The organism is Arsenophonus endosymbiont of Aphis craccivora, from assembly GCF_013460135.1.
Lineage (GTDB): Bacteria > Pseudomonadota > Gammaproteobacteria > Enterobacterales > Enterobacteriaceae > Arsenophonus > Arsenophonus nilaparvatae.
Genome location: NZ_CP038155.1, coordinates 1,206,484 through 1,437,169 on the forward strand (window position 1 = coordinate 1,206,484; position 230,686 = coordinate 1,437,169).

The following is a 230,686-nucleotide window of genomic DNA, read 5'->3' on the forward strand; positions in this document are numbered from 1 at the left end:
TAGTAAATATTGATTTATCGGTTGATTCTTGCTCCGCAATCAAATTATCTTCGATTAAGATATAAATTGCATTAATAAGTTCATCATTAAAATTGAAATTACATTTTATCAAATTTTGTTTTACTACTCTATAATTAATAATATTATCAACAAGGTAAATTGTCGGTTTATTATATTCTGTTTTATGATCAGTTATAAATAAATCATAGGATGAATGACAATTATTTTTAGCCATATCAGAATAATTAGCGCCATAAGTCATTAAATGCTGCTGGATAATTTTATGAATTTCAGGATTTCTAATATCAAGAAGTATATTAATACCATCAAGAAGTGGTAATGACTTGGAACTTTGTTCATTTTCTAATTCTAAGGGCAATGTCACTGTATAATGAGAACCGATTCCAACTTTACTTTTTATGAAAAATTCACCTTTCATACGGTAACATAGCTGATGACATAGATAAAATGTCATTCCTGAATTGGATAGGGTTCCGTCATTATTTGTTGAACTAGCAAAAGGCATGTGGATATTTGCCAGATCCATAGCATTAAGTCCTATACCGCTATCAATGATCTCGAGGGATAGTCGTTTAGTTGCATAGTTTAATATGACAGTAATTTTGCCAAAATTAGTTGTATTGATTGAATAACTCAATAGAAGTGAAATTATTTTAAATAAAGCGTTATTATTTGTGGTGATGTGTTGTTCATAATTTAAATTATTATGATAGTAAAGTGAAAGACCTTTGTTGATAAGCAGTGATGTTTTTTCTTTTAGTATTTTATTCATCATCTCAGCGATTGAGACAGGTTTAAATTCATTTGGTTGCTCTAATTTCCATTCACCAGATTCAATGGTATTAAGTAAAGTGATATTATCTATCCAGTTAACAATATAATGTGTTCTAATTAATAATTCATTAATTAAATATTTTATGTTGTGCTCATCAGAGGTTTGTTTGATTTGGTTAATAAGACTATTAATTTCTATAATGGGAGTATGGATCTCTTTACACATGTTAGACAACATCGAGCGTCGGACTTGAATATTTTTTTCATGCTCATGTTTAGCCATTAGTAATTTTTTATTTGTTAGTGCTTCTTTATCTTGATCATGAATAAAAAACATATAAGTATTATCTAATAATTGATTATTAAGTAATTTTATTTCATAAATAGTATCTTCAATTGAAATTTGAATAGCCCCATGATGCTGGATTGCCATGTCACGAATACGTATCAAGTCCATATGGGGTAAAAGTAATTCAGCTATTCCATTACTCATAATTTTGCGATTGGTTGTGAAATTATAAAGTAGAAAACCAATAGGAATATTTGAAATAATATAGTTGCTAATTGTGTTTGTAATTTGTATCTCGTGAAACATATTTTGGTTAGGGGCAACAAAACGTGTCCTGATATACAAGCTGCCAACAATAGAGATGGTTGTAAAAAAACAAATGGCGATTATGGCCCACAAATTATTATATAAAAGATCCCACAAGATATCTTTAATTGGTAATTGATATACTAGCCGGTAAGTTGTTCCAGGAATGGGTTGGGTAAATTTTAGTGAGAGACCATTAAATTTAATATCAACTAGGTTTCCATTGTTGTGTATTATGTCATTTGAAAAGGTAATTGATAAGTATTCAGGATTAATATTTTTTGAGAGTAATAAATTTATGGGTAATTCAAAAGTTATAATGGTAGTCAATTGGCCTGGTGAGTTGAACATTGTGCGGTAAGTATAATAGTATGAATTATCAGGGCGTGTAAGATGAATATTTGACAAGCTTTCTCGTTTGTCTATAGCCGATGATAATGTCAACATCTCAGAGCGTTTTTCTTCTGCGGTTAAAGTTAAATAACTCTCTTTATAGCGAATCTCTGGTTTTAATATCGAATGGGTAGTTACCAGCAAAAGTGTATTATCAGGACCATTGAGATAGTACATCGAGCTGTATTCATGTTTAGCTCCCCAGATTATGCCCATATAGTTAGATAGTTTATAGGCCCGATTAATATTAGTATTATTTTGCCTGCCAAAAATAATGGCATCGACATGACGCTCGTAGTTATTGATCCAAAAAATATCAGGGCGCAATTTTATGGGTAAGGGGGTATCACTCTTAGTTTCATCCCCGCCATCGTTTGCAATGTAATAGAGTTGATTTGCGTAATAACGGTAATCTTCAATTTCATATTCAAGTTGTTTAGTGATGTTACTGAGCGCATTTTGACTATTATTGATCCAATTATGAAAGTAATTGTAGGCAAATAGAAATAACAATAATACAAGCGAGCTGATAAACATTATACAAAAGCGGGTTAGTGATGAAAGTTGTAAGGTTGGTTGTTTATAATCCATTGGTAGAAGAGGCGCCTTTTTATTAAACATGAAGAAAAAAATTAGTATGTTGATTACTATTTAAACAATTCTGTCTTATTATTTTAACAGGTAATTTCGGATAGTATAATTTTAATGATCAAACTTTGAGCAAACGATGAAAAAAATAGTATTTTTTTATATTAAGGTCTAGACAAGGTCATCACATTTCGCCATACTTCCGCGCCATGGAAGGATGGCCGAGCGGTCGAAGGCAGCGGTCTTGAAAACCGCCGATGGGAAACCATCCTAGAGTTCGAATCTCTATCCTTCCGCCAAATTCGCCGGCTTAGCTCAGGTGGTAGAGCAACTTACTTGTAATCAGTAGGTCACAAGTTACACTCCGGTAGCCGGCACCAATTAAGTCAAAAGCTACTCAGTTTATCCCACAGTGCTTTTTAGGTAAGTGGGATATTTATGGGGTGCTTCTATAGCATAAGTTCCTATTTATTGCCGCTGTTCTATTGAGTAAACAGACATACCTGTGAAACGTTTGGTTTGATTTCAATTTAATCCACATTAGTAAAAATAGTATTTGCTGTCTAAAATAGCTGCTCAATCTCTTAAAATAATGTAAATGAAATTTTTAATATTTTAATTTTATTTTAGGAAGCATATTAAACAATTCTTATTTTTAACCTTGTCACAATAGCGGTATGTTCAAAAGTAATATTGTTATGATCAATTGTAGTTATTTCACGGTTTGTTTTAGTGCGTAGCTTTGATATTTATATCCCCATAATCGACAATACCATTTTCATCAAAGCATAATTTTTCTTCAATTTTGTCATCATAATGACATACCGTAACCAGGCCATTGTGGTTATATATATTCATCCGCGACTTTATCGTTAGTGCTCTCATGAGCAAAAGAATATGATTGAATAAGAGAGGCTTTGTTGAATAAATCAGAATTAGCCGCCAGGATGGCTCCCTCTGCTACAGCTGTTATCCGATCCTGACGCTGTGTGGCATACCCAACAACGTCATACGGTTCAGCGCTTTGACCATCGCCATTGCTTCACCTACCTGAGCCTCATAGTCACGCAGCCTCAGATGGCCACCCAGCAAAGTTTTTATGCGGAACATCGCTGTTTCTGCCACTGAACGCCGGTGATAACCCACTTTCTTTTTCCACATATCATTACTCCTGCTCAGACGCTGATTCGCCACCGCATGGTTACGTTCATGGTACTTGTCCGGCCAGTATTTCGCTCCGCTTCGCGGCGGGATAAGGGGCCTGATTTTCTTTCTTAGCAACGCGTCGTGGCAGTAACAGGCGTCATAAGCACCGTCTGCTGACACTTCCCTGATTTTCCGGTGGGTTTGGTTAATCAGGCCCGGCAGTGCCTGCGCATCTGTCGTTCCGCTGAGCGATAAGTCGGCACAGATAATCTCATGATTCACACTGTCTGCTGCCAGATGAAGCTTGCGCCACACTCTTCGTCTGTCAGCCCCATGCTGCCTGACTTTCCATTCACCTTCGCCAAAGACCTTCAGACCGGTACTGTCGATGACCAGATGCGAGATTTCACCACGCGTTGGCGTTTTTATGCTGATGTTGACGCTCTTTGCTCGTCTGCTGACCAGCGAGTAGTCCGGACAGCACAGCGGCAAAGACATGAGTTTAAAAATCGAATCAACGAAGCCCTGTAATGCCCGTAGCGACAGGTTAAACACACGCTTCATCATCAGGACAGTGGTAACAGCCATATCGCTGTAGTAAAGCGGCCGGCCACGACCTTCAGGCGAAGAACTGTCAGTCCATCCAGCGATGGCCGACTCATCAAGCCAGACCGTCAGGGAACCGCGTTGTCTGAGTGCCTTGTTGTACGCTGGCCAGTTGGTAATTTTAAACTTTTGCTTTGACATGGGGACCTGATGTTGAAACGAATTCGCTGTTTTTACTGAAATGAATATCAATGCCCTAAAATTAGGACATCTTTTTCATTGCTGTAGAGCATTTTTTTCGCTAAAATGCCGCCCGCTTGATTAGCAATCACTAACAAGTTTTTATTATCGGATCTGCCACTGGGTCGCCTGTTGCAGAGTCTTTTTATATTATGAGAACAAATCATGCTAACGATTAATGCAGAAATACGCAAAGAGCAGGGTAAGGGTGCGAGCCGCCGCCTGCGTAAAGACAACAAATTACCGGCTATCGTCTATGGTTGTGATCAGGAACCCGTTTGTATTGAACTCAGCCATGATGAAATTATCAACCAAGAAAGCAAGCCAGAGTTTTATGAAGTATTAACACTGGTGGTTGATGGGAAAAAAACCAAAGTTAAAGTACAAGCGGTTCAACGTCATCCGTTTAAGCCTAAACTAACCCATATCGATTTCTTGCGGGTTTAATTACGCAAAATGGCGCTTTTTTACCAAGCCAATTATCAATAACGCCGCTTTTGCGGCGTTATTTGTTTTTACCATCATTAACGGCTTTTCTTGCCACGCCCTAATTGCTCACGTAAGTTTGGTGGTGTACCTTTAATTGTTAACGTATCCGTTGCCGGATCCCAAAAAACACGCTCATCAAGTAACAAAGCATCAAAGTTAATGGTCAAGCCACCACCACTACCTGAATATTTGGTTAATTGTTTGAGAGTCGTACGATCTGGTGGAAAACTTTCTGCCAATTGATAACCATTTTGTTGCGTAAATTCAGCAAAATTTTGCTCTCCTAAAGCAGGCAACTCTTTTGATAAACACTTTAATTCAATTTCTTCTCCGGCCTGTTGTTGCTCATTACAATAGCGATAAACTTGCTGGCGATATTCTTGTGTGGCGGCCTGGTTTAACTCAGACGAATCACAATAATCATTCACGGCTTGCAGTAATCCTTTATTCTGTATTTTAGCATTCATACCTTCGCTAGCTGACATAAAATCCATAAAAAAATCAGATACTTTACGCCCGACGCGGCCCTTTAAAAAAGTTAAATAACGTTCAGAAGCGGGATTTCTTTCCCATTCTGTCAAGTCTATGCGAGCAACAATATCAACATGCGGAATATCAAGATAATGAGTAGTATTCAATTCCAGATTATCATTAACAAACATACTATTGCAGCTATTTAATACAGCTATCAATAAGTAATCTACCGCCGAATAACGATATTGACAAAACAGTACCACCCCACCTTCTGCAAACGGATATTTTGCCAATTCATCCCGCAAACGAATAGTAGCCGCACGGCTAAATCCCAAAAAGTTTTCATCTCCCTTTCTCAAAGCCACTAATGCTTCAGCTAATTCGCTCGCTTGATTAAAAGTGGCAAAGGCTTTACTTTTAGCGCCATAAATCCGATGCAATACTGCCATCATTTCTTGCACTATATTATCCGTGCCTAATAAAGAATCACGCAGCACAACCTCTAGTGTTTGTTCATCACGTTTTATCAACTGATGTAAAGCAATCTGGCAAATATCCAGACTCATCATTTACTCCTTATTTTCTTTATGGCATAAAGATCAACGGTATTCAGACATCGATAACTTTTTCCGGCGGCTAAATTGATATCTATTGATATAACATTTTTGTATTATGGGCATATAATAAGATTTGTAACTTATGGAAACCGGTCAATTTAAAATGTTACTAAATGAAATTATCCAGTTAAATTAGACAAAACAGCTACAGCAAAAAACACAATAATACGCTAAAATATAAAGCTTTATTCATTCAGGCTTTTTATTATGCCACAATCATCCCATTATAGTGATGAGCAAATTGAACATCTACTCCTAGAATTAGTCAAAGTATTAGAAAAATATCAAGCTCCAACTGATCTATCATTGATAGTATTAGGTAACATGGTGACAAACTTAATTAATACAACTGTTACACTGACTCAGCGTAAAACTATTGCAGAATCTTTCGCTCAGGCGTTACTTGCTTCTGTTAATGAAGAGAAAATTCACTAATTTAGCAGATAAAATATTACATGGTGACCAACTCTCGAAACTATCGTGAAAAAGTCTCCCAAATGATAAGCTGGGGACACTGGTTTACGTTATTCAATATAGTACTCAGTTTAGTATTAAGTAGCCGATATCTGTTTGTTTTTGATTGGCCGGGTACGTTATTCGGCCGTATTTATGCTATTGTTAGCTGGCTTGGGCATTTTAGCTTTGTTATTTTTGCCTGTTATCTTTTAATCATCTTTCTTATTACTTTCATTATTGGTTCACAGCGACTGCTAAGATTTCTATACACCATCCTTACCACCACAATACTGACTTTTCTCATTTTTGATATTGCGTTTTTTTCGCGCTATAACCTCCATTTAACACCACTACTATGGGAGTTATTAATAAATCCTAAAAACGGCGAAATGGCGAGAGAATGGCCGTTGCTGTTTATTTGTGTGCCTATCATTTTTTTTATTGAGATGTTATTTGCTACCTGGAGTTGGCAAAAATTACGCAGCCTAAACCGTCAACGAGTCACTAAACCCTTGGCAGGTATCTTCATCACAGCATTTGTTGCTTCCCATTTAATGTATATTTGGGCTGATGCAAATTTTTATCGCCCAATAACTATGCAGCGAGCTAACTATCCCCTATCTCACCCAATGACAGCGAGAAAATTTCTTGAACGCTATGGTTATCTCGATCCAGTGGAATATCAACGCAAGATACAACAAGAAGGCAACCCTTCAGCACTGTCTATTGAATATCCACTCAAACCACTTAGCTATCAAAAACAAGCACCAAAGTATAATTTATTACTACTGGTCGTTAATAATCTTAACTATCAAGATACAACTGAAGGTATGCCAGCATTGAATACTGTTAAATCAATCAGTACGCAATTTAATCAACATCTCAGTACAGGTATCCAAAACCAACGGGCGCTATTTAGCCTATTCTACGGTTTATCGCCTAGTTATTTAGATAGTATACTTAATAGCAGAAAACTTTCCGCCCTAATTGAAGCATTAAAATATCAAAACTATCAATTTGGTCTGTTTTCATCGAATGGTTTTAGCTCACCATTATTTCGTCATGCAATTCTGGCAGATTATTCGTTACCAGAAAATGCTGCCGGTAATGATTATCAAACTACCAATGAATGGGTAAAATGGTTAGATAGCATAGAAAACCAGACTCGGTGGTTTTCTTTTCTTAATCTTAATGGTTTTGATAATCATAAATCGCAAAGTAATAATAAGTTACAATTAGATCATGAGATTAAACGCATAATTGATGCGCTAAAACAAAAAAATATGTTAAACAATACCGTTGTAGTCATTACGGCAAACCATAGTAGCAATCCAGAAACTCATGAAACAACAAAATGGTTCACTAACGGTAAATTTAATCTTAAACAAATGAAGGTGCCTTTATGGGTATATTGGCCTAATACCCCACCACAGCAAATTAATAAGCTAACCAGTCATCAAGATATTATGACCACCTTAATGCAGCGTTTACTTTATGTTGATAATTCACCAGAAGACTATTCTCAAGGAGAAGATCTTTTTACCCCTAAACGTAACCAACCCTGGGTTTTATCAGGTGATAAACAAGTACTAATTATTAACTTTACTAATAAAACGCTTTACCTTAATCAAAATGGTGAGGTTTATATCTTTGATGATAAAGGCAATAAAATAACAGATGAAAAACCTGATTTAACTCAACTGCTAAGAGCTTTTGCCGAATCTACCCGTTTTAATACTAATTAATGCTTAAAAATCAAGCGGTCGTAGTACTTGCTATTGATTTTAACCAAAAAAACGGTAGTATAGCGAGCCTATATCGGCATGTAGCGCAGCCTGGTAGCGCACCGTCATGGGGTGTCGGGGGTCGGAGGTTCAAATCCTCTCATGCCGACCAAGATTTACTAAGAAAACCAATCAGTTATGATTGGTTTTTTTGTGCTTGAAATGCACCGATGGTAAAATTGGAGTAAGATGATCGATAATTATTGGTGGTTTTCTGCTCTTTCATTGGTCTATCGCATCAAAGACTTCATATAAATCAATTTTCAAAATTTATAATTAAATAAAATAGCGTTTAAATTAATACTGCCTAATTTGAAAGTAAAATGGAAAAGATAACATTTTTCCTTATGGTAGCTTCTTTGGTTTCTTATTCAGCTAATCAAAAACTGATATAAGGGGAATTACCAAAGCTGATAGGACCACTAGTTATGTCCAAGTTACCTATTTTTCTTCAGTGCTCAATTAAATTGTTGATCCCTATTGTTCATTATTAGTATCTGGCTTTCATGTATGGTAAACAATTTAGACAGGCTTTGTTGAATAAATCGAACTTTTAGGTGATTGGCGGAGCTGATCGCTAAATTCGTTTCAACATCAGGTCCCCATGGCAAAGCAAAAGTTTAAAATTACCAACTGGCCCGCGTACAACAAGGCACTCAGACAACGCGGTTCCCTGACGGTCTGGCTTGATGAGTCGGCCATCGCTGGATGGACTGACAGTTCTTCGCCTGAAGGTCGTGGCCGGCCGCTTTACTACAGCGATATGGCTGTTACCACTGTCCTGATGATGAAGCGTGTGTTTAACCTGTCGCTCCGGGCATTACAGGGCTTCGTTGATTCGATTTTTAAACTCATGTCTTTGCCGCTGTGCTGTCCGGACTACTCGCTGGTCAGCAGACGAGCAAAGAGCGTCAACATCAGCATAAAAACGCCAACGCGTGGTGAAATCTCGCATCTGGTCATCGACAGTACCGGTCTGAAGGTCTTTGGCGAAGGTGAATGGAAAGTCAGGCAGCATGGGGCTGACAGACGAAGAGTGTGGCGCAAGCTTCATCTGGCAGCAGACAGTGTGAATCATGAGATTATCTGTGCCGACTTATCGCTCAGCGGAACGACAGATGCGCAGGCACTGCCGGGCCTGATTAACCAAAACCACCGGAAAATCAGGGAAGTGTCAGCAGACGGTGCTTATGACGCCTGTTACTGCCACGATGCGTTGCTAAGAAAGAAAATCAGGCCCCTTATCCCGCCGCGAAGCGGAGCGAAATACTGGCCGGACAAGTACCATGAACGTAACCATGCGGTGGCGAATCAGCGTCTGAGCAGGAGTAATGATATGTGGAAAAAGAAAGTGGGTTATCAACGGCGTTCAGTGGCAGAAACAGCGATGTTCCGCATAAAAACTTTGCTGGGTGGCCATCTGAGGCTGCGTGACTATGAGGCTCAGGTAGGTGAAGCAATGGCGATGGTCAAAGCGCTGAACCGTATGACGTTGTTGGGTATGCCACACAGCTTCAGGATCGGATAACAGCTGTAGCAGAGGGAGCCATCCTGGCGGCTAATTCTGATTTATTCAACAAAGCCGTAGTGATCATAAATAGCTTTTGCTTTTACATTTAATTCCTCTGAATGAGTTTCATATATAGCTTGGGAAATAGTCTGTATAAAGGCTGAATTATAATTAAAAAATAAATCAGGATAATTTTGGAAAGTATCTATCATTAAATTAATAACAGAGTCTTTTTGTAATGACATCGGCCAATCATTAAATTTGCCAATATAGTTAATACAAACACTTTTTAGCCAATTTGAAATTTCAGTATCTGCATAATAGGGTTGTTCAACTAAAATATCGATTAATGACACTTCAATGGTAGAAGTATCAACTTTCTGTTTTGTTAATGATGAAATAATTTGCTTTATCATGTCTATTTTTGCAACATCATACATTTTATCAATGCTAGCTATCTGCATTAATACACTATTTGTCTCTCGATTATTTATATGATTTAAACATCGATCCAGGTGATATTGATCCCACTTAAAATCTATCAATAAAATGATTGCTTTATCCAATACGATCGAATTGAGGTCTAAATTAATTAACTACTCCAAAGATATCGTCGCACCAGTTAAATTGCTGTTAGTAAAATTAATATTTGTTAGATTGGCTTTTTTTAAATTAGCATCCGTGAGATTCGCATCAGTCAAATCTGCGCCCCATAAATCAGTATTTAGTAAAATCGCATTGGTCAAATCTACATTTTGCATATTAGCGCAACGAAAATGAGCTCGCGTTAAATTTGCACCTATTAATTTAGCATTTGTTAATATTGAACTTTCACCATTAGTGCGTTCTAAATTAGCGTTAGTCAAATTAGCATCAGTTAAATCAATATGGTACAACTGAGAGTTTGACAAATTTGCGGTTGTTAAATCAACCCTTGACATAACGCTACATAATAACAATGTTTGCGACAAATTTGCTGACATTAATTTAGCATGGGTTAAATCAGCATATTTTAGTTGAGCTTCGCTCAAATTAGCCATGGCTAAATTACAGAATTTTAAATCAGCATTATTGAGATTTGCGCCTTGCAAATCCGCATTAGATATATTCGCATCTGCCAGAACCGACCGGTCTAAAAGAGCATTATTTAATTTGGCATTACTTAAATCTGCTTTGCTTAAATCAGCTCCAAATAAATTACTACCTTGTAAATAGGCATTTTTCATTTTAACCGCGATTAGCCTACTACGTACTACGCATTAAGTTCACGTGACTAAGATCAATTTCTGCTGGTAACTGTATGCCCGTCAAATCAATTTTAGCTAACTCAAAATAATCACCGGCTTCTCTTATTTGTAATTTCTCCATTAAACTGGCTAATTTTTTATTTTGCCAATCTTGTCTATCAGCTAAACTACAATCTAAAGCTAATTTTTCTGTTAAAATTGCCAAATTGGTTGTTATTTTAGCCTGCTCTTCCGTAATAAGATCAGGCTAAAAAGAGGAAAATATTTTATTTTCATCTTTTGAGAGGCTTTGTTGAATAAATCAGAATTAGCCGCCAGGATGGCTCCCTCTGCTACAGCTGTTATCCGATCCTGAAGCTGTGTGGCATACCCAACAACGTCATACGGTTCAGCGCTTTGACCATCGCCATTGCTTCACCTACCTGAGCCTCATAGTCACGCAGCCTCAGATGGCCACCCAGCAAAGTTTTTATGCGGAACATCGCTGTTTCTGCCACTGAACGCCGTTGATAACCCACTTTCTTTTTCCACATATCATTACTCCTGCTCAGACGCTGATTCGCCACCGCATGGTTACGTTCATGGTACTTGTCCGGCCAGTATTTCGCTCCGCTTCGCGGCGGGATAAGGGGCCTGATTTTCTTTCTTAGCAACGCATCGTGGCAGTAACAGGCGTCATAAGCACCGTCTGCTGACACTTCCCTGATTTTCCGGTGGGTTTGGTTAATCAGGCCCGGCAGTGCCTGCGCATCTGTCGTTCCGCTGAGCGATAAGTCGGCACAGATAATCTCATGAGTCACACTGTCTGCTGCCAGATGAAGCTTGCGCCACACTCTTCGTCTGTCAGCCCCATGCTGCCTGACTTTCCATTCACCTTCGCCAAAGACCTTCAGACCGGTACTGTCGATGACCAGATGCGAGATTTCACCACGCGTTGGCGTTTTTATGCTGATGTTGACGCTCTTTGCTCGTCTGCTGACCAGCGAGTAGTCCGGACAGCACAGCGGCTAAGACATGAGTTTAAAAATCGAATCAACGAAGCCCTGTAATGCCCGTAGCGACAGGTTAAACACACGCTTCATCATCAGGACAGTGGTAACAGCCATATCGCTGTAGTAAAGCGGCCGGCCACGACCTTCAGGCGAAGAACTGTCAGTCCATCCAGCGATGGCCGACTCATCAAGCCAGACCGTCAGGGAACCGCGTTGTCTGAGTGCCTTGTTGTACGCGGGCCAGTTGGTAATTTTAAACTTTTGCTTTGACATGGGGACCTGATGTTGAAACGAATTTAGCGATCAGCTCCGCCAATCACCTAAAAGTTCGATTTATTCAACAAAGCCCTTTTGAGATCCTAAACATATTAACCTCTATGATGTTGAATTCTCGATTGTTGCCAATAGTGTATCGCTTAAAACACCATCTTATTAATTTTCTTTAGGGCAATATTTATTGATAGTAACTTGAAGAAATGGTTTTATTTTTTATTAATGACAATACAATATTCTGCGCTATTTAAAATGATAAACTTTTATCATTTTTTTGCTTTTAAATTCCGCTTTCAATAGCAAGCTAATTTTTTAACACCGTTCAATTTTATCGTGTATATATGCGACGTTAAAATAACCACCATTTAAGAATAAAAAATCCATAAAAAACTAATAATTATGAAATTATCACTGCATAACTTATTTTTACAAATAATTTCCAGCAAACATACTTTGTCTTCAAGCAGCAAAAATCACAGAAAAATGCGAAAAAATCAGCTACATTGATAGACAATACCCATAAAAAGGTAAATATCTATGAGCCAGCGTGGACTCGACGCATTATTGCGACCTAAATCCATTGCAGTTATTGGTGCCTCAGAACAACCAGAACGAGCGGGTTCCGTTATTATAAAGAATCTACTTTCTAGTGGCTTTACAGGCCCGATCCTGCCGGTTACACCAAATAAAAATGCGGTAATGGGAATACTCACTTACCCTACGATTGATAAATTACCATTCTCACCAGACTTAGCTGTTATCTGCACAAATTCAGACAGAAATTTAACCTGCCTAAAGCAACTGGGAAAAATGGGGTGTAAAGCGGCCATTATCCTCTCATCACCACCCTCTCAGTTTGTAAAACTTAAAGCATTAACTCAGGAGTACAATATAAGACTATTGAGACACAATAGTTTGGGGATCCTTGCCCCCTGGCAGCAACTAAATGCCAGCTTTTCACCAATTCCAATTCTAAAAGGCAAACTGGCTTTCATTTCACAATCTGCAGCAGTTTCTAATATTATTCTGGACTGGGCACAACAACGTAAAATTGGCTTTTCTTACTTTATCGCTCTGGGAAACAGTTTAGACATTGATATCGATGATCTACTTGATTTTCTTGCCAGAGAGAATAAAACTAGCGCCATCTTACTCTATATAGAACATATACAACAGGCACGGAGATTCCTTTCAGCGGCTCGCAGTGCATCACGTAATAAACCCATTCTGGTTGTTAAAAGCGGGCGTACCCAACAAGCCCAATATTTACTAGGTGAAGTACAAAGTTTTGATGCTGCTTATGACGCAGCTATTCAACGGGCAGGATTACTTCGAGTACAAGATACCCATGAAATGTTTTCTGCTGTAGAAACACTCAGTCACATGTCTCCTCTAAAGGGAGACAGACTTTCTATTATTAGTAATGGTAACGGACCTGCCGCAATGGCACTCGATGAGCTTTTTCGGCGCAAAGGAAAACTGGCAATTCTTAATGCTAATACTCAACAAAAAATTCAAGCCATTTTTCCCCAATCTTTACTCGAACCAAAATCCAATTAATATCGGTGATGATGCAACCATAGAATGTTACATCAAAATCCTAAATATTATGTTAGATAGCCAGGATCATGATGCTATATTACTTATTCATTCACCTAGTACCATTGCCAACAGTTTATTTACTGCTGAAAGGATTATTTAAACCATTCAATCACATCCCCGCAGCAAGTGGATAACCATATTCACTAACTGGTGTGGCGAATATTTATCACAAGATGCACGTAAACGTTTTAGTGAAGCGAGTATTCCAACTTATCGAACACCAGTTGGATTAACGGCTAACACAACAAAAGCCCATGCATTAATCCAAAAAGCACTAAAAAAAGGGATCACCCAACTTGATACACACGAAGTGGAACCCATTTTACGCGCATATGGCTTAAAAATTTTACCTACCTGGATAGCTCATAACAGTGATCAGGCAATCACTATCGCTGAAAGAATTGGCTATCCTGTTGTTTTAAAATTACGCTCTGCAGATATTCCTCACAAATCTGATATTCAAGGCTTTATGCTCTATTTACGTAATGCCCAAGAGGTAGCAGATGCTAGCCAGGGAATTTTTGATCGCGCGGCGCAACACTTTCCTAACGCCATGATCCAAGGTTTATTAGTACAAAGTATGGCAAATAAAGCAGGCGCTCTAGAGTTAAAAATAGCCATTGAACAAGATCCTATTTTTGGTCCTTTGATCTTATTAGGTGATGGAGATATCGAATGGCAGCCATAAACCCATGCTGCGGTGGCAATCCCTCCTCTTAACATGACATTAGCCAGATATTTAGTTATTCAAGCAATTAAAAATCACAAAATAAAATCAACCAATTCATCCCATCAATTGAATATTGATGGTCTCTGCCAATTACTCGTCCGCGTTTCAAACTTACTAATAGATTGCCCGCAAATTGTACGACTAAATATTCACCCACTTTTAGCATGTGATGAAGAATTCACTTTACTGGATGTTGCTATGGAACTCTGTCCAATAGTCGGTGATCCTAAAGCAAGATTAGCAATTAGACCCTATACTAATGAATTAGAAGAAATTATCTCTCTTAAAAATGGCATAAAATGTCAACTTAGACCTATCCTGCCAGAAGACGAACATTTACTCAAAGATTTTATTGCTCAGGTAACAAAAGAAGATCTTTATTATCGTTATTTTAGTGAAATTAGCGAATTTACCCATGATGCCTTAGCGAATATGACACAAATCGATTATGACCGAGAAATGGCCTTTATCGCTATTAAAAAAAATTCCGAGATTATTGGCGTGGTTCGTGTGGTAGAATATCCTGACAATCAGCAAGCAGAATTTGCCGTTTTAGTACGTTCTGATATGAAAGGTAATACACTTGGATATCAGTTAATGGACAAAATTATTAGATATAGCCGTAGTCGAGGCACTCGACGACTTACTGCAATCACCATGCCTGAAAATCAAAAAATGCTACAGTTAGCACAAAAATTAGGTTTTAGTCTCAATATTCAATTTGAAGATAGTATTGTCAATCTTGATCTAACTCTATGAAGAAAAGAATCTTATAACTAAATAAATAGAACTAATAATGCAATAAATAGTGGCTGAACAATCGGTCAACATAGCTAGGATTAATAGATACAAAAAATTAAACTAATGGTATCATGAATCACCAATTTTCAATAAACCTAAACCAGAGTATGTAATCTACTCCTTTAATAAAAAAGAGAAAATTTACACTGTGATGTTGTCCAAATTAAAAAAAGCAAAGCATCAACAATATCTTGAGCAATTAGCAAAATTACCTCAGTCTGCTGCTGGAGTTGTCACCCTATACCAAACAGAAAGTTTTCGAAAAGCTCTGTTGGACAAAATTGCAAACGCTCAACGGTATATTTATATTACTGCACTTTACTTCGAACATGATGATGCAGGACGAGACATACTAAATGCGCTTTATCAAGCAAAAATGGTACGACCAGAATTAGATATCAAAATAATGGTTGACTGGCATCGTGCTCAACGTGGTCGCATTGGTGCAGATGCCAGCGCAACTAATGCAGATTGGTATTATCAAATGGCAATGGCACACCCAGGATCAGAAATCGCTATTTTTGGTATCCCGGTCAACACACGTGAAGCATTAGGTGTTTTACATCTAAAAGGTTTTATCTTCGATGATACGGTTATTTATAGCGGCGCCAGTATTAATGATGTCTATCTCCAGCAACACCAACGTTATCGTTACGATCGTTATCATATATTAGATAATGCGCAATTAGCTGCAATTATGAAAAGTTTTATCGACCAAAGTTTGCTATCTTCACCAGCCATCCAGCGTATAGATCAAGCTCATCGTCCCCGCAATACTCAAATTAAAAGTTTAATTAAACAATTTCGCCATAGCTTAAAAAGTTGTCACTATCAATTGCAAAATAATGCCACAAATGAAGAGTTAGCAGTAACTCCATTAATCGGTTTAGGCAAAAAAAACGAATTAAATAAAACTATTACGCATTTAATGAACAGTACAGAAAAGAAAATTACTATCTGTACACCCTATTTTAATTTACCCACTATTTTAACGCGTATAATTAGTAAATTACTGCGTGATGACGGCAAACAAATTGAAATTATCATTGGCGATAAAACGGCTAATGACTTTTACATTCCACCAGAAGAACCTTTTAAAATTATCAGTGCATTACCTTATTTATATGAAATTAACCTACGCCGTTTTATCTGTAGGTTACAACGCTTTGTAGATAACCAGCAATTAACTATTAGATTATGGAAAGACGGAGAAAATAGCTATCATTTAAAAGGAATTTGGATAGATAATAACTGGCAATTAATAACCGGTAATAATCTCAATCCTCGTGCATGGGTACTGGATTTAGAGAATGCAATATTAATTCATGATCCCCAAAAAGTTTTGTTACAGCAAAAAAACAAAGAATTAAAATGTATAACAACTAATACTCATATTGTAAGTCACTATCAAGAGCTTGAAAATATCCAGCGCTATCCAGTAAAAATTAAAAAATTTATTCGCCGTTTACGCAGGATCCGCGTTGATAGGCTAATACGTCGCATTCTGTAATAGGTTAGCTCAATTTCCAACTACAAAATAATAAACTTTTTTGAATCAATGTGTTATCAATAATTAAAACGTCAAAAAGCCACCCTGGGGTGGCTTTCTTAACATAATTAAAGTCTGGCAGCTCCCTACTCTCACATGGGGATACCCCACACTACCATCGGCGCTACGGCATTTCACTTCTGAGTTCGGCATGGGGTCAGGTGGGACCACCGCGCTATTACCGCCAGACAAATTCTTTTCTATTTATCCCGTCTTATTTCGCTGCCTTATAGTCTGCTCACCTACCTAAGTAGCGAACATACCTCGGCCTTCAGCAAAATCCGACCAGATTCAATCTCAAAACAAGCTAAAATTCTCTCTCTCAAAACACCTTCGGTGTTGTCAGGTTAAGCCTCTCGGGTCATTAGTACTGGTTAGCTCAACGTATCGCTACGCTTACACATCCAGCCTATCTACGTCCTCGTCTCGAACACCCCTTATAGGACATTACTGTCAGGGAAGACTCATCTTGAGGCCAGTTTCCCGCTTAGATGCTTTCAGCGGTTATCTCTTCCGCACTTAGCTACCAGGCGATGCCATTGGCATGACAACCTGTACACCAGTGGTGCGTCCACTCCGGTCCTCTCGTACTAGGAGCAGCCCCCCTCAATCTTCCTTCGCCCACGACAGATAGGGACCGAACTGTCTCACGACGTTCTAAACCCAGCTCGCGTACCACTTTAAATGGCGAACAGCCATACCCTTGGGACCTACTTCAGCCCCAGGATGTGATGAGCCGACATCGAGGTGCCAAACACCGCCGTCGATATGAACTCTTGGGCGGTATCAGCCTGTTATCCCCGGAGTACCTTTTATCCGTTGAGCGATGGCCCTTCCATTCAGAACCACCGGATCACTAAGACCTACTTTCGTACCTGCTCGCGCCGTCACGCTCGCAGTCAAGCTGGCTTATGCCTTTGCACTAACCTCACGATGTCCGACCGTGATTAGCCAACCTTCGTGCTCCTCCGTTACGCTTTGGGAGGAGACCGCCCCAGTCAAACTACCCACCAGACACTGTCCTCAGCCCGGATTACGGGCCTAAGTTAGAACATCAAACATTAAAGGGTGGTATTTCAACGTTGGCTCCATGCAGACTGCCGTCCACACTTCAAAGCCTCCCACCTATCCTACACATCAAGGCTCAATGTTCAGTGTCAAGCTATAGTAAAGGTTCACGGGGTCTTTCCGTCTTGCCGCGGGTACACTGCATCTTCACAGCGAGTTCAATTTCACTGAGTCTCGGGTGGAGACAGCCTGGCCATCATTACGCCATTCGTGCAGGTCGGAACTTACCCGACAAGGAATTTCGCTACCTTAGGACCGTTATAGTTACGGCCGCCGTTTACTGGGGCTTCGATCAAGAGCTTCGCCTTACTGCTTACCCCATCAATTAACCTTCCAGCACCGGGCAGGCGTCACACCGTATACGTCCACTTTCGTGTTTGCACAGTGCTGTGTTTTTAATAAACAGTTGCAGCCAGCTGGTATCTTCGACTGGCTTCAGCTCCGGATGCTAGACCCTTCACCTAATGCCAGCGTGCCTTCTCCCGAAGTTACGGCACCATTTTGCCTAGTTCCTTCACCCGAGTTCTCTCAAGCGCCTGAGTATTCTCTACCTAACCACCTGTGTCGGTTTTGGGTACGATTAATGATTACCTATCGCTTAGAGGCTTTTCCTGGAAGCTGGGCATCAACTACTTCACCACCTTGGTGGCTCGTCATCACGTCTCAGTGTTGTAGCAGTGCGGATTTGCCTGCACTACCCACCTACTCGCTTAAACCGGGACAACCGTCGCCCGGATAGCCTAGCCTTCTCCGTCCCCCCTTCGCAGTAACCATTAGTACGGGAATATTAACCCGTTTCCCATCGACTACGCTTTTCAGCCTCGCCTTAGGGGTCGACTTACCCTGCCCCGATTAACGTTGGACAGGAAACCTTGGTCTTTCGGCGAGCGGGTTTTTTACCCGCTTTATCGTTACTTATGTCAGCATTCGCACTTCTGATACCTCCAGCAGACCTCTCAGTCCACCTTCTACGGCTTACAGAACGCTCCCCTACCCAACAACATCTAAATGTCGCTGCCGCAGCTTCGGTGCATGGTTTAGCCCCGTTACATCTTCCGTGCAGGCCGACTCGACCAGTGAGCTATTACGCTTTCTTTAAATGATGGCTGCTTCTAAGCCAACATCCTGGCTGTCTAAGCCTTCCCACTTCGTTTCCCACTTAACCATGACTTCGGGACCTTAGCTGGCGGTCTGGGTTGTTTCCCTCTTCACGACGGACGTTAGCACCCGCCGTATGTCTCCCGTGATAACATTCTTCGGTATTCGTAGTTTGCATCGGGTTGGTAAGTCGGGATGACCCCCTAGCCGAAACAGTGCTCTACCCCCGAAGATGAATGCACGAGGCGCTACCTAAATAGCTTTCGGGGAGAACCAGCTATCTCCCGGTTTGATTGGCCTTTCACCCCCAGCCACAAGTCATCCGCTAATTTTTCAACATTAGTCGGTTCGGTCCTCCAGTTAGTGTTACCCAACCTTCAACCTGCCCATGGCTAGATCACCGGGTTTCGGGTCTATACCCTGCAACTTAACGCCCAGTTCAGACTCGGTTTCCCTACGGCTCCCCTATACGGTTAACCTTGCTACAGAATATAAGTCGCTGACCCATTATACAAAAGGTACGCAGTCACACCCTGTCGGGTGCTCCCACTGCTTGTACGTACACGGTTTCAGGTTCTATTTCACTCCCCTCGCCGGGGTTCTTTTCGCCTTTCCCTCACGGTACTGGTTTACTATCGGTCAGTCAGTAGTATTTAGCCTTGGAGGATGGTCCCCCCATATTCAGACAGGATAACACGTGTCCCGCCTTACTCTTCGAGTTCACAACACTTACCGTTTCAGATACGGGGCTATCACCCTTTATTGCTGGCCTTTCCAGACCCTTCTCCTGCGGTAAATATTGATGTTGACTCTGGGCTGCTCCCCGTTCGCTCGCCGCTACTGGGGGAATCTCGGTTGATTTCTTTTCCTCGGGATACTGAGATGTTTCAGTTCCCCCGGTTCGCCTCGTTTGACTATGAATTCATCAAACGATAGTGCATTAATGCACTGGGTTTCCCCATTCGGACATCGCCGGCTAATACGCTTCATATCAGCTTACCGACGCTTTTCGCAGATTAGCACGTCCTTCATCGCCTCTGACTGCCTAGGCATCCACCGTGTACGCTTCATTCGCTTAACCTCACAACCCGAAGGGGTCTTCTACTGTCTTTTTGTTGGGTTATGGATGAGCGTCCACCAATTCTGTGTTGGGCATTGCGCGCAATGCTCACGTACTTTAGTACGCTGCGCTTGCTGTGCGCTGGCCGCCTCGAATTGCTGACTGCTCGCTCATAACTCTTCATCATGACAACAAAAACCCAACTGATTGGAGTTTTGAGAGTTCTCCACACTATTTTTTTAATAATGTGTGTTTCAATTTTCAGCTTGTTCCAGATTGTTAAAGAGCATAATTGGTAAACCAACTCACTAAATTGGTTTAATCATTATTGCGTAAAGCACAAAAAGTACACAAAACTAAAAGTGTGATGCACCGCCTTTCTAAATCACTAAAGTGGCGTCCCCTAGGGGATTCGAACCCCTGTTACCGCCGTGAAAGGGCGATGTCCTAGGCCTCTAGACGAAGGGGACTTCAAGCTCTTCAGTCAATCTTAGATTGGCTTTACGCGCTATTTCATCAGACAATCTGTGTGAACACTCACATTCCATCTATCTAGGTAAGGAGGTGATCCAACCGCAGGTTCCCCTACGGTTACCTTGTTACGACTTCACCCCAGTCATGAATCACAAAGTGGTAAGCGCCATCCAAAAAGGTTAAGCTACCTACTTCTTTTGCAACCCACTCCCATGGTGTGACGGGCGGTGTGTACAAGGCCCGGGAACGTATTCACCGCGACATGCTGATCCGCGATTACTAGCGATTCCGACTTCATGGAGTCGAGTTGCAGACTCCAATCCGGACTTCGACGTACTTTCTGAGTTCCGCTTCCCATCGCTGGCTCGCCTCTCTCTGTATACGCCATTGTAGCACGTGTGTAGCCCTACTCGTAAGGGCCATGATGACTTGACGTCATCCCAACCTTCCTCCGGTTTATCACCGGCAGTCTCCTTTGAGTTCCCGACACTACTCGCTGGCAACAAAGGATAAGGGTTGCGCTCGTTGCGGGACTTAACCCAACATTTCACAACACGAGCTGACGACAGCCATGCAGCACCTGTCTCAGCGTTCCCGAAGGCACTCCTCTATCTCTAAAGGATTCGCTGGATGTCAAGAGTAGGTAAGGTTCTTCGCGTTGCATCGAATTAAACCACATGCTCCACCGCTTGTGCGGGCCCCCGTCAATTCATTTGAGTTTTAACCTTGCGGCCGTACTCCCCAGGCGGTCGATTTAACGCGTTAGCTCCGGAGGCCACAGTTTATGACCACAACCTCCAAATCGACATCGTTTACAGCGTGGACTACCAGGGTATCTAATCCTGTTTGCTCCCCACGCTTTCGCACATGAGCGTCAGTCTTTGTCCAGGGGGCCGCCTTCGCCACCGGTATTCCTCCACATCTCTACGCATTTCACCGCTACACATGGAATTCTACCCCCCTCTACACGACTCTAGCTAACCAGTCTTGAATGCCATTCCCAGGTTAAGCCCGGGGATTTCACATCCAACTTAATTAACCGCCTGCGTGCCCTTTACGCCCAGTAATTCCGATTAACGCTCGCACCCTCCGTATTACCGCGGCTGCTGGCACGGAGTTAGCCGGTGCTTCTTCTGTCGCTAACGTCAATTGCTAAGGTTATTAACCTTAACACCTTCCTCACGACTGAAAGTACTTTACAACCCGAAGGCCTTCTTCATACACGCGGCATGGCTGCATCAGGCTTGCGCCCATTGTGCAATATTCCCCACTGCTGCCTCCCGTAGGAGTCTGGGCCGTGTCTCAGTCCCAGTGTGGCTGATCATCCTCTCAGACCAGCTAGAGATCGTCGCCTAGGTGAGCCATTACCCCACCTACTAGCTAATCTCATATGGGTTCATCCGCAGGTGTGAGGCCAGAACGGTCCCCCACTTTGCTCCTTAGAGATTATGCGGTATTAGCCACCGTTTCCAGTGGTTATCCCCCGCCTTCGGCCAGATCCCCATACCTTACTCACCCGTCCGCCGCTCGCCGGCAAGGAAGCAAGCTTCCTTCCGCTGCCGCTCGACTTGCATGTGTTAGGCCTGCCGCCAGCGTTCAATCTGAGCCATGATCAAACTCTTCAATTAAAAGCTTGATGCTCAAAGAATGTTTTACTGACCGTAACGCCCTTTTGTTCAACCCGCTTTGCCGATGTTTGACCACCTTCGCCGCTGCCGTCCAAAATAACGTTACTGCATATTAGTTCATATATGAATTAACTGTTTGTCACTCTTCAAGACTTTAAAATCAAATATTTTTTGATGATGTCTTGCGAGTGCCCACACAGATTGTCTGATTAATTGTTAAAGAGCGTGCGACCTAGGCCGCGAGGTGGCGTATATTACGCTTTTCACCTGTAAGGTCAAGTAGTTATTTCTACTTTTCTTTACCATGCGTCAAGAAAATTTAATTCAATTGATTCGTTCTATACTGACTCAGTGGGGGGCGGCATTATAGGCGCTTTTAAGCCGCTGGCAAGCGTTATTTAAAAAAATTTGTCTAATTGGTTTATATTTCAACAACTCGGCTTAAATAGAAATTTTTTCTAACCGATTAAAACCTTCATTTATCAGTACAGGAATAAGCTTTTCAGCTTCAACATCAATTTTAGTGCAATAGGCGATATTTTTACTTTTTGTCAAAATCAAATTTTGATGGTTATTGATTAACCAAACCGCTCGTCTGGCAATTGCAGCGCCTGAATCAATGATTCTGGTTCCGTCAAGCAGCACTTCTTTTAGTTCTGCCGATAATAACGGAAAGTGTGTACAACCGAGCACAATGGTATCAGGGGGTTCTTTCATTTTTAACCACGGTTTTACAATGCGCACTAACGCTTCTTTTGAGATTACCTGACCATGAAGTTTTTTTTCTGCTAATTCGACTAATTCTGATGAAGCGATCATCTCAACTTGACAATCAACGGCAAATCGATCGATCAGTTCTCTAGTATAGTTTCCACTAACCGTTACCTTAGTTGCTAATAATCCAATAACACCATTACGTGTTAATTTAGTTGCTGGTTTTATTGCGGGAACAACCCCAATAATTGGAAATTGGAAATGCGCTCTTAAAGCAGGCAAACTGACCGTACTTGCCGTATTACAAGCAATAATTGCTATTGCTAACGCATGTTTTTGTTGAATTTGATCGATGAAGCGAATAATACATTCAATAATAAATTCTGCACTTTTCTCTCCATAAGGAAAAGCATCATTATCAAAAGCATAAATATAGTGTAAATCTGGCAATAGCTGTCTGACTTCACGATAAACAGATAACCCACCAACACCAGAATCAAAAATTAGAATAGTTGGCCGAGCCGTTTTCGACTGAGCAGAGGTTACTTTTTTTATTTCATTTTTCATTCATTTCATCACAATAATGAACAATATGCTGATAAGAGAATTGTTAGTAAAAATAGTCATGAGTAATTATACAGTAATAATAGATTGAATGAATCCTGTGCTGTTGTAATAATTGTCCGCTGGTTTTAAGACAATATTATAACCTATTTTTATTTTTGCATTACCGTCCAATATCGAAGAACTACAACTTTACGACTCTTACTATCAATATGCAAAAAATAAGCTTTAGAAAAACCTTTGTAATTACTATCTATAAATCGTGCACCAAAGCTAGACTTCTCTTTCTCTACAATCTCACGATAGAAAATTTTTTATCAAGATGAATCTGAATACATGCTAAATAATTTGTCAATTACCCAATACAACTTGCAGTTAGCTGAAAAAATCAAATATTTAAACAGTATTATGCTGCCTTTTAATGCACCTGAACCAGAAATTTTTCGTTCTGATTTTTCCCATTATAGAATGCGCGCTGAATTTCGTCTCTGGCATGAAGGACCAGATTTATTTCATATAATGTTTGATCAAACGACTAAACAACGTATAAGAGTTGATCAATTACCTAGCGCTAGTAAATTAATTAATCAAATGATGCTTGCTTTAATTCCATTAATTAAAACTAAACCGCTTTTACGGTATAAACTCTTCCAAGTAGATTATTTATCAACATTAAGTAATAAGATTATTGTTTCATTAATTTATCATAAAAAATTGGAACAAGAATGGATTGAAGAAGCTAAACAATTACGTAGCGCTCTAATTAATCAAGGTTTTAATATACAACTTATTGGCCGCGCAGCAAAAACAAAAATTATATTAGAACAGGATCATATTGATGAGGTATTACCTATTTCAGTTAAGTCAATTATCTATCGCCAAATTGAAAATAGTTTTACCCAGCCCAATGCCGGAATAAATATCAAAATGTTAGAATGGGCGATTAATATTACTAAAAACACAAAAGGTGATTTACTGGAGCTTTATTGTGGAAACGGTAATTTTTCTATCGCACTAGCACAAAATTTTAATCGTGTTCTGGCAACCGAGATTGCAAAACCATCAGTAGCAGCAGCTCAATATAATATTGAAGCTAATAAAATTAATAATGTAAAAATTATTCGAATGTCAGCAGAAGATTTTACCCAAGCAATACGAGGTGAACGTCAGTTTAAACGCCTTGAAGGTGTTGATTTAACAAGTTATAAATGTAAGACTATTTTAATCGATCCGCCTCGCTGTGGTTTAGATGAAAAAACGCTTGAATTAGTACAAAAATATCCACGCATTCTTTATATATCCTGTAATCCTAATACACTTTGTCACAATTTAAATATACTCAATAAAACTCATAAAATTGATCGATTAGCGTTATTTGATCAATTTCCTTATACCCACCATATTGAATGCGGTGTTTTACTTGAGAAAAAACATATTTGAATGAGATAAAAACGCCATTAAAAAATATGGCGTTTTATTTTATAAGTGGCTTTGTTGAATAAATCGAACTTTTAGGTGATTGGCGGAGCTGATCGCTAAATTCGTTTCAACATCAGGTCCCCATGTCAAAGCAAAAGTTTAAAATTACCAACTGGCCCGCGTACAACAAGGCACTCAGACAACGCGGTTCCCTGACGGTCTGGCTTGATGAGTCGGCCATCGCTGGATGGACTGACTGTTCTTCGCCTGAAGGTCGTGGCCGGCCGCTTTACTACAGCGATATGGCTGTTACCACTGTCCTGATGATGAAGCGTGTGTTTAACCTGTCGCTCCGGGCATTACAGGGCTTCGTTGATTCGATTTTTAAACTCATGTCTTTGCCGCTGTGCTGTCCGGACTACTCGCTGGTCAGCAGACGAGCAAAGAGCGTCAACATCAGCATAAAAACGCCAACGCGTGGTGAAATCTCGCATCTGGTCATCGACAGTACCGGTCTGAAGGTCTTTGGCGAAGGTGAATGGAAAGTCAGGCAGCATGGGGCTGACAGACGAAGAGTGTGGCGCAAGCTTCATCTGGCAGCAGACAGTGTGACTCATGAGATTATCTGTGCCGACTTATCGCTCAGCGGAACGACAGATGCGCAGGCACTGCCGGGCCTGATTAACCAAACCCACCGGAAAATCAGGGAAGTGTCAGCAGACGGTGCTTATGACGCCTGTTACTGCCACGATGCGTTGCTAAGAAAGAAAATCAGGCCCCTTATCCCGCCGCGAAGCGGAGCGAAATACTGGCCGGACAAGTACCATGAACGTAACCATGCGGTGGCGAATCAGCGTCTGAGCAGGAGTAATGATATGTGGAAAAAGAAAGTGGGTTATCACCGGCGTTCAATGGCAGAAACAGCGATGTTCCGCATAAAAACTTTGCTGGGTGGCCATCTGAGCCTGCGTGACTATGAGGCTCAGGTAGGTGAAGCAATGGCGATGGTCAAAGCGCTGAACCGTATGACGTTGTTGGGTATGCCACACAGCGTCAGGATCGGATAACAGCTGTAGCAGAGGGAGCCATCCTGTCGGCTAATTCTGATTTATTCAACAAAGCCTACCGAATATTGTCGGTGAGTTAAAAATAAATATAAGCTAATTCCATAAAAGAATTTGTCGCTAATAGAGAGTGAGTATGAAATAAATAATATCAAACATAAATAATAAACCGATATTTTAATATGTCATTTAGACGACTATATTTAGGTCATATCGAAAATGATCTAGTAATCACTTAAATAAGCGAGTTATCTCTTCTGATGAAAAATGCAAAGATAAATAACATTGAGTTAATGTGAAAATTTTTATTAAACATTAACCAACTCTTTATACTAAAAAACCAGATATTGCTGGTTTTTTAGTATAAAAATGAATTTTAATTATTTTTTAGTCTGATGCGACGCTTGCAAATCTGCCAGATCAACTGCAATTTTCACTGTTTCATCAAGATAGGGATCTGGTAATTCATAATTTTTAGGTAAATCATCTATCGTTTTTAATGGTGCTTTCCCTTGTAGAGCAAAGCGTTCATTAATACGACTTAATTTAATTGTGTCCGCTTCTCGATTTTCCTTTTCACGCTTAACATAATTAAGCGAAATAATATTTTTACTCGCCTTCATAGCGCGATAGCGGGCAATATCTTCCTCAATATATTTAAACTCAGGATTTTTCGCTATGCGTTCCTTGTAATTAGCAATTAAATTAGCAACATATTGGCTAATATTACCGACAACACTATAGCTAGCAGGCATAATGCTATCCCAAGTTAAGGCATTATCTTCAAAATTCTCACCCGTTTCAGCTGGATCGATACCCGTTGGCATAACGATATCCGGTGTAACACCTTTGCGCTGGGTACTACCACCATTGATGCGGTAAAACTTCTGAATAGTATATTGGACAGAGCCTAAAGCCGGCCAATCTGGACGTAACATATGATCATAGACACGACTTAAAGGATGATATTGCTGAACGGTACCCTTACCAAAAGATGATTCTCCAACAATTAACGCACGACCATAATCCTGCATTGCAGCAGCAAAAATTTCTGACGCTGATGCACTAAAGCGATCAATTAATACCGTAAGTGGGCCTTTATAATAAACGACATCATCATCATCCACATCCTGACGAATTTTACCGTTGTTATCACGTACCTGAACAATTGGACCACTTGGAATAAATAAACCGGATAATGATACTGCTTCGGTTAAAGCACCACCGCCATTGCCACGTAAATCAATGACAAGTGCCGTGACATGACTTTTATCCATTTTTTGTAACTGTGTTTTAACGTCATTAGTTAATCCAACGTAAAAACCGGGAATATCAAGTACGCCAACTTTTTTCTTGCCAACATTTTTGATCGTGAGTTTCACTGCCCTATCTTCCAGTCGAATATGCTCACGAATTAATGTCACGCTATGGGGCTTGGCGCGTTTCGAATCTGAAATAACTTCAAGACGTACCTTACTACCTTTAGGTCCTTTGATAAGGGCAACAACATCATCTAGTCGCCAGCCAACAACATCTGTCATCGACTTGCCCGTTTGGCCTACACCAATAATCTTATCGCCGACCTTTAATAATTTACTTTTTGCTGCCGGACCACACGCCACCATTGAGTTGATAATAATATCATCTTCATCTTGCCGAAGTACTGCGCCTATTCCCTCCAATGACAAACTCATTTCTGAGTTAAACTGTTCGGTATTACGAGGAGAGAGATAGTTAGTATGCGGATCTATTTCTCTAGCAAAAGCATTCATAATCAACTGAAAAACATCTTCACTTTGCGTTTGCGCAAGACGTTTTAATGCAAAATTATAGCGTTTTGTTAATATTGGCTTAATTTCGCTGTCATTTTTACCTGACAACTTAAGATTCAACCAATCACATTTAACTTTTGCATTCCACAGCTTATTTAACTCCTCAACGGTTTTAGGCCAAGGCGCTTTACTTCTATCAACTTCAATAACATCGTTATTAGCAAAATCTAGCGGCATATTAAGCCGCGATAAAGCATATTGAAAACGTTCATAGCGACGCTGTTGAGCTAAATTAAATATTGCATAAAACTCATTTAGATGACCGGTTTCAAGCTGCTGTCCTACTTTGCTTTTCTCACTATCAAATTTGTCAATATCCGATTGTAAAAAAACATTATGGCTATAATCCAACAGATTTAAATAACGAGCAAAAATCTTACTAGAAAAGTTTTCATTCAAATTAAATTGGCGATAGTGAGAACGGGTAAAACGTGAAACAACTCTTTCGCTAATAATGGCATGCTGGCTTTCCTGTTGAAGCTGAGGAAGCTTCTGAGTTGTTATTAGTGTTGGAGGCGCTACAGTATCTGCGAATGACGTAGCCATTGCAGTTATACCAAACACAAAAGCCAGTTTAATATAATTATTCATGCCGTGATTGGCCTCAGTATCAGAACTTTAAATGCTCAGCGCGTACGATCATTGCCAATCCTGTCGGCAATTGTACCCGAACACCATCCTTAGCTATCTCCAGCACTGACGCATCTACGATACTTTGGCCAACCATAACCTTTAATACTTGACCAACTTTTAATGTAGAAATATCCGTTACAGACTGTAATTTGGCTAGATTGGCCATTTTACTATTATGAGTTTTTTTAGCTTGATTTTTAGAATAAGAATGATGTTTATGTTTTTTATTTATTTCCTTAGTCTTAGTCGTTGAGCGAGAAGACTCACTTTTCTTACTAGAAGTTGCCGATAAGATCTTTTCGTTGTCTACCTTCTGGACTTTCTGTTGAAATTCCCGTTTTCTTACTTTTTGCTCTGTTCGTTGAGTCTGAATACGAGCCTTTGCATCCATTAGCTGCTGACGCGCATACTCCACATGTTCTGATTCCAGATCACCACAATCATTGCCATCCAAATCAACACGTTTAGCACCTTCTTTGACACCATACAGATAACGCCAACTAGAAGTATACATTCGCAAAGCAGATCGCAATTGGGTTTTACTGATACCATCCTCTTCAGTAAGTCTTGCCACAATATCCTGAAAGATTCCAATCTTCAGTGGACGAGCCTCACCTTCAGCAATAAAGCATTGAGGAAAACGCTTAGCCAAAAAAGCAATTATTTCTTTACTACTATTCAACTTAGGTTGATTTTCCATGAAATTTCCTGATTACAACGGTTTTGCCAACCAACGCAGGCATGAACAGGCGATATTATAATAGCGTTGCAGACAATTGCCACGCAAACCAACTGTTAAATTACATTAATTTGTGGATATTTTGGTATAACACATGCTTTCAAGTGGTTACAAAGTATTACAACTAAGGCTTTAAGACCATTTTCATCCTCTTCATCAAAACGATCAAAAATAGGACTATCAATAATATCTAATACGCCAATTAACTGTCGATTGACTGCTAGCGGCAAAACTATCTCTGAACGACTGAGACTAGCGCAAGCAATGTGCCCAGTAAAAGAATGGACATTAGCAATACGCTGTACTCTATTTTCCATAAAAGCAGTCCCACAAAAACCTTTTCCTTGCGCAATACGTACACATGCGACCTTGCCATGCAAAGGGCCAAGCACAAGCGTATCATGACTTTTCAGATAAAACCCTAGCCAATTAATATTATCCAATCTTTCAAACAGCAGTGCACTCGTATTTGCAAGCGTGGCAATAAAATCATATTCACCTGCAATTAAGCTAGTTAAATCACATGAAAGATCATGATAAAAGACTTTTTTTCCCTAACATCCCGTTTGTCAAATTCTACATATACTCATCTGGTAGATAAATCACAAATATGGCAATTTTTTATCTCTCTAGGTGAACAATTCGCTATATTAATCGTTATGTTTTTTAACTTATTGTAATTTAACTGGCCGGTCAAATCACACAATAAATGAAAATTAATTCAAATTTTAGCTAATTATTAAATATGAAAAAAGTTTCAATAAAAAAATTATAAGCATTTTCAGTAATAACATATAACAACAAAACCGGCGATAATCATTTTCGGCTATCTTTTTATTCTATTAACGGCTTTGTTGAATAAATCAGAATTAGCCGACAGGATGGCTCCCTCTGCTACAGCTGTTATCCGATCCTGAAGCTGTGTGGCATACCCAACAACGTCATACGGTTCAGCGCTTTGACCATCGCCATTGCTTCACCTACCTGAGCCTCATAGTCACGCAGCCTCAGATGGCCACCCAGCAAAGTTTTTATGCGGAACATCGCTGTTTCTGCCACTGAACGCCGGTGATAACCCACTTTCTTTTTCCACATATCATTACTCCTGCTCAGACGCTGATTCGCCACCGCATGGTTACGTTCATGGTACTTATCCGGCCAGTATTTCGCTCCGCTTCGCGGCGGGATAAGGGGCCTGATTTTCTTTCTTAGCAACGCATCGTGGTAGTAACAGGCGTCATAAGCACCGTCTGCTGACACTTCCCTGATTTTCCGGTGGGTTTGGTTAATCAGGCCCGGCAGTGCCTGCGCATCTGTCGTTCCGCTGAGCGATAAGTCGGCACAGATAATCTCATGAGTCACACTGTCTGCTGCCAGATGAAGCTTGCGCCACACTCTTCGTCTGTCAGCCCCATGCTGCCTGACTTTCCTTTCACCTTCGCCAAAGACCTTCAGACCGGTACTGTCGATGACCAGATGCGAGATTTCACCACGCGTTGGCGTTTTTATGCTGATGTTGACGCTCTTTGCTCGTCTGCTGACCAGCGAGTAGTCCGGACAGCACAGCGGCAAAGACATGAGTTTAAAAATCGAATCAACGAAGCCCTGTAATGCCCGGAGCGACAGGTTAAACACACGCTTCATCATCAGGACAGTGGTAACAGCCATATCGCTGTAGTAAAGCGGCCGGCCACGACCTTCAGGCGAAGAACTGTCAGTCCATCCAGCGATGGCCGACTCATCAAGCCAGACCGTCAGGGAACCGCGTTGTCTGAGTGCCTTGTTGTACGCGGGCCAGTTGGTAATTTTAAACTTTTGCTTTGCCATGGGGACCTGATGTTGAAACGAATTTAGCGATCAGCTCCGCCAATCACCTAAAAGTTCGATTTATTCAACAAAGCCCCAATCACCTAAAAGTTCGATTTATTCAACAAAGCCTCTATTAACCTAAGCCCTATTTGTATTTAAATTAGCAATATTGATTCATCGCAATTTATTTGTAATTTAGTCGCTTATAATTTCGTCTAAGGTACATTTTTCATTAACATAAAAGTTATTTAAAACTGTTAATTTTCAATAAGTAATAGTAAAAAAGCCACCCGTTTACCACCATCCCAATAATTTTGGAAAAGCGTTCCATTTATACTATTCTAAAAACTTAAAGTATCTATAGCGATTTGTTAACATTTTAAATAATGAGTGGGGATCACAGATGAATAGAGCAAAACTAAAAATTTCCACCTACGTTATTGATGATGCACTCTTGGCTGACGCAGCTGAAAACACTATCAGTATCCCTTGTGAATCAGATACTGAATTTTGTATGCAACTTGATGGCTGGGATGAAAATACAAGCATTCCGGCAAAACTAGATAATAAACCTGTTCTTCTCTATCGCCAGTACTATGATAAAAAAAAGCATCATTGGATTATGAGAATAGTGTAGTCATATCAGAATTAAAAAAGAGACCGAGCTAATTCCAATACTCGGTCTTGGGAAATGGCTCTAGAGAGCCGTGTGCTAAAATTTGTCATAGAGACGTAACAAAATGCAATTTAATACTAGCTGTCAGTTACAAAATTAGCCAGTAATAAAAACACATTTATTACACTAAATTAACATTAATTGTTTTCATAGAATAAAATATTTACTAGCCAAAAATTAAATTTAAATTGCCCTTACTTTCTCTCAAATTCGAAATATATTCGGTATGTTTTCTTAATTTTGACAGTCACCAAAATTAATAATTTTTTAAAAAATCGGATTCGTTTAAATAAAATTACAAACAAAACTATTTCGATAGAAATTATAAGGCAAACAATAATTTTTAATTAGTTTTTACAAAGATTTTGCGCGATTTTGAGTATCGGAGTGATGTCTATTTTCTGCTGTGATAAATCTGCCGGTTTGAGTAATATAGGGCTTTGTTGAATAAATCGAACTTTTAGGTGATTGGCGGAGCTGATCGCTAAATTCGTTTCAACATCAGGTCCCCATGTCAAAGCAAAAGTTTAAAATTACCAACTGGCCCGCGTACAACAAGGCACTCAGACAACGCGGTTCCCTGACGGTCTGGCTTGATGAGTCGGCCATCGCTGGATGGACTGACAGTTCTTCGCCTGAAGGTCGTGGCCGGCCGCTTTACTACAGCGATATGGCTGTTACCACTGTCCTGATGATGAAGCGTGTGTTTAACCTGTCGCTCCGGGCATTACAGGGCTTCGTTGATTCGATTTTTAAACTCATGTCTTTGCCGCTGTGCTGTCCGGACTACTCGCTGGTCAGCAGACGAGCAAAGAGCGTCAACATCAGCATAAAAACGCCAACGCGTGGTGAAATCTCGCATCTGGTCATCGACAGTACCGGTCTGAAGGTCTTTGGCGAAGGTGAATGGAAAGTCAGGCAGCATGGGGCTGACAGACGAAGAGTGTGGCGCAAGCTTCATCTGGCAGCAGACAGTGTGACTCATGAGATTATCTGTGCCGACTTATCGCTCAGCGGAACGACAGATGCGCAGGCACTGCCGGGCCTGATTAACCAAACCCACCGGAAAATCAGGGAAGTGTCAGCAGACGGTGCTTATGACGCCTGTTACTGCCACGATGCGTTGCTAAGAAAGAAAATCAGGCCCCTTATCCCGCCGCGAAGCGGAGCGAAATACTGGCCGGACAAGTACCATGAACGTAACCATGCGGTGGCGAATCAGCGTCTGAGCAGGAGTAATGATATGTGGAAAAAGAAAGTGGGTTATCACCGGCGTTCAGTGGCAGAAACAGCGATGTTCCGCATAAAAACTTTGCTGGGTGGCCATCTGAGGCTGCGTGACTATGAGGCTCAGGTAGGTGAAGCAATGGCGATGGTCAAAGCGCTGAACCGTATGACGTTGTTGGGTATGCCACACAGCGTCAGGATCGGATAACAGCTGTAGCAGAGGGAGCCATCCTGGCGGCTAATTCTGATTTATTCAACAAAGCCCTGTAATAGCTAAACCTACGCGAGAAGTTTCACGGTATTTAGCATTCATATCTTTACCTGTTTCATACATGGTCTCGATAACTTTATATAAAGAAATTCGCGGTTCACTTGTTCTACGTAATGCCATTCTTGCCGCATTAATAGCTTTTACTGACGCAATTGCATTACGTTCAATGCAAGGGACTTGAACTTGTCCTGCAACCGGGTCACAGGTAAGACCTAAATTATGCTCCATACCAATTTCAGCGGCAATACAGACTTGTTCAGGATTACCACCCAGCAATTCCGTTAATCCAGCAGCGGCCATTGAACAGGCAACACCGACTTCACCTTGGCAGCCGACTTCAGCACCTGATATAGAGGCATTCATTTTGTAAAGAATACCAATTGTCCCTGAAGCTAAAAAGTAACGATTGTAAAGAGCCGGTGTAATAGGTTCTATACAATGATCATAGTAAGCTAACACAGCAGGAACGATGCCGCAGGCACCATTAGTGGGTGCTGTTACGACACGACCACCGGCGGCATTTTCTTCGTTGACCGCTAATGCAAACATATTGATCAGATCAACGACATCCATTGGGTCATTGGACATTTTTTGGGAAGCAGTCAGCATGCGATGTAATGCCGGCGCGCGTCGGGGGACGCGAAGAGGGCCGGGTAAAATACCTTCAGTATTAAGCCCTCTATCGATACAAGCCTGCATGGTATGCCAAATATTGGCAAAATAGTGGTCAATTTCTTCTTTCGTATGCAGCGCTAATTCGTTTTTCATCATAAGACTAGAAAAAGATAAACCGGTTTTCTTACAATGAAGTCACAGTTCAGCTGCTGAGTTATAGGCATAGGGTACTTTTTTATTAGTAGATATTTGTTGGCCAAAATGTTCTTCATCAACAATGAAGCCGCCACCTATCGAGTAATATGTTTTACTGAATATTTGCTTATCATTATTGAAAGCGGTAATGGTCATACCATTTTCATGTAATGGTAAATTATTATAATGAAAATTTATCCCGCCTTGGCGTGGAAAATCAACATAATGGCTTGTATTTGCTAAAGATAAACGTTCAGTTTGCTCAACATTGGCAATAAAATCTGCAATTGATTCAATATCAACGGTTGCTGGCAAATTACCCGCTAAACCCATAATAATAGCAATATCAGTATGATGTCCCTTTCCGGTTAATGAAAGTGAACCATAAATATCAACAGCGATACGAGTGATGGAGGAAAGTAAATTTTTTTCTACCAATTGATCGACAAATTCTTTACCCGCTTTCATTGGACCAACGGTATGAGAACTGGATGGGCCAATACCTACTTTAAACATATCGAAAACACTGATCACTAAGAACCCCTGGAAAAAGAAAAACGATAAAGTAATCACTTAAGACTACATGTTATGGTTGTAATATTACCGTGTTATAATAGATTGCCCGTTTATAGTTTTTTTTGAAATATACTAGTAGCAGTGAATAAAATGTAAAATAAAAAGATTTCTTATTTTTTGCCTATTTTAAACAAGTTTTAGGGCCAATTTATTGATAATTGTTGCAGTTAATCCCCAAATTAGATATTGATTGTATCGATAAAAGAACAGACGCTTTTTATGGCCTGCATTATTGATCATAATGGAATGATGATGAGTTAAGGCGAGGGCGTGCTTCAGTGGGACTTCAAAAATAGCGGCTACTTAGGCTTGATTTTTGTAATAAGAAACCTTTGTTGATAGTAATCCAACAATAGGCGTCACTAAATAGCCACTATGGCTTTTTATTGGCAGCATTTTTCCGAGGATCTGCACCTGATTTGGCAAAATATTAATTTCTTCATAAGATTCAAGTAAGGCCGTTTCAATTAAATTATGATCATAGGGTTCACGAGCGCCACCAGGAAAAGAAATCTGACTAGCATGAAGGCGCAAGTTATCAGTTCTTTTGGTAAATAGCAGAGTGGGTTCAGGTTTGCAAATAATGGGTAATAGTACAGCGGCACTTTTTTTTGCGCTATCGGTATTAACAGGTTGAGCATTACCAGTGGCGATAGGTAATATTAATTGAACTCGGTTAATAAAATTATCTAACATATTCATTAACATTGATTATTTTCTAATACGGGTAATATTCTACTCAGTTTATCAAAAGTCTCTTGATACTCTTTTTCGGCGGTACTATCTGCCACAATTCCACCGCCTGCCCAACAATAAAGGTTTTGATTTTCAGTTAATAAGGTACGTATGCTGATGTTTGTATCCATCGTACCGCAGAAACTGATATAACCAATTGCTCCGCAGTAACTATGGCGACGATGAGGTTCAAGCTCATCAATAATTTCCATTGAACGTATTTTAGGCGCGCCGGTAATTGAGCCGCCTGGAAAGCAGGCTTTTAATAGCTCAGTGGGATGATAGCTAGAAGGCAATTGTGCAACAATAGTGCTAACTAAATGATGAATAGCCGGAAAAGATTCAACCACAAAAAGTTCTGGTACACTGACTGTTCCTGGTATTGCAACTTTACCAATATCATTACGCAATAAATCAACTATCATTACGTTTTCAGCGCGATCTTTGGTTGATAATTGTAAACTTTTTATCTGTTTTTGATCTTCTTGGGCATCAGTCAGCCTAGGCAATGTGCCTTTGATTGGACGGGTTTGAATTGAATTGTCGTTCAGCCAAAGAAAACGTTCAGGGGATACACTGAGCACGCAATGTTGTTCTAAACGAATGAAGGCGGAGAAGGGTGCCTGATTATTTTGATTAAGTTTAAGAAACGCTTCCCATTCATTACCCTGATATTTGGCTTTAAAACGTTGCGCTAAATTAATTTGGTAACAATCACCATCGTGCAAATATTGATGAATTTGGCTAATTTTATGGTGATATTGCTGTCTTGACATGTTACTTTGCCATGGTTCACACATTTGAAACTGTTCAGTTGGTATTTTCGTTTGGTTTTCTAACCATGACAAGCGTTGTTCAACATTTTGATAACTGAGCAAAGTTACTATTTTTTTATGGTGATCAACAATTAATGCCCAAAGATAAACACCGATCGCCATATCGGGAAAGCTTAATTCTTTCTTAGCAAGTTCCGGCAGAATTTCTATTTGCCGGCCTAAATCATAGCCCCATATACCTAAAGCTCCGCCTTGGAAAGGAAGATCGCTATTCACTGTGAAAGTGAGATTCAAATGTTGCATTTCACTTTTTAATAGCTCAAATGGATCAAGTTCTGAGCTGATTTTTTCATTTTCACGGTTAATTTGCGTGATACTGTCTCTTGTTTCTAACGTGGTTACTGGATCAGCGACTACAATATCAAAACGGTTATGTGGATGGCTTGCATTACCCGAATGTAATAACATCGCCCATGGCTGGCTGGCGATAGCATTAAAATAATTTAAAGCGGCATCTAATGAATAAGGTAATTGAATTTTTTGCAGGCGCATATTTATTAGGCAACGATAAGGGTTATTAACGAATATACTACCATAAAATAACGTTTTTCATATGTCAAACTATGCTAATGTTATATTGATAATGATCTTTAAATAAAAAATGAGTAAAAAATAAATGTTTTCAGATATGCCAACGTTAAATCATCAGGAGCCACAAGAAGCTGCTGAACGTATTCATCAATTGATGGCTGATGGAATGAGTAGTTGGGAAGCGATTGCTTTAGTCGCTAAGGAGATCCGTGCAAAGCATGCGGTTAAAAAGCAAACTGATAACGACCTTAAATAAGAGAAATAACATTTTTTATGTTATTGCATATTGTTGATATGATGGATATGCCTTTACACCTCTAATTATACTTACTTTTCATAAGAAAATGTTTAGGAGTAAATGAAAGTGATGAAGATGCTTTTTATGTTGCTAGCTATGATATTATCCACGTTATTATCTTTTTCAATAACAGCTCAGGATATTGAAATTAATGAGGGAAGAACGGCTAAATTCATCAATTTTGATAATTTAAACCCGCAGCAAATTGGTGCAAAAGTGAAGAATGATTTTATTCAAACTCGCTTGCCATACTGGAATAAGGATAAAAAGTTACTTGGTGGTTCGAATGTAGTTGCATGGGTAAATAAGAATAGCATTCCAGCAATCAAACATGGTTATAGAATCCCTTTGAGCGTTAGGGGTACGAAAAAAGATGTTAGCTATCAGGTGATTGTTAATTGACAGGATGAAACCATTACTTATCAAATTAAAAGCTATTAGCGATTAATAAATTAACAGCAAAAAGTTGTCAGCATATTAACATTTATGGTTATTTTTATATTAGCCTTTTCGCGGATCGTAAGGTAATTGCTCCAGAGTATGAGAAATTTTGCGAAATAGCTTAAGCCGCTGACGAAAATGCTCTCGCAAATGCACCGCTTGCTCTGCTTCAACTCTATCGGCAATAACCGGCATATTGTATCTTTCCTTAAATGCCACACTTGCAGCGGCAAGATCAAGATTTAGTTTTTCCCTCTCCTCTTTTGCTAATTCGGCGAGATTGTAGCTCATACTCGTATTTTCGACCCCATCAAATATGATTTCTACATTAATTTTAGTAAACGAGACATAGTTTGTCTTGAATAAATATGTAACTATTTATTATTTCTATAATATTTTAATAGTGATTGTAATGAAAGTGATCTATTTTAGGCCATTATTTTGATCAAATAATGGTTAATTTTAGTTTTATTTTAATTACAACACCTTTATCATTGGTATAACTGAAGATAATAAAATTGAACTTTATTTAAAAACATAGGAAGTGTGAACAATGTTACAGCAAGAGATGGGGCATATGTAACGTTTATTTAATTATCTTAGCGATACTGGTGAAATGCCGATATTAGGTCAAATTGATGCTCCGCCTGCAGAATTTAATTCTGTAAAAGAGGTTTTTGAAAAAACCTATCAACATGAACAAAATATTACACATGAAATTAATGCTCTTGTACATATGGCATTGGAGATGAAAGACTACTCGACATTTAATTTTTTGCAGTGGTATGTTGCAGAACAACATGAAGAAGAAAAGTTATTCAAATCAATTTTGGATAAGTTTGATTTCGTTGGCGAAGATGGTAAATCACTATTTTTATTAGATAAAGAGTTGAAAGCAATGTCTAGCGCTGTGCGGCTTTGTTGAATAAATCAGAATTAGCCGACAGGATTGCTCCCTCTGCTACAGCTGTTATCCGATCCTGACGCTGTGTGGCATACCCAACAACGTCATACGGTTCAGCGCTTTGACCATCGCCATTGCTTCACCTACCTGAGCCTCATAGTCACGCAGCCTCAGATGGCCACCCAGCAAAGTTTTTATGCGGAACATCGCTGTTTCTGCCACTGAACGCCGGTGATAACCCACTTTCTTTTTCCACATATCATTACTCCTGCTCAGACGCTGATTCGCCACCGCATGGTTACGTTCATGGTACTTGTCCGGCCAGTATTTCGCTCCGCTTCGCGGCGGGATAAGGGGCCTGATTTTCTTTCTTAGCAACGCATCGTGGCAGTAACAGGCGTCATAAGCACCGTCTGCTGACACTTCCCTGATTTTCCGGTGGGTTTGGTTAATCAGGCCCGGCAGTGCCTGCGCATCTGTCGTTCCGCTGAGCGATAAGTCGGCACAGATAATCTCATGAGTCACACTGTCTGCTGCCAGATGAAGCTTGCGCCACACTCTTCGTCTGTCAGCCCCATGCTGCCTGACTTTCCATTCACCTTCGCCAAAGACCTTCAGACCGGTACTGTCGATGACCAGATGCGAGATTTCACCACGCGTTGGCGTTTTTATGCTGATTATGAGGCTCAGGTAGGTGAAGCAATGGCGATGGTCAAAGCGCTGAACCGTATGACGTTGTTGGGTATGCCACACAGCGTCAGGATCGGATAACAGCTGTAGCAGAGGGAGCCATCCTGGCGGCTAATTCTGATTTATTCAACAAAGCCATCTGACATATTATGTAAAAAATTTTCATTTAATCTTCTTGTTTATTCTAATAAATATTTTATATTAGTGACTTTAATATAATCAGTATTAGATTTTCTGATTTAATTAAATAATCTATATTTAGTTAAAAACAATTTTCTTTACTTTTTTTATATTTAATTTTATCGGCTAACTAAAAAATATTTTTTAATGAGTTAGTAATTGTTTTCAAAATGGATTTGTCAGTGTAGAATTTTTGCCAATTTTTTATACATCATGTTGTGTATGTTGGGTAGTTATAATGAAAGAGAATAATTTTTGTCAGAAAATAGCGCGGCGCAGAACCTTTGCTATCATTTCTCACCCTGATGCAGGGAAAACCACGATCACAGAAAAAGTACTGTTGTTTGGCCAAGCTATTCAAAAAGCGGGCACAGTGAAGGGGCGTGGTTCGAATCAACATGCAAAATCTGACTGGATGGAAATGGAAAAACAACGCGGGATCTCGATTACCACTTCGGTAATGCAATTTCCTTACCAAAATTGCTTGATTAATTTGCTTGATACCCCAGGGCATGAGGATTTTTCGGAAGATACTTATCGGACCTTAACGGCGGTCGATTGTTGTTTGATGGTGATTGATGCAGCTAAAGGCGTTGAAGATCGTACGCGTAAATTGATGGAAGTAACACGGTTACGTGATACACCTATTTTAACCTTTATGAACAAATTGGATCGCGATATTCGCGATCCAATGGAATTAATGGATGAGGTTGAAAGTGAATTGAGTATCGCTTGTAGCCCGATTACCTGGCCAATTGGTTGTGGCAAGTTATTTAAAGGGATTTATCATCTTTATCGTAATGAAACTATTTTATACCAGAGTGGGCAAGGGCATGCTATTCAATACGTTGTTGTTATTAAAGGATTAAATAATACCGAATTGGACAAAGTTATTGGAGACGATTTTGCTGCTCAGCTACGAGAAGAGCTTGAACTAGTAAAGGGTGCTTCTCATGAATTCAATTTAGACGCATTTTTACAAGGCAAGTTAACACCCGTCTTTTTTGGCACCGCTTTAGGTAACTTTGGTGTTGATCATATGTTAGATGGTTTGGTCAATTGGGCGCCAACTCCTATGCCTCGGCAGGCTGATAGTCGTATCGTTAATGCCGAGGAAGAAAAATTTTCTGGTTTTGTGTTCAAAATACAAGCCAATATGGATCCCAAACATCGTGATCTGGTGGCTTTTTTGCGGATTGTGTCAGGTTGTTATCAAAAGGGTATGAAACTTTATCAGGTACGAAATAAAAAAGAGGTGGTTATTTCAGATGCGCTTACTTTTATGGCCGGTGATCGTTCCCATGTTGAAGAAGCGTTTCCAGGTGATATCATTGGCTTGCATAATCATGGCACTATTCAGATTGGTGATACTTTTACCCAGGGAGAAGTGTTAAAATTTACCGGTATTCCTAATTTTGCGCCTGAACTATTCAAACGCATCCGTTTACATGATCCGTTAAAGCAGAAACAGTTACTTAAAGGATTGGTTCAGTTATCCGAAGAGGGTGCGGTTCAGGTATTTCGTCCTTTGGCCAATAATGATCTTATTGTTGGTGCTGTTGGTGTGCTTCAGTTTGATGTGGTGGTAGCGCGCTTGAAGAGTGAATATAATGTTGAAGCTATTTATGAGCCAGTAAATGTTTCAACCGCACGTTGGATCGAATGTGATGACGTAAAAAAATTAGAAGAGTTCAAACGTAAAAATGAACAAAACCTGGCTTTAGATGGTGGCGATAACCTCAGTTATATTGCCCCAACGATGGTAAATCTTAATCTAACCCGCGAACGCTACCCTGAAATTCGGTTCTGCAAAACGCGAGAGCATTAATTTATGGCATATTGATTTTTTATTATATTACCCTCACTTGTTATTAGTGGGGGTATGACTATTTTTCAATTGCTGTATTTATTGGTTTCTCCCAAATTTTTAAGCCGCTAAAAATCTCACTATTAAACCCAATAGTAGATTTTGAATAGCAGATTGTATTTAGAGGGTCTACTATCAGTTTTAAGGGGGTAAAGCAATATGGGAAGACATATATCAGTCACATTGGGTAATATTGAGCCTTTAGCCTTCGAGGATAATGCATTTGACCTCGGTAAAATAGCATGAGTCTGTGAGGGGGGTGGACAGCGTGGTATTTTTACCGCCGGTGTATTGGATGAATTTCTCCGTGTTGGTTTCAACCCATTTAACATCATGATAGGGACATCGGCAGGCGCACAAAATTTATCGGCCTATCTTTGCCAACAGCGTGGTTATGCCCGTAAGGTGATCACTGATTATACCACTAAATCTCAATTTTTTAATCCACTACGTTTTATTCGTGGTGGCCATATGATTGATTTAGATTGGCTAATTGATATTACCTCCCGTGAATTACCCCTTGATTTCTCTACTGGATTATCTTACTTAGACAGCGGGCGTCAATTTTTCATCATTGCTTGTCGCTACGAGGATTTTAGTCCGGTTTATTTTCAACCAACACAAGATAGTTGGCTAGATATTATTCGGGCGTCAAGTGCTATCCCCGGCTTTTATCGCCAGGGAGCAGTATTTAATGGGGAGCTTTATCATGATGGTGGTATAACGGCTTCAATTCCTGTTGAAGAAGCTTATCGTCGTGGGGCAAAAACAATTGTGGTAATTAGAACGGTTCCTTCGGGAATTTATTATACATCTCAATGGTTAAAGAGGATGACTCGCTGGTTGGAACACCGCAATATACGGCGGATGGATAAGATGATAAAAGTACATATTAAAAGATATCAACAGACACAAAAATTTATTGCTGCGCCACAACCAGGTATCCAAATTTTTGAAATGTATCCACCGAAACCTTTAATGAGTTGTGCATTAGGTAGCCGTGCTTCAACCTTAGAGACTGATTATCATATTGGGCGTCAATGTGGCAGCTATTTTTTAACTAGTTTAAAACACTATTTTTCTAATGATAACTTAGCATCTTACCCGTATTCTATTGAAAATAATCAGGTTGCTAATCCGGCATCTTTGTCTGCGGAGATAATTTCGAATCAACAAGATGAAGAACCAAAATCAGGTGATGAAGGATTAGCCATTGATGTTCGTTGACACCCATTGTCATTTTGATTTTTCTCCTTTTATCCATTATATTGAAGATAGCTTTTCGCGCGCGGTGAAAGCTGGCGTGACTGATATCATTGACCCGACGGTTGGTATTGAGAATTTTGAGCGAGTATATTCACTGGCACAACAATATCCGCATTTATATGCTGCATTGGGTTTTCATCCTTTGTATATTGCAGATTTTTTACTTGATCATTTTGCTAAATTAGTGGCATTATTGCAGCAAAACAGCAATAAATATGTTGCTATTGGTGAAATAGGTTTAGATTATTTTGTTACTAATTCTGCGGTTAAGCAACAACAAGCATTGCTGATCCAGCAATTACAGCTGGCTAAACAGTATAATTTACCGGTTATTCTTCATTCGCGTAAAAGTCATGATCAACTAGCTGCTTTATTAAGACGATTTGACGTGCCGAAAAAGGGGGTAACTCATGGATTTGCTGGCAGTTTGTTGCAAGCTAATGCCTTTATCCGTTTAGGTTATTTTATCGGTATTGGTGGCGTTATCACCTATCAAAGGGCTAAGAAAACCAGAGCAGTAGCTGCGCAATTGCCGCTGTCGTCATTAGTACTTGAAACTGATGCCCCTGATATGCCATTAGCTGGATTTCAGGGGCAGGTTAATCGTCCTGAAAGAATAGGTTTGGTATTTGAGGCACTATGTAACCTTCGGCAAGAGTCAGCAGAGGAAATTGCAACACAGATTTATAACAATAGTTTACAACTCTTTAATATTAAAAAAGAGCAGACTAATATGGCTAAATAATCATACCAATAAGTTATTTAATTATAATTATGGTATTTTTTAGATAATTTTTGCCGGCAATATCGCTTTTCGTAAGTGATATGTGTCGCAAAATTTATTTTTCGTGATTTTTCGTTATGATTATTTGTGATACCGACTGTCAGTTATTAATGCGAAATTGTTATAATGTCTGCGCATTAAACTGGCAGTTTATTTTTTAAACTATATAAATGTTCATTTGTTATATAATACACAGGGATATTATTCATGCAACTCATTATGAGCCTGCTAGGGATGGTAGTATTGATTTTCATCGCTATCATTTTTTCCAGTAACCGTCGGGCAATTAAATTCCGTACCGTATTTGGTGCTTTTGTTATTCAAATGGCAATTGGCGCATTTGTTCTTTATATCCCTGCCGGTAGCCGCACTTTGGAAACTGTATCAGATGCAGTCTCTAGTGTGATTGGTTATGGACAAGTTGGCATGGATTTTGTCTTTGGTGGTTTAGTCTCTAATAAAATGTTTGAACTGTTTGGCGGTGGTGGTTTTATTTTTGCCTTACGTGTCTTACCGGTCATTGTTTTCTTCTCGTCATTGATAGCCGTACTTTATTATCTTGGTATTATGCAGTTTTTTATCAAAATCTTAGGTGGACTTTTGCAATGGATATTAGGCACCTCACGTACTGAGTCACTATCAGCGACCGCTAATATTTTTGTCGGTCATACAGAGGCGCCTTTGGTTGTCAGACCCTATATTGCCACCATAACAAACTCTGAGTTATTTGCTGTTATGTGTGGAGGATTAGCTTCGGTTGCTGGCTCGGTATTGGCCGGCTATGCGCAAATGGGGGTGCCAATGGAATATCTGATCGCAGCATCTTTTATGGCAGCACCAGGGGGATTGTTATTTGCCAAATTGATGGTACCGGAGACAGAGAAAACTCACGATGCAGTGAATATGGTCAGTGTGGCGAGCGGCGAAGAACGCCCAGTTAACATTATTGATGCTGCCGCCACTGGCGCTTCTTCCGGCATGCAACTCGCTCTAAATGTCGGTGCGATGTTGCTGGCATTTGTTGCATTAATAGCGTTACTTAACGGTATTTTGTCGGTTATTGGTGGCTGGATCCATATACCAGGCTTATCATTAGAATTGATCTTAGGCTGGATCTTTGCACCAATTGCCTATTTGATTGGTATCCCCTGGCATGAAGCGACAATTGCCGGTTCTTTTATTGGACAAAAGTTAGTGGTCAATGAATTTGTTGCTTATATGAATTTTGGCGAATATTTAAAACCTGATAGTGAAGTTATTGCCGCCGGTAAGCAAGTACTTTCTGAACATACTAAAGCCATAATCTCTTTTGCATTGTGTGGTTTTGCTAATTTAGCGTCAGTAGCCATATTACTGGGTGGTTTAGGTGGAATTGCCCCGAACCGTCGTAAAGATGTTGCTCGATTAGGTTTGAAAGCGGTATTAGCCGGTTCGTTATCTAATTTGATGAGTGCCACTATTGCTGGCTTCTTTTTATCGTTAGCGACTATGTAACTTAATCTGCTTGGTATATTAAACATTGAACGATTGTTTAATCGCTAAAGCAATAATGTCAGTAGCTTTGAGAATTATATGATGGAATTAAAACTTGCTGCACAACGCGCATTAAATTTGATGGATTTAACTCTGCTAAATGATGACGATACTGATGAAAAAGTGAAGATTTTATGCCATCAAGCCAAGACTGCACAAGGAAATACTGCCGCGATATGTATTTATCCTCGCTTTATTCCATTAGCACGTAAGATGCTAACCGAACAAAAAACCCAGAATATTCGCATTGCCACGGTAACTAATTTTCCATTTGGTGGTTATGATGTTGTGATTGCTACAGCTGAAACACAAGCTGCTATTGCTTATGGGGCAGACGAAGTTGATGTTGTTTTTCCCTATCGAGCATTAATAACCGGTAATAAGCAAATTGGTTTTGACCTGGTTAAAGAGTGTAAAGAAGTTTGTTTACCGAGAGGTGTCTTACTGAAAGTTATTATTGAAGCCGGTGAATTAAAACAGCCTGATCTTATTCGACAGGCAGCAGAAATTGCTATTGCTGCCGGCGCTGATTTTGTTAAGACATCAACGGGTAAGGTTGCGATAAATGCCACCCTAGAGAATGTTGAAATTATACTTAAAGTTATTCGAGATATGGACGTTGCTAGTCAGGTGGGTTGTAAGGTAGCAGGTTGCGTTCGTACGGTAGAAGGAGCTGCCAAATATCTGGTTTTAGCCGATCGAATCATGGGAAAAGAATGGGTAAATATTCGTCATTTTCGTTTTGGGGCGTCAAGCTTATTGTCTAGTCTATTAAATACATTAGGATGCCCAATAGATAATTTTACTGGCGACTATTAATTTTTATTGATCTTTTTATGCACTGTTTTAGTAATTATTGGCTGGCAGAAAAATGAAAATGTCTATTTTAATAATCTATGAAAATGATTGTTAATAAAAGAAATTTTTAGATAATAGCATCGATTAGTATTTTGTATTTATTGACGATAGTAAATAGTTATTATGAGCTCGAATGATGGAATGCGTTATTTTTTGTTTAATAATGGATTAATTGAATTTGGACTAACCAAGGGTAGTTATGAAACGTGTATTCATTATGGTGCTTGATTCTTTTGGTATTGGCGCTACGCCGGATGCGGATAGATATGGTGATGCTGGGGCGAATACTTTAGGCCATATTGCGACCGCTTGTGCGCAAGGGAAGGCTGATAAGGGTCGTAAAGGTAAACTCTTTTTGCCCAATTTATCGCGTTTAGGGTTAGCAAAAGCCGCTGAGGGGTCATCAGGAACATTGACAATCGGCCTGGATGAAGACACTGAGATTATCGGTGCTTATGGTTATGCGAGTGAGTTATCTTCCGGCAAAGATACCCCATCAGGTCATTGGGAGATCGCCGGGGTACCGGTTTTATTTGAATGGGGATATTTTAAACAGCAAAAAAATAGTTTTCCGCAACGATTATTGGATATGTTAGTTGAAGCGGTTAATTTGCCCGGTTATCTGGGAAATTGTCACTCGTCAGGCACGGTGATCTTGGATCAATTAGGTGAAGAGCATATGAAAACAGGTAAACCTATTTTCTATACTTCAGCCGATTCAGTCTTTCAGATAGCATGTCATGAAGAGACTTTTGGGGTTAAAAATCTTTATCAGCTTTGTGAAATAGCTAGAAAGACGCTAGATGAAGGTGCTTATAATATTGGACGTGTTATTGCTCGTCCTTTTATCGGCAATAAAGCTGGCTGTTTTCAGCGTACCGGTAATCGTCGAGATTATTCAGTTGAACCACCTGCACCAACCATCCTGCAAAAGCTGGTTGAAGAAAAAGCCGGCCAGGTGGTTTCAATTGGCAAAATTGCAGATATTTATGCCAATGTCGGTATTACTAAGCAAGTGAAAGCAACCGGTATTGAAGCGCTATTTGCGGCAAGCCTTGAGGAGATCAAAAAAGCGGCCGACAATACCATTGTGTTTACTAATTTTGTTGATTTTGATTCTTCATATGGACATCGTCGTGATGTTGCGGGTTATGCGGCAGGACTAGAGTTATTTGATAGTCTTTTACCTGAAATGCTGGCATTAATTGAGAATGAGGATGTTTTGATTATTACCGCAGATCATGGTTGTGACCCGACCTGGCTAGGAACTGATCATACGCGGGAAAATATTCCTATTTTAATTTATGGTCCGAAAGTAAAACCTGGGGCACTAGGTCATCGACAGACCTTTGCTGATATTGGTCAAACCGTTGCGCAATACTTTGGTTTATCGCCAATGGAATATGGCAAAACGCTATTTTAAGTATGATGGGAAATATTTGTTCATATTCCCGATTTTATCGATACGTAATAAAAGGAAATTTATTTATGGCCACCCCACATATTAATACTGAGATGGGCGATTTTGCGGAAGTTATGCTGATGCCAGGCGATCCTCTACGCGCAAAACATATTGCAGAAAATTATTTGACCGACAGCCGTCAGGTAAATGATGTTCGTGGTATGTTAGGTTTTACTGGTAATTATCAAGGTCGTAGCATTTCTGTGATGGGGCATGGTATGGGGATCCCTTCCTGTTCAATTTACATGAAAGAGCTAATTACTGACTTTGGTGTTAAAACAATAATACGAGTAGGATCCTGTGGCGCTATTAGCCATCAAGTAAAGTTACGCGATATTATTATCGGCCTGGGAGCATGCACCGATTCTAAAGTTAATCGACTAAAATTTGATGATAATGATTTTGCGGCTATTGCGGATTATCAGCTGGTTCATAATGCTGTAACTGCGGCTAAAGCAAAGAATCTCAACGTTCTGGTAGGTAATATTTTTTCTACTGATCTTTTTTATACGCCTCAAATGCAAGTGTTTGATACAATGGAAAAATATGGCATTTTGGGGGTGGAAATGGAAGCTGCTGGTATGTATAGCATTGCTGCGGAATATGGTGTCAAAGCACTAACTATTTGTACGGTTTCTGATCATATTCGTCGAGGCGAAAAGACAACTTCAGCAGAACGGCAAACGACATTTAATGAGATGGTTGAAATTGCGTTAGAAGCAGTATTATTACTGGATTAAAAATAAATCATTAAATTTAAATCAAGCAAGAAAGCAGATTGAAATCTGCTTTCTTTTTAGCAATTTTTATTTCTTTTGCTGATTGTTTGCCGAGCGACTATTGCTTATTGATAAAAAAGGTAACTTTGGCCAGTGTATTGAAATTGATTTAGATAAAATATTAGCCAGAACAAAACCGATAGTGAGTGCTAAAAGTAACATAATCCTTAATAAATTAGCCATATTATCTATTTGTTTAGATCATATACTAAATTGATGAGCATCAATGGTTAAACGTAAAAAGCCTTTTGGTTTTTTGGTATCGAAGATTGGAACAACCAATTGATAGTTAACATAGTTGTGGCATGGAGGGTGATTAAGGGATAATCGCTCTCGTAAAGCAACTTTTTCACCTGCATGCTGAATTTTGGTTCCATCATTAAGATAAACACTTGCATCGAGAATATGTTCATTAATAGTTAATTGATTAAGAATAGCCAGGATCTGTTTATTATTAAAATTCTTACCATCACTTTGTATATAATTGGATAAGCTAAAAGCAACTTGTTCAGCATGTGTATGAGACAATTCTTGAAACTGCTCGACTCTGATTTTCTGATGTAACTTACTAAAATAACTAACCTTTTGGATTAGAATAATGAGTAAGAAGAGGCAAATTAAAATGATAACAGTTTTATGTAATCGAAACTTTAATTTCTTTTTAATCATAATCGGCTCTTTTAAACTTAGTTCATTATCATATTGCCAGAGGTTAAGATGATAGGATAGTTTGAAAAGCCGTTTTTTTGTTGGCTAATTGTCGTGATTGGATGACAGGAGTATGAATTAATGTCGACGAGTTTAACCTATTGTTATTTGCCTAATGAGATCCAAAAATGGCCTGGATTACCGCTTTCACTAAGTGGTGAAGAGGTTATGCCTTTGGATTATCGGGCTGGAGATAGTGGTTGGTTGCTTTATGGACGAGGATTGAATAAGCAATGTATCAGTCAATTTCAACCACGCTCTGGTAATGCGATTGTGATTGTTTCTTCTTGGCGTAGGCTTTGTTGAATAAATCGAACTTTTAGGTGATTGGCGGAGCTGATCGCTAAATTCGTTTCAACATCAGGTCCCCATGGCAAAGCAAAAGTTTAAAATTACCAACTGGCCCGCGTACAACAAGGCACTCAGACAACGCGGTTCCCTGACGGTCTGGCTTGATGAGTCGGCCATCGCTGGATGGACTGACAGTTCTTCGCCTGAAGGTCGTGGCCGGCCGCTTTACTACAGCGATATGGCTGTTACCACTGTCCTGATGATGAAGCGTGTGTTTAACCTGTCGCTACGGGCATTACAGGGCTTCGTTGATTCGATTTTTAAACTCATGTCTTTGCCGCTGTGCTGTCCGGACTACTCGCTGGTCAGCAGACGAGCAAAGAGCGTCAACATCAGCATAAAAACGCCAACGCGTGGTGAAATCTCGCATCTGGTCATCGACAGTACCGGTCTGAAGGTCTTTGGCGAAGGTGAAAGGAAAGTCAGGCAGCATGGGGCTGACAGACGAAGAGTGTGGCGCAAGCTTCATCTGGCAGCAGACAGTGTGACTCATGAGATTATCTGTGCCGACTTATCGCTCAGCGGAACGACAGATGCGCAGGCACTGCCGGGCCTGATTAACCAAACCCACCGGAAAATCAGGGAAGTGTCAGCAGACGGTGCTTATGACGCCTGTTACTGCCACGATGCGTTGCTAAGAAAGAAAATCAGGCCCCTTATCCCGCCGCGAAGCGGAGCGAAATACTGGCCGGACAAGTACCATGAACGTAACCATGCGGTGGCGAATCAGCGTCTGAGCAGGAGTAATGATATGTGGAAAAAGAAAGTGGGTTATCACCGGCGTTCAGTGGCAGAAACAGCGATGTTCCGCATAAAAACTTTGCTGGGTGGCCATCTGAGGCTGCGTGACTATGAGGCTCAGGTAGGTGAAGCAATGGCGATGGTCAAAGCGCTGAACCGTATGACGTTGTTGGGTATGCCACACAGCGTCAGGATCGGATAACAGCTGTAGCAGAGGGAGCCATCCTGGCGGCTAATTCTGATTTATTCAACAAAGCCCTTGGCGTATTGATGATTATCAAGTCGTTCGTATCGCGGGTAGCTTAAGCGCAAAAATAAAGAAAATAGCTGAAGAGTGTGGTTTAGATGTTGTACCGCTGGGTAATATACCCCGTTTACGTGCGCCAGGCTTGTTGGTGATGGATATGTATTCAACGGCAATTCAGATCGAATGCATTGATGAAATTGCTCGTTTGGCGGGAGTTGGCCAGCAGGTTGCTGAAATTACAGAGCGCGCAATGCAAGGGGAAATTGATTTTAGTGAAAGTTTAAAAGCTCGGGTTAAGTTACTTGCTGAAGCCGACATGCAAATTTTGCAAAATGTATTAGAGCATATGCCACTGACACCAGGCTTAACCAGTATTGTCCGTAAGTGGCAGGCATTTGATTGGCATGTTGTTATTGTTTCAGGTGGATTTAATTTTTTTACTAATTATTTGAAGGAAAAATTAAAATTAACCGCTGCGGTGGCTAACAAACTTGAAATTAAAGATAACAAATTGACCGGTAAGGTGAATGGCAACATTGTGGATGCTAAAGTCAAAGCACAACCCTTCATAAAATTAGCTAGACAATTCTCTATTCCAATCGAGCAAACCGTTGCTATTGGTGATGGCGCGAATGATGTAAAAATGATCCGTAAGGCGGGATTGGGTATTGCTTATCATGCTAAATCTAAAGTACAGGACAGGGCAAAAGTAGCGATTCAACATGCAGATTTGATGGGTGTACTTTGTGTTTTAAGTGGTGGCTTAAAGCATGAAGCGCGTTAACGATCAAATCAATAAATAAAAGAGGCAATAACGGTGGCAAAAGCAATAAAAAGAGCATTTGTCTGTAATGAATGTGGTGCAGATTATCCACGCTGGCAAGGCCAATGTATCGCTTGTCATACCTGGAATACGATCACCGAGGTAAGATTAGCTGCCAGTTCTACTTCGCGAGCAGAACGCCTTAATGGTTATGCTGGTAGTGCTACAGGTAACCAAGTACAGAAATTGTCTGCCATTAGTTTAGAAGCATTGCCACGTTTTTCTACTGATTTCAAAGAATTTGATCGTGTTCTCGGTGGTGGTGTGGTACCTGGTAGCGCGATTTTAATTGGTGGTAACCCAGGTGCTGGTAAAAGTACATTGCTTTTGCAAACTATGTGTCGGCTTTCATCACAGATGAAAACTTTATACGTCACCGGTGAGGAGTCTTTACAGCAAGTGGCGATGCGAGCGCATCGATTAGGGTTACCGTCCGATAATCTCAATATGTTATCTGAAACCAGTATTGAGCAGATTTGTTTGATTGCAGAGCAGGAACAGCCAAAATTGATGGTGATTGATTCTATTCAGGTCATGCATATCGCGGATATACAGTCATCACCTGGTAGTGTGGCACAAGTCCGAGAAACTGCGGCTTATCTTACCCGATTTGCCAAAACACGAGGGATCGCCATTATCATGGTAGGGCATGTCACAAAAGATGGTTCTTTGGCCGGCCCGAAAGTGCTTGAACACTGCATTGACTGTTCGATAATGCTCGATGGTGAAGCAGATTCACGATTTCGTACCTTAAGAAGTCATAAAAATCGATTTGGTGCGGTTAATGAATTGGGTGTATTTGCCATGACAGAAAAAGGGTTAAAGGAAGTGAGTAACCCATCGGCTATTTTTCTCAGTAGAGTAGAAGAGATCACTTCGGGCAGCTCGGTGATGGTTGTTTGGGAAGGAACGCGACCATTGCTGGTGGAAATTCAGGCGCTAGTGGACTATTCAATGCTAGCTAATTCGCGACGCGTTGCTGTCGGTTTAGAGCAGAATCGATTAGCGATTTTGCTGGCTATTTTGCATCGGCATGGTGGATTACAGATGTCGGATCAAGATGTTTTTGTTAATGTTGTTGGTGGGGTTAAAGTGACGGAAACCAGTGCTGATCTTGCTTTACTCTTTTCTTTAGTATCCAGTTTCCGTAATCGTCCATTGCCGCGTGATGTTGTGGTTTTTGGTGAGGTTGGATTGGCGGGTGAAATCCGTCCAGTACCTAGTGGCCAAGAGCGGATTATTGAGGCGGCAAAACATGGTTTTAAACGAGCGATTGTTCCTTATGCTAATGTGCCCAAAAAACCATTACCCAATATGCAGTTATTTGGTGTGAAAAAACTGTCAGAGGCATTAACGGTTATGGAAAACTTTGATTAACCGGAGAAGCGATGAAACAGTTTGATTAATTTGAAACAGGCTATTAAACAAACAGGTTGTACTTTACAACAGATTGCGACTGCTTGCGGCATGACAAAAGGTTATTTAAGCCAATTAATTAATGAAAAAATTAATAATCCTAGCGCGCGCAAAATTGCCGCATTGAATCGTTTTTTAAATATTGCATATCCATTAAAGCCTAAACGTATTGGTGTGGTATTTGGTAAGTTTTATCCATTGCATACAGGCCATATTTACCTGATACAGCTTGCGTGTAGTCAAGTTGATGAATTATATGTCATTCTTTGTCATGATGAACCTCGTGTTCGGTCGCTTTTTATCGATAGTTTGATGTCACAGCAACCGACAGTAAGCGATCGGCTACGATGGTTATTACAAACTTTCAAATATCAAAAAAATATTTATATTCAGTCCTTTGATGAGCAAGGCATAGAACTATACCCACATGGCTGGCAAGTATGGAGCGAAGAAATGAAAAAATTTTTAATGGCAAAAAATATTCAACCACAATTTATTTATTCTGGCGAAGTGGATGATATTGCGCATTATAAAAAATATCTTGGTGCAGAAGTGGTGCTTATTGATCCTGAGCGCAAATTTATGAATATTAGTGGCAATCAAATTAGGCAAGCGCCATTTCGGTATTGGGAATATATTCCAACGGAAGTAAAACCATTTTTTGTGCGTAAGGTAGCCATATTAGGTGGGGAATCAAGTGGTAAATCGACTTTAGTTAATAAGCTTGCGAATATTTTTAACACCACCAGTGCATGGGAATATGGTCGTGATTATGTTTTCTCTCATTTAGGTGGCGATGAGATGGCGTTACAATATTCTGACTATGACAAGATAGCATTGGGTCATGCAAAATATATTGATTTTGCCGTTAAATATGCTAATAAAGTTGCCTTTATCGATACTGATTTCATTACCACCCAAGCTTTTTGTAAACGATATGAGGGGAAACCACATCCTTTTGTGCAAGCATTAATTGATGAATATCGTTTTGATCTGGTTATTTTATTAGAAAATAATACCCCATGGGTTGCTGATGGATTACGCAGTTTGGGTAGTGATGAGGAACGTATAACATTTCAAAATTTATTGATTGAACTACTGATTGAAAATCAAGTGGAATTTGTGGTGGTTGATTTGCCTAATTATGATGAGCGTTTTTTACGCTGTATTGAGTTGGTTCAGCAACTGCTTATGATGGATGAAAAATCTCCGAATTTTTAAATTATAAGGCTTACTTTAGCAAGCCTTATTTTATTTGGCCTATTTATTTGCTCATCTTTTTATATTTGATGCGATGAGGTTCTAGCGCATCAGCGCCCAATGTCCGTTTTTTATAATCTTCATATTCACTAAAATTACCTTCAAAGAAAGTGATTTTTCCTTCATCTTGATAATCAATAATATGAGTGGCAATACGGTCAAGAAACCAGCGATCGTGGGAAATAACTAATGCACTGCCAGGAAATTCCAGTAATGCGTTTTCTAACGCGCGTAATGTTTCGACATCCAAATCGTTAGTTGGCTCATCCAGTAGTAGCATATTACCACCAACCTGAAGTAGTTTTGCCAAGTGTAAACGGCCACGTTCACCACCAGAGAGTTCTCCAACTCGCTTACCCTGATCAACTCCTTTGAAATTAAAGCGTCCGACGTAAGCTCTACTTGGAATTTCGAAATTACCGATACGCATAATATCTTGTCCACCTGAAACCTCTTCCCACACGGTTTTATTATTGTCCATGGTGTCACGAAATTGTTCACCTGAGGCAACTTTAACGGTTTCACCTAAGGTTATTGTGCCAGAGTCAGGTTGTTCTTGACCTGAAATCATGCGAAAAAGGGTTGATTTTCCCGCGCCATTTGGGCCGATAATACCCACGATAGCCCCTTTAGGGATCGAGAAACTAAGGTTATCAATTAAAACCCGATCACCATAGGATTTATTGAGATTTTCAACCGTTAAAACTTTGTATCCTAGACGAGGCCCTGGCGGAATGAATAGCTCGCTGGTTTCATTACGTTTTTGATAGTCAACACTGTTTAACTCTTCAAAACGGGCTAAACGGGCTTTTCCTTTTGCTTGCCGGCCTTTAGGATTTTGTCGGATCCACTCAAGTTCTTTTTCGATCGATTTGCGGCGAGCCGCTTCGCTGGAAGCCTCTTGTGCTAAGCGAGTCTCTTTTTGTTCTAACCAAGAGGAATAATTACCTGCCCATGGAATACCCTCTCCACGATCAAGTTCCAGGATCCAACCTGCCACGTTATCTAAGAAGTAGCGATCGTGAGTGATAGCAACAATAGTGCCTTCGTAATCATGTAAAAACCGTTCTAACCAGGCGACGGATTCTGCATCCAAATGGTTAGTTGGTTCATCAAGTAATAGCATATCGGGTTTTTCCAGCAGTAAACGACAAATAGCTACCCGACGCCGCTCTCCACCTGAAAGTTGTTCTATTTTTGTTTCCCAGGCTGGCATGCGTAATGCATCGGCTGCACGTTCCAACTGGTTATCCAAATTGTGTCCGTCATGTGATTGCAAAATGGCTTCTAACTGGCCTTGCTCTTTTGCCAGTTTATCGAAGTCAGCATCAGGTTCAGCATAGGCCGCATAGACTTCATCAAGGCGAGTAAGAGCATTTTTTATTTCACTAACTGCCTCTTCGACTGCTTCACGTACGGTATGATCAGGATTAAGTTTTGGTTCCTGGGAGAGATAGCCAATTTTGATCCCTGGATTGGGGCGTGCCTCACCTTCAATTTCAGTATCGATACCAGCCATAATACGAAGTAATGTTGATTTACCCGCTCCATTAAGGCCAAGAACACCAATTTTGGCACCTGGAAAGAAACTAAGAGAGATATTTTTTAAGATATGTCTTTTCGGTGGGACAATTTTTCCCACTCGATGCATGGAATAGACGAACTGTGCCAATTTATTCTACCTTTTAGCTAATTGAATAATTTTAGATATCAACGGGTTGCTTATCTCATTTGAAGAAAACATTCAGGCACTTAATTAAACTCTGCCTAAATTACTATTAATAATATTAATAAGATCTAATCAAAAATTTATTGCAGATCTTTAGCATAAAGTTTTATTAAAATAAATGATTACCTTATTCACATTGTAATGAGCCATGTAATTAAGAGGGTAGTTGCTGAGTGGTTATTATACACGATCCTATTTACTAATATTAATAGTTTAATTTTTATGTAGGATATTGTTCATCAAGCGTACTGGCAATCATTTTGCAATCCTAAGGAATTATATTTTTATTATCTATTTTCTTAAATTAGTTCAGTAATTATATTTGTTTTGGATAATAATATTTTATATAGATATAGTTATCTTAGACAGGAGTAAATAATGGCGTCGAGAAAATGGTGGCCAGAGATAATATTGCTGATAATACTCTGGTTACCTTTCCATGTTCTGGGTGATTCATTAGCCGCTCAACGGCTTTGTTGAATAAATCGAACTTTTAGGTGATTGGCGGAGCTGATCGCTAAATTCGTTTCAACATCAGGTCCCCATGGCAAAGCAAAAGTTTAAAATTACCAACTGGCCCGCGTACAACAAGGCACTCAGACAACGCGGTTCCCTGACGGTCTTGCTTGATGAGTCGGCCATCGCTGGATGGACTGACAGTTCTTCGCCTGAAGGTCGTGGCCGGCCGCTTTACTACAGCGATATGACTGTTACCACTGTCCTGATGATGAAGCGTGTGTTTAACCTGTCGCTCCGGGCATTACAGGGCTTCGTTGATTCGATTTTTAAACTCATGTCTTTGCCGCTATGCTGTCCGGACTACTCGCTGGTCAGCAGACGAGCAAAGAGCGTCAACATCAGCATAAAAACGCCAACGCGTGGTGAAATCTCGCATCTGGTCATCGACAGTACCGGTCTGAAGGTCTTTGGCGAAGGTGAATGGAAAGTCAGGCAGCATGGGGCTGACAGACGAAGAGTGTGGCGCAAGCTTCATCTGGCAGCAGACAGTGTGACTCATGAGATTATCTGTGCCGACTTATCGCTCAGCGGAACGACAGATGCGCAGGCACTGCCGGGCCTGATTAACCAAACCCACCGGAAAATCAGGGAAGTGTCAGCAGACGGTGCTTATGACGCCTGTTACTGCCACGATGCGTTGCTAAGAAAGAAAATCAGGCCCCTTATCCCGCCGCGAAGCGGAGCGAAATACTGGCCGGACAAGTACCATGAACGTAACCATACGGTGGCGAATCAGCGTCTGAGCAGGAGTAATGATATGTGGAAAAAGAAAGTGGGTTATCACCGGCGTTCAGTGGCAGAAACAGCGATGTTCCGCATAAAAACTTTGCTGGGTGGCCATCTGAGGCTGCGTGACTATGAGGCTCAGGTAGGTGAAGCAATGTCGATGGTCAAAGCGCTGAACCGTATGACGTTGTTGGGTATGCCACACAGCGTCAGGATCGGATAACAGCTGTAGCAGAGGGAGCCATCCTGGCGGCTAATTCTGATTTATTCAACAAAGCCCGTCAACGTTATATTATTAATTACGTTATTATATTTTTGTAAATAATAAAATGAAGCAATGGTTATTTTTTTATTTAAATAAACATCTTGCACTGCATTAATAAGAGCTATACCTTCTTTCATCGATTTTTTTAAACGCTTTTCTACCGAGAATTAATCCCATACCACCAGCACGTTTATTGATCACTGCAGTACGAACTGACTCTTTTAAGTCATTTGAACCAGGAGCACCGCCTGAATTAATTAATCCAGCACGACCCATATAGCAATTTGCTAATTGATATCTAACTAAATCAATCGGATGATCGGTTGTTAATTGGCTATATACCCGCTCATCGGTATCACCAAAACCAACAGCCTTGTAGCCAACATTATTTTTAGCCATTTTTTGTTTAATAATGCCAGCACCAATCGTTGCCGCCAAATGGTTTGCTTGGCCAGTAAGATCGGCACTAGTATGATAATCAGTTTTTCCTTTCTGAAAAGTTGAATTGCGTAAATATGCCCATAGTACTGTCACCATACCCAGTTCGTGGGCACGTTCAAAGGCAGCGGCAATTTCTTCAATCTGACGGCGGGACTCCAATGAACCATAATAAATGGTAGCTCCAACTGCTACCTGCCCCATTTCAAAAGCTTGCTCAACACTGGCATAAAGCGTTTGATCATATTTAGTTGGATAGCTAAGTGTTTCATTGTGATTCAGTTTTACTAAAAAGGGTATTTTGTGTGCATAACGACGTGAAACTGCGGCTAAAACGCCGTAGGTGGAGGCGACACAGTTACAGCCGGCTTCAATAGCCAATTCGACAATATTTTTAGGATCGAAATAAAGTGGATTAGCCGCGAATGAGGCAGCCGCCGAATGTTCTGCGCCTTGATCTAGTGGAAGAATTGAAAGGTAGCCACTACCTGCGAGTCTGCCGTGATCAAATAGGGTTTGCATCGAGCGTAAAACTGGGTTTGGACGGTTATTATCTATCATAACGCGATCAATAAAATCGGTGCCTGGTAGGTATAATTTTTCTTGGGCGATGGTTTGGCAGCGATGCTGTAATAGATTGTCAGCTTCTGTGCCTAGCAATGTCTCGATATCGGTCATAATTTACTCCCGTTTATTGACGTTGTGATTGATTGTTATCCATTATAGTGTGAAAAACAAGCTCGATTGCTTTAGTTAAGTGAGGTGGATCGCTTCATTTTAATGTTAGTTTTAGCGTTGGTTATTAAAGTGATGGATACTATTTTATTAACTATTTATGGTTATTTATTAACAATAGTTGCTGATAACAAGAGTGGAATTTTATCGGCCAAAAAAAGAAAAAGCTAACTCAAGGGAGATTGAGTTAGCAAAGAAGGTGGTTCCTAGTCTTACTATTAATTTTTAGTTCTACATTTTTCACTAACTATCTTATAATAATGAATATCGTATTGCTGTGATCTAATACATAAAAATGGAATTTTTACTTAAATTATGTATTGTTATTATCACTATTTTTAAGGTTACTAAAATTGCTTATAACTAAAGCAAACATATTACTGTTTACTTTAGTTTTTGAACTTACTTCATTGTTTGAATCTGTTGTTTGTGATGAGGGTTTCTGCTCGTTGTGCCAGCCAAATTGCGAAGTAATAGCGCAAACTGCAGATCAACATCCTCAGGGATCGGGAGATAAACTTTATAGCCATTACCTGGTGCAACTTGAATAGGTAGGTTTTTTTTATCAAATAAGTCAGTTAAGGTAAATTGAATATTCCCTGCTGGTGTCATTAACTCTAAATTATCACCCAGACAGAATTTATTTTTCACGTCCACTTCTGCCAGCCCATCTTTGCGTTGGACGGTGAATTCACCAACAAATTGCTGGCTATCAGAAACAGAATAACCATATTCATAGGTTTGGTACGCATCATGGTTATGCCGACGTAAAAAACCTTCGGTATAACCTCGGTGAGCTAAGCCTTCTAGTGTGGTTAGTAATGAGGGATCGAAAGGTTTACCCGCAACGGCATCGTCAATCGCCCGACGATAAACCTGAGCAGTTCGAGCACAATAGTAGAAGGATTTGGTACGACCTTCAATTTTTAAAGAATGGACACCAATTTGAGTTAAGCGTTCCACATGTTCGATTGCCCGTAGATCTTTCGAATTCATAATATAGGTGCCATGCTCATCTTCAAAAGCGGTCATATATTCACCAGGACGTTTGCTTTCTTCAATTAAAAAAACTTTGTCGGTAGGCTGTCCATTACCTAATGTCGGCTGAATATTTTTTATCTTAATCGGTTGATGATGATGAACAATATTACCGATTGCGTCTTCTTTTCCTTCTTGTACTTTATATTCCCAACGGCAAGCGTTGGTACAGGTGCCTTGATTGGGATCGCGCTTATTAATATAACCAGATAGTAAGCAACGACCAGAATAGGCCATGCAAAGTGCACCGTGAACAAAAATTTCCAATTCAATATCAGGTACCTGTTGACGAATTTCGGCAATTTCCTCAATAGAGAGCTCACGAGACAAAATAATTCTGCTTAATCCCATTTGTTGCCAAAATTTTACTGTTGCCCAGTTAACAGCGTTTGCCTGGACAGAAAGATGGATCTCCATTGCTGGAAATGTTTCTCTCACTAGCATAATTAGGCCAGGATCGGACATAATTAAGGCATCTGGTTGCATTTCGATGACCGGAGTAAGATCACGAATGAAGGTTTTTAATTTAGCATTATGTGGTGCAATATTAACCACCACGTAGAAACTTTTTCCCATTTCATGGGCTTCTTTAATGCCTTTAGCTAAATTTTCATGATTAAATTCGTTATTACGAACACGTAGGCTATAGCGCGGTTGTCCTGCATAAACAGCGTCCGCGCCATAGGCAAAAGCATAACGCATGTTCTTCAGCGAACCTGCGGGAGAAAGTAATTCTGGCGTAAACATATAATTTCTCAATCTGATAACAAGTCAGTACTTATTCTTAATCGGATAAGTTTTAAGTAGCTAATTCTAACGCCTTATGTGATGAAATCCAAATCAACCGGCGAGCGGATTAGCAAAATTTAATTAAACTAATTCCCAACGATAACCTAAACGGTATACTGAGCGGATAAATTGCCGCTCTTTATCTAATTGTTGCAGCTTGCGGCGCAAGTTTTTTATATTGCTATCAATGGTGCGATCAGTAACAATTCGATAATCATCATAGAGGTTATTCAACAGTTTATCACGGGAAAAAACTTTACCCGGATGTTGGATAAATATTTTAATAATCGAAATTCCGCCGGTGTTAATTCAATGGTTTGATTTTGATAATGTATCTGATAGGCGCTTTCATCAATAATTAGCTTAAAGTCACTATTTTCTGCTGTAGTTTGTCGATAGCAACGGCGTAAAATGGTTTTAATTCTAGCGATTACTTCACGTGGGCTAAAGGGCTTACAGATATAGTCATCACCGCCAATTTCTAAGCCAACTAAGCGATCAAATTCTTCCGTTTTCGCTGTCACAATGATAATAGGGATGTCTGAAAATTGACGTAATTGACGGCAGATTGATAAGCCATCTATACCTGGCAACATAAGATCAAGTAAAATCAGATCCGGTGGAAAATGTTTTACTTGGTTAACGACACAATTACCCTCGAGTAACCAATCGCTTTGAAAACCAGCGGCCTGTAGATAATCAACTAATAATTGGCCTAACTTTGGTTCATCTTCAACAACTAAAATACGGTAGCAGTGATGATCGCAACGCATACATTTTGGCTTTTATGGTTATCATCTAATGGAAATTCTATGCTAATTTTTACGCCTCCTAAAGAGGAGGCTTGTGCGATAATTTTGCCACCATGGGCTTCAACAATATTATAACAAATGGCCAAACCGAGTCCTGAACCTCCATTGGCGCGATTACGCGAACTTTCAACCCGATAAAAACGCTCAAAAATAAAGGGATATTGATCTACTAATAAGCCTGGGGCGCTATCTTGCCAAATGAGATAAAATCGCTGTTGTGAAACATAACCTTGGATCCTCAGTGAGCCAGCTGAATGAGTATAAAGTAAACTGTTTTCCAGTAAATTATGCCATAGTTGGGCTAAACGATCAGGATCAGCATGCAAAGTTACCACACTAGGTAAAATGATATTTAACGTTATTTTTTTATCAGCAAATCTGCCGCGATAGCTATTGATAGCTAACTCAATTTGTTGTACCAAATTGATATTTTTTTTCGATAAACCAGTGAACCGCGATCAGACAGGGATAACTGATGTAAATCATTGACAAGTTTAGTTAATCTATTCGTTTCAGCTAATAAAGAATGTAATGTTGTGACCGAAAGCGGCCGGACACCATCTTTAATTGCTTCGAGCTCACCACGTAATATGGCTAATGGTATGCGTAATTAGTGAGAGATATCTGCCATATAATAACGCCGCATATGTTCATTTTTTTCTAAAGTTGAGGCTAGCTGGTTAAAATCTTTATCCAATTGACCTAGTTCATCTCGACTCGAAATTCGCACGCGAACCGCAAAATTACCGGCAGTAAGTTGGTGGTTACGTACCCTTAAGGATATGTTTGATCGGTTTGAGAAAATTTCTGGCTAATAGCAATGAGGTGATTAGCGCTACCAGCAATGAGAACATGGTCACCAGAGAACTGGTGATATGTTGTTGGCGATCAAAATTAATATCCGCTTCACGACTGATTTTATCGGCTGCATTACTAATAACCCAACCTACGATCTGGTTATGATATTTGACCGGTTTTTGAATAATATCTTGGCTGGCAGTGGGTAATATTCCACGACCTGAAAGTCTGGTCATATTATGATCCACAATCCAAACTTGAGTACGCCAGCTTTTGGTTGAAGATTGAACCAGCAGATCATTTTCTTGTTCCAGGGTATTAATGATCTGGGTTACGGCGCGGCCATTATGATGCAAAAACGTCCAATTGCCGGTTTGCTGGTACTGTTCAGTCAGTGCTTGAGCAATTAGGCTGGTACGTAATTCATTGCTTTGTCTTATATAGCCAATAAAACCTTGCTCAAAACTTAATCTAATTCCCCAGTGCATAGTAAAAACGATCAACAGACATAGGGCAAAGATAGCAAAAAAAATTTACGGGTAACCCCCCTAAACTGTACTTTCATTCAAGCCTCGCAAACAAGCGCTTTTGTTGTAGATATGTCTACAGCTTATCGAAAGCGAAATAAACCACTGGGGTGGTATAAAGTGTTAATATTTGACTAACAATTAAACCGCCAACAATGGTTATTCCTAAGGGTTGGTGTAATTCATCACCATTACCTATAGCCAGAGGTAGCATGCAGCATGCCAAAAATTGCTGCAATGGTGGTCATTAATATGGGGCGAAAACGTAATAAGCTAGCTTTAAATATGGCATCATGTGCGCTTAGTAGCCCTTCTCTTTGTGCCTGGATGGCAAAATCCAACATAATAATGGCATTTTTCTTAACTATACCAATTAATAACATAATACCTATCAATGCAATTAAACTAAAAGGGGTATTGAACAATTCTAATGCTAATAAGGCCCCTAAACCGGCAGACGGTAAAGTGGAAATAATGGTTAATGGATGGATATAGCTTTCATAAAGGATACCAAGTACAAGGTAGACCGCGACTATGGCGGCAATGATCAGAAATAATTGTGTTTTTAAGGTTTGTTGAAATATTTTAGCGGTACCTGCGAAGGTACCACGTACAGTAGACGGCACACTTAATTGGATCATGGTCATTTCTATTGCGTTAATGGCATCATTAAGGGTGTAGCCTTCATTAAGATTAAAAAAAATAGTTGATGAGGAAGATAATCCTTGATGATTAACACTTAATGGCGCATTAGTGGGTTGCCATTTGGCAAAAAAGAGAGCGGAATCGGTTTACCATGTTTATTAATCACAAACATTTTATCTAATGTACTGGTATCTTGGGTATATTCAGGTGCCACCTCCATAACAACTTTATATTGATTCATTGGCTGATAAATGGTTGATATTAGTCGCTGGCCGAATGCATCGTTAAGTAAATTGTTTGCTTCTTTAACATTAATCCCTAATTGTGCCATTTTGTCACGATCATAATTTATCGCCATTTCAGTGCCTTTATCCTCTTTGTCAGAATTAACGTCCGCGAGTTGGGGCAGTGCTGCCAGTGCTTTACGAACTTGTGGTTCCCAGTAACGTAACTCATCTAGATCATCGGCAAGAAGAGTAAATTGATAACTGGCAGTAGCCTGACGCCCACCAGCCCGAATATCTTGCACGGGTATAAGGAATAAGTTAGCACCCGGTTCATTTGCCAGTTGAGTTCGCAATCGCACAATTACTTGATTTGCCGTTTCTTTCCGCTTATTTAGGGGCTTTAAAGCAATAAACATGAAACCGCTATTCATTCTGCTGCCACCAATAAAACCGGTCACATTGTCAATGCTAGGATCCATATCCAACTGCGTCATAAAACGGGTCATTTTAGTTTTCATGGCTTGAAAAGAGATACTCTGATCGGCCCGTACATAACCTAGTAACCGGCCAGTGTCCTGTTCGGGGAAGAATGTTTTTGGGATACTGATATAAAGATAAATATTTAAACCGATAGTGGTGAGTAAAACTAACAATACATTTCGTTGATGAGCTAAAACCCAATTTAATGTGACGCTGTAACTTTGTTGTATTTTTAATAATAACCGGCCAAAGCCCCTTATCTTATGGGTACTAAATTTTTTACTTTCTTTTAATAGATAAGCACACATCATGGGGGTCAGGGTAAGTGAAACAAATAATGAGATCAAAATTGCTGTGGCTAAGGTAATGGCAAATTCATGGAAAAAACGGCCAACTAGTCCTCCCATAAAAAATAGCGGGATAAAAACGGCAATGAAAGAAATACTCATCGACAATACGGTAAAACCAACCTCACTAACACCGATAATGGCAGCTTTATGCGGTGTTAAACCGTTTTCGATGTGTCGCATAATGTTTTCAATTACCACAATGGCATCGTCGACAACAAAACCGGTCGCGACCGTTAATGCCATTAGCGATAGATTATTAAGGCTGAAACCACATAAATACATCGCTGAAAAACTACCAATTAGTGAAACGGGTACTACAATAGCGGGAATAATTGTTGCCCGGCCAGAACGTAAGCATAGGAAAACCACTAAGATCACTAAACCGATCGCAATCGTTAATGCTCGCTCAACTTCTGTCAGAGAGGCTCGAATGGTCGGGGTTCTATCTTGGGCTGGTAGCATTTTTCTAAGTTCAGGTAGCTCAGCACGAATACGATCGACGGTAGCGATAATATTGGCGACAGCCTCGCGGCGAATGACTAAAATAATAGCCGGTTTGCCAGCAGTCATGCCGGCGGGGCGAATGTCTTGTACCGAGTCTTTGCTATTAGCAACATCCTGTAGTCTAACTACTGCGTTATTATGAGAATGAATAATAATGGGTTGATAATCGGCAGCGGTTTTTAATTCATCATTGGTTTTTATTTGCCAACGTTATTGTTCATCATTTAAATAGCCAAGTGGGCGACGAACATTGGCATTATTAATCGCTTTTCTTACTGTATCTAGGGCAATGCCTTGATTAAATAGTACCGTGGGATTGAGTTCAATACGTACCGCTGGCAGTACCGCCACTAACAGAAACTTCACTGACACCGGCTATTTGGGCAAGACGTTGTGCCATCCGGGTCGAAGCGATGTCATATATTTCAGCGATTCGATAGCTACTGGAAGTTAAGGTTAGGATCATGATTGGGGCATCGGATGGATTAGTTTTGTAGTAACGTGGGCGTGAAGGCATACCGGTAGGTAGCATGCTTTGCGCTGCATTTAATGCAGCTTGGACTTCTCTAGCAGCACTATTGATGTCTTTATCAAGCTCAAATTCCCGCGTGATGTTAGTATTACCTAGCGAACTGTTGGACGTCATTTCGTTAATACCAGCAATTTGACCTAAAGCCAGCTCTAATGGTGTCGCGACTGAAGAAGCCATGGTTTCCGGTGATGAACCTGGTAGTGAAGCGGTTACTTTAATGACGGGAAAATCTATTTGTGGTAAAGGTGCGATAGGCAGTAACATAAAAGTTAAAACACCACATAGGGTAATTGCTACGCTAAGTAGGGTTGTTGCTACCGGACGTTCGATAAATAATGCGAACAATTTCACAGCAACGGCTCCTCTCCCTTTGATGCCTGATTATGGTGATGGCCAGATTTCCAATGGCTAACTAGCCGGTCAAAAAGTAAATAGATCACAGGCGTAGTAAAAAGCGTTAATATTTGACTCAAAATTAAGCCACCAACCATGCAGGTTCCTAGCGGTCGGCGTAACTCAGCGCCGACTCCGGTACTTAACATTAAAGGCAGAGCGGCCATTGTGGTCATCAAGATAGGTCTGAAGCGTAATAAACAAGCTTGATAGATAGCTTCCTCGGGTGATAAACCTTGCTCTCGCTCTGCGGCTAACTCAAAGTCAATCATCATAATGGCGTTTTTCTTGACGATGCCTATCAGTAATATGATGCCGATGACGGCAATAATATCCAGTTCATAACCGGCTATCATTAAAGCTAATAGCGCGCCAACGCCAGCAGTAGGTAGGGTAGAAAGAATGGTAATTGGGTGGATAAAACTTTCATATAAGATACCGAGAACGATATACATGGCAATAATTGCCGCTAAAATACGCCACAAAGTATTAGCCAGTGCTTTTTCAAAGGCTAATGTTGCTCCTTGAAAGTGGGTAATAATGTCATGGGGTAATTCAAGCTGATTTTCTATCTGTTTGATTGTATTGACTGCGCCTTCCAACGAGCTACCTTTAGCGACATTAAAGGAAAATGTCGCCGAAGGAAATTGGGCTAAGTGATTAATTGATAAAGGGCCATAACTCTGTTCAACTTTAGCTAATATGGTTAGCGGCACCATAGTGTTTTGGTTGCTTCGTAAACGAATATTATTTAGCGCCGCCAGACCAACACCTCCTTCAACGCCATGCTCAAGAATAACTCGGTACTGATTAGCCTGGGTATAGATTGTCGAGATCATTCGTTGGCCAAACGCATTATATAATGCGTTATCAATGGCCGACATGCTAATGCCTAAACGGCTAGCTGTGTCGCGATCAACAGTTACTTTGGCAATTAAACCTTTATCTTGCCAATCACTACTTACGTCAGTAAGTTGCTGATTGGCTTTTAAAGAGTTGAGAAGCTTGGGTAGCCAAAATGAGAGTTGTTCTATAGAAGTTGCTTTTAAAGTAAATTGCTATTGGGTGCGGGAAATCTGGTTATTAATAGTCAGATCTTGCATCGGCTGTAAAAATAACTTGATACCTGGAATCTTATTAACTGCTTGTTGTAGCCGAGTGATAATGACATCTATCCGCTCATGGCGTTGATTTAATGGTTTAAGGGTAATTTGTAATCGCGCATTATTAAGGGCTGAATTGCTACCATCAACACCGACGAAAGTGATGACATTTTCTACCGCTTGATCGGCTAATATTTGTTCCGCAATTTGTTGCTGTTTTTCTGCCATTGAGGCAAAAGAACTCGATTGTGGTGCTTCGATTACACCTTGCAATAATCCATTGTCTTGTAAGGTAAAAAAACCTTTTGGGATCATAATATAAAGCAATGCTGTTAGTATCCATGTGCTAATGGCGACAGATAGTACTAGCCATTCGTGATTGAGAATGCGTTTAAGCCAGACACCATAAATAGCAATCAATTTATCAAAAAACAGCTCACAGCCTTTTTCAAAACGATTGTATTTAGTTTTTGCTTTAGATTTGAGTAAAAGGGCACACATCATTGGTGTTAGAGTTAGGGAGACAACAGCAGAAATTAAGATAGCCACAGCCAGCGTAATGGCAAATTCCCGAAATAAGCGGCCCACGATATCACTCATAAAGAACAGTGGGATCAGCACCGCAATTAATGAAAATGTTAATGAAATAATGGTAAAACCAATTTCTCCAGCGCCTTTTAGCGCTGCTGTTAACGGTTTATCCCCTTTTTCCAGATAGCGGGAAATGTTTTCAATCACCACAATCGCATCATCGACGACAAATCCTGTTGCTACTGTTAAAGCCATCAGAGTGAGGTTATTAATTGAAAAACCGCAAAAATACATGACGGCAAAAGTACCTACCAGTGATAGGGGAACGGCGATGCTCGGAATTAAGGTTGCGATACCATTGCGCAAAAACAGATAAATAACCATCACAACTAATGCGATCGCCAGTACTAATTCAAATTGGACATCTTTAACTGAAGCACGAATTGTGGTCGTTCGATCGGTCAGAATATTAACATTGACTGCTTTCGGTAAATTTTTAACTAATTCAGGTAAGATTTTGCGAATATTATCAGTGGTTTTAATGACATTCGCACCAGGTTGGCGTTGGACATTAATCACAATTGCTGGTTTTTTATTGGCCCAAGCGCCTAATTGGGTATTTTCCGATGCTTGTGAAATGGTAGCAATATCACCTAGCCGAATTGCGCCACCTTGCTTATAAGCAATAATTAGTGAGCGATAATCTGCCAATTATTTCATTTGATCATTAGCTGAAAGCGTAATTGCCCGAGTAGGGCCATCAAGGCTGCATTTAGCTGAATTGACATTGGCATTATTAATAGCTAACAGAATAGTTTCATTATCCAGTTGCGAAGAGGCGACGGCTTATGGATTTAGTTTAATACGAACAGCCGGACGTTGCCTGCCGGCGAGGGTGACTACGCCTACGCCATCAACCTGAGAAATTTTTTGCGCTACCCGTGTTTCAACCATATCTTGCAATTCAGTGATTGGCAGGGCGTTAGTGGTCACGGCTATGGTTAAAATGGGCGGATCAGCTGGATTGACTTTATTATAAATGGGTGGATAGGGGAGATCTTTCGGTAATAGATTACTGGCCGCATTAATGGCTGCTTGCACTTCTTGTTCAGCGATATCCAGTGCTAGCGATAATTGAAAAGTTAGCGTAATTACTGAAGAGCCGCCTGCGCTTTGGGAAAACATCTGCTTTAAACCAGACATTTGACCTAGTTGGCGTTCTAATGGTGCGGTGATAGCTGATGTCATCACATCAGGACTGGCACTAGGGTAAAGGGTAACCACTTGAATCGTCGGATAATCAACTTGTGGTAAGGCAGAGACTGGCAAAAAACGGTAACCGATAATACCAACTAATAAAATGGCAACCATAAATAGCGTGGTTGCAACCGGGCGTAGAATAAATAACCTTGATGGGCCACCACTTTGTAACGGAGTATCAAACTTCATTAAGATTTCTCCGTCGTGTTAGCATAAGATGTTAATTGATCTTGTGGGGTAACCAACTGAACTTTTACTCCATCAACTAGTCGGTCAACACCATCGGTAATAACCAAAACACCAGCATCTAACCCAGCGCTAATAATGGTTTTTTGACCATCCTGCAAACCCACCGTGACTTTATATTTTTTGACTAAATTATTTTTATCTAATGTCCAGACAAAGTGACCAATACTACCCATTTGTAAAGCAGCGGTTGGGATCACTACCACATTTTTTAGCGTATTCACTTGAATTTGGATATTGATAAATTGGTTAGGAAAAAGCCTATTATCCTGATTAGCGAAACGTGCTTTCATTTTTAATGTGCCAGTTGTGCTATCTATTTGATTATCGGTACTTAATAGGTAACCGGCGGCAATTTTGGCGCTATTATTACGATCCCAGGTGATCACTGGAATTTTGGTTTTTTGCTGTTGAGCAATTTGGATCAACGGAATATCTACCTCAGGCAGGGCAAATACGGCGTCAATAGGGGTTGTTTGGGTGATGATAACGATAGGTGAAGTTGAACCGCTGGTAATATAATTACCAATATCGATCTGTTTTAAACCAACCCGACCGGTAATAGGAGCCGTGATCCTGCTATAGGTTAGTTGCAGTTTAGCGTTACTAATTGCCGCCTGATCGATTTTAACACTGCCTTCTGTTTGCTGAACCAAGGTTCGTTGCTTATCTAACTCTTGTTGAGAAATAACCTTACTGGTAGCTAATTTTTGATAACGGGCTAAATCTTGTCGGGCATTATGCAATTGCGCCTGATCTTTGAGCAATTGTCCTTCTGCCTGCGCCAGCGAGATCTGAAATGGCCGTGGATCGATTTCGGCTAATAAATCGCCTGCTTTAACTGTTTGTCCTTCAGTAAAATGTAGCGCCATTAGTTGCCCCTGCACCCGACTGGTTACCATTACGGTATTGGAGGCTTGCACTGTACCTAAGGCGGTCAAAATGTGGGGAATACTTTGTCGCACGGATAATGCCGCTTGCACCGGCGGTAGCGGCGTTTTACGCGATTTTGTTGAGCTTTGCTTTGATACTTGCGTGCTTGATAAGGCAGCTGTCGTGGGGGGGTTGCGAATGAAAATAACGCCAGACAAACACCCCGCTAAGGGATAAAAAAATAATGGCAATAGCAGATATAACAATTTTTCGGCGGTGATTATTATTGTTCATCATGTCCTTAGCATTTTTTTGTACAGGTATCAGCAGATATTTTTAATTTCATAAATAAATTATTTATACACTATAGTTTAGCGACTATTTAATATAAAAAAATGGAGGAAATGTGGAAATTGTAATAATCAGAGTGAGATAAGCATAAATTAGCTAAATGTTATATATATTTAAGATAGTTATCATTAGCAAACTTGTATATTAATGTAGCCTTAACAAATGTCTAATAACTTAAAAGAATCGTTAATCGCAATTAAATAGCGGTTTTTTACAATAATTTTTTTTCAATCGTTCATATATTACTTCTTTTTAATTATAAATTAATCAAGGAATAATTGGCTTTGTTGAATAAATCGAACTTTTAGGTGATTGGCGGAGCTGATCGCTAAATTCGTTTCAACATCAGGTCCCCATGGCAAAGCAAAAGTTTAAAATTACCAACTGGCCTGCGTACAACAAGGCACTCAGACAACGCGGTTCCCTGACGGTCTGGCTTGATGAGTCGGCCATCGCTGGATGGACTGACAGTTCTTCGCCTGAAGGTCGTGGCCGGCCGCTTTACTACAGCGATATGGCTGTTACCACTGTCCTGATGATGAAGCGTGTGTTTAACCTGTCGCTCCTGGCATTACAGGGCTTCGTTGATTCGATTTTTAAACTCATGTCTTTGCCGCTGTGCTGTCCGGACTACTCGCTGGTCAGCAGACGAGCAAAGAGCGTCAACATCAGCATAAAAACGCCAACGCTTGGTGAAATCTCGCATCTGGTCATCGACAGTACCGGTCTGAAGGTCTTTGGCGAAGGTGAATGGAAAGTCAGGCAGCATGGGGCTGACAGACGAAGAGTGTGGCGCAAGCTTCATCTGGCAGCAGACAGTGTGACTCATGAGATTATCTGTGCCGACTTATCGCTCAGCGGAACGACAGATGCGCAGGCACTGCCGGGCCTGATTAACCAAACCCACCGGAAAATCACGGAAGTGTCAGCAGACGGTGCTTATGACGCCTGTTACTGCCACGATGCGTTGCTAAGAAAGAAAATCAGGCCCCTTATCCCGCCGCGAAGCGGAGCGAAATACTGGCCTGACAAGTACCATGAACGTAACCATGCGGTGGCGAATCAGCGTCTGAGCAGGAGTAATGATATGTGGAAAAAGAAAGTGGGTTATCACCGGCGTTCAGTGGCAGAAACAGCGATGTTCCGCATAAAAACTTTGCTGGGTGGCCATCTGAGGCTGCGTGACTATGAGGCTCAGGTAGGTGAAGCAATGGCGATGGTCAAAGCGCTGAACCGTATGACGTTGTTGGGTATGCCACACAGCGTCAGGATCGGATAACAGGTGTAGGTGTAGCAGAGGGAGCCATCCTGTCGGCTAATTCTGATTTATTCAACAAAGCCCATATTAATATAAAAATAGAATATAGGTAATGCTATGAAAAATAAAAAGATTCGCTATAGCAGAAACATAATTTATTTCATCGCCAGTTATCCTCTGTTACCGGTTTTCAGTTCCACTGTCCAACCAGCGGATGAAAAAACTCAACTAACGGTTAAAAATCAAATTGCTGTCATCGATATAGCGGCACCTAATCGGGCTGGTATTTCTCATAATCGATATCAGCAATTTAATATACCGCCAGAAGGTGCGGTGCTGAACAATGCTATCCAACCAGCGAAAAGTGAACTAGCCGGCCAGCTGGCTAAAAATGGGCAGCTTGGTGAACAGACGGCCACTTTGATTATTAATGAAGTAACCGGTTCATCTTCTTCCCAACTAAATGGCAAATTGGAAATTGCAGGCAAGAAAGCGGATGTGATCATCGCTAATCCTAATGGCATCAGTTGTGATGGTTAATATTGGTGGCTTAACCTTAACTAGCGGCCGGCCGACACTGAATCAACGAGGCGCATTCGCTCATTTAAAGGTGAAAAAAGGTGATATTACCATCCGTAATAAAGGGCTCTATAGTGGTAGTGAACAGTATACTGAAATGATCAGCCGTACTGTTACTATCAATGCCAGTATTCTGAGCAAAAATATTAGCTTGCTGCTAGGCATGAATGCGATTGACTATCAGACTAGAACAGTTTCTCAAATAACTAGCACGGACCTAAAACCACAATTTGCGGTTAACATTACAGAGCCTGGTGGGATTTATGCCAATCGCATTAAAATCATTGCTACCGAACGAGACAGTGAAGTTAAGCTGGATAATATTAAAACCAGCGAAAGTGATTTATTTGTTTCCGCTAAAGGGAAACTGACGCTAGGTCATATTACCACTAACAGGCATTTAATCGCCAAAGCGCCAGCCATTATAATTCCGGCAACCAGTGAAATTTTATCTCAGCAAAAGCTATTACTTGAAAGCGATAGTCTGATTAATCAAGGTAAAGTAACGGCTAAACATTATATTCATCTATTTAGTAATGTTATCAGTAGTCAAGGTGAAATCGCTAAAATTGCAGCTTATAATAATCTCTGACTACAAAAAAATGCTCAGGGTGAACTTTAAGTAAAAGGTTTGAAAATAGCGCGGCGACTATCTCAACGCAAACCGGTGACCTGTTCCTGAAAGCTAAACAATTGATTAACTAAAGCAATAATCATGGAACAACGAATAACGCCGGATTGTAACAAGGTTAAAGCGTATGTTGTCAGGGCAAGTGGCGGTGGCCTGAATACAAGTGTCAACAAAAATCTAAAACCTAATTATCAGATTAATGGAAAACAGCGCTGGTTTGGTGAAATCGATGCTGTGTTTACGCAATTTGTTCAATTGGAGAAAACGGCCTACGCATTAGCTTTCCCTCTGATGTTTGGTCGTATTTCTGCCAGTAACCATCGCTATATTAAAAGTAATATATTAGTCAATGATAATTATTTGCACAGGAGCATATTACCGCTATTAATCAAAAACTGGGTGAAAAATTTGGCTGGGTAGGTTTTATAAAATGCGCTAGATGTATACTTTACTGTACGGATCCTTACATCAGCTGTCGCATTGGATACCTGCCAGATTATACTTATCAAGATAATGATTAGAATGACGTTTGTATCCGTTATTCTATCGATCAAGACCAATATCTTTCCTTGATACCGGCCGACAAAGCACCTGATGCATCATTTACTCTTGACATTAAGACACCTTAATACCCATTAATCAGCCTAGTGATAAGTGGCCTAGTTGGAGCCCTTACCTCATGAACCGCAGAAAGTACCTACAGTGGTGCAGATATAGGGGTGATCGCGGTGCAGAATAATCACTCTTACGATTAAAGAATTTCAGCAATTAGAGAAAGATTTAGCAGCTGGTAAAGCAACCGCAGGGGATTGTCGTTCAGTTATTCAAGAGCCCATTGATATTAGTATAAGAATTGCTAAGAACTAGTAGAAGATTGTACCGGTGGCGGTGTATTTTGCCTGACTAGGGAAAAGCTTATTACAGGGTATATTAATGAAGCCAGTGATACCCATCCATTACACATAAAAGATGAAAAGCTAAAAGATCCAAATGCGGCAGCAATAGTGAATTATCTTAATGGAATAGATTTGAAATTTTCGCAAAAAAGTATCACTGAAGGTGATAGAACCCTGCTAGTGATAGTCACAAATAGTGTAACAAAAGGAAAAGAGTAATTAATTGCAGTAGATGTATCTAGCGACTGATGCAGGGAGCTTAAATTTCACTTAAGGTGACAGACTGCTAGATCTGTACAGACATTATTTTGGTATTTAAACAGATCCGTCCTCGTCTGTCCAAGAGCCTCGGTTTACATCCAAATTTTGTAGTTCAACTATTGTCGATGATTGACTATTTTCGTTAATGTTGTTTAATTGTTTTTCTATTAATACAGAAATGTGTTCTTCTATTGCGGCAAAAGGCACCTTGATCTCCTTGAATTCTGAAATACTGGCATTGATCACTTTTATCGATTGAGAAATTGAATGATTGATATTGGCTGCTTTCGCAAGTTTGTATCGAGATTGATAGCCGTCATGAATAGCCTTTTGTAATTTATCTCGTTTAATTTTTCCAACGACAGAGCCGATAGCAAGTACAACCCCGATAGTAGCTCCGCCAGATGCTGCCATAGAAGCAATTTAGAAGGAAGCAGGTAATCCAACTAACTCAATCAGTGCCGCTGCGCCTATTTCTCCTGTAGAAACTAAATAACGTGTTGCACCAACAGTTATCGACTCTGAAACAATATTTGCGGTAATGATAGGGGCGAGCATTGTTGGTATCTCAAAATTTAATGTGTCAAAAGAGAATTTCTCAAATTTATTTTCTTCATCGTTTATTTCTTTTTGATACAATTCTTTAAGATGATTATTTAACTCAATAACATTGTTTTGGATCTCCTTAATCAATAGTGCATTTTTACTGGCATAGGTTTGGCAATCTACCGCTATTTCGTGCGCTCTGGCTTCTCTAACCGGGTTATCTGGGAAATAGGTATCGCCAGTAAATAAGCCAGGAAGATATTTTGTGTAGACACTTGGTAAAGCCATCAGCAAAATCACTCCAAAAACTCATTTTCACCTCATTCAATTGGCCATTTTTAATTTAAAAGCGTTAATTTTTGCCATTATGTTAGCAATAGTAGTTTAAGTTTTGTCAAAATTACATCTCGAGCCCCTTTGATTTTCGTTAACGCAATAAGTTTCACAAGCAACTGAACTGCAGTTTCAGTCAATAAAATAGTGCGATTAGGTTTGTTATTCAATAACATCTATTTAATACAGATTAAGCCAATTAGCCTTCATCGGTCCAAGCGCCTCTGGATTTATCGAGATTAGCCAGGGTGGTTTTGGTCAAAGAGTCGATTTCATCGAGTTCAACTTTATTTCGTTTTATGGAATTACTAATGATTTTTTCGATTTGCTCTTTAGTTACATCGGATCCTAAGGAGTCTAAGACAACTGAAATTGATGTAGTAACAACAGTAAATTTATTGATAACAATGTCGTTTGTCAGCTCAGCTTTTTTAATTGGAATCTGGGATCAATCGACTCTTTAATTTTGTCCTGCAAATTTTTCCGTTGCACCGCCCCAGTGACTGAATCCAGGATCCCTTGAACCAGCACAACCGCTGCGATCCCACCTAATACAGTGCCTACCTTAAACCATTTTGGTAGACCAACCAGTTTAATAAAGGCGGCTTCCCCGATACGACCTTGTTGTAGAAGATATGATTTTGCTGCGAGCGATAATGCTTTATTAGCTAAGCCATATGTAAGCATCGGCGTAATAACATCAGCGATACTAATTAAAATTTTGTGCGTTTTTGACTCGGGAACAAAATCGATATCATGAAATTTTATTGATGTTCCAACAACCTTGTAAGCTTTGCGTATCGCTTCATTGGCGTTATTTATTGCTATTTCATATTTAGCATGTTGTTGTGAAATACTACCGACTGCGGTGGAATTGTCCGCGACAAGTTCTGTCAGTCTCACCGCTCTTTTTTCATTATCGTGGTAAAAAAGGTTATCAAACATAATTGATAGCTCTCGTAAATTTTATGTTGGTTAGAATATTTATTGGGTTAATTGACACAGTACTTTAATTTTTTCGTATGATTTTGAGAAATGAAACTATAACCAACAGCATTATTTCATCTTTTTAACAGGTTCTGAGTCGCTGAAAAAACAGTTGTAATTTAAATCACCAGTGAAAGTAATTTTATACTTACCCTCTACAGATAGAGCAGAGTATGTTAAGCATGGCAGTTACTCCCTTAATGATTATTTGCAACCCCATTCACCATTTTCGCATCCAGTGTACTAAGGAAGGCGGTATAAAAAGTAAAAGCTGACTTTTTCCTTAAAAATTAGTGAACTGATAGTATAGAACTGATTGATAAAAAATAACAAAAATTTAACAATTTATCGCGCTGTCGCTATAAGCAAAAAAGCGGCACGTTATTTATGTATTACTGTTTTAATTCAGATCATTAATTGATTAATAATTTTTCTTTATTAAATTCATTATCACCATTTGCTAACAAGATATTTATCATATTGATGAACTTTAAATATCAATATTATATTTTGTCATATCAGTCGGTAAATGGCGTATCGAAATGTTTAATAGCGCTATTTTGTTAGTTCATTAGTGGCATCGGAAATTACGCTGTCATTATTTAAACAACAATCATCTGCAGCAGTAATAGTGGCAACTTGATCCATTATTTCGATAGGATAAGTTGGGCCAGCTGCACGATAAGCTTCCATTTCATTTATATGGTTATTTTGAAAACATGCTGTTTTTTGTGGATCATCCATTACCCAGCGTGGAAAGAATGCGTTACAGTGCAACAATAGGATCCGAAGATTTAAAATGACACTAATACTCGTGCCAGTCGGTTCTGTCCAGGATGCTTTATAAATATTTTGTCCGATCTGTACGATATAGGCAGATTGATCTTTCACGCATCGGTTACTGGCCGAGCCGCTACAGACCAGATAATCAAGGATGCTGTCATTTTTTATGTAAATTTCATGCTGCCAACCGTTTTCATAAGTATATATGAGATGTTTGCCAACCAAATTAGTTAAATCATGCTTTTCAAAATTGTTCATTTTTCACTCTCTTTTGGTGGGTGTTAACTAAAGTATTTATTAATTTTTTGACCAGAAAACGCAATTACTTAACAAGGTAATTTTTGTTTTAACAGAATCTAATAGCAACTTAATTAGCGATAGTGCAACACGGTAATAATAGCGTTTGCTAAAATTGTGCAGTAAGACGCTGTTTATATTTAACACTTGAAATTGTGGATAAAAAAGTAAGGTGAAGAAGAAAGAATCAGCCTAAGATTATTCTTGCTGAAAATTCGCTCTTATTATTAACTTTTTGTTAATAATAGAATAGATGGAGAATTTTTGCATTTATGCCATCAAAAACAGCAGCCAAACCGATTATCAGCATGGAACTAGCATAAAAAAGAATTTCTTATTATCAAATATTGCACTTTGATTATTGCTCAACAATACTGTTGAGCAATATTGTTCCCGGCAGCTGCGCCGGGCTATTTTTCAATTTTGATAGCGGAAATTACTGCTGATTAGTAACCGTGTTTTAGGATCGGTTTTAAAAATTGAGCAGTATGTGATTGCTTACATTTGACTATCTGCTCGGGTGTACCGGCAAATAAAATCTCACCACCACCAATACCGCCTTCAGGCCCCAGATCAACGATCCAGTCGGCGGTCTTAATCACATCTAAATTGTGTTCAATAATCACAATAGTATTGCCCTGATCACGGAGTTGATGTAATACATGCAACAGTTGTTGAATATCAGCAAAATGTAAACCGGTAGTCGGTTCATCCAAAATATAGAGCGTTTGGCCGGTACCGCGTTTGGAAAGTTCGCGAGATAACTTAACCCGTTGTGCTTCACCACCCGATAAGGTTGTTGCGGATTGACCTAAATGAATATAGGAAAGACCAACGTCGATCAATGTTTGCAATTTACGCGCTAACGCTGGAACCGCAGCAAAATATTCACGTGCTTCCTCAATGGTCATTTCTAATACTTCGTGAATATTTTTACCTTTATATTTGATCTCTAACGTTTCACGATTATAGCGTTTGCCCTTACAGTGATCACAGGGAACATAGACATCGGGCAGAAAATGCATCTCAACTTTGATCACGCCATCACCCTGGCAGGCTTCGCAGCGACCGCCTTTGACATTAAAACTAAACCTTCCTGGTGTATAACCCCGCGCCCGAGACTCGGGTACGCCGGCAAATAATTCACGTACTGGCGTAAATACGCCAGTGTAGGTGGCTGGATTGGAACGTGGTGTTCTGCCAATCGGGCTTTGGTCAATATCAATCACTTTATCGAAATACTGTAAACCTTCGATATCGGTGTAAGGTGCTGGAGTGGCATTAGTAGCTTTATTTAATTGACGCTGAGCAATAGGAAATAACGTATCATTAATTATAGTTGATTTACCTGAGCCGGAAACGCCGGTAATACAGGTAAATAAGCCAACAGGCAACTCCAGCGTGACATTTTTTAGATTATTACCTTGTGCACCAATCAGTTTCAGGGTTTTTTCTGCATCGATAGCTACTCGTTTGGGCGGGATGGCGATTTTACGTTCACCACTAAGGTATTTACCGGTTAATGAATCTGGATTGCTAATAATATCGTCCAGGTTGCCTTGAGCAACAATGCGTCCTCCATGTATGCCGGCGCCTGGGCCGATATCGATAATGTGATCGGCAGCACGAATCGCATCCTCATCATGTTCCACCACTATAACCGTATTGCCTAAATTACGTAAATGCAGCAGAGTCTGTAACAACCGGTCATTATCTCGTTGATGTAAACCAATTGATGGCTCATCCAATACATACATGACGCCAACTAAACCGGCACCGATTTGGCTTGCCAGCCGAATGCGCTGTGCTTCGCCACCTGATAATGTTTCAGCTGAGCGGGAAAGAGACAGGTAATTTAATCCCACATTGACCAAAAATTTTAACCGATCGTTAATCTCTTTCAGAATTTTTTCCGCAATTTGTGCCCGTTGCCCACTGAGCTGCAATGTTTGGAAAAATGTCATCGCATGGCCGATACTAAAATCGGAAATTTCAGGCAGGGTGGTATTTTCAATAAATACATAACTGGCTTCTTGCCGTAAGCGGGTGCCATGGCAAGCAATACATGGCCGATTATTGATATATTTTGCCAACTCCTCGCGCACCGCCATCGACTCGGTTTCTTTATAGCGACGCTCCATATTATGGATCACCCCTTCAAAAGGATGGCATCTGACAGTAACATCACCGCGATCGTTTTGATATTTAAATTCAATCGCTTCTTTGCCGGAACCATATAAGATCATTTGCTTGATCGATGGTTCTAACGAACTAAACGTGGCTTCAACATCAAATTTATAGTATTTAGCTAACGACTGTAGCATCTGGAAATAATAAAAATTACGGCGATCCCAACCACGAATTGCCCCGCCAGCTAAAGAAATTTCCTCATTTTGGATCACGCGTTCTGGATCGAAAAATTGTTGTACTCCGAGCCCATCACAGGAACTACAGGCACCCGCTGGATTGTTAAAAGAAAACAGGCGCGGTTCTAACTCGCTCATGCTATAACCGCAGACAGGGCAGGCAAAATTAGCGGAGAAAACTAATTCGGTTACCTGGTTGTCATCCATATCAGTGATAACTGCAGTACCACCTGATAACTCAAGCGTGGTTTCAAACGATTCAGCTAGTCGTTGTGCCAGGTCAGCGCGAACTTTAAAACGATCAACCACCACTTCAATGGTATGTTTTTTATGTAGTTCTAATTTAGGTGGATCGGATAGATCGCATACTTCACCATCAATGCGGGCGCGAATATAACCTTGGGCTGCCAGATTATCCATTAGCTTGATATGTTCACCTTTACGTTCTTTAACTACCGGTGCTAGCAACATTAGTCGCTTACCTTCAGGCAGCGCCAGGACATTATCAACCATCTGACTAACGGTCTGGGTGGCTAACGGAATATCGTGATCTGGACAGCGGGGTTCGCCGACACGGGCAAACAATAAACGTAAATAATCATGGATTTCGGTAATGGTACCTACCGTTGAACGTGGATTGTGTGAAGTGGATTTCTGTTCAATTGAAATGGCTGGTGACAGCCCTTCAATATGATCAACATCCGGTTTTTCCATTAAGGATAAAAACTGCCGAGCATAGGCAGACAGTGACTCAACATAACGGCGCTGACCTTCTGCATACAGGGTATCAAATGCCAGAGAAGATTTTCCTGAACCTGATAACCCAGTAATAACAATTAATTTATCGCGAGGAATAATTAAATTGATATTTTTTAAATTATGGGTGCGCGCACCTCTGACTTCAATGTTATCCATATACCACATCCCTGATGAGAACATATTCAAACAATAAATAAAACGTTTTATTATTACACAATTTTGGCTGAATGAATATACAGTACAGTATAGGGAGTCATATTCTGCAATTTAATAGCCAAACTTGAAAAAATTTAGCAATATTGCAGTATAATTTTCTAAGGCGTTTCGCAAAGCGCAATGGCAACGGTTTGGTGTGCATATTCAATAACGTGTTAGCATGTTAAACTAGCAATATTAAAAATTAATTCATCAGGAGTAGAGAATGGCCAGCAGAGGCATTAACAAAGTCATACTTATCGGCAACTTGGGACAAGATCCTGAAATTCGTTATATGCCAAATGGTGGTGCGGTTGCGAATCTTACTCTGGCAACCTCTGAAAGTTGGCGTGATAAGCAAAGTGGTGAAATGAGGGAAAAAACAGAATGGCACCGCGTTGTGATCTTTGGCAAGCTGGCGGAAGTGGCAGGTGAATATTTGCGTAAAGGTTCACAAGTTTATATAGAAGGCTCACTACAAACTCGTAAATGGCAAGATCAAAATGGCCAGGATCGCTACTCTACCGAAGTGGTGGTGAATATTGGTGGCACCATGCAAATGTTAGGTGCGCGTGGCGGCTCACAAGAAGGCATGCCACAAAATAATCCAGCGGGTGGTTGGGGACAACCACAACAGCCGCAACAGCCACAACCAACTCAACAGTTTAGTGGTAACGAGCCAGCGCCTGCTGCCCATTCCGGTAAAACTGCTCCAGCTACAACAGCTGAGCCACCCATTGATTTCGATGATGATATACCGTTTTAAAAAATACATAGAGTTATTTGTTAAATTTCAATCTGTAAGCCCCGTGATTCTGGGTTCTCCTTTATTTATAAATGTAATATCCACTTGAGAACTTTTTGGTTATCAGCCAAGTTTGTGATAAGTGTGAAGTTAAAAGAATCGGTGAGTCACTACCGCCAAGTGTGAAGTTAAAAAAATTATTATCCTCGCTTTTGCGAGGCTTTTTGCTATTTGCTATCAAGGAGTTGATTGGTGAAGTTTTACGTTATTGATGATGCTTAGATAAAATATTTAAAAAGTTGCGATGAGAAAGTGAGAGAGATCAAAGAAAGACCGTATATTGGTGTTGTGTTTGAGGTAAATGGAATAGTTTAGTAATTAAAATAGCAAGGTTAAAAAATAAATAGATACTGGGGAAGTAGGAAATATGCCAGCCCAATATACAAAATTAGATTTTAACAGGGGTATATTGTGAGAATTGAAGAAGAATACAAAAAAATTGGCTATTTTTGGCTACCGGGCAATGAAGAAAAGAATATCCCCGGCATATTATCAATCAGCGATGGTGGAAAAATTGAGTTAGAAATCGCAGGTCTTTTCGATGAGAGTGCGAAATCTTTCCTGCAAAACATTAACATAGATAGAATAATAGGCCATGTTGAACATGATGGCCTAGTAACTCTTGATAACTGTTTTTATATTAAAAAAAGCTTCCCGTTTGGAGGTATCTCAAAATCAAAAATTTTTGTTCATCGAATGTTAAGTGGGGCAGCTTGGGATCAAAATGAGGCCGTAACATTTAATACTTTTTCCTTTGCAGTAGACTGCCTGGATGAATGGATTGGGAGCAGTGGAATAAATGTAGATCACGACTGGAAAGGCAAGACCGCAACGATTAGTTATAACCCTCCTGAAAAAATAAGCTTTATTCTTGATAATGGAATGAAGCTTGAAATTTGCTGCACATATACTCTTCCTTGTTTTCCAAGTTTAAAAGAGGCAAAGATCACTCAGAGAGATTATTTTAAGCTTGAATCAGAAGAGTTGCATGATCTGAACGACTTTAAAGCTGTTGCTTTTAAGATTACCCACCTTATGTGCTTTGCCATGGATGACGTTGTTGCTATGAAAAACGTTTCAGCAACGTCATGCGAAATACCACGTGATCTTGGAGATGGTAAACAAGACTCTGTTCCAATCAAAATCTATTATCAAAGTATTCCATATTCTGAAAAAGTACCCAAACGAGATTCGCATGACATGCTATTTAATTATGGTGCTATCAAGGATAAGGCTCATCAAGTATTCAACAATTGGATAAATGCTTATGAATATTTATCTCCTGCATTTGGTTTATATTTCTCAACTAAAATGGGTGCTCGAAAATACCTTGATGGTAAGTTTTTAGCTTTTGCACAAGGGTTGGAAATCTTTCATAGAAGCACTAGCGATGAAAAGTTAATGGAGCCAGAAGTTTTTGAGTCATTGCTATCTACCGTTCTTGCAGTGTGCCCAGATGATCATATTGACTGGTTAAAAGGCAGATTAATGCAGGGAAATGAAATTAATCTACGTAAAAGGTTAAAAAGGCTTATTGAGCCGTTTAAAGAGCATCTTGGAACAAGTGAAGAACGAAATAAGTTTATAAGAAAAATTGTAGATATGAGGAATTATTTGACTCATTACAATGAAAACTTAGAAGGTGAATTTGTTAAGGAACGCAATCTCTATATTCTCTGTTTAAAAATGGCATTTATATTAAATTTACACTTTTTGAACGTTATTGGTTTCACTGTTAATGAGGTTAAAAAAATAGTTAAAAATTGTGAACCACTGAAACGAAAATTACAAAAAAATTAATAAATAAAGCACTGGCATGCAATGGAGCTGCGCCGGTGTTTGAATTCTTAACGTCAGTTATTTGCTCTTAGCGGGTAATCAGTTTGAGTAACCATTAATTTATCTAACCCCCATTTATTATTAAGTCAATTTTACCATTGCGGATCTCACTAACCTGATTTGTGATGAATGATTTTTCATCACAATTTTAAGGGCATTAAAGTCACAACGTTTCTACATCCCCCTATCCAAACTTTTATTTTATTAAACAAATTCTTTTAATGTGACAGAACCGTTGTTTCTCCTCATTTTTCACTTAATTGTTTGATCTAAAAAGGCATTCCTTGTGTTTGCATCCTTGTATGATGCGCTGGCAATTTCGTTGTTTAAGGAGTACATAAAATGAAAGTAAAAATGAACATGAGCTTTTTGGCGCTGATCATCGGCGTTTCTTTCTCTTATGCAGCGCAGGCATTACCCAATATTACTGTCCTGGCAACCGGCGGGACTATCGCAGGCAGCGGAGATTCTCCGGTCAAAGCCAGTTACACTCCAGGAACAATCAAAGTCGATAAGCTCTTGGAACTGGTGCCATAAATAAAGCAGGTTGCCAATTTTAAAGGCGAATAGGTGGTTAATGTCCGTTCGCAAGATATGGATACCTCTGTATGGCTCAAGCTGGCGAATAAAATAAACGCGCAGTGTCAGGACACTGATGGTTTTGTTATTACTCACGGTACTGATGCCATTGAAGAAACGGCCTATTTTCTAAACCTGACGGTGAAGTGTGAGAAACCTGTTGTGCTGACGTGGGCAATGCGTTCGGTTACTCAGCTCAGCTCTGACGCACCGGCAAATTTGTATGGTGCAATTCTGACGGCAGCATCACCGGCTAGCGCCGGGCGAGGTTTATTGCTCGTGATGAATAATAAGATCCTTGATGCTCGGGATGTGACGAAGATGAACTCGGAGAATTTGGAAGAGTTTCAGTCGATCCATTATGGCGCTTTAGGAGCTATCGCCGACAGCAAAGTCATTTATACCCGCACGCCTGTGCAAAAGCACACTACCCAAACACCGTTCGACGTTAGCAAGCTAACCCAACTGCCATAGGTGGGTATTGTCTACAATTACGCTAATGCATCTATTCCTGCCAAGGCCTTTATTGCCAACGGCTATCAGGGCATTGTCAGCGCGGGCGTTGGTAATGGCAATATCTCCCATGATCTATTAAATACGCTATCTGATGCAAGTAAAAACGGTATAGTTGTGGTGCGTTCCTCACGTGTTCCTTCCGGCGCAACTGCGCGTAATGGCGAAATTAATGATGACAAATATGGCTTCGTTGCTTCCGGAACGTTAAGCACCTATAAATCACTGGTGCTACTGATGCTAGCACTGACACAAACAAAAGATCCAAACAAAAGCCAACAATATTTCATGCAGTATTAATGATGAACGGGGGCTTACGGCCCCGTTTTGCCCCATGCAGGTGTGTCTGGGAAAATTGGTCTGTCTGTTTGATAAAATAAAAAATTTGAAAGTGTGCTATAGATATGAGTGGTCATTATTGTGAACCACTGAAACGAAAGTTACCAAAATCTAACAAATTAAAGTAATTGGATGTAACGGAGTTTGAATTGTTGATGCTCGCGATTTGTTGTTAATCGGCAGACATTTTGAATTGCCCTTGATTACATAACTCTGTTAAATTGAGCAACAACATGTCCATCTAAACTTCATATATCACCGAAGCCATCTCCTCACTTGCGAATGCTTTATTAGGTTTTATCAACATAACAATTATGGTATTAATCGCTACTTAATTGGCATCAATATTTTTTTGATTATATAAATAAATGATCCTAAACGATCAGCTAAATGGAACTCTGGCTCCATAAGATCACGACCGATTGCACCGTCAGCGGTGGTCATCAGCCAGGAAGCGGTATTGTCAATCGATAATTCTGGATCAATTTGGCCATTACTGACGCCATGCCTTAGGATATCAACCAGTCGTTGTCTGACAATTCTTTCATGTTCAATAAAAGTGTTGTTAATTGCCGGGTTTCTACTGGCTTCAGCAATAATTTCCAGGCTTAGTCGGGCATAAGTTGGTTCATTATAAAGTTGTATCAGTCTGGTCATAATCGTGATAACAGTTTCGATGGTCGAATCGGTGACCTGTTCTAGCTGTAGTAGTGTGGCAAAATTGGCCTGATCTTGTAAGGCAATAGCTTCAATAATGGCATTTTTAGTTGGATAGTAATGAAATAAATTTCCGGGACTCATTCCAGCAGCTTTACATATTTCCGCCGTTGAAGTGGCATGAAAGCCTTTTTCAACAAAACAGCGGATAGCTGCGGCAATGATCTGTTTTTTCTTAGCGCGCTGTTTTTCAGTTTGTTCAGTCATATTGATCTCCACATAAGTAGACAATAATTTTTAGACCGATTACTCTATCTATTTTAAAGCCAGAAATAAAGAGCTTTTCACCGGTTAACGTTAAATAGCGGTTTATTTTAGCTAGTTACTTGTTTGTTAAACTATTTTAATAGGATAGCGTGAAGATGTATTATGTCCCGCACGAATCGCATGCACATACTTGCACTTGGATGTCATTTGGCATGTCTACAACTATTTGACCAAAAAAATTAATTGCAAGCTTACAGCAGAATTTAGCCGATATTGCATTAGCAATTGCAGAATTTGAACCGGTTAATTTATTGGTTACGCTTGAAAATTATCCCGTTGCTTGGAATTTACTTGGCAGCTCGGTGAACTATATTAAAGCACCACTTAATGATATCTGGATCAGGGATAGTGGCGCTAATTTTGTGTTGGATAAAAGTTCGGGGCAGCTGGTGGCTATCGATTTTAATTTTAATGGTTGGGGCAATAAACAGCGGTATAATTTTGATCGTCATGTTGCCACAATTATGGCGAACTACGCAGAAAGCCAATTACTTAAAGCAAATATTAACCTTGAAGGTGGTAGCATTGAAGTTAATGGCTCAGGAGTAGGAATATTTACCGAAAGTGCGATCTTAAATAGTGATCGTAATCCTAATTGTACGCGACAGCAAATAGAATATCAGTTAAAAACCTATTTAGGATTGACGGATATTATCTGGTTAAAAGGTATTAAAGGTTATGATATTACCGATGGCCATATCGATTTTTATGCTCGTTTTATTAATGACAACAGTATTATTATTAGTCTGGAAAACGATACTTATTCTTGTGATTATCGCGTTACCAGAGAGCATCAAAATAGCTTAATAGCGATGAATAAAATTAAAAATATAACCACATTAAATACGCCGCAAAATGTCAGAGTTAACCGTCAGCGCTATCCTGAATTTGCTGCCAGTTATGTTAATTATTATCTTTGGCATCAGGCAGTGATAATTCCGCAATTTGGCGATCAAAACGCTGATAGCGCTGCGGTAGAAATATTAACGGACTGGTTTCCCAACCATAAAATTGTTCCTGTTAATATTGATACCATCGATATTGGCGGTGGTGGTATTCATTGTGTGACGCAACAACAACCTAAAACCGCTATTTGATAATAGCGGTTCTCCATCATAACCATAACACTGGCTAATCAACGATCGATCTTCTTATATAGCACCAAATTCTCTTTTGTTTCATCAGGGCGATGGCCGATCCAGAATATTTCCATACCAGGGGGAGGTTCTCTGACCTCTTTTGAAAGATCGAGCAGCCACCGGCAATTAGGCGGTGTTTCATAGTGATATTGTGATTGATGTAAAATTCCGGTGTAGTAGTAAAGCATTGGCGCTTCTGATTCCCCCACTTCATGGGAGACCATACAGTCGGTAGGGAGAAATTCGCTGGCAATATGTTGTTTTAGATCGGCAAACACATTGTGATAACCTTTGGCGTAATCTATCCAGCCGATAAAAAGTGTAAAGACTAATACCCAGATAACAGTGAGTCCCAGACACCATATTTGAGCCGCTTTTAAAGCTGGCCGGTCGGCCAAAAAACATTTTTTAAACAACCAGATCAACGTAATGGTTAACGCAAATAAAAAAGCCATCCAAGAAAAGTTCGGCTGATAGCCACTTGGCAACCATTGGCTAAAAATTGCCAGCAATTGGTGGTGTTTAGTCGAAAAAGATAACCCGTAACCAATCCATACCAGAGGGATGAGTAGGGAAAACAAAATTTGGCTGAAGTAATAACCAATTTTATAAACCAATTTTATATAACAGCGATGGTAATAGACAAAAACAGTAAGAAACCGAATAGCGTTTTTATATCTGTTTTGGATAAAGGGTTGTTATTTATTATTGCCATGAAATTAGATTAGTTAATTAAATAAATACCGTTGTCATTAAGACCAGCAATGACTTATGTTTATAACAGGTTGATAATATTTTAAATCAAACTTTAACTATCATGGCCAAAATAAATTTGGCCCAGGGGGGCGGCGGTTCAATTTTCTGCATGATAAATTCAATACAATCTTTTGCATAATTTTGCAGTGCATAAGAAAGATCTTCTTGACTTAATTTGGATAGATTACGAGTATCATTACCAAAATCAATGGGGTTGAATTTTCCTGTTTCACTATCCCACAAAATGTTATTTTTTTGTAAATCTGAGTGAAAAATATTTTTTTCTGTCAGCTCAGTTAACATATGATTAAATTTTTTAATTGCTTCTGCTGGAAATGAATCAACCTGACTTAATGGTTTCCCGGCAATCTTTTTTATCCTGACAAATAAATTCTGCTCATCATCGTGATAAATTTTGGCGGTGTTTTCACCATAGTAATGGCTTTGTTGAATAAATCAGAATTAGCCGACAGGATGGCTCCCTCTGCTACACCTGTTATCCGATCCTGACGCTGTGTGGCATACCCAACAACGTCCATAGTAATGACAAAAAAAATGCGATCGATTTTTCAATTGATTTAATGTCACTGTCACGTTGACAGTCATATTTTTCATAATATTTTTTTATCACATAATTTTCATCATGGTCTTGATAAACTTCACCGTCACAGCCTGCGTTGATAGTTTGATTAGCAAAATAACATAAGGTATGATAATTTCCGGCTTTATCTAAAACGCGAGTTTCAATGGGTGGTATTTCATAGGGTAGTATTTTATATCGCTCCGCCCATAGTGGTATTTGCTCCCATTCAATGTAATGCCTAGCAAACTCCAATGGGCTATGAAAACTGTTTGGCGGAAAAAGTCATATCTGGCGAGTAATTGTTGTGCCCACCTTCTGTTTTCCTCATTATCGATCCCACCTAAACTTTCAATAAGAAGATCTTATGCTGTCAAATTTCTACTGGCAGATGTAGTGGGTAAATTTGTATAGTAATTGGTGTTTGTCGTGGTGGAACTGGCGGGTGGAGTAAGCCTATATAATTAATCCTATTTGGAGTCTTTCAGTTGGATTGATAAGAATGCATATAATTGAAAATTAAATTATTATAATTATTTTTTGTAAGATTAAAAATAATAAAAATGTAAATAAAAAATATGATTTGTAAATTTCTCCCCAAATGTTCAGTTTTGCTTTATTTAAGGAATGGTCAACAATACCAAGTTCATTACAGTGATCACCAAGTGACGCTGATGATGGATTGATGTACAGCACATTTTGATAGTCCGTCTGTCGACTACACCATCACTTCACAATGTAGAAGGCATAGGCTGTTGTTTATCTTTAAACAGCAGAAAAAAAGTATGCTGGGATAGAAGCCTGATATAGCACATTGTATATTGATAAATAATATTTTTAATTACTCAATGTTGATTTCATTCAATAAAATCTTTTTGCCTGACAAAATAATATCATTATCTTATCCACAATAGGGTGCTACTTTTTGTTGCCTTATCATAAAAAATAAACAGAAAAATTGCCTGGTTTTGCATAACAATAAAATGGCGCTAATTATCTTTGTGGTGAAAAATGCTTGATTATTTCCTTAGGATCACCAGGGCTTTGTTGAATAAATCGAACTTTTAGGTGATTGGCGGAGCTGATCGCTAAATTCGTTTCAACATCAGGTCCCCATGGCAAAGCAAAAGTTTAAAATTACCAACTGGCCCGCGTACAACAAGGCACTCAGACAACGCGGTTCCCTGACGGTCTGGCTTGATGAGTCGGCCATCGCTGGATGGACTGACAGTTCTTCGCCTGAAGGTCGTGGCCGGCCTCTTTACTACAGCGATATGGCTGTTACCACTGTCCTGATGATGAAGCGTGTGTTTAACCTGTCGCTCCGGGCATTACAGGGCTTCGTTGATTCGATTTTTAAACTCATGTCTTTGCCGCTGTGCTGTCCGGACTACTCGCTGGTCAGCAGACGAGCAAAGAGCGTCAACATCAGCATAAAAACGCCAACGCGTGGTGAAATCTCGCATCTGGTCATCGACAGTACCGGTCTGAAGGTCTTTGGCGAAGGTGAATGGAAAGTCAGGCAGCATGGGGCTGACAGACGAAGAGTGTGGCGCAAGCTTCATCTGGCAGCAGACAGTGTGACTCATGAGATTATCTGTGCCGACTTATCGCTCAGCGGAACGACAGATGCGCAGGCACTGCCGGGCCTGATTAACCAAACCCACCGGAAAATCAGGGAAGTGTCAGCAGACGGTGCTTATGACGCCTGTTACTGCCACGACGCGTTGCTAAGAAAGAAAATCAGGCCCCTTATCCCGCCGCGAAGCGGAGCGAAATACTAGCCGGACAAGTACCATGAACGTAACCATGCGGTGGCGAATCAGCGTCTGAGCAGGAGTAATGATATGTGGAAAAAGAAAGTGGGTTATCACCGGCGTTCAGTGGCAGAAACAGCGATGTTCCGCATAAAAACTTTGCTGGGTGGCCATCTGAGGCTGCGTGACTATGAGGCTCAGGTAGGTGAAGCAATGGCGATGGTCAAAGCGCTGAACCGTATGACGTTGTTGGGTATGCCACACAGCGTCAGGATCGGATAACAGCTGTAGCAGAGGGAGCCATCCTGGCGGCTAATTCTGATTTATTCAACAAAGCCGATCACCAGATAATTGCGTTTCTAAAATCTCTTTTTTTCTTTTTATGAAGCCAAACGATTGCGTATAATTGCAATGGCTTATTTTTTTGACGCAATCGTTTTCTTTCATAGTTGAAAGTTATCTTGAATTTCTAAACAGAGGATCAACATGCCTGCTAGGCAAACTCCTTCGAATTGCAAACTAAATCATTTTTTTAAAATACAGCAACGAGGCTCAACAATTCGTCGCGAGATTATTGCAGGTCTCACCACATTTTTGGCCATGGTTTACTCTGTTATTGTGGTACCTGGTATGTTAGGTCAAGCCGGTTTCCCACCCACAGCAGTTTTTATTGCAACCTGCCTGGTAGCAGGATTTGGCTCATTATTGATGGGGTTATGGGCTAATTTACCTATGGCTATCGGTTGTGCTATTTCATTAACCGCATTTAGTCTGGTTCTTAGTCAGCAAGTGAGCATTCCTGTTGCTTTAGGTGCCGTTTTTTTAATGGGATGTTTATTTACTTTTATTTCTATTACTGGTGTACGTAGTTTTATTCTACGCAGTATGCCAAAAGGGATTGCTCAGGGGACAGGTATAGGTATCGGGCTGTTTTTGCTTTTGATAGCCGCCAATGGTATTGGTTTGGTGGTAAAAAATGAGCAGGCCGGTTTGCCGGTTGCGCTTGGACAATTTACTTCTTTTCCTGTGATCATGTAACTGATTGGTTTAGCGGTTATTTTTGGTTTGGAAAGAAGAAAAACGCCAGGGGAGGTATTAATGGTGATCATTGTGATTTCTATTATTGGCTTAATTTTCGATCCGCAAGTGAAATACCAAGGTTTCTTTAAATTACCAACCCTGGGTGAAGACGGTTTATCGTTATTGTTTAGTATGGATATTGTTGGCGCATTACAGCCAGTTGTTTTACCCAGTTTATTTGCCTTGGTTATGACAGCTATTTTTGATGCCACAGGAACAATCCGTGCAGTAGCCGGTCAAGCTCAACTGTTGGACAAAAATGGTCAAATTATTGATGGTGGTAAAGCGTTAACCGCAGATTCAGTTAGCAGTATTTTTGCCGGTGTCATTGGCGCTTCACCAGCAGCAGTTTACATTGAATCGGCAGCGGGTACGGCAGCGGGTGGCAAAACAGGATTAACTGCGGTAGTAGTTGGCTTGTTGTTTTTGGTAATTTTATTTTTGTCCCCTTTATCTTATTTAGTACCATCTTATGCAATGGCCCCAGCATTGATGTATGTTGGTTTGTTAATGCTGAGTAATGTTGCTCAACTGGACTTTAATGACTTCATTGATGCCGTTTCCGGTTTATTGTGTGCAGTATTCATTGTCTTAACCTGTAATATTGTCACTGGTATCATGCTTGGTTTTACTGGCTTAGTGATTGGCCGCATTTGTGCCGGAGAGTGGCGTAAATTAAATATTGGTACCGTTCTGATCGCAATAATATTAGTCGCTTTTTACATGAGTGGCTTAGCTATTTAAGTTTATAGACGTTGATGTTAATTCCAACGTAAAATGGAATATAAAGTTAACTGATACGATTAATCTTAAAGTCAAAAATATTGTCACTGATAGTTTGTTGTTAAGGATAGAATATGGCGAACTACAGTAGTTTTACGACGGTTAGTTCATTTTTTCTCTAGCATAGTCTTATTTTATAATCAATATCTGTTAAGCATAATACTTTGCTCGGCTTATAACTCAGGCTTATCAGGCTTATCAGGCTTATCAGGCTTATCATGCTTATCATGCTTGGCTTACAGTTACCAGGTATCAGGGAAACCTCTGTTATTCAAGCTGAGCTTGATCCTAGTGTTGAAACTTGGATGCTATTTGTTGCCGTTTTCATTATTTATACCGATTTATTATTGTTAAGGTTTAGTTGGTTATGGTTGATAACGCGATTTAGTCGGTTGTTATTAAAAAAACGGCCGTTGCAATTTGCTTCTTATACTTATCGTGAATTGTGGTTGGCATCATTTGCTGGAGTACGTTGAGCAATCACCTTGGCAGGTGTCCTTTCCATACCGCTATTTCTTACCGATGGTACCACTTTTCCCGCTCGCTATCAGTTAGTTTTTATTGCCGCTGGGGTTATTATGCTATCGATTTTTATTGGCGTGCTTGCTTTGCCGCTTTTATTGCATAACTTTAAAGTGGGTGACAAACTGGCAGATATTAATGAGATGCGAATGGCAAAAGCGGCGATGGCGGAAGTGGCTATTGTCAGCTTAAATAAAATGGAAGAGCGCCTTTCGGCCGATGCTCAAGAAGCGCTAGATCCTGACGTTATTAATGAAGTTGCTTCCCGTGTTACTGGTTATCTGCGTCGTAGAACCGCCGGTCAGGATGAAATGGAGCATAATTTGTTAATAGAAGATTTAGAGCGTCGTTTTCGTTTAACGGCGTTACGAGCCGAGCGGGCAGAGTTATATCACTTACGTGCAACGAAAGAGATCAGTAATGAAACCCACTATTATTAGATCTTGATTTGATGGAAGCTTTGTTGATTGATAAAGAGCATTAATCTACTAAGAGACAGACCATGGGATTGTTAGTTATTACGACGCTGCTGTGGGCAGCGTCTTTTAGTTTAATCGGCGAATATTTAGCAGGCCAAGTTGATAGTTGGTTTGCTGTTTTAGTCCGGGTTGCTCTGGCGACAATGGTTTTTTTAACTTTTCTACGCTGGAGTGGATTGTCGTTGAAAATTATTTTACTTTATATGCTAGTCGGTGCTTTTCAGTTAGGTATCATGTATCTATTTGTTTTTCAATCATATAATTATCTTAGCGTCGTTGAATTTTTACTCTTCACAGTGTTAACCCCGCTTTATATAACGTTATTTTATGATCTATTGGAAAGGCAGCATCTACGCTGGGGATATTTGTTGAGTGCAATGCTGGCAGTGATTGGAGCTGCTATCATTCGTTATGATCATTTGAGCGGATCTTTTTGGCTAGGTTTACTTTATGTGCAATTGGCGAATATTTCCTTTGCGATTGGCCAAGTTTGTTACAAAAGAATGATGGAAATTTCTCCTATTCCACAGCGGCAAGCCTTTTCTTGGTTCTATATCGGAGCCTTTACTATAGCACTATTCGGTTGGATGATATTCGGTGATGTTAGTAAATTACCCACCACAAAAATACAGTGGGGTGTTTTAATTTGGTTGGGAGTGGGCGCTTCTGGTATTGGCTACTTTATGTGGAATTATGGCGCGACGCAGGTAGATGATGGTACGTTGGACATTATGAATAATATGTTGGTACCAGCCGGATTATTGGTCAATTTTGTTGTCTGGCAACAGCATCGCGATTGGCTTAGCTTTATTTTAGGTAGCAGTCTACTGTTGTTATCTCTTTGGGTACATTGGCATTGGCTCTATCGATCAACTTTAAGCAAGATAGATTGAACGCCAACAATTGGATCCATAGTGACGGAAATGGTCGCCGCTAATTAAACGAAATTTGCCCATCGTAACAGGGATGGGCAATAATGATTAGCTACCAAAAAATTTATCTTTTAGTAGTTTAAGACCAATCGACGTTAAATCTAATTTTTCCGGTATTTTACCATCTGGGGTGGCTTTGTTGAATAAATCAGAATTAGCCGACAGGATGGCTCCCTCTGCTACAGCTGTTATCCGATCCTGACGCTGTGTGGCATACCCAACAACGTCATACGGTTCAGCGCTTTGACCATCGCCATTGCTTCACCTACCTGAGCCTCATAGTCACGCAGCCTCAGATGGCCACCCAGCAAAGTTTTTATGCGGAACATCGCTGTTTCTGCCACTGAACGCCGGTGATAACCCACTTTCTTTTTCCACATATCATTACTCCTGCTCAGACGCTGATTCGCCACCGCATGGTTACGTTCATGGTACTTGTCCGGCCAGTATTTCGCTCCGCTTCGCGGCGGGATAAGGGGCCTGATTTTCTTTCTTAGCAACGCATCGTGGCAGTAACAGGCGTCATAAGCACCGTCTGCTGACACTTCCCTGATTTTCCGGTGGGTTTGGTTAATCAGGCCCGGCAGTGCCTGCGCATCTGTCGTTCCGCTGAGCGATAAGTCGGCACAGATAATCTCATGAGTCACACTGTCTGCTGCCAGATGAAGCTTGCGCCACACTCTTCGTCTGTCAGCCCCATGCTGCCTGACTTTCCATTCACCTTCGCCAAAGACCTTCAGACCGGTACTGTCGATGACCAGATGAAGCTTGCGCCACACTCTTCGTCTGTCAGCCCCATGCTGCCTGACTTTCCATTCACCTTCGCCAAAGACCTTCAGACCGGTACTGTCGATGACCAGATGCGAGATTTCACCACGCGTTGGCGTTTTTATGCTGATGTTGACGCTCTTTGCTCGTCTGCTGACCAGCGAGTAGTCCGGACAGCACAGCGGCAAAGACATGAGTTTAAAAATCGAATCAACGAAGCCCTGTAATGCCCGGAGCGACAGGTTAAACACACGCTTCATCATCAGGACAGTGGTAACAGCCATATCGCTGTAGTAAAGCGGCCGGCCACGACCTTCAGGCGAAGAACTGTCAGTCCATCCAGCGATGGCCGACTCATCAAGCCAGACCGTCAGGGAACCGCGTTGTCTGAGTGCCTTGTTGTACGCGGGCCAGTTGGTAATTTTAAACTTTTGCTTTGCCATGGGGACCTGATGTTGAAACGAATTTAGCGATCAGCTCCGCCAATCACCTAAAAGTTCGATTTATTCAACAAAGCCATCTGGGGTTGCTGTATTAACTAATTTAGGCAAATACTCTGCGATTAATGAAGACGTTTGTTCTGAATTTAAACCGACTTTACTGGCTAAGGCAGAAATATTACTTGTACCAAATATTGAGCTAATTTGCTCCATACTTACGGGTAAGTTCTCCCCTGAGCCTATCCAGGATTGAATAATTCCTCCAAATCCTTGTTGCTCAAATTTATTAATTAAGCCCCGAATGCCACCTTGTGTTTCAATCCAGCTTAAAATATTTTTATATTGATTAAATTTTCACCACCAACCATATCGGTAAGTTGATCTAAAAATCCCATGATAACCCCCTTGCAACATCAAAATTGGTTAAACGATTGGTATCTTCCAACCTTTAAATTCTACAAGGTTAGAAATTATTAAAATCTTTGCTAGTCATACGTTAATAATAGTGAGTGATAAGCTAAAAATACAATAAAAGACTTAAAAGATTTACCGGATCCTTTTAATTAATCAAGTGATTTTTATTTATTAAAAATACGATATGATCAAGCTAGCATAAATAATTTGATCATATTTTTGTGTAAAAGCAGCTTTTCATTATTGCTTTAAATGATCCCTATCATTAAAAGGTTATCATTTTATTATTAAATTAATGGATTAAATAAATTAAAAATACAGTATGGTGTAATTATGTCTGATGTTTTTCACTTGGGATTAACTAAAAATGACTTACAAGGTGCAACGCTTGCTATTGTGCCTGGCGATCCAAATCGGGTAGAAAAAATTGCCAAATTAATGGATAACCCGGTATATCTGGCTTCGTTACGTGAATTTACCTCATGGCGTGCTGAACTTAATGGCAAGTCGATTATTATTTGTTCAACCGGTCTTGGTGGCCCCTCGACTTCTATTGCTGTTGAAGAATTAGCACAATTAGGCATACGTACTTTTCTTCGTATCGGTACTACCGGTGCAATTCAAAAAAATATCAATGTCGGTGATGTACTTATTACTATATTACTACTGGCGCAGTACGTCTAGATGGTGCTAGCTTACATTTTGCGCCTTTAGAATATCCTGCGGTAGCTGATTGTAATTGTACCAATGCGCTTTATGATGCAGCTAAAGCAGCAGAGAGCACAACCCATGTTGGTATTACTGCGTCTTCGGATACTTTTTATCCTGGTCAGGAACGTTATGATACCTATAGTGGGCGCGTTGTTCGTCGTTTTCGCGGATCGATGGAAGAGTGGCAAAAGATGGGAGTGATTAATTATGAAATGGAGTCGGCCACCTTACTTACTATGTGTGCAAGCCAGGGATTATCAGCAGGTATGATTACTGGCGTGATTGGGCTTTGTTGAATAAATCGAACTTTTAGGTGATTGGCGGAGCTGATCGCTAAATTCGTTTCAACATCAGGTCCCCATGGCAAAGCAAAAGTTTAAAATTACCAACTGGCCCGCGTACAACAAGGCACTCAGACAACGCGGTTCCCTGACGGTCTGGCTTGATGAGTCGGCCATCGCTGGATGGACTGACAGTTCTTCGCCTGAAGGTCGTGGCCGGCCGCTTTACTACAGCGATATGGCTGTTACCACTGTCCTGATGATGAAGCGTGTGTTTAACCTGTCGCTCCGGGCATTACAGGGCTTCGTTGATTCGATTTTTAAACTCATGTCTTTGCCGCTGTGCTGTCCGGACTACTCGCTGGTCAGCAGACGAGCAAAGAGCGTCAACATCAGCATAAAAACGCCAACGCGTGGTGAAATCTCGCATCTGGTCATCGACAGTACCGGTCTGAAGGTCTTTGGCGAAGGTGAATGGAAAGTCAGGCAGCATGGGGCTGACAGACGAAGAGTGTGGCGCAAGCTTCATCTGGCAGCAGACAGTGTGAATCATGAGATTATCTGTGCCGACTTATCGCTCAGCGGAACGACAGATGCGCAGGCACTGCCGGGCCTGATTAACCAAACCCACCGGAAAATCAGGGAAGTGTCAGCAGACGGTGCTTATGACGCCTGTTACTGCCACGATGCGTTGCTAAGAAAGAAAATCAGGCCCCTTATCCCGCCGCGAAGCGGAGCGAAATACTGGCCGGACAAGTACCATGAACGTAACCATGCGGTGGCGAATCAGCGTCTAAGCAGGAGTAATGATATGTGGAAAAAGAAAGTGGGTTATCACCGGCGTTCAGTGGCAGAAACAGCGATGTTCCGCATAAAAACTTTGCTGGGTGGCCATCTGAGGCTGCGTGACTATGAGGCTCAGGTAGGTGAAGAAATGGCGATGGTCAAAGCGCTGAACCGTATGACGTTGTTGGGTATGCCACACAGCGTCAGGATCGGATAACAGCTGTAGCACAGGATCGGATAACAGCTGTAGCAGAGGGAGCCATCCTGGCGGCTAATTCTGATTTATTCAACAAAGCCGTACCAATGTGATATTGCGGCCAGGTGGGGCAGAAACTTTGGAAAAACTGGTTAATGAAACGACATCTTTTTATATTAATATAGAAATAGAAAAAGCAGCGGCGTTATTGAATACACCACCGACCAGAGGTGTATTACTTATCAGTGATGAAGGAAAACCGTTTGTAGATTTAGTTTCATTCCACTCTCCTGTTGTTGATTCTTATTCTCCATTACAAAAATGGCAAGAGCTGCAAAAATTGTCAGATATTTTAATGCATACTCCTTTTGAAGCAGAAGGTATTATTACTAAATTATTTGTCGATGCAAAAGGTACGCGTCATATTGTTTTACATAGTAAACCTAGTTCTATGTTACTTTTACGCTATATTAGTGCTTTTCTATTAAACTTGGTTTTAATGGCAACTTTTATACTAAATCTTATTCTGGTTATTACACGTAAGCGTATAAATCAGTGGCGATTAAAAAGTATTCGGCAATATTATGAGCATTGTTTCAATATTGTCTCTTCCACTGACCAGCAAAAAAATATGTAACCTAATGAAAAGAGTATGAAAACACAGTCAGATATGGATTTGATTATTCGTTTAGATAAATGGTTATGGGCTGCACGTTTTTATAAAACTCGAGCAATTGCTCGTAAAATGATTGAGGGTGGCAAAGTTCACTATAATGGGCAGCGAAGTAAACCAAGTAAAGTCGTTGAAAAGCATGCCATTATAAAATTAAGACAAGGAAATGATGAGTTAACTATAGAAATATTGGCCATTAGCGATCAGAGACGGGGCGCATCAGAAGCAAGAGCGTTATATCATGAAACACAAGACAGTATTGTTAATAGAGAAAGATTGGCTTTAGCGCGTAAAACTAATTCATTAACCATGCCAAACCCAGAACGTCGTCCTGATAAGAAAGAACGACGTAACCTGATTAAATTTAAGCATACAAATTTAAATGAGTCATTTTGATGACAACTTTAGCAATGAGAGAAAATATGTCTAAACATGACCAGTTACACCGTTTTTTGTTTCAAAATGATGCTGTTCGTGGTGAGCTAGTTTCAGTCAATGAAACTTATAAAAAGATACTCGATCAACACGATTATCCGTCAGCAGTTAATCTATTATTGGGTGAATTGTTAGTTGCCACTAGTTTATTAACAGCAACTTTAAAATTTGAAGGTGATATAACCATACAAATTCAGGGAGATGGCCCGGTAAAAATGTTGGTAATAAACGGAAATAATCACCAACAAATGAGAGGTGTTGCTCGTATTGAAGGTTCAGTTACTGCTCAATCATCATTAAAACAGATGGTTGGCCAAGGTTATATGGTGATCGTTATCAAGGTTTTGTTGCATTGGAAGGTAATACAATAGCGGAATGTTTGGATGATTATTGGCTTTGTTGAATAAATCAGAATTAGCCGCCAGGATGGCTCCCTCTGCTACAGCTGTTATCCGATCCTGACGCTGTGTGGCATACCCAACAACGTCATACGGTTCAGCGCTTTGACCATCGCCATTGCTTCACCTACCTGAGCCTCATAGTCACGCAGCCTCAGATGGCCACCCAGCAAAGTTTTTATGCGGAACATCGCTGTTTCTGCCACTGAACGCCGGTGATAACCCACTTTCTTTTTCCACATATCATTACTCCTGCTCAGACGCTGATTCGCCACCGCATGGTTACGTTCATGGTACTTGTCCGGCCAGTATTTCGCTCCGCTTCGCGGAGGGATAAGGGGCCTGATTTTCTTTCTTAGCAACGCATCGTGGCAGTAACAGGCGTCATAAGCACCGTCTGCTGACACTTCCCTGATTTTCCGGTGGGTTTGGTTAATCAGGCCCGGCAGTGCCTGCGCATCTGTCGTTCCGCTGAGCGATAAGTCGGCACAGATAATCTCATGAGTCACACCGTCTGCTGCCAGATGAAGCTTGCGCCACACTCTTCGTCTGTCAGCCCCATGCTGCCTGACTTTCCATTCACCTTCGCCAAAGACCTTCAGACCGGTACTGTCGATGACCAGATGCGAGATTTCACCACGCGTTGGCGTTTTTATGCTGATGTTGACGCTCTTTGCTAGTCTGCTGACCAGCGAGTAGTCCGGACAGCACAGCGGCAAAGACATGAGTTTAAAAATCGAATCAACGAAGCCCTGTAATGCCCGGAGCGACAGGTTAAACACACGCTTCATCATCAGGACAGTGGTAACAGCCATATCGCTGTAGTAAAGCGGCCGGCCACGACCTTCAGGCGAAGAACTGTCAGTCCATCCAGCGATGGCCGACTCATCAAGCCAGACCGTCAGGGAACCGCGTTGTCTGAGTGCCTTGTTGTACGCGGGCCAGTTGGTAATTTTAAACTTTTGCTTTGCCATGGGGACCTGATGTTGAAACGAATTTAGCGATCAGCTCCGCCAATCACCTAAAAGTTCGATTTATTCAACAAAGCCTGTAATAACATAAAAGTAAATTATCATTCCACAGCATTTCATTGATAAAAAAATACTTTAATATAAGAGGAACGCCTTTCTTGGTATAAATCAGTTTTTGCAATCCTGACACTTCAAATTGACGTTCCGCAAATAAACAACCTCGCAAATAAAACTCGCCATCCAATACCTGCCCAATAATGACATGATTGACTAGAATACAATAACCCCCGAAATGCGGTTTTTTCTTTATGTGGCCATAATTTTCCATTAGGCTTTGCAAACAAGAAAAACGAGAATCAAATAAAAGCATAATTGCCACTCTCCATGTGAACGCTCACAAATCTAATATTTTTATACTTCTCCATATTTTAATCAGTTAAAATAGTAAGAAAATTTATTAAGTTATTTCATCCACTTTAAAAACTTCCTTGATTATTGCAAAACCGTGTATACAAAAGGCGACGAATAAAACCTTAAGCATCGTTTAATATTAAATTAAATATAGCTAAATAAATATCTTACCAATTACAAAACATAACTTAATAGTTACCCTTTTTATCCAATATTTATAATAAATAAACTGTCGCATATATCCATTTAACTCATTAATAGTTAATAAAAATATTCTACTTAACAGGGGCTTTGTTGAATAAATCGAACTTTTAGGTGATTGGCGGAGCTGATCGCTAAATTCGTTTCAACATCAGGTCCCCATGGCAAAGCAAAAGTTTAAAATTACCAACTGGCCCGCGTACAACAAGGCACTCAGACAACGCGGTTCCCTGACGGTCTGGCTTGATGAGTCGGCCATCGCTGGATGGACTGACAGTTCTTCGCCTGAAGGTCGTGGCCGGCCGCTTTACTACAGCGATATGACTGTTACCACTGTCCTGATGATGAAGCGTGTGTTTAACCTGTCGCTCCGGGCATTACAGGGCTTCGTTGATTCGATTTTTAAACTCATGTCTTTGCCGCTATGCTGTCCGGACTACTCGCTGGTCAGCAGACGAGCAAAGAGCGTCAACATCAGCATAAAAACGCCAACGCGTGGTGAAATCTCGCATCTGGTCATCGACAGTACCGGTCTGAAGGTCTTTGGCGAAGGTGAATGGAAAGTCAGGCAGCATGGGGCTGACAGACGAAGAGTGTGGCGCAAGCTTCATCTGGCAGCAGACAGTGTGACTCATGAGATTATCTGTGCCGACTTATCGCTCAGCGGAACGACAGATGCGCAGGCACTGCCGGGCCTGATTAACCAAACCCACCGGAAAATCAGGGAAGTGTCAGCAGACGGTGCTTATGACGCCTGTTACTGCCACGATGCGTTGCTAAGAAAGAAAATCAGGCCCCTTATCCCGCCGCGAAGCGGAGCGAAATACTGGCCGGACAAGTACCATGAACGTAACCATGCGGTGGCGAATCAGCGTCTGAGCAGGAGTAATGATATGTGGAAAAAGAAAGTGGGTTATCACCGGCGTTCAGTGGCAGAAACAGCGATGTTCCGCATAAAAACTTTGCTGGGTGGCCATCTGAGGCTGCGTGACTATGAGGCTCAGGTAGGTGAAGCAATGGCGATGGTCAAAGCGCTGAACCGTATGACGTTGTTAGGTATGCCACACAGCGTCAGGATCGGATAACAGCTGTAGCAGAGGGAGCCATCCTGGCGGCTAATTCTGATTTATTCAACAAAGCCCTTAACAGGCAGAATACAAAATACGCAATCCTATCCAAACTGCAACAATTAAATGTTCAATTAAGCAGAAAAGTTAATTTTTTGCGAAGCGCTGTGTAAAAATCGGCTTGATATTATATGAATATACAATTACTGTATATGCGTACAGTAATAAACTGAGATCAATATGAATACCAACACATGGAATTACCCAATAAAAAACAGAGAATCAACCTAGTAATGTCCAAAATTTACTATTACCAAATTATAGAAATGCGCCAATATATTCAAACGGCGTAGTTAATGAATGGGTATATAATGAAAATAATCCTATGGTTGAAGTACTTCTGACATCATTATTACACCGTTTTCGCGATGAATCTCGTTGGCTATTATGGCTAAATCCTAACCGAAAATTAAGCCGTAATTGGTTGATTAATTCAGAGCTACCGTTAAATAAAACAGTACAAATAAATTCACTAAGCCCAGAAATGAGCGTTATTGCTATGATAAAAGCATTATCTAGCGGCACTTGTAGTATTGTCTTAGGCTGGTTACCGACTGTATCACCATCATGTTTACAACATTTAGAGCATGCAGCACAGCTTGGAAACAGTATTGGCTTTGTTATGCGGCCTGCAAATATTAATTGTGCCCGCGGACATTCTAATTAGCTAAAAATTCATTCTAATTATTATCACTAGCCTAGATTAGGATTATTCCTAATCTATTTGATGAATTGTAAACGACAATAGACAAAAACAAAAAAAAATAATATAAATCATTTGGTTAATTCTTTAACCATGGCAATATAGTTATAAATTATATCTATAATTCACCGATTGCCTTTTAAAAAGTTAATAAGATTAATGTTTCCTCTACTTGTAACTTTTGAAGTTCGTTGTAAACTTTACAAAGTTAAGGTAGTGCTTGGATTCTACTTTTTATTTGAATAATTCCTTAGGCAGATAAAGTAGAAACGAAGATAGTAGAGCGTAATAACTTAACCAGCATTTTAAACCATACGGCTTATAAAAAAGCTCAAGAAGCTGATGCCTATATTGGATGATAACGAGGCGTAAAATGAAAAAGATAGCTATCGCAGTAGCAGTGGCAGCTTTCGCAACTGCAGCTCAGGCGGCCCCTAAAGATAATACCTGGTATACCGGTGCTAAATTAGGTTGGTCACACTTTGAAGATACCGGCTTTCATCCTGACGATGAAAATGTTGGCATTGGTAAAGCTAAGCGCGATCAACTAGGCGCAGGTGCCTATGTTGGTTACCAACATAATCAATATCTCGGTTTCGAATTAGGTTATGACTGGCTTGGCAGAATGAGATATTCTGGTCAGCCAAATAACGGTAGCCTGAAATCGATGGGTGTTCAATTAACCGCTCGTCTAAGTTATCCACTGACAGACGAATTAGATGTTTATGGTCGTCTCGGTGGTATGGTATGGCGGACTGATGCAAAAGCAAACGTATCCGGTCAAGATTCCTTTAAAGAGCATGACACTGGTTTTTCTCCAGTTTATGCGCTAGGGCTTGAATATGCTATTACCCCTGAATGGGCAACTCGTTTAGATTATCAATGGGTGAGTCATATTGGTGATAAAGATTCACTATCCGTTCGTCCAGATAATGGGATGTTGAGTATTGGTGTTGTATATCGATTCAATCAAGACGCAGCGCCTGTGATTGTACCAGCACCAGCTCCAGCACCAATCGAAAACAAACGTTTTACTTTACGTTCTGACGTTTTATTTGAGTTCAATAAACATACCTTGAAGCCAGCAGGTAAAGCTGAACTTGATAAGTTGTATAGCGAACTAACGAATCTTGACCCAACTCAAGGGAGTGTGATGGTTCTTGGCTATACTGACCGTATTGGTTCACCATCCTACAACAAACCTTTATCTCAGAAGCGCGCACATGAAGTTATGAGCTACCTGATTTCTAAAGGTATTCCAGCGAACGCAATTAGTTTACAAGGTCGCGGAGAAGAAAATCCAGTAACAGGTAGTACTTGTAATAACGTAAAACCTCGCGCTGCATTAATCAATTGCTTAGCACCAGATCGTCGAGTTGAAATCGAGATCCAAGGTACTACAGAAGTAACTCCGCAACCGTAGTATCTGTTTAAAAAATTATTTATTTACAAATAAAATAACCCTTTTTTAAAGGGTTATTTTTTGCTTAAAATTTATTGCTAAGATGGCTAAAAAATCCAGATTTAAGATCCTATTTTTACGCTAGTCACCCAGTATATTTTGTAAATCCTGCTTAAATGTCGACATTTGGTTTGCATACTGGTCTTTTCTCTCTGCATCTTCAATAAGATGCACAATAGCTTCAGAGAGCGTGCAGCCTTGTTTTCTTGCTAAAATAGATAGTCTTTGCCAGACAAGAAAATCTAAATCGATAGATTTTTTACATGAGTGCTGATGCTCGGCATTAAAATGTCGCTTTCTGCTGGCTCTAATTGTTTGCTTCATTCGATTGGATAAATCTGGCGACATATGATTTTTTATCCAGTTTATCACTTTTGTTGGGGTATTTTCTAATTTCAACAGTTGCTCAATCGCATCCTGAACGGCGCTTTTTTCTACATACTTAGTGATATTCTCACCATCGCGATACTTTTTAACCAAGTAATCCCATTTCCAACCACATTCAAGATTTTCAAGCTGTTGATATTTAATAATCATCTCTGTGACAACGTAACTTATGTAATTATAACAACATTTAACAATAAAAACGTTTGGTTTTTTAGCCAACTTAATAAAATCTTAGTAAGAAATCACACTATATTGAAATGTTAGCAAAAAATATAATTTTTCCTATTTATACAAGTCAATCGACAAAAAATCATAATTAGTGCGATAGAATATGATTATTCACATTTATAGCTAGCAACTTTCACTATGTTCTAAATTGAAATAATACATTCTATCTACTGTATTAGTGTTTTTTGTCATTAGCTTACTAATTGGATATTAACCATTAGTTACTAATGTTCAGTCCCAAATTATTTACATTGACTAGACTTTTACATTTTTTATTGCACTTATTACTACAGTTTATGAATAAAATTATATTTAAAATATACAAAATTAATAGTGGCATAAATTTAAACAAACGTTAATATAATGATTTCATCCTAAAAATTTTATAATGCTGGAAACGGATATCTTGTTTTCATAGTAAAATGTACCTGTTTCTCTAAAAACAATAGCGTATTTCTAAAATGTCTTCTATCTTGACTTCATACAATTAGGATATTGAGGATAATTGATAAACTTTTTATCTAAATTATAAGTTGAAAAATAGCGTGATTAGTAACGAATTAATATGGCAGAATTTAGCACCTGATTATGAACCTTATCTTAATCTTTTTGCTGCTGCTGATAAACTAGATAATGCCACTTTGGCCATCATTCAACCTAGATTATATAACAGTCTGGAAAGGTTTTTATTAACACCAACCTATTCTCCTTTTGCTATCATTAAAGCATTAGAATGCCAAAGCTACTTATCTGAGTTAGCAAAATGCATTAAAAATATTAATCCATCCTCAGTAGCTATCACTGGAGATTATCAACAATCAAATGGAAGATTTCATTGGCAAGCAGGAACTAAAGGATCATTTACACCCTGTCATTCGGTCTATTTCTGTAACTGGATAGAAATGCCTCAATTATTTGGCAGTGTTCATCAACATCAAAATAGTGTTCACTTAGAGCCAGGACTATTACATAAAATCAATGGCGGAGTATTATTACTTTCCGTTGGTACATTATTAGCGCAGCCATTGATGTGGCAGCGCTTAAAACAGATGGTGATGCAAAAACGGTTTGAATGGCTTCCAGCCAATGATAATCAATTTTTACCCTATCCAATTGATTCAATGCCACTTGATATTAAGCAAATTTTGGTCGGCGACCATTTTAGCCTTGAAGAACTGGAAACAAAAGAGCCTGAGCTTTTTTCTCAAGCTACCTATGGAGAATATGAATTTGAATTGAATTTTGAACATAGTGGTCAATTATCGCTATGGGTGCAATTTATTAAACAAATTATTACCGATTGCCAATTTCCTGCTTTAACGACTGATGCGTGGCCAACCTTCATTACTCAAGCAATTCGATATACGGAAGACAAATCTATCCTACCGCTAGATAGAATGTGGCTCATTCGTTGTTTAGCTGAGGCAAATCAATTTCAACAAGATAATCAGTTAACTGCAAAATCGTTCCAAACAGCGATGCAACAGCGCCAGTGGCAACACGGTTACCTAGCCAAACGCAATCTATATGATATTCTGCAAAAACAAGTTTTTATTAAAACTGAAGGTGAAATGATTGGCCAAATCAATGGCTTATCTGTTATGCAGTACCCAGGGCATCCAGAACTTATCGGTGAACCATCACGTATTACTTGTGTTGCTCACTTCGGTGATGGTGAGTTTACTGATGTAGAACGTACAGTTGAGCTGGGCGGTAATATTCACGCTAAAGGCATGATGATTATGAAAGCCTATCTCAATTACGAATTAAAGCTTGAACAGCCACAACCCTTTTCTGCCTCAATCGTATTTGAACAGTCTTACAATGAAGTTGATGGTGATAGCGCATCATTAGCTGAACTTTGTGCATTAATTAGTGCACTTTCTCTTCAGCCTATCGATCAGCAAATTGCGGTTACCGGTGCAGTAGATCAATTCGGTTATGTACAACCGATTGGTAGTATTAACCAAAAAATCGAAAGCTTTTTTAACGTCTGTTTCCAACGTGAATTAACCGGTCAGCAAGGAGTTATCATTCCTGCGGCTAATATTCGTCATTTATGCTTAAAAACCGATCTTATTGCAGCAGTCAAATCTGGCGTATTTCACCTTTGGCCGGTTGAACACGTTTCTGAAGCCATTTCAATTTTAACCAAACATGCTTATTATAAGCAACAATATGATACAAATAACTTACACCTGTTAGCTTTAATACAAGAACGAATTACTCAGGCTAATAACCAAGAAAGACCAAAATTCATGGGGCTGCTAAAGTGGCTGAATTAAATTAAAAAAAATCGCTGATCGGAGTTGCTCAGCTTACAAGTGTACGCTATTCTTTAACCTTATTATTAATAATAAGGCTATTTAGTAATATGGTTGATAAACGCAACTCCTATAAAAAAGAAGATTTGGATGCTTCCGGCAGAGGTAAACTTTTTGGTGAAAATGGACCGCCATTACCTTCCGGTAATATGTTGATGATGGATCGCATCACAACAATGACCGAAAGTGGCGGCAATTATGATAAAGGGTTTATCGAAGCAGAATTTGATATCAAACCTGATTTATGGTTTTTTAGTTGCCACTTCACTAATGATCCCGTTATGCCTGGTTGTCTAGGGTTAGATGCAATGTGGCAACTCGTTGGTTTCTACCTGGGATGGCTTGGTGGTAAAGGTAAAGGCCGAGCACTGGGCGTAGGTGAGGTCAAATTTACTGGACAAGTTTTGCCAACCGCAAAAAAAGTAACCTACCGTATCCATTTAAAACGTGTTATTAATCGAAAATTGATTATGGGTGTGGCTGATGGTGAAGTCTTGGTTGATGATAAGTGCATTTACACAGCAAAAGATTTGAAAGTCGGTTTATTTCAAGATACAAGCAGCTTTTAAAGTCAGATTTTTGTGTCATAAACCCCTTCTGTTATCAAGCTGAAGGGGCAAATATGTTATATTTTATACATTCAAGATAATTGGCTCGCTATTGATTGTCCAACCTGAGTCCAACCTCTTGCTAACGTCCTAACTAATGCCGAATAGCCATTTTCATCTTGATCAAGCAGCAGACTAAAATCTCGCTTGATAATGACTTTATCACTTTTATAAATCCAGTTTCCCTGGATAATCACTTTACCATCATAACGGCCATGAAAAGCGGTCAAAAAGACATTAAGACTATCAGGTCTGTTTTCCAGCGGTTGAGCCGATCCTAATCGATTAGGCAACATTATTGATAACTGATTGACTAAATTTTGCATCAATTGCTGTTCTAACGGGCTTGCCCATAGATGATTGTTTGCATTAACATAATTAACATCGCTAGTTTGGTAAGTAATACCATTAGCTGCCAATATTCCAGACAATTGCACTGTCTGTACCCAAAGCTGTTTTTGCGTTAGTAAATCACTTTTTTTAGTCACTAAGCTCGGCGTTGTTGGTAATTGATAATAAGATTTTTCAATACCACTACTACAACCGATAAGTAAAAAACACAAAATCCATGCCAAATATCTCATTATTTTGTCACCTTCTTCGGTTCTGGATCCTTGATCGATTTTGCTTTAAAAACAAGTGCATTACTCTTATTATTCAATGTCTTGATAACGGGTTGAATATCTCTTAACACCTGATCAAGACGCTGCATATTATCGATCATTCTATTATAGGCAGGTGATCCTGGTTGCAAACCTTGCATAACGCGATTTAATTCAAGCAAAGTCTGTTGCAGATCAGCGGGGATCTTTTGAAAGTCTTTGCTAGTCATCAGTTTATTCAACTCAGATAAAGTACGCTGTGCTTCACGAATGGTTTTCTGACTTTCTGCTAGCGTATTTGTGGCTTGACTTATCATAGGCTCAATCGGCAGACGATTGATTTTATCTAGTGCCTCAACCACTTTTTGTTGGATCTGTGATAATCCAGCACTAACCGTTGGAATAATATCGTAATCAGCAACTTTTAATGGCCCTTTCCATTGGCCTTTTTCTGGATAGAAATCCAAATCGATATACAATGCTCCGGTAATTAGGTTAGCCGATTTGAAAGCTGCTCTTAATCCTTGTCTTAATGCTGCGGCAAACTCTTTTTCTAGATCAATATCGGTACTAACACGACCAGGCTCAATATGAATTAAAACAGGAATACGGAATTCATTATCCAATTTTGCCGTAATTTCTCAGAATCAAACGGAACCTCCATCACGGTTCCTAAGCGAATTCCTCTACATTCAACTGGTGCGCCAGGTTGTAATCCGCGAACTGAATCAGAGAAAAACAAAATAAAATCTTTGTGTACAGTATATAAAGAGTTCTGAATACTTCTTTGATCTTCATAGAGTCTGAATAGGCTTTTATCTTCCACCCTCTTACCTGGTTGCCAACCCTCTACAACATCAAAACTAACACCCCACCACTAAATAGTGTGGTTAAAGAGCCCATCTCTAAGTCTAAGCGAACACCTTGTGCCGATAGATCAAAAGCAATACCACTATCCTGCCAAAAACGAACATTTTCCGTTACTAGCCCATCATAAGGGGCATTAATAAAGAGTTGATAATGCATATTGCGGCTTTTAATATCAAACGAACTCGCTTCTACCGAACCGACTCGATAACCATGGAATAGCGCTGGGGCGCCATTTAATCTACCAGCCTGATCACTAGTCAAAATCACTCGAATACCTTTAGCATCAGGTGAAGCTAATGGCGGCGAACCTAATAAATCAAATTTCTCAGCATGCTGTTCACTATTGCCAGGTTGTACTTCAATAAATACGCCAGAAAATAGCGTGCCTAAACCGGTTATTCCCTCTTTGCCAATAGCCGGTTTAACGATCCAGAATGCGGTATCTTTCTTTAACAAATCTCTCATGCCATCATTTAAACGTGCTTTAATAATTACACGCTTAAAGTTGTTATCAAGAGAAACTTTTTCCACCAAGCCTATGTCAACACTACGACTTTTCAGTTTGGTTTTTCCCGCTTCAACACCTTCGGCATTATAGGTAATCAATGTCACTTCAGGACCTAAATGGCTAAAATGGTAAATTAGGATCCAGGCACCAATAAAGATGGTGATAATTGGAATGATCCAAATCGGTGACCAGCTTTTTAGTTTACTGATCTTTGCTTGCGCGTCAGTGTTATTTTTATTAGCCACCTTGCAACCCCTTTTCTAACCGAATTCTACTCTGCGATACAACATTACAGCGATCCCAAGTTAAACGCGGATCAAAAGTCATTGCCGCAAACATGGTTAAAATCACAACAGCAGCAAATAAAATCACCCCAAGTGCCGGTGAAACGCTCATTAATCGTCCCATTTGCACCAATGACGATAATACTGCAATCACAAAAACATCAATCATTGACCAACGTCCAACACATTCAACAAGTTCATAAACAAAATGTATCCTCGCCGGATCCCGATTGCCATAACCTTTAGCATCAAAACATAACCAGCCTACTGCCACTATTTTTAAGCTAGGTACCATAATGCTAGCAATAAAAATAATAATGGCGCCCGGATACGAACCATCACCCCATAACAAAATAACACCGGACATAATAGTAGAGTCTAGTCTACTACCTAATGTATTGGTGATCATAACAGACAAAACGTTTGCTGGAATATAAAGAACTAATGAGGAGAGCAATAATGCCATGGTATTTTTAAACTATTAGGCCGCCTAACATATCCTTTGGTATGGCAACGAGGACAGTATTTACGTTCAGCTGGCAAAATGGCCATACAAATATGACAGGATCTGACGTTTTGACTAATACCACTTTTGCCTTCTTGCAGTGGAATCTCAAGCTTTGGCACTTCACCTATTTTCTGCCATAACCAATGTCTATCTAAACATTGAAATGCCCTGACCTGCAACAAACAAAAAAAACAATAAGGAACAAAACTGATACCCAAAGTAATTTCACCATAGGTCATTAGTTTTACAAAACTAACCAGCACACCAGCTAGAAAAATTTCTACCATGCACCAGGTTTTCATGTGAAATAACGTCCTAGCAAGATTTATTTTTAACCAAAGCGGGAGATTAACTCGTTGACATAATAAAATAATGGCAACCATACAAAAAGCGGGTACTGCCACGACAAAAAGGAGAAAAAACCAGCCAAGACTAGCATACTTTACATTAAACATGGCATGAGCAATATTAAACAGTCAAATTTGACTTTCAATGCCCATGACACTCATTTTTACGTAAGGAAATAAACAGGCAATAAGCAACATCACTAATGCGCTAATCGCTATTGCAGTTGGTTGATTAGCGATACTTCCACTTAGCAGATAAAACAGTATGACAGCGTGGACAGCTGGCTCTAGTGCCTTGTTCTAAAACCGGTAATGCTACCAATAAATCACATTGGGGGCAGAGTATCTTATTATGACAACTTTCTTTAAGATGATTATGAGAGCACAACTTTTCTCTCCTCTATACATTCATAATGCCAAATTATTGGCTATTTTTAAGTGATTCTAATTCTTGCCAACGCTCGAATGTCATTTCCATTTCTGCTTCTTTCTCAGCTAATGCTTTTAATACTGATTCAGTAACGCTATGGGGCTGATTAAAAAATTCCGGCGCACTAACTTGAGCTTGCAAGATGGCAATTTCAGCTTCTAACGCTTCTAACTGCAGCGGTAATTGTTCTAGTTCTCTTAATAAATGATCACTAATTTTATTACTTTTTCGTTTTGGCTGCTCTTTAGCTGTTTCCACTACCGCAATATTGGCTTTACTAACAGTAGCAGGCGATAAAGAAATTTTTTTTCTACGCTGCGAAGAGGCGTCATAAAACCCCCCCACATACCGCTCAACTTTACCATGATCTTCAAACATCCAGCACTCAGTTACGGTATTATCAACAAATTGACGATCATGGCTAACCAATAATACTGTCCCTTTATAACTATCAACGAGCTCTTCCAATAGTTCAAGTGTTTCAATATCTAAATCATTAGTCGGTTCATCAAGGATCAACAAATTACTGGGTTTTAAAAACAAACGTGCCAATAATAATCGATTTTTCTCTCCACCTGAAAGGGCTCGCACCGGTGTCATGGCGCGTTTAGGATGAAACAAGAAATCTTGTAAATAACCAAGCACATGACGCGGCTGTCCATTAACCATTACTTCCTGTTTACCTTCAGCTAAATTATCCATCACCGTTTTATCCGGATCTAGCGTCATTCTATGTTGATCAAAATAAGCAATCTCAAGTTTGGTACCGCGGTAAATATTACCGCTATCCGCCTCAATTTGTCCTAACATCCACTTGAGCAATGTTGTCTTGCCGCAGCCATTAGGCCCGATTAAGGCTATTTTATCACCACGTTGCACTTGGACACTAAAATTATCAATTAATACTTTATTGCCAATGCGATAATTAACATTTTCAAGCTCAAACACTAGCTTGCCTGAACGACTTGCATCGGAAACCTGCATCTTCGCCGTCCCCATTACCTCGCGTCGCTCAGAACGTGCTAGGCGTAAGGATTTTAATGCTCTCACTCTGCCTTCATTACGAGTACGCCGGGCTTTTATTCCCTGGCGGATCCAAACTTCTTCCTGTGCCAATTTACGATCAAACTCAGCATTCTGCTGCTCTTCTACCCGTAATGCTTCTTCTTTATTGATCAGATAATCGTCATAATCACCCGGCCAGGAAGCTAATTTACCCCGATCAAGATCAATGATGCGAGTTGCCATATGGCGAATAAAAGAGCGATCATGGGAGACAAACACGATACTACCCTGAAAATCTTTTAGAAAATTTTCTAACCATAAGATGGTATCAATATCTAAATGGTTGGTCGGTTCATCAAGAAAAAGAACCCGTGGCCCACAGACTAAAGCACGCGCCAATGCAGCCTTGCGTAACCAACCGCCGGACAATGCAGATAACGGGCTGTCAGCTGGCAGCTGCAATTGCTTAATCACATCATTAATTTGTGTATCGAGTAACCACAAATTATCGCGATCTAATACCTCCTGCAATTCAGCTAACTTATTAAGATTCTTTTCACTGGGATCTTGTTCGACCATTTTTGCTATTTTATGAAAAGATTTAATATAATTTGCCTGCTCTTTAGCACCTTCAGCGACAAAATCAAAAACAGTACCACCGATATCACGCGGTGGATCTTGCTGTAAACGAGCAACCTGCAGATCCTGCTGATAAACGACCTGACCATCATCAAGCGGTTGTTCTTTGGTCAATACGCGCATTAGGGTTGATTTGCCGGCACCATTACGGCCAACCAAACAAACCCTGTCATTATCTTCAATATGCAACTCTGTATTATCTAATAACGGCGCATCACTAAAAGCCAGATAGGCAGATGACATATTCATTAATGACATAAATTACTTTTCCGTATCTGCATGACCAATCAACCAGCAGTTATGGATCTGGCGATTACGTGTAAAATCAAGTGAAATGGTTTGCTGAGTGATTTCCTTGGCAGTTAATCCTAATTGAGTAATACCTGACATATCCATTTTAAAACCACGCTTATTATTAGAAAATACCACTGTACCGCCAGGACGCAGCAAGCGCTTAATCTGCATCATCAAGTTGATATGATCACGTTGCACATCAAAGGTGGCATTCATTCGTTTTGAATTGGAGAAAGTGGGTGGATCAATGAAAATCAAATCAAATTTTTCTGTCGTCTGCGCTAACCAAGCGAAACAATCAGCCTGAATAAGCCGATGATGCTGACCGGTTAATTTATTGGTCTGTAAATTTTTTTCTGCCCATTCTAAATAGGTACGCGACATATCAACACTAGTGGTGGAACGAGCACCACCGAGACCCGCATGTACCGATGCCGACGCCGTGTAAGCAAACAGATTCAAGAAATCTTTTCCTTTACTCATATTCGCTAACATTTTACGCACCAAACGATGATCTAAAAACAATCCTGTATCCAAATAATCGGTCAAATTTACCCATAATTGGTCATTATACTCATGTACTAATAAAAACTTACCCTGCTGGGATAATTTCTCATATTGTTGCTTACCGGCTTTGCGCTGGCGTGTTTTTAACACCAATTGGCTGGAAGTTAATGCCAATACCTGCATGATTGCACTGATCACATCAAACAGACGTTGTTTAGCTTTATGGCTATCTATACTCTTGGGCGGCGCATATTCTTGAATAACAATATGTTCGCCATAACGATCAACTGCAACATTATATTCAGGTAAATCAGCATCATAAATGCGATAACAATCAATCCCCTGTTGTTTGGCCCATTTATTAAGTTTTTTCTCATTTTTGTTCAGCCTGTTAGCAAAATCTTCGCCAACCATGCTATGGCTGCCAACCGTTTTAGCTGATAACAGATAATTTTTCTGAATGCAATTTAACGGTCCATTTTTGGTTTTAAACTCACGTTCGGCTCGTAGCCCTAAGCAAGCTAATAGTTCTGGCGAACCACTAAATAGCGATAAACGCCAGCCTGGAAACTGATTTTTTAATACTCGTCCTAAGAGACTGTAAAGCGCGATTAAAGCAGGTTCACTTTCCAAACGCTCACCATAGGGTGGATTGCTAGTGATAAACCCCTGTTGAGCAAATGTAAATGGATTATCCAATTTAGCCGCATCACCAGGTTGGAAATTTATTAAAGAGTGAACACCGGCTTGTTTAGCATTCTTCTTGGCTATTTCCAAAATGTGGCGATCAATATCTAAGCCATAGAAAAGCGCAGTCGCTTGCTCGATCCCTGTCTGAAACCGTTTTTCCGCTTCAGCAATTACAGCAGCCCAAAGCGTTGGATTATAACCCGACCAGCATTGAAATCCCCAAAATTGACGCGCTAAACCAGGTGCACGATCACAGGCCATCATTGCAGCTTCAATTAATAATGTGCCGGAACCACACATCGGATCGACCATTGGCAAACCAGGCTGCCAACCTGAGCGTAAAACAATGGCAGCAGCTAAATTCTCTTTGATAGGCGCTTGCCCTGCTAAACTACGATATCCACGGATATGGAGCGGATCACCGCTTAAATCCAACGATATTGTGGCGTTATCTTTATATAAATGGACATTAACCCGTATATCGGGTTGCTGTTTGGCAATGTTGGGCCGTTTATTCATTTTACGCGTAAAGCTGTCCACAATAGCGTCTTTCACCCGTAAAGTCCCATATTGGCTATTGCGGATAACTTGGTTAGTTCCATTAAAATAAACGGCAAAAGTATCATTTACGGTAAACAAATCAGGCCAATCAATTGTCTGTGCTGCAAGGTAGAGATCCATATCATTAAAAACCTGGCAGCTAGCTAAGGGTAATAAAATCCTCGATGCTAAAAAACTCCATAACAGACTCAAATACATGCCACGTTCGTCAACTTGAAAATGCACGCCACCCTGAGCAATATGACAATATTTTGCTCCTAATGCCTCCAGTTCACTTTTAAGTAATTCTTCCAGTCCAAATGCCGTAGTAGCAAACAGAGCTCTCATATCGTTGTCACCTGAATAAAAAATTGCTGCACATTATAGCTAACCCTGCGCACATATCATAAAGTTACTAGCAAAATTATCGCGCTTAAACAGGAGTTAAGAATGATCCGGTTATCTCGTCTTTATATCCATCCAGTTAAATCAATGAAAGGCATTCTTTTGTCACAAGCTTATGCAGAAAATAGTGGCCTAGGTTTTCGATCGCTATTTTATGGTTACCAATAATCAAGGTGGGTTTATTACTGCGCGGCAATATCCACAAATGCTGTTATTTAAGCCAATAATACTTGAAAATGGCATTCAAATACAAGCACCTGATAAGCACACAGCAACTATTTTATATAAAGACTTTATTAACCATCCCTTACTAACTGAAGTGTGGGGCAATCATTTTACCGCGTTTGCCGCACCAGCGAAGATTAATCAATGGCTGTCGCAATATTTTAATTCTGCTGTTCAATTAAGGTGGTTAGGTAAAATACACAGCCGCCGAATAAAAAAATTTCCAGCTATCCCTCTCTCATTTGCTGATGGCTATCCTTATCTTGTTATTAATCAAGCCTCATTTAAAGCGCTTCAAAAACAATGCCCATCTGATATTAAGTTAGAACAATATTAGAGGCAATTTGATCATAACTGGTGCCGAGGCTTTTGCTGAAGATAGTTGGCATACAAAACAAATCTGTGAGGTTGTTTTCGAGCTTGTCAAACCTTGTAGCCGCTGCATTTTGACGACAGTAAATATTGATGATGGCTCACAGCACCCCACTGGAGAACCGTTAACAACACTACAAAGTTTCCGCACTGATGAGCATGGAGAAATTGATTTTGGCCAAAATGCCATCGCCAAAAATAGCGGTCTGATCCGCGTTGGCGATGCGGTAAAAATTTTAACTAAAAAACAACCTAAACAATATAAAACGGTAAAATCAACTAAGCCTCAGATAATTAATCCAGAAAAAGAAACCACATTATTAATCGATGTTAATGGCACAAAATATTTAGCCAATAACCAAATTGTTATCTTGGCACAATTGGAAAAGCATGGCTTAAAAATTCCCTACTCTTGCCGAGCGGGCATTTGTGGTTGTTGTAAAATGAAACTAATAGCAGGTGAAGTGATCCCATTGACAAAAACAGCAATCAAAGAATATGGCGTGATCCTGAGTTGTAGTTGCATTCCCAAAACAAATATTAAATTACTATTAAGCTAATTCTTATCCATCATTCGTCATCAATGAATGATGGATATTACTGTTGGTTTAAAGATGCTGCACAAATTAGTTATTATATAAACCTTGAATATTGATTAATTCAGGTTATTTTTTTATGAAACAGTTCTTTCATATATTGAACTACTGGCTTATGGTTGATAAATCATTAAGCGATTATTCATAATCTTAATCGGATCACAAAATCTCATTACCCGATCTTTCAAAACTAATCTAGGCTCAAGTAATAAACATAAGCTGGCATATTTTCCTGCTTCTGCCACTAAAAACAATGCATTCTGTCCACTATCGGCTTTGTTGAATAAATCAGAATTAGCCGCCAGGATGGCTCCCTCTGCTACAGCTGTTATCCGATCCTGACGCTGTGTGGCATACCCAACAACGTCATACGGTTCAGCGCTTTGACCATCGCCATTGCTTCACCTACCTGAGCCTCATAGTCACGCAGGCTCAGATGGCCACCCAGCAAAGTTTTTATGCGGAACATCGCTGTTTCTGCCACTGAACGCCGGTGATAACCCACTTTCTTTTTCCACATATCATTACTCCTGCTCAGACGCTGATTCGCCACCGCATGGTTACGTTCATGGTACTTGTCCGGCCAGTATTTCGCTCCGCTTCGCGGCGGGATAAGGGGCCTGATTTTCTTTCTTAGCAACGCATCGTGGCAGTAACAGGCGTCATAAGCACCGTCTGCTGACACTTCCCTGATTTTCCGGTGGGTTTGGTTAATCAGGCCCGGCAGTGCCTGCGCATCTGTCGTTCCGCTGAGCGATAAGTCGGCACAGATAATCTCATGAGTCACACTGTCTGCTGCCAGATGAAGCTTGCGCCACACTCTTCGTCTGTCAGCCCCATGCTGCCTGACTTTCCATTCACCTTCGCCAAAGACCTTCAGACCGGTACTGTCGATGACCAGATGCGAGATTTCACCACGCGTTGGCGTTTTTATGCTGATGTTGACGCTCTTTGCTCGTCTGCTGACCAGCGAGTAGTCCGGACAGCACAGCGGCAAAGACATGAGTTTAAAAATCGAATCAACGAAGCCCTGTAATGCCCGTAGCGACAGGTTAAACACACGCTTCATCATCAGGACAGTGGTAACAGCCATATCGCTGTAGTAAAGCGGCCGGCCACGACCTTCAGGCGAAGAACTGTCAGTCCATCCAGCGATGGCCGACTCATCAAGCCAGACCGTCAGGGAACCGCGTTGTCTGAGTGCCTTGTTGTACGCGGGCCAGTTGGTAATTTTAAACTTTTGCTTTGCCATGGGGACCTGATGTTGAAACGAATTTAGCGATCAGCTCCGCCAATCACCTAAAAGTTTGATTTATTCAACAAAGCCTGATATTTATTGAATTTAATTATTCCGTTAAGCGTTCCGGATAACTAAAAATAGTGGCTTTACCCGATCGACAAAAACCAACTAACGTCAATTGACATTGTTGGGACATTTCAACCGCAAGGGAAGTGACGGCTGAGATAGCAAAGAGGATTTCTACCCCGCAGGTTGCTGCTTTTTGTACCATTTCATAACTTGCTCTGCTTGAAATTAACACTGCGCCGTTTTGCCATTTTTCTCGAATTTTCATACCAAGCAATTTATCAAGTGCGACATGACGGCCAATGTCTTCACAGCCTCCCGCTAGCTCACCGGTGGGAGTTATCCAGGCTGCGGCATGAGTACAGCCGGTTAATTGGCCAATTTTTTGGATGGTATTTAATTGAGATAAGGCCTGATCCAGATAAGTTAGTGAAAATGATTGCGTGAAAGGAAGCGGATTGATTGGACGAAATAGTTGGCTAAGTTGTTCTGTGCCACAGATGCCACAACCAGTACGGCCAGTACGGCCAGTACGGCCAGTTAGATTACGCCGTTGTGCTTTTAATGCCATAAACTGGCGGGGTGATAGTTCAATATTTAATTCTATGCCATTTGAGTCATATTTACTGATGTTGATATCGCGAATTTCTTCAGCAGATTGGATAATGCCTTCGGACAGCGAAAAACCTACAGCGAATAGGGTTAAGTCTTTTGGGCTTGCCATCATGACGGCATGGGAAATGCCATTGTAGACCAAGGTAATAGGGACTCCTTGAGCAACATTGTCCAAATTAAAAATATCAAAATTTTTCTTTTGGCGAACTTTTATTTCGGATACTCCGATGTTTTTAACATTTTTTATCATTTCAGTTGCGCAAAAATTACTCATTAGCCGAATTCATAATAATATAATACATTAAAATAGATTATATTAATTATTATGGATAGAGAGTTTGATCCGACCAAAAAAGATCGTGATTTAATAAAACATGATCACCTATTTTGCTGTTTTTTATTTTATGGCAACCAATGTCAGTCATATGAATGAGGAGATTTTTGATGCAAGTCAGTAGAAGACAGTTCTTTAAGATCTGTGCTGGCGGTATGGCAGGTACAACGATTGCTGCTTTGGGTTTTGCTCCGGCAACTGCATTAGCATCTGCGCGTCAATATAAACTATTACGTGCCAGAGAAACCCGAAATACCTGCACATACTGTTCAGTTGGTTGTGGATTATTAATGTATAGCCTTGGTGATGGGGCTAAAAATCCCAAAGAAAGCATATTCCACATAGAAGGTGATCCCGACCATCCGGTAAGTCGAGGCGCTTTGTGTCCAAAAGGTGCTGGACTAATTGATTTTACCCATAGTGAAAGTCGTCTGCAATTTCCCGAATATAGAGCCCCAGGCTCTGATAAGTGGCAGCGTATTAGCTGGCAAGAAGCATTTGATCGTATTGCTAAGTTAATGAAAGCCAATCGTGATGCTAACTTTATTAAAACCAATCCTGCCTGGACAACCGTTAATCTTTGGTTAACAGCCGGTATGCTGTGTGCTTCAGCTAGCAGTAACGAAACCGGTTTTGTTACCCAGAAATTTTGCCGGGCTTTGGGAATGTTAGCGGTTGATAATCAAGCTCGTGTCTGACATGCGCCAACGGTAGCAAGTCTTGCTCCAACATTTGGTCGCGGTGCCATGACAAATCATTGGGTTGATATCAAAAATGCTGACCTGATCATTGTTATGGGGGGAAATGCGGCGGAAGCTCATCCGGTCGGATTCCGTTGGGCAATCGAAGCAAAAATTCACAATAAAACTAATTTAATTGTCATTGATCCGCGTTTTACCCGTACTGCATCAGTGGCAGATTTTTATACTCCTATTCGTTCAGGTACTGATATTACTTTTTTATCGGGAGTGATTAACTATCTAATAAGTAATAATAAAATTAATAGCTAATATGTGAAATCTTATACCAACGCCAATTTAATTGTGCGCGATGATTATCATTTCGAGGATGGGCTATTTAGTGGCTATGACGCTAAAAATCGCCAATATGATAAAACTTCCTGGAACTATGAGTTAGATGGCAACGGTTTTGCTAAACGAGATGAAACTCTACAGCATCCACGTTGTGTTTGGCAGTTGCTTAAGTTACATGTAAGTCTATATACGGCGGAAGTGGTTGCCAATATTTGTGGAACGCCGCAAGAAGATTTTATTAAGGTTTGTGAATATATCGCTGAAACCAGCGAAAAAGATAAAACCGCTTCTTTTCTCTATGCACTAGGTTGGACACAACATTCTATCGGTGCACAGAATATTCGTACCATGGCAATCATTCAATTACTGTTAGGTAATATGGGAATGGCCGGTGGCGGAGGTAATGCTTTACGGGGACATTCAAATATACAAGGTTTGACTGATCTCGGGCTGTTATCTCAAAGTTTAACCGGTTATATGAACTTACCATCGGAAAAACAGAGCACGTTAGCCAGTTATTTGGCGGCCAATACCCCAAAACAAATCCTTCCTAATCAAGTTAACTCTTGGAATAATTACCCTAAATTTTTTGTTAGTTTAATGAAAACTTTTTATGGCGACAAGGCGCAAAAAGAGAATGATTGGGGTTTTGACTGGTTACCTAAATGGGATAAAAGTTACGATGTACTACAATATTTTGAGATGATGAATAAAGGGGAAGTTAATGGTTATATTTGTCAGGGATTCAATCCGCTGGCCTCTTTCCCCGATAAAAATAAAATCATTGGTTCATTGTCCAAATTAAAGTTTTTATTCACTATCGATCCATTGAATACTGAAACCGCTTGTTTTTGGCAAAATCATGGCGAATTTAATAATGTGCAGCCAGCAGAAATCATGACCGATGTTTTCCGCTTACCATGTTGCTGTTTTGCTGAGGAAAATGGCTCTATTGTTAATTCTGCTCGTTGGCTACAATGGCATTGGAAAGGAGCAGATGCACCCGCAGAAGCGCTCGGTGATGGAGAAATTTTAGCTGGTATTTTTCATCGTTTGCGTCAGCTTTATCAACAACAAGGTGGCGCTGTACCTGAGCAACTATTAAATATGCGCTGGGATTACTACGATCCTTATCGCCCAACAGCGGAAGAAATTGCGCAAGAAAGTAATGGTTACGAGTTGGCAGATTTGACGGATGCTAATGGTAATCTAATGGTGAAAAAAGGCCAGTTAATGTCAGCTTTTGCACAATTAAGAGATGATGGAACTACCAGCAGTGGTTGTTGGATTTTTGCCGGTAGTTGGACGTCCGCGGGTAATCAAATGGCTCGCCGAGATAATGCCGATCCTTCTGGTCTAGGTAATACATTGGGTTGGGCATGGGCTTGGCCGGCTAACCGCCGCATCCTTTATAATCGAGCATCCGCTGATCTGGAGGGAAAACCATGGGATCCTAAGCGTCAATTAATTGAGTGGGATGGAGCCAAATGGACAGGTATTGATATTGCTGATTATAGCGCGGCACCGCCAGATTCCGGTGTTGGGCCATTTATTATGCAACCAGAAGAATTAGGCCGTTTATTTGCTTTAGATAAGATGGCCGAAGGCCCCTTCCCTGAACATTATGAACCTTTTGAAACCCCGTTAGGAACTAATCCGTTACATCCAAATGTTATATCTAATCCTGCTGCCCGCCTATTCAATGACGATCTTAACGCATTAGGAAACGCTGAAAAATTCCTTATGTCGGCACAACTTATCGTTTAACTGCGCATTTTCACTTTTGGACCAAACATGCGCATTTAAATGCGGTTATTCAACCTGAGCAATTTGTTGAAATTGGTGAACGATTGGCAGAGAAAAAAGGTATCAAAGCAGGCGATGTGGTTAAGGTTAGTTCTAACAGTGGTTATATCAAAGCGAAAGCGGTGGTGAATAAGCGTATCCGTACCTTAAAAGTTGATGGCCGGGAAATTGATACAATTGGGATCCCAATTCATTGGGCATTTCATGGACTGACGCTAAAAGGCTATATTGCCAATACGCTAACGCCATTTGTTGGTGATGCCAATACTCAGACTCCTGAGTTTAAAGCATTCTTGGTTAATGTGTAAAAGGTGTAAGGAGGTAGATGATGGCTTCACAAGATATTATTCGCCGCTCTGCGACCAACTCGTTAACACCGGCTCCTCAAGTGCGCAGTGATAAAGAGGCAGTCGCAAAATTAATTGATGTCACCACATGTATTGGTTGTAAGGCATGTCAGGTTGCCTGTTCCGAATGGAATGATATTCGTGCTGAAATTGGTCATAACGTTGGGGTTTATGATAACCCGTTAGATTTGACGGCGAAATCATGGACGGTGATGCGCTTTGCTGAAGTTGAAGAGCAAGGGAGATTAGAATGGCTGATCCGCAAAGATGGCTGCATGCATTGTGCTGATCCAGGCTGTTTGAAAGATTGTCCTTCTGCGGGAGCGATTATTCAGTATGCCAATGGAATAGTCGATTTTGACTCAGAGCATTGTATTGGTTGTGGTTATTGCATTGCTGGTTGTCCTTTCAATATTCCCAGATTAAATAAAGAGGATAATCGGGTTTATAAATGCACCCTTTGTGTTGATCGGGTTGAAGTAGGTCAAGAGCCGGCTTGTGTAAAAACTTGCCCGACTGGTGCAATTCATTTTGGTAGTAAGAGCTCGATGAAACAACTTGCTGCTGAACGAGTTGAAGAGTTGAAAACCCGAGGTTATCAAAATGCCGCGCTTTATGATCCACAAGGTGTTGGTGGTACGCATGTTATGTATGTATTACACCACGGTGATAAGCCCGAGTTGTATCATGGCCTGCCAGATAATCCGACTATCAGCCCAACCGTCACCTTCTGGAAAGGTATTTGGAAACCGTTAGCTGCTGTAGGGTTTGCCGTTACCTTTGCTTCTGCATTTTTCCATTATCTGGCGGTGGGTCCAAATCGTGTTTCTGATGAAGATAATGCGGATAAATTGCTAAATAATGATGATCAAGCATTAACAAAGAGCGATAAATTTGCGAGTAAAAAAAAGAGGAGGATAGCTGATGATAAAAAAACCGAATGAAAAAATTATTCGCCATTCTGCCAGTGAACGAATCAATCACTGGCTAGTGGTTATCTTTTTTTTATTTACGGCAATTAGTGGATTAGGTTTTTTCTTTCCATCGTTAAATTGGTTGATGAATATTTTAGGTACGCCACAACTCTCAAGAGTGCTGCATCCATTTTTGGGTGCCATGATGTTTGTGCTGTTTGTTGGCATGTTTATTAGATATTTCAAACATAATTTTATTGATAAACAAGATATTATTTGGGCTAAAAATATTGATAAAATTTCAAAAAATCAAGAAGTCGGTGATGTTGGTCAATATAATTTAGGTCAAAAAGCGGTATTTTGGTTGGCAACAATTTGCCTGTTTTTACTTTTGATTAGCGGTATTATTATTTGGCGTCCTTATTTTTCTGACTATTTTCCCATCCCAATTATTCGTTTGGCATTGCTGCTTCATTCTGTTGCGGCGATTGGTTTAATAATGACGATTATTATTCATGTTTATGCCGCTATATGGGTAAAAGGCTCTATTCTAGCAATGGTTGAAGGGTGGGTAACGCGGGCTTGGGCGAAAAAACATCACCCTCGTTGGTATCGTGAGATTGTTGAAAAAGAGAAGCCACAGCAAGAAAAGAGCAGCTAACAGCGTTTTTTTCGAGTAGTAATAACAGAGGCAGAATAATTATATTCTGCTTTTTTTATGTTATTTATCCGTTTATAGATCCCTGTTAGCTTTTGGTCTATTCTGAGATTTATTGGGCAATAATGGTAAAATAAATCATCAAAGAGAGCATATCTATGAGCATTAGGATTTTACCTAAAGAAGAGATAGGTAAAAATGAACCAGCCAAAAAAGGCATCTGTCATATCCCGCCGGTTTTATTTCCAGATTTAAACAATCTATATCAATCCCGAACTGAACGTTTCCAATCATTAGCGACGGCAGAAAATCCATTTAGTGAATATCTCATCTTTGCTTCCCATGTTACCCGCGCTCAGCAAAATGCGCGGTATGATAATCCTTTGATGATGGATATCACGGATATCCTGCAACAATCAATGATCGCCAATAAACCGCCATTAGATTGTAAAACTTTTATCCGCACTGCCCATTGACATAAATTATTTAATTCTTTAATTGCTGAACTGGCTCCTGTGGTACCCGAAGAAGTAAAGCCCGCATTAGAAAACTTACTCAAAGTTTCTATACATGATTTGGAGTTGATGGCAACAGCGTTACTCAATGGTGAATTTAGACAAGTACCACCAGAACAAGCATTGTTTATTTGGGCTGCCCTTTCCTTGTTTTGTGCACAAATGGACAGTCAAATCCCGGGTAAAGCTAACGCCGAATATGGTGAGCATCGTCAATTTTGTCCGGTATGTGGCAGTATTCCAGTTTCTAGTGTGGTGCAAATAGGGATAAATCAAGGGCTGCGTTATTTACATTGTAATTTATGTGAAACTGAATGGCATGTTGTGCGGGTAAAATGTAGTAATTGCGAACACAAAAAAGAATTAGATTATTGGTGCGTAGCTAGTGAATATGCGGCCGGTTAAGGCTGAAAGTTGTGGTGATTGTGGCAGTTATTTAAAAATTCTCTATCAGGAGCGAGATGCCAAGGTTGACGCAGTTGCTGATGATCTGGCTTCCCTGATCCTGGATGCTAAATTGGAAGAAGAGGGATTTGCGCGTAGCAGTATTAATCCATTTTTATTTCCTTGCGAATAATTTAAGGTATCAATCGCTTATGTCCAAAGATGTTACTTCATTATATCGTCAGTTACCCGCCATCGATTATTTACTGAATGAAGCGCCGGTTTTATCGTTGATAGAAGGTTATGGTCGAACTCAAGTAACAAAGATATTACGCAATATGCAGCAGCATGCACGTGAACAAATAAAACAGCAGCAATGTTTACCTGTGTGGCAAAGTGACTTGATTGGTGCGCTTACTCATCAACTCCAACGGCAGGAGAATTGTGCCTTACGGCCAGTTTTTAATTTAATCGGCACGGTGTTACATACTAATTTGGGGGTGCGTTAATGGCAGAAGAAGCGATTGAAGCGGTTGCTCAAGTGATGCGTTATCCAGTGACCTTAGAATATACGCTTAATGACGCAGCGCGTGGACATCGTGATCGAATATTAGCTGATTTACTCTATGAACTAACGGGTGCTGAAGATGCTTGTATTGTCAATAATAATGCTGCTGCAGTGTTATTAATGTTAGCAACTATCGCCGCGGGACGGCAGGTTATTGTATCGCGAGGAGAATTGGTCGAAATTGGCGGCGCATTTCGCCTGCCAGAGGTAATGAAACAGGCTGCCTGTCAGCTGGTAGAGGTAGGAACAACCAATCGAACTTATCTCCAAGATTATCAGCGTGCAATAAATGAAGAGACTGGTTTGTTAATGAAAGTCCATAACAGTAATTACAGTATCCTAGGTTTTACCGCCGAGGTTGAAGGCCATCAGTTCGCTCAGCTTGGTGCTAAATATAATATTGCTACTGCGATTGATTTAGGTAGTGGTGCGCTAATTGATATGAGCCAATATGGCTTACCGGCTGAGCCGATGCCACAACAATATCTGGCTCAAGGAATTGATCTGGTGTCAATTTCAGGCGATAAATTACTTGGTGGCCCGCAGGCGGGTATTATTCTAGGCAAAATTGGATAGAGGCTATTCAACAACATCCGTTAAAACGCGCGTTACGAGCGGATAAAATGACGTTAGCCGCCCTGGAAGCTACATTAAGACTCTATCAGCATGGCGAAAAAGTGACAACTTCGTTACCCACCCTTAACTTTATGTCACGACAGCAACATGAAATTCGCCAGCTGGCGCAGCGGCTTATTGAACCGATAAAGCGCCATTATGGTGGTCAATTTAGGGTTAAAGATGAAGCCTGTTTTTCGCAGATTGGTAGTGTTTCACTACCCAATGAACGATTGGCTAGTTGGGCAATAACATTTACGCCTAAAGATAATAAAAGTAATCAGCTACTATCACTGGCTCGCCAATGGCGACAATTAGCTACTCCTGTTATTGGTAGGATTTCAGCTGGACGCTTATGGCTATACTTACGCTGTCTAGATGATGAGGCTAAGTTATTACAGTTTTTATTAAAACAATGATTTTTGCCACCGCCGGTCATGTTGACCATGGAACAACTGCCTTGATTCAGGCAGTGACAGGGATCAATACGCTGCATTTACCGGAAGAAAAAAAACGCGGCATGACAATTGATCTTGGCTTTGCGTATTGGCCACAAGCAGATGGTCGCTCAATTGGTTTTATTGATGTTCCCGGTCATGAAAAATTTCTCGCTAATATGTTAGCTGGTATTGGCGGTATATCCCATATATTGCTAATTGTTGCTTGTGATAATGGCATTATGACTCAAACCAAAGAGCACTTGGCTATTTTGCGTCTTATTGGCCGCCGCAAATAACTACCATCTTGACTAAAGCTGATCGCGTTTAAATTGAGCGGCTCCAAACGGTACAAACCGAAATCTCACAATTATTGAAAGAGTATGGCTGGCCTCAGTCACTCTGTTTTGTCACTTCTACCTTCACTGGAGAAGGCATTCCTTTATTATGATCACATTTGCAAATGTTACATGGTCAAGCTGGCCAGCATGCCAAATTTGGTCATCGATTTCGTTTGGCGATAGATCGGGTGTTTAATGTTAAAGGCATAGGTTTAGTCGTTACTGGAACGGCTTTGTCCGGCCAAGTCTCTGTTGGTGATACCCTATGGTTAACTGGAATAAATAAGCAAGTCAAAATTCGGCGATTGCATGCGCAAAACCAGCTGGTTTCACAGGCACAAGCCGGTGATCGGATCGCTTTAAATCTGACGGGTGATATTAGCAAAAAACAGATTTAAAGGCAAGCCGAATTCCTATCGTGGTTATCGCAGTTGGCTAATATCACTGGCGATAAGGAAAATTTGGCTTTTCAGTTGCCAACCGGCGACTTATCACTTAGGGATTATGGTTGGGCACGTCAACTTACTCATTCTTCATTACAAGCGTTAGTTTCGCAATTTGATGTGCTGATAGTTAACGATATTGCATTTTCTCAAATTAATGTTCAGCAGGCTAAACAGCATTTGATGCAAATATTGGCCGATTATCATCAACATCATGCTGATCAACTAGGAGTGGGCTGTGCCCGCTTAAAACGGATGGCATTACCTGGGTTGAATGATGAACTGGTGTTTAGCCTACTGCGTCAACTGGTTGATGAAAAAAAGCTGATGCAAACCAATGGTTGGCTCCATTTAGCTGAACATAGTTTGGTGTTTGACCAACAACAGGCGCAATTATGGCAAAAATTAGAACCCTGTTTTGTGGCAAACCAGCCTTGGTGGGTAAGAGAATTGCAGTAAAAATTCAACAAGATAAAGCCATCATTCGCCATTTGTTGCGAAAAGCGGCAAAGTTGGGTTTAATTACGGCGATTGTGCCGGATCGTTATTACCATAATCTACAAATTCAACAATTTGCTGCCATTATTCGACATTATAACCATCTAGAGGTTGCCATTACGGTGGCCAATTTTCGTGATGAGTTAGCAATAGGACGAAAATTAGCGGTTCAGATTTTGGAATTTTTTGATCGAAGCGGTTTTACCAGACGTAAATTTAACGCGCATATTTTAAGAGATCAGGGATTGTTTGAATAAATTATTTTTCGTTATTTTTAAATTGATCGATTTGAGCAGCAGATAAATTTATTAAAATGTTAAGCATTTAGCATAATTTTTTATAGTCGCAATATATTCATTTTTCCTTTTATTGATTGAAATTTCTTGCTTTATGGAGTCAGCCATGAGAGCGATTGTTTTTACTGATCCTACCCTACCACTTAGCGATATACATTCACTTTATGAAATCGAGCTAGCAAATCCCCAACATCAGCCGCGTGATTTGTTGGTTAAAATTGCTGCTATTGCGGTCAATCCGGTAGATACAAAAATGCGCCAGCGTGAAACACCCAAAACACCAGGTATTTTAGGTTTGGATGCTTGTGGAGTGGTGGAGTCGGTTGGTAGTGCAGTTACGTTATTTAAACCAGGCGATTGGGTTTATTATGCCGGCTCTATCGATCGGCCAGGATGCTATGCCGAATATGGACTGGTGGATGAGCGGATTGCCGGGCATAAACCAACAGCGTTAACTGCCGTTCAGGCAGCAGCTTTGCCATTGATCTCAATTACTGCTTGGGAGCTGCTATTTGACCGACTAGCGGTTGCGGAGAATGGTGCTGCTGGTAAATCGATATTGATTATTGGTGCCGTCGGTGGTGTGGGTTCAATACTGATCCAATTAGAGTGTAAACTGACTAAGTTGCAAGTTTTCGCTACCGCTTCACGGCAGGAAACACAGCAATGGGTCAGTGAGTTAGGGGCGCATGCGGTTATTGATCATAAAAAACCGTTTAGCCAGCAGCTTGCTGCATTAGGCATTCAGCATGTCGACTATGTGGCTTCATTAACCCACAGTGATGACTATTATCAGCAGGTATTAGATATTCTTATTCCACAAGGAAAACTGGCATTAATCGACGATCCTAAAACCTTTGATATTATTCCAATGAAACGTAAAGCCCTTTCATTGCATTGGGAGTTTATGTTTACGCGTCCTGTTTTTCAGACTGAAGATATGATCAAACAACATCAATTATTGCAACGGGTGGCAGGATTAATTGATCAGGGGATATTAAAAACCACCATCAGTGAAGAAGTTGGTAAAATCAGTGCTGAAAATTTGCGATTTGCCCATCAAATGATAGAAAGTGGCAAAGTAAAGGGCAAGCTAGTATTGGCTGGTTTTTAATTTAATGATTAGGGTTTTGATCTAATTTTCGAGGTGCTTAATTTGCACTTCTTTTTATTATTGACTAATTGTATATGTTGGCGAAGGAAATAAGTGCCGGATGCGCTTTTGTATTACACAAAAGATAAATATTTTTCATTTCTCTATAGAACCTAAAAATAGCTATGAAATATTTAATAACAGGATGTGCCGGTTTTATTGGATTTACGTTATGTCAGCGTTTATTACAACATGGTCATGATGTTGTTGGGTTGAATAATCTTAATCATTACTATGATCCTGTTTTAAAAAAAGCCCGCCTTGAGCGCTTAACAATTTATTCGCAATTTCAGTTTTTGCGGCTGGATATTATTGAGCGGGAAAAGGTAATTGAAGTGATTACCTTATGTAAATTTGATAGAGTGATCCATCTGGCAGCGCAAGCGGGTGTCCGCTACTCTTTAAAGGCTCATTTCGCTTATGCAGATAGTAATTTAACCGGTTTTCTGTCGATATTGGAAGGTTGTTATTATGGTCAAATCCCTCATTTGATTTATGCTTCTTCCAGCTCGGTATATGGTACCAATAATCAATTTCCTTGTTCTACCAATATGTCCGGTGATCATCCCATCTCCCTCTATGCTGCCACCAAAAGAGCTAATAAGTTAATGGCGCATGCTTACTCTCATCTGTATAATTTGCCGACCACTGGGTTACGTTTTTTTACCGTTTATGGTCCTTGTGGTCGGCCAGATATGGCATTATTTAAATTTACTAAAGCTATTTTGGAGATGAAACCGATAGATGTATATAATAATGGCGATCTGAGCCGCGACTTTACTTTTGTTGAAGATATTGTTGAAGGAATATTATCGATTACTGATATTATTCCGACAAAAAAGAGCGATAAATCTTTAACGGCTAGCAGTGATGCGCCTTATCGTATTTATAATATTTATAATATTTATAATATTTATAATATTTATAATATTTATAATATTTATAATATTTATAATATTTATAATATTTATAATATTTATAATATTTATAATATTTGTAATGGTCAGCCAATAAAATTATTGGATTTTATTTCTGCTCTCGAGCAGGCATTAGGACAAAAAGCCATTAAAAATATGCTGCCGATGCAAGCCGGTGATGTCCATACCACCTGGGCTGATACCAAAGATTTGTTTTCGTTAACCGGTTATCGGCCACAGATTTCGATTAAAGAAGGGGTAAAAGCGTTTGTTGACTGGTATCGGACTTATTATCACGTTTAGCCTGGATCCTAAATATTTGAGAGGTTAGTTTTGAAAATTGCTATTGCAGGAACAGGTTATGTTGGCCTGTCGAATGCGATGTTGTTAGCGCAACATCATGAGGTGGTTGCATTAGATATTATTGCTGAAAAAGTAACAATGCTGAATAACCAGCAATCCCCGATAGTGGATAAAGAAATTGAAGCGTTCCTGACAGAAAAAAAATTGAACTTTAGGGCAACGACGGATAAACAACAGGCTTACCAGGGGGCAGATTATTTGATTGTTGCTACCCCGACTGATTATGATGCCAAAACTAATTATTTTAATACTTCTTCTGTAGAAGCAGTGATTGATGATGTAAACCACATTAATCCAGCCGCTACCATTGTTATTAAGTCAACCATCCCGGTGGGTTTTGTCGCCCGCTTGCAACAAGAGAAAGGGTATAAAAATATCATTTTTTCACCGGAGTTTTTACGTGAAGGCAGAGCGCTATATGACAATCTTTATCCTTCTCGTATTGTAGTGGGTGAACGTTCCGAACGTGCCAAGATTTTTGCCGATTTATTATTAGAAGGCGCACTGAAAAAAGATGTCGCGGTGCTATTTACTGATGCCACCGAAGCGGAAGCGATAAAATTATTTGCCAATACTTATCTGGCGATGCGAGTGGCCTATTTTAATGAGTTAGATACTTACGCGCATAGCCGCGGATTGGATAGTCGTCAGATTATTGAGGGTGTTTCACTTGATCCGCGGATTGGCAGCCACTATAACAACCCCTCTTTTGGTTATGGTGGCTATTGCTTACCAAAAGATACCAAGCAGCTACTGGCTAATTATGATGATGTACCAAACAATTTGATTAATGCGATCGTAGAATCGAATCGAACGCGTAAAGATTACATTGCCGAAAGGATTATTAGTCAAAATCCGCAAAAAGTAGGCGTTTACCGGTTAGTGATGAAAGCTGGCTCGGATAATTTCCGCGCATCGGCCGTACAAGGTGTGATGAAACGGATCAAAGCAAAGGGAATTGAAGTAGTGGTTTATGAGCCGGTTTTACAACAAAGTGAGTTCTTTCACTCCAAAGTAATTACCGATTTGGCCGATTTCAAAGCCCAGTGCTATATTATCTTGGCCAATCGATTGGTGCCGGAACTGGAAGATGTAAAACAGAAAGTTTATACCCGCGATCTATTTGGTCACGATTGATAATTAGCCATATTTTAACGCCAATCGCAGCTTAAGATTGGCGCTTTGATTATTGCTGATTTGCCTATTTTTATCACTGGCGAGTTGCCATAGCTGCGAGTGGTGGCAGCTTTTTATAGTCTCCCTGATAATCAAAAAGCGACATTTACCGTTAGTGTATCGCTATAGTTACCGGATTGATTCGGGGTAGCTTGGCCTGTTAGCACTTTCGCTACATAATTGTAGGTACGTGTCAACTGATCGCCACTAATGGTGGTGGAGTTGGCACTAGACCACAATTCGCTACCACTAGATCCCCAACGAGTATTGGTTGTACCTTGGTAAATATCATAGCTGATCAAGCCACTGCCCTTTTTCATATTACGCACATTGCTAACTGCATTGGTACCATTGTTGATCCCCACATTGTAGAGACTGCCTTTAGTGCAAGTAATAGAAATAGTTTGCGACACATTAGGAAAGCTGCTAACTAACGGTGCGCTGCCAAAATTGATGTTAGGCGCGCTGATGGTTGAGCAATCATTGGTTACGATCAGTGACACCACCGGCGAAAGGGTGGTACTGCCAACTTGTGGATTTAAACAGATCGAACCAATGCCGAGTAGCCAACAAATATTCCAGTTAATGGTTAGATTTAACGTTACGTTATAGGTTCCGGCTGATAAATTTTGTCCAGTGACGGTTTTAAAATAGATTGGAATAGTAAATACGTTGCCGCCTAATAAGTTAAGCAATTCGGTTGATGATTAATTGATAGTACTACCAATCGGCGTCGTGGTGGCGCAATTGGAAGCTTTACACATATTAATGGGTTCAAGATCGTTATTGGCGGTGTTTTTCATTCCCGTTTGCGTCCCACTTGAGCTTGATGCGCTATTGAGTTTGGCTGAAATCGTATCAGTGGTTAATAATGAAGCTAGTACTGCTCCACAGGTGACTACTAGGTTAGCCGAGGTGGATTGGACAGTGCTATTGATGACAAAAGAGCTTTGTGTGCCAAATGAAGCATTCTGCATGGTTGCTGTACAAGCAGCCCAAACAGGACTGTTAATCAGGCCAGTCAATAACAACGTAATGGCAGAAAATAGACGTTTATTCATGGTAACTCCTGTGGTTGCCATCTAAAGCGCAGGTAAGCGGGCCGTAGGTTTTTAGTTGTTGGCTAGTGTTTGCCGGCAGTTGTAAACTAAGCTGGCAGTGTTTACCTTCCGGCGTGCGGACAGTGAGCAAATTGTTTGGCTCCAATTCTTCCAAGTAAACCAATCCCTCCCAACCAACATAAGTGTCTGGGTTGCCCGCCCGAGAAACCACGCTGGCTAATGGTAGTGCTTTGCCCCTTTGATCGGTCAGGATGACACTAGCAGCATGGCGTACTTTGATGGGGAAATGGAGCAGATAGCCCCTGCCGAGTTTGACAGAAATACGTTGTTTGGTGGTATCTGCATAGATATCGGGTGGTAAATTTAGGGTATTGATACGATAACTGGCTGGGTAGTAGGCTGGTACACTAGGGATCAACAAATAACCAGATTTGCCGGTGTTACCATAGGGTTGATGTTCATAATCAACGGTAATATTCGGGTATCCATCGGTACTCACTAATACAAAACCATCGTTGATTTTATTAGCCGCTTGAATGGTACCGTCCATGATAACCAGTGAGCCGGAAACATTCCCCCACTGGGTATAGTTGCCAGACGAACCATAAATTCCGCCCTGCATTTGGACATGGGCATTGCGCCAGCCTAGTGAGGCTTGTTGATAATCATCTTGCGAGTCTTTATGCGCGTAGGCCATGTTCCAGCTGAATCCGCCGTCGCTTGGCATGGCTATAAGTGACGCGCTGAGTATTTTGCCCGGCAGTATTGCGTTGCGCATCTATCGTCATCGAATCCAAGAAGTTAAATGGAATTTGTAGCACTAAGGCGAATGACCAGTTATTTTGTGAATAATCGCGGCTAGCAGAAGCATAAAAACTGCTATTGCCCCATAAACCATTACTCCATGATAATTTGAGCAATCGATTTTTATCGCCGTTGAAGCTATAAATGTCCAGGTAAGCCAAACCAATACTGCCAAATTCATTTAATGATAATGAGGCAGAATATTGCGAACTCCGTCGACTTAAACTGTAGATAGGTTGGGTATCGTTAGGATTGTTGGGTTGGTCATATAGTGCCAAATTACCAAACTTGCTGTTGCGGATGGTATGTTGGGTAGCCAAAGTAAAACGAGAGTGAGTATATTGGTAACCACAATTAAACTGATTGCCGTGATTGCCTCGCATTTGACTGAGCGTATAAGCACCATTAAGCACACCAAAATTACCCAGTTTAATTAAGGAGCCAAAGCCACCTAGCGCCAATGAGGATGCTGCCTCCGTATGGGACTCTAATGTCAGCCAATCAGTAGCACCATAGCGGTAAGAACCACTGGCGGCTAACGGCCCGTAGGAAAAATTTGTGATGCCATAATCATGACGTAGTGCCCCGGCTGAAAATGCACCATCAGAAAGACCCGGTTTCAGCAAGGTACTGGCAACATAAAACGGTAAGGTGGTGGAAACCTGTCGGCCAAGGTCATCAGTGGTGACCAATACCGCTTCACCAGAGCCATTAATATAGGGGATATCGGTGATAGTAAAAGGGCCCGGTTGTAGCTGGATATTACTGGATCGATAACCATTGATAAATAGGTCAACTGCGGTAGGGACGGCAGTTTTACCAGCAAAGGTCGGTAATGGGTAGGTAATAATATCGGGTCGGATAGAGAAGTCACGGGACAGTGACAGCCCACCCATTCTGACACTACTATTCCAGCTTAATGCGTTGCTAATCAAGTCGCCGACCGTCCAGCTTATAGCATGGTTTTCGTTTTCATTGGTGTAAGTGGTGTCATAACGAGTAAATCCCTGATTATCGTTATGCTGATCACTACCACCAATTTGCTGTTTAAATACCCCGGTGCTGGATAGGCTGCCAGCCATACTAAACAAGCGTAGTTCATTCCAGACAGAAATTTGTGAATGATTATGCTGAGTCCGGTTGGCGTAGATATCATAATTAAATAGCGCTCCCTGGCTACTAAGTCCCTGATAGCGGTGAGGGTTATTGCCAATCGTTAGGTTTTGCTGTGGCAACCAGCTGTAGGGAACTTGTAATAGTAGCCGTTGTTGGCTGCTGTCATAGCTGACTTACACATCGGGCATGGTACTGACGTCAATTTGCGGTTGCGTTAGTTTCGCTGCGGGCAAACCGGCTTTTTGTAAATCAGTGGCAGATAACCAAAAATGGCCTTTACGTTCATTGACGATCTCGATAATCCCGGTGGCATACTGGTTACCCACTAACTCCAACCTATATTGCAAATTTTGTTGCTTGATTTTGCCAGTTGGTGGTGGCGGCAGTTCAGACCAGCTGTTATCCGCCGCTGTCGATAATAGCGGTATGGGTAAGGTAATCAGTAAGGTAATTAAGTTGGCTAATTTACCTGTTAAATGGGCAGTTTTCATCTTTACTGGTATAGCCCAGTGCTAGATGCTTGCCATAGTTGTTTATCGGTATTAATTTGTGCTGTTAGCCGTTGTGGCTGTTTAATTGTGGTGGGTAATGGCCAGATATAACTCGAGCCAGCTAATACATAACCAAACAGGCTATTCGCCAGCACAATGCGTTTTTTGCCTTGTTGCACCACCACCTGGCTTAAACGGGCATGGATCGGGCCTCGATTGGTAATTTTGATGGCTGGCTTGCCATTTAATCGGGTTAAGTGCCAACTGAGGTATTTTTGATCCAGTTGAATTGGGTCGCCTGAACCACGCAGATAGTTAATACCTTCACCATAAACAAACAGCGAAATGGAATAGCGCATCTGCATATTAATGCCAATCTTCGGCGCTGCTAATTGTTCTGGTTTCAATATTTCATCGGCTAATAAGCGGTAGGCAATCTCTTTGCCAGCCGGTACGGTAGCTTGTTTTATTAAGCGGATCAGCTGCTTCTGACCCGCTTCAATCCGCATAAAAGGTGGACTGGCGACGACATTTTGTTGATTACTATAGCGATCTTGGCCATCAATTTGTTGCCAGCCTATTACTCTGATTTGCATGGTGGTGGGCTCAGTACCCTTATTTTCGATCCAGAATTCAGTGGCATTATCATTAGCGGTTAAGACCGGATCCATTGGCCAAATCATGACATGGTTAGCAGATTGAGCTGAAGATGCGAAGAAGAGTAAGGTCAATAACCATAGTGTCGAAAAACAACATAAAGAGGGTTGCGAAACATTGATCATATAGTATTCCTCCATGATCACCAGGATAATGTTACGGTTAATACGTCAGTATAGTTACTTGATGGATTATTGGCGCCGTTAAATTGCAGCACGCCATAGATGGGTAAAATAATATTATTGCTATTGCTGTAACTAACAGAAACATTCTGATTGAGCGCAATCGGGATGGTGTGGGCACTATCAGCATAAAGTAGGTAAGGCAGTAGGGTAGCAAAACCGCTTTGTTTGACATTACGGCTGGTGGTGTAGTTGTTGCCACCATCAATACTCATGCTGAGTACAGTGCCGGGCGTACAGGCTAAAGTTAACGAGGTGTTGGGAGTTAAGCTAGCATTAATATTGCCATTAGTATTACTGGGATGAGTGCCAAAATCGAGGGTACCAAATAGCGTACCACCGGATACTATACAGCCAGGCGTAATAGTGGCAGCAACTTGGAATGTTTGGCTGGTAATGGCATGACGCGGTAGTGCGCCAAAAATAACTAACAATACAATAAAACAGGCTAAATAATCATCAAATAATAGCCATAAATAGTTGTTGCCAGACATATTTCATCCTGGAAAATAATATAAATTAATAATTTATAGTAATATTAACAACGTCAGTATAAGTTCCAGCTATAATACCCGCATTTGTGCCATTGCCTTGGATTAGGCCGTATAAGGTATAGGTACTGACCCCATTTGTTGGTCCTGATACAGGGATAATTGTGGTATTATTGGCAAGAGCAGTACCAGGAGTGGGTGAGGGATTAGTATCAAAAAGACCATAGAAAACGCCATGTGAATTACCTGTTAAATTGACATAACGAGCTGTCGAACCAATCTGTGTACCATGTGGAGTTGTCGGTGCGGTGTCATTACTACTGTTTAATACAGCGGAAAAAGTATCATTAGGCGGACACTGTACCGTAAATGTTGTGCCACTATTAGAAAGTTGGGTTATTAGTTGACTAAAAGTGGTGGGTTGGGTACCAAAATCCAGCGTTCCCAAGGGAACAGCCGAAGTTGCAGTTGAACCGTTAACAACACAGGAATTGGATAGGGTTAGGGTTACATTAACCGTTCCCGTTGTGGTTGCTACCAGAGCAGAATGAGAGGCTAACAAACAGCCGATAACAGAGAATAAACGTATACCTTTCATTATGGCTCCTTACTATGATGGCTACATAGCTGTTCAATTGTTTGCTAACAGCAATCATTTGTATTCATGGCTGACAGTAAATAGCTTTGTTATAGCAATTAAGTGTTATAACAAAAAGGAATTATTTTATTACCATGATTTTTAATTTGAGTATTGAGTAGAAATGCAAAACATGCCAATAAAATTATTGATTTTTTTAGCTAATTAATTTTTTTGACGCAACAGATTATTTTTATTAGGTAAACTTAAGTTATTATTTCACTCTGCTAATAAATAGTTATTCATTAATATAATATGCATTTTTTCTTAAATTCTGATTTATTCAACAAAGCCACAAAACAGATGATTGAACAAAAAACGACTGTCTCGTTAGATAATTTAGTCAATGATATCAACTACTATTTAGATGTTAATCAGTTAACATTAAATATTTCAGTGCCGCAAATTTCTTTAGTTAAATCGGAAATAGGTTATGTTGATCCAGTGAATTGGGACCATGGTGTCCCAGCAATTATTCTCTCTTATAATACCAATTATTATAACTATCAAGAGAAAAAAATCGTAAACAGAGTAATGAAGCTTTTTTTGCCAATTTAAATACCGGTATTAATTTAGGTGCCTGGCAATTTCGAGATGAATCCAGTTATTCTTACTATTCCAGTGGTGATCATAAATGGCAAAATAATACCCGCTACTTACGCCGTTCTTTCAGCGCTATATCTTCAAATTTGATGTTAGGTGATTTTTATTCCCCCTCTGCCTTGTTTAGTCGTATTCGTTTTAGAGGTGGAGCATTAACCACGGAAATGAATATGTTACCTAACTCCAGCCAAGAATTCACGCCGATTGTCAGAGGGGTTGCTCAAACCAATGCGTTAGTAAAAGTATATCAGAATGGAAATCTAATTTATCAAGAAACCGTTCCGCCTGGAGCGTTCGAGTTTAGTGATCTACGTGCAGCAGGAGGAGCGGGCGATCTTTCCGTTGTTGTGCAGGAAGCCGATGGCCGGCAAGAGTCTTTTACGGTGCCATTTTCAGCGGTACCTAATATGATGAAAGCGGGTGTTTATACTTACAGCATTTTGGCTGGGCAAGCAAAAATGACCAATACCCATTTCCAACCGAAATTTGCTCAAGCAGAAGCCTATTATGGTATCAATAATGTAGTCACCGTTTATACCGGCTTTATTGGTAGTCGTGATTATGCTGCTATTATACTTGGCAGTGGCTGGAATTTTCCGTTTGGTGCTGTTTCGGTTGATGCGACCCATGCTGCAGCTTATTTAGATACAGGAACCAAACGAGGACAAAGTTTTCGCTTGGCTTATAGTAAATTTTTATCAACCACCGCTACCAATCTGACTATAGCGGCCTATCGTTATTCAACGGGAGATTATTATAGTTTTGTTGATTCCATTTATGCCCATGATAATTATCAAGCATGGCTTAAATATCAAACGGGCTTTGTTGAATAAATCAGAATTAGCCGACAGGATGGCTCCCTCTGCTACAGCTGTTATCCGATCCTGACGCTGTGTGGCATACCCAACAACGTCATACGGTTCAGCGCTTTGACCATCGCCATTGCTTCACCTACCTGAGCCTCATAGTCACGCAGCCTCAGATGGCCACCCAGCAAAGTTTTTATGCGGAACATCGCTGTTTCTGCCACTGAACGCCGGTGATAACCCACTTTCTTTTTCCACATATCATTACTCCTGCTCAGACGCTGATTCGCCACCGCATGGTTACGTTCATGGTGCTTGTCCGGCCAGTATTTCGCTCCGCTTCGCGGCGGGATAAGGGGCCTGATTTTCTTTCTTAGCAACGCATCGTGGCAGTAACAGGCGTCATAAGCACCGTCTGCTGACACTTCCCTGATTTTCCGGTGGGTTTGGTTAATCAGGCCCGGCAGTGCCTGCGCATCTGTCGTTCCGCTGAGCGATAAGTCGGCACAGATAATCTCATGATTCACACTGTCTGCTGCCAGATGAAGCTTGCGCCACACTCTTCGTCTGTCAGCCCCATGCTGCCTGACTTTCCATTCACCTTCGCCAAAGACCTTCAGACCGGTACTGTCGATGACCAGATGCGAGATTTCACCACGCGTTGGCGTTTTTATGCTGATGTTGACGCTCTTTGCTCGTCTGCTGACCAGCGAGTAGTCCGGACAGCACAGCGGCAAAGACATGAGTTTAAAAATCGAATCAACGAAGCCCTGTAATGCCCGGAGCGACAGGTTAAACACACGCTTCATCATCAGGACAGTGGTAACAGCCATATCGCTGTAGTAAAGCGGCCGGCCACGACCTTCAGGCGAAGAACTGTCAGTCCATCCAGCGATGGCCGACTCATCAAGCCAGACCGTCAGGGAACCGCGTTGTCTGAGTGCCTTGTTGTACGCGGGCCAGTTGGTAATTTTAAACTTTTGCTTTGACATGGGGACCTGATGTTGAAACGAATTTAGCGATCAGCTCCGCCAATCACCTAAAAGTTCGATTTATTCAACAAAGCCAAGAAAATACTAAAGTTGCCGTTGAGGTTATTTTTCCGGCTGAAATATTATTCAGATCATAAGCGTAGTAATAAGCCGCCATGTCAATGGAAAACGAGGGAGCTAATGCACTGCCAACCGCAATATTAAAAATAGATGTCGCATTGCCTTGGACACTTTCACTGCTGGAAAATAGAATGGGTGATGATGTTTTATTCCTTTGCACAAGGCGAAACCCGACTCCTTTAGCACCTTGTTGAGTGGTATTTATTAACACTGTTTTATCGGCACTATGTAAATTATTGCTGGCCAAAAACATGGCAATATTTCGCGTCGTTTTATTGCCTGCTAAAAGATCGCTGCAGCTAAAATGGAGGGTAAAAGGCTAATAACCAGGCCGGTCAATATTTTTAATATCCCTGATACTAACGATAGGTAAATTAACCACTAATCCTTTATTTGAAAAATCACAGGTAGTGGCAATAGGATTATATTTAATAGTAATCGGTTGAAGAAAAATATCATTTTCATCAACCGGCCATTGCCAGATTAATAAAAATTCAACTAATTTTAGTACAATCCTAACTAACCACACCAAAATACCCAACGATGAAGCATCTGATACCAAGATAAAGGGTGAGATAACCACAGTATCACCAGCCACTTCAGTATAATTACCACTTTGTTTACTCTTCAATAATCTAAACTGTAAGGTGAAGTTAGTATTCAAATTCGATGCAGGATGGGTACCTCTAGCTAAGTTGGTTACGCGATCTTTTCCTAACGCAGTCATTGTAACCTGGACAAACTGCTTACCACCATGAAATCCTATTGTTGCTGTTAGACCATTAAATGGCGAAGCAATACCAATCGCATTAGGAAAAAATAGCCCTGGGGAGCTACAGGTAAATGTTCCTGGGAACGTGGTTTTATCCGTTTTTGCTACTACCATTGATGCACTACTAAAATAAGCCGATAAATCATAATATAAACTCGGCACTGTGATAGTGCTGTTGGGTTTACAATCGGCATAAACCAATTGACTGAAGGAACACGCTGATAATAATAAAAAATTTATTGCTAATTTATTCATCTTATTTTCCCTAGCTATTGGCAAATATTACGATTGATGTTCAAGGTATGAATGGGTTGCTGGATGGTACATTCTGTTTTACCTTCAATATTCAATTTGACATTCAATGATTGTGGTAACTGATCACTTTTTATATACAGCACACTTGACTGCCCAACATGACCAACAAATTCACCCTGACTATCAGTAACCTCGGTACCAAAAGGTAAATTGCTACCATCGGCAAAAGTCGCTTTTAACATATAAGTTTTTCGCTGATCGGTTTCTAATTTGATATGACTAACCGCTCCGTCATAGGGGATCACATGCGCTATATTGTCAGTAATTTCTGCACCTGAGGTCTGACTGGTATGAGAAAGGGTATAAATATTTGTACGATAAGGAGTGGCATTGGTTACTAATGCTAACCCCTGTTTATTGGTAAGCACCGTTCGATTATTATTAACGGTTAAATTTTCAGCCATTGGTGCTTCTAATACCGTTAATGTATTCGCTGTTTCACCGGAAGCAAGAATATGGTAGGGAAATACAACGATGGTTCCTCTGGCATTCAAACCTGACTGTCGAGAATTATTAGCCTCACTATATGAAGCACCAATCGTACTATAAGGGTTACGGTAATTTACACTACCACTAATTAAATTATTACCACCGGTCTGATTTGAAGCGGTTAACGTATAATCGATCAAATCATATTTACCCGCTGTCCCACTGACACTAATATTGGCCTGTTGATAGTTGGAATTTGTCAGGTAGACACCCGAATTTAGATAAGCGTTACGACCAAATAGATTAATTGGAACACTGGCGCTGAGGTAATAACTGGTTTCTTCTTTTTGATCGGTATTTCTTACCCGTGAAACTGATAAGTTATAGGTAATATTTTTATAATTATTTGAGTAACCTATTTGATATTCTCGACTGCTGCCGCCAACATTCCAATAGTTTCTCAGCGTACCAGCCAAAAAAATAACACCATTATCTTTCCCCCAATGCTGATTTAAATTTAAATTAAATGTATTTCTGGCACGGGCACCCCGTAAGGCATCAAAAGTTGCCAAATCTAAATCTGATGGATTATTTTCATTTCGATCATTAGGATTATTTTTAATCGTCGTTTGATAGGCTTTGTTGAATAAATCGAACTTTTAGGTGATTGGCGGAGCTGATCGCTAAATTCGTTTCAACATCAGGTCCCCATGTCAAAGCAAAAGTTTAAAATTACCAACTGGCCCGCGTACAACAAGGCACTCAGACAACGCGGTTCCCTGACGGTCTGGCTTGATGAGTCGGCCATCGCTGGATGGACTGACAGTTCTTCGCCTGAAGGTCGTGGCCGGCCGCTTTACTACAGCGATATGGCTGTTACCACTGTCCTGATGATGAAGCGTGTGTTTAACCTGTCGCTCCGGGCATTACAGGGCTTCGTTGATTCGATTTTTAAACTCATGTCTTTGCCGCTGTGCTGTCCGGACTACTCGCTGGTCAGCAGACGAGCAAAGAGCGTCAACATCAGCATAAAAACGCCAACGCGTGGTGAAATCTCGCATCTGGTCATCGACAGTACCGGTCTGAAGGTCTTTGGCGAAGGTGAATGGAAAGTCAGGCAGCATGGGGCTGACAGACGAAGAGTGTGGCGCAAGCTTCATCTGGCAGCAGACAGTGTGAATCATGAGATTATCTGTGCCGACTTATCGCTCAGCGGAACGACAGATGCGCAGGCACTGCCGGGCCTGATTAACCAAACCCACCGGAAAATCAGGGAAGTGTCAGCAGACGGTGCTTATGACGCCTGTTACTGCCAAGATGCGTTGCTAAGAAAGAAAATCAGGCCCCTTATCCCGCCGCGAAGCGGAGCGAAATACTGGCCGGACAAGTACCATGAACGTAACCATGCGGTGGCGAATCAGCGTCTGAGCAGGAGTAATGATATGTGGAAAAAGAAAGTGGGTTATCACCGGCGTTCAGTGGCAGAAACAGCGATGTTCCGCATAAAAACTTTGCTGGGTGGCCATCTGAGGCTGCGTGACTATGAGGCTCAGGTAGGTGAAGCAATGGCGATGGTCAAAGCGCTGAACCGTATGACGTTGTTGGGTATGCCACACAGCGTCAGGATCGGATAACAGCTGTAGCAGAGGGAGCCATCCTGTCGGCTAATTCTGATTTATTCAACAAAGCCGGTTCTTTAGTATCTGCTAATATAACAACTACAAAATCTAATGGCATAACGCAATTACAGCAATTAGCTGAACGTTATATTAAAAAAGTACCCCACCCAAATTGATTAAAAATAAATTAACTGATAACTAGATTAAATCCGTTATATATTAAAATAATATTATATTTATGTTAAAAATAAATATGATATATTTTGTTTGATTTTTATACAATTTTATCTGTTATTTAAACGGCCAAAGTTTGATTGTAATTTATAATTCTCCGGCTTTTCTTGCCGGCTTTCGCCCAGATGTATTTTTTGTTGCACTTCGTAATAGATTATTACTGGCAATATCAACTCGTGCTTGAAAGGGCGGAAATGGTAGCGTGATCCCATGTTGTGCAAAACCGATTAATATATTTTGATGAACTTCATGGCGGGCGGGCATTCTGTGCCCCATTTCTGCCGCATAAATACGTAATTCAAAGATTTGAATACCTTGTTGTAAATCAACTAGATATACTTCAGGTGCCGGGTTAGTTAAAATCATCGGTGTTTTCTCGGCGGCATTTAATAATATCTGACTGATCTCGGTACTATCTACATCAGCGGGCGCTGGAATGGTTAAAACAATACGAGTGATAGTATCGGATAACGACCAGTTAATAAATGGCTCGGTAATAAAGGCTTTATTAGGAACAATAATTTCTTTACAGATCCCAATCTGTTAAGGTTGTTGCTTTAGTATTGATTTTGGTAATACTGCCTGTTAAATCATGAATAGTGACGGTATCGCCTATACGAATTGGTTTCTCAAATAAGATCATTAAACCAGAAATGATATTGGCAAATATTTCTTGTAGCCCAAAGCCAAGTCCAACACCCATCGCGGCAATTAACCATTGTAGTTTTGACCACTCAATACCAAGCATGGAAAACCCGACTCAGCTACCTATAAGCGCAATAGTATATTTAGTCAAGGTGGTGATTGCATAGCCAGTTCCTGGAGTTAAATCAAGGTGTTGTAACAGGGCGAGTTCCAACAATGCCGGCAAATTTCTAATTAGTTGTGCTGTAATTATAATAATAAGAATAGTAATAAATAGTGAGCTGAGGGTGATCGGTTGAATGGTATATACACCATTTACCGTAGTAGTGACATTCCAAAGCCGGATATTTTCCAGAAAAGAGAATGCTGAGTGTAGCTCAGACCAAATTAAAATAAGTGAGACTAACGCTAACATAGTGAGAATAGAGCGCACAAGTCCCAGAGATTGCGCACTGATTGTATCTAAGTCAATCGCACTTTCTTCGATATCGACTAAGCCTTCGCCACTACTATTATTGTCACCTTCATCTTTTGCTCGCTGAGCGAGAATGTCAGCGCGACGCTGTTTTGCTCTTTCAAAAGCAATTTTACGCCGTTGGATAGACATCCAGCGGCGGATAATGTGATAAATGATCAGTAAGAAAAACCAGATTGTAACAGAGGTTTCCAGCCTGACTAAAAGTCCTTGAGATGTTGAAAGGTAACCTCAATAATGAGGCAACCGAAGAAAAAATTGGCGCTATAATCAATAATAACCACAATATATTGCTAATTGCATTCTCACCCGAGCCGTGGCGATCTAGATAAAGCGGTACGCCTACTCGTTTGAGGTTATGGGTAATCAAACTTAGCGCAATACACAGTAATAAGAAGCATAGTCTGCCTAAGCTTGGGGCAAATGCACGGTCGTTATAATATTCAAACGTAATCAAGGCCATCATCAATGGTACTATGACAAAAATTGATAATTGGTAGTAACGCATTGCCCTTTTTACGTTTTCTTCTGGCCAGCCAAAATGAGAAATAAACAATCCGTTTGGTAGTGCAAAAGTAGCACTAATCATAAAAACCCATAAAACCGGTGTTGTTGCTCTCACCCCAGAGCCAATAGCAGTGGCCATAGGGAATTGCCAGGCGCTTTGAAGGCCGTAACCAATCGCTGACCATAAAATAGGTAAAGGGAGTGCTATCAGAATAGACCAAAATACGGTTCGTAAGGTTAGCGCAAAGCGATCCTGGGTTACTTTACCAATACGTGTACTAGCGCGAAGAAGAAAATTATTATAATGCTGATGGGTACTAATGCTAAAAATGACGATAGCAACAGCAGCTAGCAGGTATAACAAACTATCCTGACTGGCGAAGATAACTCTAATTGCGCCAATGAGTTGAGATAATGTATCTAATGATAGTAAGCGAGTCAGATCTTTTACTATGGTAAGTGGATAGTTGAGACTTATAGGATCGGTATCCGCAATCGAGAACATATAGCGATGGGTCGCATCTTTGATATCTGTTAATGCATCGGTTAACTGGGTTGCCGCAACGTAAAGCTTGGTTAATTCCAATATTTCACTATTATAACCAGAAATTATTGAGCTTAATAATTCTTTCCGGGTTTGGATGAGTGAATCATAAATTTGCGTTTGTTCTGGCGTCAAATTTTTTCTGTCGGCTTGCTTTTCCTCGTTCTCTTTATTGTTGGAATCGAGATTTTCCAACATATCTTGATACTGAATGCGATCAACTCGTTTGTTGATGATTTCTCTGTCAATTTGCTGATTTTTGGGAATTTCTGGCAAATGGTATAACTGCACGAGTAATGCTTCACCTAAAGTAGTTGAACCGCTTAACCATTGGGCCTGTTCACGAATTGTCCCAAGCGCTTGACGAACGGTTAGTATATCACTGGAAGTCTGGCGTTGCCTGTGTTTAATATCATTTATTCTGTATGCTTGTTCATTAAGTCGTTGTGATAATTTACGATTTAGTTGCAATTGGGCTGTTAAAAATTTGGGAAGCTCTCCCCCTTGAGCAGCTAACATTTCAGTGTGTTTAAGTGCCAGTTGTGCTTTTTGTTGGCGCTGAAAGTTTAGATTATTTCGCAGTTGTTGAAGCTCTTGGTCGATTTGTTGATAACGTTTTTTAAAAAGCTCAATGCGTAAACGAGCAATTTCTTGGCGATTATTGGCTGAAAGCTGTGCTATTTCTAGTTCATTGGTTTTTGACTTTCTTGCCGTGACTTCTGTTTGTTCTAAGTTATATTGTGCTTCAGCTACAGGGAAAACCGGAACATGCAGAGACTGTAGTCTTACGGTAGAGTCAGAAAGCAGCCGGAGAGCTTCTAATAATTGTTGAGGCAATGTTACAAGAGAATCGCTAATTTCACGATTTCTATCTTGTTCTTGCTGAATTTGTTTGCCTTGCTGAAGTAATTGACTACTAGCCTGAACAATACGTTGCTCAAGTTCGAGGATAGTTATATTGGTTGGTATAGTAACTATTTTATTGCTTTCAATAAGAAATTGTTGCTGTAATTCTTTTATGATTTTGGGGAAATCATCAATTGCTGCTTGATAAGCGCGGGTTTTTTTCTCTGACTCTTGTGCCTCTGATAACCAATTTAGGGCAACTTGTAATGCCTGAATAATCTCTGCATTTTTTGAATTTTTATTTGCTTCAAGTTGCTTAATCTCTTTTTTAATTTGTATTTCATCAAGATTAATTGCTGCAAATGCAGGTATCGTGATGAAAAAGAGACTAAATAGAATGCCGACTATCAGGCGCACAATATGATTTCATCAGATAAAATTATTCAGATCCATCAATTAAATTTTGTCGATGGGTCTGTTCCTTAGTATTTGGATAAATTGATTCTGCTAATAATTCTCCTACTCGAGTGACGGATCCTTGCTCTAGAGTAGAATTGAGTTTGATATAGTTAGATTCAAACAAATTGATAACAGTTGAACCCAGTTTGAATTTTCCCATTTCTTCACCTTTTTTCATATAAACTGCACCTGTTTTATCTTTTTCTGGGTAAGTCCAACGTTTGATAATTCCTTCCCGTTGATTATTGACACAGCCACACCAGCTAGTATATATGCTGCTAACAATTGTTGCGCCTATTAGAATTTGAGCCATTTTTCCAAATGCTGTTTCAAAAATACAGATGAGACGTTCATTACGTGCGAAAAGATTAGGGACGTTTGTTGCAGTCAGTTGATTAACAGAAAAGAGATCACCAGGAACATAAATCATTTCAGTTAGCAAGCCATCACAAGGCATATGGACACGATGATAGTCACGTGGAGATAAGTAAGTAGTTACAAATAAACCATTTCGAAACTGCTCGGCCAGTATATAATTACCTGCTAACAATGCCGCTAAACTGTAAGAATGACCTTTAGCTTGTAGGATCTGATCATCTATAATTAATCCTAATTGGCTTATTACACCATCGGCTGGTAGAGCAAGTTGATTACTACCTGCAACAATAGGACGAATATTTTGTTTTAATGGGCGAGTAAAAAATTCATTAAAGGTAGAATAAGCGGAAAACTCACTTTCTTTGGCTTCTGCCATATCAACTTTATAAAACTTAGCAAAAAGCTTGATCATTAATTGGGTAAACTCAGCCGCTTTTTGATCCGCAAGCCAACCTGCTAATTGCGTTAGCCCTTGTTTTGGTAATAGATATTGTAATTTGATCTTTATTTTTTCCAGCACATTAACCTCTAATCTGATCCTAATGTTATTGGGTTGTAATCACAAAAAGATAGTTATTGTACCTATGCTTTTTATGAATTCCAGAATTATGTTTATAACTATTTATTATCTGTAAAAGATCCACGTGGTTTTATTTGTTCCATGCTTGCTAAAATTCGATGGTAATTTTCGAAACGTGAGTTTGCTATTTTTCCAGTGATTACAGCTTGTTGTAATGCACATCCAGGATCGTCTAAATGCTTGCAATCACGAAATTTGCAGTATCCCAAATATTGCCTGAATTCGACAAATCCTTTAGTTATTTGTTCCTTTGTTAGATGCCATAAGCCAAACTCACGGATGCCTGGTGAATCGATAAGATCACCTCCTTTGGCGAAGTGGTAAAGACGTGCCGTTGTTGTTGTATGTTGACCTAATCCTGAATTATCAGATACTTGGTTGATTAAGATTTTTTCTTCATTATCAGGTAATAAGTTATTAATCAAACTGGACTTACCAACACCAGATTGCCCGACAAAAATAGATATTTTTCCTATAAGGTTTTCAATAAGCGTATCTATTCCTTCATTAGTATGACTGGATAACTCTAAAACTACATAGCCAATGTTATGATAAAGTTTTATTGCTTTACTTATTTCTTTTCTGTTCTCTTTATTGAGTAGGTCAATTTTATTTAAAATAATCATTGGTGCAATATTAAGTGTTTCGCAGGCAACTAAATAACGATCAATAATATTTAATGATAATTGGGGTAAAATTGCTGAGACAATAATCGCTTTGTTGATATTAGCCGCGATAGGCTTGAGGCTGTCATAGTAATCGGGGCGAGTCAAGACCGATGTTCGTTCATAGACTGCTTCTATGACACCATTAACTTTTATATTAGATTGCTGATGTAGCGCAGGACGCCAAATAACACGATCACCGGTGACTAATGAGTGAATTGTTCGGCGAATATTACAGCGTTGAATGTCACCTTCATTTGTCTCGATATCTGCATGCTGACCAAAACGGCTAATAACTAACCCATCTTGGGAAATACCAAGCTGATTATCATCAATATCTTGCTGAGATTGTTTTTTTAGCTTAGTTTGATGGTTTGCATGTATTCGGCGTTGTTGGCCTTTGGTAAATTTCTTTTTAGCCACCTGACCTCACTAATTTTATTGGTTTGTTGATTGAATTCATTATCAAGAGTTATCGCAGTTGTGCTTTTAAGAAACTATCATACACTAAGTATTGCATGCTATCAGTTTAGAATGGAACCTAGGATATAACATGGTAAATAGTGAGAACAATTTGATATGGATAGATTTGGAAATGACGGGATTGGATCCGGAACAGGATCGTATCATTGAGATCGCAACAATTGTCACTGATTCCAATCTAACTATTTTATCCGAAGGGCCAGTGATTGCCATTCATCAATCAGAGCAACAGTTGTCACTTATGGATGAGTGGAATGTTAAAACTCATACTGAAAGTGGATTGATTGATAGAGTTAAATCTAGTCAATATGATGAAAAAAAAGCAGAATTAGACACAATTGCTTTTTTAGAAAAGTGGTTACCTGCGGGGGTTTCACCTATTTGTGGTAATAGTGTTGCTCAAGACCGTCGTTTTTTATTCAAATATATGCCTGAGTTGGAAAAATACTTTCATTACCGTTACTTAGATGTAAGTAGCTTAAAAGAGCTGTCGCGCCGTTGGAAGCCTGATATATTGGCCGGTTTTACGAAAAAAAATACCCATCAGGCTTTAGAAGATATAAAGGAATCTATTGCAGAATTAGCTTATTATCGTCAACACTTTATCAACCTTTAAATCGTGTTATGATCATGCTGATTATGAGCGATTTGCTGTTTTAATCAGCATTTAGATTGAAAATAGATTTTTTATGGTTAAAAGTACTTGTCTGTTTGATAATTTTTCGTATAATTCGCAACCCATAGTGATTGGTAATATTGTTGTTATAAATATGCGGGAATAGCTCAGTTGGTAGAGCACGACCTTGCCAAGGTCGGGGTCGCGAGTTCGAGTCTCGTTTCCCGCTCCAAATTCTTCTTTTATCATTATTAGCATAAAATTCTGTGATATAATTTATTGTTTCTTCTTATATTTTTTGTTCTTTCAGCTTATTAATTACTCAAAGTTTAGTGGCCAATTTATACCTATTGTGTTGATGAATTTTATTTTTCTGTTTTGGATTTTATTTCATTATAAGAATAAAATTTTTTGTTGCACTATGATAAAAACCGTCTATTTTTAAATAGGAGATTAGCTACTAAAAGAAGTGACAGTCTTGATTAATAGTCAACAATTATATAGCTAATAGAGATAGAATTTATTTGAAAAATCTGGCACATGGGACTTGCAAATCGTATCTGCTAGGCATAGAATTCCACTCCCCCAATTTTCAAGTAGATGTGATGTTACAGCATATACTTTTATCAGTGAAGTGAACAATGTGGTGTCATTCTTGGCAGGGAAATTATTTTAGTATTTAAAATGTATTGTAGGTGCATTGATGTTGTTATTTACATTAATCTTAGAAATTTTATGGCTAAAACTGCTACATTTTCTCAGTTAAAATGTTTTAATAACTTATTCATTTACAATTTAATTTTGGTTATGGCACACAGTGTCTATTTTGCTTTGTTGCACAGAGTTATCCACAGGCAAATGCGTTTTTCTATCGCTATTGATGCTTTTCTTTATCAATATCATTTAACTTATTGAAAATATTTAAAAAATATTTATATTTTTTGATAATCAATGCGGCTTTGTTGAATAAATCGAACTTTTAGGTGATTGGCGGAGCTGATCGCTAAATTCGTTTCAACATCAGGTCCCCATGGCAAAGCAAAAGTTTAAAATTACCAACTGGCCCGCGTACAACAAGGCACTCAGACAACGCGGTTCCCTGACGGTCTGGCTTGATGAGTCGGCCATCGCTGGATGGACTGACAGTTCTTCGCCTGAAGGTCGTGGCCGGCCGCTTTACTACAGCGATATGGCTGTTACCACTGTCCTGATGATGAAGCGTGTGTTTAACCTGTCGCTCCGGGCATTACAGGGCTTCGTTGATTCGATTTTTAAACTCATGTCTTTGCCGCTGTGCTGTCCGGACTACTCGCTGGTCAGCAGACGAGCAAAGAGCGTCAACATCAGCATAAAAACGCCAACGCGTGGTGAAATCTCGCATCTGGTCATCGACAGTACCGGTCTGAAGGTCTTTGGCGAAGGTGAATGGAAAGTCAGGCAGCATGGGGCTGACAGACGAAGAGTGTGGCGCAAGCTTCATCTGGCAGCAGACAGTGTGAATCATGAGATTATCTGTGCCGACTTATCGCTCAGCTGAACGACAGATGCGCAGGCACTGCCGGGCCTGATTAACCAAACCCACCGGAAAATCACGGAAGTGTCAGCAGACGGTGCTTATGACGCCTGTTACTGCCACGACGCGTTGCTAAGAAAGAAAATCAGGCCCCTTATCCCGCCGCGAAGCGGAGCGAAATACTGGCCGTACAAGTACCATGAACGTAACCATGCGGTGGCGAATCAGCATCTGAGCAGGAGTAATGATATGTGGAAAAAGAAAGTGGGTTATCACCGGCGTTCAGTGGCAGAAACAGCGATGTTCCGCATAAAAACTTTGCTGGGTGGCCATCTGAGGCTGCGTGACTATGAGGCTCAGGTAGGTGAAGCAATGGCGATGGTCAAAGCGCTGAACCGTATGACGTTGTTGGGTATGCCACACAGCGTCAGGATCGGATAACAGGTGTAGCAGAGGGAGCCATCCTGTCGGCTAATTCTGATTTATTCAACAAAGCCGATCAATGCATTTTTATTTTATGCACAAGTACAATTGAAGTATCTATTCTAGAAAATACTGATGTTAATAACCAGATATTGCGCGCAAGGCGCTATTATTATTTTGATAAGGTTTTTATTTATAATAAAAGTATCATTTTAACTATATATTTCAAGGTGTAACTACCTAAGGCAATATAATATTTTAATAGTGGATATTTACCTATGTCTCGATATATTGTAGCGCCTTCTTAGTGATGTAAAAAAGCTTCTCTCAACCAAATAATTTTAATCGTTTAAGACAATAATATTGCATAATAAACATTAATTTTTTGATATTAATAGAAATTTTTATATGTTTGTTTTTTATATAAATATGTACAAACCAAATGATAGAATATTGATAAAAGCAAGTAACTGAAAAAGATTAACTAGCTAAATAATAAGCATATGATGTAAGTTTTATTGATAAATATAACATTAAATATCGCTATAATATTCGGTAAGTAATAGTATTTTGTGATATATTTTATGAATTAAATTATTAGATAAAAAATTATAAAAAGTGGCAATATTTTCATGAAAGAACTTATATTATTGCTTGCTAATGAAAAGGCAACAATAACCTTAGGGCAGCGTTTAGCTCAGCTTTGTAAGCAGGGTTTTATTCTTTATTTATATGGAGACTTAGGTGCGGGGAAAACGACTTTTTGTCGTGGTTTTTTGCAAGGTTTAGGTTATCAAGGACATGTAAAAAGTCCAACCTACACTTTAGTTGAACCCTATTTGTTGACTCCTAATCCTGTTTATCATTTTGATTTATATCGTTTAACTGATCCTGAAGAGCTTGAATTTATGGGTATCCGTGACTATTTTGATTGGCAGGCTATATGTTTGGTGGAGTGGCCAAAAAAAGGTGAAGGGATGCTACCATGCGCTGATCTTGAACTCTACCTATCATATGACAATAATGGAAGACAAGCACGATTTGTCGCGTTATCAACATATGGGGAAATGTTATTAGAAAAATTGTCATAATAGGAATACTAATCATGATGAAGACTTCGATGATTAATATAATAAAAAGATGGCAAACTCATGTATTTCTTTTATTAATAACAATAATATTACTTAGCAACTTATTATTGTCTAATGCACAGTCTGCAACTTTATCCAATATTCGCGTCAATGATAATTTATCCGAGGCAAAAGTCACTTTACACTTTGCTGGCGGTAATCCAGAGTACCGCTTCTTTCCCCTTCATGAGCCTGAGCGTTTAGTTGTCGATTTTCGTCAATCTGATCAGGTATCTGGATTACCAATGAAGTTTATAAATAATAATTTGGTTAAAGGGATCCGTACTAGTCAGCCACCGAATAGTCAGTATCAACGTATTGTTATCGAATTGGCAAATGCAGTGAAAGCAAGTGCCGTGGCTGAACAAATAAATCATCGCTATCAAATAGTTTTGACCTTAAAGAATAATCGTGCTGAGGCATTGCAGCCTCAGACATCTCAGTCCGCAACTGAAGCAACCAATAAATTGCTATCAATTGATTCACAAGCTGAGAAAAAGTTAGCCAATAACTCACCAACTCCTTCAATATATAAAAATTTACCTAAAGGTACTCGGCAAGTTGTCGTGGCAATTGATGCGGGACATGGGGGTAAAGATCCAGGCGCAATTGTGCAAAATGGTCATCGTGAAAAAAATATAACAATGATAATTTCGTGTAAATTAGAGAGCCATTTAAAGACAGATCCAATGTTTAAGCCAGTGATGACCCGTAATGGCGATTATTTTATTTCTGTAGCGGGTCGTTCAGAAGTGGCACGAAAAAAAGCGGCTGATATGCTCGTTTCAATTCATGCTGATGCAGCACCTAATAATCGTGCCCGAGGTGCTTCTGTCTGGGTGCTTTCCAATCGAAGAGCGAATAGTGAATTGGGTAATTGGCTTGAACAACATGAAAAGCAATTTGAATTATTAGGTGGTGCCGGTGATGCGTTAGCAAATGGTGCAGATCCTTATCTTAGCCAAGCTGTTTTAGATTTACAATTTGGCAATTCCCAACGTGTAGGTTATGCTGTCGCGTTAAAAGTACTGAGAGAATTAAGTAAAATTGGTAATATCCATAAATATGATCCAGAACATGCCAGTCTTGGTGTACTTCGTTCTCCCGACATTCCATCTATTCTGGTAGAAACAGGTTTTATTAGTAATATTTCTGAAGAGCGCCTTTTAGTTTCTGACGATTATCAGGAAAGTTTGGCGGTAGCGATTCATCAAGGATTACGCAATTATTTTACCCAACACCCCTTACAAGCAGCGCCAAAATGATGGAATATGGCAGAGGTCATTATGTCAGCGATACAAATTCTTTCTCCTCAGTTAGCTAATCAAATTGCTGCGGGTGAAGTTGTTGAACGCCCATCATCGGTTGTGAAAGAGTTAGTCGAAAATAGTCTTGATGCTGGCGCCAGCCGTATTGATATTGAAATTGAGCGTGGTGGGGCAAAACTTATCCGTATCCATGACAATGGTAGTGGTATCGCCAAAGAAGATGTAACACTAGCGCTGGAGCGACACGCTACCAGCAAAATAGCCACGCTAGAAGATCTGGCCGCTATTATGAGTATGGGATTTAGAGGAGAAGCGCTGGCCAGTATTAGTTCGGTTTCTCGTTTAATACTAACTTCACGCGTCGAGACTCAGACAGAAGCCTGGCAAGCTTATGCTGAAGGGCGTGAGATGAATGTTACGCTAAAACCTGCTGCTCACCCAATAGGAACAACAGTTGAAGTTCTTGATCTGTTTTATAATACGCCGGCTCGACGTAAATTTTTACGTACAGAAAAAACCGAATTTAGCCATATTGATGAGATTGTACGTAGAATAGCTTTAGCACGTTTCGATGTTGTAATCAATTTGCATCATAATGGTAAATTAGTTAGCCAGTATCGTGCGACAAATAGTGAAGAGCAATATGAACGACGCTTAGCTGCTATTTGTGGTACTTCTTTTATACAAAATGCGCTGAAATTATGTTGGCAACATGGTGATTTAGCCATTAAAGGCTGGGTAACTAATCCCTATTTAGGTAAGGCCGCTGAAATTCAATATTGTTATGTTAATGGGCGCATAATGCGCGATCGATTAATCAATCATGCAATTCGTCAGGCCTATGCTGATCGTCTGCAAGAAGAACAGCAAGCGGCTTATGTGCTTTATTTAACCATTGATCCTCATCAGGTTGATGTTAATGTTCATCCAGCCAAACAGGAAGTTCGTTTTCACCAAGCTAGATTGGTTCATGATTTTATCTATCAGGGTGTGAACACGGTACTAAGCCAACAACACCAAAAACAATTTAATCAAGTCTCTGTTAGTTCAAACCAGGAAACTCATCTTGCTTCAGGATTACAAAATCGGTTAGCTGCGGGTGAAAATTTTTTTGCCTCAGATGATTCAAAGCAGCATTTAGTTATTAAAGAGCAAGAAGCACAAGTAATAACAGAATTAAGTGCCAGTAGCCAAATTTCGCCGTCTAAAACAGCATCATTTTCTTGTTACAATAATGGAAAAATAGCTAAAAAAATCTATAACAAAAAACAGGGTGAGCTTTATCAGCAATTGATGCAAAATGAACCAGCTAAACAAGAAAAAATCCCACTTTTTCCAGAGCGAGAATCGATAAAAACTGAAAAAATAGCAGTAAAATCTGTTGATATAGAAAAAAAAGATAAAAATTATACGTTTGGTAAAATACTAACAATTTATTCTAAAAATTTCGCATTTATTGAATCATCATTTGGAATAGGTTTGTTATCATTAGCGGAAGCTGAGCGATATTTAAAGCGAAGTCAATTAATTCCTACTGATAAAGAATTAAAATCTCAGCCCTTACTGATACCAATAAAGCTCGCATTAACAGAAAAGGAAATTGAAACTTTTTATCGAGTAAAGGTATTATTAAGTACCTTAGGTTTTGACATCAATATTTCTCATAACAAAGCAACAATTAGTGGTGTATCTTGTCCCTTGAGATCACAAAATTTAGCTGAGCTATTTCCAAAACTATTGAAATATCTTGCTCAAAACACTTCTTGTCAGTTGATGGAATTAGTTGTTTGGTTAGCAGATCATTTAGTAAATGAAAAACAAGTGTGGACGATTGCACAAGGGGTACAGTTATTAGCGGATCTGGAGCGGACTTACCCTAAATTAGTTAAAGAACCACCGAAAACATTACTACAGCTAATTGATTTTGAATCGGTGATAACGGCTTTAACTCATGAGTAAACAAATTTTTCAACATAAACCGCCAGCGATTTTTATCATGGGGCCAACGGCGTCAGGAAAGACAGCATTGGCAATGGCATTGCGTCAACAATTACCCGTTGAAATAATTAGTGTAGATTCTGCTTTAATTTATCGCGGTATGGATATAGGAACAGCGAAACCAACACGGGAAGAGCAACAAATTGATCCACACCGATTAATTGACATATTGGATCCTGCACAGTCTTATTCAGCCGCAGATTTTCGCCGTGATGCTTTATTAGAAATGGAAAAAATTGTCGCATCTGGCCGTATTCCCTTACTCGTTGGGGGGACTATGCTATATTTTAAAGCATTACTGGATGGGTTGTCACCCTTACCTTCTGCCGATGTCACAATTCGGGCAGAAATTGAAATGCAAGCGAAACAATTTGGTTGGGGTGCAATTCATAAACGTTTGCAAGCGGTTGATCCAATATCGGCAGCTAGAATCCATCCTAATGATCCTCAACGATTGTCTCGTGCCTTGGAGGTTTTCTTAGTTTCCGGGAAGAGTCTGACAGAATTAACTGAAATTGTAGAGGCAGAATTACCTTATAATGTGTTACAGTTTGAGATTTCACCGCAAGATCGTAAAATTCTCCACCAACGTATTGAGATCCGCTTCCTGCAAATGTTGAAGACGGGTTTTGAGGATGAAGTTAGCGCTCTTTATGCTAGATGGGATCTCCATGGGGATCTACCCGCTATACGTTCTGTTGGTTATCGTCAGATGTGGTCATATTTGTCTGGTGAAATCAGCTATGATGAAATGGTTTATCGTGGTATATGTGCAACACGTCAATTGGCTAAACGTCAAATTACATGGTTAAGAGGATGGAAAAACGTGCATCGACTCGATAGCGATGATATTAAGGGAATTCTTAACACAATATTGCATGTTATTAGTGTATAGGTTTGCTATTTATGTACAATTGGTGGTAAAGGCACAATTTTTTGAGTAGTTAATTTTTTCGAACCATAAAGGTTCTTAGTTAAAAACAACAAAATAAGGAAAATAGAGAATGGCTAAGGGGCAATCTTTGCAAGATCCGTTCCTAAACGCGTTACGTCGTGAAAGGGTTCCGGTTTCCATTTATTTGGTCAATGGCATCAAATTACAAGGTCAAATCGAATCATTTGATCAATTTGTTATTTTACTGAAAAACACAGTAAGCCAAATGGTATATAAGCATGCTATTTCTACTGTAGTACCTTCTCGTCCTGTATCTCACCATAGTAATCAAGGGGGTAATACAGGCTTAGGTAATTACAATACAGGTAATGTGGCAGTTCCACAGGATAGTGATGCGACTGAATAATTCAGTTAATTATCTGAACACAAAAGTACAGGTAAAGTTCCTTTTACCTGTACTTTGCCTGTTTGATATTTTTTAAGTCTAAGGAGTTGTGCTTTTGTTTGATAGACATGAAGGTGGGGAATTAGCTGTTCTTGTGCATGTTTTTTTCTCTAATGAAAAAGATACTGAAAACCTGATTGAATTTGAATCATTAGTCATCTCTGCGGGCATTAAGCCAGTACAGATAATCACAGGAAATCGCAAATCACCGCAGGCTAAATATTTTGTTGGTGAGGGTAAAGCGGAAGAAATTGCTGCAGCTATTAAAGACAGTAATGCCGATGTGGTTCTTTTTTATCATACGTTAAGCCCTGCACAGGAAAGAAATCTTGAACGATTATGTCAGTGCCGAGTTATTGATCGTACAGGTTTAATTTTAGATATATTTGCACAGCTCGCACGTACACATGAAGGTAAACTACAAGTTGAATTAGCTCAGTTAAGGCATATTTCTACCCGTTTGGTACGTGGCTGGACTCACCTTGAACGACAGAAAGGAGGGATCGGCTTACGTGGACCTGGTGAAACGCAACTTGAAACGGATCGTCGATTGATCCGCGGTAAAATTCGACAAATTCTTTCTCGGTTGGCTAAGGTAGAAAAGCAGAGAGAGCAGGGTAGACAAGCTAGAAGTAAAGCGGGTATTCCCACCATATCATTGGTAGGTTACACTAATGCCGGTAAGTCTAGTCTGTTTAATCAAATGACAAAGTCTGAAGTATATGCAGCAGATCAATTATTTGCTACGTTAGATCCTACATTAAGGCGTATTGATATTGATGATGTTGGAGTGATAGTGTTGGCTGATACTGTAGGTTTTATTCGCCATCTACCTCACGATCTGGTTGCTGCATTTAAAGCAACATTGCAGGAAACACGCGAAGCCAGTTTATTATTACATGTTGTCGATGCTGCGGATAACCGTATGGAAGAAAATATCCGCGCAGTTGAAAGTTTACTAGAAGAAATTGAGGCTAATGAAATTCCAGCGCTGTTAGTCATGAATAAAATTGACATGTTGAATGGATTTACTCCCCGTATTTATCGCGATGAGAATAATGTCCCTATTCGGGTCGGGCTCTCGGCTCAAACTGGTGAAGGGATTCCATTATTATTACAGGCGCTGACAGAACGCCTTTCTGGTGAAATTGCACACTATGAATTGCGTTTACCGCCAGAAGCGGGTCGTTTGCGCAGTCGGTTCTATCAACTTCAGGCAATCGAATATGAAGAAATGGATAAAGATGGCAGTATCATGCTTGAAGTGAAGCTGCCCATTGTTGACTGGCAAAGACTTTGCAAGCAAGAACAACCTTTACTTGAGTACATTGTTAAGTCAACACATTAAATGTGGTCAATAAATTGAACAAATTAAGAGTAAAATATTTTGCTCTTAGCCCTGAAAAACCAATCATAACGAATGGAGCTATAACATGGCGTGGAATCAGCCCGGTAATAACGGACAGGACCGCGACCCGTGGGGAAGCAGCAATAGCGGCAACTCCAGTGGTAATAAAGGTAATCGGAAAAAGGGAACAACTGATCTTGACGATCTGTTCCGCAAGTTGAGTCGCAAACTTGGTGGTTTAGGTGGTAATAATAAAGGTAAAAATGGTTCGAGTAATCAAAATGGCGTAAATATAAACGGCCGTTTTATCGTATTTATTATCGCAGCAGTTGTGATTATTTGGGCTTCAAGTGGTTTTTATACGATAAAAGAGAGTGATCGTGGCGTCATTTTCCGTTTTGGTAAATATAGCCATACTGTTGAACCGGGTTTAAATTGGAAACCAAATTTTATTGAAAAAGTGATTCCGATTAATGTTGAAACCATTCGTGAACAAGCGACTAATGGTATGATGTTAACTTCGGATGAAAATGTTATTCAAGTAGAAATGAACGTCCAGTATCGCGTAACAGATCCGGCTCAATATTTATTTAATGTTACTAACCCGGATAACAGTTTACGTCAGGCAATAGATAGCGCAGTACGTGGAATTATTGGCCAATCAGCAATGGAACAGGTGTTAACGACGAAACGTGCCTTTATCCGTGATGAAACACAAAAAGAGTTAGAAAATACGATAAGACCTTATAATATGGGTATAACGATATTAGATGTTAACTTCCAGGCTGCTCGTCCACCTGAAGCGGTTAAAGCCGCATTTGATGATGTTATTGCAGCGCGAGAAGAAGAACAGAAGACCATTCGTGAAGCGCAAGCTTATCGTAATGAAGTTTTGCCATTAGCGAAAGGTAATGCGCAGAAATTGATTGAAGAAGCAACAGCTTATAAATCAAGTGTGGTTTTCAAGGCGGAAGGTGAAGTCGCTAGCTTTGCCAAAATTTTGCCAGAATATCGAGCTGCTCCTCAAATCACTCGAGAACGTTTATATATTGAGACAATGGAACGAGTACTAAGTAATACGCGTAAGGTTATTGTTAACGACAAGAGCAATAGTATGTTAGTGTTGCCGTTAGAGCAGATTTTACGCAGTGGAACCAAAGATAAAGCAGCATATATACAAAAAATAGCACCACCAAAAGTTATTCAGCAATCAGATATTTCTACTGAATCGCCTTATTCATATAGCTATGGTACGCGGGATAATGCTCGGGACAGTAATTCAACTCGTGTAGGGAGACAATAATCATGCGTAAATCAGTGATTGTTATTATTGTTGCTGTATTAGTTGTGTTGTATATGTCAATTTTCACCGTTCAACAAACAGAAAGAGGCATTATTCTACGCTTTGGTAAGGTTGTGCGTGATAGTGACAATAAACCTATGATTGATGAGCCAGGTTTGCACCTCAAAATACCATTTATTGAAACGGTAAAAATGCTTGATGCTCGTATTCAGACATTGGATGTTCAGGCCGATCGCTATCTGACTCGAGAAAATAAAGATTTAATGGTTGATTCCTATTTAAAATGGCGAATTACTGATTTTAGTCGTTACTATGTGGCGACCGGTGGCGGTAATCCTTATCAAGCTGAAACTTTACTGAAACGTAAATTTAGTGATCGTTTGCGTTCAGAATTTGGCCGTTTAAATGTGAAAGATATTATTACCGATTCTCGCGGGCGCTTGACCGTCGATGTGCGTGATGCACTTAATAAAGGTTCTGGTTCAGATACAGAAGCGACAAAAGATGCAGATCAGGCTATTGCATCGGCAGCAGCCCGTTTTGATCAAGAGATCAAAGGTAATTCGCCAGTTGTTAATCCAAACAGCATGGCGGCGTTAGGGATCCAAGTTGTCGATGTTCGTATCAAACGTATTGAATTGCCAAGTGAAGTTTCGGAAGCGATATATCAACGTATGCGCGCTGAACGAGAGGCTGTAGCACGCCAACATCGTTCACAAGGTCAAGAAGAGGCCGTGAAGATCCGTGCAGCAGCAGATAAAACAGTGACCGAGACATTGGCAGAAGCGGAGTGCACGGCACTGAAATTACATGGTGAAGGAGATGCGATGGCAACTAAGCTATTTGCTGATGCATTTAACCAAGATCCTGATTTCTATGCTTTCATTCGTAGTTTACGGGCATACGAAAAGAGCTTTAGTAAAAATGGTGATGATGTGATGGTATTAAGCCCAGATACCGATTTTTTCCGCTATATGCGAGCACCAACTAAACAAAGAGCGGTACAGTGATCATTTAAAGATAAATGAAATGATTGCCAATTGACTCTAGGTAAGCCCGCATTAGGCGGGCTTTAATCTGTTAAGATTGTCATGAAAATAGGTATTGGTGTTATAAAAATTGCTGGCAGCTAATGATTGAAATGGTAGAATTCTTTTTTAAGCAATCGAGTGAATTTTGAAATGGGTAAAAACGTTGTCGTATTAGGTACTCAGTGGGGTGACGAAGGTAAAGGCAAAATAGTCGATTTACTAACTGAACGCGCTAAGTATGTTGTTCGTTACCAAGGTGGGCATAATGCTGGTCATACGCTAGTGGTAAATGGTGAGAAAACTGTTCTCCATCTTATCCCATCGGGTATTCTGCGTGAAAATGTCATAAGCGTCATTGGCAATGGTGTGGTATTAGCGCCTGATGCATTAATGGATGAAATGAAAAAATTGGAAGCGCGTAGCGTGCCAGTGCGTGAACGCCTCAAAATTTCGGCAGCTTGTCCATTACTCTTGCCCTATCATGTTGCTTTAGATAATGAGCGTGAAAAAGCGCGAGGCGCAAAAGCGATAGGAACGACCGGCCGGGGCATTGGACCTGCTTATGAAGATAAAGTTGCCCGCCATGGATTACGTGTTGGCGATCTGTTTAATAAAAAAACCTTTCCAGTCAAACTTAAAGAAATTGTTGATTACCATAATTTTCAATTAGTGAATTATTATAAAGCGCCTGCAATAGATTACCAAAAAACATTAGATGATATTATGGTTATTGCCGATATTTTGACGGCGATGACCGTTGATGTCGCTGATTTATTATACAAAGCGCATCAAAAAGGCGAATTAGTGATGTATGAAGGTGCTCAGGGAACATTACTGGACATTGATTATGGTACTTATCCCTATGTGACTTCATCAAACACAACGGCGGGTGGTGTTGCCACTGGTTCAGGATTAGGCCCGCGTTATATTGATTATGTTTTAGGAATATTGAAAGCTTATTCTACCCGTGTAGGTGGTGGTCCTTTTCCAACGGAGTTATCTGATGAAACCGGCGAATACCTGCGTGAAAAAGGGCAAGAATTTGGTGCAACAACAGGCCGTTGCCGTCGTACAGGTTGGTTAGATATTGTTGCTATTAACCGGGCAGTTCAAATCAATTCTCTTTCCGGTTTCTGTTTAACCAAATTAGATGTATTAGACGGTTTGGATGAAGTGAAACTTTGTGTTGCTTATCGCAAACCAGATGGGACTGAATTGACTATAACGCCGTTAGCGGCAGAGGAATGGGAAGATTTAGTGCCGATATATGAAACGTTACCAGGCTGGAGTGAAAGTACTTTTGGGGTAAAAGAATATAATCAATTACCTAAAGCAGCCATTGATTATATTAAACGGATTGAGGAATTAACCGGGATCCCGATAGATATTATTTCGACTGGACCTGATCGTGCTGAAACAATGATATTACGAGATCCTTTTGATGCATAAGTTTACCACTCAATAATATTGCTCAAAGAGTGACGCCTGAACATTCAGGCGTTATTTTTATATCTAGTAATTCATATTACCTGATTACTAATCAATTTTGCTTAATATGAAAAAAATTTACATAATAGATATAACTAGATGAATTAATGTCAAGAAGATGTCTTTCCATTTTTGTTTTATAACCAGAGGTTAATGTGCAGTTAACAAGTTTTACTGATTATGGCTTAAGAGCATTAATTTATATGGCTTCATTACCTAAGGATAAAAGAACTAATATTACTGAAGTTGCTAATGTATACGGTGTCTCGCGTAAACATATGGTAAAAATTATTAATCAATTAAGCCGATGTGGACTTGTTGCTGCGGTGAGAGGGAAAAATGGAGGGATTTCCTTAGGCAAGCCAGCTGAGCAGATCCGGATAGGTGATTTTGTTCGTCTATTAGAGCCTCTAGCATTAGTTAATTGCTTCAGCGATTTTTGCCATATTACTTCTGCTTGTCGATTAAAAAAAATATTAAATCAAGCAAGTGAACTTTTTTTAAATGAATTATATAAATATACACTGGCAGATCTAATAGAAAATAATAAGCTACTTTATAAGTTACTATTAAAATAAATAACAGGCCTGGTGTATTAGTGGATTATATTAATCAAAGTGGTAGCGGAGGTGAGTGATGGCAAAAGATCCTTATAAAGACCGGGAAGCTGAGAAATATCATTCACCAATTGCAAGTCGTGAATATATTTTAGAGGTATTAGCAAAATTTACTAAGCCTGTAAGTCGACAGGAAATCGCCCGAATATTAAAGTTAACTAAAGAAGAAGAGTTAGAGGCTTTGCGGCGCCGCTTACGTGCTATGGAACGTGATGGGCAATTGGTATTTACTCGTCGTCAATGTTATGCCTTACCTGAACGCCTTGATTTACTCAAAGGCACAGTTATTGGCCATCGTGATGGTTTTGGTTTTTTACGGGTAGAAGGCCAGAAAGACTATTTTTACCTTTCTTTAGAAGAAATGAAAAAAGCGTTGCATGGTGATGTTGTACTTATCCAGCCATTGGGCAAAGATCGGCGAGGACGTACAGAAGTTCGCATTGTTCGAGTGCTTGTCCCACGAAATAATCATATTGTAGGACGTTATTTTATAGAATCGGGGATGGGGTATGTAGTCCCTGATGATAGTCGACTGTCCTTTGACATATTGATCCCTAAAGAGCAGGTTAACTGTGCCAGTATGGGAAATGTGGTTGTCGTTGAGATGACAACCCGACCAGCGCGCCATACCCAGGCAGTAGGAAATATTGTCGAAGTATTAGGCGAAAGCATGGGGACTAACATTGCGGTAGAGATTGCATTAAGAACCTATGAAATTCCGTATAGTTGGCCGTCACAAGTTGAGAAGCAAGTTGCTGATTTGTCCGAACAGATCCCTGCGTCAGCAAAAAAAGGCAGAGTAGACTTATGTCATCTACCTTTAGTCACCATTGATGGCGAAGATGCCCGAGATTTTGATGATGCAGTTTATTGTATGCCGAAAGAAGACGGTGGCTGGTGCTTATGGGTCGCGATTGCTGATGTTAGTTATTATGTGCGGCCACAAACGGCTTTGGATAGTGAAGCGGTTAGTCGGGGAAATTCAGTCTATTTTCCATCACGAGTGATCCCTATGTTGCCTGAAATTCTTTCTAATGGGTTATGTTCATTAAACCCTGAAGTTGAGAGGCTTTGCATGGTATGTGAAATGCAGCTATCGGCGGAAGGGAAAATTACTTCATCTAAATTCTATGAAGCCGTAATGCGTTCTCATGCCAGATTGACTTATACCAAAGTCTGGAAAATTTTACAGGGTGACGAAGAATTACGTCAACATTATCAAGACCTGGTGCCGCATTTAGAACAACTTCATCGATTATATAAAGCGTTAGATAATGCGCGCATAAAACGGGGTGCTATTTCCTTTGAATCTGAAGAAGCTAAATTTATTTTTAATGCAGAAAAACGCATTGAGCGGATAGAGCCGGTTGAACGTAATGATGCGCATAAATTAATTGAAGAGTTTATGATTTTAGCGAATATCGCTGCTGCACGTTTTGTTGAGCGGAATAAAGAACCTAGCTTGTACCGTGTCCATGATATGCCCAAACAAGAGAGTATTGTAAATTTGCAGACTGTATTTAGCGAGCTGGGTTTGACATTACCAGGTGGCATGAAACCACAGTCAGCTGATTATGCTAAATTTATGGATGAAGTGGCTGAACGTCCGGATCATGAATTGCTGCAAACAATGCTTTTGCGTTCAATGAAACAAGCTATTTATGATCCTGAAAATAGAGGGCATTTTGGCTTAGCACTGAAATCTTATGCCCATTTCACTTCACCGATCCGTCGATATCCTGATTTAGCGCTACATCGTTCGATTAAATATCTTTTATCTGGCCAACATGGAAACAATCAACATCGCTCGACGCCGACCGGTGGTTGGCATGCTGATACTCATGAAATGCTGCAATTGGGAGAACATTGTTCAATGACCGAACGGCGAGCTGATGAAGCAACGAGAGATGTTGCTGATTGGTTGAAATGTGATTTTATGCAGGATCAAGTTGGCAATGTATTTACTGGCATTATCACCAGTGTCACTGGTTTTGGCTTTTTTGTCCGCTTAAAAGATCTTTTTATTGATGGTCTGGTGCATGTCTCATCACTTAATAATGATTACTATCGCTACGATAATGTAGGACAGAGACTTATTGGTGAGTCTTCGAGGATGGTATATCGTCTTGGTGATGAAGTTGAAATTAGCGTTGAAGCTGTACATATGGATGAACGCAAGATCGATTTTGCATTGATATCAACCTTACGTAAGGCGAAAAATCCAGGTAATACAGCAAAAGAAAAAGCAAAAAAGCAATTTAAAAAAACAATTTCAACTCATAGCAAGCAAGATCACAGCCAGGACAAAAATTTTGAGCCCAGTAGTGCATTTATTAAAGCGAATAAAAAAGGCAGCGGCAACGCTAAAAAAGTAGATAAGAAAGGGAAAAAGGTTTCTGATAAAAGTAAAAAAATTGCCGCAAAATTGAGAGCAAAAAAGGCTATCAAAAAAGCACAAAAATAATCTTAGTTATTTTTATTACTGATCTTCATCGGCAATGATTGACTCTCTTTGAGAGTTATAAAGTAATCGATAAATTTATGAGTGAAATTATTTATGGTATTCATGCAGTGCAAGCATTGCTGGAGCGCGATCCATCGCGTTTAAAACAAGTTTATGTACTCAAAGGGCGTGAAGATAAACGTTTATTGCCGATTATTCACCAGCTTGAAAAATTGGGCATTATTATCCAGTTAGCTAATAGTCAATGGATGGATAAGCAGACAGCGAACGCTGTTCATCAGGGTATTATTGCTCAGGTAAAACCCGGGCGGCAATATCAAGAGAGTGATTTAGATATTATTATTTCTCAGACAAAATCACCCTTTTTGCTTATATTAGATGGTATTACCGATCCACATAACTTAGGTGCTTGTTTACGTAGTGCAGAGGCTGCAGGTATTGATGCGGTTATTGTACCAAAGGATAAATCTGCTCAACTTAATGCCATCGCTAAGAAAGTTGCCTGTGGTGCAGCTGAGAGTATGCCATTAATTCGGGTTACCAATCTTGCGCGGACACTACGTCAATTGCAGCAGCATCATATCTGGATTGTTGGAACTTCAGGTGACGCCAATCATACATTATATGAGCGTAAGTTAACCGGAGCGGTTGCATTGGTGATGGGTGCGGAAGGTGAAGGTATGCGTCGTTTAACAAGGGAACATTGTGATGAACTGATTAGTATTCCAATGGCCGGTATGGTTTCGTCTTTAAATGTTTCTGTTGCGACCGGCGTTTGTTTATTTGAAGCAGTACGTCAACGGCACAGTTATTGAGAAAAAAGTAAGAGCATTGATAATCTTGGCAAGATTACTTAACCCAATTCAATGGCGATAAGTGATGATTTAATCTATTGCTTGAGTTTTAACTAAAGGATAGGTATAGTTACGTGTCGATTTTTCAGCCGCACTTAAATAAGTTCCTTGCCTCCATGGGATGCGGCTGACCCTGACAGGAGGCTGATTAATCCGTAAGGAGCAAAACTCATGCGTTATTACGAAATCGTTTTTATGGTTCATCCGGACCAAAGCGAGCAAGTTGCAGGTATGATTGAGCGTTATAGTAGTTCTATCACCGAAGCGCAAGGTCAAATCCATCGTTTGGAAGACTGGGGTCGCCGTCAATTGGCTTATCCAATCCATAAATTGCACAAAGCACACTATGTTCTGATGAACGTTGAAGCGCCGCAAGAAGTGATTGATGAGTTAGAAACAAACTTCCGCTTCAATGATGCCGTTGTCCGCAGCATGATTATGCGTGTTAAGCATGCGGTTACTGAAGCTTCTCCAATGGTTAAAGCCAAAGACGATCGTCGCAGTCGTGATTTGGTTGATGAAGACCTGGAAGGAATTGAGGTTGCTGAGGATTCTGAAGAGTAAATTTGGTTGTGAATACTAATCGATTGGTGCTGTCAGGCAAAATCTGTAATGCGCCGATAAGAAAAGTCAGTCCAGCTGGGGTTCCTCACTGCCAGTTTGTGCTCGAACATCGTTCACAGCAGCAGGAAGCCTGTTTTAATCGGCAAGTATGGTGTAGAATAACCATCATCGCCAGCGGACAAAAATTACAACAGTTTACTCACAGTATAACGGTCGGTAGTTGGATCACAGTTATCGGTTTTATTAGTAGCCATCAGGGCGCTAATGGCTTGAATAACTTGGTGCTTCACGCCGAGAAGATTGAAGTGATAGATTCTGGAGACTAGCCAAATGGCACGTTATTTCCGTCGTCGTAAGTTCTGCCGTTTCACAGCGGAAGGCGTTCAAGAGATTGATTATAAAGATATCTCAACGCTAAAAAACTATATCACTGAAAGTGGTAAAATTGTACCTAGTCGTATTACTGGTACTCGTGCAAAGTACCAGCGTCAGCTCGCTCGTGCTATCAAGCGCGCGCGTTACCTGTCTCTGTTGCCATATACTGATCGTCATCAGTAATTGGTACGGTCCATTAACGACTTAACGACTTAACGACTTAACGACTTAACGACTTAACGACTTAACGACTTAACGACTTAACGACTTAACGACTTAACGACTTAACGAGGATAAGGTAATGCAAATTATTCTGCTGGATAAAGTAGCAAACCTGGGTAGCCTGGGTGACAAAGTTGATGTTAAAGCGGGTTATGCTCGTAACTATTTAGTTCCGCTGGGAAAAGCTGTTCCTGCAACTAAAAAGAATGTTGAATTTTTTGAAGCACGCCGTGCCGAATTAGAAGCTAAATTAGCCGATGTTCTGGCTGTTGCGGAAGGGCGCGCTGAAAAAATTAATTCATTAGCAACAGTAACCATCGCCTCTAAAGCCGGTGATGAAGGTAAACTGTTTGGTTCGATCGGGACTCGTGATATTGCTCAGGCGGTCACTGCTGCCGGTGTTGAGGTTATGAAAAGCGAAGTTCGCTTACCAAATGGTGTATTGCGTACTGTTGGTGAACATGAAGTTCATTTCCAAGTGCATAGTGATGTATTTGCAAAACTGAATGTGAATATTATTGCTGAATAATTGCTTTCTGATTATTATGCACAAACAAAAACACCAGCATCAGCTGGTGTTTTTGTTCCGATTTCTATCAGCTAAATCATTGTTGCTATTAATCAATCGTACAAAGTCAATTGTTTTACTTTTTTATCTCTGCCGAGTGTTAGAGGAATTTTTGGCTGGTAGTCGATAATTTTAATTCATGAAATTGTCACTGTTCATATATTATCATTTATAGATATTATATTTAGGAATAAAATTTATTTTTCAAACTGAAATCCCACCTTTAGGTTTTTAGTATTATAAAATTTATGCTTGAGCAAATATGTGATTTGGCGAAAGAAGCAGGTAGCGCAATTATGACTATCTATGAAAGTGCACAACAACTTGCTGTTAAGCACAAAAAAGATAGCTCTCCGGTGACTGAAGCCGATCTTATTGCTCACCAAATTATTAAAACTGGATTGACAAGTATAACGCCACATATTCCGCTACTCTCTGAAGAAGATCCACCGGCTTGGCAAGAGCGCTGTCATTGGGAAAGCTATTGGTTAGTGGATCCGCTCGATGGAACTAAAGAGTTTATTCATAGAAATGGTGAATTTACCGTTAATATTGCTTTAATTCAGTCGGGTTCTCCTGTTATGGGGATTATTTATGCGCCAGCAAAAAATGTGCTTTATGCTAGTGAGCAAGGGGCGGCATGGAAAATAGTGGATGGAGTAAAACAATCACTTCATGTTGCTAATGGGCATCCCCCGCTAATTGTTATTAGCCGTTCTTATCAAGATAAAGAATTGACTGATTATTTGGCACAAATGGGGCAGCATGAAGTTATGGTGATGGGTTCTTCACTAAAATTTTGTCTTATTGCGGAAGGCAAAGCACAGCTTTATCCGCGATTTGGTCCCACTCATATTTGGGATACTGCCGCAGGACATACGATCGCCCAAGCGGCAGGTGCTAAAGTGACGGATTGGAATGGTAGAACATTAGACTATTCCCCCAGAGAATCATTTATTAATCCGGGATTTAGAGTGTCAATATTCTGATGGTTTAATTAATTATTTTTTTAATTGTGTTTCAATCAATTTAATAACGTTATTTGTCTCTTCAGATGTTAGAGCACCATCTTTAGCAAATAATACGTCACCCTTTTTATTTAATACGATGATGGTAGAACTCTTGGGTTTTAGCTGCCAGGTTTTTTTAACTACACCATTATTATCCACAATAATTTGAGAAAACGGGAATTCTCGCTTACTGTATTCAATACTACTGCGAACAAAAAAACCGGTTCCTAGAATTGTATCATCAGTATTTAATTTATTATTGTTGTTGTCTGATATTTTTTCTGATCAAATTTCTTTTGTTTAATTGCCTCTATTAATGGCTCATTGAGCTCTTTAGCGGAAAGGCGCCCGGCAATATGCAGGATCGTTCTTGTTGTGCCAACAAGTTCCTTGCTGCGCCAATCTTGATAAATAAGTTTACCCTTTTCGTTTAACAAAAGTTCACCTCGATCGGTGACAGTTACGGCAGGCACCGGCTTATTAATTTGTAAGGTGGCAGTTAATGCAGAAAAAGGGTGAGTTAATAAAATTACTATTGGTATGATCTTTTTTAACATAGTACTCCTCGTTAATCTTTTCTAAACTGGTTATTGATGATTATCCTCGTTTATTAGCATAGTCAATCTTAAATATAATGTCTTTGTTATAGAGAGCTGCTTTAGCACATACAGCAAAAGTTGTTAAGGCTTCAAATGAAAAATATTGTAATGATTATTCAAAACTATTTAACCAGTTATCATGTTATGTAAAATCATTAAATCTTATTGGAAAAGGAGAACTAAAGCTTGTAACCAGAGTCTATGATTATAAAATGTGTCATGAATCACATTTCTGTGACTTCAAGATCAACAAAGGGGAGGAAAAAGTTGAATGAAGATTTTTTACCGTTATAACCCACTGAAGATTGCGCGTTACTTTAAGATATTATGTCGTGGTCGATTGTATATCAAAGATATGGGAGTATTTGAATTTGACAAAGGAAAGATATTACCCCCTAGAATTAAAGATAAGCGGCATTTCAACATAATGAATGAAATCAATAAAGAAGTCCTTATCCTCCAGACAGAAATAGGTTAACTCATCTGATAAGTTGTGCGCCACATCCTCAGTGGCGCAAATAAAATATAAACTAATCATGACCTAACAATTTTAATCCATAAGTTTTACGACAGATCGGATTAGCAAAAAGTGTTTTACTATACTTAGCTTTACTCGCTTCATGTTAAATTTAATGCTTACCAACCACATTTCATTTTGTGGCTGGCGTTTAATAATTTGGTCTTGGATCTGTCAACAGCGATGTTTTGATTAATATAAAGATTATAACTTTAAACAAAATTAAATTTATGTGTGCGTTTTTGTTAAAAAATTGAAGTAGTATATATACTTTATCAACTTATCAACACTTGTTGATGGAACATATCAATCTCAAAGAAGAGAAATGTTTTCTCCTATGCAAAAAACTGTTTTAGCTCTACTTATTAGTCTGTCTGCTCTGACAGTCTCCTCCTTTGCTGTTGCCAAAAACGTTACTTACGGTGAACAAAAAATCATACTGTCTGATTCCATTTCTCCTGGTAATGATTTTTATCAATATGTTAATCAAGATTGGATAGCTCATACAAAAATCCCAGCTGGAATGTCACGTATTAATTCCTTTGTTGAGTTATATCTCACAACAGAAAAACAGATGCAAGCACGGATAAATAAACTTGAAGTTCAACTGGAAAGTGAGCTTAATCATAATCAACGCAATATTAGTAATCTTTATCGCAGTTATTTAAATGAAACGGTAGTTGAAAAAACAGGTTTAACCCCGGTACAAAATGCCCTGAATGCTATCAAGCAGGCAAAAACTCACGCTGATATTACTAATTTGATGGCAAAACCAGGTTATATGCCATTTATTTCCTATTGGGTTGGCTTGGATGCAAAAGTACCTGATAACTATGTTCTTTATCTGGGACAAGGTGGTTTAGGCCTACCAAATAGAAATTACTATCTGGATAACACTAAACAGATGGAGACTATCCGTCACGATTACGTCGCTTATATTGCCACTATTTTACATTTAGCGGGAGAATGCGAAAAAGAAGCACAGTTAAAGGCTAAGCAGATTTTTGCGTTAGAAAAATCGTTAGCAAAAGTTCATTGGACACCAGAAGCTGAACGTGACACGTTGAAAAATTATCATCCGATGACGCTTAGCCAATTGAAAAAGTTTACGCCAGATTATCAATGGCAGGGGTTTATTCAACAATGGAAACTTTCAGATGAACAATTGGTGAAAGTTATTGTAGAAAATGACAGTGCAGTTGAACAGCTGGCAAAAATATTGGCTAATACCCCACTATCTACCCTACAAGACTACTTAGTTTTCCATTATCTGAGTAGTAAAGCCAATTACTTGAATCAAGCGTTTTCTGATGCTCGATTTAATTTTTATTCAACTCGATTAAATGGTATTAAACAGCAGCGTTCACGTAAAGAACGGGCATTAGAAGTCGTGAATAAACTACAAGGGGAGCCGTTGGGGCAGCTTTATGTTGCAACATATTTTGATCCTTATGCTAAAAATAAGATCCAAAATCTGGTGAGTTATGTTAAAGGAACGTTTAAAACACGTTTGCAAAATAATGACTGGATGGATAAACGGACTTGCCAAGAAGCACTCAAAAAACTTAACCAATTTACGGTTAAAATTGGTTACCCTGAAAAATGGCATGATTTTAGTACGTTGCATTTGCAACCAGATACATTATTCGACAATTATCTGCAAGTACAAAACTGGCTCTATCAAGATAATATGATCCGGATCGGTGAAAAAGTCAGAAAGTGGGAATGGGGGATGACGCCACAAACAATTAACGCTTACTATAATCCAGTTCAGAATGAAATTGTTTTCCCGGCGGCTATTTTGCAAGCGCCATTTTTTGATCAAAATGCTGATCCTGCTTATAACTATGGTGCCATTGGTGCGGTGATCGGGCATGAGATCGGACATGGTTTTGACGATCAAGGCCGTCTTTATGACGGAACAGGGCAATTAAGAAACTGGTGGTCAACGGCTTCACAGCAGCATTTTAAAGAAACAACAGCCAAACTTATTAAGCAGTATAACGGGTTTAAAATTAATGGTTTAGCTGTTAACGGTAAACTTACCCTAGGTGAAAATATTGGTGATCTCGGTGGATTAAATATTGCCCTCAATGCTTATAAGCAATTTTCTAAAGAACATTATCCTAATGGTGAACCGCCGATTATCGATGGAATGACGGGATTACAACGCTTCTTTATAGCCTGGGCGAGAACTTGGCGCGAGTTAGCTAATAAAGAGTCAGAGTGTAATAAGATTATGGCTGATCCCCATAGTCCTAACCCCTATCGCGCCAACGGTGTGGTACGCAATATGGATGATTGGTATGCAGCATTTAATGTAGAAAAAGAGCATAAGCTTTATCTGGCACCTAAAGATCGAATCCATATCTGGTAGACTTCAATATCAGGCTCTATAGCGTGGAGCCTGATAAACTTGCTGCTTTCGGGTAATAACGTTAGAAACACTTCATTTGTATAATCGCAAATATAAACGATATGTGATATTTAACAATGAGGTGAATTAATAATGGATAAATCAATCACCTTTGCTTGTGTACAGGCAGCTCCTGTATTTATGGATTTGGAAGGAACTATTGATAAAACTATCGATTTAATAAAAGAAGCGGCCAGTAGAGGGGCGGAATTGATCGCTTTTCCGGAAAATTGGCTACCTGGTTATCCTTGGTTTCTTTGGTTGGACTCACCTGCGGCATTAACTCCATTGGTTTATCAATATTATCAAAATTTTTTAGTATTAGGCAGTGAACAGGCAAAGCGTATCGCTTCGGTTGCTAAAGAGAATAATATTTGGTTGCTATTGGGCTTGAGTGAAAGAGATCATGGTACGCTTTATATGGCTCAATGGCTCATCAGTAATACGGGGGAAACGGTCGGTGTGCGGCGAAAACTTAAACCAAGTAATGTTGAGCGCACTCTATTTGGTGAAAGTGATGGTTCATCGCTAAAAACGTTTACCACTGAATTAGGTGTGATTGGGGCATTGTGTTGTTGGGAACACATACAACCGTTAACGCGTTATGTTATGTATGCTCAGCATGAGCAAATTCATATTGGGTCTTAGCCTAGTTTTAGCCTTTATTGCGATATAACAGCTGCTTTGAGCCCTGAAGTCAATATCGCGCTTTCACGATCCTATGCAGTAGAAGGGCAATGTTTTGTTATTGCACCGAGTGCCATTGTGTCAGAGCAGATAATTGAAAAGTTATGTACAGATAAAATTAAACGGAACTTGTTAAAAGCAGGTGGCGGCTATGCACGTATATTTGGTCCAGATGGCAGTGAGCTAACAACCCCCTTGGCAGAAAATGAGGAAGGATTACTGTTAGCTACGCTTGACCCTGCTTCAATTACCTTCGCCAAAGCTATCGCCGATCCGGTCGGGCATGATTCACGTCCAGACGTAACTAGCTTATTATTTAATCCTGCGGCTAATCGCCCGTTATCGATTAAAGCCGCTTCTTTTATTGCACTAATAGATACAAAACAGATTGTATTGCCAGGGAGTTAAGAAGTTCCGGCGAATTAGAATATTATGACTGTTAATTGAACAAATGTAGTGATCAATTCTAATATATCCACTTGACTGTATTTATCTGTTTTAACGGTAAGATAGTGACTAAAATTTGTGGTTAGGTGGTAATTATTTTTTCAGTCTATCTTCTATTTATATGCCTTTCTAAACTTTTTCATGGTTAAGAAAATGTTTTGCATTTCGTTTTTTTGCAAGAAAGTTGCTATTTTTTAATAAGGTATTTCGTGCATAAATTTTGGCGTGACGATATAAAAATAAACAGACCGATAGTCTTATCAGTTAAAAATGTTTTAGCGTGCTATTCAATAGCCATTATTGGGGCTTAAATGGACAGAAAAAGATTGCATTATTTATTATTAATGTCTTGTATATCTTGTTTAATTTAACCAAAATGAGTGAGTTTTTTATTGTTATAAAGTCTATTTTCCATTAGGAGTTGGCGTGGCAAGATATTCTTTGCTTTGTTTTCTTTGTATGTCGATGGTAGTGTCAGTTGCCAATGGTGCCAATCTTCGTTTAAAAGTTGAAGGATTGACAGGAGAACTTGAAAAAAACGTTCGTATTCAGCTCTCAAATATCACTCAGGATGAAATTGCCCCAGATGACCGTTTCCAGGTCAGAGTTGATAAAGCAATTCGTTTAGGATTAAGACCGTTAGGTTATTATGAACCCACCATTGAATTCTCTTATCAGGAATTTCAGCCTACTTCTCGACCCGTTTTGACAGCTAACGTTGATCCTGGAAAACCTGTTCATGTTGAAAATGTTAGTATAACGTTAAATGGGACGGCTAAATATGATAAAGATTATGCGGAAATGATAGCTCGCAATACGCCACCCAAAGGAATTATTATTAATCATGGCGATTATGAAGATTTGAAACAGGGATTTAGTCGTCTGGCAGTGCGTAAAGGTTATTTTGATGCGGAATGGAGAAAAGTCAGTTAGGGGTCTCATTGGCTCACAGGGCTTCTTACTGGATATTTGATTTCAATAGTGGTTAGCGTTATCGCTTCGGTGCCATCAAATATGAAGGCTCTCAAATTCGCGAAGATTATCTAAATAATATTGTTCCCGTTACACAGGGAGACTATTATGCCTCTGAACAATTGGCTGAATTCAATCACCGGTTAGTTAATACTGGTTGGTTCAATTCCGCAATTTTGCCCCATGATATTACTAAAGCTCGTGAAAAAGGCACGCATATTCTGCCAATGCACGCATAACGCCACGTGCGCGTAATCATGTTGCATTAGGTGGTGGTTATTCGACCGATGTAGGTCCCAGAGTCAAAGCTACTTGGAATAAACCCTTGATTAATTCTAGAGGACAGTGTTTTACTTCCAGCCTTAGTCTTTCGCAACCTGAACAAATGATTGATGCCAGCTATAAAATTCCGCTACAAAAGAGTCCATTAGAACAATATTATGCCGTTCAGGCGGGCTTTAAAAGTACTGACCTAAATGATACTCAGTCTGATACCACAACGATGAATTTATTAAGGAATTGGGATTATTATAAAGGTTGGCAATATGGCGTTAATTTGCGCTGGAGTCTTAGCCATTTTACCCAGGCAAATATAACCAATACTACTATGCTTCTGTATCCTGGAGCCGCCTTAGCCGGATGCGACAGCGAGGTGGGGGGGGATAGCCAGCGATATACTATTGATATTTCTAATACTACTTGGGGTTCAGATATCGATTTTGTGGTATTACAAGCACAAAATGTTTGGATAAGAACACCCTGGAAAGGGCATCGTTTTGTGGTAAGAGGCCATCTTGGTTGGATAGAAACTAATCGATTTAACAAAGTCCCACCTGATCTGCGTTTTTTTGCTGGTGGTGATCGCAGTATTAGAGGTTATGGTTATCAAAAAATTTCACCCACCAATAGCCAAGGAAAATTAACCGGTTCTTCAAAATTAGCCGTTGGCTCACTGGAATATCAATATAATGTGACACGTAACTGGTGGGGCGCAATATTTGTTGATGGTGGTGAGGCGGTAAATGATTTTAGTAAAGATGATGTTAAAGTTGGCGCTGGCGTTGGTATTCGCTGGGTTTCACCGGTTGGGCCTATTAAACTGGATATTGCTGCGCCGGTCGGTGATCCTGATTATAGCAAAGTACAATTTTATATTGCGTTAGGTGCTGAGCTATGAAATGGGTAAAACGCATTAGCCTGGTCTTATTGTTTTTGTTACTAATATTATTAACGATGATTGGTTGGATAGTTACCACCCAATCAGGCTTACATTTTGCCCTTAATACAGCAGTGCGTTGGTTGCAGGATTAGAAATTGCGACCATTTCCGGTGGCTGGATTGATTGAAATTTGCAGGGAGTTCGTTATCGAACCAAGGGTATTAATGTTGATGTTGATAAGTTTAATCTTTCACTCGAAGTTAACTGTTTAAAACGTTTTCAATTGTGTGTTAATAATATTTCAACTGACGGCGTCGATGTTAAGATTGATAGCAAAGCCTTTGCATCTACCGAAGAGCCAGCCAACTCAACTCCATTGACTAAATTGTCAACGCCCTATCCTATTTTGTTAAATCAGTTAACACTAAAAAATATCAATATTCAGCTCGATAACAGCCAGATTGCGCTGGCTGAATTAACCATGGCGGCTGATTGGTAAGCTAATCTGTTAACAATTAAACCAACGACAATTAATGGATTAGTGGTTAATTTGCCAAAAACTGTAGTGGAAGAAAATAAAGCGACAGCAAAAGCAGTAATAAAAACCAGCGATCAGGTAGCCGATAAATCACCCGCGGAAACATTAAAAGCACTATTTGCTGAGCCTGGATTAGCTAACTTACCTGAAGTCGTTTTACCTATCGATATTAATATCGAGCAGATCCGAGGAGTAAGCTGGTATTTAAGTGGTGATACTAAGGTGGCAATTGATAATTTGACATTAATGGCGAGCGTACAAAATCAGCAGATAGCTATCAAACAATTTGTTGTTTTGATGCCTGAAGGCAAGACCACTATTACCGGAGATGCTAATTTGGCTCAGCAGTGGCCGGTCAATATTGCTGTTCAAGCTGAATCCTATCTTAACGATGTTAAGGGGCAACAAGTTGATTTAAAACTGGAGGGGGCTTTATTACAACACCTTAAATTAATGTTAAGTTTAACGGGTCCCATCAATGCTAATGTGGTCGCTGAAGCAGCCTTATCACAGGCAGGATTGCCAATTCAATTAACCTTAGAGAGTCAGCAGCTTAATTGGCCACTACAAGGTGAGCCAGAATAATGGTATGGTGACAGGTTATGATCTCTCATTCCGAACTGATATTAATGGACGGGATTTGCCACCGACGTTGTTAACGCTTGATGCTAAAGGGAATGAACAACAGTTTCGGTTAACGCGTTTGCGATTGAATGCGTTGCAGGGAAAAACAGGATTAACCGGTATTATCGATTGGAGTAAAGCGATAAGTTGGAATGGGTTATTAACTTTATCCGATATTAATACTGCAAAACAGTGGCCACAATGGCCAGCTAAATTGCAGTGTAAAATCGTCACGACTGGCAGTTTACATGGTGGTAGCTGGCAAAAATTCCTGAAATTACCCTTGATGGTAATGTAAAAGGTCATTTATTACGCACACGTGGACATATAAGTGCAATGCCGCAGGTCAATGGAACATTCCCGTTTTCAATATCTACTCGGACGCAACAAATTAGATATTAATGGACATCTGAGTGACAGCTGGCAACTAGATGGGATAATTGATGCGCCAGCTCTCGATGGTGTATTACCTGGTTTAGCCGGAGTAATAAAAGGACAATTAAAATTACGAGGTGATTTAAAGTCACCTCAATTACTGGTTGATATCGCAGCTCATAGCGTTAAATGGCAAGATAGCTTAGCTATCGATAAAGCAACTATTCAAGGTGATATCCGTTCTGATAAACAGATCCATGGCCCACTAACTGCTGCTGTTCAGCAGTTGAAACAGGCAGATTTAGTTGTTCATAATTTCACCTTGGATGCTAAAGGTAATGGGCAGCAGCATAGTGTTAACATCAATATCGATGGAAAACCCATTTCAGGTCACTTAACCCTGAAAGGCAGTTTTGATCGACAGAAAGCATTATGGCAAGGTGTGTTAGATAATACGTTATTTAACACCCAGATCGGTGAATGGCAGTTAAGTCGGGCGGTGTCAATTGAGTATGCCAATCAGCAACAGGAAGTCACAGTTTCGCCTCATTGTTGGCTAAATACTAAAGGGCACTTTTGTTTGTCTAAAATGGCTAAAATTGGTAAATCCGGTAATGCAGATATGCTGCTACAGCAGTTTGATTGAGCACTACTCAAACCCTTTTTGCCAGCGGAAACTCAGCTAACTGGCAGTTTTGATGGTGATGCGAAAGTGAGTTGGTATGCCGATGGGCATTCGCCGCAGGTAAAAGTAAATTTGTTTGGTAATGGCGTCAAAATCAAACACTTGATTGAAGGATCATTGTTACCCGTTGAATTTCAAACGCTAAGCTTGAATGCAGATATGAGTAATGGTAAGGCAGTATTAAAGTGGTTAATACAAATTACCAATAATGGCAAATTTTCAGGCAATATACGGATTGACGATCTGGAACAAAGTCTTAGATTATCGGGTAGTATTAATATTAACGATATTTCATTAGCCTTAATTCGTCCAATTTTAAGTAATGGTGAAAGGTTAGATGGCAATTTGAATGCCGATTTAAGGTTGTCTGGCAATATGAAGCAGCCGTTATTAAATGGTAATTTGGCGCTTTCTAATGTAGCAGCAAAAGGACACTGGTTTCCATTTGATATCAATCAGGGGTTCCTCAAACTGGATTTTATGGGAACTCGCTCTCAATTGACAGAACGTATTAATACACCTGAAGGTTATTTGAAGTTAGTTGGAGAAGTGGATTGGCGTAATATTAAAGTTTGGCAAGCGAGAATTTCTGCCACAGGTAACAAATTGCGGATAACATTACCTCCAATGGTTCGTATTGACGTGGAGCCGTATATTGTTTTTGAAGCTACGCCTAATTTATTAAGTCTCAATGGCAATGTAAATATTCCTTGGGCACGTATTACTGTACAAGAATTACCAGAATCAGCAGTTGGCGTTTCATCAGATGAGGTGATGTTAGATGCAAATTTACATCCAATTGAGAAAAAAGGTATATCAATTCCGATATTAACTAATCTACAGATTAAAATTGGAAATGATGTTCGTTTGGATGCATTTGGCTTAAAAGCGCGATTAACAGGAATATTGAAAGTTATCCAAGATAAGCAAGGGCTGGGTTTAAATGGCCAGATTGATATTCCTGAAGGTCGATTTCATGCATATGGGCAAGATCTAATTGTGCGAAAAGGACAAATTTTATTTTCCGGCCCCGTTGATCAGCCATTCTTAAATGTAGAAGCGATCCGCACTCCAGATAGTACCAATGATAATGTGATTGCGGGGGTAAGAGTTACAGGCTTGGCTGATAAACCAAAAGCAACGATTTTCTCCGAGCCAGTTAAATCGCAGGAGGAAGCTCTGTCTTACTTACTGAGAGGTGAAGGGTTAAATAGTAGTGGCGCAGATAGTACTCATATGGCTGCTTTGCTGATTAGTCTGGGAGTTTCCAAGAGCGGAAAATTATTGGGAAGTATTGTTGAAACATTTGGTGTTTCCGACTTAGCATTAGATACTCAGGGTGTTGGTGACCAATCTCAAGTTGTCGTGAGTGGTAAGATAACGAATGATTTGCAAGTTAAATATGGCGTAGGGATATTTAATTCTCTTGCTACATTAACACTACGCTATCGTTTGATGCCAAAATTGTATCTAGAAGCTGTGTCTGGCGTGGACCAGGCAATAGATCTGCTTTATCAAGTTTGAGTTTTAATTATGCGTATAATTGTTTATGGTAGTTGAAGGCGTAATCAGGGAAATCATCATTGGATGACTTATGCTCAGCTGTTAGGACAGTATAGGTTGGAAGGTTATGAGATTTATGACTTAGGTTATTACCCTGCAGTAATACGTGGTGAAGGGACGATAGAGTGTGAAGTTTATCGTATTACACCATCCATTTTGACTGAACTTGATGAATTAAAAAGGAACTCTCAGGATTATGTAAGAGAATTGATACCTACACCTTATGGTAATGCATGGATTTATCTTTATAAACTTTCGGTAGATGGTTTACGCCGAATTGAAAGTGGTGATTGGCTAAAGCGTGATGTAAAAAGCAAATAAATTTTTCTAACCAGATCCCTTTTATCGCTGATAAAGGGGATCTAATTAAAACTCTATAATGGTTATTTTTTAGCTGCGCGTTCAAAAGAAGAAAGAATTTCAGCTTTTGCCGCATCAACATTTTCCCAACCATCCACTTTTACCCATTTGCCTTGTTCTAAATCTTTATAGTGTTCAAAGAAATGTTTAATTTGAGCGCGTAGTAATTCAGGTAAATCGTTAATATCTTTAATATGATCATATTCTTTAGTTAATTTAGAATGAGGCACCGCAACCAATTTTGCATCTTCACCCGATTCATCGGTCATTTTTAATACCCCGATTGGGCGACAACGAATTACTGCTCCTGGTTGTAGCGGATAAGGTGTTGGAACTACAACATCAACGGGATCGTCATCCAAGGAGAGAGTATGATTGATATAACCATAATTACAGGGATAAAACATAGCGGTAGACATAAAACGATCGACAAAGATGGCTCCAGATTTTTTATCTACTTCATATTTTATCGGATCCGCATTCGCGGGAATTTCTATAATAACATAGATATCTTCAGGCAGCTCTTTCCCTGCCGGTACATTATTTAGGCTCATAAAAAATGTCCTTTATTTAACGCTAAAATTGAGTAGCGGTTATTATAGCCGTAAACGAAACAAAAACTCACTATCACTATAAAAATAAGCTTAACAATAGAGGCCAGATCGTTTGCCTTTATTGCTTATGATAGGATGTTATGCATTAACTGAAAATTCAAGCATAAAGCTTTCGGCTTTTTCTACCATAGATTTTGTTCCAACAAAGAAAGGTACACGGTGATGTAGTTGTTCTGGGACGATATCTAAAATTCGATTAGTACCATCACTTGCTTTACCTCCTGCCTGTTCGGCTAAAAAGGCGATCGGATTGCATTCATATAGCAAGCGTAATTTACCTTTAGGGTGACTTGCTGTACTTGGATAAATATAAATCCCACCTTTTAGTAAATTTCGGTGAAAATCTGCCACCAAAGAGCCAATATAGCGCGTGGTATAAGGGCGAAGCGTTGCGGGATCTTGTTCCTGGCAATATTTTATATATTTTTTTACCCCTAATGGAAATTTACTATAATTTCCTTCATTGATTGAATACATATTGCCTTGTGGTGGAAACAGGCTTTGTTGAATAAATCGAACTTTTAGGTGATTGGCGGATCTGATCGCTAAATTCGTTTCAACATCAGGTCCCCATGGCAAAGCAAAAGTTTAAAATTACCAACTGGCCCGCGTACAACAAGGCACTCAGACAACGTGGTTCCCTGACGGTCTGGCTTGATGAGTCGGCCATCGCTGGATGGACTGACAGTTCTTCGCCTGAAGGTCGTGGCCGGCCGCTTTACTACAGCGATATGGCTGTTACCACTGTCCTGATGATGAAGCGTGTGTTTAACCTGTCGCTCCGGGCATTACAGGGCTTCGTTGATTCGATTTTTAAACTCATGTCTTTGCCGCTGTGCTGTCCGGACTACTCGCTGGTCAGCAGACGAGCAAAGAGCGTCAACATCAGCATAAAAACGCCAACGCGTGGTGAAATCTCGCATCTGGTCATCGACAGTACCGGTCTGAAGGTCTTTGGCGAAGGTGAAAGGAAAGTCAGGCAGCATGGGGCTGACAGACGAAGAGTGTGGCGCAAGCTTCATCTGGCAGCAGACAGTGTGACTCATGAGATTATCTGTGCCGACTTATCGCTCAGCGGAACGACAGATGCGCAGGCACTGCCGGGCCTGATTAACCAAACCCACCGGAAAATCAGGGAAGTGTCAGCAGACTGTGCTTATGACGCCTGTTACTGCCACGATGCGTTGCTAAGAAAGAAAATCAGGCCCCTTATCCCGCCGCGAAGCGGAGCGAAATACTGGCCGGACAAGTACCATGAACGTAACCATGCGGTGGCGAATCAGCGTCTGAGCAGGAGTAATGATATGTGGAAAAAGAAAGTGGGTTATCACCGGCGTTCAGTGGCAGAAACAGCGATGTTCCGCATAAAAACTTTGCTGGGTGGCCATCTGAGGCTGCGTGACTATGAGGCTCAGGTAGGTGAAGCAATGGCGATGGTCAAAGCGCTGAACCGTATGACGTTGTTGGGTATGCCACACAACGTCAGGATCGGATAACAGCTGTAGCAGAGGGAGCCATCATGGCGGCTAATTCTGATTTATTCAACAAAGCCATGTTGTTTATAAAAATGAGGTAGTTGCATGCAGAAGGGCATGATCTTCGATCTTGATGGTGTTATTGTCGATACCGCTTTTTATCATTTTAAAGCTTGGCAATATTTGGCTAAACAAATCGATATTGATTTTGATGCGACCTTTAATGAAACTTTGAAGGGAATAAGCAGAATTGAGTCATTGGAGAAAATTTTGCATTATGGTAATAAAGCCGATGTTTTTAGTGTGGCAGAAAAAAATGCCCTGATGGACAGTAAAAATGATTACTATGTAAAATCACTCAGTAAACTGACAGAAAAAAATATCTTGCCTGGGGTATTGCCTTTTATTAAGCAAGCGAAAAAAAAGAAAATACCTTGTGCGATAGCCTCCGCTTCTAAAAATGCCACAATGATCCTAGAGCAACTGAATATTAAAGATTATTTTAATGTAATTGTTGATCCTCACTCTTTATCTAAAGGTAAGCCGGATCCAGAGATTTTTTTAACAGCGGCCAATTTAATCGATGTATTACCTAATGAAGCGATTGGTTTTGAAGATTCACAAGCAGGAATTACAGCATTAAATAGCGCGAATATTTTTTCTGTTGGCATATCGTCAAAAGACAATTTAGTGGGTGCAGATTTACGAGTAGACTCTTTTGTAAAAATTAATTTTGAGCAACTGTTATGTCTATAACTGAATGCTTTAATTATTTAATATAAATAGTAAACATTTAGTAAAATAACCTCTTTTGCATCTTTAGGTCAGGCAACAAATTAGTCATTGAGGTTGGTGATATATAGTTTTACTTATAAATGTTGACAGCGCTTTTTCACTGTCAGCATTTATAACAGCCATTACCTTAATGTATTTAAGAATATGTAACGGGCATGTTTTGCAACTGCTGAATACTAAAATCAACAACAGGAAGTTCTGGAGAAAATAGATGTCTGGTAGTTTTATATGGAAATATTTTCCCTTTACTTACAATATGTTCTCTAATTTTTTCAGGGCAAAAAGGCTTACCGTTACACCAGTGGTAAACACTTACACATTCATAGTTATAATCAAGCATGACACAAGGAAGACATGCTAGACCTAACCGATATGCAGCACAATATCGATGATTACCATCCATAATAATCCCAGTTTGTTTTTCTATTGGGACAGCCGTTATCCATCTCTGACAGTGAATAATCTCCTCTACTAATATTTCTACATGTTCAATGTTGACCTCTTCAGATGGACGGATCAATGCAAGTGGTCGCAATACTATGTTATATATCATGTGTACCTCATCTGATATCAGCAAGTACGTTAAGTAGGGTATCAATCTCTTCTTCACTGTTGTATGCATGCAAAGATGCACGTACGACAGCGTCAAGTCCACGATTTTTCATATCAATAAATGTTGAATTAAATCGTGAACAGGAAACATTCATACGACGTGGATGAGTGGATAGATACTTTTGTACATTTTCTGGAATAATATTCTTGACGGTAAACGTAACAATCCCAGATAAATATTTCCCACGATCATGTATCTGAATGTGAGGTAAATCCTTCAGACCGGTTCTAAGTTGTTTGCCAAGATGAAGAATTCGTTGAGTTATATTTTCCTGGCCTAATGATGTAGCATATGCGGCGGCAGCTCCCAGACCAAGACGATCCGCAATATTAGCTTCCCAGCATTCAAAACGACGTGCGCTATGATTAATGCGATAATGATTAGCACTTTCCAGCTTCGCGGCATGATGATCAAGCAATATTGGTTCTATAGTTGAGCTTAATATGTTATCTATCCACAGAAAACCAGTACCACGTGGAGCACGTAAGTATTTGCGACCAGAAGCGGTTAGTACATGACAGCCAATTTTTTTGATATCCAATGGTAAATGCCCAATTCCCTGGCAGGCATCCAGAAAAAACCATACGCCTGCTTCACGCGCGAGTGCGCCAATTTCCTCGACGGGTTGTATTGGCCCACCATGTGTACCAAGCAATGGTAGGCTTATTCATCGAACATTGGGATTATCCAATGCTTTCTTTAGGTGTTCCAAACAAACAGCACCAGTTTCATCTTCATTCAGTACTTTAACCTTTATACCATCTCGTTTTTGTCTTTGCAGATAAGGTATATAATTTCCTGCATACTCAGTTGTTGAGGTAAGAAGAATGTCACCAAATTTCAATGGTAAAGAATAAAAAGCCATATCCCAGGCACGAGTCGCATTCTCCATCAGTGCGATATCAGCAGGTTTTGCATTGATAAGCGTTGCTAGTTCCTGATAGACATTGTCAATTGACTGTCGCTGGGTCACAGCAGCTTTATATCTACCGATGGTGGTGATTTCTCTGGAGTAATGTTCCTTTATCGCACGTATAACGGGTTCAGGCATTAAACTTGCCCCGGCATTATTAAAATGGATGACATGCTCCGTTCCTGGAGTATCAGCGCGAAGCTGTGTCATACAAACTGTCACTATTATGCCCATCTGTTTTCAGACTAACCATATATCCTGCTAAGTACGGAATGGGAAGGAATTTATGATGAAGACGACGAAATGTATCATCGGGATCAAGTTCACTGAATAGTTCAGGATGGATCCATTTTGCTAATTGCTGGATGTCAATGACATCGTAAGGACTGTTGTAGAACTGATGCCAAATAGCGAAAAATGCATTATTATGCTGATCTGAACTGTTTTTATAGGCAGGGCGGGTAGTAAACCATGCTAGGAAAGTCAACATAGAAGATGAAGATAGGGATCCCGGCGCTGGAAAGCGCCGCCTCATATCCTGAATCTACGATCGCTTTTCTTGCATCCATGTTCATGATGATAACGTCAGGTTTGAGGCTAATGGCCAGCTCTACATCGAAAGTTCCCTGTTCGCTACCACCAAAAGTAGGGATTTTTTCCAAAAGGGGAAAACTTTTTCGATACTGTTGCCATGTCGCTTGATCTGACTGAATTAAATCCTTTCTCCAGGCAACCACTCGCTTAGCTGGATTTTCCTTATCTAACATTGCAACAAGGTAAAGTTGTCGACCTTCGCCTAGGATCACGCGCTGAACCGGAAGTTTGACTGACACAGTTCTACCGAGGAGATCGGTCACCGGAGTAGCTATTTGTTCCGCTTGTACACTGGAAGAAATTAGCAGTATGGTAAAAAATAAAAACCTTACTATCATAGCTCATACCCTATAGATTTATTTGATTCTTTGGAGGAGTGGCTAACTTTCAACGTGATAAAAAATGTGATGAGATACATTACAGCGACACAAATAAACAAAGCAGGCAATCCTGGCCAAAGAAGAGTTACTCCACCAAGAGCAATACCAGCAATAGAAGCAATAGAAGCAATAGAAGCAATAGAAGCAATAGAAGCAATAGAAGCAATAGAAGCAAAATGGCTTATACTTTGTGTCAGGCCAAGTACATAACTTTATTCTCCCTTAGCCGCGGCACGAGAGATTAATGCCGTTAGTATGGGTGTTGTTGCGCCAATCAATACTCCCCACAAAAAATAGACGGCAATAAACAACCCAGTTTGACGCACAGCTGCAAGCAGCAAGGTTATAAGGAAACAACCGATTATTATGCTCAACATACGCTTTAGGGTGGCGTGCATATTATGAGGTTCGAACCACCGTGCCCAAAATGTAGCAGAAACGATTACACCAGTAGCCTGTAGACCATATGCCAATCCTATCAACCAGTTCGGAGCATTGAAAAGGCTGGTAACATACAGTGAAAACGGGGTTTGCGTTATCATTCTGCTCATTAATAGCAGACTAAGAATAAGCAATAATCCAACCATTGCTCTATTATTGACGGTACGTAAAGTGTTTTTTCCTTCTAGGAGAGGGGAGGCGGTCGATGTGCTTTTAGTCGGGCCATCATCAGGTAATACTAGGAGCACCAAAAGAGCACATAGAGCACAAATAATGGATGCACTCATATTGATCCAGAAAAAGCTCAATAGATAGAGAATAGCTCCGCCAGTGATAGCCCCCAAAAGTGCTCCTGTATTGGTAGAAACCTGCAACCATGCGAATAAACGTGTATGTTGTGATGCCGGTACCATGGCAATACCATAAGCCTGTGCTGGAGCGATATACCCGGCACAAGCGGCCTGAACAAAACGCAGAATAAGTACAATCCATACATCATTTGCGAAGGCTAGTCCTAACTGCGTTAGAGCAAGTCCAGCCAGTGCGCGGATCATCATTGTTTTATTGCCGATCCTGTCACCAACGCGCCCCCAGAACGCGCTTGTCAATATAATGCCTAGCATAGGGGCAATATAAATTCCGGTGCCGGCAAAACTCAGCAGTTCCTGCGATGTCATACTTGCTAAATGTAACGGCCAGAAAGGTCCGCTCATCTCCATTGCGCCCATTGAGAGCAATTGTACGATAAACAAGAACTGAACAATAAACACTACGCTACCTGTCACGCGCATTCTGTTACCACCCTAATTTCCGGCCAACTGGCGGTGATAGGGACGGTGGCACTGTTTTCCCCTATATACTCACAACACCAAAGATAGATTTCATTGATATAAGGCACTGGCACATTAAGGCGTTTTCCAATAGCAACCAAAAGGCTAAGACCACAGGCAATATCTTCCTGAAAGACTCTATGGTGTTGATCAAAAACATATCCTTCTTCATTTTTAGCTTTAATCAGAGGGAGCGGAATTCCTGCGTATGCCTGATTCGTTCTTAAAACACTTAACAATGTACGAGAATCAGCAATAAGATCACCGTAGGCCTCGACGATTTCCTGCTGCAAAGGTTGTACTGAGCTGAGATCGATGTGAAGTGCAGCCTCGGCTGCTTTACGTAGCAACTGATTTTCTTCATCACAACGGGCAAGGAAGTAGGCACCTAACTCTGGGCAATCATTCCACCAACAAGGGATATGGCTAAAGGAATGTTTGTGCCACTGCCACCATGGACCGATTAAACCGTAAATTACGGAGCCATGCATAATTGGATTACCTGGAGTTAGGGTAATTTCGAGGTAATCAGCAAGTAGCATCACAGGTGATTCATAAAGTTGGTTTAGATAACCAATTAATATTTCTGCTATTTCTGGCTTTTCTCTACGGTGTAATGCAACATAAAGATGTGATTTAGCGCCACCAAGTTTGACACTTTTCCCCCGGATAAGCTCAAAAGCAATATGGGAAATATCTTTCATCCCCCATAATACGATGTTAGGAAGAGTTCCTAAACGATACTCTGCCAGCTAGTCAAAACCACCAAAACCAGGAATTGCACCGACAAACACCGGTTGATTACGTGGCAGTGCTGGCTGAATAAGTTTTAGTACATTATCTCTTACATTAATTGGTGTAGTAATTATAATAACATCTGCATCACGGCAAGCTTCATAAGGACACGCTGTTACACAAGAGGGACTCGCTTTTAATAGGGTTCCGTCATTCAATCACGCATGAATTTGCCCACCATTTTTTCTATAGGTGGCAGGAAATTCGGGTTGGCTGCTGAAAAGCGTAACGTCTACTTTAGGATTTTGACTGAATAAAACCGCTGCAAGGTGACCGGTATTACCAGCACCACAGATAGTTACTTTCAGTTTATACTCAGCGATCATGATTTACACTCCAGAATTACGGAAGAAGCAAACCAGTTATCAAGTTGATCCCAGATTTCTGGAGCAGTCAAATCTCGTTCTTTAAGCCATTCTTCATTTAAAATAGTGTGCAGATATTTTTCACCTCCATCAGCGATGACCAGCGCCACATTGCCCTTGATTATCCCTTTACCGATGAGTTCTAGCGCCTTATAAATTGCTCACCCAGTAGAACAGCCAACCAATAAACCAAAACGTCGAGCAAGATAACGGGCTGTTTCAAAAGCGCAAGAATCAGAAACCTGTTCGCCGTAATAAATGCAGCTATAATCTAGCACTAGACCAACCGTATCCCCTTTTGGTGTTCCTGTTCCTGACTGGTAATATGAATCTTGAGCCCGTGTGCAATACCCGTTATCGAACCACCAGTGCCGATGCAGCCTACCCATGCGTCAACCCGACCAATTTGGTGGACAATTTCACTAACCAGATCAGCATACCCACCTGCGTTGGCGGCATTATCAGATTGATTCATAAAGACCGCACCTGATATTTCACTGGCAATCTCGGCTGCCATACGTTGGCGTTCAATAACAGCGACTTCATTTTCACCATAGTCACCCTTAACATAGCGGATCTCAGACCCCAACGCTCGCATGATGGATATTTTGTCCTGAGCAGCATGGTGATCGACAACGGCGATAAATTTAAGACCAAATTCAATAGAGGCTAACGCTAATCCAATACCGGTGTTTCCAGAAGATGACTCAACAATCGTTCCACCCGGTTGGATGCGCCCAGATTTAAGTGCCGCAACAATCATATTTCTGGCCATACGGTCTTTCATACTACCACCAGGGTTATTTTTCTCGACTTTGATGTATAACCGGGAGTCTGCTTGTGTTAATGGCAACTGAATGACAGGAGTATTGCCAATTAAATCAGTTACTTTGCTGAAAATCATTTAAAAATTCCTTAATTGTCAACGGTGACCATCAATTTATTACTGGGATTCATCAATGCGGTAAGTCTTGTTGGTAGTGGATGACGATGGAATTGATTTTCCAGGAAATCCATCTGATAACCGGCAGTGTTAACAAAGACCAAAAGATCCCCAGGTTGAGGTAAGTGAAGAAACGAAATCAGTCGATTAGTAATGACATCTTCATCCAGGCAACTATGCCCAGCAATCCATGCTTTCCCTGGTGAGTGATTTTGAGCGTGATTACTGGATCGAAGATGGATTGGGTCGATTAGAAATTCAGACTTAAACCAGGTCTCGCAAGCACTGAAACTACTACCTTCAACAAATATAACAGAACTGTCATCTGTGTGAGGGCGGACTCGACATACTCGAAATACGCTTATGGCGCTCTGATTTACCAGACTTCTACCTGGCTCAATACAAAGTGTTAAACCTTCCTTACACAAAATATCAGATATACGATCACCTACAGCGTTTTGACTCTCTAGAAATACTGTTAACCATTGTTCAGCATTGAGTTCACCACCATATGGGTAAAAGCACGCAGGAATCTTGCCCGTACGATAATCTGCAAATTTTTGTGAGGATAACCAAGTTTTGTAACACTGACTTTCTACATACTGTACTGGTAACCCTCCTCCGATATCGATAATTCGAGGATCTAATCCAAGGTTACGGGCGTATGTAATTAATGGTAAGGTGTCAAGCAAAGCACTAATCCTTGTTTCAGGAGCATAACCGCTGAGATGAAAATGAAAACCAGCAAGTTCTAGGTGCTTATTGTCTGCCAGAGAATGAAGAGCGATGATAATTTCATCACTTAACATACCAAAACGGCTGGAGCAATTTGCATCTGGACGCAGTCGTAGCAATAGACTAATTTTTTCGAAATTTCCTCTCCAGATCTGAGCAAGTTCAATAATATCCCGTAGTTCCTGATAAGAATCTACCGCAATCCGTGCCCCCTTAAGAATTAGTTCCTGCAAAAAATCACGCGTTTTGGCCGGCCCAGTTGTGCACAGATCAACTCCATGGCATCCAGCACGTATGGCATCATGTAATTCCTGGAGGCTGGAAACATCTGCACCAGCTCCAGCAGATACTGCAGCTTGTAGTAGTGCCTGTGATTTGTTAACTTTTACCCCATAATAAAATTTACTTTTAATACCGAAACTCGCTGTAAACGCAGCCATAGCTTTAAGATTATTAGCCACAGTATGCGGCCAGACGATATTGAGTGGCGAGCTATACATATCCGTTAAGCAGGTAAGAATTTCTGGCGACTGTAGTAACCAGTCAGTAATTACTGGATCGAGGTAGGGAGGTAAATCTCTGTCAAAGTTTACCTGCCAGGAAGTTTTTTGGGGATTAGCAATGTTGAGTAGTGAAGACATTTTTATTACCTCAAAAATCAACGGTTACTGAAGCAAGGAAAGTGCGTGGAGCGCCTTGTGCAATCGTGCTGTAGGAAGCAACGCCTGCCCAGTAATGACGGTCAAACACATTCTGCACATCAAAACGGAAGGTGGCCTGAATACTATAAACTTGAGTTTTATAGGCAAACCCCATATCTACAGTTATCAATGAACCAATGGACTGAGTGTTTGCCTGATTGACATACTGTTTTCCGCTGTAATTTATTTGACTGTTCAGCGAAAGTCCATTTAATACTGGTAAGGCATATTTCACGCCTAGGTTTGCCTGTACTGGAGATACGCTAACAGGTTTATTACCTCGAACACCAGAGGTTGGTGATTTAGTCAGTTCAGCATCAATCAGTGAGAGACTTCCTGTCATGCGTAGACCCTCCAATGGTTCCCCTGAAAGATTCAGTTCGATCCCTCGGTTGCGTTGTTCATTGTTAGTGCTGAAGGTATTATTACTATCAATTGCTCCACTTGGTTTTGTTATTTGGAAGAGTGCAAGGTTAATCAGAAGTTCACCTAGATTATATTTGACCCCGACTTCGTAATGGTTTGAGCGATAAGGTCGCATAACCTGGCCTGAATTCTTAGCAGTTCAAGGAGCTATATCGCCTTTACTAAGTCCTTCAATATAGTTTGCGTATAGTGACAAAGATTGCCATGGTCGATAGACCAGTCCAAGCATTGTGGTAAAGGCCGATTCGTCATACGTCGATGAGCGTTCTCCGTTAGCGGAAAAATTATCGGAACGAACTCTTTGGAAACGAATACCAGGGATAATATCAACACTGCCATCGAGAAGTGTAAGCGTATCGGCTAATGCCAGACCACTCAGTTGGTTTGAATACAGTTGGTTTGAAGATATTTTGGGTACATGAGTTGGGGTAGGTGGCATAGTGACATCTTCTGCTGTTGGAGAGTAAATATTGGAATTAACCTTTTGTCCCCATGTACTAGCAACAGCTAGGCGATCATGATAGTAACTGGCCTGAAACGTCATCTCATGTTCTACTGGTCCGGTTGTAAAATAGCTCTTAGCACCGGTTTCTAAAGTGTAACGATTTACATTAAACCGAAAATTAGTAATAGTTGATACGACATCTCCTCGTTCATTGATAATGTTTGGTGTTTGTTCCGATATGCGTGAGACAAAAGAACGACTACCTCCTGCGTTAGCAAAAAAGGTTACATGATCATTAATGTCGTACTCAGTGTGGAGTAATACACCTTGGTCACGGATCTTCCACCACATTCCCTTTTGAGCAATGTTTTTCTTTCCCTCTGGAGCTGCTGGGACATCAATATTGGGGGAAACGGTAAAAGGTCGGTTAGGTGATTTTGCGTGCTGATATTGATCCAGTAAGTCAAGAGATACCCGGAATCCACCTTTTGCATAATCAAGTGCAAGTGCGCCAAGAGCTGCATTTTTACTGGCATTATTTAGTGATAAATTACCACTATTACCTCCACCATTAAAACGAATTCCCCACATTTCACCATCTGGATTTGACCATAATCGGCCAACATCGATGTAGGTGCCAAATTGGCTATCTAATTCCCAGGTTGTTGTAATCTGAGTAACATCCCTATTGGTTGCACGTTTAGTTACTGCATTGATTACACCGCCAACACCGCCATTAGGTGAAATACCGTACAGCCCAGCACCTGGTCCCTTAAGCACCTCAATGCATTCAAGATATTGGGTTAAGAGTTGATAGTTAGGAGCAACACCATAAACACCATTCAGTGCGACTTCACCAATGTTACCTTCACCAAGAGGAAATCCCCTTATCATAAAGGAATCCAGAATACCGCCAGAAAGAGCGGTAACACGGACTGACGAATCGTGTTGCATAACATCTCCAAGCGTTTTGGCTTGACGATCATTAATATATTTAGAAGTGTAACCTTTGATAATGAACGGGGTATTTTGTACGTTTTTACTTCCTAACAGGCCAATATTGGCTCGTTGTATAATATCGCCATCGTCAGTTTCATTTGATTTTTTTCCGATAACAACAATTGGTTCCTCCTCACTGGCAGCGCTCAGCGTAATGTGGCTAGTAAAAACAAACGTAGTAAGATGGCATAGCAAAATAGTTTTATTACGATTTACTGTCATCGCTTTATTCTCAGAAAGCACTCTTATCAGGCGAGCAGAGCGTTATTAAGACCATGTTGTATACGGTAATCGGTATATTGTTGTAAATGCATTATCATTAATGAACGCGGGAACCATGGATGATGCATGAAATGCTGTCGTTCCTGATCCCAGAATTGTTCATCAAGACGTGGGCGTAGTTCGTTGAAAACACGTTCTAGTTCTTCACCGAGAATGTTCCACATCAGATTATCTGTAATGTGATAAAGATCGGTCAAAAACCAATCAGTTCGTGTAAGTGACTAACAAAGCAAGCATCCACGACGAATGTTCTCACGGGCTCAATGTCGTCTTCAAATACAGTGGATAAAATACCTGGCCATGAATAAGGTTTAAGTTCATAACCTTGTTTACGAAGAGCGGGAGCCCAAGTGCTGCCATCACCAAAGTCACGAATAAGCATTGCCTGCGCCATACCCTTTTCATCAAACAAAATCTGAGTATTTTGTTGATGAGCCTCGAGAGCTACTCCATAAATCAGATACATTGCCAGGACAGGTTTAAGCACAATGTACGCATAATTACGGAACCAGTTACTCGGATCCTGACCCGATAATTCAATAAATTCACTGACTACGGGTAGTGGTTTGTGAGGTAATTCGGTAAATAACGCCGTGACTGTTACTGCCAGCGTATTAGACTCTATTTGCCAAGGTGACGTGTTGAGGAATACGACTGAAAGGAATTCACCTTCCGCATCATGTTTCAGTTCCGGATGAAGGAAATGCCATGCAGTCTCTTCATGGAAGCAATCAAGCATACCATCAAAGCCATTTTCCGCTTTTAAGATCGCATCAATGATTGTACTGATGCGTGGACCCATATGAATCGATTTAGCTTGCACACTGCGCATTTCACTTGTCATCCAGATTGCGACTGGTAATTTGATAAAAGGCAATTTAGATGAGGTTGGTAGCATAGTCCTGAATGACATGGAAGGTGCTGTTTCAAGCATAGGGCCATCGGTCAGGAGTATTCCATCTTTAATTTCTTTCGCAAAATGTTTACGGATCCAGTGTTTGAGATGCCATTGATGGATAGGAAGGGGAAGCCACATGCCAGGTTCGAGTCCTTCATTTTTCAACCACTCACACCATATCGGCCAAGTATCAGGAAAAACCTCTGAAAGACATTGATGAATATCTTTAACATGAGGCATTTTTTCGTAATATGTCATGTCTGCTCGTAAAGCCCCTATACGAAGGGTAACTCGAGCAACAAATTCGGCAGATAAATCTTCAATATCCTGCTCATTCAATCCTGGACGAGATTTCCAGGTTGGATAGTAGGGATGTCTTTCCAGTGCCCCCCATTGATCGAGGAGAGTCGCTCCATCACGTATATCATGGTGTGCCATTACCCATTTGGTAAAAAATCTTTCATCATCCTTTGCCATTTTTTTGGCAATAGTTGCCTGCCAATTCTTCCTGTGTTTTCTAGCCATTCTGTCATTGTGGATGCTATTTGCGACATCATCATTGAATTGGTTTATCCCTTCCATGGTTGGCCTGAAATCAAGATCATTTAGAATAATATCAATCAAATGTTCATGTGTTTGAATCTGTACTTTATGGCCATTGGAACTTTCAAGGAATATATCCCCTCTATTAATAATTGTATTGGCTGGATAAATTGTTGTTTTTTCAAAATGAAGTTTGCTAATGCCATCAGAAAGAGTGTATGAAACCTGATTATTATAAATAATAATTTGTGTCACATCCAATAACTTTTCTGCAAAAAGGCATCGGACTATTCTGGTCAGTGCGTTGCGCATTGAATAATCAAATAAATTGGTATGATTATTCTTATTTGTGCTTAATTTCCCTGGCTGTTCCATCATTTTCTCTTTCTAGGTTAGAGTGTTGAAACTATAAAAATCATACTAATCACGTTACGAGTCTTGAAAAATTCAAGTCACTAAGTTAGCATCAAAATTAATTCATGTAAATAATAATAAATATCATTATCATTCGTATTGTCTATTATCGTGACCAGTTTGCAAAATGGATAAAATTAATTTATTATCAACAAATTAGGTGGTTTTTATGAAGGAAGATGTCACATATCTTTTTGTCCCTGCAAATAAAAAGGAGTCATTTTCTAAAGCTCTTGAATGCGGTGCCGACGCAATAATTATTGACCTAGAAGACTCTGTTCACCCTGCAGAAAAAACTCATGGGCGTGAGAATATTGTGAGTTGGTTTACTGCTGTGCATGGGGATTCGATTACAACGAAAATTTATATCAGGATTAACCATCCAGAATGTGTTGACTTTATTCAAGATGTAAAAATGCTAAATTCATTAGGGGGGCTTCGATAACAGGTATTATGGTGCCCAAAATGGAATCTGGCGATACGATAGATAGAATAAAAAATAATTTAACAGATAAACTGACAGAACTCCCATTTATTGGCATCATCGAAACAGACCGAGGAGTACACTGCTCTTACGCTATTGCTACAAATGGTATTACAAGAATAGCATTTGGCTCTCTGGATTATTCCCTGGATATAAATTGTCAGCAAACGTCGGATGCATTTCTTTACGCACGGAGCCAAATTGTTGTAGCCTCACGTGTTGCTAACCTTTCAGCTCCAATTGATTGTGTTACCCCTGATTTTTTTCATCCGATACTTTGTCTGTTGATGCACAACACGCTCAATCATTCGGTTTTGGTGCGAAATTATGTATTCATCCAAAACAAGTTTCTATTGTAGCTAAAGTGTTCTCGCCAAGTGAGGAGCAAAAATAATGGGCCAATAAGGTTATTGAGCAATCGAAAGATAATTACGCTTTTTAGGTAGAAGGAGTTATGGTCGATTTACCATTGATAAAGCAGGCTTCACGTCTACTGGGAAAAAGTGACAGAAAATTTAAATAAAAATAATTACTGAAAAGATAGAATAGACAAGGATCACTCACATATCGTCAATATTGTACGTCAAGTATGCGAGATGTTTGACATGATTGTTTTTTACTAAGCCATCAATAAATAGCACGGCGTAACAATGCGCTAACTTTAGATTCCAGTCTGACTGTTTCAACCATTAACCAGTCAGTGGGGGAATTTTTGAGCTAGGAATTAAGGGTATTGCGATGGATAATGGTGTCGATTATTCATTAGCACTATTTTAGATCCGGCAGAATCACTTTACCCAATTAGATAACAATGCTCCGCGACGTCCGGATGGCGCTAGTGTTTATTATGCTATTGATGGTATTAAAACCCGAGGTTTTAAAGTTGAATTCAGCGGTCAGATCACCGATGATTGGAAAATTTATGCCGGTTATACCCAGTTCCGAGGTGTAGATTCGGATGGTAAACGTATCAATAGAGAAAGGCCAAATAGATTATTTAAACTGTTTTCAACTTATACTTTGCCAGGAGTGATGAACAATCTAACGATTGGTGGTGGCGTTAACTGGCAAGATCAGAGCTCGATGGGCCGCGTAAGAAACCGGTTAAAGCTGAACAGGCAAGCTTTGCTGTTGTTAACTTGAAGGGGCGTTATCAATTTAACACCAGCGCTTTCGCTAACAGTTAATTTGAATAATATGTTTGATAAAACTTCTTACACGCAATTAGATGATTACAAACAATATTACTATGGTGCCCCTAGTAATATTGAAGCAACACTCAATTATCAGTTTTAATTAAATCATAGATTTAAAGGTTATTAATAATGGTACTGCTGCGACAACGATTAATATTTTATAAAATGGGGTTCACAGTACCATTGGTATTAATGATAATTTTATTAACAGCTTGTGATAGACAGACAGTAGTAAGCAATTTAGCGTCAGAGACTATCGGTTATCCTAAAACTATCATTAACGCACTTGGCAAAGCGGAAATTGACCAATCACCGCGACGGATTGTAGCATGGGGAAGCGGTAGTGAGGATATCTTATTAGCCCTTGGGATCGTGCCTATTGCGATTGAGTCACATTATTGGGGTGGTGATATACAAGGATATTTACCCTGGTTTAAGGAAGAAATTGAACGGCGTGGCGCCAGGTTACCGGTTATCATTGAAATGTATCCAGAATTGGATATAGAAAAATTATTAAATTAAAACCTGATTTAATTCTGGCAACCCAATCAGGTATCACCCAAGCGGATTTTAATGCGTTATCTTATTTTGCTCCGGTAGTGGGATATCCAGATAAACCCTGGCAGACAACACAGCAACAACAAATTAAATTAATTGCTAATGCATTAGATAAACAACCGCAGGGAAAAAAATTGAGCGCTGAACTTGATGCGATGTTAGTCGCAGCCGGTCATCGCATACCTAATATACAAAACTATCAATTTGCTTATATTAAGGCTGGGACGACAGCTAATAGTTTATCCATTTATATAAAAAATGATCCACGGGTAGATACATTGGTTCATATTGGTTTGTCATTATTGCCATTGGCAAAAACCGTCACGGCTACTTTTGGTAGTTTTGCTGTCAACATTGGTTTGGAAAATGCTGATTTACTGAATGATGCTGATATTTTGTTGACCTGGTATAAGAGCGAAAAAGAGCGACAACAAACCGAATCTCAGCCGCTATTTCAATCGATACTGGCAGTTCGTCAGGGCGTTTATATTCCATTAACGGATCAAGCGCTAGTCATGTCTATGTCGTATGGCTCGCTACTCAGTTTACGTTGGGGATTACCAAAATTTATGTAATTACTGCAGCAGGAGTTAGTCAAGCATGATAAATCCTAAGCGGCGTATTTCCCGGGTGTTGGGATTAATATTAATGTTGCTATTGACCTGCCTTTGTATTCTGGCTAGTTTAAGTTTTGGTTCAAAACCCGTACCGTTATCAGCAGTTTGGCAACATTATTGGTTTAATAGTCAAGTTAATTATTATGATTTAATCATTGAGGCACGAGAGTCCCGTACCTTTATTGGATTAATGGCGGGGGCAGCGTTAGCGTTAGCAGGCGCAGTGACGCAAGGATTGCTGCGTAATCCGCTTGGCGATCCTGGTTTATTAGGCATCAATGCCGGTGCAGCAGCGGCGGTGGTTTTTTGCTCTTTAGTGCCAGTACTAACTAATGTCTCTCATTTTTGGGCAGCTTTTGTTGGCGCTAGTTTATCCACTTTACTGTTTTATTTTATGAGTGGTAGTCGCCTTAATACTAACCCGGTAAGGCTAATTTTAACCGGCGTCGCTATCAATGCTTGTTTATTGGCGGTAGTGCAAGGCATTGTTCTAATCAACCCACAAGCGATGGATAGTTATCGTTTTTGGATCATGGGCGCTTTAAATGCAGTATCGTTAACAGAGGCTGGTTGGTTAATCCCTTATTTATTAGTGGCTATTATCTTAACATTTTCACTGAGTGCCGCATTAAATATTATAGTCTTTGGTGACGGCATTGTGCATTCTCTGGGGGGTAATGTCGCGCGTACCCGTCTATTGTCGCTATTAAGTGTTAGCATGCTGGCGGCTGTTGCAACCGCAATGGCTGGTCCGATTGCTTTTATAGGTTTAGTGGCGCCACATTTAATGCGAGCCTGGATAGGTAGTGATTTTCGTTGGTTATTGCCTGATAGCATGTTAGCCGGCTCATGTTTGTTATTAATATCTGATGTGATAGCACGACTAGTCATTGCGCCAGAAGAAGTAATGGTTGGTACTATTACCGCGGTAGTTGGTGCGCCTTTGCTTTATTGGGTAGCCAAAAAACCAACTGATAGCAGGATGGCAGAATAAAGTATGATGCAGATCGAATTGTCAGCTAATCAAACGGGCACTAAAACATTTGGCATAGGAAATATACGATTTATTGCTCCTTCATGGCAGACGTCCAGTAGAATATTATTCTTATTTCTTTTGTTAGTTTTATTTTTATATCTAATTTTAGCGTTTGGACGGGAAGGGATAGATAACCCTTGGTTAGAGATGAACACCCGTTATCAGCAATTTATTCTATTACAGATCCGTTTACCTAGAGCATTAGTTGCCATCGGTGCGGGTATGACGCTGGCGCTTTCAGGCGCACTTTTTCAGATCACTACGCGTAATGCATTAGGCAGTCCAGATATTATTGGTATTAATGCCGGAGCAGCGGTTGGCATTATGGTGGCGTTATTATTCTAGCCTGGTGTTTTACCTATTCCTGTTGGAGCGTTAATAGGGGCTGTTGTTGCGGTATTATTGGTTTATGTTGCTAATGGCGCCGTAAATGGCGCAATACAGACGGCTAAAATTGTGCTCTCAGGTATTGCTGTAGCTGCTTTATGTATGGCGTTGGTTGATTTTGCTATTTCGAATACGCCTATTGAGCAGGCGCAACACATTCGGTCACTGTTAAGTGGCAGTTTGGCTAATCGTGGTTGGCAGGATGTTGTGCTGATCAGTAGTATGTTGGTTTTTATGTCAATTCTGTTTTGGTTGGGTAAGCAGTTGAAATATATCAGTTTAGGTAATGATATCGCTATTACACTTGGTGCTCCTGTTCGGTTGGTGCAAATTATCAGCATATTATTAGCGATTATTTTTGCCACCCTATCAGTATTGGTTGTTGGGCCGGTTGCTTTTGTTGCGCTAGCTGCACCGCAAATTGCCCGGCGACTCATTTTGCATAAAGTTGTAGCACTATTTTGTTCTATGCTAGTTGGCGCTTTATTAATGTTGAGTGCTGATTTTATTACTCTAATATTGCCCACGCCTGGGCGTTTAACGGTAGGTTTAGTCACGGCAGTCATTGGTGGGATTTATTTAATGTACTTATTGTATATGGAATTTAGGAGAATAGGCTAATGGTATCATCTACTCATTCTCCCTTTGTTGCTTCAAGGCTGACAGCCCATGATGTCTCTGTTGGATATGGTAAAAAAAGCATTATTAAAGATGTAAATATAGCTATTTATGATAACGAATTTAGTGTCATTATCGGACATAACGGCTGTGGTAAATCAACCTTATTAAAAACCTTTAGTCGTATTATTCAGCCACAGTCTGGTGAAATTCGTTTAGATGGTAATGATGTTTTCCATGCTAAACCTAAATGGGTTGCTCGGCAGCTATCATTATTAGCACAAGGCGATGTTATCACTGAACCATTGACTATCTATGAACTTGTTTCACGCGGACGTTATCCTTATCAATCTTTTTTATTAAAGTGGTCAGCAGAAGATGAACGGGCGGTACATGATGCACTAAAGGCGGTAGATCTTTGGCCTATGGCGCAAAAATTAGTCAGTGAATTATCAGGCGGTCAGCGTCAGCGAGTCTGGTTTGCGATGACACTTGCTCAACAAACGCCCATCATTTTATTAGATGAACCAACAACCTATTTAGATATAGCCCATCAAATTGAAATGCTTGATCTTTGTCAACGTTTGCATCAGCAAGGGAAAACGTTAGTGTTGGTGCTGCATGACATTAACCTAGCTTTACGTTATGCCTCGCGTCTAATTATGATGAAAGAGGGGCAAATCTATGCTGAAGGAAAACCTGAAAAAATTATTACTGAACAGAATATTAAAAATGTATTTGGTTTGCCATGCCGTATTATTTAAGATCCTGAATCGGGTAAACCATTAATTATTCCAAAATATAAAATAAATAAATAATCGAGAGAATATTTTTTATATTTTTAGGAGGCTTTGTTGAATAAATCAGAATTAGCCGCCAGGATGGCTCCCTCTGCTACAGCTGTTATCCGATCCTGTGCTACAGCTGTTATCCGATCCTGACGCTGTGTGGCATACCCAACAACGTCATACGGTTCAGCGCTTTGACCATCGCCATTGCTTCACCTACCTGAGCCTCATAGTCACGCAGGCTCAGATGGCCACCCAGCAAAGTTTTTATGCGGAACATCGCTGTTTCTGCCACTGAACGCCGGTGATAACCCACTTTCTTTTTCCACATATCATTACTCCTGCTCAGACGCTGATTCGCCACCGCATGGTTACGTTCATGGTACTTGTCCGGCCAGTATTTCGCTCCGCTTCGCGGCGGGATAAGGGGCCTGATTTTCTTTCTTAGCAACGCATCGTGGCAGTAACAGGCGTCATAAGCACCGTCTGCTGACACTTCCCTGATTTTCCGGTGGGTTTGGTTAATCAGGCCCGGCAGTGCCTGCGCATCTGTCGTTCCGCTGAGCGATAAGTCGGCACAGATAATCTCATGAGTCACACTGTCTGCTGCCAGATGAAGCTTGCGCCACACTCTTCGTCTGTCAGCCCCATGCTGCCTGACTTTCCATTCACCTTCGCCAAAGACCTTCAGACCGGTACTGTCGATGACCAGATGCGAGATTTCACCACGCGTTGGCGTTTTTATGCTGATGTTGACGCTCTTTGCTCGTCTGCTGACCAGCGAGTAGTCCGGACAGCACAGCGGCAAAGACATGAGTTTAAAAATCGAATCAACGAAGCCCTGTAATGCCCGGAGCGACAGGTTAAACACACGCTTCATCATCAGGACAGTGGTAACAGCCATATCGCTGTAGTAAAGCGGCCGGCCACGACCTTCAGGCGAAGAACTGTCAGTCCATCCAGCGATGGCCGACTCATCAAGCCAGACCGTCAGGGAACCGCGTTGTCTGAGTGCCTTGTTGTACGCGGGCCAGTTGGTAATTTTAAACTTTTGCTTTGCCATGGGGACCTGATGTTGAAACGAATTTAGCGATCAGCTCCGCCAATCACCTAAAAGTTCGATTTATTCAACAAAGCCATTATTGCTATTATTGCTATTATTGCTATTATTGCTATTATTGCTATTATTGCTATTATTGCTATTATTGCTATTATTGCTATTGTAGGCCTTGGTTATGTTGGTTTACCTTTAATGCTTAGATACAATGAAATTGGTTATAAAGTAATCGGGGTCGATATTGATAATACTAAAGTAACTCAACTAAATAACAGTGAAAGTTATATCGAACATATTTCTTCAGAAAGAATTCATTCTGCTATACAACATAACTTTAAAGCTACAACGGATTTTTCTTATATTACTGAATGTGACGTTATTATTCTTTGTGTCCCTACCCCATTAAATAAATATCGAGAACCTGACATTAGCTTTATTGTTAATACAATGGAGAAAATTCAACCTTTCTTACGTAAAGGACAGTGATTATCTTTGGAAAGCACAACTTATCCAGGTACAACTGAAGAAGAATTATTACCAAGAATTGAAGAAAAAGGTTTTAAAGTTGTAAAAGATATATTTCTTTTCTATTCTCCTGAACGTGAAGATCCGGGTAATCCTAATTTTGAAACCAGAACGATCCCTAAAGTAATTGGTGGATGTACTGAAGCATGTCTGAAAATTGGTCAATCAATTTAAGGTCAAGCAATAGATAAGGTAGTACCAGTGAGCTCAATGAAAGCTGCTGAGATGACGAAGTTATTGGAAAATATTCATCGTGCCGTTAATATTGGTTTGGTTAATGAAATGAAAATCGTGGCAGATAAAATGGATATTGATATTTTAAAGTTATCCAAGCTGCAGCACCAAAACCATTTGGATTTACACCCTATTATCCAGGGCCTGGATTAGGTGGACATTGCATTCCTATCGATCCATTCTATTTAACCTGGAAAGCACGATAATATGGTGTTAATACTCGATTCATAGAATTATCAGGTGAAATTAACCGAGCTATGCCTGAATATGTGTTGAATAAATTGATTGATGGCCTAAATAAACAAGGTAAGGCATTAAAAGGTAGTAGAATATTATTATTAGGTATTGCTTATAAGAAAAATGTTGATGACATGAGAGAGTCCCCAGCAGTGGAATTAATGGAGATTATTCAACAAAAAGGTGCTATCGTTTCTTATAGCGATCCTCATGTGCCAAAATTTCCTCATATGCGCGAGCATCATTTCGATTTAACCAGTGAAGACCTTACAGCAGAAAGTATCGATTCATTTGATGCTCTTGTCTTAACAACTGATCATGATAAATTTGACTATCCACTTATTAAAATTCATGAAAAGTTACTCATTGATACTCGTGGGATTTATCGAGAACCCGCAAAAAATATAGTTAAAACGTAATATCACTATATTAATTTTAAGTTAATGGATTAAATATTATGAAAAAATTTGTTTTAATTGGCGCAGCAGGCTATATCGGGCCTCGTCATATGAAAGCAATTACAGAAACTAATAATGAATTAACTGTTGCTTATGACATCAATGACTCGGTTGTAATTATTGATAGTATATCTCCACAAAGCGAGTTTTTTACTGAATTTGAGCGTTTTTATGATTATGCCCATCGTTTACAGCGTAACTCAGCTACAAAATTAGACTATGTAGCGATATGTTCGCCAAACTATTTTCACCTTTCCCATATAACAGCCGGTTTGCGTCTTGGTTGTGATGTTATTTGTGAAAAACCCTTAGTTCCAACACTTGAGCAGTTGGATGAACTGGTTTTAGTTGAAAAAGAGACGGGTAAAAAAGTTTATAATATTCTGCAATTGCGACATCATCAGGCAATTTTAGCACTAAAAGAAAAAGTGGCTCACAATAACAGAGCCGATAAATATGATGTTGTTCTAACTTATATTACTTCCCGCGGCAAATGGTATATGGAAAGTTGGAAAGGTGATCCCGGCAAATCATTTGGGTTTGCAACCAATATTGGAGTACATTTCTTTGATATGCTCCATTTTATATTTGGTAAGTTAGAAAAAAATTAATTGCATTACACCGATGAGCAAAAAGCAGCGGGTTATCTCGAATATGAAAAAGCGCGAGTTCGTTGGTTCTTCTCTATAGATGCTAAAGATTTACCTGAAGCAGTTAAAGGCAAACAAACAACTTATCGCTCAATTACGATTGATGATGAGGAAATTGAGTTTTCTAAAGGGTTTACTGATTTGCATACCATTAGTTATCAAGAGATATTAGCAGGACGTGGCTATGGTTTGAATGATGCGTGCCACTGTATTGAAACAGTAGATACGATAAGATCTGCATCACCTACTGTGGCTAAAGCGCAAGAAGGTCATCCTTTTCTGCCTAAATTAATTAAATAATCATTATGGTAAATATCAAGAGCTATTATCAGCAGCCCAGCGCTATTATTGACGAAGGAGCGCAAATCTGTAATGGAACTCGAGTATGGCATTTTGTGCATGTCTGTGGTGGAGCGGTTATCGGAGAAAATGTTTCATTAGGGCAAAACGTTTTTGTTGGTAATAGAGTTATCATTGGAAATTATTGTAAAATTCAAAATAATGTATCTGTTTATGATAATGTCATCCTTGAAGAAGGCGTATTTTGTGGGCCTAGCATGGTGTTTACCAATGTCTATAATCCTCGCTCGCTGATTGAGCGTAAAGATCAATATCATAATACACTCATTAAAAAAGGCGCTACCTTAGTGGCTAATTGCACTATTGTTTGTGGGATAACCATTGGAAAATTTGCATTTATTGGTGCAGGAGCAGTAGTGAATAAAGATGTGTCTGACTATGCGTTAATGGTTGGTGTACCAGCTAAGCAGATTGGTTGGATGAGTGAATTTGGCGAGCAATTGGAACTGCCATTGAATGGAGATGCGGAAACAATTTGTCCCCATACTGGTAATAAATATCGCTTAAGAGACAATAAAGTTGAGCGTGTGAAAGCATAAACCAGATAGTAAAAATTAAAAGAGATAATAGAAAAATGATGCAATTTATTGACTTGAACACCCAACAAGCGCGTATTAAAAATAAAATCAATCTGGCTATTCAACGCGTATTATCTCATGGTAAATATATTCTTGGACCAGAAGTTATCGAATTAGAAGAAAAACGTGCAGACTATGTTGGCTCCAAATATTGCATCAGTGTGGCCAATGGTACTGATGCGTTACAGATTGCTCAAATGACTTTTGGTATTGGTCCTGGTGATGAAGTAATTACTCCAGGATTGACATATATAGCAACCGCTGAAACAGTGGCACTGTTAGGCGCTAGACCAGTATATGTTGATGTATGCCATAAAAATTATAATTTAGATCCGCAAAAACTTGAAGCCGCTATCACGGCAAGAACAAAAGCGATTATTCAGGTATCACTTTATGGTCAATGTGCAGATTTTGATGCGATTAACATGATTGCCAGCAAATATAATATTCCTGTTATCGAAGATGCCGCACAAAGTTTTGGCGCGACCTATAAAGGCAACTATTCATGTAATTTAACGACAATTGCTTGTACCAGCTTTTTCCCAAGTAAACCGCTTAGTTGCTATGGTGATGGTGGCGCAATTTTTACTAATGATGAACAATTAGCATTAGTAATAAGACAGATTGCGCGACATGGTCAGGATCGCCGTTATCATCATATCCGGGTTGGTGTTAATAGTCGTTTGGATACTTTGCAAGCGGCGATATTATTAACAAAGTTAGAAATTTTTGCCGAAGAAATACAACTGCGCCAGCAAGTCGCTAAACGCTATGATTTTATGTTAAATCAAGCAGGTATAACAACGACTCCGTATATTGAAACATATAATACCAGTGCTTATGCACAATATACTATTCAAGTGGAAAACCGCGAGTTAATACAAACTCAATTAAAAACAGCAGGCATACCTACAGCAGTTCATTATCCCATCCCTTTAAATAAACAACCTGTTGTTGCAGATAATGCAGTAGAATTATCTGTTGGTGATGCTATAGCAGAAAAAGTAATCAGCTTACCGATGCATCCATATTTGACAGAAAGTACACAGGATAAAATAATTCAGGTGTTAAAAGGGCTCTTTTTGTGATCAGAAAAATAGTGCCACAAACTGAATTTGCCCGCAATGTAGTAACTTTAATGACAGGTACAACTATTGCACAGGCAATACCAATAGCAATAAGCCCTTTGCTAACAAGAATTTATACCCCAAAAGACTTTGGTGTATTGGCACTTTTTATTTCAATAATAGCTATTTTAGGGAGTATTGCTAATGCCAGATATGAACTGGCAATCATGTTACCTGAAAAAGGGCTTTGTTGAATAAATCAGAATTAGCCGACAGGATGGCTCCCTCTGCTACAGCTGTTATCCGATCCTGACGCTGTGTGGCATACCCAACAACGTCATACGGTTCAGCGCTTTGACCATCGCCATTGCTTCACCTACCTGAGCCTCATAGTCACGCAGCCTCAGATGGCCACCCAGCAAAGTTTTTATGCGGAACATCGCTGTTTCTGCCACTGAACGCCGGTGATAACCCACTTTCTTTTTCCACATATCATTACTCCTGCTCAGACGCTGATTCGCCACCGCATGGTTACGTTCATGGTACTTGTCCGGCCAGTATTTCGCTCCGCTTCGCGGCGGGATAAGGGGCCTGATTTTCCGGTGGGTTTGGTTAATCAGGCCCGGCAGTGCCTGCGCATCTGTCGTTCCGCTGAGCGATAAGTCGGCACAGATAATCTCATGATTCACACTGTCTGCTGCCAGATGAAGCTTGCGCCACACTCTTCGTCTGTCAGCCCCATGCTGCCTGACTTTCCATTCACCTTCGCCAAAGACCTTCAGACCGGTACTGTCGATGACCAGATGCGAGATTTCACCACGCGTTGGCGTTTTTATGCTGATGTTTACGCTCTTTGCTCGTCTGCTGACCAGCGAGTAGTCCGGACAGCACAGCGGCAAAGACATGAGTTTAAAAATCGAATCAACGAAGCCCTGTAATGCCCGTAGCGACAGGTTAAACACACGCTTCATCATCAGGACAGTGGTAACAGCCATATCGCTGTAGTAAAGCGGCCGGCCACGACCTTCAGGCGAAGAACTGTCAGTCCATCCAGCGATGGCCGACTCATCAAGCCAGACCGTCAGGGAACCGCGTTGTCTGAGTGCCTTGTTGTACGCGGGCCAGTTGGTAATTTTAAACTTTTGCTTTGCCATGGGGACCTGATGTTGAAACGAATTTAGCGATCAGCTCCGCCAATCACCTAAAAGTTCGATTTATTCAACAAAGCCGGATATATCATGAATATAAAGCTTGGATATTTCCAGTAGTGTCAGCTAGTTTTTTAGCTAGTTGCGATGATAAAAAGCAGATGTGGTGCCCGGAGGCGGAATCGAACCACCGACACGAGGATTTTCAATCCTCTGCTCTACCGACTGAGCTATCCGGGCAACGCCGCGCATTAAACCCTATTCCACACAACTCGTCAATGTATTTCCGGTCAAAAATGCGAAATCATGCTTATTTGCTGTTTTTTTGAACCACGAGATAATGACTATCTTTTTTGTAAATTATTTTTTAATTTAATGCATCATTCTTTCTACATTTAGCAATAGTTAAGATATCTTCTGCTAGTAGTTTGGCGATCAAAACATCTTCAATATTTCTCTTAACCACTAATTTGCTTAGACAAACTTCTAAAATTAACTCCATTTGCTTAGCAACTTGCTCGCTGTCGTCTATATCTAGTTGCCTTAGCAGCTCAAGACTAAAATTAAAAGACAATTTTTTTGCTGTTCACTCAGTTTATGACTTGGATGCTCTGGATCTGGAAAAATACTGCATGCAGCAATAAATAGGCAGCCTGGAAAGCGATTATCGCTGACTTTTTGAGCTAACTGGTTATAACGGGCTAATAGTTTTTCTTCCGGAGAAAGTTGGTCATTGAGTTGTATCTGCCGCTGCCAGGTCTCAATTTGTTGACTATGGTGACGTAAACAATCATAAAGCAACGCTTCATTATTTGGCCAAAATTGACGCGATTTATTGAATTCTACTTTAAGTTTATTAAGTGATATTTCAATATTACAGCCAATGCCATGTTGTTATAAGAGTTGTAGTACAGAGTTCAGTACTTGCTCACGTTGCATGTTTATTTCCCTTGCCGTTGCGTAATTTGTTCTAAATGCTGATAGAACATTTTGCTATTCATAAAACCATAAACCCTTGAATTAGGTAATTCGATGCCTTTATCATCATAGAAAATAATGGTGGGTAATCCATAGACATCGAGATATTGTAAAAGAGATTTTTGTTCAACATTATTTTCTGTCACATTGGCTTGCAGTAATAACATATTATCCAGTTTACTTTTGACCTTGGGATAACTAAAGGTATATTTTTCAAACTCCCTACAGGCGACACACCAATCAGCATAAAAATCAAGCATAACTATTTTGCTAGTATTATTGTTTATTGCTTGTTTGATTTCTTGCCAATTTTTTACCTGTTTAAATTTTAAATCCATATGGTCTTGTGGTTTTGATATGGCTGGTATTTGCCAAACTCCATTTTGTAGCGGCTGGGCTGCTGCTATGATAGCTAATAGTAAAAATAAGATCTGTCCAATCCGCGCCCAGCCGTTATGTTTCTTAAGTAATAGAATGAACACCCATATACAAAATGCAGTTATCAATAAACTGCTTAACCTAAGACTCCAGATCTCTCCAAAAATCCGCTCGAGTAAGAAAATGGGTAACGCTAAGATCACAAAGCCAAACGCTTCTTTAACATATTGCATCCAAGGGCCGCTACGAGGAAGTAGTCGATGGCCAAATAATATTATGCCAATAATTGGCAGCCCCATACCTAATGCATATAGGTAAAGTGTTAGACTTCCGATTAACAGATTTCCGCTTTGGGCAATATAAAGCAAAATAGCACTGAGTGGCGCTGTGGTACAGGGAGAACAGATAAGTCCGGCCAGTGCGCCCATAATAAATACACCAAAATAAGATCCTGCTTTTTGGTGGTCGCTCCAATTAATCAGTTTTGTTTGCAGTGAAGATGGTAGCTGTAGGTTATAAAAGCCAAACATCGAAAATGCCAGAAGAATAAACAGAACGGAAATTATGATCAAAACATAGGGGTGCTGAAGTGCGCTTGAAATGATAAACCGGCCGCTGCAACAATTAGCCCTAATAGGGTATAAGTGAGAGCAATTCTTTGAACATAACTAAAAGCTAACCAAAAAATTTTTATTAAACTTTTGGGTCTTTGCTTACCTAATATAATACCTGAAATTAAAGGGTACATCGGTAAGACGCAAGGAGTAAATGCAACACCAATACCGAATAGCAGTGCCCATAAAGGTGAAAAAGGTTGCTCTGTTTTTCCGCTAGTCGCTTTTTTCGGGCTTTGTTGAATAAATCAGAATTAGCCGACAGGATGGCTCCCTCTGCTACACCTGTTATCCGATCCTGACGCTGTGTGGCATACCCAACAACGTCATACGGTTCAGAGCTTTGACCATCGCCATTGCTTCACCTACCTGAGCCTCATAGTCACGCAGGCTCAGATGGCCACCCAGCAAAGTTTTTATGCGGAACATCGCTGTTTCTGCCACTGAACGCCGGTGATAACCCACTTTCTTTTTCCACATATCATTACTCCTGCTCAGACGCTGATTCGCCACCGCATGGTTACGTTCATGGTACTTGTCCGGCTAGTATTTCGCTCCGCTTCGCGGCGGGATAAGGGGCCTGATTTTCTTTCTTAGCAACGCATCGTGGCAGTAACAGGCGTCATAAGCACCGTCTGCTGACACTTCCCTGATTTTCCGGTGGTTTTGGTTAATCAGGCCCGGCAGTGCCTGCGCATCTGTCGTTCCGCTGAGCGATAAGTCGGCACAGATAATCTCATGATTCACACTGTCTGCTGCCAGATGAAGCTTGCGCCACACTCTTCGTCTGTCAGCCCCATGCTGCCTGACTTTCCATTCACCTTCGCCAAAGACCTTCAGACCGGTACTGTCGATGACCAGATGCGAGATTTCACCACGCGTTGGCGTTTTTATGCTGATGTTGACGCTCTTTGCTCGTCTGCTGACCAGCGAGTAGTCCGGACAGCACAGCGGCAAAGACATGAGTTTAAAAATCGAATCAACGAAGCCCTGTAATGCCCGGAGCGACAGGTTAAACACACGCTTCATCATCAGGACAGTGGTAACAGCCATATCGCTGTAGTAAAGCGGCCGGCCACGACCTTCAGGCGAAGAACTGTCAGTCCATCCAGCGATGGCCGACTCATCAAGCCAGACCGTCAGGGAACCGCGTTGTCTGAGTGCCTTGTTGTACGCGGGCCAGTTGGTAATTTTAAACTTTTACTTTGCCATGGGGACCTGATGTTGAAACGAATTTAGCGATCAGATCCGCCAATCACCTAAAAGTTCGATTTATTCAACAAAGCCAAAGTGTATTGAATGAATTACTTCAACCTGGATTTTTTATCATTATCATTTTTTTTGACCACATTATTACCAAATAAGAATAAAAAAAAGAATAATAGTTTATTTTATAATATATTATAAAATAATAAATAATAAATAATAGTTATAATAGTTAATATGGTTATTTACTTGGCAATTTTTATAAAAAAACAAGCTATTTGTTTTCTTTTTATCGTTAACTGCTTTTTTATTATTTATAACGTAATTTTTTAGCGCTTTTTTAGTCTATAGCAGATAAAATCAGTTTGAATTCTACATGACGTATTTTGTCATCCCAAAAAGAGGAGATTTAATGGATCATTCAGCATCATCCCTCATCACAACAATTGTTGGTGGTTTAGCTCTTGCCTATCTATTTGGTATGATTGCACAACGGCTAAGGATATCACCGTTAGTCGGCTATTTATTGGCCGGTGTTCTTATTGGTCCATTTACGCCAGGTTTTGTTGCAAATACAAGTTTAGCCAGTGAACTCGCCGAAATTGGTGTTATATTATTGATGTTTGGTGTTGGCTTACATTTTTCCTTAAAAGATCTTTTAGCCGTAAAATCGATTGCTATTCCTGGTGCTATCTCTCAAATAATTACTGCCACCTTATTAGGTCTTGGTTTAGCCATGCTATTTGGTTGGGGTATATTTGCTGGTATCGTTTTTGGCCTTTGTCTCTCAACAGCCAGTACTGTAGTGCTATTAAGAGCATTAGAAGAACGTCAACTGATCGATAGTAAACGAGGCCGAATTGCCATTGGCTGGCTGATTGTCGAAGATTTAGTCATGGTCTTGACTCTGGTATTGCTGCCAGCAATTGCCGGTATTCTCGATAGTTATAATGCCAGTTTTAGTGAGCTAGCCATTAAATTAACCATTACCGTTGGTAAAGTGGCGATTTTTATCATCATTACCCTTTTCATCGGTCGCCAACTTATTCCATGTATGCTAGCTCGTACTGCGGCAACCGGTTCTCGTGAATTATTCACACTAGCGGTTTTAGTACTAGCACTCGGTATTGCCTATGCCGCGGTAACTCTATTTAATGCTTCTGTTGCCCTTGGCGCATTTTTCGCCGGTATGATCCTAAATGAATCTGAATTAAGTCATCGAGCTGCACAAGATACACTACCTTTGCGAGATGCATTTGCAGTTCTATTTTTTGTATCGGTCGGTATGCTTCTAGACCCTATTATATTAATAGAACATCCATTCGCGGTATTGGCGGTTTTAGCAATTATTACTATTGGTAAATCACTCGCCGCATTACTGTTAGTGAGACTATTTGGTCATAGCCGCAGAACCGCCTTAACTATCGCAATAAGTCTGGCACAAATCGGTGAATTCTCTTTCATCCTGGCCGGAATGGGAATAACTCTCAATGTGTTTGATAGTCAAGCGCCAAACCTGGTTTTAGCTGGTGCTATCGTCTCTATTATGATTAATCCATTACTATTTAGCTTACTTGACCGTTATCTGAAAAAAACCGAAACAACAGAGGAAGAATTATTAGATGAAACGCAGGAAGAAGTTGCACAAATTCCTGTAGATATTTGCGGTCATGCAATTATTGTTGGTTATGGTCGTGTTGGTACTATTCTGGCTGAAAAATTACGCCAAAAAAATATCCCGATTGTCGTTATTGAAAATACACGCGCCCGATTTGAAGAATTAGCTAAAAATGGCTTCCGTTCACTAATTGGCAATGCCGTAAATAAAGCACTAATGAAGCTGGCTCGCATAGATTGTGCCCAAACACTATTAGTCACCGTTCCAAATGGTTATGAAGCTGGGCAAATCATTGAGAAGGCTAGGTCATTAAACCCTGATATCACTATTATTGTTCGTGCCCACTATGATGATGAAGTTAGATATATTCGTGAACGTGGCGCAAATCACATCGTTGTTGGTGAACATGAAATAGCCAAAACCATGGCACTTTTTCTGTCTAAAAAGAAAACAGTAGGCTGTACCATTAATAATAATGACGATAATTTATTATCAGGCACTAAAGATTTAGATAAATACTTAAAACATGATACTTCTAACTAGCCGATAAAAATAAATCAGGGGAAATATTGGCTTTCTCCTGATTTTATTTAATTACCTTTCACAGTAAGATTCCTCTAAACTATCTTCTTTTTCAGGCAAACTTCGCGTTAAACGTGGTGAATGTTGAATAAGTACCTGATAACTTACTCTATTAGCATATTTACACACCTGTGATAAGGAAGAATATGTCAGGTAGGGCAAAAAATGTTTTGTTGAATTAGGTATATTTAAACGATAAAAAAGATTGGCGGTAATATCGTGTAATAAAGCAGACAGTCCACTATCACCAGCTCCATTGGTATTCATGATTTTTTCTGGCCCACCCATATAAGGCTCAATATGTGAATAGATCCTAAAAGGAAGCTGACTCTCTTTTTTCCTCATCGCCCGGCTAAATTCATAACGATTAAATTGATCAATCGCACCAGACAATAGAGGATGCTGAGTTTCTCTTTTATAGGTTGATTCGGTATAACCAGCCATGTAGAGTCCATCAGCACCGGCGGTACAAAGCACCAGATCAACCCAATCAAGCACTTTATCGGCAGCTAATAAGGGATCTTTGATCTTCGTCAACTCTAACGCTTCATCTTCGTTCATTGCCACAACAGAAACATATTTAGCGAGAAAATCTTACCAAAAGGAGGGATCATCGGCAATAACAAATTTAGTGCCCAATGTCAGTCACACCGGCACATCATGTTTTTTAGCATATTCTATTGCTTGCATTGTTGCGGCAGGCATCGTTTCACCAGGTTGGCAGCGGACAAGATAAGCAGTAATAACCAGTGCTGATGCTTCTGCAATAATTTGCTTTGGAATACTATCAGGACGCAATTGGTTCATTAACCCTGGACTAATTGCAAATGTTCGTTCACCATTTTCCGTAATTAAGGTAAAACAGCGACCAATCGGACCATCAACACCCTGTAAATAATTTAAATCCATCCGGCTCTAAGTATGGCATAAATAACGATAGGCAGAGCTACCAATTTGAATGTTATTACACATCGTACCCAATAACACAGATCTATCATCAGCTAATAACGAGTAATTATGTAAAGTATTCCCTATCGTGCCACCAGCAAATTCATGACTAATAAGATTGCGCTCCGTTAACTCACGATAAAGTTCTTCAGCAGTAGTCTCTTCAATAACGAGTGAGTGCCCCTGACTAAGTTGATAACGCTGAATAAAATCATCATCAACTTTTGCTTCAATATCAACCAAAGTTTGATCTATACCAACTATATATGCATGATCACTGTCACTATTGATTAACTCTTGATTGGATAATAAGGGATCTCGAATACTAACAGGAAAATAGTGCTTGGACTTACGTTGACCAGGGAATTTCAGAATAGGTAGATTAGTAATAACGAAAGGAGCGAGTCTAACATAACTAACATCATTGAGCAGCAGGAAAATTACCTGCCGCTTATATAAAATTATCTCATCAGACTTGTTGCTTGCGGCTATTTATCATATGACGTAATAAAACATAAACACAACCCAAAATTAAACCGGTTAGTCCAGCTAATACAACTATATACATTTGCTTGGGTGCCTGTTTAGCAAGCGGTAAAGTTGGCTTTTGTATATATTTCACCGGCTGAAACCAAATATTTTTAGTGTCTAACGCCTGTAATTGCTGGATATATTGTTGGCTATTTAAAAGTTCAGGATCTAATGTTAGCTGATCATTATCCTGTTCAATAATAGCTAACTTTTTAGCTAAAGCTTCTGAACCTAATGCAATAGGGTAATCTAAATCATCGTGAATAAAGTTATGAGTAGTTGAAACCGGTTTTTTAACTCCAACAGATTGAGTTATTGTTAACGAATTCTTCAACCGCTGAACCGCAACCCGATTAGCATTTTTTAAAGCCGTCAACTTAATAGCATATTTACCTTTAGCATAAACAATCTGTTGTGCTATTTTTTCATTTAACTCGGCTTTAATTTCCTGTCTTATACTAGAGCCAACATAACGCAGATAATCATACAATAAATTCTGGGCATCTTGAGTAGTTGCCGCAGAAAACTCTACGCTTGCTTCTATCGGCTGCGTAATATTATCTACATTATGATTTGCATTTTTACTAAAAATGACGTTGCCAACAGTAATATTATTTATCATATCACGTAAAAGCTGTTGTTCTCTCTCTAAGGATTGTGACTCTGTTGATTTAACTAACTGCTGAAAATAGTCACTACTTTTCAGAAAATTTTCCTGTAACAACTGAGAACGATAAGCATCAAGAAATTTTGCATAAACTTGCTCAGCATCGATATTTGTTTCAACATCCATTAGGCTTTGTTGAATAAATCGAACTTTTAGGTGATTGGCGGATCTGATCGCTAAATTCGTTTCAACATCAGGTCCCCATGGCAAAGCAAAAGTTTAAAATTACCAACTGGCCAGCGTACAACAAGGCACTCAGACAACGCGGTTCCCTGACGGTCTGGCTTGATGAGTCGGCCATCGCTGGATGGACTGACAGTTCTTCGCCTGAAGGTCGTGGCCGGCCGCTTTACTACAGCGATATGGCTGTTACCACTGTCCTGATGATGAAGCGTGTGTTTAACCTGTCGCTCCGGGCATTACAGGGCTTCGTTGATTCGATTTTTAAACTCATGTCTTTGCCGCTGTGCTGTCCGGACTACTCGCTGGTCAGCAGACGAGCAAAGAGCGTCAACATCAGCATAAAAACGCCAACGCGTGGTGAAATCTCGCATCTGGTCATCGACAGTACCGGTCTGAAGGTCTTTGGCGAAGGTGAATGGAAAGTCAGGCAGCATGGGGCTGACAGACGAAGAGTGTGGCGCAAGCTTCATCTGGCAGCAGACAGTGTGACTCATGAGATTATCTGTGCCGACTTATCGCTCAGCGGAACGACAGATGCGCAGGCACTGCCGGGCCTGATTAACCAAACCCACCGGAAAATCAGGGAAGTGTCAGCAGACGGTGCTTATGACGCCTGTTACTGCCACGATGCGTTGCTAAGAAAGAAAATCAGGCCCCTTATCCCGCCGCGAAGCGGAGCGAAATACTGGCCGGACAAGTACCATGAACGTAACCATGCGGTGGCGAATCAGCGTCTGAGCAGGAGTAATGATATGTGGAAAAAGAAAGTGGGTTATCACCGGCGTTCAGTGGCAGAAACAGCGATGTTCCGCATAAAAACTTTGCTGGGTGGCCATCTGAGGCTGCGTGACTATGAGGCTCAGGTAGGTGAAGCAATGGCGATGGTCAAAGCGCTGAACCGTATGACGTTGTTGGGTATGCCACACAGCGTCAGGATCGGATAACAGGTGTAGCAGAGGGAGCCATCCTGGCGGCTAATTCTGATTTATTCAACAAAGCCCATCCATTACTCTTAATTGACTAAGGAACTCATTCAGCTTAAACGTTTCTTGAGCGGTAGGTTGAACAATCATGGCTTTGCTTGCCCATTTTTGTGGTAAAAATAACGACCAACAAAAAGCGGCTGCGGACAATACGGCAACAAAAATCGCAATCAACAATTTAGATCGATAAAGAATAGAAAAAAGTTCAAATAAATCAATTTCATCATCTTGTTTCGTATCGGTAGAATAAAAAGAGGGGTCGAGTTCTGTAGTTGCATCTAATAATGGTATATTTGTCATAGGTTATAGCTTCTAACAGTTATGTTGTTAATAAATAATTATAAATGCTCATCTACTTTTATTTTACACAGGCTTGAAGAACTAAATAATCAAATAATTATCATCGAACTAGAAAAGTTTAGTCATAATATTCTATATTGCCAAAATTAATAAAACACACAACTCATATTTATCAATAATGTTTTTATTTTTGCAATCACTATATTTCAGGCTTTGTTGAATAAATCAGAATTAGCCGCCAGGATGGCTCCCTCTGCTACAGCTGTTATCCGATCCTGACGCTGTGTGGCATACCCAACAACGTCATACGGTTCAGCGCTTTGACCATCGCCATTGCTTCACCTACCTGAGCCTCATAGTCACGCAGCCTCAGATGGCCACCCAGCAAAGTTTTTATGCGGAACATCGCTGTTTCTGCCACTGAACGCCGGTGATAACCCACTTTCTTTTTCCACATATCATTACTCCTGCTCAGACGCTGATTCGCCACCGCATGGTTACGTTCATGGTACTTGTCCGGCCAGTATTTCGCTCCGCTTCGCGGCGGGATAAGGGGCCTGATTTTCCGGTGGGTTTGGTTAATCAGGCCCGGCAGTGCCTGCGCATCTGTCGTTCCGCTGAGCGATAAGTCGGCACAGATAATCTCATGAGTCACACTGTCTGCTGCCAGATGAAGCTTGCGCCACACTCTTCGTCTGTCAGCCCCATGCTGCCTGACTTTCCATTCACCTTCGCCAAAGACCTTCAGACCGGTACTGTCGATGACCAGATGCGAGATTTCACCACGCGTTGGCGTTTTTATGCTGATGTTGACGCTCTTTGCTCGTCTGCTGACCAGCGAGTAGTCCGGACAGCACAGCGGCAAAGACATGAGTTTAAAAATCGAATCAACGAAGCCCTGTAATGCCCGGAGCGACAGGTTAAACACACGCTTCATCATCAGGACAGTGGTAACAGCCATATCGCTGTAGTAAAGCGGCCGGCCACGACCTTCAGGCGAAGAACAGTCAGTCCATCCAGCGATGGCCGACTCATCAAGCCAGACCGTCAGGGAACCGCGTTGTCTGAGTGCCTTGTTGTACGCGGGCCAGTTGGTAATTTTAAACTTTTGCTTTGACATGGGGACCTGATGTTGAAACGAATTTAGCGATCAGATCCGCCAATCACCTAAAAGTTCGATTTATTCAACAAAGCCTATTCAACCTCTAATCCAACCTTTTTTAATTAAAGGCGAAAATAAGATTTGATAAGCTTTTATTATATATGGTAGTAATTTATCGCCACCAATTTTCCAGATTGTTTGACTAACTCCACAAGCTATAATCGCAACCAAAAATGCACCTGCCATATCTAAAGGCCAATGTACACCGAGAAAAATTCTAGCCCACGCAATTGTGAACGCCGGTATAAATAATAACAGCCCAATCCAATTTCTGAACCAGAATAAAAAGCCAAAAGCGAAGGTAAAAGCAATAGTAGCATGATTACTGGGAAATGATGGTGTTGGGGCATGAGCAAGAAAATGTTGGCCTATCCCCAACATAAAAGGTCGTTCTTGTGGGAAAATTACGCCAATAAAACCGGAAATAGCTAAACCGATAATAACTGCGAGAACGGTTTTACAGACAAACACTCTTTGGCGAACTAGATTTTTCGATGATCCCCAAAGCCAGCAGGCAATGGTAATTAAGGGAAATATAAGAATGAGTCGTTTAGCCAAAAAAATTGCCAGTGTTAATGTACCAATGGATGTAATTGGGCTGGCATTAATAAAACTAAACAAACTTAAGTTAATATCGTTTAGCAAGGTAGAGCCCTCATTGAATATGTATCCTGATTATTTATATTAGATAGCTAAGGGTAAAATGTCTTTTACATAGGGTAAAGTAAGTTTGGTAATATTTTTATAAAACTTCTTCATTTATTAAAAGAATTCGATGCTCAGGGCGTGGGCGTCCGGTTTGTTGATGATGGGACAAGCAGCTGATGGTGAAATGGGAAAAATAGTCGGCACCACTCTCTGTACCGTGGCTCAGGTTTAGCAACGGAGAATACTAGCGCACACGAATCAAGATAGACAGGAGGGAAGTTTAAAAGTATCGTTTTGGCCGCAGGCGTACCATGGATAGCAACATTGTGTTAGCCCTTCATCAGAAAGGCACTGGCCAACAGAAATTGCCCGTAAGCTCAATGTTGCCTGATCTACGGTTTATAAAATTGTGAAATACGAAAAGGCCGCTAGAGCGGCCCAAATTTACATAATAACAATATGATAGTAAAAGATTTTATATATCATATAGCCCCTGCAAATGATACCCTTTTTGTATGCGCTTAGTCGGAGATTAGCATTGCGAAGACCATTTTACGAATTTGGCGTTATAGACAGATTCATCGTCGCTGACGAAGGTGGCTTCTCCAGCTTTTGGGCTGTCTTTCAATATTCCCAGTAGCTCAGCCTGCACCAGCCGTCCATCAAACTCTTTGCCTTTTTCATTGAACGCTTTGTAGCAGCCGACATCACCGGTTAATTCAATTGGCTGATCAATTACACTATATACAACAACATTAAACGTTTTTTCATACTTCGGCTGCCCTTCAATCACCACCGTACCTTCTGAGGAGGGAATAGCTTGGATGATCAGTTTATTATGTAAATCTTTTGCTGCTATGGAAGAAAATGAGAGTAGAACAAGTGAAGAAAGAAGGACCTTATATACCATTTTCATTGACAACCTCCTTTATGAACATGAACAATTAGTCATTTATTCGGCAGCCAGATTACGGGGTAAATAAGAGTAAAACAAGCGAAGAAAGAAGAACTGTAGCTACGTTTTTCATTAACTTCCTTCTTCATGAACAACTAGTCATTTATTTGGCAATCAGATTTGAGGTAAAACTTAAATCCTGACTTAATAGATATTATTTAATGCTTACTACGCGGTTATAATTTTTTTACCGAATTTGCACCATTTTTATCCATATTGGTAATCACGGTGGTGAACGTCAAATTATTGTAACCTTGCGAGGTCGATTAGATAGTATGAATAAAAAACCGATAGTTTAAATAGGACATAATTTAAACTATCGTATTCCTCAATAATTTGGGGACATTCAAAGAAAAGCAGTGGCATAAGTTAAGACTATTTATTATTCATAAAGTTCTTAAAGAAGAAAAAAAAGCATTTTTTGATCAAAAAATGCTTTTGTGATTTGTGCCTGAAACTTAACATATAACATTAAAACAGAAAATAATTTTAATAAAATCAGTTAATTAAGATAGTAGATGTTTTTTTGCGTAGGCTTCAAAATCTGTACAACCACCAATATGTTGCTAATCAATAAAAATTTGCGGAACAGTCTCAACAGGTTTACCCGCTTTTTTAGCTAAGTCAGCTTTAGTGATCCCCTCCGCTTGTATGTCAACATAATTATAATCAAAATCATTACGTTCATGTTTTAATTTTTCTGCTAATTCTTTTGCTCGGACGCAATAGGGGCAACCAGAGCGACCAAAAATGACAGTAAACATCATATCTCCTTCAACTAAATTTTATTTATTATCTACAGTTCAATTACTATGCCTATAGTTAGCGTCAAAAAAAGCACAATTTATATTTATTGCTATCTGAAATGTTAACAATTACCTAATATAACAGGATAGTGTTTTTTAACAGGAAACATAGATTGTTATGAGCAAAAAAAAAATTATCCGCTATGCGTTCTTTCGGTGATATGCCTAAATTTGTGATAATACTCGAAGTTATTGGTTTATTATTACTGTTATTGGTCTATTTAGTGATAAATAACTATATTGAATTAGCTGCTTTATTTATGAAAAAAGGTGTTTTGCTTGCTATGATTATGCTAGCAATTGGTTGTATGATACCGGCCATCGTTCATATTGTTTGGCGGGCGCTGCCTAAGCTTAGTTTTTTCGGCATTGACCAACAAAAAAATAGTTCGGAACATCACCAACGCAAGCTAAAAGCTAAACAGTGTAATCATCGCAAGATGGATTAAATTATGAGTAGGAATGGCTCGTTAAATATGATTTAACATGATAAAATATGGTCTGTTTTTGGTTTAAGATGATAGATAGCGAATTTTCTTAGGTAGAATTGTTAGTATTTTGTGTAAAATAAGGTTAATTAATGGATTCAATTTGTTTCCCTGACATAGCTAAATTGCGAAAGTGGCTTGTTCAACTCAAAACTTCATATTTTGAATGTGATAATTGCCAGGCATTGCATTTGCCACATATGCAAAATATTGATGGTATTTTCGATGCTAAAGTTGATATTGTTGAAAACATATTAGTTTTCTCTGTTTTGGCTGAACTCAAACCGACATCGATTATTACCCTATTAGCAAATTTAAGCCAAATTAATGCCAGCTCATTAACGGCAAAAGCATTTATGGAAATTAATGATGAAAATTTGCCTAAACTAGTGGTTAGTCAATCTTTTTCGTTATTGGCTGGCATGACTTGTAATCAATTCTCCAGTTTTCTTCAGCAAGCAGAAGAGCAGATGGCGGCTATTATTTTTGAAGTTTATAACAATGATCTACTGTATAGCGGTCAAGAAGATATTGACGATGAAGAGCTATCAGAGCGACCTTTACCTGCCAGCTTTCTGCTACATTAAGTTATAAAAATAGATGCAATCGGCATCTGCCACTCATGTGGATGGATAATGGATTATCTATTTTACATTTATGAAGATTAAAAGAATAACAATAAATCTCAGACTATTTATTACTTTAAAAGGTCCGGCTATTTTGCTAGATTCTTTTTATTCCTGTTAACCGCTTCGTTTGCATTTTATCTACCAAATAATATTCGAATAATAACCGCTTGCTAAAAGGAATTAGAATATGATCAGTTCATCGCAATCTGCTAGTGTCAATAATATTGAATCTTCCGTTGCTTCCAGTCCTAATTTTGATCCGATAAAAGTAGAAATCGATAAAAAAATCGACAATAAATTTGTATTGGTTTTTAGTGGATTTTCTGGCATGGGATATGAAAATACAGAAAAATTACAAGACTATATAACAAAAGAGATAAAACAAAATATTGATGAGCATGGGATTCATAATTTACTTATTGTTGCCGGCGCGACTCCTGAAGGTATTGGCTGTGTCTATGATATTGCTAAAAATTTAGGGGTAAGCACTTTTGGCATTGTTTCACAACAAGCTTCAACAAATAGCCTATCAAAAAATTGTGAGAGTGTTACGCAAATAAAGGATCCAGATAACAGCTGGAAAGTTTTGGATGATTCTGGTGATTCTTATATGGTATACGATGCAAGTAAAAATGGATGTTTTTTAGCGTTTGGTGGGGGCAGTGTTACTCTAAGTGAATTAGAAGAAGCGGCTGGCAAAGGTATTAAAACAAAAATTTTTCCTGAGTTGTTGCCAGATCCAATTAATTTAGACGGTAAATTAGCGCAAGGAAAAACAATGGCTGAAATATGTTCAATACAAACAAAATATACAAAAGAGATAGAGTATAAAAATAATCTCTCTAGCTGATTTACATAAACGAATAAGGCAATATATTTAGCCCGCCATTTATTCTTAATAGCTAGGGTAGTTTGCTATCTTACAAAATGGAGTGATTATTTTAATTGTAAAAACTCTCAGTCTCTTGATGGTTATATTGGATTAAACAAAAAAACATTTATCAAGTGGTGTTCAGTGTTATTGATATCTTACATATTATAGATTTTAGACGTTAAAGATTAGCACACATTGAACACATCAAGTCTTTGCGTAATTAGTTAAAAAATTACCATAAATATAGTTTTCTTTATTAGAAGGCTAGATTTATTTGGTTAAATTTTTTCAAAAGATAAAGTGTATTGTTCAAGCCAACGCATTAATAAAGTCAAAATGCCATTCACGCATAAATAGATAATTCCCGCTGCAATAAAAACATCGACATTATAAGTTTGGCCAAAAATTTGTCGGCTATATCCCATAATTTCTAATAGCGTTATGGTACTTGCTAGTGAAGTGCTTTTAAAGATAAGGATCACCTCATTAGAATAGGATGAAAGTGCACGTTTAAGCGCGTAAGGCAAAAAAATTCTTAGGGTTTGGTAATTTGACATACCTAACGCCTGACAAGATTGCCAGCTAGCTTTAGGAATTGCTTTTACTGCACCATGAAATAATAAGGTGGAATAGGCGGCGCTATTAAGCGCTAACGCTAACAGGGCACAAACCCATGGAGTAGAAATCAATGCCCATAATGCAGGGTACTCTTTTAGTGCGGGAAATTGACCGGGTCCATAGTAAATCAAAAAAAATTGAACCAGCAAAGGAGTGCCGGTAAATAGAGTAATATAGCCATGAATAATAGCTGAAAAAATCGCTGTTTTTAACGATAAAATAATAGTCAAAAATAGTGCTAACAAAAAGGCAATCAGTAACGCGCATAATGTTAATGATAGACTGGTTGGTAAGCCTGGCAGCAATGACATGATTAAATCGATCATTTTGCGACTCCCCGTTCAAACTGAGTTGTGCGTAATTCAATGCGACGTAAAATAAATTGACTTACCAGGGTGATAACCAGGTAGATTAATGCCACAATTAAGTACCAAGTAAAAGGTTCCTGAGTACGATTGACAATCGTTTTGGTTTGCAACATCAAGTCATTTACGCTAATCAGTGAAACCAATGCAGTATCTTTTAGCAATACCAGCCATTGATTGCCTAAGCCAGGTAATGCATGACGCCACATTTGGGGCATAATAAGCCGTAGGAAAGCAATATTTTGATTGAGACCCAATGCATGAGCTGATTCCCATTGGCCGGATGGTATCGCTTTTAGGGCGCCTCTTAAGGTTTGCGATGCATAGTCGGCATAGAGTAGAGCAAGAGCAACAACACCACAAAAAAAAGGGATAAAATCGAATTCACTATTTTGTGGGAAGAACCATTCAGGATCAACTTGCCAGGTTGTTTGCCAGAAAATGAAATTAATATTAATGCCGTCACCTAACAACATAATAAATTGTAATGTGCCATAGTAAACGAACAGCACAACTAATAATTCAGGTAATCCGCGAATTAAAGTCACCCAGCAAGAACCAAGCAAGGCTACAGGCCGCCAGCGAGCAGATTCCCAAGCAGTAAATAACAGGGCTAATAATAGCCCTAGTATCAAAGAGATACCAGCAAGAGTAATCGTCAAACCGGCGGCATTTATTAGAAACAACAGATTATTCATCACGATAATCGACTATTTTTGCAACCATTTTTGATAGATAGCATCATAGGTGCTGACATCTTGTTTTAATTGTGCCATTGCTTTATTTAATTTATCTAGCAGCGCTTTGTTTCCTTTGCGTACCGCAATACCCAGACCCACACCAAAATAATTAGCATCTGTTATTTTTTCACCCACGGCGGCAAGGTTTTCGTTACCTTTTGTTTTTAACCATTCCGTTGTAACAGCGGTATCTCCAAACACAGCATCTATACGGCCATTTTGTAAATCGAGGATAGCAGTTTGGTAATTATCATACGGGACAGCTTGCATCTCTTTATGCTGTTGGCTGATATATTTTTGATGGGTGGTTCCATTTTGCACGCCAACTTTTTTATCTTTTAATAATGATATTTTATTAATTTTATTTTTTACTGCGATAAATGTTGCTGAGTTATTATAATAACTATCAGTAAAATCAACTTGTTTTTGCCGCTCTGGGGTAATATCAATTCCAGCCATCAAAGCATCAAATCGACGCATTTTCAAACTGGGGATTAAGCTCTCAAAAGATTGATGAGTAAATGTACAGTTGGCATTGAGTTTTTTACATATAGCATTGGCCAGATCAATATCAAAACCGACAATGTTATTATTGGCATCAATTGATTCGAATGGGGCATATGTTGCTTCAGTTGCAAAGCGTATTGTCTCTTTTGGTGAGGCTAATACTGATATGGATAGGCTGCATAAGATAATAGCTAACAGTGATTTTTTCATTACGTTATTATCAATGAGATGAATGGGATAGATAATTTTCCAAGCCTTGAGTTTGTGGTCTAGTGAAACGATCAATATCGCCTTGCTCCACAATTACCCCTTTTTCCATATAAACTATCTTGCTCGCTGTTTTACGGGCAAAATCAATTTCATGAGTCACTATCAGTTGGGTGATGCCAGTTCTTGATAATTCCTGTATAATATTAACCACTTGGGTTGTAATTTCAGGATCGAGAGCGGCTGTTGGTTCATCAAATAACAGAATTTCAGGCTCCATCATTAATGCTCTGGCAATTGCCACTCGCTGTTGCTGACCTCCAGAAAGATGCAATGGGAAACGATTAGCACATTCGGTTAACCGTAAACGGTGCAATAAATTTGCTGCTTTTTCTTTAGCTGCTGCCTTAGTTAAACCTAATACTAAACAAGGCGCTTCAATCAGATTTTCCATTACGGTCAAATGTGGCCATAAGTTATATTGTTGAAATACCATCCCCACTTTTTGTCTTAACGCTCTGATTTCATTTTTTTTGGTTTGGCGTGAAAAATCAAAATGGTACCCAGCGATGTTCAGTTGGCCCGAACGGGGCATCTCTAGTAAATTGAAGACACGTAATAATGAGCTTTTGCCAGCACCGCTTGGGCCAAGTAATACCATCGTTTCACCCGTTTCACATGTCAAATTGATATTGTGTAGGGCTTGCTCTTCACCATAAAAGCAATTAATTTGTTTTAATTGAATACTCATGCTAAAAATCTGAATAAATAAACAAGTTAAACAATGATAATCTTAATGGAATAGTTATGCAATATGTGATTTCTGCAAATAGACTAATGTTGATATTTTATAAGGCACTTTGGCTTTATTAAGCTAATTTTTATTGTTTTTTATGCATTATTAATGCAATTTTATTAATTTTTTTAGCCATGCCCTTAAATATAAAACGATGAATTGGGCTCATGATTAGCCAATACATTAGTCCTGAAAAACCGGCAGCATATGCCACCATGCTCTGACATCTAACGTTCTATATTTGCCACAATACTTGATGGTAAAAGGTAAACGCCCTAGTCCCGGTGCTTTCATACCAAATAATAGAGTTAATTGATGTCCGGGTTTGATATTAATCACTTTCCAGCTATCGATCATGTCGCCTAAATATAATTCCTTACGTATAGGGCGGCCATATTTTACTTTGTTGAGCATTAAATCATCAATCAAGGCGCGTAATTGCCATAAAATATTGGCGTAGAAATATCCTTTTTTGTCACCAATTTGTTGCACTATTTGCCAAATAGTCTGGCTAGTAGCACGAGTTGTTAGCGTAACACCGGCATCTTTCGGATAATAACTATATTTGTCACACCATTTTGTCTTTAGGATTGTATCTGAGCCCCAATCAGCTTTATTAATTGCATTAGGCGAGTGAATAAACGCTTGTTTGATTGCTTCATCAACGCTAAGCAATTTTTGTGGAATAAGCTGTTTTAACGCTTGATCATTAGCTGGCAGATTGTGCTGTAGCCCTTGAATTAACCTTTTGGTAATAGAGGGAGAAACTGAAGTTATTAGGCTAATGAATTGAATGGAAATTAATCTAATTGGGATAGGTAGCTGGATAAGCGGTCGATACTTACCGCTTGTCTGCATAAAGCGCTTGAAGAGTGTTTGATAATCAATATATTCCGGCCCACCAGCATCAAGTATACGATGTTCATTAGTTGGATGGGATATCAATTGCGTCAGATAGTACAGCATGTTTTCTAAAGCGATAGGACAAGATTTTGACCTTACCCAACGTGGGGTAGTGAGAATGAATAAGTTGTAAGTCATATCCCGAATTATTTCATAAGGCGCGGAGCCCGCACCAATAATAATTGGTGCCAGAATTTCTGTCAGCGAAATTTTACTTTCACGTAAAATTTCTCCGGTCAGTTTACGTGCCATCAGGTGTTGTGAATGACAGCAATGGTTTTGTAGTGCGCTTAAATAGATAACTTGTTTTACTTGAGAGTGCTTGAGTACATTTTTAACATTAAGAGCAGCCAGGCATTCTTGTTCAATAAGATTATTATTAGCTGCCATACTGTGAACAAGAAAGTAAACGATATCAATATTTGTCATAATATTGTTTAAGGTTTTGGCTGCGAGTAAATCAACATAACAACATGGAGTATTTGGCCAATTTTGTGCTCTAGCCCAATCAAGTTGACGTGTTGCTGCGGTGATCATATGTCCTTGTTTGATTAACGCGGGGAGCAGATTTTGACCAATATAACCGTTAGCACCAAGTACTAAAATACGTTTTTTACCCATATTTGGTGACCTATTTAGCACCAGCGTAGTTGGCAGAAAATTTAGTTATCTATTAGGCGAAGAAGGCAATCAGTAATGGCGTCAATAGACTTAGTACAAAACCGTGGACAATGGCAGCAGGTACAATAGACACTCCCCCGCTACGTTGTAATATGGGTAGCGTAAAGTCCATCGATGTTGAGCCACAAATCCCCAATGCAGTAGAACGAAATTGATTGATAATAATTGGAATAAGCATAATAGCCGCTAATTCGCGCATTAGATCGTGAAAGAAAACGGTACTACCAATGACTGACCCGTAAGCGTCGGTAAGCAGTATACCGGTTAGCGAATACCAACCGTATCCGGCTGCAATCGCTAAACCTACTTTAGTAGGTAGCCCTAATAAAAATGCCGCCAAAATACCACCAAGTAGCGCGCTGGTGGCAACAATTACCGCAATCGTTGCGCCTCTGCAATTGATTAAAATTTGCCGAAGATACATCCCACTATTACGAAGATGGCAACCCACCAATAATAATAAACAGATAAGGGTAATTTCAGTACCATGTTTGGCATAGGATAAAAATGGCCATTTTGTTAATCCTAACAGAAAACCTAGTATTAACACGCCACACAGTGGTAGTGAACTTAAAATCATTTTTAACCGAGAGAGTGGTTTATTGGTTTCCCGTTTCGCAATTTTCCACGGAAAAAGTTTATCCAATAATAATAAAGCAATCAGGTTAGCGGCAAAGGTGCAGCAAAAGAAAACAATGGTATAGATAAAAATTGCAGTAAGATGAGTACTAATATTATCCAATAACGCCAAAGTGATGCCCATTAAAAATAAAATAATGTAAACCATCACACCTAATAGGCGATGATTAAGCGCTAAAATCTTCTTATTCTTTTCTTATTCTTGAAGCGAAACAGATAGCCTAGAGTTAACGGTAAAAGAATGATAAGTAGTCCTGAATACATAGTCCATCCTTATTACAATTAACGCTTTTATGGCGATTATTTTGTGGAAATAATGTGAAAAAGATAGGCAAAATAATGATAAATATTTTATAACAGACTCAAACTAGGCTCAATATCATAGAATAATATTTAAACGTAATTCATTTGCTCACAGGATAATCCAGTAACTATTACTGATAGGCATAAAAAGAGGTTAACCATGTATTTGCAATAAGTGGAGATTTCTAGTTTTCGCGGCATCAATTGGCTTTCATTGATCTTAGATCATAATACTGTGTTAATTGGTGAAAATACCTGGGGTAAGTCAAGTTTGTTAGATGCGCTGACTATTTTATTATCACCTAAGCAGCCGTTATATCAATTTAGCCAACATGATTTCCATCACTTGGTAGATACAGATGAACAAGTCAATAATCTACAAATTATTTTAGTTTTTTGTGAAAACCAGTCAAATAGTGACAACGCTAATCGATTTAAGTCCTTATCTGCATTATGGATTGAAGGAAATGATAAATATAAACGTATTTATTATCGTGTGAGTGCTGAACGACAAAATAATATTGTGGCTACCTAAAGATGTTTTTTAGATAAGGACGGCAATAATCTGGTTTTAAATAATAATAGCAAATATATCCAGCAGATTATTCGACTATATCCAGTACTACGTCTAAGAGACGCCCGCTTTTCACGCCCTACAGCGGCTGAATCTTATGATGATGACTGTAAAAAAACCTCTGTTAAATTTGCTAGCCAATTACAACAATTGACCCAGGCATTAATAAAAGCATCAGCAAAATTGTCTCATGAAGAGATTGAAGATGGCTTTGTGGCAATGCAACAGTTGCTCGGTTATTATTTTGCCGAACAAAATATGCGCTTATTTAATCGACCACATAAGTCAAATATTGCCTATCACTCACCTAATAGAAGAGGCTGGAGAGTGCTGGAAGATATCAATCGTATAGTCGGTAAACCGGAACAGCATTCTATTCGGTTAATTATTTGGCAGCTTTTTTCATCATTTTTACAATTACAGGTCGATTTTCAACTAAATAGCGATACTCGGCCTATCCTGATTATCGAAGATCCAGAAACTCGTTTACATCCTATTATGCTTTCGGTTGCTTGGCGACTATTAAATCTTTTTTCATTGCAGCGTATTAATTCAACTAATTCAGGCGAATTGCTTTCACAAGTTCCACTGGAAAATATATGCCGCTTAGTACGTAATTCAAATCAAGTGGTTGCTTATCGGTTAAAGACGAACAGGTTATCACTGGAGGATATGCGTCGTCTTTCATTTCACATACGCATTAATCGCCCATCAGCACTATTTGCACGCTGCTGGTTATTGGTTGAAGGTGAGACTGAAATCTGGTTAATGAATGAATTAGCACGCCAATGTAATTATCATTTTGAGTCAGAAGGTGTTAAAGTGATTGAGTTTGCACAATGCGGTCTTAAGCCATTATTAAAGTTTGCTAATAGTATGGGGATAGAGTGGCATACTTTGGTTGATGGCGATAATGCAGGGAAACAGTATGCTGATTCAGCAATTGCTTATGCTGAAAGAGTCAATGATACTCCTCGAGATAGACTAACTATAATTACCTGCATCAGATATGGAGCATTTTCTTTACCGTGAAGGTTTCAGCGATATTTATCATCAGATTGCCGCTATTCCTGATAATGGTAAAATATCACCGCGTCGTGTCATTATTAAAGCAATTCATCGAACTTCTAAACCTGATTTAGCAATTGAAGTCGCCAATAGAGCGGCAGAAAAAGGCGTTAATTCAATTCCTTCTTTGCTGCGCCATATGTTTTCACGTGTTGCATTGCTAGCCAGAGGGCAATCTTAGTAAACAGGTAAGCAATAAAAATATTGTAGCATTTGTCTGCTGGTTTTAGTCGAGGCAGCAGTGGCTCTTATACGGTTTTTAACTTATTCCATATTAAAAAAAGGTATTTTTAGTATGAAATTTCTTCCCAATCAAAAAAAGTGTTTATTAATTTTTCTGATGTTGATATTAATTATTATCATCACCGCTGTGATGCTTTATATAATCAATTTACCCAAAAAAATAAATTATCAGACTGTACCCGTTATCAGAGGAAATATAGAAAAACATGTACTTGCCACGGGTAAGCTGGACGCGTTGAGTAAGGTAGATGTTGGCGCCCAGGTTAGTGGCCAGTTACAGACCCTTTATGTAAAAGAGGGGGATATGGTAAAAAAAGGGGATTTGTTAGCGGTAATTGATCCGCAAAAAGCGCAAAATGTTGTTAAAGAATCAGAGTAGACGCTGCGTGAACATCAATCTAATTTAGCCTTAGCGCAGGCTGAATTGAAGTTAGCAGAAATGACTTATCAGCGCTATGTCGATTTGGCAAAGCATAAGGCTATTTCGCGGCAGAAGTTTGATCGAGTTAAAACTGATATGGAGGTTAAAAAAGCGCGGGTAAAAATTTATATTGCCCAAATTAATCGTAATCAAGCCTCGTTAAATACAGCTAAAACTAATTTGAAATATACCCATCTTACTGCGCCATTAAGTGGGATTGTTACTAACATTAAAACGTTGCAGGGACAAACGGTAATCGCTTCTCAAGAAGTGCCAACTATCATGACATTAGCTGATGTGGATACAATGTTAGTAAAAGCACAAGTTTCTGAAGCTGACATTATTAATCTTAAACCGGGGCAACAAGCTGCTTTTACTATTCTTGGTGCACCGGATAAAACTTTTGCTGGAGTTTTGAAAGATATTTTACCTACGCCGGAAGAGGTTAATGATGCGATTTTTTATTATGCACGCTTTGCAGTACCCAATTCGCATCATATTTTAAAACTACAAATGACTGCACAAATTAAAATTCAACTTGCATTACATAAAAATGTATTACTTTTACCACTATCTGCCTTGAGAGAAAATATTGCTAATAATCAATATATTGTTGTACTACTACAACATGGGCAACAAGTGGAAAGGAGAGTCGAATTTGCTACTCAAAATTATATTGATGCAGAAATTATTTCCGGTCTTGCTGAAGGTGACTTAGTAATTACTAACTCTGAGATAGCAAAAGGATGAAGGAATGAGTGCATTACTTGAATTGAGTAATATCGGTCGTAATTATCGAAAAGGTGAACAACAGGTAAAGGTACTAGAAAATATTTCTTTGACCATAAACGCAGGGGAAATGGTAGCGATTGTTGGCGTTTCAGGCTCTGGCAAATCAACTTTAATGAATATTCTTGGTTGCTTAGATAAATCCAGTTATGGTGAATACTATCTGGCTGGGCAAAATATAGCTCAACTGGATGACGAGCAGCTTTCTGTTTTACGCCGCGAATATTTTGGCTTTATATTCCAACGTTATCATTTGTTACCTTATTTGACTGCCGAACAGAATGTTGAAATTACGGCTATTTATGCCGGTACATGCCAGCAAGAGCGCCGTAAACGAGCAATTGGATTATTAGCACGCCTTGGTTTGAGTGACCGAATTAAATATTATCCGCCGCAATTATCTGGCGGCCAACAGCAGAGGGTCAGCATTGCTCGGGCATTGATCAATGGTGGGCAAATTATTTTAGCTGATGAGCCAACGGGGGCATTGGATAGCCATTCTGGTGATGAAGTTATTGCTATTCTTAAACAGCTATGCCAACAGGGATATACTGTTATTCTGGTTACCCATAATATGCAGATCGCAGCGCAGGCAGAGCGGATAATTGAAATTAAAAATGGCGAAATTATCCATCATTCCGTGCAACGCGAGCCAACAAAAATATTACCGCCGATTTTCTCTGCTAAAAAGCAGCAAATTTCAATAACGCAACGACTTAATCAGTTTAGAGAAAGCGTTACTAATGGCATGGAGAGCAATATTAATTCACAAAATGCGCACATTACTCACTATGCTTGGCATCATTATTGGTATTGCCTTGGTCGTTAGTATTCTTGTTATTGGTAATGCGGCCAAAAGGTCGGTATTAGCCGATATTCAGTCAATTGCGACAAATACTATCACAGTCTTTCCTGGTAAAGGATTTAGCGACGTCAGCCCAGAAGATAGACGGGCGCTGACCATAAGCGATGTGGATGCGCTACAAAAGCAGCCATATGTTTTTGCTATATCAGGTAAAATGAGTACTGATGTTCGCTTACGTTATGGTAATCGGAATTCAGCAGCCAGTGCATTTGGCGTTGGAGAGTCATATTTCGATGTTTATGCCATGTCAATGAGCGAAGGTATAATTTTGACCAGCGATATGGTTAAGCACCATGGACAGGTGATTGTTATTGATCAAAATAACAAGGAGATGTTTTTTCCTAAGCAGAAACAGGTTGTTGGTGAAATAATATTAGTCGGCAATATGCATGTTACTATTGTTGGGGTGGCGGCTGAGCAGAAGTCAGTTTATGGCAATAGCAATATGCTACAGATCTGGATGCCTTATACTACGATGAGTAGTCGTCTGATGAATCGCTCTTATTTTGATAATCTTTATATTAGGATCAAACAGGGGTATAGCTCGTTAGAAGCAGAACAACAATTGACGCGATTGTTAACGGTATTTCATGGTAAAAAGGATATTTTTACCTATAACTTCGATACATTGATTAAAACGATAGAAAAAACGACCAATACGCTACAGTTATTTTTAACATTAGTGGCGGTTATTTCCTTGCTAGTCGGTGGTATCGGTGTGATGAATATCATGCTGGTTTCAGTAACCGAACGGACGAAAGAAATTGGTATTCGCATAGCAATCGGTGCTCGAAATAGCGATATTATGCAACAATTTTTGATAGAGGCAATTTTTATTTGTTTGTTTGGTGGTTTTTTAGGGATTTTACTCTCTTATATCGTGGCGCTTATTGCGCGCTTACTATTACCGGATTGGCAGTTTGCTTTTAGCCTAATGCCACTGCTTGGCGCTTTAGTTTGCTAAACCATAATTGGCCTAATTTTTGGTTTTTTACCCTCCCGCAACGTGGCAAAGTTGGAACCGGTAGATGCTTTGGCAAGGGAATGAGTAATAAATATTTATATGCTCCCAAAAGAAGCTTGGGAGCAATAATTAAAATAGCAAATGATTAAAGGCAATGAAAACCAACCTATACATTTTCTACAGGAATAATAAGGCTGGCATGGTTACCCTTAGGCCCTTTAGTTGAACTAAAATTGACCTTTTGTCTAGCTTTCAATGTACGGTACCCTTCCATCTGGATACTGGAATAGTGTGCGAAGATATCTTCGCCACCATTTTCGGGGCAGATGAAGCCAAAACCTTTAGCATTATTAAACCACTTAACTGTACCTGTCTCCATACATCATCCTTCATAATGGGGTTTTATCAAACAAGTGCCTGTGAACAGCTCATTTCATATTGCAGCTAACTAAAAATTGCTTGTTCATAAAATATACTGTATTAAAAAGATATATGGCGTCAAGTGTACTCTATTCGTAGAAACTGGTTCAGTTGCTAAAATTTGATTTAGATAACGCTATAGGTCACTGTTTTTTTATTATTTACTTTTTTAAGGATGATTGGTCACAAATGGGATCAAAGTGATAAACTAAGAATAATTAAGAAAAATGTATAATTAAAATATTTAACTGGATTTTTACATAATGAGTGAGTGCCAATCAGATTATCAGACGGATGTCAGGCTCAAGGAACAAGTGGAACATGCTTTACAACCACCTTCAATGTATAAGGTGATTTTGAATAATGATGATTTCACACCAATGGATTTTGTAATACAAGTGTTAAAAAAATACTTTTCATTTGATGAAGAGCAAGCCACACAAATCATGTTGGATGTTCATTTTCACGGGAAAGGGATTTGTGGGGTTTATACTGCTGAGGTTGCAGAAACAAAGGCCGCGCAAGTTAATATTTATGCAAGAGAACATGAATATCCATTACTTTGCACGATAGAAGAAGTCTGATTAGACTAATTTATAGGGAGGTGATTATGCTTAACCAAGAACTTGAACTTAGTCTTAATGTAGCTTTTGCCAAGGCAAGAGATAGCAGGCATGAATTTATGACGGTTGAGCATCTATTGCTGTCGTTGCTCAGTAATACATCGGCCAGGGAAGCCTTAGAAGCTTGCAAAGTTGACCTTGTGGTATTGCGACAGGAATTGGAGCATTTTATTTCACAAACAACGCCATTATTGCCTGAGAATGATAGTCGGGATACTCAACCTACGTTAAGTTTTCAGCGAGTATTGCAGCGTGCAGTGTTTCATGTGCAGTCATCTGGGCGTAATGAAGTTACTGGTGCTAATGTGCTGGTTGCTATATTTAGCGAACAAGAGTCTCAGGCAGCCTATTTATTGCGTAAACACGATGTAAGTCGGCTTGATGTTGTTAATTTTATTTCTCATGGCATGGTCAAAGGTAGTGAGGCTGATAATAGCCATTCTGAGTCTATTAATGCCGCTTATCAGAATGAAGAAGCTATTGGCGTTGAAGAACGGATGGATAGCTTTACTACCAACCTTAACCAAGTATCAAAAGCCGGCAAAGTTGATCCTTTAATTGGGCGTCAGCTGGAACTGGAGAGAACGATCCAGGTTCTTTGTCGGCGGCGAAAGAATAATCCTCTATTAGTGGGTGAATCTGGGGTAGGTAAAACAGCGATTGCGGAAGGGCTAGCATGGCGTATCATACAAAATGATATCCCGGAAGTAATGAAAGATTGCACTATTTATGCCCTGGATATCGGTTCACTACTGGCGGGGACTAAGTATCGTGGTGATTTCGAAAAGCGCTTTAAAGCATTATTAAATGTGTTAGAAAAAGATGAAAAAAGTATTCTCTTTATTGATGAAATCCATACGATTATTGGTGCTGGTGCGGCATCTGGCGGACAAGTTGATGCGGCTAATCTGATTAAGCCATTACTATCGAGTGGGCGGATCAGGGTGATGGGTTCAACTACCTACCAAGAATTTAGTCATATATTTGAGAAAGATCGTGCGCTGGCAAGACGATTCCAAAAAATTGATATCGTCGAACCTTCTGCTGACGAAACGGTACAGATTATTAATGGATTACGAGCTAAGTATGAAGCTCACCATAATGTTCGTTAT

General features: G+C 39.9%; 166 protein-coding genes, 6 tRNA genes, 3 rRNA genes and 56 pseudogenes (2 of these 231 running past the window's edge). 124 read left to right on the top strand and 107 right to left on the bottom strand.

The window, feature by feature from the left end; all coding sequences use genetic code 11:
- Nucleotides 1–2,404, bottom strand: the 5' portion of a protein-coding gene (gene rcsD, locus E3U36_RS06350; RefSeq protein ID WP_180815868.1) for a phosphotransferase RcsD. It extends 332 nt beyond the left edge of the window; 2,404 of the gene's 2,736 nt are visible here — the first part of the coding sequence; its start codon is at nucleotides 2,402–2,404; its stop codon lies off the left edge, out of view.
- Between the two features lie 178 nt (nucleotides 2,405–2,582).
- On the opposite strand from rcsD, the gene E3U36_RS06355 reads away from it, so the two are divergent.
- Nucleotides 2,583–2,670, top strand: a tRNA-Ser gene (locus E3U36_RS06355).
- 5 nt (nucleotides 2,671–2,675) lie between these two features.
- Nucleotides 2,676–2,751, top strand: a tRNA-Thr gene (locus E3U36_RS06360).
- Between the two features lie 589 nt (nucleotides 2,752–3,340).
- Here the strand turns inward: E3U36_RS06360 and E3U36_RS06365 are convergent.
- Nucleotides 3,341–4,264: an IS5 family transposase gene (locus E3U36_RS06365; protein ID WP_180815869.1), complete on the bottom strand. Its 924-nt coding sequence runs from the start codon at nucleotides 4,262–4,264 to the stop codon at nucleotides 3,341–3,343.
- A gap of 204 nt (nucleotides 4,265–4,468) precedes the next feature.
- Between E3U36_RS06365 and rplY the strand changes: the two genes are divergently transcribed.
- Entirely contained in the window at nucleotides 4,469–4,750 is a 282-nt protein-coding gene (rplY, locus tag E3U36_RS06370; protein ID WP_180815871.1) for a 50S ribosomal protein L25, read from the top strand.
- A 77-nt stretch (nucleotides 4,751–4,827) separates the two neighbouring features.
- On the opposite strand, the gene yejK is transcribed toward rplY, so the two are convergent.
- Nucleotides 4,828–5,832: a nucleoid-associated protein YejK gene (gene yejK / locus E3U36_RS06375; protein ID WP_180817560.1), complete on the bottom strand. Its 1,005-nt coding sequence runs from the start codon at nucleotides 5,830–5,832 to the stop codon at nucleotides 4,828–4,830.
- A 258-nt stretch (nucleotides 5,833–6,090) separates the two neighbouring features.
- Here yejK and E3U36_RS06380 point away from each other — a divergent pair, with 258 nt between their 5' ends.
- The 3 genes from E3U36_RS06380 (at nucleotide 6,091) to E3U36_RS06390 (ending at nucleotide 8,235) form a co-directional block, all read left to right on the top strand.
- Complete coding sequence (locus E3U36_RS06380) at nucleotides 6,091–6,318, top strand: DUF1414 domain-containing protein (RefSeq protein ID WP_180815872.1); 228 nt, start codon at nucleotides 6,091–6,093, stop codon at nucleotides 6,316–6,318.
- Between the two features lie 20 nt (nucleotides 6,319–6,338).
- A complete protein-coding gene (yejM, locus tag E3U36_RS06385; RefSeq protein WP_180815874.1) occupies nucleotides 6,339–8,084 on the top strand; it encodes an LPS biosynthesis-modulating metalloenzyme YejM in 1,746 nt (581 codons plus the stop codon).
- Nucleotides 8,085–8,158: 74 nt separating this feature from the next.
- A tRNA-Pro gene (locus E3U36_RS06390) sits at nucleotides 8,159–8,235 on the top strand.
- Nucleotides 8,236–8,581: 346 nt separating this feature from the next.
- Here the strand turns inward: E3U36_RS06390 and E3U36_RS06395 are convergent.
- The gene (locus E3U36_RS06395) at nucleotides 8,582–8,734 is read right to left on the bottom strand and encodes a hypothetical protein (RefSeq protein ID WP_180815875.1); all 153 of its coding nucleotides are present in this window, start codon (nucleotides 8,732–8,734) and stop codon (nucleotides 8,582–8,584) included.
- Here E3U36_RS06395 and E3U36_RS06400 point away from each other — a divergent pair.
- Nucleotides 8,728–9,651 (top strand): IS5 family transposase, encoded by a 924-nt coding sequence (locus E3U36_RS06400; RefSeq protein ID WP_180815877.1) that lies wholly within the window; start codon nucleotides 8,728–8,730, stop codon nucleotides 9,649–9,651. The two genes, E3U36_RS06395 and E3U36_RS06400, sit on opposite strands and share 7 nt — an antisense overlap.
- 41 nt (nucleotides 9,652–9,692) lie before the next feature.
- Here the strand turns inward: E3U36_RS06400 and E3U36_RS06405 are convergent, their stop codons facing one another.
- The 4 genes and pseudogenes from E3U36_RS06405 to E3U36_RS06420 all read right to left on the bottom strand — a co-directional run bounded on the left by E3U36_RS06405 (nucleotide 9,693) and on the right by E3U36_RS06420 (nucleotide 12,145).
- The gene (locus tag E3U36_RS06405; RefSeq protein ID WP_238337403.1) at nucleotides 9,693–10,049 is read right to left on the bottom strand and encodes a hypothetical protein; all 357 of its coding nucleotides are present in this window, start codon (nucleotides 10,047–10,049) and stop codon (nucleotides 9,693–9,695) included.
- A gap of 180 nt (nucleotides 10,050–10,229) precedes the next feature.
- Nucleotides 10,230–10,871, bottom strand: a complete 642-nt coding sequence (locus E3U36_RS06410) for a pentapeptide repeat-containing protein (protein ID WP_255479104.1) — start codon at nucleotides 10,869–10,871, stop codon at nucleotides 10,230–10,232.
- Between the two features lie 7 nt (nucleotides 10,872–10,878).
- Nucleotides 10,879–11,085, bottom strand: coding sequence for a hypothetical protein (locus E3U36_RS06415; RefSeq protein ID WP_180815881.1), 207 nt, complete (start codon nucleotides 11,083–11,085; stop codon nucleotides 10,879–10,881).
- A gap of 136 nt (nucleotides 11,086–11,221) precedes the next feature.
- Nucleotides 11,222–12,145, bottom strand: a pseudogene (locus tag E3U36_RS06420) (IS5 family transposase).
- On the opposite strand from E3U36_RS06420, the gene E3U36_RS06425 reads away from it, so the two are divergent.
- From E3U36_RS06425 to pssA, 3 genes and pseudogenes are all read left to right on the top strand, one after another.
- On the top strand, nucleotides 12,139–12,318 hold the full coding sequence (locus E3U36_RS06425; protein WP_180815883.1) for a hypothetical protein: 180 nt from the start codon (nucleotides 12,139–12,141) through the stop codon (nucleotides 12,316–12,318). The pseudogene E3U36_RS06420 and the gene E3U36_RS06425 sit on opposite strands and share 7 nt — an antisense overlap.
- Before the next feature lie 364 nt (nucleotides 12,319–12,682).
- Nucleotides 12,683–15,236 (top strand): annotated as a pseudogene (locus E3U36_RS06430) (bifunctional acetate--CoA ligase family protein/GNAT family N-acetyltransferase).
- Nucleotides 15,237–15,429: 193 nt separating this feature from the next.
- Entirely contained in the window at nucleotides 15,430–16,788 is a 1,359-nt protein-coding gene (gene pssA, locus E3U36_RS06435) for a CDP-diacylglycerol--serine O-phosphatidyltransferase (protein WP_180817561.1), read from the top strand.
- A gap of 112 nt (nucleotides 16,789–16,900) precedes the next feature.
- Here pssA and rrf read toward each other — a convergent pair.
- The 5 genes from rrf to murI all read right to left on the bottom strand — a co-directional run bounded on the left by rrf (nucleotide 16,901) and on the right by murI (nucleotide 23,436).
- Nucleotides 16,901–17,016 (bottom strand): 5S ribosomal RNA (gene rrf, locus E3U36_RS06440).
- Between the two features lie 154 nt (nucleotides 17,017–17,170).
- Nucleotides 17,171–20,074: ribosomal RNA gene (locus E3U36_RS06445) — 23S ribosomal RNA — on the bottom strand.
- 373 nt (nucleotides 20,075–20,447) lie between these two features.
- Nucleotides 20,448–20,523: transfer RNA gene (locus E3U36_RS06450), tRNA-Glu, on the bottom strand.
- A gap of 87 nt (nucleotides 20,524–20,610) precedes the next feature.
- A 16S ribosomal RNA gene (locus tag E3U36_RS06455) occupies nucleotides 20,611–22,155 on the bottom strand.
- Together the 16S, 23S and 5S rRNA genes with 1 tRNA gene alongside form the textbook arrangement of a ribosomal RNA operon.
- Before the next feature lie 441 nt (nucleotides 22,156–22,596).
- On the bottom strand, nucleotides 22,597–23,436 hold the full coding sequence (gene murI / locus E3U36_RS06460) for a glutamate racemase (protein ID WP_180815885.1): 840 nt from the start codon (nucleotides 23,434–23,436) through the stop codon (nucleotides 22,597–22,599).
- Nucleotides 23,437–23,769: 333 nt separating this feature from the next.
- Here murI and trmA point away from each other — a divergent pair, with 333 nt between their 5' ends.
- Both trmA and E3U36_RS06470 read left to right on the top strand, forming a co-directional pair.
- On the top strand, nucleotides 23,770–24,873 hold the full coding sequence (trmA, locus tag E3U36_RS06465) for a tRNA (uridine(54)-C5)-methyltransferase TrmA (protein ID WP_180815887.1): 1,104 nt from the start codon (nucleotides 23,770–23,772) through the stop codon (nucleotides 24,871–24,873).
- 122 nt (nucleotides 24,874–24,995) lie between these two features.
- Nucleotides 24,996–25,919, top strand: coding sequence for an IS5 family transposase (locus E3U36_RS06470; protein WP_180815889.1), 924 nt, complete (start codon nucleotides 24,996–24,998; stop codon nucleotides 25,917–25,919).
- A gap of 377 nt (nucleotides 25,920–26,296) precedes the next feature.
- On the opposite strand, the gene prc is transcribed toward E3U36_RS06470, so the two are convergent.
- From prc to E3U36_RS06490, 4 genes are all read right to left on the bottom strand, one after another.
- Nucleotides 26,297–28,294: a carboxy terminal-processing peptidase gene (gene prc, locus E3U36_RS06475; protein WP_439647291.1), complete on the bottom strand. Its 1,998-nt coding sequence runs from the start codon at nucleotides 28,292–28,294 to the stop codon at nucleotides 26,297–26,299.
- Nucleotides 28,295–28,358: 64 nt separating this feature from the next.
- The gene (gene proQ, locus E3U36_RS06480) at nucleotides 28,359–29,081 is read right to left on the bottom strand and encodes an RNA chaperone ProQ (RefSeq protein ID WP_180815891.1); all 723 of its coding nucleotides are present in this window, start codon (nucleotides 29,079–29,081) and stop codon (nucleotides 28,359–28,361) included.
- Between the two features lie 95 nt (nucleotides 29,082–29,176).
- Nucleotides 29,177–29,626 (bottom strand): free L-methionine (R)-S-oxide reductase MsrC, encoded by a 450-nt coding sequence (locus tag E3U36_RS06485; protein ID WP_180817562.1) that lies wholly within the window; start codon nucleotides 29,624–29,626, stop codon nucleotides 29,177–29,179.
- A 397-nt stretch (nucleotides 29,627–30,023) separates the two neighbouring features.
- Entirely contained in the window at nucleotides 30,024–30,947 is a 924-nt protein-coding gene (locus E3U36_RS06490; RefSeq protein WP_180815892.1) for an IS5 family transposase, read from the bottom strand.
- On the opposite strand from E3U36_RS06490, the gene E3U36_RS12965 reads away from it, so the two are divergent.
- Nucleotides 30,941–31,066, top strand: a complete 126-nt coding sequence (locus tag E3U36_RS12965) for a hypothetical protein (protein ID WP_255479069.1) — start codon at nucleotides 30,941–30,943, stop codon at nucleotides 31,064–31,066. The genes E3U36_RS06490 and E3U36_RS12965 overlap by 7 nt on opposite strands.
- Nucleotides 31,067–31,332: 266 nt before the next feature.
- Entirely contained in the window at nucleotides 31,333–31,566 is a 234-nt protein-coding gene (locus E3U36_RS06495; RefSeq protein WP_180815893.1) for a DUF1480 family protein, read from the top strand.
- Nucleotides 31,567–31,952: 386 nt separating this feature from the next.
- On the opposite strand, the gene E3U36_RS06500 is transcribed toward E3U36_RS06495, so the two are convergent.
- Nucleotides 31,953–32,123, bottom strand: a complete 171-nt coding sequence (locus tag E3U36_RS06500) for a hypothetical protein (RefSeq protein WP_180815894.1) — start codon at nucleotides 32,121–32,123, stop codon at nucleotides 31,953–31,955.
- Here E3U36_RS06500 and E3U36_RS06505 point away from each other — a divergent pair.
- A complete protein-coding gene (locus E3U36_RS06505; RefSeq protein WP_180815895.1) occupies nucleotides 32,117–33,040 on the top strand; it encodes an IS5 family transposase in 924 nt (307 codons plus the stop codon). The genes E3U36_RS06500 and E3U36_RS06505 overlap by 7 nt on opposite strands.
- A gap of 45 nt (nucleotides 33,041–33,085) precedes the next feature.
- Here E3U36_RS06505 and E3U36_RS06510 read toward each other — a convergent pair.
- The 3 genes and pseudogenes from E3U36_RS06510 to pabB form a co-directional block, all read right to left on the bottom strand.
- A pseudogene (locus E3U36_RS06510) lies at nucleotides 33,086–34,447 on the bottom strand (L-serine ammonia-lyase).
- Nucleotides 34,448–34,792: 345 nt separating this feature from the next.
- Complete coding sequence (locus E3U36_RS06515) at nucleotides 34,793–35,191, bottom strand: CoA pyrophosphatase (RefSeq protein WP_369412928.1); 399 nt, start codon at nucleotides 35,189–35,191, stop codon at nucleotides 34,793–34,795.
- Nucleotides 35,191–36,552 carry an aminodeoxychorismate synthase component 1 gene (pabB, locus tag E3U36_RS06520; protein WP_180815897.1) on the bottom strand — a complete coding sequence of 454 codons (1,362 nt, stop codon included), beginning with the start codon at nucleotides 36,550–36,552 and terminating at the stop codon, nucleotides 35,191–35,193. The genes E3U36_RS06515 and pabB overlap by 1 nt, the downstream gene beginning before the upstream one ends.
- Before the next feature lie 124 nt (nucleotides 36,553–36,676).
- Here pabB and E3U36_RS06525 point away from each other — a divergent pair, with 124 nt between their 5' ends.
- Nucleotides 36,677–36,847 (top strand): YoaH family protein, encoded by a 171-nt coding sequence (locus E3U36_RS06525; RefSeq protein WP_180815899.1) that lies wholly within the window; start codon nucleotides 36,677–36,679, stop codon nucleotides 36,845–36,847.
- Nucleotides 36,848–36,949: 102 nt separating this feature from the next.
- Nucleotides 36,950–37,291: a YebF family protein gene (locus tag E3U36_RS06530; RefSeq protein WP_180815900.1), complete on the top strand. Its 342-nt coding sequence runs from the start codon at nucleotides 36,950–36,952 to the stop codon at nucleotides 37,289–37,291.
- A gap of 99 nt (nucleotides 37,292–37,390) precedes the next feature.
- Here the strand turns inward: E3U36_RS06530 and E3U36_RS06535 are convergent, their stop codons facing one another.
- Nucleotides 37,391–37,621: a DNA polymerase III subunit theta gene (locus tag E3U36_RS06535; protein ID WP_180815902.1), complete on the bottom strand. Its 231-nt coding sequence runs from the start codon at nucleotides 37,619–37,621 to the stop codon at nucleotides 37,391–37,393.
- A gap of 268 nt (nucleotides 37,622–37,889) precedes the next feature.
- Here E3U36_RS06535 and E3U36_RS06540 point away from each other — a divergent pair.
- Nucleotides 37,890–38,255 (top strand): annotated as a pseudogene (locus tag E3U36_RS06540) (ferritin); the annotation flags it as partial.
- A gap of 45 nt (nucleotides 38,256–38,300) precedes the next feature.
- Here the strand turns inward: E3U36_RS06540 and E3U36_RS06545 are convergent.
- A pseudogene (locus E3U36_RS06545) lies at nucleotides 38,301–38,912 on the bottom strand (IS5 family transposase); the annotation flags it as partial.
- Here E3U36_RS06545 and E3U36_RS06550 point away from each other — a divergent pair.
- From E3U36_RS06550 to deoD, 8 genes and pseudogenes are all read left to right on the top strand, one after another.
- Nucleotides 38,910–39,005, top strand: a pseudogene (locus tag E3U36_RS06550) (IS5/IS1182 family transposase); the annotation flags it as partial. The pseudogenes E3U36_RS06545 and E3U36_RS06550 overlap by 3 nt on opposite strands.
- Nucleotides 39,006–39,342: 337 nt before the next feature.
- The gene (gene prfC, locus E3U36_RS06555) at nucleotides 39,343–40,932 is read left to right on the top strand and encodes a peptide chain release factor 3 (RefSeq protein ID WP_180817563.1); all 1,590 of its coding nucleotides are present in this window, start codon (nucleotides 39,343–39,345) and stop codon (nucleotides 40,930–40,932) included.
- 198 nt (nucleotides 40,933–41,130) lie between these two features.
- Nucleotides 41,131–42,198: pseudogene (locus tag E3U36_RS06560) on the top strand (patatin-like phospholipase family protein).
- Entirely contained in the window at nucleotides 42,188–42,982 is a 795-nt protein-coding gene (locus E3U36_RS06565) for a TatD family hydrolase (protein WP_180815903.1), read from the top strand. Before E3U36_RS06560 ends, E3U36_RS06565 begins: the two are co-directional and overlap by 11 nt.
- A gap of 246 nt (nucleotides 42,983–43,228) precedes the next feature.
- On the top strand, nucleotides 43,229–44,515 hold the full coding sequence (locus tag E3U36_RS06570) for a NupC/NupG family nucleoside CNT transporter (protein WP_180815905.1): 1,287 nt from the start codon (nucleotides 43,229–43,231) through the stop codon (nucleotides 44,513–44,515).
- 78 nt (nucleotides 44,516–44,593) lie between these two features.
- Nucleotides 44,594–45,373: a deoxyribose-phosphate aldolase gene (gene deoC, locus E3U36_RS06575; RefSeq protein ID WP_180815907.1), complete on the top strand. Its 780-nt coding sequence runs from the start codon at nucleotides 44,594–44,596 to the stop codon at nucleotides 45,371–45,373.
- A 238-nt stretch (nucleotides 45,374–45,611) separates the two neighbouring features.
- Complete coding sequence (gene deoB, locus E3U36_RS06580) at nucleotides 45,612–46,835, top strand: phosphopentomutase (protein ID WP_180815909.1); 1,224 nt, start codon at nucleotides 45,612–45,614, stop codon at nucleotides 46,833–46,835.
- A 65-nt stretch (nucleotides 46,836–46,900) separates the two neighbouring features.
- Nucleotides 46,901–47,614: a purine-nucleoside phosphorylase gene (gene deoD, locus E3U36_RS06585; protein ID WP_180815910.1), complete on the top strand. Its 714-nt coding sequence runs from the start codon at nucleotides 46,901–46,903 to the stop codon at nucleotides 47,612–47,614.
- Nucleotides 47,615–47,854: 240 nt separating this feature from the next.
- Here deoD and E3U36_RS06590 read toward each other — a convergent pair whose 3' ends face one another.
- Nucleotides 47,855–48,322, bottom strand: coding sequence for an AhpA/YtjB family protein (locus E3U36_RS06590; RefSeq protein WP_238337404.1), 468 nt, complete (start codon nucleotides 48,320–48,322; stop codon nucleotides 47,855–47,857).
- A 120-nt stretch (nucleotides 48,323–48,442) separates the two neighbouring features.
- On the opposite strand from E3U36_RS06590, the pseudogene E3U36_RS06595 reads away from it, so the two are divergent.
- Nucleotides 48,443–48,652, top strand: a pseudogene (locus E3U36_RS06595) (DUF5609 domain-containing protein); the annotation flags it as partial.
- Here the strand turns inward: E3U36_RS06595 and E3U36_RS12970 are convergent.
- Entirely contained in the window at nucleotides 48,610–48,738 is a 129-nt protein-coding gene (locus E3U36_RS12970) for a hypothetical protein (protein WP_255479070.1), read from the bottom strand. The pseudogene E3U36_RS06595 and the gene E3U36_RS12970 overlap by 43 nt on opposite strands.
- Here E3U36_RS12970 and E3U36_RS06600 point away from each other — a divergent pair.
- The 4 genes and pseudogenes from E3U36_RS06600 to nadR all read left to right on the top strand — a co-directional run bounded on the left by E3U36_RS06600 (nucleotide 48,732) and on the right by nadR (nucleotide 53,160).
- Nucleotides 48,732–49,655 carry an IS5 family transposase gene (locus tag E3U36_RS06600; RefSeq protein WP_180815912.1) on the top strand — a complete coding sequence of 308 codons (924 nt, stop codon included), beginning with the start codon at nucleotides 48,732–48,734 and terminating at the stop codon, nucleotides 49,653–49,655. The genes E3U36_RS12970 and E3U36_RS06600 overlap by 7 nt on opposite strands.
- A 52-nt stretch (nucleotides 49,656–49,707) precedes the next feature.
- A pseudogene (serB, locus tag E3U36_RS06605) lies at nucleotides 49,708–50,484 on the top strand (phosphoserine phosphatase); the annotation flags it as partial.
- A gap of 33 nt (nucleotides 50,485–50,517) precedes the next feature.
- On the top strand, nucleotides 50,518–51,900 hold the full coding sequence (gene radA, locus E3U36_RS06610; RefSeq protein WP_180815913.1) for a DNA repair protein RadA: 1,383 nt from the start codon (nucleotides 50,518–50,520) through the stop codon (nucleotides 51,898–51,900).
- Nucleotides 51,901–51,921: 21 nt separating this feature from the next.
- Entirely contained in the window at nucleotides 51,922–53,160 is a 1,239-nt protein-coding gene (nadR, locus tag E3U36_RS06615; RefSeq protein WP_180815915.1) for a multifunctional transcriptional regulator/nicotinamide-nucleotide adenylyltransferase/ribosylnicotinamide kinase NadR, read from the top strand.
- Between the two features lie 43 nt (nucleotides 53,161–53,203).
- On the opposite strand, the gene ettA is transcribed toward nadR, so the two are convergent.
- Nucleotides 53,204–54,871 (bottom strand): energy-dependent translational throttle protein EttA, encoded by a 1,668-nt coding sequence (gene ettA / locus E3U36_RS06620; protein ID WP_180815917.1) that lies wholly within the window; start codon nucleotides 54,869–54,871, stop codon nucleotides 53,204–53,206.
- A 601-nt stretch (nucleotides 54,872–55,472) separates the two neighbouring features.
- On the opposite strand from ettA, the gene E3U36_RS06625 reads away from it, so the two are divergent.
- Nucleotides 55,473–56,396, top strand: a complete 924-nt coding sequence (locus E3U36_RS06625; RefSeq protein ID WP_180815918.1) for an IS5 family transposase — start codon at nucleotides 55,473–55,475, stop codon at nucleotides 56,394–56,396.
- 110 nt (nucleotides 56,397–56,506) lie between these two features.
- Here E3U36_RS06625 and fbaB read toward each other — a convergent pair.
- From fbaB to E3U36_RS06660, 7 genes and pseudogenes are all read right to left on the bottom strand, one after another.
- Nucleotides 56,507–57,554, bottom strand: a pseudogene (fbaB, locus tag E3U36_RS06630) (class I fructose-bisphosphate aldolase); the annotation flags it as partial.
- Between the two features lie 459 nt (nucleotides 57,555–58,013).
- Nucleotides 58,014–59,396, bottom strand: coding sequence for a prephenate-dependent tRNA uridine(34) hydroxylase TrhP (gene trhP / locus E3U36_RS06635; protein WP_180815920.1), 1,383 nt, complete (start codon nucleotides 59,394–59,396; stop codon nucleotides 58,014–58,016).
- Nucleotides 59,397–59,519: 123 nt separating this feature from the next.
- Nucleotides 59,520–60,211: pseudogene (gene baeR / locus E3U36_RS06640) on the bottom strand (envelope stress response regulator BaeR).
- Nucleotides 60,178–61,581: pseudogene (gene baeS / locus E3U36_RS06645) on the bottom strand (envelope stress sensor histidine kinase BaeS). Before baeS ends, baeR begins: the two co-directional pseudogenes overlap by 34 nt.
- A gap of 70 nt (nucleotides 61,582–61,651) precedes the next feature.
- Nucleotides 61,652–64,664, bottom strand: a pseudogene (gene mdtC, locus E3U36_RS06650) (multidrug efflux RND transporter permease subunit MdtC).
- Nucleotides 64,661–67,789, bottom strand: a pseudogene (locus E3U36_RS06655) (MdtB/MuxB family multidrug efflux RND transporter permease subunit). Before E3U36_RS06655 ends, mdtC begins: the two co-directional pseudogenes overlap by 4 nt.
- Nucleotides 67,789–69,013, bottom strand: a pseudogene (locus E3U36_RS06660) (MdtA/MuxA family multidrug efflux RND transporter periplasmic adaptor subunit). Before E3U36_RS06660 ends, E3U36_RS06655 begins: the two co-directional pseudogenes overlap by 1 nt.
- A 412-nt stretch (nucleotides 69,014–69,425) precedes the next feature.
- On the opposite strand from E3U36_RS06660, the gene E3U36_RS06665 reads away from it, so the two are divergent.
- The 3 genes and pseudogenes from E3U36_RS06665 to E3U36_RS06680 all read left to right on the top strand — a co-directional run bounded on the left by E3U36_RS06665 (nucleotide 69,426) and on the right by E3U36_RS06680 (nucleotide 71,958).
- Entirely contained in the window at nucleotides 69,426–70,349 is a 924-nt protein-coding gene (locus E3U36_RS06665) for an IS5 family transposase (RefSeq protein WP_180815922.1), read from the top strand.
- A gap of 96 nt (nucleotides 70,350–70,445) precedes the next feature.
- Nucleotides 70,446–71,499: pseudogene (locus E3U36_RS13200) on the top strand (filamentous hemagglutinin N-terminal domain-containing protein).
- Nucleotides 71,500–71,622: 123 nt separating this feature from the next.
- A complete protein-coding gene (locus E3U36_RS06680; protein ID WP_180815927.1) occupies nucleotides 71,623–71,958 on the top strand; it encodes a hypothetical protein in 336 nt (111 codons plus the stop codon).
- A 791-nt stretch (nucleotides 71,959–72,749) separates the two neighbouring features.
- Here the strand turns inward: E3U36_RS06680 and E3U36_RS06685 are convergent.
- The 5 genes from E3U36_RS06685 to uvrA form a co-directional block, all read right to left on the bottom strand.
- Nucleotides 72,750–73,109 carry a hypothetical protein gene (locus tag E3U36_RS06685; protein ID WP_180815928.1) on the bottom strand — a complete coding sequence of 120 codons (360 nt, stop codon included), beginning with the start codon at nucleotides 73,107–73,109 and terminating at the stop codon, nucleotides 72,750–72,752.
- Nucleotides 73,110–73,118: 9 nt separating this feature from the next.
- Complete coding sequence (locus tag E3U36_RS06690; RefSeq protein ID WP_180815930.1) at nucleotides 73,119–73,529, bottom strand: hypothetical protein; 411 nt, start codon at nucleotides 73,527–73,529, stop codon at nucleotides 73,119–73,121.
- Nucleotides 73,530–73,991: 462 nt separating this feature from the next.
- A complete protein-coding gene (locus tag E3U36_RS06695) occupies nucleotides 73,992–74,519 on the bottom strand; it encodes a hypothetical protein (protein ID WP_180815931.1) in 528 nt (175 codons plus the stop codon).
- A 597-nt stretch (nucleotides 74,520–75,116) separates the two neighbouring features.
- Nucleotides 75,117–75,602, bottom strand: coding sequence for a phenolic acid decarboxylase (locus E3U36_RS06700; protein WP_180815933.1), 486 nt, complete (start codon nucleotides 75,600–75,602; stop codon nucleotides 75,117–75,119).
- Nucleotides 75,603–76,087: 485 nt separating this feature from the next.
- Nucleotides 76,088–78,922, bottom strand: coding sequence for an excinuclease ABC subunit UvrA (uvrA, locus tag E3U36_RS06705; protein WP_180815934.1), 2,835 nt, complete (start codon nucleotides 78,920–78,922; stop codon nucleotides 76,088–76,090).
- A gap of 265 nt (nucleotides 78,923–79,187) precedes the next feature.
- Here uvrA and E3U36_RS06710 point away from each other — a divergent pair, with 265 nt between their 5' ends.
- The 4 genes and pseudogenes from E3U36_RS06710 to ansB all read left to right on the top strand — a co-directional run bounded on the left by E3U36_RS06710 (nucleotide 79,188) and on the right by ansB (nucleotide 82,997).
- On the top strand, nucleotides 79,188–79,727 hold the full coding sequence (locus E3U36_RS06710; protein WP_180815936.1) for a single-stranded DNA-binding protein: 540 nt from the start codon (nucleotides 79,188–79,190) through the stop codon (nucleotides 79,725–79,727).
- A 95-nt stretch (nucleotides 79,728–79,822) separates the two neighbouring features.
- Nucleotides 79,823–79,978: a hypothetical protein gene (locus E3U36_RS12595; RefSeq protein WP_238337406.1), complete on the top strand. Its 156-nt coding sequence runs from the start codon at nucleotides 79,823–79,825 to the stop codon at nucleotides 79,976–79,978.
- 199 nt (nucleotides 79,979–80,177) lie between these two features.
- Nucleotides 80,178–81,566 (top strand): ApeA N-terminal domain 1-containing protein, encoded by a 1,389-nt coding sequence (locus tag E3U36_RS06715; protein WP_180815937.1) that lies wholly within the window; start codon nucleotides 80,178–80,180, stop codon nucleotides 81,564–81,566.
- Nucleotides 81,567–81,947: 381 nt separating this feature from the next.
- Nucleotides 81,948–82,997, top strand: a pseudogene (gene ansB, locus E3U36_RS06720) (L-asparaginase 2).
- 366 nt (nucleotides 82,998–83,363) lie between these two features.
- On the opposite strand, the gene E3U36_RS06725 reads toward ansB, so the two are convergent.
- Complete coding sequence (locus E3U36_RS06725; RefSeq protein ID WP_180815939.1) at nucleotides 83,364–83,960, bottom strand: TetR/AcrR family transcriptional regulator; 597 nt, start codon at nucleotides 83,958–83,960, stop codon at nucleotides 83,364–83,366.
- Between the two features lie 242 nt (nucleotides 83,961–84,202).
- Here E3U36_RS06725 and E3U36_RS06730 point away from each other — a divergent pair, with 242 nt between their 5' ends.
- Nucleotides 84,203–85,117 carry an agmatine deiminase family protein gene (locus E3U36_RS06730; protein ID WP_180817566.1) on the top strand — a complete coding sequence of 305 codons (915 nt, stop codon included), beginning with the start codon at nucleotides 84,203–84,205 and terminating at the stop codon, nucleotides 85,115–85,117.
- Between the two features lie 38 nt (nucleotides 85,118–85,155).
- Here the strand turns inward: E3U36_RS06730 and E3U36_RS06735 are convergent, their stop codons facing one another.
- From E3U36_RS06735 to E3U36_RS12975, 4 genes are all read right to left on the bottom strand, one after another.
- On the bottom strand, nucleotides 85,156–85,776 hold the full coding sequence (locus E3U36_RS06735; protein ID WP_180815941.1) for a hypothetical protein: 621 nt from the start codon (nucleotides 85,774–85,776) through the stop codon (nucleotides 85,156–85,158).
- A 184-nt stretch (nucleotides 85,777–85,960) separates the two neighbouring features.
- Nucleotides 85,961–86,368 (bottom strand): OspG family effector kinase, encoded by a 408-nt coding sequence (locus E3U36_RS13430; RefSeq protein ID WP_439647292.1) that lies wholly within the window; start codon nucleotides 86,366–86,368, stop codon nucleotides 85,961–85,963.
- 43 nt (nucleotides 86,369–86,411) lie between these two features.
- Entirely contained in the window at nucleotides 86,412–86,750 is a 339-nt protein-coding gene (locus E3U36_RS06745) for a hypothetical protein (RefSeq protein ID WP_180815944.1), read from the bottom strand.
- A gap of 738 nt (nucleotides 86,751–87,488) precedes the next feature.
- On the bottom strand, nucleotides 87,489–87,617 hold the full coding sequence (locus tag E3U36_RS12975; protein WP_255479071.1) for a hypothetical protein: 129 nt from the start codon (nucleotides 87,615–87,617) through the stop codon (nucleotides 87,489–87,491).
- Here E3U36_RS12975 and E3U36_RS06750 point away from each other — a divergent pair.
- From E3U36_RS06750 to E3U36_RS06765, 4 genes and pseudogenes are all read left to right on the top strand, one after another.
- Nucleotides 87,611–88,534, top strand: a pseudogene (locus tag E3U36_RS06750) (IS5 family transposase). The gene E3U36_RS12975 and the pseudogene E3U36_RS06750 sit on opposite strands and share 7 nt — an antisense overlap.
- A gap of 204 nt (nucleotides 88,535–88,738) precedes the next feature.
- Nucleotides 88,739–90,076, top strand: a pseudogene (locus E3U36_RS06755) (NCS2 family permease).
- A 254-nt stretch (nucleotides 90,077–90,330) separates the two neighbouring features.
- Nucleotides 90,331–91,121: pseudogene (locus E3U36_RS06760) on the top strand (cation:proton antiporter family protein); the annotation flags it as partial.
- 18 nt (nucleotides 91,122–91,139) lie between these two features.
- Entirely contained in the window at nucleotides 91,140–92,009 is an 870-nt protein-coding gene (locus tag E3U36_RS06765) for a carboxylate/amino acid/amine transporter (protein ID WP_180815946.1), read from the top strand.
- A gap of 227 nt (nucleotides 92,010–92,236) precedes the next feature.
- Here the strand turns inward: E3U36_RS06765 and E3U36_RS06770 are convergent, their stop codons facing one another.
- Entirely contained in the window at nucleotides 92,237–93,259 is a 1,023-nt protein-coding gene (locus tag E3U36_RS06770) for an IS5 family transposase (protein ID WP_180815948.1), read from the bottom strand.
- A 60-nt stretch (nucleotides 93,260–93,319) separates the two neighbouring features.
- Complete coding sequence (locus E3U36_RS12600) at nucleotides 93,320–93,589, bottom strand: YidB family protein (RefSeq protein WP_369412967.1); 270 nt, start codon at nucleotides 93,587–93,589, stop codon at nucleotides 93,320–93,322.
- A 414-nt stretch (nucleotides 93,590–94,003) separates the two neighbouring features.
- Between E3U36_RS12600 and udp the strand changes: the two are divergent.
- Nucleotides 94,004–94,665: pseudogene (gene udp / locus E3U36_RS06780) on the top strand (uridine phosphorylase); the annotation flags it as partial.
- On the opposite strand, the gene E3U36_RS12605 reads toward udp, so the two are convergent.
- Nucleotides 94,587–94,748 carry a hypothetical protein gene (locus tag E3U36_RS12605; protein ID WP_238337407.1) on the bottom strand — a complete coding sequence of 54 codons (162 nt, stop codon included), beginning with the start codon at nucleotides 94,746–94,748 and terminating at the stop codon, nucleotides 94,587–94,589. The pseudogene udp and the gene E3U36_RS12605 sit on opposite strands and share 79 nt — an antisense overlap.
- Between E3U36_RS12605 and E3U36_RS06785 the strand changes: the two genes are divergently transcribed.
- The 4 genes and pseudogenes from E3U36_RS06785 to E3U36_RS06800 form a co-directional block, all read left to right on the top strand.
- Complete coding sequence (locus E3U36_RS06785; protein WP_180815949.1) at nucleotides 94,742–95,665, top strand: IS5 family transposase; 924 nt, start codon at nucleotides 94,742–94,744, stop codon at nucleotides 95,663–95,665. The two genes, E3U36_RS12605 and E3U36_RS06785, sit on opposite strands and share 7 nt — an antisense overlap.
- A gap of 88 nt (nucleotides 95,666–95,753) precedes the next feature.
- Nucleotides 95,754–96,281 carry an IgaA/UmoB family intracellular growth attenuator gene (locus tag E3U36_RS06790; protein WP_255479072.1) on the top strand — a complete coding sequence of 176 codons (528 nt, stop codon included), beginning with the start codon at nucleotides 95,754–95,756 and terminating at the stop codon, nucleotides 96,279–96,281.
- Between the two features lie 15 nt (nucleotides 96,282–96,296).
- Nucleotides 96,297–96,713 carry a ribosome-associated heat shock protein Hsp15 gene (gene hslR / locus E3U36_RS06795; RefSeq protein ID WP_180815953.1) on the top strand — a complete coding sequence of 139 codons (417 nt, stop codon included), beginning with the start codon at nucleotides 96,297–96,299 and terminating at the stop codon, nucleotides 96,711–96,713.
- Nucleotides 96,714–96,739: 26 nt separating this feature from the next.
- Nucleotides 96,740–97,146: pseudogene (locus E3U36_RS06800) on the top strand (Hsp33 family molecular chaperone HslO); the annotation flags it as partial.
- Nucleotides 97,147–97,200: 54 nt separating this feature from the next.
- Here the strand turns inward: E3U36_RS06800 and E3U36_RS06805 are convergent.
- Nucleotides 97,201–98,124, bottom strand: coding sequence for an IS5 family transposase (locus tag E3U36_RS06805; RefSeq protein WP_180815955.1), 924 nt, complete (start codon nucleotides 98,122–98,124; stop codon nucleotides 97,201–97,203).
- A gap of 64 nt (nucleotides 98,125–98,188) precedes the next feature.
- Nucleotides 98,189–98,491, bottom strand: coding sequence for a TfoX/Sxy family protein (locus E3U36_RS06810; RefSeq protein WP_238337552.1), 303 nt, complete (start codon nucleotides 98,489–98,491; stop codon nucleotides 98,189–98,191).
- Nucleotides 98,492–98,894: 403 nt separating this feature from the next.
- Between E3U36_RS06810 and E3U36_RS06815 the strand changes: the two genes are divergently transcribed.
- The 3 genes from E3U36_RS06815 (at nucleotide 98,895) to ompA (ending at nucleotide 101,986) form a co-directional block, all read left to right on the top strand.
- Complete coding sequence (locus E3U36_RS06815) at nucleotides 98,895–99,818, top strand: IS5 family transposase (RefSeq protein WP_180815959.1); 924 nt, start codon at nucleotides 98,895–98,897, stop codon at nucleotides 99,816–99,818.
- 316 nt (nucleotides 99,819–100,134) lie between these two features.
- On the top strand, nucleotides 100,135–100,527 hold the full coding sequence (locus tag E3U36_RS06820; RefSeq protein ID WP_180817567.1) for a SulA-like leucine-rich domain-containing protein: 393 nt from the start codon (nucleotides 100,135–100,137) through the stop codon (nucleotides 100,525–100,527).
- Nucleotides 100,528–100,936: 409 nt separating this feature from the next.
- A complete protein-coding gene (ompA, locus tag E3U36_RS06825; protein WP_180815960.1) occupies nucleotides 100,937–101,986 on the top strand; it encodes a porin OmpA in 1,050 nt (349 codons plus the stop codon).
- A gap of 120 nt (nucleotides 101,987–102,106) precedes the next feature.
- Here the strand turns inward: ompA and matP are convergent, their stop codons facing one another.
- Nucleotides 102,107–102,556, bottom strand: a complete 450-nt coding sequence (gene matP / locus E3U36_RS06830; RefSeq protein ID WP_180817568.1) for a macrodomain Ter protein MatP — start codon at nucleotides 102,554–102,556, stop codon at nucleotides 102,107–102,109.
- A 629-nt stretch (nucleotides 102,557–103,185) separates the two neighbouring features.
- On the opposite strand from matP, the gene E3U36_RS06835 reads away from it, so the two are divergent.
- Together E3U36_RS06835 and fabA are read left to right on the top strand one after the other, a co-directional pair.
- Nucleotides 103,186–104,925 carry an AAA family ATPase gene (locus E3U36_RS06835; RefSeq protein ID WP_180817569.1) on the top strand — a complete coding sequence of 580 codons (1,740 nt, stop codon included), beginning with the start codon at nucleotides 103,186–103,188 and terminating at the stop codon, nucleotides 104,923–104,925.
- 89 nt (nucleotides 104,926–105,014) lie between these two features.
- Nucleotides 105,015–105,533 carry a bifunctional 3-hydroxydecanoyl-ACP dehydratase/trans-2-decenoyl-ACP isomerase gene (gene fabA / locus E3U36_RS06840; RefSeq protein ID WP_180815961.1) on the top strand — a complete coding sequence of 173 codons (519 nt, stop codon included), beginning with the start codon at nucleotides 105,015–105,017 and terminating at the stop codon, nucleotides 105,531–105,533.
- A 71-nt stretch (nucleotides 105,534–105,604) separates the two neighbouring features.
- Here the strand turns inward: fabA and pqiC are convergent, their stop codons facing one another.
- The 5 genes and pseudogenes from pqiC to rlmKL form a co-directional block, all read right to left on the bottom strand.
- Nucleotides 105,605–106,159: a membrane integrity-associated transporter subunit PqiC gene (gene pqiC / locus E3U36_RS06845; RefSeq protein WP_180817570.1), complete on the bottom strand. Its 555-nt coding sequence runs from the start codon at nucleotides 106,157–106,159 to the stop codon at nucleotides 105,605–105,607.
- Nucleotides 106,156–107,797 (bottom strand): annotated as a pseudogene (pqiB, locus tag E3U36_RS06850) (intermembrane transport protein PqiB). The gene pqiC and the pseudogene pqiB overlap by 4 nt, the downstream one beginning before the upstream one ends.
- Nucleotides 107,790–109,079: pseudogene (gene pqiA / locus E3U36_RS06855) on the bottom strand (membrane integrity-associated transporter subunit PqiA). Before pqiA ends, pqiB begins: the two co-directional pseudogenes overlap by 8 nt.
- Nucleotides 109,080–109,112: 33 nt before the next feature.
- The gene (locus E3U36_RS06860) at nucleotides 109,113–111,023 is read right to left on the bottom strand and encodes an ABC transporter ATP-binding protein (RefSeq protein ID WP_180815963.1); all 1,911 of its coding nucleotides are present in this window, start codon (nucleotides 111,021–111,023) and stop codon (nucleotides 109,113–109,115) included.
- Between the two features lie 3 nt (nucleotides 111,024–111,026).
- The gene (gene rlmKL, locus E3U36_RS06865; RefSeq protein ID WP_180815965.1) at nucleotides 111,027–113,144 is read right to left on the bottom strand and encodes a bifunctional 23S rRNA (guanine(2069)-N(7))-methyltransferase RlmK/23S rRNA (guanine(2445)-N(2))-methyltransferase RlmL; all 2,118 of its coding nucleotides are present in this window, start codon (nucleotides 113,142–113,144) and stop codon (nucleotides 111,027–111,029) included.
- Between the two features lie 102 nt (nucleotides 113,145–113,246).
- Here rlmKL and E3U36_RS06870 point away from each other — a divergent pair.
- Nucleotides 113,247–114,358, top strand: a pseudogene (locus E3U36_RS06870) (YcbX family protein).
- A 149-nt stretch (nucleotides 114,359–114,507) separates the two neighbouring features.
- On the opposite strand, the gene E3U36_RS06875 reads toward E3U36_RS06870, so the two are convergent.
- From E3U36_RS06875 to fdhD, 3 genes are all read right to left on the bottom strand, one after another.
- Nucleotides 114,508–114,702 carry a cell division protein ZapC domain-containing protein gene (locus E3U36_RS06875; protein WP_255479105.1) on the bottom strand — a complete coding sequence of 65 codons (195 nt, stop codon included), beginning with the start codon at nucleotides 114,700–114,702 and terminating at the stop codon, nucleotides 114,508–114,510.
- A 20-nt stretch (nucleotides 114,703–114,722) separates the two neighbouring features.
- A complete protein-coding gene (locus tag E3U36_RS06880; protein WP_180815966.1) occupies nucleotides 114,723–115,646 on the bottom strand; it encodes an IS5 family transposase in 924 nt (307 codons plus the stop codon).
- 94 nt (nucleotides 115,647–115,740) lie between these two features.
- Nucleotides 115,741–116,589, bottom strand: coding sequence for a formate dehydrogenase accessory sulfurtransferase FdhD (gene fdhD / locus E3U36_RS06885; RefSeq protein ID WP_180815968.1), 849 nt, complete (start codon nucleotides 116,587–116,589; stop codon nucleotides 115,741–115,743).
- 170 nt (nucleotides 116,590–116,759) lie between these two features.
- Between fdhD and fdnG the strand changes: the two are divergent.
- The 10 genes and pseudogenes from fdnG (at nucleotide 116,760) to E3U36_RS06930 (ending at nucleotide 129,075) form a co-directional block, all read left to right on the top strand.
- A pseudogene (fdnG, locus tag E3U36_RS06890) lies at nucleotides 116,760–119,797 on the top strand (formate dehydrogenase-N subunit alpha).
- A gap of 20 nt (nucleotides 119,798–119,817) precedes the next feature.
- Nucleotides 119,818–120,780, top strand: a complete 963-nt coding sequence (fdxH, locus tag E3U36_RS06895) for a formate dehydrogenase subunit beta (RefSeq protein WP_180815970.1) — start codon at nucleotides 119,818–119,820, stop codon at nucleotides 120,778–120,780.
- Nucleotides 120,761–121,411, top strand: coding sequence for a formate dehydrogenase cytochrome b556 subunit (fdoI, locus tag E3U36_RS06900; RefSeq protein WP_180815971.1), 651 nt, complete (start codon nucleotides 120,761–120,763; stop codon nucleotides 121,409–121,411). Before fdxH ends, fdoI begins: the two co-directional genes overlap by 20 nt.
- 155 nt (nucleotides 121,412–121,566) lie before the next feature.
- A pseudogene (gene fdhE, locus E3U36_RS06905) lies at nucleotides 121,567–122,500 on the top strand (formate dehydrogenase accessory protein FdhE).
- Nucleotides 122,501–122,519: 19 nt separating this feature from the next.
- Nucleotides 122,520–123,909 (top strand): annotated as a pseudogene (selA, locus tag E3U36_RS06910) (L-seryl-tRNA(Sec) selenium transferase).
- Nucleotides 123,906–125,170: pseudogene (gene selB / locus E3U36_RS06915) on the top strand (selenocysteine-specific translation elongation factor). The pseudogenes selA and selB overlap by 4 nt, the downstream one beginning before the upstream one ends.
- Nucleotides 125,107–125,466: a SelB domain-containing protein gene (locus E3U36_RS13435; RefSeq protein WP_439647258.1), complete on the top strand. Its 360-nt coding sequence runs from the start codon at nucleotides 125,107–125,109 to the stop codon at nucleotides 125,464–125,466. The pseudogene selB and the gene E3U36_RS13435 overlap by 64 nt, the downstream one beginning before the upstream one ends.
- Nucleotides 125,467–125,611: 145 nt before the next feature.
- A complete protein-coding gene (locus E3U36_RS06920; protein WP_180817572.1) occupies nucleotides 125,612–126,619 on the top strand; it encodes a zinc-binding alcohol dehydrogenase family protein in 1,008 nt (335 codons plus the stop codon).
- Nucleotides 126,620–126,783: 164 nt separating this feature from the next.
- Nucleotides 126,784–127,878 (top strand): NAD-dependent epimerase/dehydratase family protein, encoded by a 1,095-nt coding sequence (locus E3U36_RS06925; protein WP_180815973.1) that lies wholly within the window; start codon nucleotides 126,784–126,786, stop codon nucleotides 127,876–127,878.
- A 30-nt stretch (nucleotides 127,879–127,908) separates the two neighbouring features.
- On the top strand, nucleotides 127,909–129,075 hold the full coding sequence (locus E3U36_RS06930) for a nucleotide sugar dehydrogenase (RefSeq protein WP_180815975.1): 1,167 nt from the start codon (nucleotides 127,909–127,911) through the stop codon (nucleotides 129,073–129,075).
- A 131-nt stretch (nucleotides 129,076–129,206) separates the two neighbouring features.
- Here E3U36_RS06930 and E3U36_RS13205 read toward each other — a convergent pair whose 3' ends face one another.
- The 8 genes and pseudogenes from E3U36_RS13205 to E3U36_RS06955 form a co-directional block, all read right to left on the bottom strand.
- A complete protein-coding gene (locus tag E3U36_RS13205; RefSeq protein ID WP_369412931.1) occupies nucleotides 129,207–129,809 on the bottom strand; it encodes a Csu type fimbrial protein in 603 nt (200 codons plus the stop codon).
- 12 nt (nucleotides 129,810–129,821) lie between these two features.
- On the bottom strand, nucleotides 129,822–130,175 hold the full coding sequence (locus tag E3U36_RS13210; protein WP_369412932.1) for a spore coat protein U domain-containing protein: 354 nt from the start codon (nucleotides 130,173–130,175) through the stop codon (nucleotides 129,822–129,824).
- Nucleotides 130,168–130,386 (bottom strand): FimD/PapC C-terminal domain-containing protein, encoded by a 219-nt coding sequence (locus E3U36_RS13215; protein WP_369412968.1) that lies wholly within the window; start codon nucleotides 130,384–130,386, stop codon nucleotides 130,168–130,170. Before E3U36_RS13215 ends, E3U36_RS13210 begins: the two co-directional genes overlap by 8 nt.
- Before the next feature lie 168 nt (nucleotides 130,387–130,554).
- Nucleotides 130,555–132,061: pseudogene (locus E3U36_RS12615) on the bottom strand (fimbria/pilus outer membrane usher protein); the annotation flags it as partial.
- A gap of 207 nt (nucleotides 132,062–132,268) precedes the next feature.
- Nucleotides 132,269–132,586 carry a hypothetical protein gene (locus tag E3U36_RS12620; RefSeq protein ID WP_238337412.1) on the bottom strand — a complete coding sequence of 106 codons (318 nt, stop codon included), beginning with the start codon at nucleotides 132,584–132,586 and terminating at the stop codon, nucleotides 132,269–132,271.
- A 2-nt stretch (nucleotides 132,587–132,588) separates the two neighbouring features.
- Nucleotides 132,589–133,368 (bottom strand): fimbrial biogenesis chaperone, encoded by a 780-nt coding sequence (locus tag E3U36_RS06945; RefSeq protein WP_180815977.1) that lies wholly within the window; start codon nucleotides 133,366–133,368, stop codon nucleotides 132,589–132,591.
- Between the two features lie 17 nt (nucleotides 133,369–133,385).
- Nucleotides 133,386–133,919: a Csu type fimbrial protein gene (locus tag E3U36_RS06950; protein ID WP_180815978.1), complete on the bottom strand. Its 534-nt coding sequence runs from the start codon at nucleotides 133,917–133,919 to the stop codon at nucleotides 133,386–133,388.
- 25 nt (nucleotides 133,920–133,944) lie between these two features.
- Entirely contained in the window at nucleotides 133,945–134,514 is a 570-nt protein-coding gene (locus tag E3U36_RS06955; protein ID WP_180815980.1) for a spore coat protein U domain-containing protein, read from the bottom strand.
- Between the two features lie 342 nt (nucleotides 134,515–134,856).
- On the opposite strand from E3U36_RS06955, the gene E3U36_RS12625 reads away from it, so the two are divergent.
- Nucleotides 134,857–135,111, top strand: coding sequence for a FimD/PapC N-terminal domain-containing protein (locus E3U36_RS12625; protein ID WP_238337413.1), 255 nt, complete (start codon nucleotides 134,857–134,859; stop codon nucleotides 135,109–135,111).
- An 8-nt stretch (nucleotides 135,112–135,119) separates the two neighbouring features.
- Nucleotides 135,120–135,989, top strand: coding sequence for a fimbria/pilus outer membrane usher protein (locus tag E3U36_RS06960; protein ID WP_238337553.1), 870 nt, complete (start codon nucleotides 135,120–135,122; stop codon nucleotides 135,987–135,989).
- 41 nt (nucleotides 135,990–136,030) lie between these two features.
- Here the strand turns inward: E3U36_RS06960 and E3U36_RS06965 are convergent, their stop codons facing one another.
- Entirely contained in the window at nucleotides 136,031–136,954 is a 924-nt protein-coding gene (locus tag E3U36_RS06965; RefSeq protein WP_180815982.1) for an IS5 family transposase, read from the bottom strand.
- Here E3U36_RS06965 and E3U36_RS12630 point away from each other — a divergent pair.
- On the top strand, nucleotides 136,948–137,091 hold the full coding sequence (locus E3U36_RS12630; RefSeq protein ID WP_238337414.1) for a hypothetical protein: 144 nt from the start codon (nucleotides 136,948–136,950) through the stop codon (nucleotides 137,089–137,091). The genes E3U36_RS06965 and E3U36_RS12630 overlap by 7 nt on opposite strands.
- On the opposite strand, the pseudogene E3U36_RS12635 reads toward E3U36_RS12630, so the two are convergent.
- The 3 genes and pseudogenes from E3U36_RS12635 to E3U36_RS06975 form a co-directional block, all read right to left on the bottom strand.
- Nucleotides 137,091–137,333: pseudogene (locus tag E3U36_RS12635) on the bottom strand (fimbrial protein); the annotation flags it as partial. The gene E3U36_RS12630 and the pseudogene E3U36_RS12635 sit on opposite strands and share 1 nt — an antisense overlap.
- A gap of 60 nt (nucleotides 137,334–137,393) precedes the next feature.
- Nucleotides 137,394–138,101 (bottom strand): fimbrial protein, encoded by a 708-nt coding sequence (locus E3U36_RS06970; RefSeq protein WP_238337415.1) that lies wholly within the window; start codon nucleotides 138,099–138,101, stop codon nucleotides 137,394–137,396.
- Between the two features lie 14 nt (nucleotides 138,102–138,115).
- Complete coding sequence (locus tag E3U36_RS06975) at nucleotides 138,116–139,162, bottom strand: fimbria/pilus outer membrane usher protein (RefSeq protein ID WP_180815983.1); 1,047 nt, start codon at nucleotides 139,160–139,162, stop codon at nucleotides 138,116–138,118.
- 138 nt (nucleotides 139,163–139,300) lie between these two features.
- Between E3U36_RS06975 and E3U36_RS06980 the strand changes: the two genes are divergently transcribed.
- Nucleotides 139,301–140,224 carry an IS5 family transposase gene (locus E3U36_RS06980; RefSeq protein ID WP_180815985.1) on the top strand — a complete coding sequence of 308 codons (924 nt, stop codon included), beginning with the start codon at nucleotides 139,301–139,303 and terminating at the stop codon, nucleotides 140,222–140,224.
- Between the two features lie 306 nt (nucleotides 140,225–140,530).
- On the opposite strand, the pseudogene mscM reads toward E3U36_RS06980, so the two are convergent.
- The 3 genes and pseudogenes from mscM to rsgA form a co-directional block, all read right to left on the bottom strand.
- Nucleotides 140,531–143,877, bottom strand: a pseudogene (gene mscM / locus E3U36_RS06985) (miniconductance mechanosensitive channel MscM).
- Nucleotides 143,878–143,899: 22 nt separating this feature from the next.
- A complete protein-coding gene (asd, locus tag E3U36_RS06990; RefSeq protein WP_180815986.1) occupies nucleotides 143,900–144,817 on the bottom strand; it encodes an archaetidylserine decarboxylase in 918 nt (305 codons plus the stop codon).
- Nucleotides 144,818–144,915: 98 nt separating this feature from the next.
- Complete coding sequence (rsgA, locus tag E3U36_RS06995; protein WP_180815988.1) at nucleotides 144,916–145,965, bottom strand: small ribosomal subunit biogenesis GTPase RsgA; 1,050 nt, start codon at nucleotides 145,963–145,965, stop codon at nucleotides 144,916–144,918.
- Nucleotides 145,966–146,095: 130 nt separating this feature from the next.
- On the opposite strand from rsgA, the gene orn reads away from it, so the two are divergent.
- From orn to cysQ, 20 genes and pseudogenes are all read left to right on the top strand, one after another.
- Nucleotides 146,096–146,641, top strand: coding sequence for an oligoribonuclease (gene orn / locus E3U36_RS07000; protein ID WP_180815990.1), 546 nt, complete (start codon nucleotides 146,096–146,098; stop codon nucleotides 146,639–146,641).
- Between the two features lie 156 nt (nucleotides 146,642–146,797).
- Nucleotides 146,798–146,873, top strand: a tRNA-Gly gene (locus tag E3U36_RS07005).
- Between the two features lie 798 nt (nucleotides 146,874–147,671).
- A pseudogene (locus E3U36_RS07010) lies at nucleotides 147,672–148,595 on the top strand (IS5 family transposase).
- A gap of 614 nt (nucleotides 148,596–149,209) precedes the next feature.
- A complete protein-coding gene (gene tsaE, locus E3U36_RS07015; protein ID WP_032114355.1) occupies nucleotides 149,210–149,668 on the top strand; it encodes a tRNA (adenosine(37)-N6)-threonylcarbamoyltransferase complex ATPase subunit type 1 TsaE in 459 nt (152 codons plus the stop codon).
- 14 nt (nucleotides 149,669–149,682) lie between these two features.
- Nucleotides 149,683–150,972, top strand: coding sequence for an N-acetylmuramoyl-L-alanine amidase (locus E3U36_RS07020; RefSeq protein ID WP_180815992.1), 1,290 nt, complete (start codon nucleotides 149,683–149,685; stop codon nucleotides 150,970–150,972).
- Between the two features lie 6 nt (nucleotides 150,973–150,978).
- Nucleotides 150,979–152,934: a DNA mismatch repair endonuclease MutL gene (gene mutL, locus E3U36_RS07025; protein WP_238337416.1), complete on the top strand. Its 1,956-nt coding sequence runs from the start codon at nucleotides 150,979–150,981 to the stop codon at nucleotides 152,932–152,934.
- A complete protein-coding gene (gene miaA / locus E3U36_RS07030; protein ID WP_180815994.1) occupies nucleotides 152,927–153,868 on the top strand; it encodes a tRNA (adenosine(37)-N6)-dimethylallyltransferase MiaA in 942 nt (313 codons plus the stop codon). Before mutL ends, miaA begins: the two co-directional genes overlap by 8 nt.
- A 109-nt stretch (nucleotides 153,869–153,977) precedes the next feature.
- On the top strand, nucleotides 153,978–154,274 hold the full coding sequence (gene hfq / locus E3U36_RS07035) for an RNA chaperone Hfq (protein WP_026821863.1): 297 nt from the start codon (nucleotides 153,978–153,980) through the stop codon (nucleotides 154,272–154,274).
- A 94-nt stretch (nucleotides 154,275–154,368) separates the two neighbouring features.
- A complete protein-coding gene (gene hflX / locus E3U36_RS07040; protein WP_180815995.1) occupies nucleotides 154,369–155,661 on the top strand; it encodes a ribosome rescue GTPase HflX in 1,293 nt (430 codons plus the stop codon).
- A gap of 85 nt (nucleotides 155,662–155,746) precedes the next feature.
- Entirely contained in the window at nucleotides 155,747–156,964 is a 1,218-nt protein-coding gene (hflK, locus tag E3U36_RS07045) for an FtsH protease activity modulator HflK (RefSeq protein ID WP_180815997.1), read from the top strand.
- A gap of 2 nt (nucleotides 156,965–156,966) precedes the next feature.
- Entirely contained in the window at nucleotides 156,967–157,974 is a 1,008-nt protein-coding gene (gene hflC / locus E3U36_RS07050) for a protease modulator HflC (RefSeq protein WP_180815999.1), read from the top strand.
- A gap of 171 nt (nucleotides 157,975–158,145) precedes the next feature.
- Nucleotides 158,146–159,444, top strand: a complete 1,299-nt coding sequence (locus E3U36_RS07055; RefSeq protein WP_180816000.1) for an adenylosuccinate synthase — start codon at nucleotides 158,146–158,148, stop codon at nucleotides 159,442–159,444.
- A 194-nt stretch (nucleotides 159,445–159,638) separates the two neighbouring features.
- Entirely contained in the window at nucleotides 159,639–160,061 is a 423-nt protein-coding gene (gene nsrR, locus E3U36_RS07060) for a nitric oxide-sensing transcriptional repressor NsrR (RefSeq protein ID WP_180816002.1), read from the top strand.
- Nucleotides 160,062–160,119: 58 nt separating this feature from the next.
- A complete protein-coding gene (gene rnr / locus E3U36_RS07065) occupies nucleotides 160,120–162,564 on the top strand; it encodes a ribonuclease R (protein ID WP_180816004.1) in 2,445 nt (814 codons plus the stop codon).
- 77 nt (nucleotides 162,565–162,641) lie between these two features.
- The gene (gene rlmB / locus E3U36_RS07070) at nucleotides 162,642–163,379 is read left to right on the top strand and encodes a 23S rRNA (guanosine(2251)-2'-O)-methyltransferase RlmB (RefSeq protein ID WP_180816006.1); all 738 of its coding nucleotides are present in this window, start codon (nucleotides 162,642–162,644) and stop codon (nucleotides 163,377–163,379) included.
- A gap of 210 nt (nucleotides 163,380–163,589) precedes the next feature.
- Complete coding sequence (gene rpsF / locus E3U36_RS07075; protein WP_180816007.1) at nucleotides 163,590–163,982, top strand: 30S ribosomal protein S6; 393 nt, start codon at nucleotides 163,590–163,592, stop codon at nucleotides 163,980–163,982.
- Between the two features lie 8 nt (nucleotides 163,983–163,990).
- On the top strand, nucleotides 163,991–164,308 hold the full coding sequence (gene priB / locus E3U36_RS07080; RefSeq protein ID WP_180817574.1) for a primosomal replication protein N: 318 nt from the start codon (nucleotides 163,991–163,993) through the stop codon (nucleotides 164,306–164,308).
- A 4-nt stretch (nucleotides 164,309–164,312) separates the two neighbouring features.
- Nucleotides 164,313–164,540, top strand: a complete 228-nt coding sequence (gene rpsR, locus E3U36_RS07085) for a 30S ribosomal protein S18 (protein WP_159180722.1) — start codon at nucleotides 164,313–164,315, stop codon at nucleotides 164,538–164,540.
- Nucleotides 164,541–164,658: 118 nt separating this feature from the next.
- Nucleotides 164,659–165,108, top strand: a complete 450-nt coding sequence (gene rplI, locus E3U36_RS07090; RefSeq protein ID WP_180816009.1) for a 50S ribosomal protein L9 — start codon at nucleotides 164,659–164,661, stop codon at nucleotides 165,106–165,108.
- 287 nt (nucleotides 165,109–165,395) lie between these two features.
- Complete coding sequence (cysQ, locus tag E3U36_RS07095; protein ID WP_180816011.1) at nucleotides 165,396–166,136, top strand: 3'(2'),5'-bisphosphate nucleotidase CysQ; 741 nt, start codon at nucleotides 165,396–165,398, stop codon at nucleotides 166,134–166,136.
- A gap of 12 nt (nucleotides 166,137–166,148) precedes the next feature.
- Here the strand turns inward: cysQ and E3U36_RS13220 are convergent, their stop codons facing one another.
- Both E3U36_RS13220 and E3U36_RS13225 read right to left on the bottom strand, forming a co-directional pair.
- Complete coding sequence (locus tag E3U36_RS13220; RefSeq protein WP_369412969.1) at nucleotides 166,149–166,433, bottom strand: YtfJ family protein; 285 nt, start codon at nucleotides 166,431–166,433, stop codon at nucleotides 166,149–166,151.
- Nucleotides 166,406–166,714, bottom strand: coding sequence for a YtfJ family protein (locus E3U36_RS13225; RefSeq protein WP_369412935.1), 309 nt, complete (start codon nucleotides 166,712–166,714; stop codon nucleotides 166,406–166,408). The genes E3U36_RS13220 and E3U36_RS13225 overlap by 28 nt, the downstream gene beginning before the upstream one ends.
- Nucleotides 166,715–167,027: 313 nt before the next feature.
- On the opposite strand from E3U36_RS13225, the gene E3U36_RS07105 reads away from it, so the two are divergent.
- The 7 genes and pseudogenes from E3U36_RS07105 (at nucleotide 167,028) to E3U36_RS07130 (ending at nucleotide 177,060) form a co-directional block, all read left to right on the top strand.
- The gene (locus E3U36_RS07105) at nucleotides 167,028–167,234 is read left to right on the top strand and encodes a DUF1107 domain-containing protein (protein ID WP_180816013.1); all 207 of its coding nucleotides are present in this window, start codon (nucleotides 167,028–167,030) and stop codon (nucleotides 167,232–167,234) included.
- A gap of 364 nt (nucleotides 167,235–167,598) precedes the next feature.
- Nucleotides 167,599–169,650: a M13 family metallopeptidase gene (locus tag E3U36_RS07110; RefSeq protein ID WP_238337417.1), complete on the top strand. Its 2,052-nt coding sequence runs from the start codon at nucleotides 167,599–167,601 to the stop codon at nucleotides 169,648–169,650.
- A gap of 132 nt (nucleotides 169,651–169,782) precedes the next feature.
- A pseudogene (locus E3U36_RS07115) lies at nucleotides 169,783–170,784 on the top strand (carbon-nitrogen hydrolase family protein).
- Nucleotides 170,785–171,249: 465 nt separating this feature from the next.
- Nucleotides 171,250–172,972: pseudogene (tamA, locus tag E3U36_RS07120) on the top strand (autotransporter assembly complex protein TamA).
- Nucleotides 172,969–173,106, top strand: a complete 138-nt coding sequence (locus tag E3U36_RS13440; protein ID WP_439647259.1) for a hypothetical protein — start codon at nucleotides 172,969–172,971, stop codon at nucleotides 173,104–173,106. The pseudogene tamA and the gene E3U36_RS13440 overlap by 4 nt, the downstream one beginning before the upstream one ends.
- Before the next feature lie 38 nt (nucleotides 173,107–173,144).
- Nucleotides 173,145–176,700: pseudogene (gene tamB / locus E3U36_RS13550) on the top strand (autotransporter assembly complex protein TamB).
- A 9-nt stretch (nucleotides 176,701–176,709) separates the two neighbouring features.
- Nucleotides 176,710–177,060 (top strand): annotated as a pseudogene (locus tag E3U36_RS07130) (gamma-glutamylcyclotransferase family protein).
- A gap of 62 nt (nucleotides 177,061–177,122) precedes the next feature.
- Here E3U36_RS07130 and ppa read toward each other — a convergent pair.
- Together ppa and E3U36_RS07140 are read right to left on the bottom strand one after the other, a co-directional pair.
- Nucleotides 177,123–177,653: an inorganic diphosphatase gene (gene ppa, locus E3U36_RS07135; protein WP_180816015.1), complete on the bottom strand. Its 531-nt coding sequence runs from the start codon at nucleotides 177,651–177,653 to the stop codon at nucleotides 177,123–177,125.
- A 138-nt stretch (nucleotides 177,654–177,791) separates the two neighbouring features.
- Nucleotides 177,792–178,208, bottom strand: a pseudogene (locus E3U36_RS07140) (class 1 fructose-bisphosphatase); the annotation flags it as partial.
- 77 nt (nucleotides 178,209–178,285) lie between these two features.
- On the opposite strand from E3U36_RS07140, the gene E3U36_RS07145 reads away from it, so the two are divergent.
- On the top strand, nucleotides 178,286–179,209 hold the full coding sequence (locus E3U36_RS07145; protein WP_180816017.1) for an IS5 family transposase: 924 nt from the start codon (nucleotides 178,286–178,288) through the stop codon (nucleotides 179,207–179,209).
- Nucleotides 179,210–179,293: 84 nt separating this feature from the next.
- Nucleotides 179,294–179,944: a beta-phosphoglucomutase gene (gene pgmB / locus E3U36_RS07150; RefSeq protein ID WP_180816019.1), complete on the top strand. Its 651-nt coding sequence runs from the start codon at nucleotides 179,294–179,296 to the stop codon at nucleotides 179,942–179,944.
- A 175-nt stretch (nucleotides 179,945–180,119) separates the two neighbouring features.
- Here the strand turns inward: pgmB and E3U36_RS07155 are convergent, their stop codons facing one another.
- The 3 genes and pseudogenes from E3U36_RS07155 to E3U36_RS07165 form a co-directional block, all read right to left on the bottom strand.
- On the bottom strand, nucleotides 180,120–180,518 hold the full coding sequence (locus E3U36_RS07155; protein WP_238337419.1) for a ParB N-terminal domain-containing protein: 399 nt from the start codon (nucleotides 180,516–180,518) through the stop codon (nucleotides 180,120–180,122).
- Between the two features lie 25 nt (nucleotides 180,519–180,543).
- Nucleotides 180,544–181,743: pseudogene (locus E3U36_RS12640) on the bottom strand (aminotransferase class V-fold PLP-dependent enzyme).
- Nucleotides 181,700–182,441: pseudogene (locus E3U36_RS07165) on the bottom strand (TroA family protein). Before E3U36_RS07165 ends, E3U36_RS12640 begins: the two co-directional pseudogenes overlap by 44 nt.
- A 69-nt stretch (nucleotides 182,442–182,510) precedes the next feature.
- On the opposite strand from E3U36_RS07165, the gene E3U36_RS12645 reads away from it, so the two are divergent.
- On the top strand, nucleotides 182,511–182,693 hold the full coding sequence (locus E3U36_RS12645; protein WP_238337420.1) for a hypothetical protein: 183 nt from the start codon (nucleotides 182,511–182,513) through the stop codon (nucleotides 182,691–182,693).
- A 5-nt stretch (nucleotides 182,694–182,698) separates the two neighbouring features.
- Here E3U36_RS12645 and E3U36_RS07170 read toward each other — a convergent pair.
- The 8 genes and pseudogenes from E3U36_RS07170 to E3U36_RS07195 all read right to left on the bottom strand — a co-directional run.
- Nucleotides 182,699–183,715: pseudogene (locus E3U36_RS07170) on the bottom strand (MFS transporter); the annotation flags it as partial.
- A pseudogene (locus E3U36_RS07175) lies at nucleotides 183,706–184,875 on the bottom strand (NAD/NADP octopine/nopaline dehydrogenase family protein). The pseudogenes E3U36_RS07175 and E3U36_RS07170, both read right to left, overlap by 10 nt.
- Nucleotides 184,872–185,024 (bottom strand): hypothetical protein, encoded by a 153-nt coding sequence (locus E3U36_RS12650; protein WP_238337422.1) that lies wholly within the window; start codon nucleotides 185,022–185,024, stop codon nucleotides 184,872–184,874. Before E3U36_RS12650 ends, E3U36_RS07175 begins: the two are co-directional and overlap by 4 nt.
- A gap of 167 nt (nucleotides 185,025–185,191) precedes the next feature.
- Nucleotides 185,192–185,818, bottom strand: a complete 627-nt coding sequence (locus E3U36_RS07180; protein WP_238337423.1) for a PLP-dependent cysteine synthase family protein — start codon at nucleotides 185,816–185,818, stop codon at nucleotides 185,192–185,194.
- Nucleotides 185,819–185,829: 11 nt separating this feature from the next.
- Complete coding sequence (locus E3U36_RS07185; protein WP_180816022.1) at nucleotides 185,830–187,233, bottom strand: Y4yA family PLP-dependent enzyme; 1,404 nt, start codon at nucleotides 187,231–187,233, stop codon at nucleotides 185,830–185,832.
- Between the two features lie 10 nt (nucleotides 187,234–187,243).
- Nucleotides 187,244–189,385, bottom strand: a pseudogene (locus E3U36_RS07190) (TonB-dependent receptor).
- Nucleotides 189,386–189,411: 26 nt separating this feature from the next.
- A complete protein-coding gene (locus tag E3U36_RS13230) occupies nucleotides 189,412–189,642 on the bottom strand; it encodes a hypothetical protein (protein WP_369412936.1) in 231 nt (76 codons plus the stop codon).
- Nucleotides 189,639–191,264, bottom strand: coding sequence for an IucA/IucC family protein (locus E3U36_RS07195; RefSeq protein WP_369412937.1), 1,626 nt, complete (start codon nucleotides 191,262–191,264; stop codon nucleotides 189,639–189,641). The genes E3U36_RS13230 and E3U36_RS07195 overlap by 4 nt, the downstream gene beginning before the upstream one ends.
- A gap of 205 nt (nucleotides 191,265–191,469) precedes the next feature.
- Between E3U36_RS07195 and E3U36_RS12980 the strand changes: the two genes are divergently transcribed.
- From E3U36_RS12980 to E3U36_RS07220, 7 genes and pseudogenes are all read left to right on the top strand, one after another.
- Complete coding sequence (locus E3U36_RS12980; protein WP_255479106.1) at nucleotides 191,470–191,745, top strand: aldolase/citrate lyase family protein; 276 nt, start codon at nucleotides 191,470–191,472, stop codon at nucleotides 191,743–191,745.
- A 20-nt stretch (nucleotides 191,746–191,765) separates the two neighbouring features.
- Nucleotides 191,766–192,143, top strand: a complete 378-nt coding sequence (locus E3U36_RS12985) for an aldolase/citrate lyase family protein (protein WP_255479107.1) — start codon at nucleotides 191,766–191,768, stop codon at nucleotides 192,141–192,143.
- 1,029 nt (nucleotides 192,144–193,172) lie between these two features.
- Entirely contained in the window at nucleotides 193,173–193,502 is a 330-nt protein-coding gene (locus tag E3U36_RS12655) for a TroA family protein (RefSeq protein ID WP_238337424.1), read from the top strand.
- Nucleotides 193,503–193,534: 32 nt separating this feature from the next.
- Nucleotides 193,535–194,113 (top strand): ABC transporter substrate-binding protein, encoded by a 579-nt coding sequence (locus E3U36_RS12660; RefSeq protein WP_238337554.1) that lies wholly within the window; start codon nucleotides 193,535–193,537, stop codon nucleotides 194,111–194,113.
- A 25-nt stretch (nucleotides 194,114–194,138) separates the two neighbouring features.
- A complete protein-coding gene (locus E3U36_RS07210) occupies nucleotides 194,139–195,149 on the top strand; it encodes a FecCD family ABC transporter permease (RefSeq protein WP_180816024.1) in 1,011 nt (336 codons plus the stop codon).
- 6 nt (nucleotides 195,150–195,155) lie between these two features.
- Nucleotides 195,156–196,199, top strand: a pseudogene (locus E3U36_RS07215) (FecCD family ABC transporter permease).
- Complete coding sequence (locus E3U36_RS07220) at nucleotides 196,199–196,960, top strand: ABC transporter ATP-binding protein (RefSeq protein WP_180816025.1); 762 nt, start codon at nucleotides 196,199–196,201, stop codon at nucleotides 196,958–196,960. Before E3U36_RS07215 ends, E3U36_RS07220 begins: the two are co-directional and overlap by 1 nt.
- Nucleotides 196,961–197,123: 163 nt before the next feature.
- On the opposite strand, the gene E3U36_RS07225 is transcribed toward E3U36_RS07220, so the two are convergent.
- The gene (locus E3U36_RS07225; RefSeq protein WP_180815966.1) at nucleotides 197,124–198,047 is read right to left on the bottom strand and encodes an IS5 family transposase; all 924 of its coding nucleotides are present in this window, start codon (nucleotides 198,045–198,047) and stop codon (nucleotides 197,124–197,126) included.
- Here E3U36_RS07225 and E3U36_RS07230 point away from each other — a divergent pair.
- The 6 genes and pseudogenes from E3U36_RS07230 (at nucleotide 198,041) to E3U36_RS07255 (ending at nucleotide 202,404) form a co-directional block, all read left to right on the top strand.
- The gene (locus E3U36_RS07230; RefSeq protein ID WP_180816027.1) at nucleotides 198,041–198,244 is read left to right on the top strand and encodes a hypothetical protein; all 204 of its coding nucleotides are present in this window, start codon (nucleotides 198,041–198,043) and stop codon (nucleotides 198,242–198,244) included. The genes E3U36_RS07225 and E3U36_RS07230 overlap by 7 nt on opposite strands.
- Nucleotides 198,150–199,456: pseudogene (locus tag E3U36_RS07235) on the top strand (nucleotide sugar dehydrogenase). The gene E3U36_RS07230 and the pseudogene E3U36_RS07235 overlap by 95 nt, the downstream one beginning before the upstream one ends.
- A gap of 38 nt (nucleotides 199,457–199,494) precedes the next feature.
- Nucleotides 199,495–200,445, top strand: a pseudogene (locus E3U36_RS07240) (Gfo/Idh/MocA family oxidoreductase).
- Nucleotides 200,446–200,450: 5 nt separating this feature from the next.
- Entirely contained in the window at nucleotides 200,451–201,044 is a 594-nt protein-coding gene (locus E3U36_RS07245; protein ID WP_180816028.1) for an acyltransferase, read from the top strand.
- A 35-nt stretch (nucleotides 201,045–201,079) separates the two neighbouring features.
- The gene (locus E3U36_RS07250; protein ID WP_180816030.1) at nucleotides 201,080–202,171 is read left to right on the top strand and encodes a DegT/DnrJ/EryC1/StrS family aminotransferase; all 1,092 of its coding nucleotides are present in this window, start codon (nucleotides 201,080–201,082) and stop codon (nucleotides 202,169–202,171) included.
- 11 nt (nucleotides 202,172–202,182) lie between these two features.
- Nucleotides 202,183–202,404 (top strand): hypothetical protein, encoded by a 222-nt coding sequence (locus E3U36_RS07255; RefSeq protein ID WP_180816032.1) that lies wholly within the window; start codon nucleotides 202,183–202,185, stop codon nucleotides 202,402–202,404.
- 45 nt (nucleotides 202,405–202,449) lie between these two features.
- Here E3U36_RS07255 and E3U36_RS07260 read toward each other — a convergent pair whose 3' ends face one another.
- The 5 genes and pseudogenes from E3U36_RS07260 to E3U36_RS07280 all read right to left on the bottom strand — a co-directional run bounded on the left by E3U36_RS07260 (nucleotide 202,450) and on the right by E3U36_RS07280 (nucleotide 206,459).
- Nucleotides 202,450–203,304 (bottom strand): IS5 family transposase, encoded by an 855-nt coding sequence (locus tag E3U36_RS07260; protein WP_180816033.1) that lies wholly within the window; start codon nucleotides 203,302–203,304, stop codon nucleotides 202,450–202,452.
- 158 nt (nucleotides 203,305–203,462) lie between these two features.
- A tRNA-Phe gene (locus E3U36_RS07265) sits at nucleotides 203,463–203,538 on the bottom strand.
- A 127-nt stretch (nucleotides 203,539–203,665) separates the two neighbouring features.
- A pseudogene (dicD, locus tag E3U36_RS07270) lies at nucleotides 203,666–204,183 on the bottom strand (division control transcriptional repressor DicD).
- A 56-nt stretch (nucleotides 204,184–204,239) separates the two neighbouring features.
- Nucleotides 204,240–205,402: pseudogene (gene dsbD, locus E3U36_RS07275) on the bottom strand (protein-disulfide reductase DsbD).
- A 154-nt stretch (nucleotides 205,403–205,556) separates the two neighbouring features.
- A pseudogene (locus tag E3U36_RS07280) lies at nucleotides 205,557–206,459 on the bottom strand (IS5 family transposase).
- Nucleotides 206,460–206,473: 14 nt separating this feature from the next.
- Between E3U36_RS07280 and E3U36_RS07285 the strand changes: the two are divergent.
- Both E3U36_RS07285 and ybaL read left to right on the top strand, forming a co-directional pair.
- Nucleotides 206,474–206,632 carry a hypothetical protein gene (locus E3U36_RS07285; protein ID WP_180816035.1) on the top strand — a complete coding sequence of 53 codons (159 nt, stop codon included), beginning with the start codon at nucleotides 206,474–206,476 and terminating at the stop codon, nucleotides 206,630–206,632.
- A 254-nt stretch (nucleotides 206,633–206,886) separates the two neighbouring features.
- Complete coding sequence (ybaL, locus tag E3U36_RS07290) at nucleotides 206,887–208,635, top strand: YbaL family putative K(+) efflux transporter (RefSeq protein WP_180816037.1); 1,749 nt, start codon at nucleotides 206,887–206,889, stop codon at nucleotides 208,633–208,635.
- A 51-nt stretch (nucleotides 208,636–208,686) separates the two neighbouring features.
- Here the strand turns inward: ybaL and E3U36_RS07295 are convergent.
- Both E3U36_RS07295 and E3U36_RS07300 read right to left on the bottom strand, forming a co-directional pair.
- Nucleotides 208,687–209,994: pseudogene (locus E3U36_RS07295) on the bottom strand (inosine/guanosine kinase).
- 97 nt (nucleotides 209,995–210,091) lie between these two features.
- Nucleotides 210,092–211,030, bottom strand: coding sequence for a hypothetical protein (locus tag E3U36_RS07300; RefSeq protein WP_180816039.1), 939 nt, complete (start codon nucleotides 211,028–211,030; stop codon nucleotides 210,092–210,094).
- Here E3U36_RS07300 and E3U36_RS07305 point away from each other — a divergent pair.
- Nucleotides 211,024–211,947 (top strand): IS5 family transposase, encoded by a 924-nt coding sequence (locus E3U36_RS07305; protein ID WP_180816040.1) that lies wholly within the window; start codon nucleotides 211,024–211,026, stop codon nucleotides 211,945–211,947. The two genes, E3U36_RS07300 and E3U36_RS07305, sit on opposite strands and share 7 nt — an antisense overlap.
- 45 nt (nucleotides 211,948–211,992) lie before the next feature.
- Here the strand turns inward: E3U36_RS07305 and E3U36_RS07310 are convergent, their stop codons facing one another.
- The 3 genes from E3U36_RS07310 to ybjG all read right to left on the bottom strand — a co-directional run bounded on the left by E3U36_RS07310 (nucleotide 211,993) and on the right by ybjG (nucleotide 214,093).
- On the bottom strand, nucleotides 211,993–212,286 hold the full coding sequence (locus E3U36_RS07310) for a Wzz/FepE/Etk N-terminal domain-containing protein (protein ID WP_180816042.1): 294 nt from the start codon (nucleotides 212,284–212,286) through the stop codon (nucleotides 211,993–211,995).
- 265 nt (nucleotides 212,287–212,551) lie between these two features.
- The gene (locus E3U36_RS07315) at nucleotides 212,552–213,406 is read right to left on the bottom strand and encodes an IS5 family transposase (protein WP_180816044.1); all 855 of its coding nucleotides are present in this window, start codon (nucleotides 213,404–213,406) and stop codon (nucleotides 212,552–212,554) included.
- Nucleotides 213,407–213,484: 78 nt separating this feature from the next.
- Complete coding sequence (gene ybjG / locus E3U36_RS07320; protein WP_180816045.1) at nucleotides 213,485–214,093, bottom strand: undecaprenyl-diphosphate phosphatase; 609 nt, start codon at nucleotides 214,091–214,093, stop codon at nucleotides 213,485–213,487.
- 105 nt (nucleotides 214,094–214,198) lie between these two features.
- Here ybjG and E3U36_RS12665 point away from each other — a divergent pair.
- Nucleotides 214,199–214,487 (top strand): annotated as a pseudogene (locus E3U36_RS12665) (recombinase family protein); the annotation flags it as partial.
- 141 nt (nucleotides 214,488–214,628) lie between these two features.
- Here the strand turns inward: E3U36_RS12665 and E3U36_RS07325 are convergent.
- Nucleotides 214,629–215,012, bottom strand: a complete 384-nt coding sequence (locus E3U36_RS07325) for a DUF4354 family protein (protein ID WP_180816046.1) — start codon at nucleotides 215,010–215,012, stop codon at nucleotides 214,629–214,631.
- A gap of 605 nt (nucleotides 215,013–215,617) precedes the next feature.
- Entirely contained in the window at nucleotides 215,618–215,815 is a 198-nt protein-coding gene (locus tag E3U36_RS07330) for a GrxA family glutaredoxin (RefSeq protein ID WP_180816047.1), read from the bottom strand.
- A gap of 185 nt (nucleotides 215,816–216,000) precedes the next feature.
- Here E3U36_RS07330 and E3U36_RS07335 point away from each other — a divergent pair, with 185 nt between their 5' ends.
- From E3U36_RS07335 to E3U36_RS07345, 3 genes are all read left to right on the top strand, one after another.
- Nucleotides 216,001–216,306 carry a DUF1418 family protein gene (locus tag E3U36_RS07335; RefSeq protein WP_180816048.1) on the top strand — a complete coding sequence of 102 codons (306 nt, stop codon included), beginning with the start codon at nucleotides 216,001–216,003 and terminating at the stop codon, nucleotides 216,304–216,306.
- Nucleotides 216,307–216,437: 131 nt separating this feature from the next.
- Nucleotides 216,438–216,932, top strand: coding sequence for a type III secretion system chaperone family protein (locus E3U36_RS07340; protein WP_180816049.1), 495 nt, complete (start codon nucleotides 216,438–216,440; stop codon nucleotides 216,930–216,932).
- 229 nt (nucleotides 216,933–217,161) lie between these two features.
- Nucleotides 217,162–217,824: a hypothetical protein gene (locus E3U36_RS07345; RefSeq protein WP_180816050.1), complete on the top strand. Its 663-nt coding sequence runs from the start codon at nucleotides 217,162–217,164 to the stop codon at nucleotides 217,822–217,824.
- A 302-nt stretch (nucleotides 217,825–218,126) separates the two neighbouring features.
- On the opposite strand, the gene artM is transcribed toward E3U36_RS07345, so the two are convergent.
- From artM to E3U36_RS07375, 6 genes and pseudogenes are all read right to left on the bottom strand, one after another.
- Nucleotides 218,127–218,792 carry an arginine ABC transporter permease ArtM gene (gene artM / locus E3U36_RS07350; protein ID WP_180816052.1) on the bottom strand — a complete coding sequence of 222 codons (666 nt, stop codon included), beginning with the start codon at nucleotides 218,790–218,792 and terminating at the stop codon, nucleotides 218,127–218,129.
- Nucleotides 218,789–219,529: an arginine ABC transporter permease ArtQ gene (gene artQ / locus E3U36_RS07355; protein WP_180816053.1), complete on the bottom strand. Its 741-nt coding sequence runs from the start codon at nucleotides 219,527–219,529 to the stop codon at nucleotides 218,789–218,791. Before artQ ends, artM begins: the two co-directional genes overlap by 4 nt.
- Before the next feature lie 12 nt (nucleotides 219,530–219,541).
- Entirely contained in the window at nucleotides 219,542–220,288 is a 747-nt protein-coding gene (gene artJ / locus E3U36_RS07360) for an arginine ABC transporter substrate-binding protein (RefSeq protein WP_180817576.1), read from the bottom strand.
- A 10-nt stretch (nucleotides 220,289–220,298) separates the two neighbouring features.
- Complete coding sequence (gene artP / locus E3U36_RS07365) at nucleotides 220,299–221,036, bottom strand: arginine ABC transporter ATP-binding protein ArtP (protein ID WP_180816055.1); 738 nt, start codon at nucleotides 221,034–221,036, stop codon at nucleotides 220,299–220,301.
- Between the two features lie 130 nt (nucleotides 221,037–221,166).
- Nucleotides 221,167–222,605, bottom strand: a pseudogene (locus E3U36_RS07370) (DUF2867 domain-containing protein).
- A 52-nt stretch (nucleotides 222,606–222,657) separates the two neighbouring features.
- Nucleotides 222,658–223,568, bottom strand: a pseudogene (locus E3U36_RS07375) (LysO family transporter).
- A gap of 214 nt (nucleotides 223,569–223,782) precedes the next feature.
- On the opposite strand from E3U36_RS07375, the pseudogene E3U36_RS07380 reads away from it, so the two are divergent.
- The 3 pseudogenes from E3U36_RS07380 to macB all read left to right on the top strand — a co-directional run bounded on the left by E3U36_RS07380 (nucleotide 223,783) and on the right by macB (nucleotide 228,615).
- Nucleotides 223,783–225,430: pseudogene (locus E3U36_RS07380) on the top strand (DUF2813 domain-containing protein).
- Nucleotides 225,431–225,544: 114 nt separating this feature from the next.
- A pseudogene (gene macA / locus E3U36_RS07385) lies at nucleotides 225,545–226,663 on the top strand (macrolide transporter subunit MacA).
- Between the two features lie 4 nt (nucleotides 226,664–226,667).
- Nucleotides 226,668–228,615, top strand: a pseudogene (gene macB, locus E3U36_RS07390) (macrolide ABC transporter ATP-binding protein/permease MacB).
- Between the two features lie 82 nt (nucleotides 228,616–228,697).
- On the opposite strand, the gene cspD reads toward macB, so the two are convergent.
- Nucleotides 228,698–228,910, bottom strand: coding sequence for a cold shock domain-containing protein CspD (gene cspD / locus E3U36_RS07395; protein WP_180816057.1), 213 nt, complete (start codon nucleotides 228,908–228,910; stop codon nucleotides 228,698–228,700).
- Between the two features lie 304 nt (nucleotides 228,911–229,214).
- Here cspD and clpS point away from each other — a divergent pair, with 304 nt between their 5' ends.
- Complete coding sequence (gene clpS / locus E3U36_RS07400) at nucleotides 229,215–229,535, top strand: ATP-dependent Clp protease adapter ClpS (protein WP_032116315.1); 321 nt, start codon at nucleotides 229,215–229,217, stop codon at nucleotides 229,533–229,535.
- Between the two features lie 26 nt (nucleotides 229,536–229,561).
- On the top strand, nucleotides 229,562–230,686 hold the beginning of the coding sequence (gene clpA, locus E3U36_RS07405; protein ID WP_180816059.1) for an ATP-dependent Clp protease ATP-binding subunit ClpA. 1,161 nt of this gene lie beyond the right edge of the window; the window shows 1,125 of its 2,286 coding nt (coding positions 1–1,125); its start codon is at nucleotides 229,562–229,564; the stop codon falls past the right edge of the window.

What these genes read in the sequence shown, in the direction of transcription:
- E3U36_RS06365 (WP_180815869.1), bottom strand. Translation starts at nt 4,264, where the DNA reads ATGTCAAAGCAAAAGTTTAAAATTACCAACTGGCCAGCGTACAACAAG.
- rplY (WP_180815871.1), top strand. Translation starts at nt 4,469, where the DNA reads ATGCTAACGATTAATGCAGAAATACGCAAAGAGCAGGGTAAGGGTGCG.
- yejK (WP_180817560.1), bottom strand. Translation starts at nt 5,832, where the DNA reads ATGAGTCTGGATATTTGCCAGATTGCTTTACATCAGTTGATAAAACGT.
- E3U36_RS06380 (WP_180815872.1), top strand. Translation starts at nt 6,091, where the DNA reads ATGCCACAATCATCCCATTATAGTGATGAGCAAATTGAACATCTACTC.
- yejM (WP_180815874.1), top strand. Translation starts at nt 6,339, where the DNA reads ATGGTGACCAACTCTCGAAACTATCGTGAAAAAGTCTCCCAAATGATA.
- E3U36_RS06400 (WP_180815877.1), top strand. Translation starts at nt 8,728, where the DNA reads ATGGCAAAGCAAAAGTTTAAAATTACCAACTGGCCCGCGTACAACAAG.
- E3U36_RS06405 (WP_238337403.1), bottom strand. Translation starts at nt 10,049, where the DNA reads ATGATAAAGCAAATTATTTCATCATTAACAAAACAGAAAGTTGATACT.
- pssA (WP_180817561.1), top strand. Translation starts at nt 15,430, where the DNA reads ATGTTGTCCAAATTAAAAAAAGCAAAGCATCAACAATATCTTGAGCAA.
- murI (WP_180815885.1), bottom strand. Translation starts at nt 23,436, where the DNA reads ATGAAAAATGAAATAAAAAAAGTAACCTCTGCTCAGTCGAAAACGGCT.
- trmA (WP_180815887.1), top strand. Translation starts at nt 23,770, where the DNA reads ATGCTAAATAATTTGTCAATTACCCAATACAACTTGCAGTTAGCTGAA.
- E3U36_RS06470 (WP_180815889.1), top strand. Translation starts at nt 24,996, where the DNA reads ATGTCAAAGCAAAAGTTTAAAATTACCAACTGGCCCGCGTACAACAAG.
- prc (WP_439647291.1), bottom strand. Translation starts at nt 28,294, where the DNA reads ATGGCTACGTCATTCGCAGATACTGTAGCGCCTCCAACACTAATAACA.
- proQ (WP_180815891.1), bottom strand. Translation starts at nt 29,081, where the DNA reads ATGGAAAATCAACCTAAGTTGAATAGTAGTAAAGAAATAATTGCTTTT.
- E3U36_RS06490 (WP_180815892.1), bottom strand. Translation starts at nt 30,947, where the DNA reads ATGGCAAAGCAAAAGTTTAAAATTACCAACTGGCCCGCGTACAACAAG.
- E3U36_RS06495 (WP_180815893.1), top strand. Translation starts at nt 31,333, where the DNA reads ATGAATAGAGCAAAACTAAAAATTTCCACCTACGTTATTGATGATGCA.
- E3U36_RS06505 (WP_180815895.1), top strand. Translation starts at nt 32,117, where the DNA reads ATGTCAAAGCAAAAGTTTAAAATTACCAACTGGCCCGCGTACAACAAG.
- E3U36_RS06515 (WP_369412928.1), bottom strand. Translation starts at nt 35,191, where the DNA reads ATGAATATGTTAGATAATTTTATTAACCGAGTTCAATTAATATTACCT.
- pabB (WP_180815897.1), bottom strand. Translation starts at nt 36,552, where the DNA reads ATGCGCCTGCAAAAAATTCAATTACCTTATTCATTAGATGCCGCTTTA.
- E3U36_RS06525 (WP_180815899.1), top strand. Translation starts at nt 36,677, where the DNA reads ATGTTTTCAGATATGCCAACGTTAAATCATCAGGAGCCACAAGAAGCT.
- E3U36_RS06530 (WP_180815900.1), top strand. Translation starts at nt 36,950, where the DNA reads ATGAAAGTGATGAAGATGCTTTTTATGTTGCTAGCTATGATATTATCC.
- E3U36_RS06535 (WP_180815902.1), bottom strand. Translation starts at nt 37,621, where the DNA reads ATGAGCTACAATCTCGCCGAATTAGCAAAAGAGGAGAGGGAAAAACTA.
- prfC (WP_180817563.1), top strand. Translation starts at nt 39,343, where the DNA reads ATGAAAGAGAATAATTTTTGTCAGAAAATAGCGCGGCGCAGAACCTTT.
- E3U36_RS06565 (WP_180815903.1), top strand. Translation starts at nt 42,188, where the DNA reads ATGTTCGTTGACACCCATTGTCATTTTGATTTTTCTCCTTTTATCCAT.
- E3U36_RS06570 (WP_180815905.1), top strand. Translation starts at nt 43,229, where the DNA reads ATGCAACTCATTATGAGCCTGCTAGGGATGGTAGTATTGATTTTCATC.
- deoC (WP_180815907.1), top strand. Translation starts at nt 44,594, where the DNA reads ATGATGGAATTAAAACTTGCTGCACAACGCGCATTAAATTTGATGGAT.
- deoB (WP_180815909.1), top strand. Translation starts at nt 45,612, where the DNA reads ATGAAACGTGTATTCATTATGGTGCTTGATTCTTTTGGTATTGGCGCT.
- deoD (WP_180815910.1), top strand. Translation starts at nt 46,901, where the DNA reads ATGGCCACCCCACATATTAATACTGAGATGGGCGATTTTGCGGAAGTT.
- E3U36_RS06590 (WP_238337404.1), bottom strand. Translation starts at nt 48,322, where the DNA reads ATGATTAAAAAGAAATTAAAGTTTCGATTACATAAAACTGTTATCATT.
- E3U36_RS06600 (WP_180815912.1), top strand. Translation starts at nt 48,732, where the DNA reads ATGGCAAAGCAAAAGTTTAAAATTACCAACTGGCCCGCGTACAACAAG.
- E3U36_RS06625 (WP_180815918.1), top strand. Translation starts at nt 55,473, where the DNA reads ATGGCAAAGCAAAAGTTTAAAATTACCAACTGGCCCGCGTACAACAAG.
- trhP (WP_180815920.1), bottom strand. Translation starts at nt 59,396, where the DNA reads ATGTTTACGCCAGAATTACTTTCTCCCGCAGGTTCGCTGAAGAACATG.
- E3U36_RS06665 (WP_180815922.1), top strand. Translation starts at nt 69,426, where the DNA reads ATGGCAAAGCAAAAGTTTAAAATTACCAACTGGCCTGCGTACAACAAG.
- E3U36_RS06680 (WP_180815927.1), top strand. Translation starts at nt 71,623, where the DNA reads ATGGAACAACGAATAACGCCGGATTGTAACAAGGTTAAAGCGTATGTT.
- E3U36_RS06685 (WP_180815928.1), bottom strand. Translation starts at nt 73,109, where the DNA reads ATGGCAGCATCTGGCGGAGCTACTATCGGGGTTGTACTTGCTATCGGC.
- E3U36_RS06690 (WP_180815930.1), bottom strand. Translation starts at nt 73,529, where the DNA reads ATGGCTTTACCAAGTGTCTACACAAAATATCTTCCTGGCTTATTTACT.
- E3U36_RS06695 (WP_180815931.1), bottom strand. Translation starts at nt 74,519, where the DNA reads ATGTTTGATAACCTTTTTTACCACGATAATGAAAAAAGAGCGGTGAGA.
- E3U36_RS06700 (WP_180815933.1), bottom strand. Translation starts at nt 75,602, where the DNA reads ATGAACAATTTTGAAAAGCATGATTTAACTAATTTGGTTGGCAAACAT.
- uvrA (WP_180815934.1), bottom strand. Translation starts at nt 78,922, where the DNA reads ATGGATAACATTGAAGTCAGAGGTGCGCGCACCCATAATTTAAAAAAT.
- E3U36_RS06710 (WP_180815936.1), top strand. Translation starts at nt 79,188, where the DNA reads ATGGCCAGCAGAGGCATTAACAAAGTCATACTTATCGGCAACTTGGGA.
- E3U36_RS06725 (WP_180815939.1), bottom strand. Translation starts at nt 83,960, where the DNA reads ATGACTGAACAAACTGAAAAACAGCGCGCTAAGAAAAAACAGATCATT.
- E3U36_RS06765 (WP_180815946.1), top strand. Translation starts at nt 91,140, where the DNA reads ATGGGATTGTTAGTTATTACGACGCTGCTGTGGGCAGCGTCTTTTAGT.
- E3U36_RS06770 (WP_180815948.1), bottom strand. Translation starts at nt 93,259, where the DNA reads ATGGCAAAGCAAAAGTTTAAAATTACCAACTGGCCCGCGTACAACAAG.
- E3U36_RS06785 (WP_180815949.1), top strand. Translation starts at nt 94,742, where the DNA reads ATGGCAAAGCAAAAGTTTAAAATTACCAACTGGCCCGCGTACAACAAG.
- hslR (WP_180815953.1), top strand. Translation starts at nt 96,297, where the DNA reads ATGAAAACACAGTCAGATATGGATTTGATTATTCGTTTAGATAAATGG.
- E3U36_RS06805 (WP_180815955.1), bottom strand. Translation starts at nt 98,124, where the DNA reads ATGGCAAAGCAAAAGTTTAAAATTACCAACTGGCCCGCGTACAACAAG.
- E3U36_RS06810 (WP_238337552.1), bottom strand. Translation starts at nt 98,491, where the DNA reads ATGCTTTTATTTGATTCTCGTTTTTCTTGTTTGCAAAGCCTAATGGAA.
- E3U36_RS06815 (WP_180815959.1), top strand. Translation starts at nt 98,895, where the DNA reads ATGGCAAAGCAAAAGTTTAAAATTACCAACTGGCCCGCGTACAACAAG.
- ompA (WP_180815960.1), top strand. Translation starts at nt 100,937, where the DNA reads ATGAAAAAGATAGCTATCGCAGTAGCAGTGGCAGCTTTCGCAACTGCA.
- fabA (WP_180815961.1), top strand. Translation starts at nt 105,015, where the DNA reads ATGGTTGATAAACGCAACTCCTATAAAAAAGAAGATTTGGATGCTTCC.
- E3U36_RS06860 (WP_180815963.1), bottom strand. Translation starts at nt 111,023, where the DNA reads ATGTCATTAATGAATATGTCATCTGCCTATCTGGCTTTTAGTGATGCG.
- rlmKL (WP_180815965.1), bottom strand. Translation starts at nt 113,144, where the DNA reads ATGAGAGCTCTGTTTGCTACTACGGCATTTGGACTGGAAGAATTACTT.
- E3U36_RS06880 (WP_180815966.1), bottom strand. Translation starts at nt 115,646, where the DNA reads ATGGCAAAGCAAAAGTTTAAAATTACCAACTGGCCCGCGTACAACAAG.
- fdhD (WP_180815968.1), bottom strand. Translation starts at nt 116,589, where the DNA reads ATGAGTAATTTTTGCGCAACTGAAATGATAAAAAATGTTAAAAACATC.
- fdxH (WP_180815970.1), top strand. Translation starts at nt 119,818, where the DNA reads ATGGCTTCACAAGATATTATTCGCCGCTCTGCGACCAACTCGTTAACA.
- fdoI (WP_180815971.1), top strand. Translation starts at nt 120,761, where the DNA reads ATGATAAAAAAACCGAATGAAAAAATTATTCGCCATTCTGCCAGTGAA.
- E3U36_RS13435 (WP_439647258.1), top strand. Translation starts at nt 125,107, where the DNA reads ATGGCAAAAATTAGAACCCTGTTTTGTGGCAAACCAGCCTTGGTGGGT.
- E3U36_RS06920 (WP_180817572.1), top strand. Translation starts at nt 125,612, where the DNA reads ATGAGAGCGATTGTTTTTACTGATCCTACCCTACCACTTAGCGATATA.
- E3U36_RS06925 (WP_180815973.1), top strand. Translation starts at nt 126,784, where the DNA reads ATGAAATATTTAATAACAGGATGTGCCGGTTTTATTGGATTTACGTTA.
- E3U36_RS13210 (WP_369412932.1), bottom strand. Translation starts at nt 130,175, where the DNA reads ATGAATAAACGTCTATTTTCTGCCATTACGTTGTTATTGACTGGCCTG.
- E3U36_RS12620 (WP_238337412.1), bottom strand. Translation starts at nt 132,586, where the DNA reads ATGAAAACTGCCCATTTAACAGGTAAATTAGCCAACTTAATTACCTTA.
- E3U36_RS06945 (WP_180815977.1), bottom strand. Translation starts at nt 133,368, where the DNA reads ATGATCAATGTTTCGCAACCCTCTTTATGTTGTTTTTCGACACTATGG.
- E3U36_RS06950 (WP_180815978.1), bottom strand. Translation starts at nt 133,919, where the DNA reads ATGTCTGGCAACAACTATTTATGGCTATTATTTGATGATTATTTAGCC.
- E3U36_RS06955 (WP_180815980.1), bottom strand. Translation starts at nt 134,514, where the DNA reads ATGAAAGGTATACGTTTATTCTCTGTTATCGGCTGTTTGTTAGCCTCT.
- E3U36_RS12625 (WP_238337413.1), top strand. Translation starts at nt 134,857, where the DNA reads ATGATTGAACAAAAAACGACTGTCTCGTTAGATAATTTAGTCAATGAT.
- E3U36_RS06965 (WP_180815982.1), bottom strand. Translation starts at nt 136,954, where the DNA reads ATGTCAAAGCAAAAGTTTAAAATTACCAACTGGCCCGCGTACAACAAG.
- E3U36_RS06970 (WP_238337415.1), bottom strand. Translation starts at nt 138,101, where the DNA reads ATGAATAAATTAGCAATAAATTTTTTATTATTATCAGCGTGTTCCTTC.
- E3U36_RS06980 (WP_180815985.1), top strand. Translation starts at nt 139,301, where the DNA reads ATGTCAAAGCAAAAGTTTAAAATTACCAACTGGCCCGCGTACAACAAG.
- orn (WP_180815990.1), top strand. Translation starts at nt 146,096, where the DNA reads ATGGTAAATAGTGAGAACAATTTGATATGGATAGATTTGGAAATGACG.
- tsaE (WP_032114355.1), top strand. Translation starts at nt 149,210, where the DNA reads ATGAAAGAACTTATATTATTGCTTGCTAATGAAAAGGCAACAATAACC.
- E3U36_RS07020 (WP_180815992.1), top strand. Translation starts at nt 149,683, where the DNA reads ATGATGAAGACTTCGATGATTAATATAATAAAAAGATGGCAAACTCAT.
- mutL (WP_238337416.1), top strand. Translation starts at nt 150,979, where the DNA reads ATGGCAGAGGTCATTATGTCAGCGATACAAATTCTTTCTCCTCAGTTA.
- miaA (WP_180815994.1), top strand. Translation starts at nt 152,927, where the DNA reads ATGAGTAAACAAATTTTTCAACATAAACCGCCAGCGATTTTTATCATG.
- hfq (WP_026821863.1), top strand. Translation starts at nt 153,978, where the DNA reads ATGGCTAAGGGGCAATCTTTGCAAGATCCGTTCCTAAACGCGTTACGT.
- hflK (WP_180815997.1), top strand. Translation starts at nt 155,747, where the DNA reads ATGGCGTGGAATCAGCCCGGTAATAACGGACAGGACCGCGACCCGTGG.
- hflC (WP_180815999.1), top strand. Translation starts at nt 156,967, where the DNA reads ATGCGTAAATCAGTGATTGTTATTATTGTTGCTGTATTAGTTGTGTTG.
- E3U36_RS07055 (WP_180816000.1), top strand. Translation starts at nt 158,146, where the DNA reads ATGGGTAAAAACGTTGTCGTATTAGGTACTCAGTGGGGTGACGAAGGT.
- rnr (WP_180816004.1), top strand. Translation starts at nt 160,120, where the DNA reads ATGGCAAAAGATCCTTATAAAGACCGGGAAGCTGAGAAATATCATTCA.
- rlmB (WP_180816006.1), top strand. Translation starts at nt 162,642, where the DNA reads ATGAGTGAAATTATTTATGGTATTCATGCAGTGCAAGCATTGCTGGAG.
- rpsF (WP_180816007.1), top strand. Translation starts at nt 163,590, where the DNA reads ATGCGTTATTACGAAATCGTTTTTATGGTTCATCCGGACCAAAGCGAG.
- rpsR (WP_159180722.1), top strand. Translation starts at nt 164,313, where the DNA reads ATGGCACGTTATTTCCGTCGTCGTAAGTTCTGCCGTTTCACAGCGGAA.
- rplI (WP_180816009.1), top strand. Translation starts at nt 164,659, where the DNA reads ATGCAAATTATTCTGCTGGATAAAGTAGCAAACCTGGGTAGCCTGGGT.
- cysQ (WP_180816011.1), top strand. Translation starts at nt 165,396, where the DNA reads ATGCTTGAGCAAATATGTGATTTGGCGAAAGAAGCAGGTAGCGCAATT.
- E3U36_RS13225 (WP_369412935.1), bottom strand. Translation starts at nt 166,714, where the DNA reads ATGTTAAAAAAGATCATACCAATAGTAATTTTATTAACTCACCCTTTT.
- E3U36_RS07105 (WP_180816013.1), top strand. Translation starts at nt 167,028, where the DNA reads ATGAAGATTTTTTACCGTTATAACCCACTGAAGATTGCGCGTTACTTT.
- E3U36_RS07110 (WP_238337417.1), top strand. Translation starts at nt 167,599, where the DNA reads ATGTTTTCTCCTATGCAAAAAACTGTTTTAGCTCTACTTATTAGTCTG.
- E3U36_RS13440 (WP_439647259.1), top strand. Translation starts at nt 172,969, where the DNA reads ATGAAATGGGTAAAACGCATTAGCCTGGTCTTATTGTTTTTGTTACTA.
- ppa (WP_180816015.1), bottom strand. Translation starts at nt 177,653, where the DNA reads ATGAGCCTAAATAATGTACCGGCAGGGAAAGAGCTGCCTGAAGATATC.
- E3U36_RS07145 (WP_180816017.1), top strand. Translation starts at nt 178,286, where the DNA reads ATGGCAAAGCAAAAGTTTAAAATTACCAACTGGCCCGCGTACAACAAG.
- pgmB (WP_180816019.1), top strand. Translation starts at nt 179,294, where the DNA reads ATGCAGAAGGGCATGATCTTCGATCTTGATGGTGTTATTGTCGATACC.
- E3U36_RS12645 (WP_238337420.1), top strand. Translation starts at nt 182,511, where the DNA reads ATGAGATACATTACAGCGACACAAATAAACAAAGCAGGCAATCCTGGC.
- E3U36_RS07180 (WP_238337423.1), bottom strand. Translation starts at nt 185,818, where the DNA reads ATGATTTTCAGCAAAGTAACTGATTTAATTGGCAATACTCCTGTCATT.
- E3U36_RS07185 (WP_180816022.1), bottom strand. Translation starts at nt 187,233, where the DNA reads ATGTCTTCACTACTCAACATTGCTAATCCCCAAAAAACTTCCTGGCAG.
- E3U36_RS07195 (WP_369412937.1), bottom strand. Translation starts at nt 191,264, where the DNA reads ATGATGGAACAGCCAGGGAAATTAAGCACAAATAAGAATAATCATACC.
- E3U36_RS12980 (WP_255479106.1), top strand. Translation starts at nt 191,470, where the DNA reads ATGAAGGAAGATGTCACATATCTTTTTGTCCCTGCAAATAAAAAGGAG.
- E3U36_RS12985 (WP_255479107.1), top strand. Translation starts at nt 191,766, where the DNA reads ATGGAATCTGGCGATACGATAGATAGAATAAAAAATAATTTAACAGAT.
- E3U36_RS12655 (WP_238337424.1), top strand. Translation starts at nt 193,173, where the DNA reads ATGATAATTTTATTAACAGCTTGTGATAGACAGACAGTAGTAAGCAAT.
- E3U36_RS07210 (WP_180816024.1), top strand. Translation starts at nt 194,139, where the DNA reads ATGATAAATCCTAAGCGGCGTATTTCCCGGGTGTTGGGATTAATATTA.
- E3U36_RS07220 (WP_180816025.1), top strand. Translation starts at nt 196,199, where the DNA reads ATGGTATCATCTACTCATTCTCCCTTTGTTGCTTCAAGGCTGACAGCC.
- E3U36_RS07225 (WP_180815966.1), bottom strand. Translation starts at nt 198,047, where the DNA reads ATGGCAAAGCAAAAGTTTAAAATTACCAACTGGCCCGCGTACAACAAG.
- E3U36_RS07245 (WP_180816028.1), top strand. Translation starts at nt 200,451, where the DNA reads ATGGTAAATATCAAGAGCTATTATCAGCAGCCCAGCGCTATTATTGAC.
- E3U36_RS07250 (WP_180816030.1), top strand. Translation starts at nt 201,080, where the DNA reads ATGATGCAATTTATTGACTTGAACACCCAACAAGCGCGTATTAAAAAT.
- E3U36_RS07260 (WP_180816033.1), bottom strand. Translation starts at nt 203,304, where the DNA reads ATGGCAAAGCAAAAGTTTAAAATTACCAACTGGCCCGCGTACAACAAG.
- ybaL (WP_180816037.1), top strand. Translation starts at nt 206,887, where the DNA reads ATGGATCATTCAGCATCATCCCTCATCACAACAATTGTTGGTGGTTTA.
- E3U36_RS07305 (WP_180816040.1), top strand. Translation starts at nt 211,024, where the DNA reads ATGGCAAAGCAAAAGTTTAAAATTACCAACTGGCCAGCGTACAACAAG.
- E3U36_RS07310 (WP_180816042.1), bottom strand. Translation starts at nt 212,286, where the DNA reads ATGACAAATATACCATTATTAGATGCAACTACAGAACTCGACCCCTCT.
- E3U36_RS07315 (WP_180816044.1), bottom strand. Translation starts at nt 213,406, where the DNA reads ATGTCAAAGCAAAAGTTTAAAATTACCAACTGGCCCGCGTACAACAAG.
- E3U36_RS07325 (WP_180816046.1), bottom strand. Translation starts at nt 215,012, where the DNA reads ATGAAAATGGTATATAAGGTCCTTCTTTCTTCACTTGTTCTACTCTCA.
- E3U36_RS07330 (WP_180816047.1), bottom strand. Translation starts at nt 215,815, where the DNA reads ATGTTTACTGTCATTTTTGGTCGCTCTGGTTGCCCCTATTGCGTCCGA.
- E3U36_RS07335 (WP_180816048.1), top strand. Translation starts at nt 216,001, where the DNA reads ATGCGTTCTTTCGGTGATATGCCTAAATTTGTGATAATACTCGAAGTT.
- E3U36_RS07340 (WP_180816049.1), top strand. Translation starts at nt 216,438, where the DNA reads ATGGATTCAATTTGTTTCCCTGACATAGCTAAATTGCGAAAGTGGCTT.
- E3U36_RS07345 (WP_180816050.1), top strand. Translation starts at nt 217,162, where the DNA reads ATGATCAGTTCATCGCAATCTGCTAGTGTCAATAATATTGAATCTTCC.
- artM (WP_180816052.1), bottom strand. Translation starts at nt 218,792, where the DNA reads ATGATCGATTTAATCATGTCATTGCTGCCAGGCTTACCAACCAGTCTA.
- artQ (WP_180816053.1), bottom strand. Translation starts at nt 219,529, where the DNA reads ATGAATAATCTGTTGTTTCTAATAAATGCCGCCGGTTTGACGATTACT.
- artJ (WP_180817576.1), bottom strand. Translation starts at nt 220,288, where the DNA reads ATGAAAAAATCACTGTTAGCTATTATCTTATGCAGCCTATCCATATCA.
- artP (WP_180816055.1), bottom strand. Translation starts at nt 221,036, where the DNA reads ATGAGTATTCAATTAAAACAAATTAATTGCTTTTATGGTGAAGAGCAA.
- cspD (WP_180816057.1), bottom strand. Translation starts at nt 228,910, where the DNA reads ATGGAGACAGGTACAGTTAAGTGGTTTAATAATGCTAAAGGTTTTGGC.
- clpS (WP_032116315.1), top strand. Translation starts at nt 229,215, where the DNA reads ATGAGTGAGTGCCAATCAGATTATCAGACGGATGTCAGGCTCAAGGAA.